Origin of the sequence: Peptoniphilus asaccharolyticus DSM 20463, assembly GCF_900176115.1 — a bacterium.
Lineage (GTDB): Bacteria > Bacillota > Clostridia > Tissierellales > Peptoniphilaceae > Peptoniphilus > Peptoniphilus asaccharolyticus.
The window spans coordinates 403,700-634,385 of the sequence record NZ_FWWR01000009.1 but is presented as its reverse complement, the minus strand read 5'-3'; the positions used below and the strand labels follow the sequence as shown (position 1 = coordinate 634,385).

Sequence of the window (230,686 nt, the reverse complement as noted above, 5' to 3'; positions counted from 1 at the left end):
ACAAAGTTTAGATAACGTAAAAGCTATCGTTGAAGAAGCTGGATCAAGCGTTGATAAGATTGTTAAAGTTAATATCTTTTTAGATAACATAGCTGATTTTGCAGCAGTAAACGAAGTTTATACTGAATTCTTTGGAGATCACAAACCAGCTAGATCTTGTGTAGAAGTTGGAAAACTTCCTAAAAATGGTCTTCTTGAAATAGAAGCAATAGCTGAATTATAATTTACTTAAGTAGAGCCTTTTAAAGGCTCTATTTTTTATATACTACAATTAGAATATAAAATCTAATTGTAAACTGGATGGCAAATATGGCTATAGTAAAGTAGAAAATATTTTTTGGGTTTTGACACCAAATTTATGAATTTTTAAATTTACAACACTAAATTATATTATAACATTTAAATAAAATTATTAACAGACTATTCATATAGATATATTTATGGTAATACTATTATTAGTAATAAATATAGGACACTTGTATTAAGGAGGAGATTCCATTGTACATATTAAAAGAAAGATAAAAAAACAATAAGATGTAAACTTTGAAAGGAGAATGAAATGTTAAAATATTATAAATTCAATAAAACAGTTTCCGCTTTTTTATTAGCTATATAATACAAGTTTTTGTACCAGCCATGGTTTTTGCTAGCAATAGTGACACAGTTATGGAAGAAAATTATTCAAAAGTTGAATATGGGGATGGTAGAAATGTAGTTGAGGCTTACTCTGAAGATGGTAAAGAATACATTCGAGGATATATTGATGGTGTTTTAGATAAAGTTGCGATAGTAGATGATTCAACAATAAATGTTGAACAGTATGATAGCTCACATAATAAGGTGGCTACATACAATTTAAGTGCAGGGGGCAATTTAGGTAGAGCTACTTTTTTATCACATAACAATTCGACAGCCTATAAAAATTATTATATAGATGTATCATGTAGTGAAACTACAATTAATACTTCTTATCAAATAAACACTAAAGAAGCTGCTATAGTAGATGTAGTTTCTATTCTTGCTGGTGGTCTAAATTTAACAGGGGCAATTGCGAATAGAGTATTAGCCGGTATTCTTCAAAGTGCTGGAATAACTATAGCAGGGGGATTTATAAAAGGAGTTTTATCTACAAATGTTAATGCGAGAGTTACAACATATTATATTAGAGGAAAAGATTCAAGAGGAATGGGTTCAGGGTCTTTAACAGGACACAAATATTATGTGACAGATCAAAAATATCATACAGGAGAAACATATTATGACGGATATAATAGTAATATGTGGGGAAATCATAGAATTTCTAATGCACTGAGTTCGCAGATATATCCTAATCTACAATACGCCCTTGAATTGATTAGTGAAAGATAAAATGAATGAAAATAAGAAAAAATACTTACTATTAACCTTAACATATATTATCCTAAATATAGGATTAATTTCTAAATCTAATGTTATAATAGCTATTTCATTACTATTCATAGCTTTGACACTGCTAATCTTAAAAAGATTTGGGGATATAAGCTTAAATAAATTAGCTATTTTAGAAATAGTATTTATCGGGCTTATTCCAATGAGTTATTATATTTCTATGAATTTAGAAAATATTAAATATAGATTAATTATTTCTATTTTTAATACTATAGTGTTAGTAGGTATAATTTTAAGGCATATGATAATATCAAAGAAGGCAAGAAATAAAAAATAAATATGAATAATAACTGAGAGTACTATTTTAAAGGATTATTTAGTATACTCAGTTTATTCATCTATTAAAGATATCGTTAAAAGTTTTTTTATTAGTTATATCAGTTTTAAAAAAATTTGTTTTTATACATACATATTCTGTAGAATAGATTATATTATTTTCTTCTTTAGTTATTAAATATTTTTTATTTTCAATTATTACTAGCATATCTTCCCAAAAAGTAGAATTATTAAAAGCTGAAAATTTAAATTCTCCGTGATTTTTAAGCAACTTTATGCAAGTAAATTAAGTTGTTGCTTGTTATAATCATATTCAATAAGAGCATTAATATCAATGTTTAATAACACTAAATTATAAAGTAATTCTTTTTGAGATACTGAATATTCAAACCAATTAAAATTAGACAATTTATATTTTTCAAGTTCACGATATAAAAATTTTATTAAATTTAGGTCGCCATGTAGATGTTATTTAGTGATTTCATATAATCTATTAATAGAAGTGAATAAGGACTAATTAATACTATATATAAAATAAAGGGGCTGTTGCAGAATAGGTAAATCTATTCTCCTCATCCTCTTTTTTATTAAATATTTAAATTTAGCCATTGTATTTGTTGTTTAAAATAATTTTTAAGACAGGTTTATCTCGTTTTTTCTTAAAATTGGGTACACTTAATAAAGCTATACTTTTTGAAATTTTTTTCTTAAGCAGCTTTGTATTTTATGATTTCTAAGTTATTTTTTATTATTTTTGAAGCTAATTTATTTAGGAATGGATTTAATGTATATATGCAATTTGGATGGTGCGATATGTTTTATCCTATGATAAATCCTGATGCACTTGCTAGTTGTATGTTGTATACCGGTTTTAGTTGACCATTTTTCATATGGTCTTTTTTCATTCGCATAAATGTTGAATCATAATCTGTTTTTGAGTATGAGTTTCTATTCTCTCCCATTATTTCTAGATGTTCTTTGTATTTTTCAAACTTTTCTTTCCAGTCTTTTAGCATTTCACAATCTCGTTGAATTTGTTTTTTCTTTTTCCTTGTCCATATACAAATTCTATATTTTTATCTATACATTCTTTTGCAATTGAGTTAAAAACTGTTCTTACTACTTCAAGGACTTCTTCTGCTGTTGAATTTTCATTAAGTCCTAAGTGTTTTATAGCTTTAATTCTTAGCTTTTCTTGATATTTTTCAATACTTCCTCTCCATACAAAGCTATATCTATTTGCATAGGCTTCTATCTTTGTTCCATCTATGTATATGCTTGATAGGTCTATTTGTTTTTCTTCTATTAATATTTTGACCATTTGATTAAGTAGATCTGGAGTTAGTTTTAGTATTTTTTGTATAAATCTATTTATTGTGCTATGGTCAGGTGCTTGTTCTTCATTGAGTAAGTATTTTATTCTTAGATCATATTTACAAGATTTTTCTATTTCTCTTGATGAGAGTATTCCTTCTGAATAGCAATATATTAGTATTTCTAGCATTGTTACCGGGTTTACAGTTGGCTTTCTTCCGTATGATGAGTAGACTTTTTTTAGTTCTGATAGATTCATCCTTTCGATTATATTTTTTACAAGTCTTAATTTTACATCATCTTGGATATATATTTCTGTATTAAAGTTTAATTTTAATTGTATTGTGTCATTAACTAGTGTATATTAGTTAATGATGATGTATTTTTATTTTTTTCATAAATACATTTTATCAAAAAAGACGAGGATTTTTTAGTTTCCTCGTCTTTTTTATTTTAGGACTTTTGCAACAGCCCCTTTGATATTTTCTTTAAAAGTATATAATACATTTATTCAAAAAATTCTGCAGGATCAGCTTTTTCATCATGTGTCTTGATTGGCTTGAAAGTTATACGCGCTATGTTGAATGCATGGTCCCCAATTCTTTCAAGCGTACCGATGATGTCTACAAAAAGAGAAGTTTCAACAGTGGCCTTTACGTGTCTTGTAGTAAGTCTGTTAAAGTGAGACTCTCTCAATCTGTATTCTAATTGATTTAATTTGTTTTCATCATCTTTCATTGTGTCGTATAGAGATATATCATTAGTTTTAAAGACATCAACCGCATTGATATATATTTTGCTAATTAAATCATATACATCTCTTAACTCTTCTATTGCATCTTCACTAATCTTTTCTCCGGCATCAAAAATCATTGCATAGTATTCAGCTAAGTTTTGAGCCAAGTCAGAAATTCTTTCAAAATTTTTCTGAACTTGTAAATCAACTGAATATTCAAGAATCATATCAGAAGATAGATTTTCTTTGGATATTTTTAGAAGATAGGTTGCTATTTCCGTATCTTGTGCATTCACAATATCTTCAATTTGATTTACTTTTTCGAAATATTTTCTATCTCCAGTTTCTAAATACTGTTGAGATGTTTGAAGAGTTTGAAGAGCAAGTGTAGAAGCAGACTCTATGGCAAGTCTAGCTTGTTTAAGGGCTCCGGCTGGGAAGTTCTTAATCATTTGTTCATCAAATTCAACTTTACCGTAATCAATGGCCAATTCATCTTTACCAGGCATTAACTTATCAAGTACTTCACCAAATTTGGAAATAAATGGTAAGAATATAAGCATACCTAAGAAGTTAAACATGAAGTGTCCAACAGCTATAGTCATCATCTTGTTAAGTTCAAATTTTTCGGTAATGAACAATAAAAGATGATAGTAAGGTGTTATTAAAATTAAAAATACTATAGATACTCCAACGTTAAATATAATGTGGAATAGAGAAGTTTTCTTAGCGGAAACAGTACCACCGATAGAAGCTAAAAGAGCTGTGATAGTAGTACCGATGTTGGCACCGAATACCAAACCAAGAGATGCTTTTAAAGTTAGGGCATCAGTTTGATATAGGGATTGAACAATACCTACGATAGCACTGGAAGATTGAATTATACCAGTTACAATAGCTCCGACAATAGCACCTAAGACTGGTGTTGTTGACATTTCTACTACAAAAGATTCAAATCCTGCAATGTTTTTTAAATCTTTTAGAGCTCCACCCATCATATTAAGACCGATAAATAGTAGACCGAATCCTATTATTATTTCACCCGCATAAGTGCTTTTCTTTTTTGTTGCCAACATATAGATTAAAACACCAATCAAGATAATAAAATAGGCTAAGTAGTCTAAATCAAAACCGATAAGTATAGCAGTTACTGTAGTACCGATGTTGGCACCAAGAGTTATACCTATGGCTTGTTTAAGATTCATAAGTCCGGATCTAACCAAACTTATAGCGATTACTGTAGTGGCTGATGATGATTGCATTATACCCGTCATGAGTATACCGACAAATATTGCGCTGATTGGAGAAGAAGTATATTTTTCAATGTAACTTCTAATTTTAGTTCCAGCAAAATTTGTCAAACCATCTCCCATAAGTTTAATACCATATAGGAAAAGTGCTAGACCTCCTGCTATTAATTGCCAATTAATTTCAGCAAGAGTAATTGTTTGATCCATTAAATTCCTCCAACTAATTTATTATAAACATAACCTTTATAATTATAGCAAATTTTAGACTTGTGAACCATTTAAAATAGAAAATAGCTTTACTTTTTTTAACAAACATGTTATTTTATTAACAAATAGAAAAACATTTTCATATTTCTTCAGAGCGAGGTGCAATTCCTCACCGGTGGTGATAGTCCACGAGTCGAAAGATTGAATCGGTGAAATTCCGATACCGACGGTATAGTCCGGATGGGAGAAGAATATTTAGGGGAGATAATTATATTTTCACGCTCTTGTGGATTTATAATTGTTTTGTCTTAATTTGTCATCCATCTGGAGCTCTAAGAGCTTCGGTTTTTTTGTGTAGAAATTATGATTTTGTTTCATTTAATGTAATGAGAATTTTAGAGGGAAATTATTCAGCAAAGGGAAGTAAAGTTGCAATTGTAGCCAGTAGATTTAATGAATTTATAACATCTGAGCTATTCGGGGGAGCGGTGGATTGTTTAAAAAGACATGAATTAGAAGAAGAAAATATAACAGTATGTTGGGTGCTGGGAGCATTTGAGATACCACTTTTCGCACAAAAATTGGCCAATACACAAAATTATGATGGCATTTATATGTCTTGGAGTAGTAATAAGAGGTAGTACACCACACTTCGATTATGTATGTAGTGAAGTTTCAAAAGGCGTGGCGAAGATATCTTTGGATACAAACTTGCCAGTTGCATTTGGAGTTCTCACAACAGAATCTATAGAGCAGGCCATAGAAAGAGCGGGAACAAAAGCGGGAAACAAAGGATACGATGCTGCAATGACAGTTATAGAATCAATTAATCTGTTGAAAGAAATAGAAAACATATAAAAAGGAGCTACATAGCTCCTTTATATTTCGTATATGATCACTTGATTTAGTTCAAGTGATTTTTTTATATCTATAATTCTCTGATTTGATGAACCCCTAAATTTTAAACTTAAATCTTTTAATTCATTTACAAATAGACCATCTACGAGCACATCGCAAAGTTTTAAGAGTTCAAATTTTTTATCGTTTTCTAATATTTGTTCAAATGTATATCCGGAATAAATCCAAATGGACTTGTTGGTATATTTTTTTATTTTTTTTACAACGGATGTAAGGTCGGGAACATTTTGAAACGGTTCGCCACCAAGTATAGTTAGCCCGTTGTTAACAGACTCAGTTAAGTGCTCTATAACTTCAGACGTTTGTTCGTCTGTCCAAAGCTCTCCGGCTTTAAAATCTTGATATTCTTGATTAAAGCATTCAGGGCAGTGGTGAGTGCAACCAGTTACAAAGAAACTTGTTCTTATTCCAGGGCCATTTGCAACATCATATCGTCTTATTTGTCCGTAGCGCATTAGATATGCAACACTCTATCATTGATTTCCTTAGTTCTTCCTTCATTCCAGAAGTTCTCTCCAAGGTAGCCGCAAGTACGTCTTACAACAGTTAGAGTAGATTTATCTTTATTATGACATTGTGGGCATTCCCATTCATGATCGGCATTTAGTTTGATTTCTCCATCATAGCCACATTCTGCACAGTAATCGCTCTTAGTGTTGAATTCTGCATATTGAATGTTGTCGTAGATGTATCTAACTATAGTTTCAAGTGCTTCTAAGTTATGTGACATGTTAGGAATTTCAACATAGGATATACATCCACCAGTTGATCTGTCTTGGAATTTAGATTCAAAGGCAAATTTTTCAAAAGCAGATATATCTTCTCTTACATCAACATGGAAAGAGTTTGTATAGTAGCCTTTGTCAGTTACATTTTCTATAACTCCAAATCTATCCCTGTCTATGCTTGCAAATCTATTTGTAAGTGACTCAGCAGGAGTTGCATATAGAGTAAACTTAATACCAGTTTCCTCAGTCCATCTCTTAACAGCATTGTTTAAGCTGTCCATAATTTTCATTGCAAAATCATATCCCTTAGGGTCTGTATGAGAAACGCCTTTAATTAAGTAAGTTGCTTCATATATTCCAATGTACCCCATAGAAACAGTAGAATATCCGTTTTCAAGAAGTGGAGCTATTGACTCATGTTTTCCAAGTCTTGCAATGGCACCGTGTTGCCAGTGAATAGGTGAAGAGTCTGAATTTACTTTCTTTAGGTGTTCATATCTCAAAAGTCCAACTCTCTTAACAAGTTCAAGTCTCTTTTCTAATATTTCAAAGAACTTTGATTCGTCTCCGCTGGCAAGGATTGCTATTTGAGGTAAGTTTAATGAGCAAGCACCCATGTTGAATCGTCCTTCAAATTGGTAAGCACCCTTTTTATTTTTCCAAGGTGGTAAGAATGCACGACATCCCATAGGACTAAATACATTTCCTTCGTAGTTGTTCTTCATTTTCTTAGCAGAAATGTAATCTGGATACATTCTCTTAGCAGTACATCTAATAGCTAATGAAGTTAAATAGTAGTATTTAGAATCCGGCTTAACATTGTTTTCGTCAAGCACATAGATTAATTTAGGGAATGCTGGTGTAACATAAACACCCGCATCGTTTTTAATACCTTGTATTCTTTGTTTTAAAATTTCTTCAATAATTTGAGCAATTTCATCAATGTAAGGGTCATTGTCCTCAAGTTGCATAAATAGAGTTACAAAAGGAGCTTGACCATTTGATGTCATTAGAGTATTTATTTGATATTGGATAGTTTGAATTCCACTTTCCAAGTCTTTTTGAGTCATTTTTGTTGCCATTTTTTCAGCAAGTTTTATATCTCCAAGCGTATCTATGGCAAGAGTTAAGTTTTTGTCATAAGAACGTCTTAAATATTTTCCAAGACAAGCTATGTTTATACTTTGTCCACCATATTGATTAGATGCTATTTGAGCTATGATTTGAGTCATAACATTACAAGCAACTTGGAAAGATTTAGGAGTTTCAATCATTTTTCCATTGACTACTGTTCCGTTGTCTAACATATCTTTAATATTTACTAAGCAACAATTAAAGATAGGTTGAATTATGTAGTCCATATCATGTATATGAATTGCTCCACATTCATGAGCATCAACCAAATCAGCCGGAATCATTTTACGTTTAGCAATGTCTTTTGAAACTTCGCCGGCAATTAAGTCACGTTGAGTTGAGGCTATGATGGCATTCTTATTTGAATTTTCATCCATTATGTCTACATTAGTTTGATTTAATAAACCCAATATTTCATTATCTGTTGTATTTTGTTCTCTCTTATAGGATTGCACAGCCTTATAATTTTCGTAAGCTCTTGCAGTGGCTGGGTTATTATATGCAATCAATTTATAATATACAAGCTCTTCTATTGTTGAAATAGACATTGGTTCTTTACTTAGCATAGCTTGCTCTTCAATTTCTAAAGCTATTTTTTCAGCTTGTCCTTCTATGCAAACTCCGCTCATTGAGTTCATTGCTTTCTCAATTGCAATTTCTATTTTTTCCCTATTGAAATCAGCTTTCTTGCCATTTCTCTTAATAACCTCTAACATTGCCACCCAATCCTTTCAATCTCATAGTTTTCATCTTTTATTTACTTCAATTAGTATACTATATATGGTGGTGATATTCAATTAGAAAGTGTGATAAATACAATATATAGAAAACTTCATCATAGGGGTATAAACGTCTATATAAAGGGATTTGTTAGATAAAATTTAAAATAACAGTTACATATAAAAAATGTATAAACATTTTATAAAAATAGATGATAGGCTATAATAGTATGAGTATGAAATTTAAATTGAGGTAGAGTTATGAAGATATATATTTTTTCAGATGTTGTATGCACATGGTCTTGGGGGCAAGAGAAAGTATTAAGAGCAATAGATTATTTATTTGGAAATAAAATTGAATTTGAAAATATAATGGGAGGAATGATTTCTGATTACCATGATATTTTGCCTATGAACATGAAAGATCAGGACTCAAATGAAACGGCAAATGGAATACTAAGACGAATTTGGACAGCTGGTTCAACAATTCACAAGATGCCTGTGTCTAAAGATATTCCGAATTTACTTTCAAGAGAAAATCCGAGTACAAATAAATTGGATAAGTTTTTTATTGCAGCAAGAGAAACTTCGTCTGATAAGGCAAATTTATTTTTAAGAAAATTAAGAGAAGCCACAATAGTTGATGGAATAGATACTATGCAAGTAAAAAACATTGAACCACTTTTAAATGAAGTTGGAATAGACTTTGAAGAGTTTTTAGAAAGTTTTGAAGAAAATTCTAATCAAAGTTTCTTAGAAGATAGGATGAGCACTTTTGACAGAAGGCTTGAAGCTTTTCCAAATTTTATGTATGTTAATGAAAAGGGAAGAGAATTTCTTATTAAAGGATATAAATCTAAAGAAGAATTGTTAAATTTTATATTTGAGCATTCAGATTTAAAACCAATTGAAATAGAGCAGAGTGAAGAAAATATTTTTGATTTTATAAAGAAATACAAGAGAGTGTTTTTGCCTGAGATATATGAGTTATTTACAGATGAGGAGCTTGTAAAGAATACTTTAAATAATTTGAAGGAGAATAATTTAGTTGAAATTAAGATTGTAGGAGATACTAAGGAGATAAAGTTTGGCTCTATATCAAATATTGGGGAGACTTGTTAACTCGAGTCTCTCTTTTTATGTAGAAATTAGAACATATATGCTAATCAAACTATCAATTCTAAAGCAACTAATAATTCTAAAAATGAACATAGGAAACAAAAAACACTAGGGTTTTGAATTTTTTATCCATTTCCCCATCATTACTTACAAGTAAAAATATTTTTTAAATCAGAAGTTAGAATATAAGCAGGCCTTCTTAATAGACTCCTGCTTCTCTTAAAATAGGTTCTAAGCTTAGAAGAAATATTAAAGTTTTTAGGAATAGAAAAGATAGAATAGACTCGTCAAACTCAGCAAGAGTAGTAAAAACAAGCATATTATTCACGGCACTAGGATTAAGCAATAAAATCAAAATCTCTTTCAAAAGGACGACCACAAGACTAACAATCATACTTTTTTTCTTAAATTAATAGTATATTTTTTACTAGGGATATGATTACCATTAATTTTTAGAAGTCTAGAATAATGGACTTAAATTCTATTTGAAAGTAGATCATAAAAAGCTAACAAATTAATATTATTATTTTTCACCTATATCCACATCCAAGACTTCTTTTTACTCATTATATATATGACTAAATTCCTAGAAGTTACTTTTAATTTTTTTACATAAAATTTTTTGAGAAAATGTAAAAATTTTATTGACAGTTAAAAAGAATCTATTATATTATGAATTGAAAAAAATAAATTAAAAGGAGAGCCTATGAGAATAAGCAAAAAAAATATTCGAACACTCGCTTTAGCAATGAGTATCGCCACAATTGCGACATCATTACCTAATAACATTGTCCAAGCAGCGTCAGAAACATTGGATAAAGCAAAGGTTCAAAGTCAAGAATTGGAAATGAGAATGTATTTCTCAAAAGCACCTGAGATTGGTGATACAAAACTTCATATAAATACAAAAAAATTAATGGACGATAATAAACTTGCTTTTGGAGATAGACTTCTAATGAAGCTTATTATCGGTAATGAACAACTAAAAAAAACCCTAGTTAATTCTGTAGACGAATTGTCAAATCAAATGCAACACCTATGGTAAGAGACCAAAAAGTTCTTCTTTAGGTGTTTTATATTTTATACATTTTCTAGGTCTATTATTCATTAAACTTAAGTTATAATTTAATTCATCAATATTCACTTCTGATAAATCCATACCCTTAGGATAAAACTCCCTCAAAAGTCCGTTACTATTTTCATTTGTACCTTTTTTGCCATGCACAATAGGGATCACAAAAATAAGTTTTGCATCCTAATTCTTTTTCTATTTTCTCAAATTCTGAAAATTCTTTACCTCTATCAAAGGTTATTGTTTTTACTAATTCTTTTGGATAATCTTTTAATGCATTTATTATTGCTGGTGTTACGCTTTCCGACTTTCTATTTTCAACTAGGATTGCTATATAATATCTAGATTTTCTTTCTGCTAAAGTTACGAAACAACATCTACTTTTCCTTTTATGATCTAATCTGCCTGATTCCACTGTATCTGCTTCCCAGTGGCCTAATTCTTGCCTTCTGTATATCTCTTTAGGTCTTTTCTTAATTGTTCTACCTTTATCATTGAATTTTCCTCTTTCTTCTGCTGGCCTTTTAAATTTAGCTTTTCTTCTCAAATTTTTCATACTAGTTTTTGGCAGCTTTTTGGCGTGTATCATTCTATATATCGTTGATGTAGATGGTAATTCATGAATCTCATTTGTGTTTCTATTTGATATTTGTTCAGGGGACCAATGTTCGTTAATCTTTACAGTTAAATAATCAATAACATCTTTAGAAAATTTACTTTTTCTATGGCAGTCTTTTCTTCTATCAATATATTTATCATTTGCCTTTATCGGAAAGTACTTAGTGTAACTTCCCCTACTAACTTTTATCTTAGATGAATTTCTTTTAATTTCTCTAGATATTGTACTAGGTGACCTTTTAAGTGCTTGTGCAATTTTCCTTATACTCATTCCTAAATTTAAAAATTGGTAAATACAAGATCTTTCTTCTATGGTAAGATGGTTATAGCTCATAGTTAATCACTCCTTTTAATATGTTTTGTTTGGTCACTTACATATTAACACAGCTGATTAGCTATGAGTTTATTTATGTTGCACTTGTTATGATAAATTATCTGTAAAAAATGACGACATTAAAGAAGATTACACTAGTGTTCAAATCATGGGACTAGTAGGAAGTTCTATAATGCTATTTAGAGAATTCACTGCTGGGGACAGAATTGAACTTTATATTGTAAAGGGAAATAAAGAGACTAGAGTAGGTAATATTACTGTTAAGGGAGAAAGAAGTTTAGAACCAATTGTGGAGCAAACAAAAGATAAGATTATGATGTCTTCGAAGATGACAGGGTCTATAGAAATGGTTGTACACACCAAAAGTGATGGTAAATGGAAAAAATTCATATTTGATAAAAAAAATACAGCTAATGCAATTTCCTACGACTTTACAATGAAAAAGTTGCAAACTGAGTATGGAGCAAATATCGGGGATGAATTTGTTGTTGTTCATCAAGAAAAGGGAAAAGGGAAATCCATTAGCAAGAAAATGCGTTTTAAGAATACTTATGAAGCACCTGATGTAAAATTTAAAGAGCGTAAAAATGCAAATGCCTCGGCAGGTTTTACTATTTCTCTTCCTGATAATAAGAATCTTGAGCCAACACCAATTCAAAATAAATTTCCACAACTTAAACTTGTAAAAGGAAATGAAAAAAAAACATATACTATTAATAAGTCATCATTAAATCAAGACCTTACATTAGTAGATGGCGGATTATTCTATTCTATTCCGAAAAGCACTCCTAATAATGCGGAATTTAAATTTTCTCAAGTAGGTGAAAACTTTAATTCTTCTAATCTTGTGACTGAAACTTATAAAGTAGACATGACAAAAGCAAGCCCACTTTATGAAGAACTGAAGACCTACCCCGATGAAAAGAAAGAAAAGTTTAAAGTACAAATTGAAACAATTAAAAACAACCTAGAAAAAGAAGACAGAACACAAGAAGAAGTGGATCGGGCAGTAAATGCTTTAGAAAATATTATCCTGCCGAACCTTAGGGATAAGCTTGTTTCTAAGCGTCAAGAAGCGAGAAAAATTATTGAAGCTCTAAAAAAACTTGATGAAAAGACTAAGCAAAATTATATAGGAAAAGTAATAGGCGCCTCCACTGAGGAAGAAATCAATGGCTTTGTCCAAGAGGCAAGGAAAAAAGATTCAGAAAAAGATGAGCTTGAAAAGTTTAGAAATCAAACTCTGGAAGAAATTAAAAATTTAAATAATCTATCTGATGAACAAAGAGCTAAGGCAGAAAAAGAAATAAAAACGGCAAAGGAATACTCTAAAATTGCCGAAATTTCCAAGAAATATAGAAATCTTGATGCAGAAAATGGTATTAAAAATAATTTGAGTAAATTGAAAGAAGAAACAAAAGATAAAATTAATAAACTCCATGCTCTCTCAGAAAATGATAGAAAGGCCTTTATTGAAGAAGTTGAAAAAGCTGAGTCAGGAAATTTTGTAAAAGCCATTTATCAAAAGGCTTTAGATAAAAGCATAGAAAATGAAAAAGCAAAAATACTTGAAGACCAGAGGAAGGATGCTCTCAATAAAATAAAAAATCTGACAAACTTACCGAAAGAAAAACTTGCTCAAGCCGAAGAGGAACTAAAAAAAGCAAGTAATAAAGTAGAAATTGATAAAATTGTAAGTAAATATGAAGAAGAGAGCAAGAAAATAAGTCAAGAAAAGATGCTTGAAGATGCAAAAAATGAGTACAGCAAAAAAGTTGATGACTTGATTTACTTAACAAATGAGGATAAGAGCAAATTCAAAAAAGATATTCAAGACGCTAAAATAATGGATGCTATAAAAAGTGCATATAAGAGGGGGGTAGAAATTAATTTATCTAAAGCCAAAGCTGCAGCCTTGGAAAAAGTAACAAACTTAAAAGAACTAAGTGAATCTGAACTAGAGTCTGCTATTGAGGAAATTAAAGCAGTAAGAGACATTTCCGAAATTACAGCAATTGTTGAAAGATACACAAAAATCAACGAAGAAAGAAGTAGGACAAAAGAAGATCTTGAAGCCGCAAAAAAAGCTGCAATCGTGGAAGTAGAAAAGCTTTCTAATTTATCACAAGATGAAGTGAAAGGCTATGTAGAACGTTTGAATGTAGCTGGAAGTGTTAATGAAATTAATGATATTAAAAAAGAAGCGATCCATAAAAATGAAGATAATCTAAGAGAAAAAAACAAGGCAGAAACTTTGAAGGCTGCAAGAGAAGAACTGAAGACTTTGGTGGAAGAAGCAAAAACAAAGAAATTGTCTCCAGATTCAAAATTAAAAGAAAAATTTGAGAACACTCTAAAAACTGCTGAAGCTGCACTTAATGGACAATCCTTAGATGAAATGAATGTTGCAATTGGGGATTTAAAACGTGTATTGGATGAAGTAAAACAAGAGGAAAAAACGACTCCACCTGAAACAGATCAAAAGAATCCTTCGCCTACACCTGACCCAAGTATTCCTGCACCACATGAACCAGAAATACCGAAACCACATGAACCAGAAGTTCCGAAACCACATGAGCCAGAAGTTGAGAAACCATGGTTTAAAGAAAGAGACGAATTTTCACGAAATATATACAGGTATTATTCTACTCCTCAAGATTCCACACCAGTGCGAACTGTAAATGCAGTAAAGGAAGACAAAAGATATCAATCACAAGAATATTCGGATATTGCTAATCATTGGGCAAAAGAAGCAATTAATTTTAGTTTAGAGAATGGGCTATTTGATGATATAGTAAAAGGTAATCGCTTTGAACCTAATCGACCTATGACACGAGCTGAGTTCATTGCTGTTCTGGGAAGATTTGAAAAAGTAAATAAACTTACTGCGGACAAAATATTCCAAGATATTGATATTAATGCTTATTATGCGAAATATGTAAATTGGGCAAAAGAAATTGGACTTGTTTACGGAATGGATGCAAAAAACTTTGCACCGAACAAAGAAATTTCGAGAGAAGAAATGGCAACTATTCTTTACCGTTACAAGCAAATGAAGAAAATTAACTTTGATGGTGAAGCAAAAGAATTTAAAGATCAAGACAAAATTCCTCAGTGGGCTAACGAAGCTGTTAGAGAACTTTCTAAATCACAAATAATTTTAGGAATGGATGATGGGAACTTCAATGGGAAAAAACCACTTTCAAGAGGGGAAATTGCGCAGATTATATTTAACATCAATAAAATTAAATAATAAGAGAATCTTTAAATCTGCACTTTATGAAAAGATAATGGTTTTCTATATTTGATTTGATTTAAAATTTGTGGAGCGCTGATTTAAAAACTTATCTGTGAACTACTATGTAACATAATGAAATAAGCTGATTCCATTATGTTGGACTTAGTACAAGATCTTTAGGACTAAATTCCTATAAGTGGCTTTTGTATTTTTCATATATAAATATCTGTTAGAGATTTACTCCCCAACAGATATTATAGATCCTAAAGTTTTTAAAAGAGGTGTAAGATGAAAGTTTTAGTTGTAGTAGATATGCAAAATGATTTTATAACCGGAAGTTTGGGAACGGAAGAAGCGGTTGGAATAGTAAAGAACGTAAAAGAAAAAATTGATACATTTGATGGAAAAGTGTACTACACAAGAGATACTCATAAGGAAAATTATCTTGAAACTGAAGAGGGAAGAAATCTGCCCGTTAAACATTGCATTGAGGGAACTAATGGGTGGAAAATTCACCCTGAGTTGGAAATAAAAGGTAAAATTTTTGACAAGGGAACTTTTGGCTCAATCAAGTTAGGAGAAGAGTTACAAAATTTAAATAGAGAAAATGAAATAGAAAGTGTAACATTGGTTGGGTTGTGTACTGATATTTGCGTAATTTCAAATGCGCTTTTAATAAAGGCGTATTTACCGAATACACCAATAGAAGTGGACAAGAGTTGTTGTGCTGGAGTGAGTGTAGAAAGTCACGAAAATGCACTTAGAGCAATGGAAATGAATCAAATAAAAATTATATAGTTAAACTAAAAGACCTCCTAGTCTAAGCTAAGAGGTCTTATTTTTTAGTTATTTATTTCTTATATATTGGTCAATTGCAGCAGCGGCATCTTTTCCAGCTCCCATTGCAAGGATAACTGTAGCTGAACCAGTTACAGCGTCTCCACCGGCAAAAATTTCCTGTCTTGAAGTTTGACCATCTTCGTTAGCTACAATTCCGCCCCATTTGCTAGTTTCTAAGTTATCTGTAGTAGAAGCTATTAGAGGGTTTGGATTTGTACCAAGAGCCATGATAACTGTTTGATATTCTGTTTCGTATTCAGAACCTTTTATTGTTACAGGTTTTCTTCTTCCTGATTCATCAGGTTCACCAAGTTCGTTTTTAACATTTACAAGTCCACGAACCCATCCGCTTTCAGTTCCTAAGATTTCAACTGGAGCAGTTAGCATTTTGAATGTAATTCCTTCTTCTTTTGCATGGTGAACTTCTTCAACTCTTGCAGGAAGTTCTTCTTCTGTTCTTCTGTATACTATATCAACTTCTGCACCAAGTCTTCTTGCAACTCTTGCAGCATCCATAGCAACATTACCGCCACCTATAACGGCAACTTTTTTACCAAGCACTACTGGAGTGTCATATTCACTTTCAAATGATCTCATAAGGTTGTTTCTTGTTAAGAATTCATTTGCAGAGTAAACTCCGTTTAAGTTTTCTCCAGGAATGTTCATAAATCTTGGAAGACCTGCTCCAGAACCTATGAATATAGCTTCAAAACCTTCATCATCAATTAGAGAATCTATAGTTACAGTTCTACCAACAACTATATCATTTTCAATTTTAACTCCGATTTTAATTAAGTTTTCAACTTCATGTTTAACTATTTCGTCTGGAAGTCTGAATTCTGGAATACCATAAACTAATACACCACCACTTTGGTGAAGAGCTTCAAATATAGTAACTTCATATCCCATCTTTGCAAGTTCTCCGGCACAGGATATACCAGCAGGACCACAACCGATTATTGCAACTTTGTGTCCGTTTGATCTTGGTTTTTCAGAAAGAGTTACATTACTTTTTCTTGCATAGTCTGCAGCAAATCTTTCAAGTTTACCGATCGCAACTGCATCTCCCTTATTAGTTAGAATACATCTTTGTTCACATTGAGTTTCTTGTGGACAAACTCTACCGCAAACTGCAGGAAGTGCTGTGTATAATGAAAGAACTTTAGCAGATTGTTCGAAGTTTTCGTTTGCTATTTCTTTTATAAATCCAGGGATATCTATAGATACAGGACATCCACCAACGCACAGAGGTTTTTTACAGTTTAAACATCTCTTAGCTTCTATAACAGCTTCTTCTTCTGTATATCCAAGACAAACTTCTTCGAAGTTATGGCTTCTCACCTCAGGGTCTTGATTTGAGATTGGAGTTCTTGTAAATCTATCAAATTTTTCGTTCTTAACAACTTCTTCAACTGCTTTATCATTTTCACCAGTAAGACTTTCTTCGATGTCATGAAGAATTTCTTTATGTTGTTTAGCAATTGCAATATCTATATTACAAGTATGGTCTTTTTTCTTTAAGTCTAGGTAGTTTTCAGTGTTATCTGCGAATTGTCTCTGTCTTGCAATAGCAGAGTCGAAATCAACTAAGTGACCGTCAAATTCAGGACCTTCAACACATGCGAATTTCATAACGCCATCAACAGCAACTCTACAAGCTCCGCACATACCTGTACCATCAACCATAATAGGGTTTAATGAAACGATAGTAGGAAGTTCGTATTTTTTAGTTGTCAGGCATACGAATTTCATCATTATCATTGGCCCGATAGAAACACATTGGTCATACTTTTTATTTTCATTTTCAATTAAGTCTACAATTTTATCTGTTACTAGACCTTTGAATCCGTAGCTACCATCATCAGTACATATGTATAGATTGTCACATACAGAACCAAGTTCTTTTTCAAGAATTACAAATTCTTCGTTTTTAGCACCGATGATTACATCAACTGGAACACCATGTTCATGTAGCCATTTCGCTTGAGGATAAACTGGAGCAGTACCGACACCACCGGCAACCATAAGATATTTTTTAGATTTAAGTTCTTCTAAATCTTCTTTTAAAAATTCTGAAGGAACACCCAATGGTCCAACGAAATCTTTTAGGACAGCACCTTCTTCAAGGGCACAAAGTTTTTGAGTAGATGGTCCAGAAGCTTGAACTACAATTTGAACAGTTCCACGTTCCATATCGTAATCAGATATTGTTAGTGGAATTCTTTCTGAGTATTGGTCTGTGATGACTATTATAAACTGTCCGGGTTGAGCTGATGCGGCAACTCTTGGAGCATATACATCCATTAAGTAAATGTTCGGAGCTAAAAGCTCTTTTCGCATTATTTTATACAGACGAATTGTCAAATCAAATGCAACACCTATGGTAAGAGACCAAAAAGTTCTTCTTTAGGTGTTTTATATTTTATACATTTTCTAGGTCTATTATTCATTAAACTTAAGTTATAATTTAATTCATCAATATTCACTTCTGATAAATCCATACCCTTAGGATAAAACTCCCTCAAAAGTCCGTTACTATTTTCATTTGTACCTTTTTGTCCATGCACAATAGGGATCACAAAAATAAAGTTTTGTCATCCTAATTCTTTTTCTATTTTCTCAAATTCTGAAAATTCTTTACCTCTATCAAAGGTTATTTGTTTTTACTTAATTCTTTTTGGATAATCTTTTTAATGCATTTATTATTGCTGGTGTTACGCTTTCCGACTTTCTATTTTCAACTAGGATTGCTATATAATATCTAGATTTTCTTTCTGCTAAAGTTACGAAACAACATCTACTTTTCCTTTTATGATCTAATCTGCCTGATTCCACTGTATCTGCTTCCCAGTGGCCTAATTCTTGCCTTCTGTATATCTCTTTAGGTCTTTTCTTAATTGTTCTACCTTTATCATTGAATTTTCCTCTTTTTTCTTGCTGGCCTTTTAAATTTAGCTTTTCTTCTCAAATTTTTCATACTAGTTTTTGGCAGCTTTTTGGCGTGTATCATTCTATATATCGTTGATGTAGATGGTAATTCATGAATCTCATTTGTGTTTCTATTTGATATTTTGTTCAGGGGGACCAATGTTCGTTAATCTTTACAGTTAAATAATCAATAACATCTTTAGAAAATTTACTTTTTCTATGGCAGTCTTTTCTTCTATCAATATATTTATCATTTGCCTTTATCGGAAAGTACTTAGTGTAACTTCCCCTACTAACTTTTATCTTAGATGAATTTCTTTTAATTTCTCTAGATATTGTACTAGGTGACCTTTTAAGTGCTTGTGCAATTTTCCTTATACTCATTCCTAAATTTAAAAATTGGTAAATACAAGATCTTTCTTCTATGGTAAGATGGTTATAGCTCATAGTTAATCACTCCTTTTAATATGTTTTGTTTGGTCACTTACATATTAACACAGCTGATTAGCTATGAGTTTATTTATGTTGCACTTGTTATGATAAATTATCTACATAAAAACACCTCTTTTATAAATTAGACTACTATATTATACTGAATAGCAATTTAAATAACAATCCATATAGTGAAAAACCATAAAAATCGATCTTGGTGTTTGTAAAATAAAGTATTCCAGAGATTATTAGTGCGAACAAATTAATTATTAAATTATTGAATTAGAAAACTTAGTGTAGTATATTAAACTGTAACATTGCGGGAGGAAGAATGAGAGAGTTTAGTAATAGATTAAAAAAAATAGTAATAAAGATAGGATCTTCATCGATTACACATGAAAATGGAGCAGTTAATATAGAGAGAATAGAAGAGCTGGCAAAGGAAATTTCCAATATACAAGACAAGGGGATAAGTGTCGTGCTAGTTTCTTCTGGAGCTATAGCTTGTGGGGCGAAACAACTTGGCATGGAAAAGAGACCAAGAGATACAATAGGCAAGCAAGCAACTTCTGCAGTAGGTCAAGTAGCATTGATGAATACATACAACAGAGCATTTGGAGAATACGGATATAGAGTTGGACAAGTGCTACTTACAAAGATGATTGAAACTGATGAGCAAATGAGTGGAAATGCTAGAAACACATTTGACCAGTTGATGAAGATGGAAGTTGTGCCGATTGTAAATGAAAATGACACCATTTCTACATTTGAAATTATGTTTGGAGATAATGATACATTGTCTGCTGTTGTGGCAAGGCTTATAGATGCGGATTTATTGATACTTTTGTCAGACATCGACGGATTGTATACAGATGACCCAAATAAGAATCCAGATGCAGAACTCATAAGAGAAGTGAATATAATAGATGATAAATTAATTTCAATGGCAAAGGGTTCGGACTCAAGTGTTGGGACCGGTGGCATGGCAACCAAGATAAAAGCTTGCACTATGTGTATGGAAAAGGGAATAGACGTAGTAATATCAAATTCTGATGATTTGAAAAATATTAGAAGAATAGTTAAGGGAGAAGAAGTTGGGACAATCTTTAAGGGATGATTTATTAGAAATAGCAAATAAAACTAAGAGAGCGAGTAGAGAGTTAAGACGTCTATCAACTCTTGATAAGAATAGAGTTTTAAAGTCAATTAAAGATAGTTTGCAAAACAGCTCAGAAGAAATACTAAAGGCCAATGAAGTGGATATAGAAAATGGCATAGCTGATGGAATGAGTGATGGATTGTTAGATAGATTGCTTTTGACAAGAGACAGAATAAATTCTATGGCAAACTCAGTTGATATAATAATAAATTTAGAAGATCCGGTTGGGAACATGGACGAAGTAAATAAATTGCCAAATGGAATTCAAATAGGTAAAAAAAGAGTTCCTATAGGAGTGTTGGCGGTTATCTATGAAGCAAGACCAAATGTAACATTGGATGCGGCAATACTTGCGATTAAATCTTCAAATGCAATTATTTTAAGAGGCGGCAAAGAGGCAATAAACTCAAATAAGGCAATAGCAAATTCTATAAGATATGGAATAGAAAAAGCCGGATTTGATAGAAATATGGTAACATTAATAGAAGATACTAGCAGAGAGTCAGCAGTTGAACTTATGAAGCTAAGAGGTTATATAGATCTTTTAATACCAAGGGGAAGCCAACGATTGATAAATTCTGTAGTAGAAAATTCAAATGTTCCAACTTTAGAAACTGGAGTTGGAAATTGTCACCTATATATAGATGATTCAGCAGATATTGAGAAAGCTCTTAAAATTTTTGAAAATGCTAAGACACAGAGAATAGGAGTGTGTAATGCACTTGAATCATTGTTGGTGAGCGAAAAGGTATCTGATGAATTTTACACTGGGTTGCAGAATATAATAGATAAATATAATATAGTGGTTCATGGTTGTGAAAAGAGTTCTAAAAAATTAAATGAAGTTATCTTGGCAACTGATGAAGATTATAGAACGGAATATTTAGATTATGAATTCTCTATGAAGATAGTGAGCGGAGTAGACGAGGCTATAGAGCACATATACGAGTATTCAACAAACCATTCAGAAGCTATAGTAACGGAGAACTTAGTAAATGCTATGAAGTTTACAGATGAAGTGGACTCGGCTTGTGTGTATGTAAATGCTAGCACGAGATTTACCGACGGAGCGGAATTTGGCTTTGGAGCTGAAATAGGAATATCAACTCAAAAACTACATGCACGTGGACCTGTAGGTCTAAAGGAACTCACAACATATAAGTATGTTTTACTTGGAGAAGGTCAGACAAGGAGTTAGAAATGAAATATTATAGTACAAGAGGAAAAAGCTTTGTGAATTCAACAGCAGAAGCACTTTTAAAAGGCTTAGCTGATGATGGTGGACTTTTTATACCGGAAAAAATTGAAAAAATAAATTTTAATGAAGAAGAAATAGAGAGATTAGACTACACTGAGTTTGCATATAAAGTAATCTCAACAATATTTGATGATTTAGACAAAGAAAAATTAAAAACAGAGATAGAGGCAGCTTATGATACATTCCCTAAGGATTTACTACCAATAAAGAATGTAGATAATCTATATTTTATGGAATTATTCCATGGAAAAACAAGAGCGTTTAAGGATTTTGCTCTTTCATTACTTCCAAGACTAATTAAAATAGCAAAAGAAGAAAATAAAGTTGATGATAAGACTTTAATATTAACTGCCACATCTGGAGATACTGGCTCTGCTGCAATAAGTGGATTTGCTGGAGTGAAAGATAGCGAGATAATAGTATTCTATCCAACAGATGGTATAAGTTTAATTCAAAGAGCTCAAATGGTAAATTCCGGAGCTGAAAATGCAACTGCAGTTGCAATAGAAGGGAATTTTGACGATGCTCAATCAGCGTTAAAAAAGATATTTAACGATTCAGATTTCAAAGAGAAGCTTAAAAGTGCAAAATATATGCTAACTTCTGCGAACTCAATTAATGTTGGGAGATTAGTTCCGCAAATAGCTTATTATTTTTATTCATATTACAAATTGGTAAAGAATAAAGAAATTGAAAATGGAGATAGTGTAGCGGTAACTGTTCCAACAGGAAATTTTGGGAATATATTGGCTGCATATTTTGCAAAAGAAATGGGACTTCCAATAGAAGATTTTATATGTGCATCAAATAAAAATAATATACTTGAAGATTTTATAAATACAAATATATACGATACACACAGAGAATTCTATAAGACAAATTCTCCATCAATGGACATATTGGTATCAAGTAACTTAGAAAGATATTTATCACTAAAGTCAAATAATGCTAGTGAAATTGAAAGTATTATGAATGATTTAAAAGATACAGGTAAATTTGAGTATAAACACGATCTAAATATGCATGGATATTCATGCGGTGAAGAAGAAACTTTAGAAATAATAGATAAAATTTATAAGAAGTCAGGATATGTTATAGATACTCACACAGCAGTAGCTGTAAAGGCAGCCGAAGAGTATTTAAAAGAAAATAATAAAAAAGTTTTAATAGCAGCTACAGCATCTCCAATAAAATTTGCTATGGAGATTTCTAAAGCAATAGGTCTTGATCTTAAAGATGAAAAGGATGCAATAGAAAAAGTTGCAAAACTTTCAAATGATATTGAATTCTTAAAACAAGTTGATATTAAAGATGGAGACGAAATAGTTATAGAAAAAGAAAATATCAAAAAATTTATAGAGGAGAGAATACTATGTTAGTAAGAGTACCGGCAACTTCAGCAAACATAGGTCCTGGATATGACAGCTTTGGTATGGCATTTAATATATACAATGAATTTGAATTCAAATTAGGCAAGTTAAAAGAAAGTAGCTTGATTTCAAAATCATTTAAATTTTATTTCAAAAAATTGGGGTTGGATTGTCCTGAAGTTGATATAAGTGGAGTGTCAGAAGTGCCTAGAAGTAGAGGGCTTGGATCATCAGCAACATGTATAGTAGCGGGGCTTATGGCTGCCAATGAATACAATGGTTCAAAATTGGATAAGTACGAGCTTTTAAAACTGGCTACTGAACTAGAGGGACATCCTGATAATGTTGCAGCAGCTATCTTCGGAGGGCACACTATAGCTTTTGGAGATACTGTTGTTAAAGTAGAAGTGTCTGAAAAATTAAAATTTTATGCTTTAGTGCCAAATTTTGAGATGTCTACAGAAGTTTCAAGAACTTTGGTTGCTAAAACACTTTCGACAAGCGAGGCAGTACAAAATATAGCTGGGGCAGCTATGATTACAAATGCACTAAGACTTGGAGACTTTGAGTTATTAAAATCTGCTCCTGAAGACACAATTCATCAACAAAAAAGATTTGAAAATATAGATGAATATGAATCTGTAAAAGAAATTTTTAATGGAGAAAATTCAAAACTATTTTTAAGTGGCTCTGGTTCAACAATATTGCTAGTTGGAAAAGCAGAAACAGATTTTTCAAAAGAATTTAAAAAGCTAAGCAAATTGAAAAACAATTGGAAGGTTTTTGATTGTGAAGTAGACAATGAGGGAGCTAAGGTATATGGAACTTTTTAAAGAGATAATTTATCATAACAAGTGCAACATAAATAAACTCATAGCTAATCAGCTGTGTTAATATGTAAGTGACCAAACAAAACATATTAAAAGGAGTGATTAACTATGAGCTATAACCATCTTACCATAGAAGAAAGATCTTGTATTTACCAATTTTTAAATTTAGGAATGAGTATAAGGAAAATTGCACAAGCACTTAAAAGGTCACCTAGTACAATATCTAGAGAAATTAAAAGAAATTCATCTAAGATAAAAGTTAGTAGGGGAAGTTACACTAAGTACTTTCCGATAAAGGCAAATGATAAATATATTGATAGAAGAAAAGACTGCCATAGAAAAAGTAAATTTTCTAAAGATGTTATTGATTATTTAACTGTAAAGATTAACGAACATTGGTCCCCTGAACAAATATCAAATAGAAACACAAATGAGATTCATGAATTACCATCTACATCAACGATATATAGAATGATACACGCCAAAAAGCTGCCAAAAACTAGTATGAAAAATTTGAGAAGAAAAGCTAAATTTAAAAGGCCAGCAGAAAAAAGAGGAAAATTCAATGATAAAGGTAGAACAATTAAGAAAAGACCTAAAGAGATATACAGAAGGCAAGAATTAGGCCACTGGGAAGCAGATACAGTGGAATCAGGCAGATTAGATCATAAAAGGAAAGTAGATGTTGTTTCGTAACTTTAGCAGAAAGAAAATCTAGATATTATATAGCAATCCTAGTTGAAAATAGAAAGTCGGAAAGCGTAACACCAGCAATAATAAATGCATTAAAAGATTATCCAAAAGAATTAGTAAAACAATAACCTTTGATAGAGGTAAAGAATTTTCAGAATTTGAGAAAATAGAAAAAGAATTAGGATGCAAAACTTATTTTTGTGATCCCTATTGTGCATGGCAAAAAGGTACAAATGAAAATAGTAACGGACTTTTGAGGGAGTTTTATCCTAAGGGTATGGATTTATCAGAAGTGAATATTGATGAATTAAATTATAACTTAAGTTTAATGAATAATAGACCTAGAAAATGTATAAAATATAAAACACCTAAAGAAGAACTTTTTGGTCTCTTACCATAGGTGTTGCATTTGATTTGACAATTCGTCTAGAAAAAATAATAGCTTTAATAATTGCAACTCTAACAATTAATCAATTAGGTCTGCAAAACAAAAAGACTAAATTAGAGATACAAGAATTAAAGCTAAAAATTAAAAAACTTAGGCAGAGGGAATAACCCTCTCCTAAGTGGATTCTACCAAAAACATTATGTTAAATCAAGCTTTGAACATTTTAATCGGGATATCTATTATAATCATTCTCTTGCTTTTAATAATATTAGCAATTAAGAAAAATAAAAAGCAAAAATTAGAAAAGGAATTAGACAATGAACGAAGAAAAAACAAGTGAAGCCCAAAGAAAAGCTTCTAGAAAATGGGAACAAAACAATAAGGAAAGAAATTACTATCTAACTTTGAGAAGGTCTGCAAGAAATTTCATAAGAAATCATGCCACAGAAGAAGATTTAGAAGAACTAAAAACACTAATTGAAGAAAGATATAAAGATTAATGTTTTACAATAGATAATTTATCATAACAAGTGCAACATAAATAAACTCATAGCTAATCAGCTGTGTTAATATGTAAGTGACCAAACAAAACATATTAAAAGGAGTGATTAACTATGAGCTATAACCATCTTACCATAGAAGAAAGATCTTGTATTTACCAATTTTTAAATTTAGGAATGAGTATAAGGAAAATTGCACAAGCACTTAAAAGGTCACCTAGTACAATATCTAGAGAAATTAAAAGAAATTCATCTAAGATAAAAGTTAGTAGGGGAAGTTACACTAAGTACTTTCCGATAAAGGCAAATGATAAATATATTGATAGAAGAAAAGACTGCCATAGAAAAAGTAAATTTTCTAAAGATGTTATTGATTATTTAACTGTAAAGATTAACGAACATTGGTCCCCTGAACAAATATCAAATAGAAACACAAATGAGATTCATGAATTACCATCTACATCAACGATATATAGAATGATACACGCCAAAAAGCTGACAAAAACTAGTATGAAAAATTTGAGAAGAAAAGCTAAATTTAAAAGGCCAGCAGAAAAAAGAGGAAAATTCAATGATAAAGGTAGAACAATTAAGAAAAGACCTAAAGAGATATACAGAAGGCAAGAATTAGGCCACTGGGAAGCAGATACAGTGGAATCAGGCAGATTAGATCATAAAAGGAAAAGTAGATGTTGTTTCGTAACTTTAGCAGAAAGAAAATCTAGATATTATATAGCAATCCTAGTTGAAAATAGAAAGTCGGAAAGCGTAACACCAGCAATAATAAATGCATTAAAAGATTATCCAAAAGAATTAGTAAAAACAATAACCTTTGATAGAGGTAAAGAATTTTCAGAATTTGAGAAAATAGAAAAAGAATTAGGATGCAAAACTTATTTTTGTGATCCCTATTGTGCATGGCAAAAAGGTACAAATGAAAATAGTAACGGACTTTTGAGGGAGTTTTATCCTAAGGGTATGGATTTATCAGAAGTGAATATTGATGAATTAAATTATAACTTAAGTTTAATGAATAATAGACCTAGAAAATGTATAAAATATAAAACACCTAAAGAAGAACTTTTTGGTCTCTTACCATAGGTGTTGCATTTGATTTGACAATTCGTCAAGACAAAAGGAAGGCAATATTTATATCACTTTTCTGTATGTTTTTATGGGGTTCGGCAATTCCCATGATAAAAATGCAATATGAGTTTTTATCAATTGTAAAGGGAGATATTGGCTCAAGATTATTAGTAGCTGGGATTAGATTTTTTATTGCGGGACTTATAACTATATTTTATTTTAAAATATTTAATCGAGAAGAAAAAGTTGATTTTAAAAATTTAAACTATAGGTTCTTAATTAAAATAGCATTGTTGCAAATTACTCTGCACTATATCTTTTACTACACAGGTCTATTCTATACAAAAGGGGTTAAAGCATCTGTAATACAATCTTTTAATGCATTTATTATTGTAATCTTTTCAGCTCTTTTGATAAAAGGGGATGGGCTAAATAAGCGTAAATTATTGGCTCTTTGCATAGGGACAATTGGGATAATATATGTAAACTCTGGTGGTGATTTGAGTACTTCATTTTCACTTTTAGGTGAGGGAGCAATAATTATGGCAATTACCTTAAATGGACTGGCTACTGTGCTTGTGAAAAAAGAAGGTGCGGGAATAAACTCATTTGTAATATCAACCTTCCAATTTTGTGTGGGATGCATTCCGCTTATAGTGATTGGTTTAATGTTAAAACAGACAGTATGGACAATTAATATTAAAGGAATTCTTTTAATAATATACGGTGGATTTGTATCATCTACTGCATTTACTCTATGGTACATGGTTTTAAAAAATCAATCTGCTGGAGAGTTTGGAATATATAAATTGTTCGTGCCGATTTTTGGTTCAATACTTTCAGTGATAATATTGGGAGAAGATTTTAACATAAGACTTTTAATAGGTTTTATCATGGTTATAATAGGTGTATTAGTTTTAAATAAGAAATTATAATTTTATATAGTGGCATAAAAATAACCCCATTTATATGGGGTTAAAATTTATTTTTAGTTTTTAATATTTAGTAAGAAAGATTCCATAACAGTTGCCAAGTTTTGAGTGTGTACAGAACCTTCAACTTCATACATGTTGCCAGAGCTCTTTAAGAATAATTTCGGATTTATTTTTTCCAAGATATTTTTTAAATCTACATTCAAATTTTTAGAACGCACCACATAGAAATTAGAAATATCACCTATAGGGAATCCTAAAATTGAAATATAGTCTGGTAAATTAGAAATTTCTTTTGCATGTTTAATAACTTCAGGAACACTTTTATTTCTAAAAACTTTATAAATAAAATGTATTCCATCTACATCTGTGGCGAATTTAGTTATTTTAAGTGCTTCTTCTGATAACTTATCCAAAGGATTTGTAGCTTTAGATTTATTAGCTTGTTCAACTAAGTTTATTACTTGGGCAGTATGTTCTACAATTTTTTCTTCTTGTTTTTCTGAAACGACATCTTCTTCGTTTACAATTTCTTTATTTTCTATATTAGAATTTTCTTCAGTAACTATTTTTTCAGCACTAGGTGTAGTTTCTACTTCAGGATTATTTTTAGTAGCTATTTCTTTGGCTACAGAAGGTTTAGAAGATTCTTCTTCTGAATTTTTAGTATTTATTTCTTCATCGATTTCGGTTTCAACAGGTTCATTTTTAGAAATTAAAGGCTCAACAACGATGTTATGAGATTCATTAGCTTCCTCAGTATTTTTCGTGTTGTTTTCAGATAGAGGATTTAGTTTATTTGAATCACTATAAATCATTTCAGAAGGTCTACTTTCCCTTGAAACTTTACCAAGTTTAATTTCTTTAACCTTTTTTAATATCTCGGATTGATTTACATTTAAGATACTTTGAAGATTTTCTACAATTTTAGATTTTTCAAAGTAGTCGTCAATAGCTCTCTTACCACTCACTATGTGAATAGATATTTTTCCATTTTTTCTAGATGCAGATTTGATCTTTAGAAGTCCAAGTTCTCCAATTCTTTCACAAACTGGGCCAACTGACTCAACACTACCATATCCTCGAACCATCAAAATACTTCCTGTATTGTTAGTTGATAGATTACTTAAAATAAGGTGATTTGCAGTAGACTCTATTTGTTCTATTTGCATAAAGCTAATGTCGTTAGAATCAATTATGATTTGATTGTCGACAGGACTTATGTAGTAGTCGTCAATTTTTAAATTTGTAGCCTTGTTAATTATAATTCTAACTATTGCATTTGCAGTGATTTGTTGGATCAGATCAAGTCTTTGGGTGTAGTCAATTTCAAATTTTAAATTGTTTGAGTTAGTTTTAAAATATATTTGATTTGAAATTTCTTTGGCTTCGGGTTTTTCATCGTTGACTTTAAATTTATCTCCAACTATATTATCTGTGCCAAAAAATACATTTGTACTCTTTGGTAGGGCATATTTAATACCATCAATTTCTCTTATACTTTCAATATCTGAAGTATGTATTTTTTCATAAGCTAATTTAATATATCTTTCTTCCATAATTACCTCTTTCAATACTATTTTATCATAGATTATTGTAAAATATAATTAGGATTTAAAAGAGGTGTAGTATGGAAATTGGATTCTTAGGCATTTTATTTGGATATCTTATTCCAATGTCGAAGTATGTAATAGGTGTTTCAATTTTGATATTATTCTTTGGAATTTTAAAATACTCAAATTTGAATAAGTTAAATAAATATTTGATATTATTTATATCATTTTATCTAATAACCAGTTTTAATGTTATAGAGAGAGAAATGATACCTAAAGATATTTCAACAACTGGAATAGTAGTGGATGACTATGTAAAGAATGAAAATAAATACGTAGTCAAAATAGCTAATAGAAAAAATGTATTGTTATATTCTAAAAATAATTTGGCAATAGGAGATGTAGTTGAGTTTTCTGGAAAAGTTTCTAATCCTATTGGAAAGATGAACTCCACAGATTTTGATTACAAGACATATTTACTGAGCAAGAATATAAAATTCATTGTTTTTTCAAAAAATGAAGAGATAGTTGGAAAGAATAAACTATTTGGATTAAGAGAAGAGTTTAAAAACCATGTGAAAAATAGTTTTACCAATTTGTCTAAAGAGCATGGAGAGTTTTTAACATCTGTTATCTTATCAGACTCTGACTACATAGATGAGCAGGAATTAACTACTTATAGAAATCTTGGAATAATACATTTAATTGCAATGTCAGGTTTTCATATAGGGATAGTGTTAGCTTGTTTAGAAAATATATTTAAAATTTTAAAAATACCTAAACTCATTAGAAGATTTCTAGCTATAGGGTTAACTTATACATATATATGGCTGGTGGGAGCTCCAGTAGCTGCTGTAAGAGCTTTTATAATGGCAAGCTGTCAGTTGGTTGCATTCGTGTTATATAAAAAATATAGCCCGCTTAAGAGCTTGGAAATGAGCGGCTTGTTGATACTCTTATTAAACCCTTACAATATTTTTTCGATTTCATTTTGGATGAGTTATACGGCTGTATTGGGCATTTTGATTTCATATAAGAGGTATAGCTATCTATATAAGAAAAACTTTTTTACAAGGGCATTTGGAGTTTCTATGAGTGTTTTTATTGCCATATCTCCAGTTATGGCATATTTTTTCTACGAAATAAATCCTATTTCCATAGTATCAAATGTAATATTGGTTCCAATTTATTCAATTGCTATTATTTTAGGTTTTATAGCAACTTTTACACCTTTTGGATTTATAGTTAAGCCATCTATAGAAGTTTTACTCAGGATTACAGATTTTATACCCAAAGTGTTAAATGTAAATTGTAAAATAAACATCCCTAAACCAAGTTTGGTTTACATATTAATTTTATACTTGGCAATATTTTTTATAGTAAGGGACATAAAATTTAAGGAATATAGATTTAATAAATTTGTATTTGTAACTATTGTATGTTGTACAAGTTTATTGGCGGTAAATAGCATAATAGATAATTCTAAGCTACAGATAAATGCAATATATGTGGGTCAAGGAGATTCAACTCACATAAGTTATAGAGGTGAAAATTATTTAGTAGACACTGGCGGAGGAGTTTCAAATTTTAGACCGGGCAAGGTATATCTATTAAACTATTTAAAAGCTAAGGGAATAAGAAAAATTGACAAGCTATTTATATCTCATTTTGATGAAGACCATGTGGATGGAGTATATGATTTAATAGGCAATATAGAAATAAAAGAAGCTTATGTACCTTATATTGCTGATAATGATTATGTAAGGACTTTAAATACACACAGTAATCTAAGACAATTTACTAAGGGAAATAAGTTGAGTGAGAATGGAATAAATTTTTATAGTTTAAATAACTATTTGGAACATAGAGAAGAAAATGACAACTCTATGATAATGTTAGTTCAGCTTGAATGGTTTAGAGCACTTTTCACTGGAGATGCCAGCATGATAGATGGCATAGGAAACGAGATAGATTTTTTGAAGGTAGCACACCACGGCTCCAGGAATTCAACTTCAGCTAAATTTTTAAAGAGTTGCAATCCAAAGTTTGCAACAATTTCTGCGGGGATAGATAATTCTTATGGACATCCGCATGAAGAAGTGACTTCAATGCTTAAATTGTTGGAGACTAATTACAAGGTTACATCACAAGTTGGAGAAATAAATTTCAAATTGGGAAATAAGATTAAATTTAGTGGTTATCTTGAAAAAAGAGATTATAGAGTTAATATTATAGCTCTTTTTATGGATTTGATTGTGTTAATATTGTTGGTGAAGATTAATGAGAGAGAATTAAAGGAGAATTATGGTTTATCAAGAACTTTATAATACAGATATAAGTGGGGCATACTTATTTTATGGAAGTGAGCAGCTAATGATGGATAGGGTGCTCAAAGATATAATTGAAAGTCAAACTTCTGAAAATTTTAGAAACTTTAATTTACAGTATATAGATGGGAAAAATTTAGAAATAGGAACTTTGATTTCAGCTGTAGAGACATTGCCGGTATTTGATTTAAAAAAAATAGTCATTGTTAAAAATTTTGTTGATTCTATAAAGAATGTACAAGATGAAATAATAGAAATGATGCAAGATATGAGTGAAACTTCTATTTTAATATTTTTAGACTATGAAAATGAAGTGTTAAAGACAACTAAGTTCTACAAATATTTTTCAAAGACAAAGAAGAATGTAGAGTTTCCAAAATTAAAAGAAAATGAGTTCAGAAAATTTTTGGGTGATTATATTTCAGAAAGAGGATTTAAAATATCTCCATCAGATATAAGTTACTTAGCTCAAAAGTCTAGTTATAACTCTAGAAATTTAAGTATTGTATTGTATGATGTGAAAAATGAAGTAGACAAGATTTTAGCCATAGCGAAAGATGTTGTTTCAAGAGATATGATAGATGAAGTTTATATTTCAAATATAGACACAAATATTTTTAATTTTTTAGAGGCTTTGACTAACAAAAATATTTCTACAGCTCTTTTAGAATTAAACAATCTATACCAAGTTGGAGAGCCTATACAAAAGATTTTTTATATGGTATCAAGGCAGTTTAGATTGTTGTTGTCATATAAAAATTTAAAAGAACAGGGTTATCCGGATAATAAAATAATGGAACAACTTGGGATAAAGCAATATGAATTTTCTAAATTGAGAGTATCTGCGACTAGATATGAAAAAGAAAAGTTAAAAGAGATATATGGACTTTTATTAGAATATGATCACACTATAAAGACCAGAACAGTAGACGAGAGAGCAATGTTTGAAAGTCTATTGGTAAAGATGGTTATATAACAAAAAACCCGGGATTTCCCGGGTTAATCTATCTGATGTAATCAATTATTTTGCAGAGTTTAATTTTTTAGCAAGTTTAGATATTTTTCTTGATGCATTATTTTTATGAAAAACATTCTTAGTAACAGCTCTTTTAAGCTTCTTGTCAGTAAGTTTTAAAAGCTCTCTTGCTTCTTCAACTTTTCCACTATCAATAGCTGATTCAAACTTTTTAATATAATTTTTAATTTCAGTTTTAACAGACTTATTACGTGCTGCATTTCTTTTTGCAACGTCTATTCTTTTGATTGCTGATTTTATATTTGCCATGAAATTCACCTCCACACTCAATTTGCGCTCTTGTTATTTTAGCATTATTATCTCGTAATTGCAAGATTTAATTACAAGGTATTCTTGTAAAGTCTAATTCTACCGCATTTGATAAATCTTTTCCATGATTTGTCAGCTTTATTATACCATTATTTAACGTTATAAGTTTATTTTCTATATTTTTTATAATAACATCATGGTATTCTTTTTCAAAGTCAATATTGAATTTGAAATTTACATCTTCTATCTCAATCCCTGAATTCAACCTGAGTCCAAGCATATTATACTCATTCAAACGTTCGATTTTATTTAATTTTTCAAAGACATAATCATTTTTATTTTTTAAATAATTTTTTAGTGAAGTTACATTCGAGTATCTAATATTTCCTATGTTTGATTGTGCAGAACATCCTATGCCAATGTAGTCTTTAAGTTTCCAATATCTCAAATTGTGTTTGCATTCAAAATTATTTTTAGAAAAATTAGATATTTCATATTGCTTTAAACCAAGTTTTTCAAGTTCATTCACTACAAATCTATACATTTTCCTATCTGAAATTTCATCTGGGAAATTATAGAGATGCATATTTTTGTATAGGGGAGTGCCTTCTTCAAGAATTAAAGAGTAATACGATATATGTGGGACATCATATTTTTTAATTATTTCAATAGATTTTTCTATATCTGAAATAGTTTGACCTGGCAAAGCTAACATCAAATCTAAATTAAAATTCTTAAAGTCATTAGCTTGTAGTAAGTCGATTGCCTTGTATATTTGATCAGCAGTGTGAATTCTACCGATGGTTTTTAAAATTTTGTCATTAAAACTTTGAGCACCCATAGAAATTCTATTTATTCCACTTTCGATATAAGTCTTAATTGAATTATCTGAAAGAGAATTTGGATTGCTCTCAGTAGTTATTTCACAATCTTCTGAAAGGAAAGCAATTGATTTGAGGTAGTTCATGAATTTTCTTATAAGAGTAGGAGAGATAGCGCTGGGCGTTCCTCCGCCTATAAATATAGAGACAATTTTTTTGTTAGATAGATAATCTTTGTACTCACTTAGTTCATTGATAAGCGAATCTACATACATTGAGTGAGTGTCTGATTTTGAAACTTCTGAATAGAAGTCACAATAGAGACATTTTTGTTCGCAGAATGGAATATGAATATAGAGGGAAAGTTCTTCTGCCCCTTGGGTGTTTAAAAAGTCCCAAAATTCTTGGGACTTGAAATTTAAAGTATTCATTATTTTTCCTCGTCGTATTTGAGTACGGCTAAGAAGGCTTCTTGTGGAACTTCTACATCTCCAACCATTCTCATACGCTTCTTACCTTCTTTTTGCTTTTCAAGAAGTTTTCTCTTTCTTGAGATATCTCCACCATAGCACTTAGAAAGCACGTCTTTACGAAGAGCTCTTATAGTTTCACGAGCAATTACCTTATTTCCAATTGCTGCTTGTATAGGAACGGCAAATTGATGTCTTGGTATTACATCAGTAAGTTTTTCGCATATTCTTCTTCCTTTGTTGTAAGCAGTGGACTCATGAACTATTATTGAGAAAGCATCTACAAGATTACCATTGATAAGTATATCGAGTTTAACCAAATCACTTTCTTGATAGCCAGTAAGTTCATAGTCATAGGAAGCATATCCTCTTGTTTTTGATTTAAGAGCATCAAAGAAATCATATATTACTTCGTTTAAAGGAAGGTCATATTTTATAAGAGCACGAGTTTCTTCAAGATATGTCATATCTATAAATGTACCACGTCTGTTTTGACACAAATCCATAACTGCTCCAACGTAGTCAGTAGGAGTCATAATTTCAGCTCGTACAATAGGTTCTTTTATAGATGCTATTTCAGTTACAGGAGGAAGATTTGTTGGGTTTTGAATATCCAAATGCTCACCGCTAGTAGTAGTTACTTTGTAGATAACAGATGGTGAAGTTGTTACGATATTCAAGTCAAATTCTCTCTCAAGTCTTTCTTGAATGATTTCCATGTGTAGTAATCCTAAGAAACCACATCTAAAACCAAAGCCCAGTGCAACTGAAGTTTCTGCTTCAAAATCAAGAGCAGCATCATTTACTTGAAGCTTTTCAAGTGCATCTCTTACTTCTGTATATTCTTCTCCTTCACCAGGGTAGATACCACAGTACACCATAGGTACAACTTTTTTGTATCCAGGGAAAGGACTGTCAGTAGGATTGTTTTTATGAGTGATAGTATCTCCGACTGTAGCTTCTTTAACATTTTTAATACTTGCGGTGATGTAGCCAACATCCCCGGCTTGTAGCGAGTTAAGAGCTATGTGAGAAGAAGTTACTACACCAACCTCAACAACTTCAAAAGTTTTTCCTGTTGCCATCATACGAATTTCATCGCCAGGTTTTATAGAACCGTCATGAACTCTTATATAACAAACAACACCTTTGTATGAGTCGTAATAAGAATCGAAAATCAAAGCCTTTAAAGGTTTGTCTTCTGAACCGTGAGGAGCAGGGACATCTTCAATAATCTTTTTAAATACATCTTCAATGCCTATACCTTTTTTTGCAGATACAAGTGGTGCACCTTCAGTGTCTATTCCAATTATATCTTCTATTTCTTTTTTTACTTCGTCTATTCTTGCACTAGGTAAGTCTATTTTATTTATAACAGGAACTAATTCTAAGTTTTGGTCTAAAGCAAGATATACATTCGCCAAAGTTTGAGCCTCAACTCCTTGACTTGCATCAACTACAACTATAGCTCCTTCGCAAGCTGCTAAAGATCTAGATACTTCATAGTTAAAATCGACGTGTCCGGGAGTGTCTATTAAGTTGAAAATATATTCTTCGTTATTTTCATCTTTATAGATTAATCTTACGGCCTTTAATTTTATTGTTATACCTCTTTCACGTTCCAAGTCCATAGAGTCTAAAACTTGTGACTCCATTTCTCTTGAAGTGAGCATTCCCGTCATTTCTATAAGTCTATCTGCCAGCGTAGATTTTCCATGGTCAATATGTGCGATTATAGAAAAATTTCTAATATTTTTTTGTCTAGACAAATTTAACCTCCAATTATGCCAAAATCACTAAATGGCCAAAATCTAAATTTAACGACACCTTTAATGGCATCTTTTTTTACAGGTCCAAAGTATCTTGAATCCAAACTCTTGCCAGGATTTCTGTTATCACCCATTACGAAAAATTCATTTTCTCCTAAAGTCCATGAAGATTGATCGTATATTTCAGTGTAAACACCTGAATCAATATAGGATTCTTGAAGTTTAGAATCATTTAAGTAAACCTCACCGCCTTTTATTTCAACAGTATCTCCAGGTTTACCAATAAGTCTTTTAATATATTCTTTTCCTTTTTCATCCGGAGCATCTATAATCACAATATCTGATCTTTCAGGATCTTTAAAACGTAAGGGAAGTATCATAGCAATCAGCCTATCATTTTGATGAAGAGTGGGCTGCATAGACTCTCCCATGACCATATTAGAACTAAATATAAAAGTTTTAATAAGTAGAGCAAGTATTATTGCAAAAGCAAAAGTACTTATGTAACTGAGAACTACATTTTCTTTTTTTTCATTTTTCATTTTCATAACTCCTTTAATTGCTATTTAAAGCTTATAGCATTAAAATATTTTACCATATATTCACTAATTTTAAAATTATAACTACTTTTACAAATGTTTGAAGAATGTTAAGAAAAGTAAATTTAAAGTGATTTAAGTTTTGAATTTAAGTATAAATTGAGGGGGGATAGAATTTTACTAACTAATAGTAATATTTGGTTGATATAGGAAATATAGTTTTATTTTAACTTAATAAGTTAATAAAAATAATGGTCAAAAAAATTTTATAAAAAGTATTGACATTCTTTGACTAAACGTATAATATTTAATCATAAGCTTTAGCACTCAAATAAAAAGAGTGCTAACAAAAGGGTGGTAACATGGATTCGAGAAAGGTAGAAATTTTAAACGCAATTATAAATTCCTATATAAGTTCTCCAAGTCCAGTTGGTTCGAGGACAATCTCCAAGGACTTTAATCTGGGAGTTAGTTCTACGACCATTCGTAATGAAATGGCGGATTTAGAGGATTTAGGCTATTTAAATAAACCGCACACCTCAGCTGGAAGAATTCCATCTGCTAAAGCTTATAGATTTTTTGTAGATGAACTTCAAAAACATTTTTTAAATGATGAAATTATAAGAGATAACTTAATGGAAATTATGTTAACTGGTGCAGATAGCATAAATGATGTATTTAGAAATGCTGCAAAAATTTTAGCAGAGAAGTCAAATTATATTTCTTATGTAATATCATTTAAAAAACCGGACGCTAGAATAAAACTTGTGCAATTAGTTTTGATAGATCCTTTAACAGTACTTCTTTTAGTAGTAGGCGATAAGGGAGTTGTTGAAAAACATTTTTTCAAATTAGATGTGCAGATAACTGAAGGCGAACTGGAAAATATAAATTCACTACTGAGTGATAATTTAGTTGGAATAAATCTTATGGAGTTAGATAGATTGGATATTTCCATATCAAGTTCTATGGCACAATGGGCCAATTTTATAACAGATGTAGTAAGAACCATATCTGATTTTAATAAGGAAGTTGAAAAAATAGATTTCTTTTATGATGGAATAAAGAATGTATTTAATTTCCAAGATGAAATAGATAAAAGTCAAGTAATAGACATAATGAACCTTATGGAGAGCAGTTATTTGGCAGATAAGCTAAACGAAGTAGATGAAGATCTAACTGTGATAATAGGAAATGAAAACGAGATAGATATAATAAAGGAAAATTCAATTATAGTATCTTCTTTTCATGATAAAAATAGAGAACTAATAGGTAAAGTTGGGATTTTAGGTCCTATCAGAATGGACTATAGAAGCCAAATTCAAAATGTGAAAATTATCAGAGATAATTTGAAATTAGCTATAGACAATATGTTGAGGTGAGATGGTGAACGAGAAAGACTTAGATGGCAAAGAAGAAAATTTAGAAACTGAAGAGGTAGTTATTGAAGACTCAGCAGAAGAAGTAATTGCAGAAGAAAATAAAGAAGAGCAAGAGTCTGAAAGAGAAAATCAATTAAAAGAACAATTGATAAGATTACAGGCAGATTTTACAAACTATAAAAGAAGATCTGAAAATGAAAAGAAAGATTACCTATCATTAGGTTCTCAAAAAGTTATTTTAGATTTGCTTGGAGTTGTTGATAATTTTGAAAGAGCTCTATTACAAGAGTCTGAAAAAGATGGATTTTTTGAAGGGGTTGAATTAATTTACAATCAATTAGTTGAGCTTATCAAAAAATATGAAGTAGAAGAAATAAATGAATTAAATGTAAAATTTGATCCTAATTTACACCACGGAGTACTTGTAGAGGAAAGAGAAGGTGTAGAAGAAGGCCTTGTAATAGAGGTTTTACAAAAAGGATATAAAATGAAAGAAAAAGTACTTAGACCGGCTATGGTTAAAGTTTCACAATAATAGGAGGAATTTAAAATGGGAAAAATTATCGGAATTGACTTAGGAACAACAAACTCAGCAGTTGCAGTTATGGAAGGTAGCGAATCAGTTATCATCCCTAACATCGAAGGAAATAGAACTACACCATCAGTTGTAGCATTCACAAAAGACGGAGAAAGACTTGTTGGAGAAACAGCAAAACGTCAAGCTATAACAAATCCAGAAAGAACAATTCAATCTATAAAAACTCACATGGGTACAGATTATAAAGTTTCTATAGATGGAAAAGATTATACACCTCAAGAAATTTCAGCTATGATTTTACAAAAATTAAAATCAGATGCAGAAAGCTATCTTGGAGAAAAAATTACTGAAGCAGTAATTACAGTACCAGCATACTTTACAGATGCTCAAAGACAAGCTACAAAAGATGCAGGAAAAATCGCAGGTCTTGAAGTTAAGAGAATTGTAAACGAACCTACTGCTGCAGCTTTAGCTTATGGCGAAGATAAGGATGAAGATTTACAAACAGTTATGGTATACGACCTTGGCGGTGGTACATTCGACGTATCTATCCTTGAACTTTCTGATGGGGTATTTGAAGTACACGCAACAAGAGGTAACAACAAACTTGGTGGAGATGACTTTGATAAGAAGATTATAGACTTTATAGCAGAATCATTCCAAAAAGAACACGGAGTAGATTTAAAAGCTGACAAGATGAGTCTTCAAAGATTAAAAGAAGCAGCTGAAAAAGCTAAAAAAGAACTTTCTTCAACTATGTCAACAAACATCAACTTACCATTTATTACAGCAACAGCTGAAGGTCCTCTTCACTTGAATATGGACTTAACAAGAGCTAGATTTGATGAACTTACAAAAGATTTAGTTAAAGCTACTGAACAACCAGTTTTAGATGCTATGAAAGATGCTGGAATGAGCCCATCAGACATAGATAAAATACTTTTAGTTGGTGGTTCTACAAGAATTCCAGCTGTTCAAAGCTTTATAAAATCTTTAGTTGGAAAAGACCCACAAAGAGATATCAATCCTGATGAATGTGTTGCACTAGGAGCAGCAATTCAAGGTGGGGTATTATCAGGAGACGTTAAAGATCTTCTATTATTGGACGTAACACCATTATCATTAGGTATTGAAACAATGGGTGGAGTTACAACAAGATTAATTGAAAGAAACACTACAATCCCAACAAAGAAGAGTCAAACTTTCACAACAGCTTCTGACAATCAAACATCAGTAGATATTCACGTACTTCAAGGTGAAAGACAAATGGCTGGAGACAATGTAACTCTTGGAAGATTCCAATTAGATGGAATTGCGCCAGCAAGACGTGGAATCCCTCAAATTGAAGTAACATTTGATATAGATGCAAACGGAATTGTAAATGTTTCTGCAAAAGATTTAGGAACTGGAAAAGAACAACACATTACAATAACATCATCTACAAACTTATCTGATGAAGAAATAGAAAAGAAAGTAAAAGAAGCAGAAATGTATGCTCAAGATGATGCTAAGAAGAAGGATTTAATTGAAGCTAGAAACACTGCTGACTCAATGATTTATCAATCTGAATCTACTTTAGAAGAAGTTAAAGACAAGATTAAACCAGAAGATAAAGAAAATATAGAAAAAGCTATTGAAGAATTAAAATCAGTTAAAGATTCTGAGAACTTAGATGAAATTAAAGCTAAGACAGAAGAACTTACAAAAGCTTTCTATGCAGTTTCTGAAGAAATTTATAAAAATGCAAATCCTGAAGCAGGACAATCTGATACACAAAAAGAAGATGTTGTAGATGCAGACTATGAAGTTGTGGATGAGGATGAAGAATAATTAATATTTTAAAGCTAAATCACACGATTTAGCTTTATTTTTTTTGCTAAAAAGGTTAAAATATAATTTTAGAAATGTGGTGAAAATTTGAGAGACTTTTATGAAATTTTAGGAGTTGAGAAAAGAGCATCTCAAGCTGAAATTAAAAAATCATATAAAAAACTTGCAAAAAAATATCATCCAGACTTGAATCCAGGAAATGAAAAAGCTGAAACTAAATTCAAAGAAATAAATTTAGCGTATGAAGTTTTGTCTGACGAAGATAAAAGACAGAAATATGATAGGTATGGAGAAGAAGGTCTAAATGGTGGTGGATTTGAATCATCAGGATTTGGAGGGTTTTCAGATATATTTGGAGATATATTCGATATGTTCGGAGGTTCTTCTGGATTTAGGGGTTCGAATCAATACAGGGGTCCGATTAAGGGCGATGATATTAGATATGATATAACACTTGACTTTAGAGAAGCTGTTTTTGGAATAGAAAAAGAAATAAGTTTGAGAGTTAGACAAAACTGTCATGTATGTGAAGGCACAGGCGCAGAAAAAGGTTCTGAAAAGAAAACTTGCGATAAGTGCCACGGGACAGGTCAAGTCAGAGTGGAAACCAACTCTGCATTTGGAAGATTTGTAAGAGTTGTGGAATGTGATAAGTGTCATGGAACTGGAGAGGTTATTGAAAAGCCTTGTAAGTACTGTCATGGAACAGGAAAAGAAGTAATAACTAAAAAGGTCAAGGTAAAGATACCAGCAGGGGTAGATAACAATACTATCGTATCTATGAAAGGCCAAGGACATGCTGGAGAAAATGGCGGGCCAAATGGAGACTTGTTTATATATATTACGGTTAGAGAGGATTCAGTATTTAAGAGAAGTGGATTTGATTTACACTTAAATATTCCTATAACTTATATGGATGCAGTTCTTGGAGCAGAAATAAAAGTTCCTACTCTGACAGAATTGGCAGACTATAAAATCCCTTCCGGAACAGCTGGAGGTACAACTTTTAAATTAAAAGGTAAAGGTGTTCCATATGTAAAAAGAGAAGGGAATGGAGATTTATATTTCACTGTAAATATAATTGTTCCTAAAAAAGTAAGTAATGAGCAGAAAGAATTACTTGAACAACTTAGAGAAAAGAGTAAGGATACTGTTCAAGAAAATAAGTCATTGTTTGATAAATTGAAAGAGTTTTTTGAATAGGCAAGATCTTAGATTTTGTCTATTTTTTTACAGGGGGATAAAATGAAGTATATAGAATTAGTCTTAAAGGCAAAAGATGAAAATCGTGAAGATATTTTAAATGTTTTATATGATAATGACATTTATATATTTGAAGAAGAAGGAAAAGAAATAATTGAAGAATTAGACAAAACAGAAAAAGATTGGGATTTTGTTGATGAGAGAATTCTTAATTTAGAACCTGGAATGAGAACTTTTAAGATTTACTTCCAAGAGTCAGAAATAGAAATTGTAGAAAGATTAAAAGAGCAATTATATTCTCTAGGTGAACTTAAAATTGAAGAAACAGATGATGAAGACTGGGCAAATAATTGGAAAAAATACTATGAGCCAGTTGAAATAGGAGAGAGTTTAGTAATAATTCCATCTTGGTTAGAATATGAAGGAACACATGAAAATAAAATATATATAGAACCGGGAATGGCTTTTGGTACAGGAACTCACGAGACAACTTATATGTGTCTTGAAGCTTTAGAGGACTATGTAATAGAAGAAGATACAGTTTTTGATATAGGATGTGGCTCAGGTATTTTAGGCGTTGCAGCTACTAAATTAGGAGCTGAAAAAATAGTAGCTGTAGATATAGACTCTAAATGTACACAAGTTAGTAAAGAGAATGCAATACTTAATAATGTTGAAGATAAGGTTGAAATCCACACTGCAAATCTACTTGATGTAGTAGATGGAAAGGCTGATATTATTGTTTCAAATATAATTGCAGAAATAATAACTGAAATGGTACCTGATTTAAAGAAGCATCTTGAAGATGATGGGATATTTATATCATCAGGAATTATAGTAGAGAAAATATATATGGTAGAAGAAGCATTAATTGAAAATGGATTTGAAATAATTGAAAAAAGAGAAAAGAATGGCTGGGCTCTTGTAGTAGGTAGAATATGTACAGATTCTTTGGAAGATTAACAGAAGATATTCAAAAAGCTATATTAGACAAACAAAACTCTCATCATTTTGTAAGGGTTCTTAGAATATCTGAAGATGAAGAGGTTGAAGTGGTAACAGAGTCAGGAGTATACAAAGCTCTTTTTGAAAGTTTTGAAAAAAAGAATGTAACGTTAAAGATTCTGGATAAAGTAGAAAACAAGCATGAAAGTGATGTCCAATTGACTTTGGTGCAAGCTATTTTGAAGAGCGATAAGATGGAAGCGGCAATAAAAGGGGCCATAGAAGTTGGTGTTTATTCAATAAGGCCACTTATAGCTAAGAGAAATGTAAGTGACATTGATAAAAAGACTGATAAGAAAATTGATAGATGGCAAAAAATTTCAGAGGTTGCTGCTAAACAATCCAAAAGAGATTATATTCCACAAGTTTACCATCCAATAAAGATAGAAGATTTAAAGGATTTTGATGGTGAGTTGATAGTTTGCTATGAAAATGAAGAGGACCTTAGATTTTTAGATGACGAATTGTCAAATCAAATGCAACACCTATGGTAAGAGACCAAAAAGTTCTTCTTTAGGTGTTTTATATTTTATACATTTTCTAGGTCTATTATTCATTAAACTTAAGTTATAATTTAATTCATCAATATTCACTTCTGATAAATCCATACCCTTAGGATAAAACTCCCTCAAAAGTCCGTTACTATTTTCATTTGTACCTTTTTGCCATGCACAATAGGGATCACAAAAATAAGTTTTGCATCCTAATTCTTTTTCTATTTTCTCAAATTCTGAAAATTCTTTACCTCTATCAAAGGTTATTGTTTTTACTAATTCTTTTGGATAATCTTTTAATGCATTTATTATTGCTGGTGTTACGCTTTCCGACTTTCTATTTTCAACTAGGATTGCTATATAATATCTAGATTTTCTTTCTGCTAAAGTTACGAAACAACATCTACTTTTCCTTTTATGATCTAATCTGCCTGATTCCACTGTATCTGCTTCCCAGTGGCCTAATTCTTGCCTTCTGTATATCTCTTTAGGTCTTTTCTTAATTGTTCTACCTTTATCATTGAATTTTCCTCTTTTTTCTGCTGGCCTTTTAAATTTAGCTTTTCTTCTCAAATTTTTCATACTAGTTTTTGGCAGCTTTTTGGCGTGTATCATTCTATATATCGTTGATGTAGATGGTAATTCATGAATCTCATTTGTGTTTCTATTTGATATTTGTTCAGGGGACCAATGTTCGTTAATCTTTACAGTTAAATAATCAATAACATCTTTAGAAAATTTACTTTTTCTATGGCAGTCTTTTCTTCTATCAATATATTTATCATTTGCCTTTATCGGAAAGTACTTAGTGTAACTTCCCCTACTAACTTTTATCTTAGATGAATTTCTTTTAATTTCTCTAGATATTGTACTAGGTGACCTTTTAAGTGCTTGTGCAATTTTCCTTATACTCATTCCTAAATTTAAAAATTGGTAAATACAAGATCTTTCTTCTATGGTAAGATGGTTATAGCTCATAGTTAATCACTCCTTTTAATATGTTTTGTTTGGTCACTTACATATTAACACAGCTGATTAGCTATGAGTTTATTTATGTTGCACTTGTTATGATAAATTATCAGATTTAAAACTTGAATCTAAAAAGATAGCTTTGGTAATAGGACCTGAAGGTGGATTTGAGGATAGCGAAATAGAAAAACTAAAATCTTATGGAGCGCATATCATATCTCTTGGAAAGAGAATATTAAGAGCGGAGACAGCTGCGATTACTGCTAGCTACCATGTTATTAATTGTTTGGAAGGGGAAAGATGAAAAGAACATTTTCTATAACTACTCTTGGTTGTAAGGTTAATCAATATGAATCTGAAGCTATGAGTGAACTGTTTGAAGAAAAAGGTTATATGAAAGTTGACCAAGAAACAGAAGTTGCAGATATATATATAATAAATACTTGTACGGTTACCAATTTGTCTGACAGAAAATCTAGACAGGTAATTAGAAAGGCAAAGAGAGAAAATCCTGAGGCCATAGTTGCGGTAGTGGGGTGTTACTCACAAGTTTCACCGAAGGAAGTAGCTTCTATTGAAGGTGTGGACATAGTGTTGGGAACTACTGAACGTGCTGATATTGTAAATATGGTTGAAGATTTTCAAAGCAATGGACAATCTATAAATGTAGTTAGAAGTTTAGATGGAGACTATGAATTTCAACCTATAAATATCTCAAAAGAATCAGATATGACCAGAGCATACATGAAAGTACAAGATGGCTGCAATAGATTTTGCACTTATTGTATAATTCCTTATGCAAGAGGTAGAATCAGATCAAGAAGTATTGAAGATTCTGTAAAAGAAGCTAAAAGGCTTGCTGAAGCTGGATATAAAGAAATAGTTCTTACGGGAATTCACATAGGTTCTTACGGAAAAGAGTCTGGAAAAAACTTAATAGAATTAATAGAAGAAATAGCCAAGGTTGATGGTATTGAAAGAATTAGAATGTCATCTGTTGAACCTATGACTATAACGGAAGATTTTTTAAAAAGAGCAATAGCTACTGGAAAATTCTGCGATCATTTCCATTTGTCGCTACAAAGTGGTTGTGACAAAGTCTTAAAAGAAATGAATCGTAGATACACAACCGAAGAATACAAAGCTGTGGTTGATTTAATCAGAAAATATATGCCAAAAGCTGGAATAACTACTGATATAATTGTCGGATTCCCTGGAGAAACAGACGAGGAATTTGAAGTCACATGCAAATTTGTAGAAGAAGTAGAGTTTTCTAGAATACATGTGTTCAAGTATTCTATGAGAGATGGGACTCCTGCCGCAAAAAGAACTGACCAAGTCCACGGTCAGGTAAAACACGAAAGATCTCAAAAGCTTATTGAGTTAAATGAAAAGTTGATGAAGAAATTTGCTTCAGAGCAAGATACTTTAGATGTCCTATTTGAAGAAGAAATTGATGGTAAGTTTGTGGGATATTCAACTAACTATTTAAGATGTTCAATTGAAAGTCAAGATGACTTAAAAAATATCACCAAAAGTGTTAAAATAGTATCTAACGAAAGCGAACCTTTCGAAGTAGTTTTAAGTTAGGAGGGAATATAATGGATTGTTTGTTTTGTAAAATAATTTCTGGTGAAATTCCATCTGATAAAATTTACGAAGATGATTTAATTTATGCTTTTAATGATATTGACCCACAAGCCCCACAACATTTTTTAGTAATTCCAAAGCAACATATAACTTCTCTATATGAAGTTGGCAAGGAACACAAAGATTTACTTGGACATATTATGTTGAAGATAAGTGAAATAGCTAAAGAAAAAAATTTAAAGGATGGATATAGAGTTATAGCAAACACTCGAGAAGATGGAGGACAGACTGTTGAACACCTTCATTTCCACGTATTAGGTGGAAGAAGTATGAAATGGCCACCAGGTTGAAAAAGATATTGAAATTTAAAGCTTTAGAGTGTATAATTAATAAGAATTAGCTAAGAAAAGCTACCTTTCTATGAGGGGAGGGGAAACAATGTCAGAAATTAGAGTTGGAGAAAATGAATCTCTTGACAATGCTCTTAAGAGATTTAAGAGACAATGTGCCACTAGTGGAGTTCTAAAAGAAGCTAGAAAGAGAGAACATTACGAAAAACCAAGCGTAAAAAGAAAGAAAAAATCTGAAGAAGCGCGTAGAAAGAAGCGTTCAAGACACTAAGAGGTGTAGTATGTCACTAAAAGACAAACTCATGGAAGATTTAAAGTCTGCTATGAGAGACAAAGACAAGTTGGCTAAAGATACTATCACACTTGTACGTGCCAGCATCAAACAAAAAGAAGTAGATGAGAGAACAGAACTCAATGATTCCGATATACTTGACATAATTTCTAAACAAGTTAAAGAAAGAAGATCGGCAATTGATGAATTCAAGCGTGGGGATAGAGACGATTTAGTTGAAAAGACCAATGCTGAAATTGAAATACTACTTAAATATTTGCCAAAGCAATTAGATGAACAAGAATTAACTGAAATCATCAAAGAAGTTATGAGTGAACACGGAATAGAATCTTCCGCTGACATGGGTAAACTTATGAAGAATGTTATGCCTAAAGTCAAAGGAAGAGCTGACGGTAAACTCGTAAGTGCAGTTGCTGGAAAATTACTAAAAGCCTAGGGAAATCCTTAGGCTTTTTTTGTAAAGAGGTATAGTATGAAGAAAATTATTTTAGGAGTTTTTTTATCAATATTATTGTTCACAAGAGTAGATGCAAAAGTTTTGGTTGTGCCAGTTGAAGGCGAAATCAATTCAGCAAAAGCTAATTTTGTAAGTGAATCTATAAAAAATTTGACAAGTGAAGATACAGCTATATTTAAAATAGACACATACGGTGGAGCTATAATTTCGGCGGAGCAGATTAAAAATTCTATAATGAATTGTGAAGCTAAAACCATTTCTGTAGTAGATAATAAGGCGGAATCTGCTGGGGTTCTTCTGACAATAGCTAGTAGCGAAGTTTATATGGTCGAAGGCTCTACAATAGGTTCTGCTGAGCCGATACCAAATACTGAAAAGACACTTTCTTATTGGAGGTCTGTATTAGAGGATACAGCGTCTAGAAGGGGAAGAAATAAAGATGTAATAGTATCTATGGCAGATTCCGACATTGCAATAGAAAATGTTATTGAGAAGGGCAAATTATTAAATTTAAATGCTCAAAAAAGCAAAGACCTCGGAATATCCGATGAAACTTATAAAAATTTTGAACAGTTTTTACTGGATAAGAACATAGATAAATATGAAACTGCAAGAATGAGTGTGGGAATGAAGTTTTTAGATGTTATTTCATCCCAATCAATTTCATCTTTATTATTAATAATAGGTATGGCGGCGTGTGTTGTAGAATTATTCATGCCTGGTTTTGGAGTTGGGGGAGTAGTGAGTATAATGGCTTTTGGACTCTTCTTTGCAGGAAATATATTTGCTGGAAATGCAAGTTGGTATGCGATGGCTATTTTTGTTCTTGGTATTGTGTTGGTATTTATTGAAATTATGATGCCTGGATTTGGAATTGCGGGTATAAGTGGAATAGTTTCGTTAGTCTTAGGTGTAATATTTGCTATGGGAAGTTTAGAAGTAGCTGTTAAATCTCTCTCACTCGCCATAATAGTCACTATAGGAATAGGTATGTTTATGGTTAAAAAGGGAATGAAAACAAATTTATTTAATAGTCTTAGATTAAATAATTCGTTATCGTCTGAAGAAGGGTTTTTAAGTGTAGATACTGCTAAGCTAAATGTTGGAGATATTTGTATAACTAAGACTGTATTGAAACCTACAGGCTTTATTGAATATATGGGAACAAAGTATGAGGCGATTTCTGTAGATGGATACATAGATAAAGATGTTGAAGTTGAAGTATCAAAAGTAGAAAAATCTAAAATCTACGTTAGGAGGACAATTTAATGATGTTTAATAGTGGAGCGATTTTAGGAAGTGGGGTAATAATCCTATTTGTAATAGTTTTAATATTCTTCTTCTCATTTGTACCGGTTGGACTTTGGATAACAGCTTTTTTCTCAGGAGTTAAGGTTAAAATATCAACTTTAATTGGAATGAAACTTAGAAGAGTAAGACCTGGTAGAATAGTTAATCCTATGATAAAGGCTACAAAAGCGGGGTTGAATTTAAGGATTGAAGATTTAGAAGGTCACTACTTGGCTGGTGGTAATGTAAATACTTTAGTAGATGCACTTATAGCTGCTGAAAGAGCTAATATACCGCTTCCTTTTGAAAGAGGAGCAGCGATAGACTTGGCGGGTAGAAATGTTTTAGAAGCTGTACAAGTTTCTGTAAATCCTAAAGTTATAGAGACACCTAATATATCTGCAGTAGCTCAAGATGGTATTGAAGTTATGGTAAAGGCTAAGGTAACAGTTAGAGCTAATATAGACAGATTAGTAGGGGGAGCTGGAGAAGAAACAATAATAGCCAGAGTTGGGGAAGGTATTGTAACTACTGTGGGTTCTTCTATGACATATAAAGCTGTTCTTGAAAATCCTGATTCAATTTCAAAAATGGTTCTTGAAAAAGGATTGGACTCAGGCACTGCGTTTGAAATCCTATCAATAGACATAGCGGATGTTGATGTCGCTAGAAATATAGGAGCTAGACTGCAAACAGACCAAGCGGAAGCTGACAAGAGAATCGCTGAAGCGAAAGCTTCTGAAAGAAGAGCAATGGCACTAGCTCGTGAACAAGAAATGAAAGCTGAAGTAGAAGCAATGAGAGCGAAAGTTGTTGAAGCTCAATCACAAGTTCCTCTTGCGATGGCAGAAGCACTTAAGAGTGGCAACATAGGAGCTATGGACTATTATAAAATTCAAAATATAAATTCTGATACAGATATGAGAAAAGCAATATCAAATGTAACAGATGGTAAGGTAGATGATAAATAATGGGAAAAATATTAGTTCCAATTATATTTATCTTAATAAATTTATTAATAGACAAGAAAAAAGAAAATAAAAAGAAAACAACAATAGAAAACAAAAATCCAGAAAAAATAAAGCCTGTTGCAAATAATAAGCCTAAGAAAAATAATAATAGAAAAAATAAAGATTCTATAGAAGATTTAATAGGCAGTTTTATTGACAGTATAAAGCCGCATCTCTCTCCGGAAGATCAAAAAAAATATGCTAACAAGACTGAAAATAAAAAAGTTTCAAATAAAAAAGAAACTAATGAAGTTTTAGAAAGCATACGAGCTGAAAGAGAAAATATAAAAAATGACAATTATACTCCTATATCCTCTGAATTCAATGATGAGATTATAGAGTTAGATGTAAAAAAAGAATTTACTAGAGATGAACTTGTAAAGGCTATAATTATGAAAGAAATTTTGGATAAACCAGTATCACTTAGGGAGAGCTAATCTCCCTTTTTGTGTGTATATGTAGAATACAAGCCATGTTTATGATATAATTTTAGGTTACAGGAGGTATTAATGGCAGAGTTAAAAGTTGATATTTCTAAATTAAATAATGAATTAAGACCGATTTTATTTGGGAAGTTAGATGAGTATTTAATAACAATAGAAAAAAGTTTTGATGTAAATATAAAAGCTTCAGATTATTTTTTGAATGTAACTGGAGAAAGAGCTGAATTCGCTAAAATTTTATTAGAAAATTTAGTCGAATTGATATTGAGACAAAAGTCTTTAGAAAAAAGCGAGTTTGATTATGCATTAAGTTTGGTTAAAGATGGACATACAGAGTCTATAGCTGAACTGTTAAATGAGACAATAGTTTACACTGCAATGGGTAAGCCAATAAGAGCAAAAACATTAGGTCAAAAAAAATATTTAGATGCTATCAAGAAAAATGATGTATGTTTTGGAATTGGGCCAGCAGGAACTGGTAAAACTTATTTGGCAATGGCTTGTGCAGTAAAGGCATTTAAAAATCAAGAGGTTTCTAGAATAATTTTAACTAGACCAGCTGTAGAAGCTGGAGAAAGCTTAGGGTTTTTGCCTGGGGATTTACAAATGAAAGTAGACCCTTATTTAAGACCTTTATATGATGCTCTTTTTGAAATGTTGGGAGTAGATAACTACAATAAGTATGTAGAAAAGGGCATGATAGAAGTTGCTCCTCTAGCATATATGAGGGGAAGAACGTTGGATTCTGCTTTTGTAATTTTGGATGAGGCTCAAAATACTACTAATGAACAAATGAAGATGTTTTTGACAAGGCTTGGATATGGTTCAAAAGCCATAATCACAGGCGATATAACACAAACAGACTTGCCAAAATCAAAAACCTCAGGTTTAAAGGTAGTCTTGAATATACTTAAAAATGTTAAAGGAGTTGGAATAACTTATTTAACTTCAAAGGATATTGTAAGACACCCATTAGTGCAAAGAATTATAGAAGCTTATGATAAATTTGAAAAGAGAAAATAATGGAAATACTTTTTGATGATAGACAAGATGATGTATATCTTGATGAAGCTGGAAATGAATTAATAAAGAAAGCTGTTAAAGAAACTTTAAATTATCTAGAAATAGATGATGAAGTTACAGTAAGTATTTCATTTGTAACTGCTGAAGAGATACAAACTCTAAATAGAGACTTTAGAGGTGTGAATAAAATTACAGATGTACTTTCTTTTCCATTGGAAGATGAATTTGACATACATCCTATAATGCTTGGGGATGTTGTTATAAATACCAAAAGGGTTCTTGAACAAGCTGAAGAGTTTGGACATTCAAATGAGAGAGAAATAGCTTATTTGACTGTGCATTCTGTTCTACATCTTTTAGGATATGACCATATGGAAGATGATGAAAAGAAAGAAATGAGAGAAATAGAAGAAGCTGTTATGCAAAAATTGGGAACTTTGAGGTGATTGTATGAAAAAGGGAGGATTTATCGCTTCTTTTAATTATGCAGTTCAGGGAATAGTTTCGGCATTAAAAACAGAACGAAATTTAAAGTTCCACTATATAGCAGCTCTTATAACTATATTTCTTTCTCTCTTTATGGATTTTACTAAGACTGAATTTTTAGTGCTCCTACTGTCTATAATTTTTGTAGTAGTTGCAGAAATGATTAATACTGCGATAGAGAGAACAGTTGATTTAATAGTACAAGAGTACAACCCAATCGCTAAGTATGTAAAAGATGTTTCAGCGGGAGCTGTTATGTTGTCAGCTATAAATGCATTAATAGTAGCTTATCTATTGTTCTATAGTAAATTTGCCAGATATACTGAATTTGGTCTTAGAAGAATTGCCAATTCGAATGAACACTTGGCATTTGTAACAGTTTTGATAGTTCTTATTTTAACTGTTGGAGGAAAATATATAAGAGCAAAGAAAAATGGTGGCACATATTTTCAAGGGGGTGCTATTTCAGGGCATTCAGCTTTGGCATTTTGTGCAGCTACTATTATTTCGTTGGTTACACGTAAGGCACTTATCGCATTCTCTGTATTTGGAATAGCACTGTTAGTTGCTGAAAGTAGAGTGGAAGGAAAAATACACACTATTAGTGAAGTGATTTCAGGAGCTATACTAGGTACGTGTGTGGCGATTTTGATATTTAAGGTAGTGGGATAATGGAAAATAATAAATTAATAGAAATGGCAATAGAAGCTAGAGATAATGCTTCATATACGCCATATTCAAACTTTAGAGTTGGTGCAGCAGTTGAAATGGCTGATGGTTCTGTTTACTCAGGAGGGAATATAGAAATTTCTTCATATTCACCAACAAATTGTGCAGAGAGAACGGCTATATTTAAAGCTGTTAGTGAAGGGCACAGAGAAATTAGAAAGATAGCAATTGTATCTAGCGGAGGAGAAACTTTTCCGTGTGGAGTTTGTAGACAGGTTATTAGAGAATTTGGCAAGGATGTTGAAATTATAATAGCTACTACACCAGAGGATTATAAAGTTTTTACGTTGGAAGAATTACTACCACATAGCTTTGGTCCTGAAGACTTAGGAGTGAAAAATGTTTAAATCAGGTTTTATAACTATAATAGGAAGACCGAATGTTGGAAAGAGTACACTACTTAATCAAGTAGTTGGTCAAAAGATATCTGCTATTTCTAACAAGCCACAAACTACGAGAAATAAAATTACATTCATCTATACTGAAGATGATTTTCAAGCAGTATTTTTAGATACACCGGGAATACAATCTCCAAAAAATAAATTGGGAGATTATATGCTTAAGACTTCAGAGTCTACACTTAATGAAGTGGATGTGATAACTTATATAGTTGATTGTTCTCCAACAATTGGAAAATTAGATTCATATATAGTAAACACGTTAAAAGAACTAAACATAAAAACACCTATTATATTATTAATTAATAAGATAGATGAAATTCAAAAAGAAAATTTATTTGAATTGATAGAAATGTATTCTAAATTAGATCTATTTACAGAAATAATTCCTATTTCAGCTTTGAAAAATGACGGAGTTAATGAATATTTAGAAGCGCTTAAAAAATATTTGCCTGAAGGACCACAATACTATCCAGAGGATTTGGTTACAGATCAACCAGAAAAATTTATTGTCGCTGAACTTATCAGAGAAAAGGCGCTTAGAAATTTATCTGAAGAAGTTCCTCATGGAATAGCTGTCTCAATAGAAAAAATGAAGTATAGAGACAATAAAGAAATATGTGACATTGAAGCAAATATATATATAGAACGTGAATCACATAAAAAGATAGTTATTGGTAAAAATGGGGACATGATAAAGAAAATCGGAACTCAAGCCAGAATCGAAATAGAAAATCTATTAGATTACAAAGTAAATCTAAAGTTATGGGTTAAGGTTGAGAAAAATTGGAGAGAGAAAGAAATTAAGTTAAAGAATTTCGGATATCAATGAAACCAGCAATAACTACTGAGGCAGTCATACTATCAGAGACTAAGTATAGTGAATCTAGTAAAATATTGAGGGCTTATACAAGAGAGATAGGCAAAGTAAGTATAATGGCAAAAGGTGCACTTAGACCCAAATCAAAGCTTGTTACTTTTAGCCAACCCCATTGCCATTTTTTATGTAAATTGACTCAAGGTAAAAACTTTTACTATATAGAGCCAATTAATATAATTGATTCGAATTTTTCTCTTAGAAGAGAATATAACACCATTGTTTTAGCTGGATTTATATCTGAAATGGTGGATAAAAGTTTTTTAGAGGGAGAAACAAATAAAACTATATTCGACTTAATAGTAAAGACACTCAAATTGATGAATCAGAATAAAAATGTCGAAGCTTTGGTTTTGGCATTTAGCTTAAAATATATAAGCTATATGGGATATAGACCGAATTTAAAAGAAGTCGATGAGGCGTATTTTTCAAATCACGAAGGTGGAGTAACAAATCTTGGAGGGGTAGCTTTAAATATAGAAGATATTTACTACCTAAAAAAATTGTTGTATACTTCATTAGATGAAATAGTATTTGAATATGATAAAAGCAGAACATTATTTCTTTTAAATTTAGTAGCGGATTATATAAAATATAATTTAGAAATTCACGAATTCAATTCTTTAAAAATTTTATAAGAATTGTAGAAGGAGGAGCAAATGTACTTTCAGGAATTGATACAAACATTACAAAATTATTGGCAAGAAAAAGGCTGTATATTAATGCAACCATATGACATCGAAAAAGGTGCGGGAACAATGAACCCTCAAACTTTCTTAAAGGCTTTAGGACCCGAAGAGTGGAAGGTTTGTTATGTAGAACCATCAAGAAGACCTGCAGACGGTAGATATGGAGAAAATCCTAACAGATTATATCAACATCACCAACTACAAGTGATTCTAAAACCATCACCAGAAGATGTTCAAGATTTATATCTAAATTCTCTAAAAGAGATAGGAATAGATCCTTTAAAACACGATATAAGATTTATTGAAGACAACTGGGAATCACCAACTCTTGGAGCATGGGGACTTGGTTGGGAAGTATGGTTAGACGGTATGGAAGTAACTCAATTTACATATTTCCAACAAGTTGGTGGAATAAACTGTGAATTAGAGTCTGCTGAATTGACTTATGGTCTTGAAAGAATAGCTATGTATCTTCAAGATGTATCTAATGTATATGATATTCAATGGAATGAAAATGTAAAATACGGCGATGTATTTAAAGTTGCTGAATATGAGCAATCAAAATATGCTTTTGAAGTATCCAATACCGAAATGTTAGTTGAACTATTCAATACTTATGAAAATGAATACGAAAGAATTATAAAAGAAAATTTAGCTCTTCCTGCGTATGATTATTGTTTAAAGTGTTCTCATGCTTTTAACTTATTAGATGCAAGAGGTGCTCTTTCTGTGTCTGAAAGAACAGGTTATATACACAGAGTTAGAAACCTTGCTAGACAAGTTGCTAGTTTATATTTAGAGCAAAGAAAAGAAATGGGATATCCATTAAAGAGGGGTGCTGAAGTTGAATAAATATTTATTAGAAATCGGAGTTGAAGAATTACCTTCAAGATTTTGTCAGATGGCGATTGACCAATTAGAAGCAAAAGCAAATAAGTTGATGAAGGAATATTCTTTAGGATATGAATCAATAAAGGTAAATGCTACTCCTCGTAGACTTACACTTTTTATAAATGGATTAGATGAAAGACAACCTGATGTGGATTTAGAAGTTAAAGGGCCAGCAGCTAAGATAGCTTTTGATGAAGCTGGAAATCCTACTAAGCCACTACAAGGTTTTATGAAATCTCAGGGTATTACTGAAAAAGATATATTTAAAAAAGAATTAAAAGGTACTGAGTACATTTATGCAAAAATTCATAAAAAAGGCGCAAGTTTTCAAGAAATAGTTTCTGATAATATGTCAGACTTAATAAAATCTATTAACTTCCCTAAGAATATGAAATGGGGCGGAAAGGCAATAAAATTTGCAAGACCTATTAGATGGGTAGTTTCTATTCTAAATGATGAAGTAGTTCCATTTGAATTTGAAGGAATAACAGTTTCTAATGTAACTTATGGACATAGATTTTTAGGAAAAGGTGACATAGTTGTTGATCACGTAGATAACTATGAAAAACTTTTAGAAGAAAACTATGTAATTTTAGACCAAGATAGAAGAAGAGATATTATAAAATATGATTCAATGAAATTAGCTAAATCTGTAAATGGAGAATTAATACCAGATGAAGATTTAACTGAAGAGTTGACATTTATTGTTGAATATCCAACTCCTATTATGGGCGAAATTAAAGAAAAATATTTACAATTACCAAAAGAAGTTATAACAACTCCTATGAGGGACCATTTAAGATTTATACCAATCTATAATTCAAATGGTGGATTATTACCTTACTTTATAACTATTAGAAATGGTAATGAAGACCATAAAGACATAGTAATAAACGGAAACTTAAAAGTTTTAGAAGCTCGTTTAGAAGATGCTGTATTCTTCTATAAAGATGATATCTCAAAACCTTTAGAAGCTTATAAATCTAATCTAACAGGCCTAATGTTCCACGAAAAATTAGGTAATATGTCAGATAAGACAGACAGAGATACTAAGTTGGCAATTAAAATCGGAGAGGAATTACAACTTGGAGAAACTACTAAGGAAGATTTGAAAAGAGCTTCAGAACTTTCCAAAGCTGATTTAACTACAAAATTAGTTCAAGAGTTTACAGAATTACAAGGTGTGATGGGTTCAATCTATGCGGAAAATTCTGGTGAACCTGAAATAGTAGCTAAAGCTATAAATGAACAATATATGCCAAGATTCTCAGGAGATAAGTTACCAGAGTCAACAGTAGGTTCTGTACTTGCAATAGCCGATAAACTTGATAGTATTTGTGGTATGTTTGCAGTGGGATTAATTCCAACTGGTTCTCAAGACCCATTTGCACTTAGAAGACAAGCTATAGGTATTATAAATATAATTCTAAATAAGAAATGGGATATATCACTTAGCGATCTTATAGATTCATCACTTTTCTTATATACTGATGGATTACAAATTGCATTTGATTATGACGTAGTTAAAAAAGAAATAATTGATTTCTTCAAGGGTAGAGTTCAAACAATTTTACAAGGACAAGAAATAAGATACGACGTAATTGATGCAGTTCTTGGAAATAGTGACAATATACTAAATATATTTACAAAGGCTCAAGACTTAAATAATTTCTTTAAAGAAGATAGAAAAGATGTAGTTGATAGTTTTGTGAGACTTGAAAATATGTTAGATAAAGCAGATAAGATAGCTGAAATCAATGAAACTTTATTAACAGAAAAAGAAGAAATCGAACTATATAATAAATCTAAAGAAATTCTTCCAATTGTAGAAAAATCAATTCAATTAGGAGAATATGAAAAAGCTATTAATGATTTAGCTGAGCTTTCAGTTCCAATTCAAAATTTCTTTGAAAATATTTTTGTTCTAAGTGAAAATGAAGATTTAAAGAATAACAGAATGAGCTTATTAAATTCAATAGATGTAGTAATTAAGGAGATATTGGATATTAAAAAACTTGTTATAAATTGAGGTGAGTTTTGGAGTTAACAAAGAGGCAAAACGAAATAGTTGCCATTGTCAAAGAAAAAGGGCCTATAACGGGTGATGAAATAGCTAAGGAGCTAAATATATCCAGATCTACTATAAGAAGTGATTTGACCATACTTACAATGATAGAAATTTTAGGAGCACGTCCTAAAGTTGGATACTATTATTCTATGGAAAATCAATCAAGTGGATTTAAAAAGAAAGTAGATACAATTCTTGTAAAAGATACAATGAGTGTTCCTGTGGTTATGGATGCAAACACTAGTGTATATGATGTCATAGTGGGATTGTTTTTAGAAAATGTAAGCTCAATATTTATATCACAAGATGGAGTTTTGTCAGGAGTTGTTTCTAGAAAAGATTTACTTAGAACAACTCTTGGTAAAATGGATTTAAATATAACTCCTGTGGGCCTTATAATGACAAGAATGCCTAATATAATCTATGTTAAAGAAGATGACAATATATTAGATGCGGCAATAAAGATTTTTGAACATAAGATTGACTCCTTACCTGTGGTAAGAGAATCTAAAACAGGGTTGAAATGTGTCGGAAGATTTACAAAGACAAATATTACTAGAATTTTTGTAGATTTGGTTAGAGAGGATTTTTAGGAGGACTAATGACAGAGAATACACTCGTAATATATGTAATTTCGGATTCTGTAGGAGAAACCGGAGAGCTTATAGCTAAGGCTAGTGTCAGACAGTTTGAAACACACAACTATGAGGTAAAAAGATATCCTTATCATAATAGCATAGAACAAATAGAACCGATTTTATACGAAGCAGCAAAGGAAGAAAAGTCTCTTATAATTTACACCAACGTTGTCAAAGAAACTAGAGATTTTATTGAAGAAAAAGCAGAAGAGTTAGATTTAAAAGTTGTGGATGTAATGGGAGAACCATTAGCTAAACTTGAAGAAGTTTTAGGTTATAAAGCTTTAAGAGAACCTGGACTTATCAGAAGACTTGATGAAAATTACTTTAAAAAGGTAGAAGCAGTAGAGTTTGCTGTTAAGTATGATGATGGAAAAGACCCTAGAGGGGCTAAAAAAGCAGATATTTGTCTAGTTGGTATATCTCGTACATCAAAGACTCCTTTGTCAATGTACTTGGCTAATAAACATTATAAAGTTGCAAATATACCGTTGGTGCCAGAAGTGCCAGTTCCTAAAGAAGTTTACGATAAAGATATTCGTAGAGTAATAGGACTTACTTGCAATCCGGAAAAGTTAATATCTATAAGAACAGAACGTCTAAAAGCACTTGGTCTTTCTTCATCTGCTAAGTATGCGGATATAGAAAGAGTAAAAGAAGAATTAGATTATTCTAAAAAGGTTATGCAAGAATTAGGATGTGTAGTTTTTGATGTAACTAATAGTGCTATAGAAGAAACAGCTGAACTTATAATAGAACATATGAAAAAAGTGTTTTAAGAGGTGATAAAATGATCCCTAGAAAGAGAAGAGAAGAACTCGAACATGTTATTTTATATAAGATCGCAACTTTTTCAGACCAATCAAAAGGAAGATTGGTTCCCGAAGAGGATTGCGATATGAGAACATGCTTTCAAAGAGATAGAGATAGAATATTACATTCTAAAGCTTTTAGAAGACTGAAACATAAGACTCAAGTTTTTATTTCACCTGAAGGAGATCATTTTAGAACTAGATTAACTCATACTTTAGAAGTTGCTCAAATAGCTAGGACAATAGGTAGGTTGCTTGAATTGAATGAAGATTTAATTGAAGCAATGGCTTTGGGACATGACTTGGGTCACACTCCTTTTGGTCATAGTGGAGAGACAATCTTAAATAGATTACATCCTAATGGATTTAAACATAACGAACAATCTATAAGAGTGGTTGAATTTTTAGCTACTACTGAAAATAGAGTTGGATTAAATTTAACTTATGAAGTAAAAGATGGTATTTTAAATCACTCAGGAGAAGGACAGGCTCAAACTTTAGAGGGTAAAATTATAAAATATGCAGATAGAATAGCCTACATTAATCACGACATTGATGATGCTATTCGAGCTGGAATTATAAAAGAGAGGGATTTACCTTCTGAGTTGACAGAGATATTAGGTTCTGGGCACTCTAAGAGAATAGATACTATGATAACTTCAATATATAAAAATTCTTATCATAAAGATTTTGTAAAGATGGAGCCGGACATAGAACGAGCTACATTAGAACTTAGACAGTATATGTTTAAAAATGTTTATTATGACAAGACTGTAAAATCTGAAAATGAAAAAATATACCACATAATAGAATCTCTATTTAATTATTACATGGAAGATTTAAAGAGAATCCCAGAAGCTCACTTAAATTTATACAAAGATAGAGAACATATAGATGAAGATGTGGTTAGTGATTATATCGCAGGAATGACTGATATATATGTAGTCGAAATATATAAAAAGTTGTTTATTCCAAAGGGTTGGGCTAATGAGTTATATAATAGATGACGAAGTATTAGAAAAGATAAGGGCTCAAGTAGATATTGTTGATTTAATATCTGATTATCTACCTTTGAAAAAAAGTGGCTCTAACTATATGGGACTGTGTCCATTTCATAATGAAAAGACACCGTCTTTTTCAGTGTCTCCAACAAAGGGAATATTCAAATGTTTTGGATGTGGAGTTGGGGGAGACCATATAAGCTTTATAATGCAAAAAGAAAATCTTTCTTTTAGAGAAGCTGTTGAATTTTTGGCAAATAAATACAATATAGAGCTAAAAGAATATAAAAATAACGAATCTAAACAACATAGAGAGTTACGAGAAAAGATTTACGAAGCAAATAGAGATGCTGCTATTTATTATATGAATTGTTTAACTAAAAGTTCTGTAGCTTTAAACTATTTGAAGAATAGATCAATAGATAAGTCTATAATACTTAAATTTGGAATAGGATACTCTCCAGATGGATGGACTAATTTATATGACTATTTAAAATCAAAAGGCTATAGAGATGAAGAGTTAGAAGCGGCGAATTTGATAAGTAAGTCTAAAAGAGGGACATACATAGATAGGTTTAGAAATAGAATTATGTTCCCTATATTAGATATATCTAAAAGAGTTATTGCTTTTGGTGGCAGAACTCTTGATTCTTCAATTCCAAAATATTTAAATTCAAGTGACACTATTATTTTCAATAAAGGCGATAATCTCTATAACATAAATAAAGTAAAAGAAGAGAATAAAACTGGAAAAATTATATTGGTTGAAGGATATATGGATGTTATTTCACTTTATAAAAGTGGTATAAATTATAGTGTAGCTAGCCTCGGGACGGCTTTTACTGAAAATCAAGCTAAGCTTATTAAAAAGTATGCTGAAGAGGTCTACATCTGTTATGATTCAGATCAGGCAGGAATTAGAGCGACAGACAGAGCGATAGATATACTACTATCACAAAATGTGAAACCTAAAATAATACAACTCACAGATGGAATGGATCCTGATGATTTTGTTAGAAAGTATGGCAAATTAGATTTTGAGTTAGAATTATCTAAGGCTGTCACTTATTTGGACTATAAAATAGCCAAGATAAAGTCCAGATGGAATTTAAATTCATCTGAGGGAATTGTTGGCTTTACAACTGAGGTTTCTGATCTCTTAATTAGACTCAAAAATCCAATTGAAAGAGATGTATACATTGATAAAATATCAAAAAATTTTGGGATTAAATCAGAGTCTATAATATCTTATATTCAATTAAAGGGTAGAGATTTTAAAAGTAAATTAAAAAAAGACAAGTTTGTCGAAAAAAAGAATCTTGTAAAAAAGGAACAAAATTCTTTAGATGTAAAAAAATCAAGAGCTCAAATTGAAGTTCAGCTTATTTCATATTTAATACATGGTAGAGATTTATTCAATATAGTAGATTCTAATTTAGAATCATATGAATTTAGCGGAATGAAGGAAAGAGATGCTTTTGAGATTATAAAAAATTTATATACCGAATCGGATTTAGATAATTTAGAAGAGCATATTAAAGATAATAAGCTAATAAGTGAAGAATATTTATCTAAATTGATGGGAGTAAAAGTAGATTTGAGAAATTCTACAGACATTTTGAAAGAATTAATAGATACAATTAAAAATTATAGTTTAGAAGATAGAAGAGATAAATTATTAGAAAAGATTAAATCTCTAGATGGTAAGAAAGAATTTGATGTGCAAGAATTAAATGGCTTGATAGATGAGTTAAATGAGCTAAATCTTAAGCTAAATCTTCCTGGCTAGGAGGCTAAAAAATGACAGAAAAACTTAATGATATAAATAAACCTCATTCAAAAGAAAGCATTGTTGGTGGGTTAAGAAATATAGGTAGGGCAAAAGGTAATCTTACTTATGAAGAGATAGTTGCGGCTCTTGAAGAAATACCTTTGGAAAGTGAAGAGATAGATAAAATATATCAAGACTTTGAGAGCGAAGGTATAGAACTTTTAGACGATGAAAAGATAGAAATTGAAATTTCTAATCAAGTAGACGACGATGAAGACATAAAAAAAGAAGATCTATCAGTTCCTAAAGGGGTTAGTGTAGATGACCCTGTTAGAATGTACCTTAAAGAAATAGGTAAAATACCACTACTTACTGGAGATGAAGAAGTTTCTATTGCCAAACGTATGGAGACAGGTGAAGAATTAGCTAAAAAAGAATTGGCAGAAGCTAACTTAAGACTTGTAGTTTCTATTGCCAAGAGATATGTTGGAAGAGGAATGAGCTTTTTAGATTTGATCCAAGAAGGAAATCTTGGTCTTATGAAAGCTGTTGAAAAATTCGACTACACAAAAGGATTTAAATTTTCAACGTATGCTACATGGTGGATAAGACAAGCTATAACTCGTGCTATAGCTGACCAAGCAAGAACTATCAGAATCCCCGTGCATATGGTAGAAACAATAAATAAATTAGTTAGAGTTCAAAGACAATTAGTTCAAGAACTTGGAAGAGATCCATCTCCTGAAGAAATAGCGGCAGAGATGAGCTTGGATGTAGAAAAAGTTAGAGAAATACAAAAAATTGCTCAAGAACCAGTTTCTTTAGAAACTCCTATAGGAGAGGAAGAAGATTCTCATTTGGGAGACTTCATACCTGATGAAGAAATTCTATCTCCTTCAGATGCAGCTACGTTCACTCTGTTAAAAGAACAATTAGAAACTGTATTAGAAACTCTTACAGAGAGAGAAAAGAAAGTTTTGACATTGAGATTTGGCTTAGAAGATGGAAGAGCTAGAACTTTGGAAGAAGTTGGAAAAGAATTTGATGTAACTAGAGAGAGGATTAGACAAATAGAAGCTAAGGCTCTTAGAAAGTTGCGTCATCCAAGTAGAAGTAAGAAATTAAAGGACTTTTTGGAATGAGATTATCAAACAGATTAGAGACAATTGCAATGATGGTTTCAAAAAATTCAAAAGTAGCAGATATAGGCACCGATCATGGTCAGGTGCCTATTTTTCTATCTGAAAATAATATATCAAACTACATAGTTTGTTCTGATATAAGTGAACCATCCCTGAGAAAAAGTGAAGAGATAGTAAAGAGTTTTAATAACATCTATCCAAGGCTTGGAGACGGACTTAATGTACTTGAAAAAAATGAAGTTGATGAAGTTATAATAGCAGGAATGGGTGGACATTTAATAGTTAAGATTTTGGAAGAGAATTTAGAAATTGTAAGAAATTTAAAATCTCTTATTTTACAGCCAATGCAAGGAACAGAATATTTAAGAGAGTATCTATACGAGAAATATAAATTCATAGACGAAAAAATTGTGTATGAAGATTCTAGATACTTTGAAATAATTCAAGTTGTATACACAGGAGAAAAGACTTCAGTAGATGAGATATACTTTGAAATTCCAAAGGTTTCTTATGATAAAAAAGAGAAGATTTGCACTGAGTTTATAAATCACAAAATTAAAAAAAACAAAGATATAATTGAGAATATAAAAAAATCTAAGACAGAAAATAATAAGATTGATTTTATAAAATCAAAAAATGATAGATTACAGAGGTTGTTATGAGTTATAAATCAGTAGATATTGTAGAATATGTAGAAAGACTTGCTAATCCTGAATATCAAGAAAAATGGGATAACAGTGGCTGGCAGATAAAAAATAGTGCAGATGTGTCTAAAGTTTTGATATGTATGGATTTAACTTTAGATAGAGTTGATTATGCAATAGATAATGGGTTTAATTTAATTTTAACTCATCATCCACTGTTCTTCTTAGGAATTAAATCGATAAAAGACGATTACAAGTCACAGATGATAAAAAAATTGATTTTAAATAATATAGGAGTATATTCTGCACACACTTCTTTTGATGTTTCGAAGCAGGGTGTGAATAAAGTTCTTTTTGATTTTTTAAGCCTTGAAGATTCTGAAGATTTAATAATTACAGAGACCAAAAGTGGTTTAGGATTGGTTGGTAAAAACAAAAAGTTTGGAGATATTTCTGAACTTCTAAGATTTTTAGAAGAAAATTTGTTAGATGATAGCTATAGAATATATGGCAGAAGAAAAAAGAATCTATCTAAAATAGCTTTGTTAGGTGGTTCTGGAGCCAGTGAGATGCAAGCAGCTATAGAATCTGGAGCAGATGTATATATAACATCAGATGTTAAGCATCATGATGCTCAATTTGCTTATGAAAATGACTTAATTGTAATAGATATAAGTCATAATGATAGTGAAAAGTTGGCTTTAGCATGGCTTAAAAAATATATTGAGGACAACTTCGATTTAGAAATAAAAGTTCTGTCAGAAAATGCTTTCACCTTAAAACTTGATTAAAATATTAAAATTTGTTAAAATTAAATAAGAGTAAGTTATTCAATCGCATCATTTTTGATGAGGAAAGTCTGCGCTCCACAGAGCAGGATGCCAGTTAACGACTGGTAGGGGCGACCCTAAGGCTAGTGCAACAGAGATATACCGCCTTGAAAAAGGTAAGGGTGGAAAGGCGAGGTAAGAGCTCACCAGGTTTTCAGTGATGAAAATGCTATGTAAACCCCATTCGGAGCAAGACCAAAATAGGACAAAACAGATGCTGCTCGCATCTGCCGGGAGGTAGGTCGCTTGAATTATTTGGTGACAAATAATCTAGATAGATGATTGAACAAGACAGAACGCAGCTTATAAACTTACTCATTAAAATTAAATTAATTTAAGTTAAAAAAGATTACAAAAGAGTTAAAAAAATTTAACGTTTTGTAATCTTTTTATTGCTTTTCTGTTACCATTTTGTTATACTTTAGAAAAGATAAGAAGTCTATAAAGTATAAGGAGTGTTTTTATTGTTTAATATAAGTAAGAGGGTGCCTCTAGGAGTTGCAGCTCTAGCAGTTGTTTCCATATTAGGGCTAAAGGATACCGGAATTTTTATAAGCAACCACGTACAAACTACTTATAGCGGAAATCAAGTTTATTTTGAAACTGGTGAAAAGGCAGAGATTGTAGAAACTTCTGCTAGAGGTTACATAGTTGCTAAAGGTGCTGCTAGAGTAACAATACCAATGTCAAAAATTGCTGTAACAGAAGTTACAACATCAACATATAAAGTCGTACAATCAGTAGCAATTAAGAATGATGAAAATCAAATTCTAAGAAATCTATTTTTAGGAGAAAATGTTACATTAAATTCTAAAAAAGATGGCGTTTTAAATGTTACTACTGAAGATGGAATAAATGGAAATGTTATTGCAGAAGCTCTTGAATTTGTTTCTTCTAATGTAAAGAACATAAATAAGGAAGATGCTATTGCAAAAGCTAAAACTTATGGTGATAACGAAATTAAGATGACTGTTACAAAGAGTTCAGCTAATGTAGCTACTGCTTCAGCAAGTGTTGCTTATTCAGCAGAAGTTACTAGTGCTTCAGCTCAATCAGCTATCTATTCTGCTACTAACAAATTAGGTTCTCCATATATCTATGGTTCAACAGGATCTACTGGATATGATTGTTCAGGTTTAGTTTATGCAGTTTATAAAAATGAAATGGGAATTAATCTTCCAAGAGCATCTAGAGACCAATCTAAATATGGAATGCAAGTTTCTAGAAATGAGTTACAACCTGGAGACTTAGTTTTCTTTAATACAACTGGAAGCGGAGTTTCTCATGTTGGAATATACAAAGGAAATGGTGCATTTATTCATGCGTCAAGTGGTCAAGGAAAGGTTATAACTTCAAATTTAAGTGAAGATTACTACAATGATAGATATGTAAATGCAACAAGAGTATTATAATTTAATTTGATATTTACTAATCCAAGGCGAAAACCTTGGATTTTTTATATATAAATTTAAGTTGTGTGAACTTATTTAGTTTGATATGATGGATGTAAGAATTAAGAAAATACTTAAAGGAAGTGTTGATTTGACTAAGAATTTAGTCGTTGTAGAGTCGCCTACTAAGGCGAAGACAATAAAGAAAATGTTAGGTAAAAATTATAAAGTCATGGCGTCTGTTGGACATATAAGAGATTTACCAAAGAGCAGACTAGGAATTGATATAGAAAATAATTTTGATCCTGAGTATATAAATATAAGAGGAAAAGGACCGTTAATAAAGGAATTAAAGAAAGAAGCTAAAGATAGCGACAACATATATCTCGCAACTGACCCCGATAGAGAAGGTGAAGCTATCTCTTGGCACTTGAGTTATATATTGGGTTTAGATCCTAATACTCCTATTAGAGTTACATTTAACGAAATAACAAAGGATACTGTTAAAGAGAATATAAAGAAGCCAAGAAAAATTGATATAAATTTGGTAGATGCTCAACAAGCAAGAAGAGTTTTAGACAGACTTGCTGGATATAAAATTTCACCTTTACTTTGGAAAAAAGTAAAGAGTGGATTATCAGCAGGTAGAGTTCAGTCTGTGGTTTTAAAGCTTATTTGCGATAGAGAAAGAGAAATAGAAGAGTTTATTGCAGAAGAGTATTGGTCAATAGAGGCTATACTAAAAAAAGGTAGAAAATCTTTTGAAACTAAATTTTATGGTAAATTAAAAGATGGAAAAGCTGTAAAACTTGATTTAAAGGATGAGAAAGAAACCAACGAAGTTTTAAAAACTATAGATGAGGATAATTTTATAGTGCACTCTTTAAAAGAAGGTACAAGATCTAGAAATCCTTATAATCCTTTTACAACTTCAACTATGCAACAAGAGGCTTCTAAAAAACTTGGTTTTACTACTAAGAAGACTATGATGGTTGCTCAAAGTTTATATGAAGGTGTAGCTCTACCGAAAATAGGTTCTGTTGGTTTGATAACATACATGAGAACTGACTCTACTAGAATAAGTGATGAGGCTTTGAAGGCCATAGGAGTTTATATAAGCGATGAAATAGGTAAAGAGTACCTAGAGTTTCACAAGAATAAAAATAAGAAATCTAACGTACAAGATGCGCATGAGTGTATTAGGCCTACTGATGTATTCAAGACTCCATATTTAATAAAGGACTCTCTTACTAAAGATCAATATAAATTATATGAATTAATATGGAAGAGAACCGTGAGTTCACAAATGAAAGCTGCCCAATACGCAACTATGAGTTTGGATATTTTATCAAATGACAATATATTTAAAGCTTCAGGTTCTCAAATAAAATTTGATGGATTTTCAAGAGTCTATAATTACTCTAATGAAAAAGATAATATCTTACCTGAATTAGTCAAAGATGATGTATTAAAGGCGAAAGAAATTATGCCGAATCAACATTTTACACAACCTCCAGCAAGATATAATGAAGCTAGTTTAATCAAATATTTGGAAGAGTATGGAATAGGTAGACCATCAACTTATGCGCCTATAATTTCAACACTGCTTTCAAGATATTATGTAGTAGTAGATGAGAAGAAGCTTGTTCCTACAGAGTTGGGCGTTACTGTAAATGAAATATTAACTGACAATTTTTCAGATTTAATAAATAAAGATTTTACGGCTAACATGGAAACTAGCCTTGATGAAATAGCTGATGGAGAAAGAGAATGGAAAGAGATTATATCTTCTTTTTACTCTAAACTAAGACAGGATTTAGACAAAGCAGAAGCAAATATTGAGAAAGTTGAAATAAAAGAACAAGAGACAGATGTCATATGTGACAAATGTGGAAGAAATATGGTTATAAAGATGGGAAGATATGGGAAGTTTTTAGCTTGTCCTGGATTCCCGGATTGTAGAAATACAAAACCGCTCGTTGAAAAAATAGGAGTAAAGTGTCCTAAGTGTGGTGGAGAAATAGTCGTTAAAAGAAGCAAGAAGGGTAGAAAATTCTATGGTTGCGATAATTATCCAGAGTGTGATTTTGTAACTTGGAATAAGCCTATAGACAAAATGTGCCCTAAGTGCGATTCTATTTTAACTGAAATGGAAGGAAAAGGTAAAAAGAGAATTAAGTGTAGCAATCCAAATTGTGATTATCGTGATACAATCGAGGAATAAAATGAATAGAGATGAGTTTATAGTTAAGTTTCCCAAAGAACTTTCAGAAAAATATAATGTTGTCTATAAGTGTGAATTAGAAGATATTGTTATGTTCTTTACTGATGAAGCGAGTGAGAATATTGAGAATGCTTTAAAAATTATATTTCAAAAGGATATAGGGTTTGAAGTTATCAATACTAAGTTGTTGAATTTTAAGAGAGATGAATTTTATGACTTGGGTGACGATAAACTCATCTTAAATTTTTCTCTAAATAAAAATACCAATTTAAATACTGAGTTTAGTAGTGATTCAGAAGCTTCTAAAGCTCTAGATACTATATTGGTATATGCTTTAGAAAAAAGGGCATCTGATATACATTTTGATTCTCAAATAAATGAGATTGTGGTCAGAATGAGGATAGATGGCATACTTCATGATGTGAGCAAAATTTCAAGGTTTAGCTACAATCTAATATCCACAAGAATAAAAGTTATATCTAATTTAGATTACACAGTTAAAAATAAACCGCTTGACGGAAGATTTACTTTTAAAAAAGACGATAGGTCTGTGGATATAAGAGTTGCTATAATTCCGACGGCAATTTATGAAAAGATTGTTTTGAGAATTTTGGATAAGACTGCAATCGATTTTTCTATGGATGGTATAGGGCTGTTTGGGGAAGATGCTGAGAAGGTTAAAAAACTTGTTAGACAACCTAGTGGGTTGTTACTCGTTTCAGGGCCAACTGGAAGTGGGAAGTCTTCCACTTTATATACGCTTTTAAAACATATCTATTCAAGAGAACTAAATATTATAACTGTTGAAGATCCTGTTGAGTACAAGATAGATGGAATAAATCAAATTGAAATAAATAAAGAGCTGGGTAGAGGTTTTAACGAAGGATTAAAGAGTATTTTAAGACTTGATCCAGACAAAGTAATGGTAGGCGAGATAAGGGATAAAGAAACGGCACAAACGGCCCTTAGAGCAGCTATTACAGGTAGATTAGTATTATCCTCTATTCACACAGCAGATTCTCCATCTGCAATTTACAGATTGAGGGATATGGGGATAGAAAACTATCTTATATCAGCCGGACTTATAGGTATAATATCTCAAAGGTTGGTTAGAAAGCTTTGTGATTGTTCAGAACCTGTAACGGAGTATGTAGACATTTTTAATAGAGAGATAACTCATTATAAACCTGTTGGTTGTAAAAAATGTAGGAATGGATATGTTGGAAGAACAGCAGTGTTTGAAATCTTAATTTTAAATGATGAACTTAAAGAAGCAATTGTAAAAGGAGTGTCTTTAAAAGAATTTAGAGATTTATGTTCAAAAAATATGATTTCTTTAAAAGATAGTATGAAACATATGTTGAGCAGTGGTGTAACCTCATTAGAGGAAATTTATAAAAATGTTGAGTCTACAGGTGAGCTATGATTTATAGGTATACAGTTTTAAATGGCAATGAGAGGATAGATGGGCAAATTGAAGCTGATAGTTTATTAGAGTGTGAAGAAAAACTAATTTCTAGAGGGTATAGTATAGTAAAGATAGACAAGGTGTCTAAGCTGAATTTAGAAAATTATAAAAACAGAGAATTCAAAAATGAAGATCTGTACATATTATTCTATCAACTTCATATTCTGATAGAGTCAAAAATAAGTATTCCTGAGGCTGTTTTAATTTTGTCCAATACTTATGCAAAGAGTAAAGCTATGCATTTAAAAAATATATACAAAAATATAGCTGGTGGTATGAAATTGTCTGAATCCATAGGTGATGAAAAGGTTTGTCCAAAGTTTGCTGTTAATATGATCAAAATAGGAGAAGAGTCGGCACAACTGGATTTGGTGTTAAAAGAGTTATCAAATTACTATTTTGAAAAAGAAATATTTAAGAAAAAGCTGTACACAACTCTTACATATCCTGCAATTTTATTCATATCTACTATTCTGATTATGAACTTTTTAGTTTTGTATATATTGCCTACTTTTTCTAATATATTTGCTGAGTCTGGAGTTGAATTGCCATTTATAACAAGAATACTTATAAAGGCATCTAATATTTTAAGATTAAACTTTATATATTTTTTCTCTGCAATTATTTTAATTATAGCTTCAGCTCTAATTTATATAAGGACAGATTCTGGGAAGCTAAAATTAGAAAATATATTATTAAAGTCCAAATTGTATAGAGTTATTCAATCTTATAATTTTATAGCTATGATGAATTTTTTATTAAATTCTAAAGTGATTGTTTCAGAAGCGCTCAAAATATCAAGAGAATCTTTAGACAATTTGCATATGAAAGCAGAAATATACAAAGCGGTTGATAAATTATATGGCGGAGTGGATTTGGCAGAGTCATTAAAGGGTTCTAAATTTTTTGACAACATATCTCTTTCAATACTAAGAGTAGGAGAGAAGTCATCTTCTATAGAAAAAGTGATGAATTCATTAAAAAAATATTATGAGAAGAAATTGGATATGGATTCTAAAAAGTTTTTAGCTTTTATTGAACCTATTATCATTTTAATTTTATCTATATTCGTAGGATTTGTTGTGTTATCTATTGCACTGCCTATGTTTGATGTGGTCAATTATATAGGATAGGAGGAAGTTATGAAGATTGTAAAAAAGAAAAAGAATGGTTTCACTTTAGTTGAATTAGTTGTAGTTATTGCAATACTTTTAATTTTGGTATCTATTGCCATACCTAGATTTACAAAGTCGAATTTATCAGCTCAAGCAGCGACACATAACTTAAATGTTAAAGAAATAAAAAACGCGGCGATAATGTATAAGATGGAGAATCCTGACACAACTGGAACTATATCTGAAAATGATTTGAAAACATATTTTGAAGGTGATTTTCCAAAACCGGCAAAGGCATTGAAGGAAAATTCTTTTACAGTTTCAGTTGCAAATAATGGCAATGTAACTGTAAGCCCGGGAGAAGTGAAAGTAGAGGGAGATAATTTAGTTGCGGTAACAAAATGATTGAAGTATTTATATTTATATTAGGTGCAGTGGTGGGTTCGACACTTGCTTGTTTAAATTATAGAAGAAGAGATATAAAGTCTTTTATCTATGGAAAATCTAAATGTGAAAAATGTAATGCAAATATAAAGCCTATGGAAAATATTCCGATAATATCTTTTTTATTCTTAAGGGGAAGATGTTCTAATTGTAATTCTAAGATAGATATTACAAATTTTTTATATGAGATAGCAACTCCAATTTGTTTTCTTTTGGCATACCATAAATATGGGTTGAACTATAAATTTTATATCAGTGTAATTCAAATTATTTTTATGATGAGCATTGCGCTAAACGATTTAAGAACTCAAGAGGTATATTATTTAGATATAATCATTCTGCTAATTTTTAGCTTGGTGAATTTGTTTGTTGGAGATAGTCTAATTAGAATAGTAAATGCAGTTTTAATTGGCAGTATATATTTTATATTTTATAAATTAGATATGATGGGAGACGCAGACTTTATGGTTGGAGCTATTGGAGGATTGTATTCAAATTCATACTTCAAGTGCTTTGTAATGTTTAGAAATACATTTGTACTTGCTTTAGTTTACATTGTATTAATGAAACTAATTTATAAAAAAAGAGATGAACACAAGATGGCTTTCTGTCCATTTATAGTAATGGGAATTCTTACGGTGATGTTATGAAAAATTATACAGCTTTTTTATTTGAAGATTTGAAAATATTTTTGTTAGGTAAGAAGGAAGATGAAATATGTCTATATCCTCAACTAATAGAGAATGGGGTCATATTGGATTTGAATTATGTTTATTACTTAATGAAGGAAAAACTGGAAAGTATAGCTTTTGAAGGAAATGTGATTTTTTTAATAAATTCTTCTAAATTTTTAAATTTTGAAATAGATGTGTCCAATATAAAGAAAGATGAAACAGAATCTTATATACATTATGAACTGCAGAAGTTGCTACCAGAAAGTGTTGAAAATTATTATTTTACATATGAATACGATGAAACTTTAGTAAAGGTTAGATTGGTAGAAAAATCATTTTTAGATAGTTATAAAGAATTGGCAAAACTTTTAAAGCTAAATCTCGTGGGCATTTTTGATGTTGAAGATGCAATTTCAGAAAACAACTATATTAATTATTCTCTAAACAGAGCCAAGATAATTGAAAAAGATTTTAGAAAAGATATTTTTTCAAAAGAAATATCCAAAAAATTAGAAGAGTATGATTTAAATGCTGAAGATATAGCTAATATTTATAATGGAAATTTTAATGGTGAAGATAGTGCTGTAGTAGAAAAATTAGAAAGACTATTAGAAAGTTTTAAGTTTGAGAGGGTAGCGTGGCTTAAGAGATTTTTAAAAGATAAAGACTACATCTATTTTGGAGATTTGCCAATTGAAAATCTATTTGGAATCAATTTAAGAAAGCTAAGTATAAATGATTTAAAACTAAAAAATAATTTTATAGAGAAGAAGAGTAGTAAGAGTAAATATTCAATTTTAGCTGTTGTAGTTTTAATAGCATTTAATGTCATACTATTTTGTATATTGAATAATAGGGAGAACACAGCTAGGTTAGAATTTTCTAATACACTAAAACAAATGGCAGAGGAAAAATCTATTAAAGATTCAAAGAAAAAAGAATCTTATAAATATTCAAATAGTGATGTAGAATATAATAAGAAGTTTGAAAAGTTAGTGCAGAAGTTAGAAAACTTTAATCATGATGAAATATTTTTTGAAGAATATAGATTCTATGATGATAAAGTTAATATAAAGGGAATTGCAAATTCTACTAATATATTGAAAAGAGCAATGGGACAAAGCAAAAATGCAAAGTTACTTTCAAGCTCTATCAAAGATGGATATTTATATTTTGAAATAGAAGTAGTATTGAGGGATTGAATGAAAATAGGAAAGTTAACTGATGAAGAATTAAAAGAGCATATATTTAAATATATTTTTAAATCGAGAAGTGAAGTTTTAAAAAACTCTGACATAGGCATAGACACAGCGGTTTTAGATTTGGGAGATAATTTGGCTGTGCTTTCAATTGACCCAATAACTGGTACAAATTGTGGGATAGGCAAACTATCTGTAAACATTTCATGTAATGATGTGGCTACAGAAGGGGCCGAACCAGTTGGAATACTTCTAAGTGTATTGGCGCCACCCACATGTGAGCTAAATGATTTAGAAGAGATAATGATAGAAGCTAGTAGAGAGTGCAGAGAAATAGGTTTAGATATCATAGGTGGACATACAGAGATTACAGATGCAGTTAATAAAGTCATTGTCACTTCAACCGTAGTGGGGAAAATAAATAAGAGTATGGCTCTTAAAAGAAATAGGGTTGAAAATAGAGATGTAGTTTGCGTTTCAAAATATATAGCTATGGAAGGTAGTTACATAGTTGCAGATGCAAAAAAAGATATTTTAAATTTATCAGATAATGAATTAAAAGAAATAGAAGAAATGGCAAATGGAATTTCAATAGTTAAAGAGGCCATGATTGCACGAAATTTTGGAGTTAAATTTATGCACGATATAACAGAAGGTGGAGTATATGGTGCACTTTGGGAAAGCAGTGAATTCTTAAAGAAAAAATTTATAATTAAAAAAGATTTAATTCCTTTAAAAGAAATAAGCAACAAGATATGTAATAAACTTTCTTTGGATCCTTATAGACTTATATCAAGCGGTTCGCTTATAATGATTTTTTCTCAAGAGGACTTTGAAAAATTTAAATCAAAATGTGATGAAGAAGATATAAAAGTAACCAAGATAGGATATATCACAGATGGAAATAATATAGAAGTTGTTTCAGATGAAGTAGAGTTTATAACAAACACTACAGTGGACGAACTTTATAAAGTGGTGTAAGTAATATTTGAAAAAATAGTTGATAAATGGTATAAATTATAGAGTAAGGAGGATTTATGAAATATAAACTAATTCTATTATGGGTGTTTATTATTTCTATTTTTATACCAGCGAGTAGTTACGCAAATAACATGTTTAATATAAAAATTGATAATAAAAATACGCAAGTAAACGAAGTAAGTGTAAAAGTTGATGGAAATCTTTTAAAGACAAATTGCAGTGCTTATACTGTCAATGGAAGAACTTTTGTGCCTATTAGAGAGTTGACTGAAAGTTTAGGTGCGAAAGTATCATGGGAAAATAAAACTAAGAGTGCTACTATAGAAAATGAAAAACAATCTATAAAAATGAAAATAGATTCAGATGTAATCTATGTTAATAATGAAAAAAACACAATATCAAAAGATTCTATACCTAAGTTTGCAACATACTTAAAACCTAAGTATGAAACTAAAACAATGGTTCCTTTAAGGTTTTTATCTGAGACTTTTGGATATTCTGTTTCTTGGGATCAAAGTTCACAAACAGCAATAGTTAATACTTCAAAAAATGCCGAACCTATAGTTGAGCCTGTGAAAGAAGAAAATACAGGACAAAAAGCAGGAGCATTGACCATAAATGAAACAAAAAATGGTATAATAGTCAAGCCTAAAAACACAGATGGTTTTAGGTCTGAAAATGAATTAAAACAGATGAGTGAACTTGACAAAAAAGAAAAACTGGTAGAGCCTCAAAAAAAGAGAAATATTTCAAAAACTCTTAAGACAAAGGGCAAGGTAACTATAGTTTTAGATGCAGGTCATGGTGGAAAAGATAGTGGTGGACTTAGCAAAGATGGGTATATGGAGAAAGTACCTACTTTAAAAGTTGCAAAAAGATTGTCTGAAAAATTAAAAGACAAGGGCTATGAAGTCATAATGACTAGAAATAGTGATGTGTACATAGAACTCTTGGATAGAGCTGGAATCTCAAATGATTCTGAAGCTGAGTTATTTTTATCTATACATTTTAATTGCTCTGCGAATTCGGGAGCTAAAGGAATAGAAACTTTCTATGCTAGTGAAAAAACAGTTGGTATTAAGTCTGTTGAGCAAAAACCATTTGCTCAAGAGATTCAAAAAGCAGTTATATCTGTAACAGGAGCTAATAATAGAGGGGCAAAAGATGGTTCTAGTTATTTAGTTTTAAATAAGACTAATACTGTAGCTGCACTTGTTGAACTTGGATTTTTATCTAATGAAGAAGAGTTAGAAAAAATTAAGGATGATGAGTACATAGATAAATTAGTTGAGGGAGTTTATCAAGGTATAAATAACTATGTAGACAAGTATGTAGAGAAATAAGGTTGTTAACCAGTATAGAGTTTTGGTTAGCCTGAGGAACTTGTAGTTCCATAAAAAGAGGTCGACGACCTCTTTTCTTTTTGGAGGGAATATGAGAAAAGATAGAAATAATAATGAAATGAGAAACATAAAAATACAAAAGAATTATCTAAATCATCCAGATGGTTCTGTCTTAATAGAATGTGGGAATACAAAAATCATATGTACAGCTATGATAGAAGATAAAGTTCCATTTTTCTTAAAAGGTAAAAATACTGGGTGGCTTTCAAGTGAGTATTCCATGCTACCAGGTTCAACTGATACAAGAAAAGTTAGAGATTCTTCAAGAGGGAAAATTGATGGCAGAAGTCAAGAGATACAAAGATTAATAGGTAGAAGTTTAAGACAGGCAATAGATCTTTCTAAAATAGGAGAGAGAACTATTTGGATAGATTGCGATGTAATTTCTGCTGACGGGGGTACTAGAACAACTAGTATAAATGGAGCTTATGTAGCTTTAAGATTAGCGGTTGATAAGTATATAGAAAAAGGGATTTTTAAAGAAGATCCTATAATCAGTAAAATAGCCGCTCTATCTGTTGGAGTAGTAAATGGAGAAAGTTTAGTAGACTTGTGCTATAAAGAAGATTCAAAGGCGGATGTTGATTTGAATTTAGTTATAAATGATAAATTTGAATTTGTTGAAATTCAAGGAACTGCCGAAGGAAGTCCTTTCTCATTTAGTAAATTAAATGAGCTTTTAGATTTATCAAAAGAGTCTTTTAATAAGATATTCGAAATTCAAGAAAAAGCTAGCAAGAAAAATAAAAAGATTGTTTTATCTACAGATAATGAGCATAAAGTTGAAGAGATAAAGAAAATTTTAGATGGATTAGACGTTGAAATACTAACTAAGTCAGATATATTAAGTGGTGATTTAGAGGTAGAAGAGAACTCAAACACATTAGAGGGAAATGCTCATATAAAAGCTGTAGAGTTGAAAAAATATACTAAACATTGCGTTATAGCTGATGACACTGGGTTATTTGTAGATGAACTCAATGGAGAACCGGGAGTCAGATCAGCAAGATATAATGATAAGTTTGACCACGACGATAAAGAAAATAGAAAATTGCTTTTGAAAAATTTAGAGAAATCAAACAGTAGAAAAGCTCAATTTAAAACTGTTATAGCATATATAGGAGAAAATGACGAAGAATTATTTTTTGAAGGTATCTGCAAAGGTGAAATAACTAAGACTGAAAAAGGTGAAGCAGGATTTGGATATGATAGTATATTTATGCCAAAGGGATATGACAAAACTTTTGCTGAATTAGGAGCTGAAGAAAAAAATAAGATAAGTCATAGAGCAAATGCTTTAAAAAAATTCAGAAAATTTATTGAAGAAGAATTAAGTAAATAAGAGGGTTTACAGTGTAAATTAAATTTCAGTTCTTCAAAATTTGAGGAACTGAAAAATTTATGCTTGAAACATTAGTAAATTTTTGATAAAATAAATTCTGTTGTAGGGGTATAGTTCAGTTGGTAGAACATTGGTCTCCAAAACCAAGTGCCGTGGGTTCGAGTCCTGCTACCCCTGCCATATAGTTACCGTTATTTACTAAGGTTTTAGTGAATAGCGGTTTTTTTATTTAAAACGTATTAAAAATTAGTGTGATAATTTAAGTTTGTATTTTAGTAATTTGAAATTGATTTTTTATCATATTTACTATATATTATTTTAGAATGGAGGGGTAGTTTGAAGATATTATTCGATGCCAACGGAGGAGACAATGCACCTTTTGAAATAGTAAAGGGAGCTATAGATGCTAGAAACGAACTTGGTGTAGAAATAGCCCTTATAGGGAATGAAAATGCAATAAAGAGTTCGTTAGATGAATTAAATGAGACAGCAGAGATAGTCAATGCGACCGAAAATATTGAAAACAATGAAGAACCTGCTTTTGCACTTAGAAAAAAGAAAAATTCTTCAACAGTTATAGGGTTAAGTCTTTTAAAAGAAAAAAAATATGATGCCTTTATATCTGCAGGAAGTACAGGTGCATTATTAGCTGGAGGCCTTTTTATAGTTGGGAGAATAGAAAATGTAAAGAGAGCTGTTTTACCAACTTCTATACCTAATTTAAAAGGATCTACTCTAGTTATAGATTCTGGGGCAAATATGGACTGTAGCGAAGATTTGCTACTACAATTTGCAAAAATGGGAGATCAATATTTAAAAATCAATGGAATTGAAAATCCAAGAATAGGACTTTTAAATGTAGGAGTTGAAGAACACAAAGGAAATTCTTTGACTAAGGCAGTTTATCCTATGTTAAAAGAATCAGGATTAAATTTTGTTGGAAATGTTGAAGCAAGAGATATATCATTAGGCGTTTGTGATTTAGTGGTATGTGATGGCTTTGTAGGGAATGTAATGTTAAAGAATACTGAGGGTACAGCTTATTTTGTTTCAAAGGCACTTGAAAAATTAGTTGCTAAAAGTAATCTATCACAAGAAACTCTTAAAGAAGTAGGGAGTTTAATGGCAAATGCTAAAAAATCACTTGATTATAGTGAGGTTGGTGGAGCTATATTGCTAGGAATAAAAGAAATAGTAATAAAAGCACATGGAAGTTCTGATAGTAAAGCAATTAAGAATGCAGCTAAACAAGCAATGTCTGCATATGAAACAAAGATAATTGATAAAATAGAAGAAATTTTTAGTAGGTGAGGAAATGAGAGAAAGAATTTTACAATTAATAGCAGATCAATTTGGAAGAGACGTAGATGAGTTAGAAGAAGAAATGACTTTTGTTGAAGATTTAGGGGCTGATTCAATAGACATAGTTGAGCTTGTTATGAGTATTGAAGACGAGTTCTCTATTGAGCTTGAAGAAGAACATTTAAAAGAGCTATCAACAATTGCTGATGTAATAGATTACGCTCAAGAATTAAACATTGAAGGTTAATAAAAAAGACATCAATAAATTGTATTCTGAGATAGGATATGAATTTGAAAATCTACAATATTTGGAAACAGCCTTAACGCATTCATCATATGTAAATGAAAATTCTGGATTTGGCGAAAACAATCAAAGATTAGAGTTTTTAGGCGATGCTGTGCTTGAGTTAATAATCACTGAGGAGTTGTTTTTAAATAATTTAGATTTTAGAGAAGGTAAGTTATCTAAGCTCAGAAGTAAGGTTGTAAGTGAACAAGCTCTATACAAAGTTGCAAAGAAAATAGATTTAGGTGCTTTTATGAGGTTTGGCAAGGGAGAGTTCAAAGCTGATGGGAATTATGGAGCAGCCATAATGTCAGATGCTTTAGAGGCATTAATAGGTGCGATATATCTTGATGCCGGGCTTTGTAAAACGAAAGAAATTGTTTTAAATTTATGTAGAGAAAATTTAACAGCAGCATTTTTTAATAGATAATTTATCATAACAAGTGCAACATAAATAAACTCATAGCTAATCAGCTGTGTTAATATGTAAGTGACCAAACAAAACATATTAAAAGGAGTGATTAACTATGAGCTATAACCATCTTACCATAGAAGAAAGATCTTGTATTTACCAATTTTTAAATTTAGGAATGAGTATAAGGAAAATTGCACAAGCACTTAAAAGGTCACCTAGTACAATATCTAGAGAAATTAAAAGAAATTCATCTAAGATAAAAGTTAGTAGGGGAAGTTACACTAAGTACTTTCCGATAAAGGCAAATGATAAATATATTGATAGAAGAAAAGACTGCCATAGAAAAAGTAAATTTTCTAAAGATGTTATTGATTATTTAACTGTAAAGATTAACGAACATTGGTCCCCTGAACAAATATCAAATAGAAACACAAATGAGATTCATGAATTACCATCTACATCAACGATATATAGAATGATACACGCCAAAAAGCTGCCAAAAACTAGTATGAAAAATTTGAGAAGAAAAGCTAAATTTAAAAGGCCAGCAGAAAAAAGAGGAAAATTCAATGATAAAGGTAGAACAATTAAGAAAAGACCTAAAGAGATATACAGAAGGCAAGAATTAGGCCACTGGGAAGCAGATACAGTGGAATCAGGCAGATTAGATCATAAAAGGAAAAGTAGATGTTGTTTCGTAACTTTAGCAGAAAGAAAATCTAGATATTATATAGCAATCCTAGTTGAAAATAGAAAGTCGGAAAGCGTAACACCAGCAATAATAAATGCATTAAAAGATTATCCAAAAGAATTAGTAAAAACAATAACCTTTGATAGAGGTAAAGAATTTTCAGAATTTGAGAAAATAGAAAAAGAATTAGGATGCAAAACTTATTTTTGTGATCCCTATTGTGCATGGCAAAAAGGTACAAATGAAAATAGTAACGGACTTTTGAGGGAGTTTTATCCTAAGGGTATGGATTTATCAGAAGTGAATATTGATGAATTAAATTATAACTTAAGTTTAATGAATAATAGACCTAGAAAATGTATAAAATATAAAACACCTAAAGAAGAACTTTTTGGTCTCTTACCATAGGTGTTGCATTTGATTTGACAATTCGTCAATAAGATCAATATAGATTATAAGTCTTTACTTCAAGAGTATTCTCAAAACGAAGTTAATAAGAAAGTTAAATATGTATTGAGCGCTGAAATAGGGCCTGACAATAATAAGACATTTTTATATGATGTTTTTTTAGACGGAGAGTTACTTGCAAAAGGTGAGGGTTCGTCTAAGAAGAAGGCTCAACAGATGGCAGCTAAAGAGTGTTTGATAAAATTAGGAGAGATATATGAGTAAAAAAAATATAATACCAATTTTTGTACCTCATGAGGGCTGTCCCAATGACTGTGTGTTTTGCAATCAAAGAAAAATCACAGGTATTTCAACGTCAATAACAGAAGAAGATATTAAGAATACCATTGAGACTTATTCAACTTATTTTAAAAACAATAATAAAATTGAAATAGCCCTCTACGGAGGGTCTTTTACTGCAATTGACATGGATAGTCAAGAATGGATACTGAAGGCGATAAATAAGTATGTTTCGTTAGAGAAGTTTGATTCTATTAGACTATCAACCAGACCAGATGCAATAGATGAGGAAAGGTTGAACCTATTATCTAAGTACAATGTAAAAACTATTGAACTAGGAGTTCAAAGTTTAGATAGAGATGTTCTTAGAATGTCTAAAAGAGGGCATAGTGTAAGTTCAGTTTACGAATCAGCTGAACTCATAAGGTCTTTTGGATTTAATTTAGGTTTACAACAAATGCTTGGGTTGTATGGGGATGATTTAGATAAGAGTTTATTTACGGCTAGAGAGTTTGTGAAAATAGGACCTAAATTTGTGAGGATTTATCCGACTTTAGTCATAAAAGACACAGAACTTGAAACGCTTTACAATTTAGGAGCATATAATCCACTTAGTGTGGAGGAAGCTGTTGAATGGGTATCTCAAATAATGCCTATTTACACTAAAAATAATATAGAAGTTATAAGAGTTGGACTTCAACCAACTGATAACATACAACTTGGAAAAGATGTTGTGGCTGGACCTTTTCATCCTGCAATAAGACAATTGGTGGAGAGCAAACTAATTGTGCAACAAATTTTAGAGGTATTGAAGGAAGAATCTCCAAAGAAAATAAAGATATTTGCTTCAGGCAGAAATATTTCTCTAATAGCAGGTAACAAAGGAACTGGTAAGAAATATCTTGTAGACAAATTGCATTTAGATAGTATAGAAATGAAAATAGATCAAAAATTGGAAGATGAAATTAAGATTTATTTTGCGAACAGAGTGATATACATTAAGGCTGGTGAGTAGATGATTTTAAAAACCATATACATACAAGGGTTCAAATCATTTTTAAATAAGACAAAAATTGATTTCAACAACTCTATAACAGCTATAGTTGGACCAAATGGAAGTGGAAAGAGCAACATAACTGATGCTATCATTTGGGTTTTAGGAGAAACTTCAATAAAAAATCTTAGAGGAAATAAGATGGAAGATGTTATTTTCTCGGGAACTGACAAGAGAAAAGCTACTGGTTTTACAGAGGTAAGCATTGTATTTGACAATTCAGATGGAAGCATCCCGCTTGATTTTAGAGAAGTTCAAATAACTAGAAGAATGTATCGCTCACTTGAGTCTGATTTTTTAATCAATGGAACTAAGTGCAGATTAAAAGATATTAGAGAATTGTTTTTGGACACAGGTATAGGCAAAGATGGATATTCTCTTATAAGCCAAGGCCAAATAGATAGTATTTTAAGTAATAAACCTGACGAAAGAAGACAGATATTTGAAGAAGCAGCTGGAGTTTCAAAGTATAAGTTAAGAAAACACGAAAGTGAATTGAAATTAAAACGTACTAAAGAGAATGTTTTAAGATTAAATGACATATTATCAGAATTAGAGACTAGGGAAGATGATTTAAAAATAGCTTCTGAAAATGCTGCTATATACTTAGAAAAAAGTAAGGAACTAAAAAGACTAGAAATAAGTTCAGCTTCGTATGAATTAGTTGACTTAAATAATAAAGTAAATACCAGCCAAGAAGAATTGAAAGTCCAAGAGGAAAATCTCACTAAACTTCTTGAAAATATAGACTTTTCAAAGAATGAAATAGAAAGCGTTTCTCTAGAAAGTGAAAGTTTAGAAAAAGAGTTAGAATTAGCTAAGAATAAACTTAGAGAGCATGAATTAGAGCTACAACGTGAAAAGTCTGAATTAGAATTGATGTCCGTGAAGGTAGACAACTATACTAAAAATTTAGACAATAGTATTTTAGCTCTAACAGAAATGGAAACTTCATCATCAAGGGCAGATGATAGAATTGTCGAACTAAAGCAAGAAAAAGAAGACTATATTTCAAAAAATGACAACTTAAAATTAGAAAGTGAGCAACTTTCGAAAAAAATAAATAATCTAACTTTTGAGTTAAATAAAAAGGAAGAAGAAATCAATTCTCACAACTTGGGAATTAAGAATATAGAAAATGAATTATCAGCTATTAATTCAAAACTTAGTATTCTTGATGTAATGAAGTCTGAAAAATCTGGAAGACTTAGTAACATTAAAGAGAATTTAAAAACTTTGTATGCGAACAATAGTGAAATTGAAGATTTAAGATTAGCAGCTGAAGAAAAATATACAAATACTAAAGAGAATTTAAAATCTATTAGAGAAAGTATAGGAAATAAAAAAGATCAGAAAGAAAAATTAAATGGTTCTCTATCTGGAATCTATGCTTCTTTACAAGAATTACAAAATAAGCTTTCTCATAAAGAAGCCCAATATACTGCACTTAAAAATTTAAATAATTCTTTTGAAGGTTACAATAAGAGCGTAAAAAGTCTTATGAATGTAACTAAGAGAGGAGACTTCTCTAAGGAAATAGTAGGCCCTGTAGCAGAAAATTTTAAAGTTAAAAAAGAGTATGAAACGGCTATATCCGTTGCTCTTGGAGCATCTCTTCAAAATGTAATTGTAGATAAATTGAGTTCAGCAAGAGAGATAATAGAATACTTAAATAGACAAAAAATGGGAAGGGTTACATTTTTACCTATGGATAGTATGAAATTCAAACCATCTGGAGATGTGCCAAGCTCGGATAGTGTTCTTGGTTTAGCCTATGAACTCATAGATTTTAGCCCTGAATTTGGAAATATATTTAAAAATCTATTAGGAAGAACTTTAGTTGTAAAAGATTTTAATTCCGGAACTAACATATCTAAACAATATGGAAATAGATATAGAGTAGTTACTCTTAGAGGAGATAGCTTTAACATAGGAGGTTCTGTTACTGGCGGAAGTTTAAATAAATTCACTTCGGAGATAGTTTCCAGAAGAAATGAATTGGCTGAACTAGAAAAAGTTATAAAGACACTATCAAAAGAAAAAATTGATTTAAATGAAAAATACCAGAAATTAAAGTTTGATATAGATACAATTGATGAAGAAATAGTATCTTCAAGTAGAGAAGAACTTGGATTAAGTGAAGAAATTATCAAGATAGAAAATAATTTATCTGGCTTGAATAGTTCTTTAAAGTCAAATCAAATCTATATTGAAAAGTACACTGTTGAAGAAACAGATTTAGCAAAGCAGATAGAAGAAGATTTTAATACAATTAAAGAATTAATCGAAAATAGAGAGCATTTCAATGATAAAATGGCGAAGAGTAGTGCGGATTTAGATGACAGTAGTTTAAATACTTTAAAAGAAGAATTAGAAGGTTTAAAGGAAGAGAAATTACAGCTTACTCTTAATATCAATGATGTAAATGCGAAGATACTTTCTTTGCAAAGAGAGATGGAACTTATAAATGATTCTGAGACAAATGCAGAGGTTAATAAAAACAATTTGAAATCTACTATAGATAACTTAAGAGAAGAAATAGAGATTTCAAATAATAAAATATCTCAAACAAAGATACAAATAGAATTACTAATTGATTTAAAATCAAAAGTTGAATTAGAAGTTAGCTCATTTGAAGAAAATAAAAAGACTTTAGTTGAAAACATAAAATCAAAGAGAAAAAATTTAGAAGACTATCAAGATAAGAGAATTTATCTAGAAGCTGAAATCGCCAAGATAAATTCAAAGATTGAGAGATTGGAAGATAGAATCTCTATCATAAGAGAACATATATTGGAAACTTATGGAATTTCAGAATTTGATGAAACTGTTGAAGACATAAAGGTTTCAAAATCTAAAATTTCAGAATTAAAAAGAGAAATAGAAGAATTGGGAACTGTAAACCTTGGAGCTGTTGAAGAGTATAAACTATTAGTGGAGAGGTTAGAGTTCACGCGAAATCAAATTGATGACATGCTTGAGTCTCAGAAAGAGATAGAAGAAATAATATCTAAATTGGAATCTGAAATGAAAGTCCTGTTCTCTAGCACATTTAATAAAGTTTCTAAGTATTTTGAAGAGATATTTAAGATTTTATTCAATGGCGGAAGAGCTAAAATAGAGTTGGAAGAAAATGTATTAGAAGGTGGAATTGAGATAAAAGCAGAGCCACCAGGAAAGAAATTGCAGTCACTTTCTCTATTATCCGGTGGAGAGAGAGCTCTTACTGCGGTAGCTTTATTATTTGCTCTTTTAAAGGTAAGACCCGCACCATTTTGTATATTGGATGAAATTGATGCGGCATTAGATGATGCAAACATTAAAAAATATGCAGATTATTTAATGACATTAGAAGATATTCAATTTATAATTATTACACATAGGAAATTAACTATGGAGATTGCCAATGTTCTCTACGGAGTGACTATGGAAGAAAAAGGTATTAGTAAGATAATTTCAGTTAAACTTGACTAGGAGGGAACTATGTTTAAGTGGATAAAAGATAAGTTCAAGGGCAATAAAAGTGAAACTATCGAAGAAAAAGATTTAAAAATAGAAGAAGAAATTAAAGAATCTATTGAAGAAGCTATTGAGGAAGTTCAAACAGAAGAAACTGTAGCTACAGAGCAAACTGATGAAAATCTTATTCAAGAAGATATAGTTGAAGAAGAGATTGTGGAAGAAGTATCAACTATTGAACTTGAAGAAGTTTCAGAAGAAGTAGAAGAGGCTAAAACTGTAGTAGAAGAAACAGAAGAAAGCATAGAAGAGCTATCAACTGAAGAATCAACTGTAGAAACTATTGTCGAAACTCCAGAACCTCAAGAAACAATTGAAGAAGTTAAGGAAGAAACTGTAGAAACAGTTGAAGAAGTTGTAGAAGAACCTCCTGTTGTAGAAGAAGTTCAAGAAAAACCTAAATTTAATTTATTTAAGAAATTAAAAGATGGTCTTTCTAAGACAAGACAAGAAATGGGAGTAAAAATAAACACTATCTTGGGAGCGTATGTAAAGATAGATGATGAATTGTTAGAAGACTTAGAAGATGTATTAATTTCAGCTGATATTGGTATGGAAACAACCATGAAGTTAATAGATAATCTAAGAGAAACTATAATTCAAGAAAAAGTAAATGACCCGAACCAAGTAATGCCTTTATTAAAAGGTGAAATTAAGAAGATAATGAATCCTGAATTGGATTCAACAATAGAAACTTCAAATCCTACAGTAATATTAGTTATAGGGGTAAATGGAGTTGGAAAGACAACTACAATAGGTAAGTTATCTTCAAGATTAAAATCCGAAGGAAAGAGTGTTTTAATTGCTGCTGCAGATACGTTCAGAGCTGCTGCAATAGACCAACTTAAAACTTGGGGAGATAGAGCCAATGTAGAAGTAATAAGCCATTCAGAAGGGGCGGATCCGGCAGCTGTTATATATGATGGAATAAGTGCTGCAAAGTCTAGAAAAGTTGATGTATTGATATGTGATACTGCAGGAAGACTTCATAACAAAGCTAATCTTATGAAAGAGTTGGAAAAAATTAATAAGATTATATCAAGAGATTTTCCAGACGCAAAAAGAGAAACACTTTTAGTTTTAGATGCAACTACAGGTCAAAATGCACTTAGCCAAGCTAAGACATTTAAAGAAGTTGCTGAAATAACGGGTATCGTACTGACAAAACTTGACGGTACAGCAAAAGGTGGAGTTGTAATAGCTCTACAAAGTGAATTGGGAATACCTATAAAGTTAGTTGGAGTAGGAGAAAAAATAGAAGATTTACAAAAGTTTGAAATGGATTCATTTGTTGATGCCATTTTAGAGTGAGGCGTAATGTAATATGTTTAGCAGACCATCAAGAATTGAGATAGATTTAAATAGACTTGAAAAAAATATAGAGGCTATAAGAAAACACATACCTGAGAAAACTAAAATTATAGCCATAGTGAAGAGTAATGCATATAGTATGGGAGATGTGGAAATAGTAAGACATCTAGTAGAGTTGGGGATTTCTAATTTTGCTGTAGCTGCAACTTCTGAGGGGATTAGAATAAGACGTGAATTTAAGGATATAGAAATTTTAGTCTTAGGGTATACTCCTGAGTACTTATATGAAAGTTCAACAAGAAACAATCTGACTTTAACAGTATATAGTTACGATGCTGCTAAAAAAATAAACGAAATATCTAATAAGATAGGCATGGATACCAATGTGCAAATTAAATTAGATACTGGAATGAATAGATTAGGTTTTAAAAATACGGGAGAAAGCTTGGAAGAAATTAGTAAAATTTCAAAATTATCTAACATAAAGATAACAGGAATATTTTCACACTTTGCTGATTCTGAAGAAAATAAAGAATTTACAGAAAAACAATTTAATGACTATATTACTTTTACAAAAAAATTGGAAGAAATGGGCATTGAATTAGGAATGAAACATATAAACAATACAGGTGGAGTTTTTTTACATCCGGAATATTCTTTAGATGCTGTTAGACCTGGGATAGCCTTATACGGTACACACGACGGCAGAAAAGAGGATGCCATAGACTTTGGACTTGAATTCATAGCTGATATAAAGTCAGAGGTTGCCCATGTAAAAACTATCCAACCCGGCGAAGGTGTAAGCTATGGATTGGTATTTAAAGCTGATAAGCCTACTAAAATAGCAACTATACCTATAGGATATTCAGATGGAATATTAAGAGCTATGTCAGGTAAAATAGATGTGCTAATTCAAGGTAAGAGATGCAAACAAGTTGGCGTTATATGTATGGACCAACTTATGGTTGATGTTACAGGTGTGGATTGCAACGTTGGAGACGAAGTTGTATTAGTTGGAGAGCAAGGCTCAGAAAAAATATGGATAAATGAATATTCAGAAGCTGCTGATGAATGTAACACTCCATTCTTGACACACTTAAGCCCTAGATTATGTAGAGTCTATATTAAAGATGGTAATATAGTAAAATCAACTGACGAAATATTAAATTAAAACAAATCCCTTTTTATTTAAGCTATTCAATAAATGAAAAGGGTTTTTTATTTTCTATAAATACACAAAATAGAATAAAAAAATTTTGGCTCTATGTCAAATATTGGGGAGACTCGTTAACTCGAGTCTCTTTCTTTATGTAAAAATGGGCACATAGACGCTAATAAAGATATCAAAACTAAAATAGCAAAAAACAACTAAAAATAAGCATAGCAAATAAAACCCCTAGGGGTTTTGCAAATTTTCCCGTTTTCCTAATCTCTACTTACATGAAAACATAATTCTCTTTCTAAACAAGTCAAAATTTCTCATACCAAAACAATTTCTTTTTAATGTTTTTATCTTTGTATGAGTTCCTTCAAGAGGTCCATTTGACCAAGAGTAATCAAATGAATTACATATTTCTTCAAACCAGTTATTAAAAGAAGTGATACAAGATTTAAATTCTTTTAATTTTGATTCATCTGCTCTTTTTATCCATTCTCTTAAAGCTTTTTTAGCTCTAGTTTTGTTTGGCTGACTAAGTACATACTGGTACCCACAGGGCACACAGTAGAACAATTCTTTTAACTTGTATGCTTCTTTTAATTCCTTGTTCAGTTCAATCATAAGTGATACTTCATTAGCTTGTTCTGAAGTTAGCTTAGAGGTAGGTTTTGTAATTAAACTCTTACTTCTTTTAAAATATTTCCTAAGCTTTGATGATACATCCTTTTGTATTCTCTTTCTAACATTTTCTAATGCCCAGGATACTTGTCTTATGAAGTGGTACCTATCTATGATATGTATTGCGTTTTTAAAGAATGATTTCTTAACTGATTTAAATGTTTTAGACATATCACTTACAAAAAATTTTACTTCGTTTCTTTCTTTGTTTGGTATCTTTTCAAAGTACCCATACAATGTATTCTTATCTCTTGATGGTAAGATATCTATGATAGAGTGTTTAGATCCATCAAGAAGAGAAGTCTGATACCTGTTATTACCACTATCACCTTTAAATTCGTCTATACATAATACTTCTGATAGCCTATCTCTAGAAGCACTTAAACAATTTAAAATTCTTAATACTGTGTTTGAAGAAACATTATACCTATTAGCAATAGAAGATATAGAATACACCTCATCAAACTCAGAAACAATAGCAAAAACAAGTCTATTGGTCATAGTATGACCTTTGGCAATAAAATCAAGATTCCTCTCAAAACGAGAACCACAAGACTTACAATCATATCTAGTTTTCTTTAAGAAAATCAAAGATTTCTTACCTCGGATGTGAGTATCCCTAATCTTTTGAATTCTATGATCATGAACCCAGATCTTTTTAGAACCACAATGAGGACAATAGACATCTTAGAAACAGAAGCGTGAACATTAACAAAATTATTACTCTCATCAACTCTATCAAAAACTACATCTTTAAAACCAAACAAATTCATGATATTATTATTTTGCACTTATATGCACCTCCAAGCTTTGTTTTTGGTTACTTAAAGTTTAGGACTAAAAGCGTATAAGTGCAATTTTTTTTGCAGATAATTTATCATAACAAGTGCAACATAAATAAACTCATAGCTAATCAGCTGTGTTAATATGTAAGTGACCAAACAAAACATATTAAAAGGAGTGATTAACTATGAGCTATAACCATCTTACCATAGAAGAAAGATCTTGTATTTACCAATTTTAAATTTTAGGAATGAGTATAAGGAAAATTGCACAAGCACTTAAAAGGTCACCTAGTACAATATCTAGAGAAATTAAAAGAAATTCATCTAAGATAAAAGTTAGTAGGGGAAGTTACACTAAGTACTTTCCGATAAAGGCAAATGATAAATATATTGATAGAAGAAAAGACTGCCATAGAAAAAGTAAATTTTCTAAAGATGTTATTGATTATTTAACTGTAAAGATTAACGAACATTGGTCCCCTGAACAAATATCAAATAGAAACACAAATGAGATTCATGAATTACCATCTACATCAACGATATATAGAATGATACACGCCAAAAAGCTGCCAAAAACTAGTATGAAAAATTTGAGAAGAAAAGCTAAATTTAAAAGGCCAGCAGAAAAAAGAGGAAAATTCAATGATAAAGGTAGAACAATTAAGAAAAGACCTAAAGAGATATACAGAGGGCAAGAATTAGGCCACTGGGAAGCAGATACAGTGGAATCAGGCAGATTAGATCATAAAAGGAAAAGTAGATGTTGTTTCGTAACTTTAGCAGAAAGAAAATCTAGATATTATATAGCAATCCTAGTTGAAAATAGAAAGTCGGAAAGCGTAACACCAGCAATAATAAATGCATTAAAAGATTATCCAAAAGAATTAGTAAAAACAATAACCTTTGATAGAGGTAAAGAATTTTCAGAATTTGAGAAAATAGAAAAAGAATTAGGATGCAAAACTTATTTTTGTGATCCCTATTGTGCATGGCAAAAAGGTACAAATGAAAATAGTAACGGACTTTTGAGGGAGTTTTATCCTAAGGGTATGGATTTATCAGAAGTGAATATTGATGAATTAAATTATAACTTAAGTTTAATGAATAATAGACCTAGAAAATGTATAAAATATAAAACACCTAAAGAAGAACTTTTTGGTCTCTTACCATAGGTGTTGCATTTGATTTGACAATTCGTCTGCATAAAAATATCTGTTAGAGATTTACTCCCCAACAGATATTATAGAGCCAAAATTTTTATTGGGTCAAAAAAATAACTTGACAGTGGAGCGTATAGAATGTATACTAAACAAGGTCAATGAGAAAACTTGACTCAAAAGGTGATAATATGATTGAAATTGAAAATGTACTCGAAGTAAATATGTTGTTAGATTTTTATTCTAAGTTACTTACTGAAAAGCAAGAAAAAGCTATATCAATGTATTATGAAGAAGATTTTTCTTTAAATGAGATAGCAGAAACTTTGAATATAACTAAACAAGCTGTATCTGACAATATAAAAAGAGCGGCACAAAATTTAGAACACTATGAAAAAATATTAGGTCTTGTAGAAAACTACAATAACTCTTTGAGCAAAAAAGAAAAATTATTGAGTTTATTAGAAGATCTAAAGAATAGTTCTACAAATTTGGATTTAGAAATATTTGATAAAATTGTTACCTTAATAAATGATGAGGAGGTTCAAAATGGTATTTGAATCACTTTCCGAGAAATTACAGAATACATTGTCAAAATTGACAGGAAAGGGTAGACTCACCGAGAAAGATATAGACGCTGCTATGCGTGAGGTAAAACTCGCACTTTTAGAAGCGGATGTAAATTTCAAAGTAGTTAAAGACTTCATCAAAAAAGTTAAAGAACGTTCTTTAGGACAAGATGTTCTTGAAAGCTTAACTCCTGGTCAACAAGTAATAAAGATTGTAAATGAAGAATTAAAGAACATGATGGGAACTGGAGAGGCTAAAATTGATTTATCAAAGAAGCCTACGGTAATCATGATGTGTGGTCTTCAAGGTGCTGGTAAGACAACTACTTCGGCAAAACTTGCAAGATTAATAAAAAAATCAGGAAACAGACCTTTATTAGTAGCTTGTGATGTATATAGACCTGCTGCAATTAAACAGTTGCAAGTGGTCGGAGAGAGTGTTGATGTTCCGGTTTATACAATGGGAGATAAAATAAGCCCTGTTGATATAGCTAAGGCGGCATTAGAACACGCAAAGAAAAATCAAAACGATGTGGTCATCATAGATACTGCTGGTAGACTTCACATAGATGAAGAATTGATGGAAGAGCTAAAGGAAATTGATAAATGGACTAATCCTTCCGAAATTTTACTAGTGCTTGATTCTATGACAGGACAAGATGCAGTTAACGTTGCAGAATCTTTTGATAAATTGCTTAAACTAACTGGTGTTGTTCTTACCAAATTAGACGGCGACACTCGAGGCGGAGCTGCCTTATCAATAAGAGCGGTTACTGATGTTCCTATAAAATACATTGCCATGGGAGAAAAATTAGACCAATTGGAAGTTTTTCATCCAGACAGAATGGCTTCAAGAATTTTAGGGATGGGTGATGTTCTTTCTTTAATAGAAAAAGCTCAAGCTAATGTTGATGAGAAAAAAGCTAAAGAACTTGAAGAAAAATTAAGAACACAAACTTTTACTTTGGATGATTTTCTAGATCAAATGGAACAAATGAGAAATATGGGTCCACTTGAAGATTTAATAGGAATGATACCGGGAGTAAATAGTAAAGCTTTAAAAGATATTAATTTCGATGGGAAAGAATTTTCCAGAGTAGAAGCTATTATAAAGTCTATGACCAAGGAAGAAAGAACAAAACCTGAAATAATAGATTCTTCCAGAAGAAAGAGAATAGCAGCTGGTAGCGGTACAGATGCTGTTGAAGTAAATAGGCTTTTAAAACAGTTTAAAGAAATTAAGAAGATGATGAAGCAATTTGGAAATATGGGCAAAACAATGAAAAAGAAAAAGTTTAGAATGCCTTTTCCGTTTTAGTGCTAAAAATTTATTTATATAAATTTAATTTGATTATGGAGGTGAATTATGGCAGTTAAAATAAGACTAAGAAGAATGGGAGCAAAAAAATCTCCTTTTTATAGAATAGTTGTAGCTGATTCTCGTAGTCCGAGAGATGGTAAGTTCATAGAGGAAATTGGTTATTACAATCCTTTAACTGAACCTAAAAAAGTAGTTGTTGATGCAGAAAGAGTAAACAGCTGGATAGCAAATGGTGCTAAGCCTACTGATACAGTGGACAGACTATTTAGAGAAAACAGCATTTACGCAGAAAAAAAGAATGTTTCAGAAGAAGCAAAAGTAGATGCAGAGTAATCTCTGATGGAGGTTCAAATGGTTGAATTAGTTGAATACATTGCTAAGTCTTTAGTTGATAATCCAGAAAGTATCAAGTTGGAATCAAAAGAAACTGATGACCAAATTGATATATCTCTGTATGTTTTGCAAAGTGATATGGGAAAAGTTATTGGTAGACAAGGTAAGATTGCTAAAGCAATAAGAGCTGTCCTAAAAGCTGTTTCACTAAAAGAAAATAAAAAGGTCAATTTAGAAATTGAAGAACTTGAATAATTATACAGTTGTAGGTCAAATAATTAATACCAGAGGCATTAGGGGAGAACTTAAGGTTTTACCTTTGACAAGTAAAAATGAAAGATTTTTAGAACTTGAAAATGTCTACATTGGTGACAATTTAATACCTCAAAAAGTAAGTAAAGTACAAATTACTGATAGATTTATCTATATTCAATTTGATGGACTAAACAATATCAATGATGTTGAAAAATTCAAAACTTACTATATTTATGTAAGCGATGAAGACAGAGTTGAACTTGAAGAAGGAGAATATTTTATATCTGATATTATCGGATGTAAGGTTTATAAGACTGACGAAACTTTTGTCGGTGAAGTTGTAGATTTTATTGAAAATCCTGCAAATGACGTTTATGTTATCAAGGGAGAAAAGGAGTATTTAATTCCTCAAGTTTCTGAATTTGTAAAAGACATAGATATTGAGTCCAAAAAGATTATTATAGACCCTATCGAAGGTATGCTAGAGTGAAATTTAGTGTTTTAACTTTATTTCCAGACTTTTTTGAGATTTTGGAAAGTTACAGTATAATTTCAAGAGCTATAAAAGAAGAAAAAATTGATCTAAATACAATAAATATCAGAGATTTTTCTGAAAACAAACATCATAAAGTTGATGATTATCCCTATGGCGGAGGGCCTGGAATGCTTATGCAAATAGGACCTATTAAAAAGGCTATAGACTCAGTTAAGACAGAAAATAGCAAGGTTATATATCTTTCAGCTCAAGGAAGTGTATTGACACAGAATAAGTTGAAGGAATTATCTAAAGAAGAACATTTAATTTTATTAAATGGACACTATGAAGGTATCGATAATCGTGTTGTTGAAAACTACGTTGATGAAGAAATATCAATAGGGGATTATGTTTTAACTGGTGGAGAGATGGCATCTATGGTACTTATTGATGGAGTAACTAGACTACTTCCAGGGGTTTTATCTAGTAGTGAAAGCTACAGTGATGAATCTCATTACAGAGGTATTTTAGAGCATCCTCAATATACAAGACCTATGGATTTTGAGGGTCTAAAGGTTCCAGAAGTGCTATTAAACGGTAATCATAAATTAATTGAAGACTATAGGCGAAGAGAAGCTCTAAAAAACACTTTTTTGAAGAGACCTGATCTTTTAAAAGAAGAGGTATTGACTTCAGAAGAATTAAATATACTAAATGAATTAAAAAAGGACATATGACGAGAGGAGGGCAATATGGACATTATAAGAGCAATAGAAGCTGAACAATTAAGAGACGATCTTCCATCTTTTAACGTTGGAGATACAGTTCAAGTTCACTATAGAATAATTGAAGGTTCAAGAGAAAGAGTTCAAGCTTTCGAAGGAACTGTTATAAAAATTCAAGGAAAGAGCTCAAGAAGAACTTTCACTGTTAGAAGAATTTCTTATGGTATAGGAGTTGAAAGAACTTTTCTTATGAATACACCAAGAATTGCAAAATTAGTTGTAGTTCGTAAAGGTAAAGTTAGACGTTCTAAACTTTATTACTTAAGAGATAGACAAGGTAAAGCAGCTAAAGTTAAAGAAAAAACTAACTATTAATATAAAACTCAGGGTCGTAAGATTCTGAGCTTTTTTATTATAAAGTTATACATACTTAGAATTTATTTAACTTTTATTTTTTAATGATTATAGTTATAATATAATCATTAAAGGAGTTAGAATATGAAGAAATTTTTTATTATCATACTATTATTAATAATAGGAGGCGGAGCAGGGGCTTTATTTTTATTAGGGCACAGAGGCTCTGGAGAAACCTCTAAAGCTTACCAAGGTTTTAATTTTGTTGTAGAGGGAGATAAGATAAAGAAAGGTGAATTTGATAAGATAGATGGTCAATATTACCTATCTTTAGATTTTATAAAAGAATATGTAGATGAAACTGTAAAATATGACGAAAATGAAAAGACTGTAATTTTTGTAAATGAGCAAGGCACAAAGAGAATTAAAGTTGGAGCAAAAGAAGGAGTTTTAAACTCTCAAAAGATAGGATTAAGAGATCCTATAATAGAAAAAGATTCTAAAATCTACGTTCCAATAGAAGCTTTTATATATGACTATCCAGTAACTTTAAAGTTTATCCAAGATAAAAATTTATTGATTATGGATTATGACAACTTGGAATATGCTGTTGGAGTATCTCCTGGAGATGGATTGAACATGAGAGAGTCAGATAGCACTAAATCTCCAATTGTTTCTATTCTTAAAAATGGAGATAAGGTCTATGTATATGGTGAAGAAGGCGACTTCTATAAAGTTAGAGAAATTGAAGGATATGCCGGATATATAGCTAAGTCCAAATTAGAAGTGAACTTACCTAAGAATAGATTTAAAATTGAAAAAGATAAAAAGAAGAGAGAGGCTAAGGCCCCTCTCAATTTAACATGGGACTATACTTACGCTAGACAGTCAGATGATGTGGTTAGCAGCATAAAAGAACTGCCAGGCGTGAATGTAATATGCCCTACATGGTTTTCCGTTAGCGATGGTTCAGGAAATATAATTGATAGAGGAAGACAAGACTATGTAAAGAAGTATAATGATTTGGGTGTAGATGTTTGGGGATACTTAGATAATTCTTTTAAAGCTGATTTAACAACAGAATTTTTAAGTAAGAGTTCATCAAGAGAAAAAGCTATAGAAAAAGTTTTAGCTCTTACAAAACAATATGGATTAAAAGGAATAAATATTGATTTTGAAAACACTAAAATAGACGATAGAGATGGAATAACTCAATTCGTAAGAGAATTGACAGGGGTTTTCCATGCTAATAAATTGTTGGTAAGTGTTGATGTGACACCTCAAATTTCATCTAATGTAAAAAAAGAACCTTATGACAGAAGAGAACTTGGCAAGATAGCAGATTATGTTATGCTAATGGCTTATGACCAACACTGGTCTACATCAGATAAAGCAGGTTCTGTAGCTGAATATAATTGGGTTGAAGGAAATATAAATTTAGTTATAAATCAAATACCAAAAGAAAAACTTATATTATGTGTTCCATTTTATTCAAGACTTTGGAGTGAAGACGATAAGTCTTTGAATAGTGATGCACTTTCAATGGGACAAGTTAATAAAATTTTAGCTGATAGAAATGCAAAAATAGAATGGGATAACAAGGCAAAACAAGATTATTCTGAATACACTTATAATTCAAAACATTATAAAATTTGGGTTGAAGATTCTAAGTCTATTGAGTGGAAAACTTCTCTTGTTGGAAAATATTCTCTAGGTGGAGTTGCTAGTTGGAGAAGAGGTTTTGAAACTGGAGATATATGGCAAACTATAAAAAATGTTCTAAAAGATATAAAAAAAATTTAACAATTGTTTGACAAAAGTTTTAAGGGGTTATAAAATATCTCTATACTCTGGAAAGGAAGTGTTATTATTTTAGCAGAAACACATAGACGAGTAATCCGAAGAGTTAATCAAGAAATAAAAAATGAATATGGAATTAATTTAAATATAGATAAACTTACATGGGGTTCTGTAGCTCCAGATGTACTACCTTATTATAGAATGATAAGACACTATAAAGATGAAAGTATAAAATACATTTCAAAAGAAATAGTGTTGTTAATTCATCTATTTAGGTATTCAAAACTTGAAAATTTAAATAAAATTCAAAATAATTATTTTTCAAGAAAATTAGGGATAATATCACATTATTTATGTGACTATACTTGTTATCCTCATGCATATAGAAAAACATACATGGGCAATATGAGAGAGCATATGAAATATGAATCAGACCTTAACAAATATTCTGCAAAGCATGAATTTGAACTATTTTCATTTAAGAATTTGAATGTCAATAGTGAAGACAATCTTGTTAAATATGTTGAAGAATATATCGAAAGCATAGTTAAGGAATATATGTTAAATCAACCTAATTTCTCAAATGATTTGAATTTTGGTTTTTTATTGTCTTGATAATTTATCATAACAAGTGCAACATAAATAAACTCATAGCTAATCAGCTGTGTTAATATGTAAGTGACCAAACAAAACATATTAAAAGGAGTGATTAACTATGAGCTATAACCATCTTACCATAGAAGAAAGATCTTGTATTTACCAATTTTTAAATTTAGGAATGAGTATAAGGAAAATTGCACAAGCACTTAAAAGGTCACCTAGTACAATATCTAGAGAAATTAAAAGAAATTCATCTAAGATAAAAGTTAGTAGGGGAAGTTACACTAAGTACTTTCCGATAAAGGCAAATGATAAATATATTGATAGAAGAAAAGACTGCCATAGAAAAAGTAAATTTTCTAAAGATGTTATTGATTATTTAACTGTAAAGATTAACGAACATTGGTCCCCTGAACAAATATCAAATAGAAACACAAATGAGATTCATGAATTACCATCTACATCAACGATATATAGAATGATACACGCCAAAAAGCTGCCAAAAACTAGTATGAAAAATTTGAGAAGAAAAGCTAAATTTAAAAGGCCAGCAGAAAAAAAGAGGAAAATTCAATGATAAAGGTAGAACAATTAAGAAAAGACCTAAAGAGATATACAGAAGGCAAGAATTAGGCCACTGGGAAGCAGATACAGTGGAATCAGGCAGATTAGATCATAAAAGGAAAAGTAGATGTTGTTTCGTAACTTTAGCAGAAAGAAAATCTAGATATTATATAGCAATCCTAGTTGAAAATAGAAAGTCGGAAAGCGTAACACCAGCAATAATAAATGCATTAAAAGATTATCCAAAAGAATTAGTAAAAACAATAACCTTTGATAGAGGTAAAGAATTTTCAGAATTTGAGAAAATAGAAAAAGAATTAGGATGCAAAACTTATTTTTGTGATCCCTATTGTGCATGGCAAAAAGGTACAAATGAAAATAGTAACGGACTTTTGAGGGAGTTTTATCCTAAGGGTATGGATTTATCAGAAGTGAATATTGATGAATTAAATTATAACTTAAGTTTAATGAATAATAGACCTAGAAAATGTATAAAATATAAAACACCTAAAGAAGAACTTTTTGGTCTCTTACCATAGGTGTTGCATTTGATTTGACAATTCGTCTCTTATAAAATAGCATCATTTATAATCGAGACAATTTATTCATATAACGAAGAAATGGGTTATCAATTTATTTAAAATAAATTTATTAATTTCTCCCGTCTTGTTGATGGGAGATTTTTTGGGGGAAAAATGAGAAACAATTCAGAAGTAAAAAGTTTAGATTTAAAAGAAACACAAATGGCAATTAAATCTTTGAAAGATTATTTTCAAAGAGATTTAGCTAATACATTAAATTTAGCTAGAATATCAGCTCCAATTATGGTAAGACCTGAAACGGGTATGAATGATAATTTAAGTGGTGTCGAAAGGGCAGTTGCATTTGATTTCAGAAAATATGGAATAGGTGTTGAAATTGTACAGTCTCTTGCTAAATGGAAGAGATATGCATTAAATGAATATGGCTTTAAATATTATGAAGGTTTATATGCAGATATGAACGCTCTAAGACCAGATGAAGAACTTGATGTAATCCACTCAGTGTATGTAGACCAATGGGATTGGGAAAAGATTATAAAGGCAGGAGACAGAAATGTTGAGTTTTTAAAATCTACAGTGAGACAAATCTTTGAAGTATTTAAGAGAGCTGAAGAGTATATCAACCAAGTATATCCTTATGTATTAACTCAAAAATTACCTGAAGAAATTTTCTTTATAACTTCTGAAGAGCTGTTAAATAAATATCCAAATATGACTTCAAAAGAAAGAGAAAATGCTATAACTAAAGAGAAAAAAGCTGTATTCATAATAGGGATAGGCTCAAAGCTTTCTAATGGAGAGCCACATGATTCAAGAAGTGCTGATTATGATGATTGGTCTTTAAATGGGGATATATTGTTCTGGAACCCTGTATTAGAAAGTGCTATGGAATTATCTTCTATGGGAGTTAGAGTTGATGAAAAATCATTAGCTAAACAACTTGAATTAGCTGGAAGAGAACACCTAAAGGATTTAGCTTATCATAAGGGAGTTCTTGAAAATACTCTTCCACTAACAATTGGTGGAGGTATTGGGCAATCAAGACTTTGCATGTATTTCCTTGAAAAAAGACACATAGGTGAAGTTCAAGCATCAGTTTGGGATGAAAAAACTATTGAAGAATGTAAGAAAGATGGAATAATTCTATTATAAAATTTTTTGTTATTTCATTTTTGGTAACACAACAGATGATAAATATTGTATAATAATATTATCTGGAGGAAACTAATGGAGCAACTTTATATCAATGGTGAACAATTGAATTATAAATTTTGTCTAAAAGATGTTAAGAGATTTTTAATTGAAAAATTTTTGTATGATAATGACTCTGAAGCATTAAACATACTTCTTAACATATATCAAATTGAAGAATCTGTTGATAATATATGCCCTACATATATTTCTTTAAAGCACCTAAAAAAAGATATATTAAAGTTTCTAAAAGATAAAGAAGGCGTGGATTTAATAGCTAATAACTTAAGCAGTTTGATTCATGACGATGTAAATAGATTTGAATTGTACGTTTATTTAGAGGGCTATAGAGCTGGTATAAACGCTAAAAAATCTGTAAATCTATTGGAAATAATGACTTGTAAATATTTTACAATCGAACAATTATACAATAGAAAAAAATTATTCAATAAAGAAATTTTAAGACCTGAAATTCTTGAATTAAAAGCTAAGATATTAAATGATTTTAAAAATGATTCGAATGTAAAGAAACAAGTTTACGATTTAGTTTTTAAATTCAATTTAAAAGTTTTAAAGAGAAAAGTCTATAATTTAAATGCTCATGTTGACAAGCAATTGGTATTTAATTTAGATGGAGGCAAAAAAATTAAAGAAACTAACTCTAATCTTACAAGAAGAGAATTAAAAGGTTTGAATAAAAAAATAGTCAAGTTCCTTTGTATGGACGGCATAAGAATATTTGAAAATGCATATTGGGAAGGAATTAATGACCAAGTTATAAAGAGATATAAATAGCATTTCGTGTTATAATTATATAGTGAGATTGATTAAAGAATAAAAACTAAGAGTGATCTTAGTTTTTTTTATAGGATAAATTATGAGAATATTAGGAATAGATCCAGGATATGCCATAGTTGGTTACGGAATAATAGATGTAATCGGAAGTAGGGTAAAACCTGTAGTATATGGAGCAATTACAACAGACAAAGATTTGACTTTTCCAAAGAGACTTGAGAAAATCTATATAGAGTTAAATCAATTAATAGAAAAATATAAGCCGGATGATATAGCTTTCGAAGAGCTGTTTTTTAATAAAAATACCAAGACAGCCATACAAGTTGCCGAAGCAAGGGGCGTGGAAATACTAGCCGTGAAGCTTCACGTGAATGAACTGTATGAATATACACCACTTCAAATTAAAGATGCGATAGTTGGATATGGTAGAGCTGAAAAAAAACAAGTTCAAGAAATGGTTAGAATGATACTTGGTTTGAGTGAGATTCCTAAGCCGGATGATGTGGCAGATGCGCTTGCAGTTGCTGTTACGCATTCGTCTTCGCTTAAATTCAAGGAGTTATTTAGGATGAAATAATGTTTGATTTTATAAAAGGTGAAGTAGTTGAAATAAACGAAAATTATTGTGTTGTAGAAAACAACTCAAAGGGATATGTAATCTATATGCCTAAGATAGAGTTAGAGGATTTAAGTTATAATCAACAAAAGATTTTCGTTAGACTTATAGTCAGAGAAGATAGTTTAACTCTCTATGGATTTTTGACTAGAGAGAGCAGAATTTTATTTGATTTGTTGACATCGGTGTCTTCGGTTGGCCCTAAAGTTGGACTTGGGTTACTATCTGCTATTCCATTAGGTAATATAGTTTATGCAATAAGTTCAGAGGACTCAAATGTACTTACAGGAGCTCCGGGGGTAGGTAAAAAAACTGCTCAGAGGATAGTTTTAGAGTTAAAGGATAAAATTCCAAAATATAACTTTAATTTGGCTATTGAAGATGTTGTGGAAGTTATAGAAAATGACGGAGCTATAGATGCGCTGATTTCATTAGGTTATAATACTAATGAGGCAAAATTAGCTTTAAATGGAGTCGATAAGTCTTTAGACATAGGTGAACAAATAAAATATGCCTTAAAAAATTTAGGCAAGTAAGGATGAATTTATGGAAAGCAATAGATTAATAGAACCCCAGTTTGGGAGCGAAGATGCTATTGTAGAAAATAGTTTACGACCTAAGAGGTTGGATGAATACATAGGTCAATACAAAGTTATAGAAAAATTGAATATATTCATTGAAGCTGCTAAAAACAGACATGAACCTCTGGATCATGTGCTTCTTAGTGGGCCGCCAGGGCTTGGTAAGACAACACTTAGTAATATAATTGCAAATGAAATGGGAGTTCATATAAAGGTGACTAGTGGTCCGGCTATTGAGAAAGCTGGGGATTTAGCAAGTATTCTAACGAATTTAGAAGAAAATGATGTGATTTTTATAGATGAAATTCATAGAATTCACAGAACTGTCGAAGAAATTTTATATCCGGCGATGGAAGACTACGCACTAGACATAATAGTTGGTAAAGGGCCATCCGCAAGGTCTATAAGATTGGATTTGCCAAGGTTTACTCTTATAGGTGCTACTACACGAGCTGGACAGTTGACTTCTCCTTTGAGAGATAGATTTGGTGTAATATTAAACTTAGAAATGTATGATTTGGATTCTTTGACAGAAATCATAATGCGTTCAGCAAGTATTCTAAATATAGGCATAGATAAAGAGGGAGCTTTGGAGATAGCGAAAAGATCTAGGGGCACTCCTAGAATAGCTAACAGACTTCTAAAGAGAGTTAGAGACTATGCAGAGGTTAAAGAAAGTGGAGTTATAACACAAAATGTTGCTCAAAAAGGTCTTAATCTATTGGGAATAGATAGCTACGGTTTAGATGGTTTAGACAGAAAAATTATTATGACAATGATAAATAATTTTCAAGGTAGACCTGTTGGCATTGATGCAATAGCAGCATCTGTGAACGAAGAAAGAATAACCATAGAAGATGTATATGAGCCGTATTTACTACAAATAGGATTTATAAACAGAACTCCGAGAGGAAGAGTAGCTACTAAATTGGCCTACGACCATTTCGGCTTAGATTATAAAGAACAGGAGAGTTTTATATGAAGAAATTGTTTTTGATTTTAGCTTTGATTTTTATAATACCTTCAAAGGCGTATGCTGAAGATAATTATTTTGAGATAAAGATAGGGAATTCAGCAACAAAGATTGAACTGACTTCTGATAAAAATTTTAGTTTAGTAGATACAGAACTTAATAAAATTCAAGATTTAGGAGTTAAGAATATATCTGCTGAGCTTGTAAATGGAAAAATATTTTTGAAGTCAGGTGATAGAGTTCTATCACAAAATTTCCCTTCAAAAGGGGAATTCAAACTTGCCAGCGAAAGTTTTATAAAACTTAAAAATAAATATAGAGGTTATTTTCAATTTGAAATAGAAAATAATAAATTAAATGCAATTAATTATATAGAACTAGAAGATTATCTAAAGGGTGTAGTTAATAACGAATTAGATTATTCTCATCCTATGGAGTCTTTAAAGACACAAGCCATTACTTCAAGAACTTTTGCGCTATCAAATAAAAACAAATATGCCAAACAAGGATATAATTTAACCGATACTACATCTTCTCAAGTATATAGAGGACAGAGTTCAGAGCACGAAAAGACTACAAAAGCTGTTAATGAAACAAAGGGAATGTATTTAACTATGAATGCAAAACCTATTTCAGCTATTTTCGGAGCCTCTTCTGGTGGAGTTATAGCAGATGCAAAAGAGGTTTGGGGCGGAGATTATTCTTATTTAAAGAGAAAAGAAGACCCATATTCTTCGGATTATAAATGGGAATTAAAACTTTCAAAGCAAGATTTTATAAAAAAAATAAGTAAAAAATATCCACTTTATGATATTTCAGTTATAAATATAGTTGAAACTGATAGCTCTGGAAGAGTAAAAGAAGTAGAAATTTTAGGCGATAAGATTTACAATATAAAAGCTAGTGAACTTAGAAGTATTTTAGGTTCTACTAAAATGAAAAGCACTCTATACACTGTTCGAACAGGAGATGAAATTATCTTTAACGGCAAAGGCTATGGACATGGAGTTGGACTAAGTCAGTATGGAGCTGTGAATATGGCAAAAGAGGGAAAGGAATATGAAGAAATTCTTCAATTTTATTTCCCAGGAACAATACTTACGAAATAGAAAAGAGAGAAATGAAGACTTCAGATTTTAATTATGACCTCCCGAAGGAATTAATAGCTCAACATCCTTTGGAGGATAGAACAAATTCAAGATTACTAAAGCTAAATAGAAAAAATGGAAATATTGAACATGAGCATTTTTATAATATAATAGATGAGCTAAATGCAGGAGATGTGCTTGTAATAAATAATACGAGAGTTATTCCTGCTAGAATTTATGGACACAGAAAAGACAAAGAAGAACTGATAGAGTTTCTTCTTTTGAACCATAAAAACGATACTTGGGAGTGTTTGGTAAAGCCAGGTAAAAAAGCAAAACTTGACACTGAAATAATTTTTAGCGACGAATTAAAAGGTAAAATTGTAGATATCACCGAAGAGGGAAATAGGTTCATAAAACTAGAGTATGATGGTATATTTGAAAATATTTTAGATAAATTAGGGGAAATGCCACTGCCACCATATATAGTTGAAAGATTGGAAGATAAAGATAGATATCAGACAGTCTATTCAAAATACAATGGTTCTAGTGCTGCTCCTACAGCCGGATTACATTTCACAAAAGAACTTTTAGAAAAGATATCTAAAAAAGGCGTGGAGATAGTAGAAGTTACTTTACACGTTGGTTTGGGAACTTTTAGGCCTGTCAAGGTAGATGATGTCAATGAACATAAAATGCATTCAGAGCATTACAATGTTACAAGAGAAGCTGCTGATAAGATAAATAAAGCAAAATCAGAAAATAGAAGAATAATTGCTGTTGGGACAACTTCTATAAGGACTCTTGAAAGTGCTTGTGTAGATGGTAAAGTAGTTCCGGGTTCTGGAGATACTGATATTTTCATTTATCCAGGATATGAATTTAAAATTGTGGATGCACTAATAACTAACTTCCATTTACCAGAATCAACTTTAATAATGTTAGTGGCGGCTTTTACATCAAAAGATATAATATTAAATGCATACGAAGAAGCTGTAAAAGAAAGATATAGATTTTTTAGCTTTGGAGATGCGATGTTTATAAGATAGGAGAAATATGTTTAAATTTGAATTACAAAAGACAGCTAAAGATTCAAAAGCAAGATTAGGAAAAATAATAACTCCACATGGTGAAATAGAAACTCCAATATTTATGCCAGTAGGTACTAGGGCAACTGTAAAGACAATGACACCAGAAGAAGTTAAAGATTTAGGTGCTCAAATAATATTATCAAACACTTATCACTTATTCTTAAAACCAGGAATGGACATAATAGAAAAAGCTGGTGGACTTCATAAGTTTATGAATTGGGATAAGCCTATATTGACAGATAGTGGTGGGTTTCAAGTATTTAGTTTAAGTGGAAATAGAAAAATAACAGAAGAAGGAGTTGAATTTAGATCCCATATTGATGGATCTAAGAAATTCATATCTCCTGAAGTTTCCATTGATATTCAAAATACATTGGGTTCAGATATAATTATGGCTTTTGATGAATGTGCACCATATCCTTCAAGCTACGAATATATTTATGACTCCATGATGAGAACCACTCGTTGGGCAGAGAGATGTAAAGCACACCATACGAGAGAAGACCAAGCTCTATTTGGAATAATACAAGGTGGAATGTATAAAGATTTAAGGGAAATTTCAGCTAAAGATTTAGTTTCTATGGATTTTCCTGGATATGCAGTAGGTGGGCTTAGTGTCGGAGAGCCTCTTGAAATTATGAATGAAGTGCTTGACCATACTACTGAATTCATGCCGCAAAACAAACCAAGATACCTTATGGGAGTAGGCTCACCAGACTACCTATTTGAAGCTGTAGAAAGAGGTATAGACATGGCGGATTGTGTACTACCTACTCGTATAGCTAGAAACGGAACTGTCATGACTTCTCAAGGCAAACTTGTAATAAAGAATGCAAAATACAAAGAAGATTTTTCACCATTAGATCCAGAATGTGATTGTTATACTTGCAGAAATTATTCTAGAGCTTATATGAGACATCTTTTCAATGTTGATGAAATATTGGGCTTAAGACTTGCTACAATACACAATTTGAGATTCTTAATAAAATTAATGGAAGATATAAGAGAATCTATAAGAGGAGATTATTTCTTAGAATTTAAGAGTGACTTTTATAGAAAATATGGATATAATAAATAAGAGAGGAGAGAAACATGCAAGATTCTAGTACAATGTTAATGACATTTGGACCTCTTATACTTATGATGATAGTATTTTATTTCTTATTGATTAGACCTCAAAAGAAAAAACAAAATGAGATCCAAAGCATGAGAAATAACATAAAAATCGGAGACGATGTCATCACAATTGGCGGCATAATGGGAAAAGTGTTGCTAGTAAAAGAAGACTATGTAGTAATTGAATCCTCAGCTACTAAGACAAGACTTGACGTAATGAAATGGGGAATTGGTTCTTTAGCTTCAACAAAAGCAGAATAAATGGAGGTACTTATGAAACACGTAAAAACTCTTACAAACAAGAGACTTAAAGATACTTATGAAAAAGGCGGATGTGGCGAATGTCAAACATCATGTCAATCAGCTTGCAAGACTTCTTGTACAGTTGGTAATCAAAAGTGTGAAAACGAAGCAAAATAGGGTTGGTAACAACCCTATTTAACTTTGGAGGAAGAAATGAGAGATATTCATAAATTTTATTTAAATGACAAATATATAGTTCTAGATGTAGCTAGTGGCTCTGTTCACATTGTAGATGAGTTAGTATACAAGGCAATAGATTTTGTTGAAGTAGAAAATTTAGATAAATCATACGAAAATATAAAAAAAGAATTTTCAAATATATATTCAGAAGAACAAATCGAAGAGGCAATTTCTGAAATAAAATCTCTAATAGAAAATGACATGTTATTTGCCGAAGATTTGAATATAAAGACACCTGTCTATAATCCACAAAATATAGTAAAAGCTATGTGTCTACATGTAGCTCATGACTGCAACTTAAGATGTAGATATTGTTTTGCATCTCAAGGAGACTTTAAAGGTCAAAGACTTTTAATGGATCTAGAAACAGGTAAGAAAGCTTTAGACTTTTTACTACAAAATTCTGGGAATAGAAAAAATTTAGAGGTCGACTTCTTCGGGGGAGAACCTCTTATGAATTTTGAAGTAGTTAAAAAGCTTGTAGCTTATGGTAGAGAAGAAGAAAAGAAATATAATAAAAACTTTAGATTTACATTGACAACAAATGGAGTCTTGTTGGACGATGATAAGATTGAATTTATAAACGAACACATGTCAAATGTAGTGCTTTCTCTTGATGGAAGAAAATCTATAAATGATTATATGAGACCTACTATTTCTGGTAAGGGTTCATATGATGTTATAATACCTAAATTCAAAAAGTTAATCGACGCCAGAGGGGATAAAGATCATTATATAAGAGGAACATTCACAAGTGAAAATTTAGATTTCTCTGAAGATCTAAAGGAATTCCACCGATTAGGCTTTAAATCAACTTCAATTGAGCCTGTAGTTACTGAGGAATCAGAGCCTTATGCTATAAGAGAAGAACACTTACAGAAGATTCTTGATGAATATGAAAAAATGAGTAGAGATTATTTAGAAATTAGAAAAGATGATCCAGACTTTAAATTTTTTCATTTTATGATAGATTTGTCAGGTGGACCTTGTGTAATAAAGAGAACTGTGGGTTGTGGAGCTGGTAGTGAATACATCGCTGTCACACCTGAAGGAGATATATTCCCTTGCCACCAATTTGTAGGAGAAGAAGAGTTTAAGTTAGGAAATGTAAATACTGGTATAGAAAACACAGCTGTAAGAGATGAGTTTAAATGTTCAAATGTATTTACTAAAGAAGAATGTCCAACTTGCTGGGCTAGATATTACTGCAGTGGAGGATGTCATGCCAATTCTCACTATGCAAACAATAATCTTAGAAAGCCTTACAGAATAGGTTGTGAAATGGAAAAGAAGAGAATTGAGTGTGCTATTTCAGTTCTTGCTAATGAAAATGAATAATGCTAGAGGTTCTATATAATATATAGGACCTTTTTTGTTATGTATTATATTTAATCACCATTTATAACAGTAGAATAGTGATTTTACTCGGTAATTATGGTATACTTTAATACATAAAAATGGTGATATTATGGAAAAATGGTTTATAAAAAGTGCTAAGGCTAATATAAATTTTGATGATTTAAATCTATCTGATTATATGAAAAAAATATTATCGAATAGAGAATTAAGTGCTGCAGAAAATGTGCAGTCTTTTTTGAATCCGGATATTTCAAATTTACATTCTCCGGTATTTTTACCAGATTTAATAAAGGCAACTAACATAATAAGAGAAGCAATAAATCAACAAAAGAAAATAAGAATAGTTGGAGATTACGATGTAGATGGAGTTACATCTACTTTTATTTTATGTAAAGGTCTTAGAAATTTAGGTGCAAATGTAGATTATAAAATTCCGCATAGGGTTGAAGATGGATACGGAATAAACAAAAATATAATAGATTCTGCAAAAGAAGATGGAGTAGATTTAATAATAACTTGCGACAATGGTATAGCGGCCATGGAAGCTTTGGAACACGCGAACAAATTAGGAGTTGATGTCATAGTTACAGACCATCATGAAGTTCAATATGTTGATGGTGCTGAGCAACTTCCAAAAGCAGTGGCGGTAATAAATCCAAAGAGAAGTTCTTCTAAATATCCTTTCAAAGGAATATGTGGAGCTGTCGTTGCCTATAAATTAATCGAACAACTCTATGTTATAACTGCAATGGATGAAGAAGAATTATTAAATGAATTCTTACCATTTGCAACTATAGGTACTATATGCGATGTAATGAGTTTAGTAGACGAAAATAGGGCTCTTGTATCAGAAGGACTTAAAAGATTAAACTCAACTTCAAATGTAGGCTTAAAAGCTATGATAGAAGCTTGCCAAATAGATGGAGTTTTGGATGTGTATCATATCGGATTTATAATAGGACCAACTATAAACTCGAGTGGTAGGTTAGAGAGTGCAGAACTGTCATTGGAGCTGTTCCTTAAAACAGAATATTCCGAAGCAATTGTTATTGCCAAAGAACTTAGGGAGTTGAACCAAAAGAGACAAAAGCTGACTGAAGAAGGTTATCTAAAAGTTGACGAACTCATCCAAAAATATGAGCTAGATAAAAAATTGAGAGTTTTAATGGTAAAGGAAACTTCCATAGACGAGTCTATAATAGGAATTATTGCGGGTAGAATAAAAGAAAAGTACAATAGACCCACTTTAGTGTTTACAAAGAGTAAAGATTTTTTAAAAGCTTCGGGCAGAAGTATAGACGAGTATGATATGTTTGAAAGCCTACAAAAATATAAAGACAGATTTGTTGCCTTTGGAGGGCATAAGATGGCGTGTGGGCTAAGCATTGAAGAGGATAATCTAAAAAATTTAATCGTTGATGTAAACAATGATTCCACCTTATCCAAAGAAGATTTGGTGAAAAAAATTTATATAGATAGTTTACTTCATCTTAGAGAGATAAATTTAAATATGATAGCTGATTTAGAGATACTAAAGCCGTATGGGAATGGAAATCCTAAGCCAGTATTTTCAAGTTTAAATTTAAGAGTTTTTAATTTTGCAGTGTTAGGCAAAAATAAAAATGTACTTAAATTTGATGTCTCAGATGGGAATAGTAGCAGAAAAGCTTTGTATTTTAAACCTGTCGAAGAGTTTGTAGAGGAAATGGCAGCTCAAGCTGATATAGAACAAGTTTACAATATGATTGAAAATAAAAATCATAACATTCTGATAGATTTAGTTTATAGTCCGACTATAAATGAATTTAGAGGGGTACAAAATATAGAACTTAGAGTATCTAGTATAAGAATTAGTAAAAAGAATATATAGACTGGTGATAAAATGATTGAAAAACTTATAGAAAAAATTAAATCTTATAATCCAAGTGCAGATTTTGAACAGATAAAATTGGCTTTTGAAATAGCTGAGGTAAATCATAAGGGACAAAAGAGAAATTCTGGAGAAGATTATATAATACATCCTTTAAATGTAGCTATGATATTAGCTGACATGAACATGGATACGCCAACTATAATAGCTGGATTACTACATGATACTATAGAGGATACTGAAGTTACCTTTGAGGATGTTGAAAAAAACTTTGGAATTGAAATAACCTATTTGGTTGATGGTGTTACAAAGTTAAAGAAATTAAATTATAAGAACAAACAAGAAAAACAAGCTGAAAACATTAGAAAAATGGTTTTGGCAATGGCAAAAGACATCAGAGTTATCATTGTGAAGCTAGCTGATAGACTTCATAACATGAGAACTTTAGAGTATATGACAGATGCTAAAAAGCACGAGAAAGCTCGTGAAACCATTGAAATATATGCTCCTATTGCAGATAGGCTAGGTATGAGCAAAATCAAATGGGAATTAGAAGATTTGTCTTTAAGATATATTGACCCTGATAAATACTATAAGCTAGTAGATATGGTCAATAAGAGAAGACAAGAGAGAGAAGATTTAATCAACAGAATAATAGCTGAATTAAAACAAAATTTAACTAAGCTAGGAATAGTTGCTGATATAAATGGTCGACCTAAGAATTTTTATTCTATTTATAAAAAAATGGAATTCAAAGGAAAAGACTTTGAGGAAATATATGACTTATCAGCGGTTAGAGTTCTTGTGGAAGATATAAAGGATTGTTATGGAGTTTTAGGTGTAGTTCACACTCTTTGGAAACCTATTCCAGGAAGGTTTAAAGACTATATTGCAATGCCTAAACCAAACAAATATCAATCCCTTCATACAACTGTAATAGATAATCATGGAGAAACTTTTGAGGTTCAGATAAGAACTTATGAGATGCACCAAACAGCTGAGTATGGTATTGCTGCTCACTGGAAATATAAGGCGGGCGTTTCTAAGGGAACTAGTTTTGATGAGAACTTAACTTGGCTTAGACAACTTTTAGAATGGCAAAAAGATTTAAGTGACCCTAACGACTTTATGGAAACTTTAAAAATAGATTTCTTTGCAGATGAAGTTTTTGTATTTACACCACAAGGTGATGTAATCAATTTACCAGAAGGTTCAACTCCTCTTGACTTTGCATATAGAATTCACTCACAAGTAGGTAACACTTGTACCGGTGCAAAGATAAACGGGAGAATAGTTTCTCTTGATTATAAACTAAAGAGTGGAGATATAATTGAAGTCATTACAAATTCTAATTCAGGGCCATCTAGAGATTGGCTTAAGATTGTAAAGAGCCCTCAAGCTAAAAAGAAAATAAATCAATATTTCAAAGTAAAAGATAGAGAAAAAAATATTGAAAGAGGAAGAGACTCACTTGAAAGAGAAGTGAAAAAATTAGGCTATAAACCTTCAGAAGTCTTAAAAGAAGAGTGGCTAGAAGAAGTTAGAAAGAGAATAAATTTACTTTCGGTTGAGGATCTTTATGCTGCCATAGGATTCGGCACTGTCACTGTGACTCAAGTTATGACTAGAATTAAAGATTTTTATAATGCTGAGCACAAAGATGACGAGCTTGAAGCTATACCTTTAAAGGCAGAACCAAGCAGAATTGCCAAAGGCGGAGTTGTAGTTGAAGGTGTAGATAATTTAAAAGTTAGATTTGCTAAGTGTTGCAACCCTGTACCGGGAGATGACATAGTAGGATATATAACTTTTGGAAGAGGAATTTCGGTTCATAGAAGAGACTGCACAAATGTTGCAAATATAGAAGACGATCCAAGGTTTATAGATGTCAAATGGGATACTAAAGAGGGAGATAGCTATAGCGCTCAATTTGAAGTGAGAGCTTTTGATAAGTTTAATGTAATTGGAGATGTGGCTAATAGAATAAATGAATCTAAACTCAATATGACTGCATTAAATGCTAGGACTAAGGATGGAGATTTATTTGTAACAATAACATTAGATATAAAATCAATAGATGAACTCTCAAGATTAATAGAAAAAATTAAGAGAGTTGAAAATGTAATAGATGTTTATAGAATGAAGGCGTAGGTTATGAGAGCAGTTATACAGAGAGTTAAGAAAGCTTCTGTCAAAGTAGAAGAAAATATAATAGGCCAAATTGGATATGGGCTATTGATTTTACTGGGAGTAGAAGCTGAAGATACACAAGAAGATTTTGAGTATATTTATAAAAAAACTACTAATTTAAGGATATTTGATGATGATAATGGAGTCATGAATTTGAGTATAAAAGATATACAAGGAGAAATTTTAGTGGTTAGTCAGTTTACCCTATATGGAGATGCTAGAAAAGGGAATAGACCGTCATATATAAGGGCAGCTAAATTTGATTCTGGAGTTAAATTCTATGAAGAATTTATAAAAAGAGCTCAAAGTGAATCTTTAAAAGTTGCCACTGGTGAATATGGGGCTGATATGGATGTTGAACTTATAAATCACGGGCCGGTTACTATCCTATTGGATAGCAGAAAGGAATTTTAGTTTATGGAGAGAAAATTCAAGATATTGAGGTTGGTTTTGGGTTCTTATGCCACAAATTGCTATATTATTTTTACGGATGATGAAGCTGTAATAATAGACCCAGCAGCTGAATCAAACAAGATAATAAAGGCTATTGAAGATAATAACCTAAAACCATCAAAGATATTGTTAACACATGCGCATCCTGATCATTTTGGAGCATTAGAAGAGATTAGAGACAAGTACAAAATAGATGCTTATGTATGTAAGAATGACGAGGAGATGCTTGAAAAGAGATCAAGAGATTTGAAAAAGATGCTTGGCATGGACTCATATATAAAGGCAGACCAATATTACTCTGAAGGAGATGCTATATCTTTTTCAGGTGGAGATATTAAGGTAATAGAAACTCCGGGACATACTCCTGGAGGAGTTTGCTTGATGATTGACGATATACTTATATCTGGAGACACACTTTTTTATAGATCAATAGGAAGAACTGATTTGCCTGGTGGAGACTATGATGTCTTAATGGAATCTTTAGAGAAATTAACTAAGTTAGACGATGGAGTTATAGTTTTGCCAGGACATGGACAAGAAACTCAAATTGGTTTTGAAAAAGCATATAATCCTTTCTTACAACAGCTATGATAAAAGTAAATATTGACAATCAAGGCTTGGCACATGAAATATATGAATTTTTAAGAGTAGTTTTTCCCTCTTATGAGAGGGAAAGTTTTATTTATGCAGAAATATCTGACAACTTTCTTAAAATAAATAGTGAAGAGTATAATTTTTCAATACCAATAAAAGAAGTTAAAAATCTTCAAAGATATTTGAAATTGGAGCTTATTAATCGATTACGACAAGCTGGAGTAGAAACTCCTAAGTGGGGAGTTTTGCATGGTATAAGACCTCTTAAATTGATATATAATTTAGATAAAGAGTTGGGAACTCACAAAGCTAAAAATTATTTAAAAGAAGAATATGCAATATATGAAAGTAAGATAGATTTAGCATTTGATATATTGAATGTTCAAAGAGATATAATAGAGTCAAACTTAAATAATTACAGTGTGTATGTTCATATACCTTTTTGTCCAAGCAAATGTGCTTATTGTTCATACCATACTCTTAGTAGTAGTTCAAATTTGGTTGAAGACTATGTAGATAGAATAGTTGAAGAAATAAACACTGAGGCCAAGTTTTTAAATAAACACCCTAGCAGTATTTATATAGGCGGCGGAACTCCCACTTCAATAGGAGTTAAAAATTTAAGCAGAATTATAGATACACTTAAGAACAATTTTGGAACTGTTAAAGAATTTACAGTTGAGGCTGGTAGAGTTGAAACTTTAGATGATGAAATGATAAATATGTTGCATCAAAAAGAAATAGACAGAATTAGCTTGAATCCTCAATCTATGAATTTAAATACTATTAAAGCTATTAATAGAACTAATTCAGTTGACGAGTTTATAGAATGTTATGAAAAGGTAAAGGGTAAGTTTAAAGATATAAATATGGATTTAATAATTGGATTGGAAAAAGAAAACGAATATGACTTTTTTAAATCTTTAGATAGTATTATTAAATTAGCTCCTACAAATATAACAGTTCATTCTTTGGCATTAAAAAATGGTACAAACTATTTAAAAAATCAAACCAGTTCAAAGTTTGATTCAGAGTTCAACGATAGAGTTATAGAACGATTAAAAGAAAATTCTTATAATCCTTATTATATGTATAGACAAAAGAGGATTATCGGAGGGAATGAAAATATAGGATACTCACTTAAAGGTCACGAATGTATTTATAATATAATGATGATTCAAGAACTACAGGATATTTGGGGATTTGGAATGGGTTCTACATCAAAAATACATTTAAGTGATAAAAAATTTGAACAAGTATCTAATTTTAGAAGTATGAGAGAATATCTTCTAAGGAATAAAGAAATTTCAGATAAAAAATTGAGAATATTATCTGGGAAAAACAGAGGTGAATTATGAAATTAAGCCAGTTGGTAGATAATTTTAATGAGTTGGAAATGGAAGATTTAGAAATAAAAAATATAAGATACAACTCAAATGATGTTGAGCCAGGCGATCTATTTGTAGCTATAAAAGGATATGTTACTGATGGACATAAATATGTTAAAAATGCTTATGAAAGTGGCGCTGTAGTAGCTATTGTTGAAGACTATGTAGAAGTTGATATACCGCAAATACAAGTTGAAAACTCAAGAATTGCTTTAGCTGATATGTCTCATAAATACTTTGGTGAACCATCAACAAAATTAAATATGGTTGGCATAACAGCGACTAATGGAAAAACTACAACATCATTTATGTTGGATACTATATATAGATTGGATGGTTATCGTACAGGTATAATAGGAACCGTATATACAAAATATGCAGATGTTATGGTTCCATCTATTTTGACGACTCCAGAATCTTATGACTTACAAAGATACTTATATGATATGGTAGGGAATAATATTGAAAAAGTTACAATGGAAGTATCTTCTTCAGCACAAGAACTATATAGAAATAAAAATATAGATTTTGACATTGTAACATTCAACAATTTTTCAAGAGAACATATAGACCAACACGGTAGCTTTGAAAATTATTATAAATTTAAGTCTAGACTTATAAGAGAAGCCCAAGAGAAAACAGCTTGTGTATTAAATATGGATTTTGAAGAAATAGAGAGGTTAGCCAAAGAAACTAAGGGCAAAGTAGTAGCTTATTCTTTAGAAAATTCAAATTATGATTTTACAATTAAAGATTTAGATTTAAGCACAGGATTTGGAAAGTATCGTTTTGAAATTTTAAAAGAGGTTAATTTTAATGGAGTTAAGATAGCACCTGACAGTTTCGAAGTTGAATTATCAGCTTCTGGATTTTCTTCTGTTATGAATTCAGTAGCTGCAATAATAGTTGCATTGTTAGAGGGAATAGATAAAGAAATTATCATAAAAGCTCTAAAACTATTTACTGGAGTCGAGAGAAGATGTGAAATGATTTATGATGGTGATTTCAAAGTACTGGATGACCACTTCGCAAATGTAAGAAATATTGATGTAACTTTAGATACATTAAAACAAATGTCATATAAAGATTTACATGTACTATATGCAATAAGAGGAAGCAGGGGAGTGGAACTAAATCGTGAAACTTCTGAAAGAATGGTTGAATGGTTTGAAGATTTACATTTAACAAAGGTATTCGCCACATTGAGCAAAGATGTTGTAGGCAAGAAAGATATTGTTTTGGATGAAGAACTTGAAGTGTTTAAAGAAATAATGTCTGCACACAATATGGAATATGAAATAATTGATACTTTAGCAGATGCTATGAAATCTGTTTTAGGTGAGATTAATGAAGGGGATGTATTATTACTTGCTGGATGTCAAGGTATGGATAAAGGTGCAGGATTTTTATACGATGAACTTTTAGCTGTTGGAAAACCTAATTTGGATATTTTAAAAGATAAAGTAGAAAACAGAATATGCTAAAATTGACACACAGAATATAAAATAATATAATTGAAGTGTTTAGTACCTTATCTGACTATGTCAGGGGTAAGAGGGCTTACTAAGAAATAAAAGACCGCTCGTCCCAAGGGACGAGTTTTTAATATGGAGGAATAAATGTCTGATAAATTAACTGGATTAAGAAGATCTCATTATTGTGGAGAACTTAGAGAAAATAACATTGGTAATGAAGTAACTGTTATGGGTTGGATTGCAAAAGAAAGAAATTTAGGTTCTATTGTATTTGCCGATGTGAGAGACAGAGAAGGAATTGTGCAAGTAGTTTTTGATGACACTGTAGATAAAGAACTTTTTGAAAAAGCTACAGGATTGAGATCAGAGTTTGTAGTAGCAGTAAAAGGTACTGTAAGAGAAAGATCTTCTATAAACGATAAAATTCCAACTGGTAAAATAGAAATATTAGCCAATGAGTTAAGAATTTTAAACAAATCAGAAGTTCCACCTATATATATTAAAGATGATGACAATGTATCTGAAAATATGAGATTAAAGTACAGATCTTTAGACCTTAGAAAACCAGCAATGCAAAAAAAATTATTTGCAAGATCTAAGTTTTATAAAGTTACAAGAGATTTTTATGCATCTGAAGGGTTCATTGAAGTTGAAACACCTATGTTAACTAAACCAACTCCTGAAGGAGCAAGAGACTATTTAGTTCCTTCTAGAATCAATGAGGGACAATTCTATGCATTGCCACAATCACCTCAACTTATGAAACAATTACTTATGTGTTCTGGTTTCGATAGATACTTCCAAATAACTAAGTGTTTTAGAGATGAAGATTTAAGAGCTAACAGACAGCCTGAATTCACTCAAATAGATACTGAAATGAGCTTTGTAGACATAGAAGATGTAATAGAAACTAACGAAAGATTTTTAAAATATGCATTTAAAGAAATGGTAAATGTAGATTTACCACTTCCTCTTAGAAGAATGACATATAAAGAAGCCATGGATAGATTTGGTGTTGATAAACCGGATTTGAGATTTGGTTTAGAACTTGTAGATGTTAAAGAAGAAGTTAGAAATTCTGGATTTAAAGTATTCGACTCTCAGGTTGAAACAGGATCTATCAGAGGTATTAATATAAAGAACGGAGCATCTCAATATTCAAGAAAACAAATTTCAAAGCTTGAAGAATTTGTTAAGACATACGGCGCAAAAGGTCTTGCTTGGATTAAGTTAGAAAACGGAGAAGTATCTTCACCTATATCTAAATTTATCAGTGAAGAAATTCTAAATTCTTTAATAGCTAAAATGGAAGGTAAAGATGGAGACCTATTAGTGTTTGTAGCTGATGAAGAAGATGTAGTATTTGACAGTTTAGGTAATCTACGTAACAAGGTTGCAAAGGATATGGACTTAATAAAACCTGGCCATTATGAATTATTATGGATTACTGAATTCCCGCTTTTCGAATATGACAAAGAAGAAGAAAGATATGTTGCAAAACACCATCCTTTCACAGCTCCAATGGATGAAGATTTGGACAAACTACAATCTGACCCTAAAAACTGTAGAGCCAAAGCTTACGATATAGTAATCAACGGAGATGAAATGGGGGGCGGAAGTATCAGAATTAACGATCCTCAAATTCAAGAAAAGATGTTCAATGCCCTTGGATTCACAAGTGAAGAAGCGCAAGAAAAATTTGGTTTCTTAATTGATGCATTTAAATATGGAGCGCCACCTCACGGCGGTATAGCTTATGGACTTGATAGAATGGTTATGCTATTTACAGATTCATCAAATATAAGAGACGTAATAGCTTTCCCTAAAACTCAATCAGCGACAGACTTGTTGACTGGAGCACCTGCATATGTATCTGAAAAACAACTTCAAGAAGTTCATGTAAAGGTGATAGACTGACACTTCAGGGGGTGTTAGAATGAAAAATTCTGGTGTTGTTATAAATACTGATGGTGATTATGTAAACGTGGTGAGTGTAAGAGCAAGTGCTTGTGGAGGCAGTTGCGAGACTTGTGGCGCTCACTGCGAGTCTAAACCTAAGACTATAAGAGTTCTAAACACAATAAATGCTGAAATAGGTGATATAGTAGAGTTGGAAATAAATTCTGCTAAAGTGTTGGGATATATAGCTCTAGTCTACGGAGTACCTCTTATTGTATTTATAACAAGTATAATAGTATCATTTATGGCTTTAGGAGAAAAAAATCAACTCGGTAGTCTTTTAATTGGATTAATAGCTTTAGCCATAACATACTTTATAATAAAGAAAATAGATGGAAAATTAAAACTTACCAGTTCTGAAATAAAACTGAGAAAGATTGACTAATTATGAATAAAGAAAACTCGCATAAAACGATATTAACTTTTTCTATAATTTTTTTGGTAGTTACTAGTGTTATATTTGCTTATTCTAAATTGAAGTATAACAGTTATTTGTCAGAATTAAATAATTTAGAATCTTTAAAGAAAGAATTGCAGAATATAAAAGAAGAAGTTGAAGTAAATTCCAAATCTCTTGCAATCAAGGAAAAAGATTTAAATGATAAATCTATAGAATTTTTTACAACTTACGGATTTGACTACCTCAAAGAAGATGATGAGTTAGTACAAGAAGAAGTTAAGAGATTGCAAGATGAAAACAATAGAATAAAAAATGACTTAAAAGAAGAACTGAAAAAATATATACACTATTTTGACGGAGAATATTATGAATCGGAAGATTTCAGTGGTTTGGTTGCTAAAATAACTTCTTTAGATGATAGAGAAATTAGTGAGCAGTTAAATCCTGATATATATTCACAATTGGCTATAGACGGGTTTATGAATGAAGCTAAAAAGACGGGAACAATAGCTTATTTAAATTCTATAAATGGAGAATCTAAATTCAACAATCTATTGTTATTTCTAACTGCAATTTATTCGGATAACTTGTATGAAGTTTCTCATGACTTGACAGATATTCCTGAAAATTTAAATTCTATCTATAATAATGTTTTGACTACACATCAAATATTTAAAACATTAGAAAGTTTTGAGTTAAATACAGGGACTCTAACCAGTACAAACTTAAATGAATTAGTTTATAATACAGAAGCTTTTGTAAGAAAGTACTATGAAAACCAAGCGGTTATAGCAAAATTAACAGGTGAGACTTATGAAAAATCTGAATAATAATTCTAAAATTGTATTGAGTTCAGCATTTATGATAATAGGATGTGTATTGCTTTTCTTTTCAAAATCTAATCTTGATTTGCTAAATAATAATATTTCTGTAGAAAATGCAAAATATCAGTCTGAAATTTTAAAAATAAAGAAAGAGAATAAAAAAGCTAAAGAGTCCATAGATGAATTAGATAAAAAATTGGGTAAATTGAATTCTAGAAAAGAAGTACTTGAAAATTTAGTTCCTCAATATGATTATGAGTCAAACAAATATGACGACTATATTTCTTATCCTGTGTCTTTAGACTACAATGTACAAAATATTAAAAAAATAGGATTGAAAAATTCAGAAGCGAGAATAAACTCATTCTACTTTAACAATAAAGTAAGAGATTTAGAGAGTGCTAAGTCAAACTTGTTGATTTCAAGTATATTGCAAAATGATTATTTAATAAGAGAAGTAAACTACAATCTGTTAAGGAGTAATTTTGAGATTTATAAATACAATGGAATTTTAAATTACTATAACAGTACAAATAATTATTTTTCAAAAGCTAAGTCAAAGATAGAATCAAAAGATAGACTAGTTAGTTTATATCAAAATATGGTTGTGCTAAAAAGTTTAGGATTGGAAATGTTAGACCATTTGGCATTTGTTGGTGCAAGTGACCAAAAAGAAATAGACTTACAAAATATAAAAAGACAGACTAGCGTCATAAGTTCTAGTAATTATAGCATACCTCAAAAATTTACAGAGGCATACTACAAGAAACTTTTGTTCGGAACAGATGTTTATTCTATTTCAAATATTTACACCAACTATGTTAATATTAAAGAGCAAAAATTTGAAAATGGAAATATAAAGATTTTAAAGGATTTTAGAGGTAGAGTACACATAATTTCTGAATTGAAAGATGAAAAAATTATAAACTACTACTATGACACTTCGGGAAATGTATATAAAGTGGTAGACTTCTCAGATGGAATCGAACCTATTGACTTTATTAAAACTCCGGGAGTTATGGAACATTCTTTAAAGTTATATAAATCTGCAAAGTAAAATTAAAAATAAAGCTGGGGAAATAGTTCCTCAGCTTATTTGTGTAGTATTTATTTTAGTAAGATAAGAAATTTAGAAATGTTGAATATAAACAAAAAAAGCTTAGGATACTATTTTTAGCACCTAAGCTTTTTTGAAAATTAAACATTAAACTTGAAATTTACGACATCTCCGTCTTTCATAACATATTCTTTACCTTCACTTCTAATAAGGCCTTTTTCTCTTGCTTCAGCCATTGAACCAGAATTTACAAGATCTTCATAGGAAATTATATCTGCTTTTATAAATCCTCTTTCAAAGTCTGTGTGAATTTTACCAGCTGCACCAGGAGCTTTGGTTCCATTTACAATTGTCCAAGCACGTGTTTCCATTTCACCAGTAGTCAAATATGAAATAAGACCTAAAAGTTTATAGCTTGATTTTATAAGTTTATCAAGTCCGGCACTTTCAAGACCAAGTTCTTCCATAAACATATCTCTTTCATCATCTTCTAAAGCTTGAATTTGAGATTCTATTTCGCAGCTAATAGCTACAACTTCATCATTTTGTTTGCTTGCAAATTCTCTAACACGTTTAACTAAATCATTTTCTTCATCACTGCTAACTTCATCTTCTGAAATGTTAGCTACATAGATAACACTCTTATCGCTAAGTAATTGGTAATTTTTAATGATTTTCTTTTCTTCTTCAGTTAGTTCTAAATTTCTTGCAGGTAGACCTTCTTCAAGTAACTCTTTTAATTTTTTTAAAAGTTGAACTTCAGGAGCTAAAGTTTTATCTCCTTTTAATTGTTTTTCAGTTTTTTGCAGTCTTTTTTCGATTTGTTCTAAATCTGAGAAGATAAGTTCTAAATTTATGTTTTCTATATCTCTAATAGGATCTACAGAACCATCCACATGGATTACATTGTCATTATCAAAACATCTTACAACGTGAACTATTGCATCAACTTCTCTTATATTAGCTAAGAATTGGTTGCCTAGACCTTCTCCTTTACTAGCTCCTTTAACAAGACCAGCTATATCAAAAAATTCTATGTGAGCTGGCACAATTTTAGCTGAATTACTCATCTTTGATAGTACATTAAGCCTTTCATCAGGCACACTTACAACTCCAACGTTTGGTTCAATAGTTGCAAATGGATAATTTGCTGCTTCAGCTCCAGCTTTAGTCAAAGCATTAAAAAGTGTTGATTTACCTACATTAGGTAGTCCTACTATTCCTAGTTTCATTTTTGTCCTCTTTCATTAGTTTATTTAAATTTACAATTTAATTGGTTTTATCTAAGAAATATATTATAATAAAATTAACAAATTTAAAAGAGGTGAAAATAATGAGTGCCATAGTCATGAGTGATTTGACAAAAAGAATGGGCAAAAAAAAGGTATTTCAAAACCTCAACTTAGAAGTTTTAGAGGGTGAATTTTTTGCACTTTTAGGACTTGAAGGGGCTGGAAAGACAACAATTGCTAAAATAATATTTAATTATCTTAAACCTGCTAAAGGGCAAATAATGGTTTATGATATGGATTGTGCTAAAGATTCTAAATATATAAAAGAAAGTGTTTCATATATACCAGAAGAAGCCGTTTTCAACGAAAATATAAGAGCTTCATATCTATTTAAGAAAACTTTAGTTTCACATAATCTACAAAATACTGATGAATTAGAGAAACTTTTAGAGCTTTTTAATTTTAATCAAAGATTGAGATTCTCTGAAATGACAGAATCTGAAAAGAAGTTATTTGCGGTTATAAACGCTCTTATTATCAAACCAAGATTGATAATAATGGATCAACCATCAAAGTTCTTATCTAACGAACAAGTTTCAGTGCTTTTTGCTCACTTAAATTATTTGAAGGAAAGTGAAGGGTTAACTGTATTTATGCTTACAGATAGTCTTATGGAAGCACAAAGATACTGTGACAGAGCAGCTTATCTATATGATGGTAAAATAAGAGATATTGAGTACTTAAAAGATAAAATTTCTAATGACAAGCTTATAAGAATTCATAAGAATTTATCTGATTTAACACCATTCACAACAATAGGAGCTATTCTACTAAAAGATTCTCCTTATGAAAAGATTTTCTATTATGATAAAGATATGAATTTATTATCTAATGTAATTAGCCAACACATGATTGACGATTATACAATCGAAAATTCTTCTCTTAGAGATAAAATAGCAGCTTATTACGATTCAGAAAATCCGTATGAAGTAGAAGTCGAATATCATAGACCTATTGTAGCAAAATCAGAAACCGTTGTTGAAGAAGTTACTGAAATGTCAGAAGAAACTACCGAAGTAATTCAAATTGAAGAAAATATTTCTGGAGATTCTATATCAACAACTGTAAGTCAAGATACTATACAAATAGCTCCAAAGGGAACAACCTTAGAAAATGGAGAAATTGTTATGGAAGATGAAGATGCATCTGAGAAAGAGGTGGAACAATGATTTTTTCTAGGGAATTAAAATCAAATTTGTCAAAACTTTTTGCTTGGTTATTAGTCATCGCTATATTGACAGGGCTTTTAATGGCTATATATCCGCTTATGTTGGACGGAAATATGAAGAGTATATTTGACAGTTTTCTTTCTTCTTTATCAGATAATGTAAAAAATATTTTAGGATTTAAAGACGAATTAGATTACACTGACATCTCTGAATACTTGGGATTTATCTTCCAATATGTAGCAGTCTTTATCGCTATGTTTGCTATGCAGCTAGGAGCAAATTCTTTAGCTAAAGAACAATCTCAAGGTTCTATAGGATATATATATTCAAACCCTATTTCAAGAAGCGAAATAGTAACTCAAAAACTTTTAGCAAATATACTAACTTATTTTATTATGCTTGTGCTTTTAGCTTTAGTTACTTTTGGAATAGTATATGTAATTCAAACAGAAGTTGAACTTAGCATACAAATAGTAATTTTTGCTATAGCTAAAATATTCGGTGGAATGTTTATCGGTGGATTAGTATTTATGAGTATAGGTCTTTTCTTTAGTTCTATGTCAAAATCTACTAATTTTACTGAAGGAACTTCAATACTATTTGTTCTATTAGCTGTATTAGTGACAGTTTTTGGGAAAATATATGGATCTACATTTAAAATGATAGTTGAAAAATTTACTTTAGAAGTTTTCAATCCTGTATTTTTTGTAAAAGAACAATTTGATTTCACTGGAATGGGAATAAATTTAGTTATATTAATTATATTTATTTTACTTTCATATGTTATATACAATTCAAAAGAATTAGATTATTAATCCTGTGTTATACAGGATTTTTTTCTTGATGAATATTAACATATATGCTATACTTGTAAACGATGATTTACTACACACACCTTTTGATGTATTGAGAGTTGCAGAAATGTCCTTAATTACAGATGATGAAGGTGGAGGATATAAACAAAGGGGGAATTTTTTTGTCAGTAGTAGCAATGAAAAACTTATTAGAAGCAGGTGTTCATTTCGGACACCAAACAAGAAGATGGAATCCTAAGATGGCTAGATTCATCTTTACTCAAAGAAACGGTATCTATATAATAGACCTTCAAAAAACAGTAAAGAAAATCAACGAAGCTTATGAATTCATAAGAGAATTATCAGCAGAAGGTGGCACTATTCTTTTTGTAGGTACAAAGAAACAAGCTCAAGATGCTATCGAAAAAGAAGCTAAGAGATGTGAAATGCCATTCATTAACCAAAGATGGTTAGGTGGTCTTTTAACTAACTACCAAACAATTAGAAAAAGAATAGATAGACTTCAAAGAATCGAAGAAATGGAAGAAGATGGAACTTTTGAAGCTCTTCCTAAAAAAGAAGTTATCCAAATAAGACACGAAGGAGAAAAATTAGAAAAATTCCTTGGTGGTATTAAAGACATGGATAGAATTCCAGATGCAATATTTGTAGTTGACCCACGTAAAGAAAGAATAGCTGTTAAAGAAGCTCATATTTTAGGAATTCCTGTAATCGGAATTATCGACACTAACTGTGATCCAGATGAAATTGATTTTCCAATCCCAGGAAATGACGATGCTATTAGAGCCGTAAAGCTAATTACTGAAACAATGGCAAATGCAGTATTAGAAGGTAAACAAGGTACTCAAAATGTAGATTTTTCTGAAGATAACAAAGAAGAATCTGTAGAAGTTAAAAATGAAGAATCTCAAGCAGAGGATACTGTAGAAAATATAGAAGCGTAATTAATTTTGAGAGTTCTAAAGCTTGTCTTTGAACTCTCTTTTTTTAGGAGGTAAATTTATGGAAATAACAGCAGCATTAATCAAAGAATTAAGAGACAAAACATCAGCAGGTATGATGGACTGTAAAAAAGCGCTAAAAGAAGCAGACGGAGATTTAAACAAAGCCGTAGACCTTTTAAGAGAAAAAGGATTAGCTTCTGTTGCTAAAAAATCAGGAAGAATCGCTAGTGAAGGTATTGTAGAATCTTATGTTCACGGTGGAAGAATTGGTGTTTTAGTAGAAGTAAACACTGAAACTGACTTCGTTGCTAAAAATGATGAATTCAAGAGTTTTGTAAAAGATATAGCTATGCAAATCGCAGCTGTAAACCCTAAATATGTAACTCGTGAAGAAGTTCCTGCAGAAGCTTTAGAACATGAAAAGAAAGTTCTTACAGAACAAGCTCTAAACGAAGGAAAACCTGAAAAAATCGTTGAAAAAATGGTTGCAGGAAGACTTGAAAAATTCTATGAAGAAATCGTACTTCTAGATCAAAAATTCATCAAAGACCCTGATGTAAAAGTTCAAGATTTATTAAACAATATTTCAGCTAAAATTGGTGAAAAGATTAACGTAAGAAGATTCGTTAGATACGAAGTTGGCGAAGGTCTTGAAAAAAGAGAAGAAGACTTTGCAGAAGAAGTTGCAAAACAAATAGGTAAATAAGGAGCCGACATGGAGCCTAAATATAAAAGAATTGTTTTAAAATTATCAGGAGAAGCTTTAGCGGGTGAAAAGGGAGTAGGTATAGATATTCCAACCGTTAGAAAAATTTCTGAACAAATTAAAGCAATTCACTCCCTTGGAGTTGAAACTAGTGTTGTAGTTGGCGGAGGAAATTTCTGGAGAGGAAGAGATTCTGCTGATATGGACAGAGCTACTTCAGACTATATGGGTATGCTTGGAACTGTTATGAACGCTCTTGCTTTTCAAGATTCTCTTGAAAATATAGGCGTTATGACAAGAGTTCAAACTGCAATAGAAATGAAGGATGTAGCTGAACCTTATATAAGAAGAAAAGCTATAAGACATCTTGAAAAAGGTAGAGTTGTTATTTTTGCGGCTGGAACAGGAAGTCCTTATTTTTCAACAGATACCACATCAGCTTTAAGAGCTGCAGAAATTGATGCAGAAGTTATACTTATCGCTAAAAAAGGCGTTGACGGAATTTATGACAGTGATCCTAAATTCAATGCTAATGCTCAAAAGTTCAAAGAGTTGTCATACCTTGAAATTTTAAATAGAGAGTTAAAAATTATGGATACCACAGCAACTTCATTGTGTATGGATAATCAAATTCCATTAGTTGTATTCGGAATAGATGAAGAAAATTCTATAGTAGATGTTGTTGAAGGTAAAGATATGGGCACAAAAGTGCGTTAAGGAGAGAAATATGATATCTGATATTAAAAAAGATTCTGAACAAAAAATGTCTAAATCTATTTCAGTTTATAAAGAAGATCTTCAAAGTATTCGTGCTGGTAGAGCAAACCCAACTTTATTAGATAAAATTACAATTGACTATTACGGACAATCAACTCCGTTAAATCAAGTTGCTGGAGTTTCAGCTCCTGAACCAAGATTACTTGCAATACAACCTTGGGATGCAAACACTATTCCTGAAATCGAAAAAGCTATTTTAAAGTCTGACTTAGGAATAACACCATCAAATGATGGTAAGATAATAAGACTTGTAATTCCTCAATTAACTGAAGAAAGACGTAAAGATCTTATTAAAATAGTTAAAAAGAATAGTGAGAATGCAAAAGTTGCTCTTAGAAATATTAGACGTGATTCAATGGAAGATATTAAGAAATTAGAAAAATCCAATGAAATAACTGAAGATGATAGAAAAAGAGCTGAAGACGATATTCAAAAAATCACAGATAAATATATCGAAGAAGTAGATAAAATCACTAAAGATAAAGAAAGTGAATTATTGGAAATTTAAGGTTAGGGCCCAAGAGGGTCCTAATTTTGTATGGAGGAATAATGGATATTGATATGACTAACATTCCAAAGCACATCGGCATAATAATGGATGGCAATGGTAGATGGGCTAAGAGAAGAGGTTTGCCAAGAACTTTAGGACACAGAGAAGGTACAAAAAGAGTAATTGAAATTGTAGAAGCTTGTTATAAACTAGGAGTTAAATCGCTTTCTCTATATGCTTTTTCAACAGAGAATTGGAAAAGACCTGAAGAGGAAGTTTCAAAATTAATGGATTTATTAATCTACTATATCGAAAATCAATTGGAAAAGATAAAGAAAAATAATATAAAAATTAATGTTTTAGGCGATATTTCTTGTCTTCCAAGCAAAGTTAGATTATCTGTTGAGTGTGCATTGAATGAAACAATGCATAATGATAAAATGATATTAAATATTGGACTAAATTATGGTGGAAGAGATGAAATCATAAGAGCAACTAAGTTAGTCGCCAAAGACGTTTTAGATGGCAAGACTAATGTTGAAGAAATTACTTCTAAGGTATTTGAAAATTATTTGTATACTTCAGGCCAAGATGAGTTGGACCTTTTAATAAGACCATCAGGAGAGCTTAGAGTTAGCAATTTTATGTTGTATCAATTAGCCTATAGTGAATTTTGGTTTTCAGATGTATTGTGGCCTGATTTCACAGAGGATGTGCTTTTAGATGCAATAAAAGATTTTCAAAAGAGAAGTAGACGCTATGGGGGAATTGATGAGTGATTTACGCACTAGGACTATAACAGCGCTAATAGGTTTAATTTTAATATCATTTGTTCTATACTTTGGTGGGATTGCACTTAAGAGTGTGGTTTTGATTACAAGCATATTTGCAATTTATGAAATGAACAGGGCATTAAAGTTAATAAATATAAAACTTAATATTTTAGCACTTGCGCTTGGAATAATTGGAATTTTAGTTTTACAAAGCTTAAAATTCAATGTTTTTTATAGTTTAATAATAGTTTTCTTTGTAACAGCAATAAGCTATCTTTTCTCCAAAAATATATCTTTAATGGATAGCGGATTAACTGTGATGATGTTTTATTATATACCTTTAAATTTAAGTTTATTAGTAGAATTGGACAAGACACCTTTTTTATATCTAGTGTTTGTAATAGCATTTTCTACAGATACTTTTGCATATTTAAGTGGGTCTAAATTTGGAAAGATAAAATTATTAGAATCAGTGAGTCCTAAAAAATCTGTTGAAGGATTTATCGGAGGTATTTTAGGATGCCTTATATGTTCAATATTATATTTAGTTTATTTTGACTTAAATTTAAGTGTATTGAGTATCATATTTATTGTTTTGGCATCTATAATGGGACAAATGGGAGATCTATTTGCATCTAAAATTAAAAGACTTACAGATATAAAGGATTATAGTAATTTATTGCCAGGACATGGTGGTATTATGGACAGAATCGATTCTATTTTATTTATAATACCGCTTATATACTCTCTCTTAAATATAATTAATAATCTGTAATTTGGGAGGAAAAATGAGTACATTAATTGGTTCAATTATAGTATTTATGTTGGTTATAACTTTGCATGAATTGGGGCATTTTACTGTAGCTAAACTTTGTGGAATAAAAGTTAATGAATTTTCTATTGGAATGGGCCCAAAGCTTTTAAATACTACTAAAGGTGAAACTTTATACAGCTTAAGATTACTACCAGTGGGTGGATACGTCGCTATGGAAGGAGAAGAGGAAAACTCCAATGACCCAAGAGCCTTTAACAATGTGAATGTATTTAAAAGAATGGCGGTAGTTGTAGCTGGTGTAGTTATGAATTTCCTATTAGCTGTAGTAGCTTTTTTGCTTGTTTTCTTGATGATTGGAGTGCGCACAAATACAATAGACACCGTACTTGATGATTCACCGGCTAAGGTTGTCGGTCTTTTAGAAGGCGATAAAGTAATCAGTATAGGAGATAACACTGTTAAAAATTGGAATGATATAATCGAATCTATATCATCTCAAAAAGGCGAATTTAAAATAGTTGTAAATAGAGCAGGAAAAGATATTTCTTTTAATATAATTCCAGAAGAAAGAGATGGAAGATCAATTATAGGGATTACTCCTAAAGTCGAAAAGTCATTATCTAATTCCTTGGGAGCAAGTTTTAATCATACATTATTTATGATAAAAGATGTATTTAAAACAATGGGGATGCTTTTTACAGGCAAGGCTAAGGTATCTATGCTTGCTGGTCCGGTTGGAGTAATAAATATAATAGGTCAAGAAACTGCTAAAGGATTTATAAATCTTCTAAATATTTTAGGGCTTATAAGTGCTAATTTGGCAGTTATAAATCTACTTCCTATACCGGCACTTGATGGAGGAAAATTATTATTTTTAATAATTGAGTCCATAACTGGGAAAAAACTTAATGAAAAAGTTGAAAATGCTTTGAGTTTAGTGGGACTATCATTTTTATTTGGAATAATGATTTATGTTACGATTTTTGGCGATTTAAGCAGAATACTAAATGGGTGATGAAATGATTAATAGAAAACAAACTAAGCAAATTATGGTGGGAAATATTCCAGTAGGTGGAGACGCTCCTATCACAGTTCAATCTATGACTAATACAAAAACTAAGGATGTTGAGTCCACAGTAAAACAGATATTAGCTCTTGAAGATGCTGGATGTGACATTATAAGATTTGCTGTAAATGATAGAGAAGATGCAGAAGCTATTTTGAAGATAAAAAAATCAATACACATTCCTATAGTTGTGGATATACAATTTGACCACAAATTAGCAATTATGAGCGCTGAAGGTGGTGCGGATTGTATAAGAATAAATCCTGGCAATATCGGCAACAAGAATAAGGTTAAAGAAGTTGTGGAAGCATGTAAATATCATGGTCTGCCAATCAGGATTGGTGTTAATTCAGGCTCCATTCACCAAGATTTATTAGATGAACTCGGTGGAGTAAATGCCAAATCAATAGTACAATCTGCAATTAGGGAAATAGAAACATTGGAAGACTTAAATTTCTTTGATATAAAGGTATCTTTAAAAGCATCTAATGTAAATCTGTCTATTGATTCATACAAAGAATTTTCTAAAATATCTGATTATCCACTTCATTTAGGAATAACAGAGGCTGGCCCAGCTTTCCAAGGCGCTATAAAGTCAGCTCTTGGAATAGGATATCTTTTAAGAGAGGGAATAGGGGATACCATTAGAGTTTCACTAACTTCTGACCCTATTGAAGAGATTAGAGTTGGAAGAGAAATCCTAAAGTCTCTAGATATTCTAACAGATGGTATAGATATAGTTTCGTGTCCTACTTGCGCAAGAACAAATATAGATTTATTAAAATTAGTTGAGGAGGCTGAAAAGAGAATTTCTCCACTAAAGAATAATCTAAAGGTTGCATTAATGGGATGTGCAGTAAATGGTCCAGGAGAGGCTAGAGAAGCTGATATAGGAATAGCTGGTGGACATGGAGAGGCTATTCTATTTAAAAAAGGAAAAATTATAAAAAAAATCCCTGAAGATAATTTGTTAGATGAATTAGTAAAAGAAATAGAAAATATGTAGGTAAACTATGAAATTTGAAGAGTTGTTAGAAAAATTAAATTTAAAAGATAAATTTAGTGCAAATGAAATACAATTTAAAAAATGTATTTTAGATAAAGGTAACTTAAGTGCAGAATTCAAATTTATATCAAATTCAGATGTAGAAGATGAAGATGTTTCTATATTAGAAAAATCTTTAGAGAAATTCTTAGAACTGAATATAAAATGTAATTTTGAAGTAATAAGCGCTCTTTCCGTTGAAGATATAGTTATAAATACAATATTGGAGTACAACCCTTCTGTTCAGACTTGTATAGATGAAATCGAATTAAATGTAACTGAAGAATATATAACTATAGCTCCTCCTAAAGAGGAGTTATATTATTCTTTTACTTCAAATGGATTAGGTGAAAGACTAAGAGAAAGTTTGTCTACATTTAAAGATTATAAAATAGAATTTTTAAAACCTGAAGTAACTTGTTCATGCACAACAGAGGATTTAGAAAAAAAGCTTGATGAAATAGAACAATTTGAAAAAAATTTAGTGCAAAACACAGAGACTGTAAGAGAAGTATTTAAAGAAGAGAAGAAAGTAGAAAAAGAATTTAAATATGGCAAAAAAGATATTTGCGAGACCACTCAAATAATTAATGTCAACTTAAATCAACCTAAAGTAACTATAATAGGAAAGATATTTAAAATTGATATTAAAGAAATAAGAGATTCAAAATTCATATATACATTCTCTCTAAGCGATCACACAGGCTCATATTATGCAAAAGTATTTTTATCAGAGGATAAAAAAGAAGAGTTTGATGCTAATTTAAGAACTGGAACCACAGTTCTAATTACAGGCAATCCGCAATACGACAACTTCTTGAGAGATCAGTCTCTATTTATTAGATATTTGGAGATAGTCCCAGAAGAGGTACCTGTTGATGAACAAGAAATAAAAAGAGTTGAACTTAGACTCCACACCAGAATGAGTACAATGAATGGAATTAATCCATTTGATGATTTTGCCAAAAGAGCAAAAGAACTTGGTATGGATACAATTGCAATAACAGATGTTGCTGATGTCCAAGGTTTCCCAGAGGCTATGGATGCAAGTAAAAAATATGGGCTTAAAATTTTATATGGATTAGATGCAAACTATGTTGATGATAGTCCAAAAATTTTAATCAATAGAGAAAATTCATCTATGCAAGGGCGTACCTTTGTAGTATTTGATATCGAGACTACCGGATTTTCTCCTAGGACTGATGAAATAACAGAAATAGGTGCTGTAAAAGTTAAAGATGGTGTTATTGTAGACCACTATTCTCAACTTATAAATCCACAGAGATCAATTCCAGAAGAAGTTCAAAGATTAACAGGAATTACTCCAGCATTAATAGCAGAAGAACCTACTATAGACAAAGTAATATTTGATTTTTATGATTTCTGTAAAGATAGCGTCTTAGTTGCGCATAATGCAACTTTTGATACAAGATTTATAAGAAGAGATATGCTAAAGCATAACTTGAATTTTGAATTTGATATAGTAGATACATTGTATTTAGCAAGAGCTCTTGTGCCAGATATGAAGAGATTTAACTTGGGTGCTTTGTCTAAAAAATTTGGAGTGTCACTTGTAAATGCGCATAGAGCTGTAAATGATGCTCAAGCAACTGCTTTAGTATTTATAAAATTACTTGAAATGGCAGAGGCGGAAAGTGCAATTTGTGATTTGAATATTTTATCAAAAAATATAAATCCGGCAATATTATTTGAAGTGCCGGTGTCTATTTTGGTAAAAAACACTACAGGCTTAAAAAATCTATATAAATTAGTTTCAGCATCTCATTTAAAATACGTTAGCAGAGTTGCTAAAGTGCCTAAATCTTTAATAGAGAGGTATAGAGATGGACTATTAATAGGCAGTGGAAATACTAAATCACCTTTGTTTGAAGCAGTATTAAATTTAGAAGATGAAGATAAGATAAGAGAAATTGCCAAATTCTTTGATTATATTGAGTTACAACCAATTGAAGATAATATTGAACTTATACAAAGCGGAATGGTCAAAGACAAAAGGGAACTCGAGAGCATAAACATTTATCTTTATAATTTGGGAAGAGAGCTAAATATACCAGTTGTTGCAACGGGCGATGTATTCTACTTAGAGCCGGAAGATGATTTGACAAGAAGAATTATACTTTCAAATCAAACTCCCCCTGTTAGAGGGGCTAATGTACCTAAGACTTTCTATTTTAGAACCACAGATGAAATGCTTAGAAGTTTTAGCTACTTAGGAGAAAGAGAATCCTATGAGGTTGTGGTTGAGAACACCAATAAAATAGCAGATTCAATAGACAAATTAGACCCTATTCCAGAGGGAACTTATCCTCCCTCTATTGATGGAGCAGAAGAAGATTTAAGAAAAATTTGCTATGACAAGGCCCATGAAATTTACGGAGAAACTCTCCCTAAGCTTGTTGAAGATAGATTAGAGATAGAGCTTAAGAGTATTATAGACAATGGATATGCCGTTTTATATATAATTGCACAAAAGCTAGTTGCAAAATCAAACAACGATGGTTATCTTGTTGGTTCAAGAGGTTCTGTAGGCTCCTCTTTCGCGGCTACAATGGCTTCTATAACAGAAGTTAACCCTTTGGTTCCTCATTATGTATGCCCTGAGTGTAAGCATTCAGAATTCTTCACAAAGGGAGAAGTTGGTTCAGGAGTAGACTTGGATGATAAAAATTGTCCTATTTGTGGCACAAAGATGAAAAAAGACGGTCATGATATACCTTTTGAAGTTTTCTTGGGATTTAACGGAGATAAAGAACCCGATATAGATTTAAACTTTGCTGGAGAATATCAACCTAATGCTCACAAATACACCGAAGAATTATTTGGTGAAGGTTATGTATTTAGAGCGGGTACAATTGGTACGGTTGCTGAGAAGACAGCTTATGGATATGTTAGAAAGTATTTTGAAAGTCAATCTATTCACTCTGCTGAAGTAGATAGATTAGTTAATAATTTAGTTGGTATAAAAAGAACTTCAGGCCAACACCCTGGAGGAGTTATGATTGTGCCGAAGAGTAAAGAGATTTTTGATTTTACTCCAATACAACACCCAGCAGATGATATCAACTCAACTGTAATCACAACTCATTTTGACTATAACTTTATACATGGTAAAATTCTTAAACTAGATATACTTGGACACGACGGTCCTACTATAATCAAAATGTTAGAAGATTTTACGGGTGTAGATTCTAACAAGATAGCTCTAAATGATCCAAAAACTCTAAGTTTGTTTAGAACGGCTGAGGCTTTAAACTTAAATACCGATGTGTTTGAGACTAAAACAGGTACATTAGGAATTCCTGAATTCGGAACAAACTTTGTAAAACAAATGTTAATAGAAACAGAACCTAAAAACTTTGCAGACTTGGTTAGAATTTCAGGTCTATCACATGGTACAGATGTTTGGACTAATAATGCTCAAAGTTTAGTTAATGATGGTAGAGCAGAACTATCTGATGTTATTTGTACAAGAGAGGATATAATGACTTACCTAATACGTGCCGGAGCTGAAAATAAAATGGCATTTGACACTATGGAAAAAGTGCGTAAAGGTAAAGGTCTTACAGACGAACAAAAGGGAATTATGAAGAACTTAGCACTTCCTGAATGGTATATAGAGTCTTGTGAAAAGATAAAATATATGTTCCCGAAAGCTCATGCTGTTGCTTACGTAACTCAATCTTTTAGAATAGCTTATTTTAAGTTGTATTATCCTTTAGCTTTTTATGCTACATTCTTTACTATAAAGTTAAATGACTTTGATGGTGAACTTGTGTTACAGGGAAGTGAAGCTGTTAAGAACAGAATAGAAGAAATCAAAAGCTCTGATACTTTAACTGCTAAAGAAAAAGGACAGCTTACCATATTAGAAGTAGTGCTTGAAATGTATGCTAGAGGATATGAGTTTGAAAATGCTGATATATATGAATCAGAAGCTAGTAGATTCTCTATTAAGAACAACAAAGTTCTGCTTCCGCTTAGAGCATTTATAGGAGTTGGAGAGTCAGTTGCAAAACAGATTGTAGCTGAAAGAGAAAATGGGGCATTTATTTCTATAGAAGATTTTAAGAAGAGAACAGGTACAGGAAAGAGTACAACTGAAATATTAAAACAAAATCATTTGTTAGATGATTTTCAAGAAACTAACCAGATAAGTTTGTTTAGCTTCTAGTTGCTTGAAATAATTTTCAAATGTGATATAATTGTATTATTAAATAGCAAGTTACTAAAGAGTGGGTTCGCCCACTCTTGTTTTTGTAATGGAGGTGTATAATGAGCAAAAAAGAAATAATTGCCAAAATTAAAGAGATAGCTCAAAGACATGCCGATGAACTTGGGTATGAATTAGTTGATATTGAATATAAGGTTGGCAACAAACATGACTTATTATCTATTTTTATCTACAGAGAGGGAGGAATAGATTTAGAAGATTGTTCCAACATGAGTAGAGCTGTAGACGATGAGGTTGAAAAATTAGATATTATAGAAAATCCTTATTATTTGGAAATATCTTCTCCAGGATTGGATAGACCATTAAAAACAGAAGCCGACTACAGAAGGAATATAGGTAAAGAAGTTACTATAAAGCTTTATGCACCTATTGATGGTAAAAAACAGATTGAAGGTGTTCTATCTGGTTATGATAGTGAATGCGTACAAATTGAAATTGAGTCTGAAAACATCAATATTCCAATTAAATCAATTGCAAATATGGTACAAACCATTAAATTTTAGGAGGAAGTATGAATCAAGAGTTCATAGAGGCCTTAGATGAGCTAGAAAAAGAAAAAGGAATTTCAAAAGAAATTGTTTTTTCTGCACTTGAAGCAGCTATGGTTTCAAGTTATAAGAAAAATTTTGGAACAAGCCAAAATGTAGACGTAAGTATAGATAGAGAAACTGGAAAGATAGACATCTTTGCTCTACAAGATATAGTTGCAGATGAAGACTTGATAGATGATAAAACTCAACTTTCAATTACTATGGCAAAAGCTATAGATCCGAAATATGAAGTTGGAGATGTATTTTCTAAGATGGTAGATCCTGCAAAATTTGGTAGAATTGCAGCACAAACAGCTAAGCAAGTAGTTATTCAAAGAATAAAAGATGCTGAAAGAGACATTATATTCGATGATTTTACAGACAGAGAAAATGAAATAATTACAGGACAAGTTCAAAGAGTTTCTTACGGAAATGTATTCTTTGATTTAGGTAAAACTGAAGCAATTCTATTGCCATCAGAACAAATAAAAGGTGAAACTTATAAACAAGGTGATAGATTTAAACTTTTATTAGTTGAAGTAAAGAAAACTACTAAAGGTCCTCAAATAATATTATCTAGATCTCATCCAAATCTTGTGAAGAGATTGTTTGAATTAGAAGTTCCTGAAATAGCTGAAGGTATAGTAGAAGTTTACTCTATCGCGAGAGAAGCTGGTTCTAGAACTAAGATAGCAGTTTTCTCAAAAGATGAAGAAGTAGATCCATTGGGAGCTTGTGTAGGATATAAAGGTGCAAGAGTCAAAGCTATAGTGGACGAATTACACGACGAAAAAGTTGATATAGTTATCTATAGCAAAAATATCGACACATTCATAGCTAACGCTCTAAGTCCATCAAAAGTAGAAAAAGTTTTTGCAAATGAAAAAGAAAAATCAGCATTAGTTGTAGTCCCAGACTATCAATTATCATTAGCTATTGGTAAAGAGGGACAAAATGCAAGATTAGCAGCTAAACTAACTGGATGGAAGATTGATATAAAGAGCGCAACTCAGTATGAAGATTATTTAACAGCTGAAGGAATTACAGAAGAAGATTTATATGAACAATATGGATATAAATCTGACCTAACAGAAGATACTGTAAGCTAAGAAGAATCAGTAGAAAATATTGAAAAAGCTCAAGTTGATACTGATGAAGAACTTTTAGAAAATGAAGAAAATGAAATTTAAATTATATATTTAAAGGCGTTGGAGAATTTATGGCAAAAGCGAAGAAAATACCTATGAGAAAATGTTTGGGTTGTGGTGAAAATAAACCTAAATCAGAACTTATAAGAGTAGTAAAAAACAAAGAAGGCGAAGTTTTCCTAGACGTTAGTGGTAGAAAGAATGGCAGAGGTGCATATCTGTGCTATGATGAAAATTGTTTGGACAAAGCAATAAAGTCTAAAGCTTTAAACAGAGCATTTGAAATGGAGATAGACGATGAAACTATTGAAGAATTAAAAAGATCCATTAAAGATATGCCTTAATTAGGAGGTGGCCGTATGTCAAAAATTAGAGTACATGCATTGGCGAAAGAATTAAACCTAAGTAGTAAAGATTTACTACAAAAGATGGAAGAATTAAAAATTGACGTTAAAAATCATATGTCAACATTAGAACCTGAAGATGAACAGAAGATAAGAAATGTATATCAGCCTAAAACTGAACAAAAAACTGAAACTACAGATAATAAAAAACCTAATGTCAATGACAATTCAAATAAAAAACATATAGATAAAACAAATCATCAACAAAATAAAAATAAAGACATGGATAAGAGTGGTCAACAACAATTGAATAAAAATTTTGATAATAAACAAAATAAAGAAGTAAAAGAATCAGATAAAAAACCTAACAAAAAACATATGGAAAAAGAAAAAGTTAAAACAGAAGATAATAACTTTAAAAATAAAAATAAGAAACACAAAAATAAAAAAGGTGAATCTGAAGAAAATAATAATGAACCTAATAACAGACGTAGACAGAGAGATTTAACTAAAAAAACTCCTGTTAAAAAGAGATCTAAAGCTCAAAAGAAGCAAGATAGAATAGACTCTATAAAAAATGATGATTCACCGATTAAAATAAAAGCTCCTATAACAGTAAAAGATTTTGCAGAAAAATTAGCATTGCCAGTAACGCAAATAATATCTAAATTAATTGTATTAGGTGTAATGGCAAGTCAAAATCAAGAAATTGATGAAGATACTTGTATCTTAGTGGCTGATGAACTCGGAGTAGAAATTGTAATAGATGAACCGGAAGAAGAAGTTTCTATCGAAGAAAAATTAGGTCTTGATTTTGAAGACGATGAAAAAGACTTAAAGAGTCGTCCACCAGTTGTAACGGTAATGGGACACGTAGACCACGGCAAGACATCTATACTTGATGTAATTAAAAAATCACACGTTCAAGAGTCTGAAGCTGGAGGAATCACTCAACATATAGGTGCTTACACAGTTACTGTAAATAAAAAGAAAATAACATTCTTAGATACTCCTGGTCACGAAGCATTTACTTCAATGAGACTAAGAGGAGCGCTTATAACAGATATCGCTATACTAGTAGTAGCTGCTGATGATGGTGTAATGCCTCAAACAGTTGAAGCCATATCTCATGCTAAATCTGCTGGAGTTCCAATAATAGTTGCTATTAATAAAATGGATAAACCAGGCGCTAATATAGATCGTGTTAAACAAGAGCTTCTTGAAAACGGACTTATGAGCGAAGACTGGGGTGGAGATACAATAATGGTTCCTGTATCTGCTAAGACAAAAGATGGTATAGATGATCTTTTAGAAATGATAAACTTAGTTGCAGAAATACAAGAACTAAAAGCTAATCCTAATAGAATGGCTGTTGGTACTGTTATTGAAGCTAAATTAGATAAGGGTAAAGGACCTATGGCAACTGTTCTAATTCAAAAAGGTACTTTGAACTTTGGAGATACAGTAGTTTCTGGAGTAGCAAGTGGAAGAATTAGAGCAATGACTGACGATAAGAACAGAAATATTAAAAAAGCAGGCCCATCTATGCCAGCTGTTATTTTAGGTCTTTCTGATGTTCCAAATGCCGGAGAGCTTATCTATGCTGTAGAAGATGAAAAAACAGCTAGAACTATAGCTGATTCTAACAGAGAAGAAATAAGAGAAAATAGAATTAATGCTGGAAGCAAAGTTTCTTTAGATAATTTATTTGCAAGAATAAAAGAAGGAGAAATGAAAGATTTAAATATTGTAGTTAAAGCTGATGTTAAAGGTTCAGTTGAAGCTTTAAATCAATCTCTTCTTAAACTATCTAATGAAGAAGTTAAAATAAATGTTATCCATTCCGGTGTTGGTGGAATCAATGAAAGTGATGTTACTTTGGCATCGGCATCAAATGCGATTGTAATCGGATTTAATGTAAGACCTAATATCAATGCTTTAGAATTAGCTAAAAACGAAGAGGTTGATGTTAGAACTTACAGAGTTATATATGACATAATTGACGATGTTGAAAAAGCTGCTAAAGGTATGCTTGATCCAGACATTATAGAAGAAGTTATGGGAAGATGTGAAGTTAGACAAACTTTCAAACTTCCCGGAAATATAATTGTAGCTGGAGTTTATGTACTTTCAGGTAAGGTAGTTCGTAATTCTAAGATAAGAGTATTAAGAGAAGATGTAGTTATACATGAAGGTGAAGTAGCGTCTCTTAAGAGATTTAAAGACGACGTAAAAGAACTAAACACTAGCTTCGAAGGTGGTTTAGGTATTGAAGGCTTTAATGATGTTAAAGAAGGCGACCTTATAGAATGTTATATCATGAAAGAAGTTAAGAGGGATTAATATGAATCCAAAACGTACTCAACAAATATCAGAAGAAGTTAGAAGAGCTATATCTGATGTAATACAAAATAAATTAAAAGATCCAAGAGTTCCTGATATTGTAAGTGTTTCAAGAGTAGACGTTACAAATGACCTTTCATTTGCAAAAGTTTATATTTCATTTTTCACTAGTGAAGTAGAAGAAGCTATGCAAGGAATTAATTCATCAAAGGGCTTTATAAAAAAAGAATTGTCTAGAATGGTTAAGTTAAGAGCTATGCCAGAACTAATTTTTATTCATGACGATTCAATTGAAAGAGGTTTAGAGATGAATAGGTTGATAAATGAGGTTAATCATGGTTCTAGAACAGATAGCTAAAGAAATAAATTCTGCCCAAAAAATATATGTAGCTTCCCACATTAATCCAGATGGTGATAATGTGGGTGCTCTAATGGGCACTTATATAATTTTAAAGGACTCTGGCAAAGATGTTACAGCGGTTAGGATAGATGAAGTTCCAGATAATATAAAATTCTTACCACGTCTTTCAGAAACTGTATCTGATGAAGGATTAGAAGCTCCAGATCTATTCATATCTGTAGACTGTGCAGATTTAGAACGTTTAGGTGGTTTAAAAGACCTATATCTTTCTGCTAAACGTAGAATCAATATAGATCACCATAGCACAAATACAAATTTTGGAGATATTAATTGGGTTGATTCAGATTCTCCAGCAACTTGTGAAATGGTATTTCATTTATTCAATAACCTAGGTTATGAGATAAGTAAAGATGCTGCAACTTGTATTTACACAGGTATTTCAACTGACACTGGAAGTTTTAAATATGATAGTGTAAAAAAATCTACTTTCGAAGCCGCTGGAGTTCTAATTGATAAAGATATTGATATAAACCAAATTGCTGTAAATTTATATCAAAGTCGTTCTAAAGCAAAAACAGACTTGTTGATAAAAACTTTAAACTCTTTAAAATACTATCACGACTCTAAACTTGCCATAGTTCATGTCAATGATGAATTAATAAAACAATGTGGGGCTCATAAGAGTGATTCTGATGGTATCGTTGAATTTGTAAGAGATATAGATGGGGTTGAAGTTGCTATTCTTTTGAAAGAAAAAAGCGATAGTATAAAACTTTCTGTCAGAACAAAAGAATATGTAAGTGCAATAAATATAGTATCTTCTTTTGGTGGAGGAGGACACATTAGAGCTGCAGGAGCAACTTTAGAGTTACCACTAGACAAAAGAATAGAAGATATAGTTAAAATTGTTGAAGGTGAATTAAATGGATGGCGTTCTGATAATTGATAAGCCAAAGGGTGTAACTAGCCATGATGTGGTATACATGGTTAGAAGAAAATTGGGTATAAAAAAGGTAGGTCATACCGGAACATTAGATCCAATAGCCACAGGCGTATTGCCAATCTTAATTGGTAAAGCAACCAAACTTTCAGATAAACTTTCATCTACAACTAAAGAATACATTGCTGAATTTAAATTTGGTATTCAAACAGATTCATTAGATATAACAGGTAATATCACTCATGAAAGTAAAATTATTCCATCTAAAGATGATGTGATTAATACTTTAGATAACTTCAGAGGTAAGATTTTACAGGAGCCACCAATATATTCAGCAATAAAAATTAATGGAAGAAAGCTTTACGAATACGCAAGAGCTGGAGAAACTGTAGAAATACCAAAAAGAGAATGTAATATATTGTCTTTAGAATTATTAGAGGCAGCTGAAAATAAATTTTCTCTATATATACATTGCTCATCTGGTACTTATGTTAGATCTTTAATTAGAGATATTGGATTAGCACTCAATTCTTTTGCAACTATGACTGAGCTTAGAAGAATTTCTACAGGTAAATTCAAAATAGAAAACTCTATAACTAAAGAAGATTTGGAAAATTTTGATTTAAATAGTATACAAGATAAGTTGATTCCAATGGATAAAGCTTTGTCTTTTGAAAAAATAGAACTTAAAGATGAAATGTATTCTAAAATAATTAATGGTATGATTTGTAAAGTAGAGAATATCTATGACAAAAATTCTGAATATAATGTATATTGTAAAAATAATTACATTGGAATTGGAAAATATATGTATCATAACAATATATGGGGTATTAAGATAATAAAAAAGTTAATAGGTAACTAGTTAGGTGGAATATTTTGGAAATAATAGAAATAACAACAAACTATAAATCGGAAAGTGATTGTTTTATTGCACTAGGTAATTTTGATGGAGTGCATTTAGCTCATAAAAAACTTTTAGACACATTGGTTGAAACTTCAAAACCAAGTGGCTGCAAAAGTGCAATACTTGCATTTAAAAATCATACTAAAAATATTATAAATAAAAGCCCTCAAAGATTATTGACTTCTAATGAACAAAAATATTCAAAATTAGAAGATATAGGCATCAATATTTGCTATGAAATCATGTTCAATTATGATTTGATGAGAATGTCAGCGAGAGATTTTGTTGTGGAACTTTTATACAACAATTTAAAAGTTAAGGGAATAGTCGTTGGATTTGATTATAGATTTGGACACAAAGCAAGTGGAGATATATATCTTTTAAAAGAACTTTGTAATGAGTTAGGAATTGCTTTAACAATTTTAGATGAAGTTATAATTGATGAAAATATAGTTTCATCAACATTGATTAGAAATTTGATTGAAGATGGAAAAGTTGATGAAGTAAATAAATATCTTGGTTCAGATTTTAAAATTAAGGGAACAGTTATTCATGGCAAAAAACTGGGAACAAGAATGGGTATACCTACAGCTAATATAGCTATAAACACCAACTATGTAATCCCAAAATATGGAGTTTATGATTCAACTGTAATAGTTGATGGAGTTTCTTATAAAGCAGCTACAAATGTAGGGAAAAATCCATCTATTGAAAACTCAGGTTTGAGGATAGAATCTCATATAATAGATTTTAATGAAGATATATACGATAAGAAAATTGAGTTAATTCTTCATAAATTTCTTAGAGATGAACTTAAATTTGAAAGTGTAGAAGAACTTTTTAATCAAATGTCCAAGGATATTGAATTAATAAAGAATAGTTCTATTGCTAAAAATATTTAGTTATGTTATCATTATTTAGTACTACCAGACATAGGTTTGTCGTTCCTCGACGCTTACTTTTGTCTAGGCTAATATAAATTTTAGGAGGAAACAATGTTAAACAAAGAAGCAAAAACACAAATTATTGAAGATTACAAGTTACATGATAAGGATACAGGTTCTGCAGAAGTGCAAATCGCTATTCTTACAAATAGAATAAATGAACTTAATGTTCACCTTAAAGAGCATAAAAAAGATCATCACTCTAGAAGAGGTCTTTTAAAAATGGTAGGTAAGAGAAGAAATCTTCTTAGATACCTAAAAAATAAAGATATCGATAGATATCGTGAACTTATTGAAAAATTAAGCATAAGAGGTTAATAGAGCGGGGAACCGCTCTTTATTTTTTAAAGAGGAGGAGTTTATGCAAAAAGTTTTTACTTTTGACCTTGCGGGTGACCCGTTAGAAGTTACAATTGGAAAAGTTGCAGAACAAGCAAACGGAGAATGTTTACTTAGATATGGAGATACAGTAGTTCTAGTTACTGTAACGGCTTCAAGCAAAGCTCGTGAAGGAATTGATTTCTTCCCACTATCTGTAGATTTTGAAGAAAAAATGTATTCTGTAGGTAAAATGCCTGGAGGATTTGTTAAAAGAGAAGGTAGACCTACTGAAAAAGCTATACTTTCAGCTAGATTAATTGACAGACCTATAAGACCACTATTCCCTGAAGGATTTAGAAATGATGTACAAGTTGTTGCAACTGTACTATCTGTAGATCAAGATCATCAACCTGAAATATTAGCAATGATAGGATCTTCTATTGCTCTACACACTTCAGACGTACCTTTTGATGGCCCTACAGGTTCTGTAATGGTTGGTATGATTGATGGTAAATATGTAATCAATCCAAATGAAGAAGAACGTAATATTTCTGATATATCTTTAGTAGTTTCTGGTACAAAAACAGCTATCATGATGGTTGAAGCAGGAGCTAATATTGTAACAGAAGATGAAATGTTAGGTGCTATATTAGCAGCTCATGAAGAAATCAAAAAAATATGTTCATTCGTAGATGAAATTAAAGCTGAAGTTGGAAAAGAAAAAATGGAATACGAAGTATTCGTTCCAAATCAAGAATTAAGAGAAAGAGTAATTGAATTTGGAAAAGATATCATCGTAAGTTCTGTTAATGAAGCTGATAAACTTCTAAGACTTGAAAAAGTTGAAAAGGCTAAAGAACAAGTTCGTGAACACTTTGAAACTGAAATGGAAGAATTCTCTAGAGATATAGAATCAATTCTTGAAGAAATAGAAGTTAACGAAGTTAGAAGACAAATTTTAGAAGATAATTTAAGACCAGATGGAAGAGCCTTAGATGAAATAAGAAAACTTTCATCAGAAGTTGGCCTACTACCAAGAACTCATGGTTCAGGTCTTTTTACAAGAGGTCAAACTCAAGTACTTTCAGTTACAACATTAGCTGGATTATCTGAAGTTCAAGTTATAGATGGGCTTGGAGATGACAAACCTAAACGTTATATTCACCACTATAATTTCCCTCCATTCTCTGTAGGGGACACAAGACCTATGAGAGGACCTGGAAGAAGAGAAATAGGACACGGAGCACTTGCTGAAAGAGCTTTAATACCTGTTCTACCTTCAGAAGAAGAGTTCCCTTATGCAATAAGAGTTGTTTCTGAAGTTCTATCTTCAAATGGTTCATCATCTCAAGCTTCAATATGTGGTTCAACACTTTCTCTAATGGATGCTGGTGTGCCTATAAAAGCACCTGTTGCCGGTATAGCTATGGGTCTAATCGAAGGACATGGACAAACTAAAATATTGACCGATATCCAAGGTTTAGAAGATCACTTCGGAGATATGGACTTTAAAGTTGCCGGTACTAGAGAAGGTATTACTGCAATACAAATGGATATCAAAGTTGAAGGTATCAGTAGAGAAATATTAGAAGAAGCACTTCGTAGAGCAAAAGAAGCAAGATTATATATATTAGATCATTTAAACACAACTATCCAAAAACCTAGAGAAGAACTTTCTAAGTTTGCGCCTATAATACACATGATTGAAATAAATCCTGAAAAAATAGGTGATGTAATTGGAAGTGGTGGAAAGACTATAAATAAAATTATAGAACAGACAGGAGTTAAAATAGAAATCGATGATGATGGAAAAGTTTCTATCTTATCTGATGATTCTTCAAAAGCTAAAGAAGCTATAGAAATTATCCAATCTATTGTAAAAGAAGTTGAAGTTGGAGATGTATATAGTGGTAAAATCAAAAAAATAATGAAATTCGGTGCTTTTGTTGAATTGAAAAAAGGCGTAGAAGGTCTATTACACATTTCTGAAATGGCTCATGAAAGAACAGAAAAAGTTGAAGATTTATTTAAAGTAGGAGATAAAGTAGATGTTAAAGTTATAGGCATTGATGCAGAAACTAAAAAACTTTCTCTATCTAGAAAAGTACTACTACCTAAACCTGAAAAAGAAGCAGCTAAGGAAACTTCAGCAGAATAATTTTAAATAAAAATTTTAAATCAGGGTACTTAGTATCCTGATTTTTTAAGGAGAATTATGAATATAAAAATAATCAATAAAAGTAATAACCCAACTCCAGCTTATGAAACTACAGGTTCAGCTGGCATGGATATAAGAGCAAATTTAGATGAACAATTTATTTTAAAACCTATGTCAAGAGCAGCAATTCCCACAGGCCTTTATATGGAAATTCCAGAAGGTTACGAAGCTCAAGTTAGAGCTCGTAGTGGTTTGGCTTTTAAATATGGCATATCTCTTACTAATGGAATCGGAACAATTGATTCAGATTACAGAGGAGAACTTAAGGTTTTACTTATAAATTTGGGTGATGAGGACTTCGTTATAAATAACGGAGATAGAATAGCTCAATTGGTAATTGCAAAATATGAAAAAGTTGAATTTGTAGTAGTTGAAGACTTGTCTGAAACTGATAGAAACACTGGTGGATTCGGGCATACAGGATTGTCTTAAGTGGTAGATAAAAATAGCTTATGGTATAATATTCTAGAGGTGTTAGGGTGAAAAAAAAGAAAAAAATAAGAAAAAAACAAAATAAAAATGGACAACCTGCCCTACTTGGAATTGCCTTAATTTTATTTGGGCTCATAAGTTTTATAAGCTTATATAGTAGTAAAATGGGTTTATTTGGAATTTTTATTTATAAAGTATTTACACTTTTATCAGGTAGTGGGAACTTTATAATTCCATGTATTTTAGTAATTTCGGGAATATTACTATTACTTCCGACCTATAGAGATGATATTTTGAAATACTCAATATTATTTTCTTTGATATGTTTGTGTATCTTGGTGTATTTGGATGGAACCAAAAATATCGATCTCACACTTGTAGACAGAATAGCCATGTCTGTAGAATATCTCGATATAGCCACATCAGGTGGTGTAATAGGTTCTATTTTTGGATTCTTTATGTATAAATTTTTTGGTTCTATTGGCACGTATATGATATTGGCAACAATAATTTTAGTATGTGTATTCTTAATACTTAAGATTAACCTTGATACGGTAAAGAATTTCGGCACTAGTTTTTCAAGTTTAGGAAATTCTATTGGTACTAGTTTCTCTCACTTTAAAGAAAATATGTTGGATAAACTAGAAGAGAAAAAATTACAAAGAGAATTTAAAAAACAAGAGGTAGAAACAGCAAATCTTTATAATAGAGATTCTTCAAATATGGCAAATGTAGTCATTAGAGGAATTGAAAACGACGAAGAAGAAATTCAAGAAGACTATGAAGATGAAAATATAGAGGAAATTTTTGAAGATACTGTATCTAATTTGGATGAAGATGTGGCTAATGAAGGTATCGAAGAAGAAACTCAATTTGAAATTGACCTATCTGATGATGAAGAACTTTTAGATGTAGATTTAGAAGCTAAGGAATATATCAAACCACCTGAAGAACTTCTAACTTTAAATTCAAATAGTAATGGCGATTCTAAAGAACAAGTTAGAAAAAATGCAAAAATCATAGAAGATACAATGCACATATTTGGCATAGATTGTAAAATTGTTGCCATAAATAAAGGTCCGGTTATAACTCTTTATGAATTAGAACCCGCTCCTGGAGTTAAATTAAATAAAATTGTTGCACTTAGCGACAACTTGGCTATGGCATTAGCCAGCTCTGATATCAGAATAGAAGCGCCTATACCAGGCAAAGCTGTGGTGGGTATAGAAGTGCCTAACAAACTCAAAGATTCTGTTTCTATAAGAGACATGATTTCAAGTAGCGAGTTTAAAAAATTAAAATCTGATTTGCCATTGGCTTTGGGTAAAAATGTAGCAGGGGATATTATAGTTTCGTCTATAGAAAAAATGCCCCATCTATTAATAGCTGGAGCTACCGGCTCTGGTAAGTCAGTTTGTATAAACAGTATTATCACAAGCATTATATATAAGAGTTCTCCAGAGGATGTAAAACTGTTACTTATAGACCCTAAGGTAGTTGAACTTAGTATCTACAACAATATTCCACATCTTTTAATCCCAGTGGTTACAGAACCTAAAAAAGCATCTTTTGCTTTAAACTGGGCTGTTGGAGAAATGGAGAGAAGATACTCTTTATTTGCTGAATTTGGAGTTAGAGATTTAAGCACATTTAATAGTAAAGCTGGTGCTTTAAATGAACCTATTCTTCCTAAAATAGTCATCATTGTAGATGAGTTAGCTGACTTGATGATGGTGGCTCAAAAAGAAGTGGAAGAATATATTGCAAGGCTTGCACAAAAAGCTCGTGCGGCAGGTATCTATTTAATACTTGCAACTCAAAGGCCTTCTGTTGATGTAATAACAGGAACAATAAAGGCAAATATACCTTCTAGAATAGCTTTTTCAGTTTCTTCCCAAATTGATTCAAGAACCATCTTGGACATGGCTGGAGCGGAAAGATTACTTGGAAAAGGTGATATGTTATTCTATCCAGGTTTCTATTCAAAACCTGTGAGAATACAAGGTGCTTTTATACATGACGATGAAGTGGAAAGAGTGGTAGATTTTGTAAAAGCTAATAGCTCTTCAAATAAAAAATTAGAGGAAAAAATAGTTAAGGAAATTCAAGAAAAAAAAGAAGTAATTTCCGATAGAGATGAATTATTTAATGAAGCTGTAAAATATATAATATCTGATGAACAAGCTTCAATTTCATACCTACAAAGAAAACTAAAAATAGGATATTCAAGAGCTGCCAGAATAGTAGATCAACTTGAAGATTCCGGAATTATAGGACCTCACGAAGGTTCAAAGCCAAGGAAATTGTTACTTACTGAAGAAGAAATTAAGGAAATGTTGGGAGAAGAGTTTGAATAAAGTACATTTTATAACATTGGGTTGTTCTAAAAATGATATAGATACAACCACTATGAAATCAAATTTAAATAATAATAGCTATGAAATTACATCTAATCCAAATGATGCAAATGTAATAGTTGTAAATACTTGTGGATTTATCGAAGCTGCAAAAGAAGAATCTATAAACACTATACTTGAAGCTGCAAAGCTAAAAGAAAATGGAAATTTGAAGAAATTAGTATTGGCTGGTTGCTTGGCTCAACGTTATTCAAATGAGTTAATGGATGAAATTCCTGAGGTTGACGGAATAATCGGAACAGGTAGTTTCAAAGATATAAATGACGTAATTGATTCTGCATTTGATGGAGACAGAAAAATATTACTAGAAGACTTCAATGAATACACTCAAGAGATAAACTATAAGGATGATGTTCAAGTCTCTGAATATGTTAGAATTGCTGAAGGATGTAACAACAATTGTAGCTATTGTATTATTCCTAAATTGAGAGGTAGAAACAATTCTAGACCTATTGAAGAAATTGTAAAAGAAGTAGAGTACTTAACTGCTAATGGAACAAGAGAGATAATTTTAATTGCTCAAAACTCTACAGATTATGGTATAGATTTGTATAAGGACTATAAGCTAAAAGAGTTAGTAGCTGAGCTGTCTAAGATAGAGCTACTTAAATGGATTAGAATTCTTTACTTATATCCAGATAACTTTACTGATGAATTGATAGAAGAATTTAAAACAAATCCTAAGCTTTTAAAGTATGTAGATATACCTCTTCAACATATTTCTGACAATGTTTTAAAGAAAATGTACAGAAAGACTTCTAAAGCGCAAATAGAAACTTTAATTAAGCAACTGAGAAATAATATTCCAGATATAGCTATACGTACAACATTTATAGTTGGATTCCCTGGTGAAACAGAAGAAGATTTCGAAGAATTAGTTGAATTCTTAGATGAGTATAAATTAGATAGAGTAGGGGCTTTTGCTTACTCGAGAGAAGAAGATACGCCTGCATATTTTATGGACAATCAAATTGACGAAGAAGTTAAAAATGAAAGATTAGAAAGAATAATGGGCATACAACAAGATATATCGGCTGAAATTATGCTTGGAAAAATAGGCTCTGAACTTGAAGTGCTTATCGAAGAAGAAATAGAAGACGGAATCTATTCTGGGCGTTCTTACTTAGATGCACCTGAAATAGATGGTAATATTTACGTTTCTAGTGATAAAGAGCTTGAAATAGGAGCTTTCTATAAAGTAAGAATTTCAAACTCCTTAGAGTTCGATTTAGAAGGTGAAGTAATATGAATACAGCAAACAAATTAACTATGTTAAGAATACTAATGGTACCTGCTTTTGTTCTATTTATGTATCTTAACTTTGAAAATTCTAGAATTGTTGCTACTGTAATTTTTGCGATAGCATCCTTTACAGATTTTTTAGATGGATATATAGCTAGAAAAAATAATTTGGTTACTAATTTTGGTAAATTTGCAGATCCTTTAGCGGACAAGATATTAGTTGCGGCAGCATTGATATGTCTAACTGAACTAGGGGATATCCCTGCTTGGGGTGTAATTATAATAATTGCAAGAGAATTTGCAGTGACAGGATTTAGAATAATTGCTGCTTCTGAAAATATAACAATTGCAGCAAGCCCATTGGGTAAGATTAAAACAGTTAGTCAACTTGTATCATTGATTATTCTTTTAACTAATATAACCATGATATATAAAGTTGGAATTATAATTTTTTATGTAGCTATAGCTTTTACTATAATTTCGGGTATAGACTATTTTGTAAAAAATAAAAAAGTATTGGATTTAGAAAATATATAAGAGGTAAATATGTTAGCATCAATAATCACTGTAGGCACAGAAATATTAGTTGGTTCAATTTTAAATACACATGCTGAGTATATTTCTAACAAGTTAAATGATTTGGGAGTGCATGTAAACTATCACATATCTGTTAGAGATAACTTAGAAGAGATGGAAGATGTAATTAAAGAACAACTTAAAAAAGTAGATATAATTTTCCTTTGTGGAGGTCTTGGGCCTACTGCAGATGATGTTACCAAAGAAGCTTTGGCTAATGTAATAGACCGAAAAATTATATTAGATGAATACCAACACCAAAAGTTATTAAGTAGGTTTGAACAATCTAATCGTAAAATGACCGAAAACAATTTAAAACAGGCAATGGTTATTCAAGACGCCACATTATTAGATAATAAATGGGGTGTGGCTCCTGGTGAGTGTATTGAATATAAAAACAAAAAAATATTTCTCTTGCCAGGTCCTCCTAAAGAACTAAGACCTATGGTAGATGAATATTTAACTGATTATATAATTGACGAAAATGAAGTTGTAATAAGATCTTTAAACGTCGCAGGATTAGGAGAGTCCGTTGTTGAGGATAGGATTAGAAAACTGAATTTAGAGACTGAAAATATAAGCATCAATACATTTGCTAAATTTTACGATACAGAAGTTAAAATTATTGCAGAAGGACATGATAGAAATAGTTTAATTGAACAAGTAGATTACATTGCCAATAAACTATATGAGGCTTTTGGTTCAAAAGTTTATTCAGAGGGGAATATTTCTTTAAATCAAACATTAGTTGACTTATTAAAAGAAAGAAATATTAAAATAAGTTTTTCTGAATCAATCACAGGAGGACTCCTTGCAAGCCAAATAACAAGTATATCTGGAGCTAGCAATGTATTGAGTGAATCCTATATAACTTACTCAAATGAAACTAAGTCAAAAATATTAGGGGTTAAACCTGAAACTTTAGAATCATTTGGTGCTGTTAGTAGAGAAACTGCTTATGAAATGGCTAAAGGATTAAAACAAATAAGTAATGCTGATATATGTGTTTCAACAACTGGTGAAGCTGGGCCTAATCCTAGTGAAAAAGAAGTTGGATTATGTTATATATGTTACTATTTTGGTGAAGATAATTATAAAATTGTAGAAAATAAATTTAGAGGTAGCAGAAACGACATACAAAAAAGAGTTTGTGATACAGCTATATTAGATTTAATTTTAATGTTAAGGGGGTAATTATGGACGATCAAAGAAAAGTATCCTTAGAAAATACTATATCTAGGATAGAGAAGGCATACGGTAAAGGCTCTATAATGAAATTAGGTGCCGATAGTAAGTTAGAAATTGAAGCTATACCTACTGGTTCGCTTACTTTAGACTATGCCCTAGGCGTAGGTGGTATTCCTAGAGGAAGAATTATAGAGATATATGGTCCTGAATCATCAGGTAAAACAACTTTGGCTCTACACATGCTAGCTGAAGCTCAAAAGATGGATGGAATAGCAGCTTTTATAGATGCTGAGCATGCTTTAGATCCTGTTTATGCTAAAAATTTAGGAGTAGATATAGAAAATTTAATAATCTCACAACCTGATACAGGAGAACAAGCTTTAGAAATTACTGAAGCATTAGTTAGATCTAACGCTGTTGATTTAATAGTTGTAGACTCTGTTGCAGCCCTTGTTCCAAAAGCTGAAATAGAAGGTGAAATGGGAGACTCACACATGGGTTTACAAGCTAGACTTATGTCACAAGCGCTTAGAAAATTAACCGGTGCAATAAATAAGTCTAAGTCATCTGTTATATTTATAAATCAGCTTAGAGAGAAAATCGGAGTTATGTTCGGTAATCCTGAAACCACAACAGGTGGTAGAGCGCTTAAGTTCTATGCATCTATAAGAATGGACATAAGAAGAACTGACACTTTAAAGAAGGGTGATGAAATGATAGGCAACCGTGTTAAAGTTAAGGTTGTTAAAAATAAAGTAGCCCCTCCTCATAAAGTAGCAGAATTTGACATCATGTATGGAAAGGGAATTTCTAAATCAGGAACAACTATAGACATGGGTGTATTATCTGATGTAATTGTCAGAAGTGGAGCATGGTATAGTTATGAAGATCAAAAACTTGGACAAGGAAGAGAGAATTCAAAAGAATTCTTAGAACAAAATCCAGAACTTGCATTTGAAATAGATAAGAAGATTCGTCAAGCTCTAAATCTTCCTACAGATGATTTAGTCCCACCAGTAGTTGAAGAAAAAGATAGTATGGATTCTGAATAAAATGAAACTATTATATTTTACAGATTCTCATTTGAGAGTTACTAATCCTAAAAATAGGACTGATGACTTTTACCAAACTTTAAAAAACAAAATGAATGAGATACTTGAAATAAGCTTAGAAGAAGATGTAGATTACATTTTACACGGTGGAGATCTTTTTGATAGACCTGACACACCTATATCTTTGGTAACAGACTTCTCACAAATTTTTCAAAAATTCAAAGCACCTATCTATATAGTTAGTGGCAACCATGATATTTTTGGACATAATCCCTCAACAGTTCATAGAACTATGTTTGGGCTTTTAGATAGTTTGGGAGTCATAAAAATGATAACTGATAAAGTAATTTTAAAGAAAGACGTCACTGTTCAACTGACGTCTTTCCCTTATACTATAGACATGGATAACCCTCATAATAGGGAAGGTTATATTGTAAGAGACAAGGGTAATGCTGATTATGCAATCCATTTAACTCATGGTTTCCTAATAGACAAAAAGCCTCCTGAAATGATACCTCACACACTTATTTCAGATATCACCGATACTGTTGCAGATGTGACTTTTGGTGGGCATATTCATTATGGTTTTAAAACTTTAAATGTAGACGGCAAGTACTTTATCAACCCAGGTTCTATAGTTAGAATTTCAAACTCTCTAAGTGAATTTAAAAGAAAACCTAAAATTGTTATTTTAGAACTAACTGATGAAATAAATGTTAGAGAAATAAACTTAAAAACTGCTCTTCCAGCTGAAGAGGTATTAGACAGGAGTGAAATTGAACACCATAAGTTCAAAACACAGCAGTTTAATGATTTTAAATCAACTATTGAATCGTCATCTAATTTACGTAGCTTTGATGTATTTGATATATTGGTTGATATAGCTAAAAACGAAAATATATCAAAAGAAGTCAGAGATGAAGCTATAAGACGTGTCGAATCAAAACAAATTGAAGGAGCTGATTACAATTGATTTATATAAATTCTATAGAAATTAAAAATTTTCAGTCTCATGAAGATACAAAACTAGATTTTCACAGAGGATTAAATGTTATAGTCGGTAGATCAGATAGTGGTAAAACTGCTATTTTAAGAGCTATAAAATGGGTCTTCTACAATGATCCACCTCCAGGAAGCTTAATTAGACACGGTGCTAAAGAAATGAGTGTTAGAATAGAGTTTAATACTGGAGCTGTAGTTACAAGATTGTGGAGCAGTAAAGAGAATAAATACATTCTAATCAAATCCACCGGTGAAGAAATTGTTTTGGAAAAATTCAATAGAACAGTTCCTTTTGAGATAATTCAAGAAATTAACATTCAAAAAGTAGAGTTGGGTTCAAGTGTGAAAAATGGCATAAATATAGCAGAACAATTAGATGGACCATTTTTGTTGACTGAATCAGCCTCTGTGAGAGCGAGTGCTATCGGAAGATTAATTGGTGTAAATTTTATAGACGATGCACTTAGAGATGTAATCAAGGACAATAAGAATAACTCCAAAAAATTAAAAGAAGCTGAATTCGACAAAGAATTATTATTAGATGATTTAAAAGGATTTGATTATTTAGTTGATGAAGAAAAAAAGATTAATTTTATAAAAGATTGTCGAGATAAGATTGAAAACTATAGTTCTAAAGTTGAAAATTTAAAACAACTATCAAATTCTCTAAAAAATATAGATGAAGAAATAATTTTAACAAAACAAGTCCTTCAAAAATATTCTAATTTAAATGAACTTGAAAATAAACTCATAGCTCTGTCTAGTTATGTAGATAAGATAAAATATTATTCAAAACTATCTAATAATATCTCGAATAACAACGAAGATATTAAGGTATCTGAAAATCAAATTATAAACTTAAAAAATTTAGATGAACTACATGACAAATTTTTAAGTTTAACTCAAAATATAGAAGAATTGAGTTTTTTAAACTCATTAAATACTACTCTTAAAACAAATGCCGAAAGAATTAGTAAAGGTATTGATTATTTAAAATTATTTGAAAATATCGAAATTACTAGTTCACACTTATTTGAATTATCAAAAAACTTAGAAATATACTCAAAATTATTGAACATTAACAAAAATTTCAATGCTATAAATTCGAATATTGGTGCTATAGATAGAGAAGTAAAAAATGAAGAAGAAGATATTTTAAAATTGACTGAGGAATATGAAAATATTTTTGTTGAATTGGGATATTGTCCTTTATGTCATAGTAAAATTGATAGTTCTAATATAGCAGAACATATACGAGGTGAAATATGAACTATGAAGACAAACTTTCTTATTTAAAGAAAGAAATAGAACGCAGAAAAGAATTAAAAAATAAAGCAGAAGGTCGATTGGAAAGCTTAAAGGTTCAACAAGAATTATTAAATAAAGAGCTTGATGAGCTCAATATAAAACCGGAAGAGTTAGATTTAACTATAAATGAACTTCAAAGCAAAATCGATTTGCTTTTTAAAGAAATAACCGACAATATGCCGGAGATTTAAGATGGATATCAATACTCTAAATAAAAAAATAGAAGATTTAGAAGCCAAGCTAAATGTTCAAAAAGGTCGTAGAGATATAGTCCAAAAAAATTTAGATTCTCAATTGGAAAAAATAGAAAATCTAAAAAAAGATGAGACCATACTTTCTCAAGTAGAAATACTACTTAACATGGCTAGTGAATACGGACGTGAGCAAGCTAAAACACAAGTAGAAAGTTTAGTTAGTAGCTGCCTAAGCTTTATATTTGAAACTGATGTAGAGTTTGTTATTGAGTTAAATGATGGAAAGATAACAGGTGCAGATTTTTACGTTGTGTCAAACTATGATGGATACACAGTTAAAACTCAACCCGAGACTTCCCGTGGTGGAGGTATAGTTGACATCATATCTATTGCACTTAGAATAGCTATGATAGAAATCTACAATCCAAAAATTGAAGGCCCATTAATTTTAGACGAACCCGGCAAACATGTCAGCGAAGAATATGTATTCAATTTAGGTGAGTTCTTAAGACGATCTTCAACAATGTTTCATAGACAAATTATAATGGTAACTCACAATAAATATTTATCTGAGATATGTGATAAATCATTCTTAGTTGAGCAGAAGAACTCGGTTTCTAAAGTAAGTCCTATTGAAAATGAAAATTAGCCTATCTTGACTATTACTCGAAATAGATATAAAATTGTAGGGTACTCAAGTATTTATTTAGAAATTAATTTGAAATTTGGAACTTGAAAATTTAATAAGGAGGTGTGTAATGCTACAAAATATTATTTTTATTATAATATCTCTAATTTTTGGTTGTGCAATAGGCTACGGTATTAGAAAATATATAGCTGAAGGAAAGACAAAAACAGCTGAAGAACTTGCTGTTAAAATTGTCACAGAAGCTGAACACAATGCTGAAGCTAAAAAACGCGAACTTCTTCTAGAAGCAAAAGACGAAATACACAAACTGAGATCAAACAATGAGTATGAATATAAAACTCGTAGAAATGAACTTCAAAAGTTAGAAACTAGAATTCTAAACAGAGAAGAGGCCGTTGAAAAAAGAGCTCAGTCTTTGGAGAAAAAAGAAGATAAATTAAACTCTAGACTTGAAGATGCTAAGATTAAAGTCGAAAAAGCTGAAGAGTTAGTTTTAAAAAGAGAAGAAGAGTTACAAAAAGTTGCTGGTTTGACAGCTGAAGAAGGTAAATCAATACTATTAAATCAGTTAGAAAGAGAAATCACTCAAGAATCTGCACTTATAATTAAAGAAAACGAACTAAGAATTAAAGAAGAAAGCAATAAATACGCACAAAACGTAATAGCTCAAGCAATTCAAAGAATAGCTGCAGACCAAGTTGCAGAGGCGACTGTTTCTGTAGTGCAATTACCTAATGATGAAATGAAAGGTAGAATTATCGGACGTGAAGGACGTAATATAAGAAGTATAGAGTCTTTGACTGGCGTTGATTTAATTATCGACGATACTCCTGAAGCTGTAGTTCTATCATGCTTTGATCCTGTAAGACGTGAGATTGCTAGAATAGCTCTTGAAAAATTAGTACAAGATGGTAGAATTCATCCTACTAAGATTGAAGAGAGTGTTGAAAAAGCAAAAAATGAAGTTGACATTATGATTAAAGAATCTGGAGAACAAGCAGCTTATGATGCTGGTGTTCATGGATTACATCCTGAAATCATAAAATACCTTGGTAGACTTAAATTTAGAACAAGTTATGGCCAAAATATGTTAAAGCATGCTGTTGAAGTTGCTAACATAGCCGGTATATTAGCTCAAGAAATTGGAGCAGATGTAAAACTTGCTAAAAGAGGTGGTTTACTTCATGATATTGGAAAGAGTATCGACCATGATGTTGAAGCTCCACACGTTGACTTAGGTATTGAAATTGCTCGTAAATACAATGAACCTGATGTTGTTATAAACTGTATACAAGCTCATCACGGGGATGTTGAATTCAAATACGTTGAAGCTGTACTAGCTACTGCTGCAGATGCTATTTCAGCTGCTAGACCTGGAGCAAGACGTGAAACTGTAGAATCTTATATCAAACGTCTTGAAAAACTTGAAGAAATTGCAACTTCTTTTGAAGGAATAGAAAAATCTTATGCAATTCAAGCAGGTAGGGAAGTTAGAATAATAGTTAAGCCAGAGATTGTAAGTGAAGCCGAAGTCACTTTATTAGCTAGAAAAATTGTTAAAGAAATTGAAGCTCAATTAGATTTCCCAGGACAAATTAAAGTCAATGTAATACGTGAAACAAAAGCTATTGAATATGCTAAATAAATTCTAAATAAGTTAATAAAACCTGCCATAAGGCGGGTTTTTTTGTTATTATAATTAATATAATACGTTGGGAGAATACAAATGATTAATAATTTAATAGATGATTTCTTAGGATTTCTATCGAGTTCAAAAGGTGCATCTGAAAATACAATTAAAGAATATTATTATGATTTGAGAACTTTTATGAGATTTATTCTCATTAGAAGAGGTATTGTAGAAGATATCGATTTTAAAGATATTGATATAGACTTAGTTGACTTGGATTTAATAAAAAGCATAAAAAAAGAAGATATCTATTCTTTCACTTCATTTTTAGATAGAAAGATGAAAAATTCTAATCGTACTAAAAATAGAAAATTATCTTCTATAAGAACATTTTTTAAATATCTAAGCACTAAAGTTGATTTAATCGAATATAACCCAGCTGAAGATATTGATAGCCCTAAAATCGAGCGTTCTCTTCCTGTATATTTAGATTTAGATGAGGCAATGTCCATACTAAAAGAGATATCTAACTCAAACCAACAGCCAAAATATAAGTCTAGGGACTATGCTATAGTAACTTTATTTTTAAATTGTGGAATGAGGCTCTCAGAGCTATCCAGTTTGAATTTAGATGACATTAAGACTAATATACTGCGTGTGACTGGAAAAGGCCGTAAACAGCGTGAAATCTTCTTAAATAATGCGTGTCGAGATGCATTAGATGAATATTTAAAATTTAGACCTGATGTAGATGACGAAGCTCTATTTTTAAGTATGAGAAACAATAGGATGAATAATCGATCAATACAGCACATGGTTGAAAAGCATATTAAAAATTCTGGATTAGATACAAGTAAGTATACAGTCCATAAACTAAGACATACTGCAGCGACACTCATGTATCAATACGGTTCAGCTGACATAAGAAGTCTACAAGAAATACTTGGTCACGAATCAGTTAGTACAACACAGATATATACTCATGTAAATAATAAAGCTCTAAAAGAGACTATCGAAAACAATCCATTGTCTAATATAAACTACAATCAAAACAATGAAAATGACAAAAAAGACAAATGATTAATTAAACAATAACATTTTAGTCACAAAATTATTATTTTGTGACTAAATATTTTTCTCTCTTTTAAAGTAAACCTATACTTCCTGTTCAAATGATTGATATTAAAGCATATAAAAACCCCTTATTCTTTTCTTAATTCTGAATAAGGGGTTTTTGTTTATCATAATTTCATCTGTAAATAGGTATAGAAATAATTTCACCTTGCATAATGGTAGATGAATTATTATTTAACTTTATTATTTGGTCCACGTAATCTCTTTTATCTATTCCATTGTTGTACTTATCTGCTATATTCCATATAGTTTCGTTCTCACTCACATAGTGATAAACTACTTCTTCAGCTTTAGGTCTTTTCAGTTTAAAACCTTCCAAATTTTCTATCTTTAATCCTGTTGTAAATAAAAACATCATAGCAATAAAAGTGATTGCCCTAACTTTGTTCAATCTTAAATTACGTTTCATATTCCACCTCGCAAATATATGTTCTGAATCTATGTTCGGAATGTTTGTTCTTATTAGATTCTATTAGAACATTTGTTTTTTGTCAAGTCTTTTTAAACGTTTGTTTGAAATATATGTTCTATTCTGTTATACTTAATATAGAGGAGGTATAATATGTACGAAGATTTAAATCAAAGAGAAAGAGATGTATTGTTTTATCTAATACAACAAATACAATTAAAAGGATATCCCCCTACTGTTAGAGAAATTTGCCAACAACTTAACATAAAAAGTACATCAACCGTTCACGGTAGTTTAGAGAAACTTGAAATAAAAGGATATATAAAAAAAGACCCTACTAAGCCAAGAGCTATAGAGATACTTAATAATAGTGAAGATGTGTTTTTAAATAAGAAAAAAACTGTAGATATACCTATAGTTGGACAAGTATCTGCAGGAGCACCTATATTAGCTTTTGAAAATATAGAAGATACATATCCCCTTCCAATTGAATTTGCACAAGATAGAAATCTATTTATATTAAAAATTGTTGGAGAAAGTATGATAAATGCAGGTATACTTGATGGAGATTTTGTAATCATTGAAAAACGTGACTTTGCAAAAAATGGAGATAAAGTCTTAGCTTTAATTGGAGAAGACTCAACTGTTAAAACTTTTTATAAAGAAAAAGATGGATTTAGATTGCAACCAGAAAATGATTTTATGGAGCCTATATATGTAAAAGACCTTAAAATCTTGGGAGTAGTTGTTGGATTATATAGAAAGATGTAAGGAATTTCCTTACATCTTATTTTTTACTCTATTAATATCATCTTTAAATTCTGTCAAAACATTTATCAATGCGTATTTGCCGTGATAATATGAAAGTCCACCTTGGAAATATGCATAATAAGGTTCTCTCATAGGACCATCTGCTGAAAGTTCTATTGAAGAACCTTCTATAAAGCCTCCAGCCGCCATAATAACCTTGTTTTCATACCCAGGCATATCCCATGCTTGAGGAGTAAATTGATGGTCTACTGGCGAAGCACTTTGTATCGCTATGCAGAATTTTTCTAAAAGTTCAGGTTTTTTAAGCTCAATGCTGGTTATGATATCTGATCTCTTATCAGAACTCTTTGGTAGAGTTGCATAGCCCAATTTTTCAAAAGCCAAACTGAATAGTCTAGCAACTTTAATTGCATCTTCGACAACTTTAGGTGCTATAAATAGACCTTGTAAAATCTGCCTAGTCATTCCAAAACTAAGTCCACACTCTTTACCTATACCAGGAGCTGTTAGGTTATTTGAAATCCTATCTATTAAATCTTGTCTACCTACTATATAACCTCCAGAGTAAGCTAATCCACCACCTGGGTTTTTTATTAATGAGCCGGCCATATAATCTGCTCCAAAATCTGTAGGCTCTTCATAATCTGTAAACTCTCCATAGCAATTATCTATAAATATAATCACTTCAGGATATTCTTTTTTTATAGCTGTTATCACATCTTTTAGTTCGTCAGTTGTAAATGCTTTTCTGTTTGAATAACCAGTTGATCTTTGAATGGCAACTACTTTCGTTTTATCTGATATCGCCTCTATGGATTTTTTTATATCTATATGACCATCTATTAAATCCACTTGACCATATTTAATTCCATTTTCTATAAAATTACCAGGTTCATTCCCATCTATTCCAATAACTTTTCTCAAAGTATCATAAGGCGCACCACTGATATATATCAATTCGTCTCCATAAGATAAAATAGATTTTAATGCCAAACTTATTGCGTGAGTTCCACTTACAATATTAGGCCTTACTAAGGCATCTTCTGTATTAAATATATTTGAATATATACTCTCTACTTTATCTCTGCCCTCATCTCCATAGCCATACCCTGTAGTCCAATTAAAATCTGTAGATTTTAGACCATTTTCCCTCATTGCATCCAAAATTTTCATTTGATTATAAAATGAAATCGGTTCAAATTCTGAAAATGAACTCTTAAGCTCATTCTCACACTCTTCTACAAACTTAAATACCTCTTTGTCTATTTTGAACCTATCTAAAAAATTATTTTCCAAATTTCTCCCCTACCAATTTTTCAACTTTTCCAAATAAATCTTCGTCTTCTCTATCTAGCCAAACTATTCTATCATCACGTTTAAACCAAGTGAGTTGTCTCTTTGCATAGTGTCTGGAATTCTTTTTTATAAGCTCAGACATTTCTTCTGATGTTATTTCACCTTTTATATATGACAATACTTCTTTGTATCCTATAGCTTTAAAGGATTGAGACGTCTCAGGATAGAGTTTTATTAATTCATTAACTTCCTTTAAAAGTCCGCTATACATCATTTGGTCAACTCTTTTATTTATATTATCATATAATTTAGCTCTATCCATATTTAGCCCTAAATATAGTAGATTATATTCTTCGTTTTTAGTATTAAAACTGGAATTATCTTTCTTTCCATTTTTGGCAATCTCTAAAGCTCTAATTATTCTGTGAGAATTATTTTTATCTATTAATTCAGCAGAATTGGGATCTAATTCTACTAGCTGTGCATATAGATAATCCAATCCTTTTTCTTTTGCCAATTGATTTAAATGTTCTCTATAGGCATCATCTTTGCCACTTTCTTGAAAAGTTAGATTATATACAATTGAGTTTATATATAAACCTGTTCCTCCAACTAATATTGGCATTTTATTGCGCTTATTTATATCTTCAATCAAAGTTTTTGCTTTTTGTTGGAATTCATAAACAGAAAACTCCATATCTCCATCAACAATATCTATCATGTGATGTACTATATCCGTTTTAGAACAATCTATCTTAGCAGTACCAATGTCAAACTTTCTATATATCTGCATAGAATCAGCAGATATAATTTCTCCATTGTATTTCTCTGCAATTTTTAATGATAATTCTGTTTTTCCTACCCCTGTAGGGCCTGTTAAAATAATTAAATTCATTTATCCTCTCAAAAACATCTTTTCCAAATCTCTCTTTGTAAGTTCCAATACAGTTGGTCTTCCGTGAGGACAAGTATAAGGGTCTTCACAGTTTACTAAATCCTTTACTAACTGTTTCACTTCGATTGAGCTCAACTTTTCATTCGCTTTTACAGCAGCTTTACATGCTTTTTTCATAAGTGAATAGGGATTGACTTGATATGCAGACACCAATTTTTCATCTACACCTTGAAGTGCCTGTCTCAAAAAATCCTCAAAGTTATGTCCAATTATAGATGGAATTGCTCTTACTACTAAAGAATTGTCTGAGAACTTTTCAATATCAAATCCAATTTTATTTAAAATTTCTGTGAACTCATCAAACTTATCTAATTCAACACTCGACATATCAAATATTTCTGGTTTTAATAACATTTGAGAATCCACTCTTCTTTGATTAAACTGCTTTAAAAACTGCTCATATTTAACTCTTTCATGTGCAGCATGTTGATCTATCAAGAACCACCTGTTGTCTCCAGATTCAAGTATTAAATACGTGTTAAACAACGAACCTACATATCTTGCATCTATCAAATTTATTTCTTTTTTAAAATCTTCAGTTTCTTCTTTAGCTATATCATCAGCTATAAAACTATTATCTTCAGAAATTACAGTTTCAGAATCTTCTAAAAGTTCATCGAAAGACTCACTTTCATATACGCTATTAGATGAAATGTTTTCTACATCTTGCGTATTTTTGATGGTTGGTTTATGAAAGACTTCTCTTGATTTAAAATCTTTATCTACATAAACATTGTCATCTTCAAAAGAAAAATCAGATTCTTCTTTAAATATTTCAAATATATTTACGTTTTCTGTTTTTGGTTTCTCTTCTTCAATAGGTTTAATAAATTCTCTATTAGGTTTTAATGTTTCTTCAGCTAAGTCTTTAAGTAACTGTACTATTGTTTCTCCATTAGAGAACTTAACTTCATTCTTCTTAGGATGAACATTTACATCTACTATAGCTGGATCTATTTCTAAAAATATAACAAATGCGGGATATCGTCCCAAAGGTATTTGAGAATAATACGCCTTCTCTATACTTCTTGAAATATCCAAATTCTTAATAAATCTTCCATTTATATATAGATATTGTTCTGACCTTGAAGTTCTGTATAGTGCATTGTCAGAAAAGAAAGCATTGATTTTATACTTTTCATTTTCAAACTTTTTATTTATTAAGTGACTGCTTATATCTCTTCCCAATATACTAAACAAATGGTCTTTAAAATTTTTGGTAGCAGCTTTGCTAAGAACAACCCTTGAATCTCTTATCAATTTAAAAGATACATCCGGTGTACCTAAAGCTATCTTTTTAATTACATCTTGTATCGAATTAAATTCAGAAGTTTCTTTCTTTAAAAATTTCTTTCTAACAGGTGTATTAAAAAATACATCTTTAATATAGAATGTTGTCCCTTTAGGCAATCCTATATTATTTTTATCTGTGATTTTACCATTTTCAAAAGTTGCTCTAGTTCCGGCTAATTCAGTTTCTGTCTTAGTCAGAACTTCTATTTTAGAAACACTTGCGATACTAGCTAAAGCTTCCCCTCTAAATCCAAGTGAAGTTATCTCTGTTAAGTCTGTAAAATCACTTAATTTAGACGTAGCATGCCTGTAGAAGGCTTTTTCTATCTCTTCTGATGCAATACCTATACCATCATCAGAAACTTTAATATACTCCCAAGGAGCGCCTTTAATTTCAACTACAATATTTTTAGCTTTAGCATCTATTGAATTTTCTACAAGCTCTTTAATAATTGAAGCAGGGTTTTCTATTATCTCCCCTGCTGCAATTTTAGATATGGTTAAATCATCTAATATATTAATTGTCATTTATATCACTTGCCTTTGCTACAATTTCACCTAATAAATTTATAGCTTCTAATGGTGAAAGTGTATTTATATCTATCTTGCTGACTTCATTTATAAAATCAGCATACTCTGGCTCTACAACACTAGTAAAAGATTCCATTTCAATTTGAACATTCTCTTTGCTTTCATGCATATCCAATATATCTTTGGCTCTTTTTACAATTGAGTCATTTATACCAGCAAGTTTTGCAACTTCAATCCCATAGCTTTTAGAGCTAAATCCTTTTATAATTTTTCTCAAGAAAACTATATCTTCTCCTTGTTTGTCAACGGCAATTGTTAAGTTTTCTATTTCTTGATATATATTAGAAAGGTCAACTAATTCATGGTAATGAGTTGCAAATAGAGTTTTAGACTTTATCTTTTTGATTATATATTCACTTATAGCCCATGCTATTGATAATCCATCAAATGTACTAGTCCCACGTCCGACTTCATCTAATATAATTAGAGAATTTAATTTAGCATGTTTTAGGATATTGGAGACCTCTTTCATTTCCACCATAAAAGTAGAATCTCCTCCCGCCAAATTATCAGAAGCTCCGATTCTAGTAAAAACTCTATCTGTTATCGAAATATTGGCTTTGTCTGCCGGCACAAAAGAACCTATATGAGCCATTATAGTTATGATGGCCACTTGTCTCATATAAGTAGATTTACCGGCCATATTGGGCCCAGTTATTAAGTTAAAGAACTTATCCTTGCTCAAATTTGTATCATTTGGAACAAACATAATATCTTTATTAAGAGCCTCTACTATAGGGTGTCTGCCAGATATTATTTCAATGTTATTGTTCTCAAACAAATTAGGTCTAATATAGTTGTTTTCATTAGCCACATTTGCAAGAGAAGTTAAAACATCTACTCTAGATATCTGTTGAGCTGTGCATTGTATAATTTTTAGGTTGTTATAAATTTTATCTCTTAAATCTTTTAAAATTTCCTGTTGTTTTTGAAGCGCTAACTCCTTTGAGCCGCTAATTTTAGATTCTAACTCTTTTAACTCAACAGTATAGTATCTCTCTGAGCCCACTAATGTTTGCTTTCTTATATAATCTTCAGGAACTTTATCAACAAAAGATTTTGTAACATCTATAAAATAACCTAAAATTTTATTGTATTTTATTTTTAAATTCTTTATAGATGTCTTTTCTCGCTCTCTTTGTTCAAGCTCTAGTATTAACCTTTGTCCATTTTCGCTTGCATCGAATAATTCATCTAACTCACTATCAAATCCCTCTCTAATAAATCTTTTTTCTTCGATTATATGAGGCGGATCTTCAACCAATGTATTATTAATCTCACTCATCAATTGGTCTAACGTAGAGATGTGTTTTACATAATTTTTTAAGAACACGGACTCCGATGACTGTACTTCTTCTTTTATTTTTTTTATCTTCATAAAAGAATTAGCTAGAGATTTTATCTCTTTTGGTGAAATTTGAGAATTAGATATTTTAAAACTCAATCTTTCTATATCATTTATTTGATTTAGTTGAAGATTTATTCTATCGATTAGTATCAAATTGTTTTTTAATTCTTCAACTAAATTTAATCTATATTCAATTCTATCTTTATCAACTAAAGGCTTTTCAATCCACTTTTTTAACTCTCTAGAGCCCATAGAAGTTTTAGTGTCGTCAAGCACTTGGAACAAAGAACCTTTTTTTGTACCCGTGGTTATACCTTTAACTAACTCTAAATTATGCTTTGTTTGCTCATCTAAACCCATATACTCTTCCACTCTATATACTATTATGTCTTTTAAATGAACAAGACTAGATTTTTGAGTAATACCTAGATAATTTATCAAAACAACTAAAGATTCATATTCATTTTTGTACTGTTTTAATTGTAGCTTAATATCATCTGATAATTCTTCTAAAACAGTGTTTTCTATTTCTAAATAGTCATCGTCTATTTCCGAAACAAATATATCTTTGTTTCTAATTGCTTTTTTTAAGTCAGCGCTATTTTTAGATGACGAATTGTCAAATCAAATGCAACACCTATGGTAAGAGACCAAAAAGTTCTTCTTTAGGTGTTTTATATTTTATACATTTTCTAGGTCTATTATTCATTAAACTTAAGTTATAATTTAATTCATCAATATTCACTTCTGATAAATCCATACCCTTAGGATAAAACTCCCTCAAAAGTCCGTTACTATTTTCATTTGTACCTTTTTGCCATGCACAATAGGGATCACAAAAATAAGTTTTGCATCCTAATTCTTTTTCTATTTTCTCAAATTCTGAAAATTCTTTACCTCTATCAAAGGTTATTGTTTTTACTAATTCTTTTGGATAATCTTTTAATGCATTTATTATTGCTGGTGTTACGCTTTCCGACTTTCTATTTTCAACTAGGATTGCTATATAATATCTAGATTTTCTTTCTTGCTAAAGTTACGAAACAACATCTACTTTTCCTTTTATGATCTAATCTGCCTGATTCCACTGTATCTGCTTCCCAGTGGCCTAATTCTTGCCTTCTGTATATCTCTTTAGGTCTTTTCTTAATTGTTCTACCTTTATCATTGAATTTTCCTCTTTTTTCTGCTGGCCTTTTAAATTTAGCTTTTCTTCTCAAATTTTTCATACTAGTTTTTGGCAGCTTTTTGGCGTGTATCATTCTATATATCGTTGATGTAGATGGTAATTCATGAATCTCATTTGTGTTTCTATTTGATATTTGTTCAGGGGACCAATGTTCGTTAATCTTTACAGTTAAATAATCAATAACATCTTTAGAAAATTTACTTTTTCTATGGCAGTCTTTTCTTCTATCAATATATTTATCATTTGCCTTTATCGGAAAGTACTTAGTGTAACTTCCCCTACTAACTTTTATCTTAGATGAATTTCTTTTAATTTCTCTAGATATTGTACTAGGTGACCTTTTAAGTGCTTGTGCAATTTTCCTTATACTCATTCCTAAATTTAAAAATTGGTAAATACAAGATCTTTCTTCTATGGTAAGATGGTTATAGCTCATAGTTAATCACTCCTTTTAATATGTTTTGTTTGGTCACTTACATATTAACACAGCTGATTAGCTATGAGTTTATTTATGTTGCACTTGTTATGATAAATTATCAGATAAAAATAACAATTCTGATGGACTGACTTTATCAACTTCATCAGCTACAAAAGATATTAAATCTTCTTTTGATATAAATGTCTTTTTAGTAGTAAACAGCTCACCTGTACTATAATCTGAGTACGCTATGCTAACTCTGTAGTCTTTAACTACAATACACATCAAATAGTTGTTTTCTCTGGAATCTATATAATTAGTGTCTGTAAAAGTACCGGGAGTAACTATCCTTGTAACTTCTCTTTTCACTAAATTTTTGGCTAACTTAGGGTCTTCCATCTGATCACATATAGCAACTTTAAAACCCTGTTCAATCAATTTAGAAATGTAAGTTTCGCTCACATGATATGGAACTCCACACATTGGAATGTCATGCACCTTGTTGCTTCTCTTAGTTAGAGTTAATCCTAGAGCCTTTGAAGCCTTTATAGCATCATCAAAGAACATCTCATAGAAATCACCTAATCTATAAAATAAAATTTCATTAGGATATTGCTCTTTAATTTTTACATACTGTTCCATCATAGGAGTTAACGTGTTTGACATAACTCACCTTTCAAATTAAATGAATTTGCATCAGTAACATGTACCTTTACAATTTTTCCTATTAAATCTTGACTACCTTCAAAATTTATCAACTTAAATTCTTCAGTTCTTCCACTGAGCCTACTAGCATCTTTTTTACTTACATCTTCTACTAATACATCTACATCTCTTCCAATAAATGCTCTATTCTTTTTATTTTGTATAGGATATAGAGTATCGATTAACCTTTGGAATCTATCGTGTTTAACCTTATCAGGCACTTGGTCTGGAGAATTGTATGCCTTAGTTCCTTCTCTTCTTGAATAGATGAATGTGAATGAAGTATCGTATTCAACTTTCTTTACAAGGTCTAAAGTTTCTAAAAAGTCTTCTTCAGTCTCTCCAGGGAATCCTACCATTAAATCTGTACATAGAGCTATATCTGGATTTATGGTCTTTATTTTATCGATTTTACGTAAATAATCTTCCTTAGTGTAGTTTCTATTCATCATCTTTAAAATTCGTGATGAACCAGCTTGCACAGGTAGGTGTAAAAAGTTTGATAAATTATCTAAATCTCTAAAAGCATAAATTAAATCATCAGATATATCCTTAGGATGTGACGTCATAAATCTAATTCTCTCTATTCCCTTTATATCAGATATTTTGTAAAGTAAATCAGAGAACTTTATCTTATCTTCTAAGGTTTTCCCATAGCTATTTACATTTTGACCTAATAGAGTAACCTCTAAAGTTCCTCTTTGAGCCAAATCTTCAATTTCTCTAATTATTTCTTTAGGGTCTCTACTAGTCTCTCTACCTCTTGTATAAGGTACGATACAATACGTACAGAAGTTGTTGCAACCATACATTATATTCACATATGACTTATAAGAATATAATCTATTCGCTCCTAAATCGTCATTAATCTGTTTAGTTTCTTCTCTTATATCCATTTGAAGCTTGCCTGTGTCGTATGAGTTTAAAAGTAGTTCTGGAAGTTTCCATATATTGTTAGTTCCAAAAATCAAATCAACATTCTCAAATTTATCTTGTACGTACTCTCTAGATTCTTTTCTCTGCATCATGCATCCACAAACACCACATTTTAAATTCGGTTTTGATTCTTTAAGGTGCTTTAAAACTCCAAGTTGTCCATAAACTTTATCTTCAGCAGAATGTCTTACAGAACAAGTGTTGACTAACACTAAATCACTTTTTTCAAAATCATCTGACAACTCAAAGCCCATTTTCTCTAAAATCCAATTGATTTTCTCTGAGTCATGTTCGTTCATCTGACATCCATGAGTTATAACACAAGCCTTTTTATTAGGGCTTATCTCATCTCTAACTCTATTTATATATGAGTCAATATTATAATTTAAATCATGTACTAATGAGTAATTTTCGTTCATCTTTACCTCTTTTCAAGCTATAATTATATCATATTTTTAGTTTATTAATTTCAATTGTCAGCTTTCGCCATTTTCAAAAATTCACGAGTAGCCTGTTTTAAATATCTATTATGTTTGTAGAAGAAATATATTTCTCTTGATGTAAATTCCTTAGGCAGTTTATAATAACAAACTTCTGCAGTCTTACCAATACTTTGAATAAGTATATCTGATATAAATGAAATACCTACTCCATTTATACTTAAGTTGTAACTTGTAATCTGTTGATCTAATTCAAATACAATATTTGGATTAAAGTTTTCACTTTGGCAAATTGTATCTGCCTTTATTCTGGTATCATTTCCCTCTTTTAGAAATAGACGAATTGTCAAATCAAATGCAACACCTATGGTAAGAGACCAAAAAGTTCTTCTTTAGGTGTTTTATATTTTATACATTTTCTAGGTCTATTATTCATTAAACTTAAGTTATAATTTAATTCATCAATATTCACTTCTGATAAATCCATACCCTTAGGATAAAACTCCCTCAAAAGTCCGTTACTATTTTCATTTGTACCTTTTTGCCATGCACAATAGGGATCACAAAAATAAGTTTTGCATCCTAATTCTTTTTCTATTTTCTCAAATTCTGAAAATTCTTTACCTCTATCAAAGGTTATTGTTTTTACTAATTCTTTTGGATAATCTTTTAATGCATTTATTATTGCTGGTGTTACGCTTTCCGACTTTCTATTTTCAACTAGGATTGCTATATAATATCTAGATTTTCTTTCTGCTAAAGTTACGAAACAACATCTACTTTTCCTTTTATGATCTAATCTGCCTGATTCCACTGTATCTGCTTCCCAGTGGCCTAATTCTTGCCTTCTGTATATCTCTTTAGGTCTTTTCTTAATTGTTCTACCTTTATCATTGAATTTTCCTCTTTTTTCTGCTGGCCTTTTAAATTTAGCTTTTCTTCTCAAATTTTTCATACTAGTTTTTGGCAGCTTTTTGGCGTGTATCATTCTATATATCGTTGATGTAGATGGTAATTCATGAATCTCATTTGTGTTTCTATTTGATATTTGTTCAGGGGACCAATGTTCGTTAATCTTTACAGTTAAATAATCAATAACATCTTTAGAAAATTTACTTTTTCTATGGCAGTCTTTTCTTCTATCAATATATTTATCATTTGCCTTTATCGGAAAGTACTTAGTGTAACTTCCCCTACTAACTTTTATCTTAGATGAATTTCTTTTAATTTCTCTAGATATTGTACTAGGTGACCTTTTAAGTGCTTGTGCAATTTTCCTTATACTCATTCCTAAATTTAAAAATTGGTAAATACAAGATCTTTCTTCTATGGTAAGATGGTTATAGCTCATAGTTAATCACTCCTTTTAATATGTTTTGTTTGGTCACTTACATATTAACACAGCTGATTAGCTATGAGTTTATTTATGTTGCACTTGTTATGATAAATTATCAATATAAATGGATCATCATTAAAAACCTCTAACGGTACAGATTTAAATTCATCACTTAAGTATGCTTTTGAAATTATTTCATTATATTCCAGCTTATAGTCAATTAACTGTTTATTTGACTCATAACTAGACGGTACAACCAAAATTATATGGTCTTTCATTAAAATTTGTCTGTCATATATCTCCGGATCAAACTGATAGTTATCTATGACTATATCAAGTTCACCAGATGCTAAAGAATTTTCAAGTTCTACTGTATTGTCTTCTACTATATTTAACTCCACTTTAGGGTATTTTTTAGAAAAATCTGAAATTATAAATGGTAAAACATGAGAAATAAATAGTGAAGTTCCACCTATGGAAACTTTTCCCGCCTTTAAATCTCCTAAATCATTTAAATAGTTTTCAAAATTATCTTCTATTTCTAATATTTTTTCAACTGACTTTATATATTCTAACCCAAACTCGGTCAATCCGATGGGTTTTGTACTTCTATCAAAAATTTCATATCCCAAGTTAACCTCTACTTTTTTCACTGCCGCACTGAGTGAAGGTTGAGATATGAAAAGATTTTTTGCCGCTTTCGAAAAGCTCTTTTCTTTATATACTTCGTATATATATTCCATTCCCCTGAACAATATAGACACCTACCTATGTTTACATAACTATTATTTGCTTAATTTTATGATACAAAATATCTATACTTATAGCAAGGTTTAATTTATAATTGCGCATAATAAAAAATGGTTTGAATGAATTGCTCATTAAACCATTTTGAAAATTAGTTATTATTTTTTATAAATTTGTCAATTTCTTCTCTAGTAGGCATAGATATAGCAGTTCCTTTTTTCTGAACAGATAGAGCAGATACTGCAGTAGCAAACTTAGCAGCTTCGAATAAATCTTTTCCATCAGATAATGCTGTAAGCAATCCGCCGTTAAAAGCATCTCCCGCTCCTGTTGTATCAATTGCATCAACTTTATATGCAGGAACAAGCATATCTTCGCCATTTGAATATACATAAGCCCCTTTTACACCCATAGTTATTACAACTTCTTGTATACCTTTTTGAAGTAAGATATCCTTTGCTTCTCTAGCTGTTTCCAAATCCACAACTTCAACGCCTGTAAGTCCTTTAACTTCTGTTTCATTAGGAGTTACCATATAAATATCCTTGAAAAAAGCATCTTCTATTTTTTGGTATGGTGCTGGATTTAAAATCACTTTAACATTTTTTTCTTTAGCTTTTTTCACCACATATTCATTTGCATCTTGATTTACTTCATATTGAATAAGGACATAAGAAATATCATCAAATTTATCATCTATAGAATCTATTTCTTCTTTTTTTATTGTGTTACATGCTCCAGGCACAATTAATATTTGGTTTTCAGCTGTTTTTTCATCTACACAAATTAAAGCTGCTCCTGTTGAATCTTCTTTAGAAAATATAATACCGCTCTTGTCCATTCCAATATTTTCAGCTATATCTAATGCTATCTTACCGAAGGGATCATTGCCAATTTTAGTTACGACCACGATATCTGCTCCTGATTTATGAGATGCAACCGCTTGATTAAATCCCTTTCCTCCAGGACCCGTATTGAACTCAGTTCCTCTTACAGTTTCTCCTGGCTTAGGTAGATGATCTGCTCTTGACATTAAATCAACAACAAAACTTCCAAATACCATTACTTTTTCTTTCATAATATTCACCTACTTAAAAAGAGGAGTGGATTGACCATTCCTCTTTATTATTTTTTATAATCTTATTTTACTACTAATTTTAATTCAACCGGAATAGATTTTTCAACAGTTTCACCATTAATAGCTTTTACTGCTGCTTCAATTCCTAAAGAACCAATTTCTTTTTGGTTGCTGAGCTATTGTAGCTGCTAATTCACCAGCTTCAACTGATTTAACAGCATCGTCAGTAGCGTCAAATCCAACTACTTTGATATCTTTTCCGCTTGATTTGATAGCTTCAAGAGCTCCTAAAGCCATTTCATCATTATGAGCGAATACTGCTTGGATATCAGTATTAGCTTGAAGGATATTTTCCATTACTGAAAGACCTTCAGTTCTGTCATAGTTAGCTGTTTGTTTAGCAACAACTTGTAGTTCAGAACCTTCGATAGCTTCGTTGAATCCTTGTCCTCTTTCTCTTGCTGAACTAGACCCTGGAATACCTTCTAATTCTACAACATTACCTTTACCTTCAAGAAGTTTGATGATGTGTTCTCCAGCCATTTTACCACCAGCTACGTTGTCTGAAGCGATGTGACTTAAAACTTCTCCACCGTTAGAAGCTCTGTCTAATGTTATTACAGGGATTCCTGCTTGATTAGCATTCATAACAGCTGCAGCTACTGCATCAGAATCTGTAGGGTTAATTAAAAGTATATCTACTTTTTTAGTAGATAATTTATCATAACAAGTGCAACATAAATAAACTCATAGCTAATCAGCTGTGTTAATATGTAAGTGACCAAACAAAACATATTAAAAAGGAGTGATTAACTATGAGCTATAACCATCTTACCATAGAAGAAAGATCTTGTATTTACCAATTTTTAAATTTAGGAATGAGTATAAGGAAAATTGCACAAGCACTTAAAAGGTCACCTAGTACAATATCTAGAGAAATTAAAAGAAATTCATCTAAGATAAAAGTTAGTAGGGGAAGTTACACTAAGTACTTTCCGATAAAGGCAAATGATAAATATATTGATAGAAGAAAAGACTGCCATAGAAAAAGTAAATTTTCTAAAGATGTTATTGATTATTTAACTGTAAAGATTAACGAACATTGGTCCCCTGAACAAATATCAAATAGAAACACAAATGAGATTCATGAATTACCATCTACATCAACGATATATAGAATGATACACGCCAAAAAGCTGCCAAAAACTAGTATGAAAAATTTGAGAAGAAAAGCTAAATTTAAAAGGCCAGCAGAAAAAAGAGGAAAATTCAATGATAAAGGTAGAACAATTAAGAAAAGACCTAAAGAGATATACAGAAGGCAAGAATTAGGCCACTGGGAAGCAGATACAGTGGAATCAGGCAGATTAGATCATAAAAGGAAAAGTAGATGTTGTTTCGTAACTTTAGCAGAAAGAAAATCTAGATATTATATAGCAATCCTAGTTGAAAATAGAAAGTCGGAAAGCGTAACACCAGCAATAATAAATGCATTAAAAGATTATCCAAAAGAATTAGTAAAAACAATAACCTTTGATAGAGGTAAAGAATTTTCAGAATTTGAGAAAATAGAAAAAGAATTAGGATGCAAAACTTATTTTTGTGATCCCTATTGTGCATGGCAAAAAGGTACAAATGAAAATAGTAACGGACTTTTGAGGGAGTTTTATCCTAAGGGTATGGATTTATCAGAAGTGAATATTGATGAATTAAATTATAACTTAAGTTTAATGAATAATAGACCTAGAAAATGTATAAAATATAAAACACCTAAAGAAGAACTTTTTGGTCTCTTACCATAGGTGTTGCATTTGATTTGACAATTCGTCAGTAATTAAATCTTCTACATTTGAAAGTTCTTTAGCTGGGTCATCTTGAGAATCTAAAGCGATTATTTCTACTCCTAATTCTTTAGCTTTTTCTTCAGCACCTGTCTTTAGGTCAACGAAGAATGGGTTTTGTAATGTAGATACAACTAAACCTATAGTCTTACCTTCTTGATTGGTATAATAGCTATTAACTTAATGATTCGTTTAGATATCTTGCAACGTGTACTCCACAAGCTGATGCTTGAGATAGTGAATGAGTTGCTCCACCACCATCACCAACTACATATAGTCCTTCTTTTATAGTTTGGAAGTTTGAATCTACTTCCACTTTAGAGTTATAGAATTTAACTTCAACTCCATAAAGTAGAGTATCGTCATTTGCTGTACCAGGAGCAATCTTATCTAATGCATATATCATTTCGATTATTGAATCTAATTGTCTCTTAGGTATAACTAATGATAAATCACCAGGTGTAGCCTTTAAAGTAGGAACTGTGAAGCATTTCTCCATTCTTTCTTTGTTAGATCTTCTTCCTTTTACTAAATCTCCAAATCTTTGTAACAATACTCCACCGCCAAGCATATTTGATAATTTAGCAATAGACTCACCATATTCATTTGATTCTTTAAATGGCTCTGTGAATTTATTTGCAACTAACAATGCGAAGTTAGTGTTTTGGCTTTGTAGTTTAGGATCTGCATAAGCATGTCCATTAACTGTTATAATTCCACTTGTGTTTTCAGCTACAACTTGGCCGTATGGATTCATACAGAAAGTTCTTACAAGCTCATTATATGCTTTTGCTTGATAAACTATTTTACTTTCATACACGTCATCAGTTATATGTTTGAAAACTTCAGCTGGAAGTTCTACTCTAACACCTATATCAACTTGGTTTGATTCACATTTTATTCCAAATTTACCACAAATTTGTGATACCCATTTAGAACCTGATCTACCTGAAGCAAGCACTAAATTTTTACATTTAAAACTTTCATTTCTATTTGTTGTAACAATGTATTTTTTTTCATCTTCAATGTATTCAACATCTAAAGCTGTAGTATTAAATAACATTTCCACTTTATCTTTAGAGTATTCATACATTTTCTCTAATATTTTTACATTTCTGTCTGTACCAAAATGTCTAACCCTAGCATCTAATAAATGTAGGTCATGTCTTAGTGCTATTGTTTTTAAATCAGAAGATGCTGTTGAATAAAGTTTTGAATCTGCTCCATCAAAATCACAAAGTACACTATCAACATATTCCATAAGTTCTATGGCTTTTTCCCTACCTACAAATTTATGCATATCTCCACCAAAATTTGTAGTTATATTGTATTTACCATCAGATAATGTACCTGCTCCACCATATCCATTCATTATGTTACATGGTTCACAGCCTATACAATTCTCAACTTTTCCAGTTTTGATAGGGCAATTTCTCCTTTGTATCGGATTCCCCTTATCTATCATAATAACTTCTAAGTCAGTATCTAATTTTGTAAATTCATAAGCAGCAAATACTCCACTGGCTCCTGACCCAACTATTACAACATCAACTTCTCTCATCAATACCTCCAGAATAATGTTTTATATAATAAATATATTATTTATTAACAAATTTAAATTAAAGTTCCTACAATATAATTTAAGACTCAATGTACACTTTATCTTGACCATCAACTTCAGATAGTTCAACAACCACCTTTTCTCTTTTTGCAGTAGGTAAATTTTTTCCAACAAAATCAGGCCTAATAGGTAACTCTCTATGGCCTCTGTCAACCAATGAAACTAATCGTATAGCCTTTGGTCTTCCTATCGATAGAATAGCATCAAGAGCAGCTCTAACGGTTCTACCGGTATATATTACATCATCTACTAATATAACTGTCTTGCCATTCATATCTATATTTAAGTCTAGTTCTCTGGAATTTTCTCTATCATCTCTAAAATTAATAGGATTTATAGCATATACAGGTACTTTTATTGATTCAATTTCCAATATCTTTGAAGATATTCTATCTGCTATATCTTCGCCTCTACTGACTATACCTAATAATATTAAATCCTCTGGGCCCTTACTTTTCTCTAATATTTCATTTGAAATTCTTGAAATAGCACGTTTTATAGCTATCTCATCCATAATAATATTTTTCATATATCTGCCCTCTTCATAAATTTTTCAAATCTAATCGGTATTTCATCTTCAAAAAGCATTTCTTGATCAGTTATAGGATGTTTAAATTGTAGCTTACAAGCATGCAACATTTGTTTGTCTATTTTATACTTATTTTTTCTACCATATAAAGGATCCCCTAATACAGGGTGATTGATATATTTCATATGTACCCTTATCTGGTGAGTCCTACCTGTAGCTATTTTTATTTCTAAAAATGTGTGATTTTCAAAAACTTTAATAGGTTTATAATATGTTAAAGCTTCCTTTGAATTAATGTCTGTGACTGCAAATTTAATTCTATTCTTAGAATCCCTTCCTATTGGCTCGTCTATAAAACCAGAATCAGTAATTTTCCCTTCAACAATAGCCATATATACTTTGTTAATCTCTCTGTTTTTAAAAATCTCAATTAATCTATCATATGCTAATGAAGTTTTAGCAACAATCATAAGACCACTAGTGTCTTTATCAAGTCTATGGACAATTCCTGGTCTTAATTCATCACCCGTATCGGCTAATGAATCTAATCTATATAAAAGTCCATTTACTAGTGTATTATCTTCATTTCCCGCCCCAGGATGTACTACTAAACCTTGAGGTTTTGAAATAACGGCTATATCAGAATCTTCAAAAAGTATCCTAAATTCTATATCTTGAGGAACTAGTTTTAAATCTTCTCTATATTCAACTGTTATTTCATCGTTAACTCTCAATTTATATCCAGCTTTTTCACTCTTGCCATTAACTAAAATAAGCTTATCATCTACTAGCTTCTTTATCTGACTTCTAGATAAATCAAGTTTCTGATTTAAAAAGATATCTAAACGCTCATTGTCTAAATTTGAAATGAATTTATTTTGATACATTTCTTTTTTTCCCTGGATTATCAAATAATAATACCATTATTATAAAAATAATAGTCCCTACAACAATGAATGAATCTGCTAAATTGAAAACAGCAAATTCATATCCAAATATGTTTGTAGAAATAAAATCTACAACATATCCCAAACGCATTCTATCGATAAAATTACCAATACTTCCACCCAGAATAAGACCTATTGCCAAATTAAGAGCTTTAGTATTTTTATGATAATCTTTAAATAAAACACTCAAAAGAACAATTATAACAACTATTGTGATAATTGTAAAAAGCAAACTTTTATTTTGTAATATTCCAAAGGCTGCTCCTCTGTTTTCCAAATAATAAAAGTTCAAAAAATTGTCAATTATTACTTTAGGTGGCTGACCTTTTAAGTTAAGTACAACTAAATACTTACTCAATTGATCTATAACTATAAGTAACATCGCAAATAAAATTACTGCCATTTTTACCTCACTTAGGAAATTTCATATTAATTACAAAATTTTCCTTTTTAGTAACATTTTCTATGCTTTGAAAAATCATTCTTCCACTTCCCCTAACAGACAAAATATCTCCCTCATTTAGTTGCAAAGAATTTTTTGATTCTATTTTAAAATTAACCTGTACTCTTCCAGATTTTATAAGAATATCTGTTTTAGAACGTGACATTTTTAAAACTGAACTTAAAACTGTGTCTAATCTAAGTGATGAAACTATATATTTCTTTTCGATATACTCCATATCTTCATAGCTAAATTCATCGTTGGTAAAATCTACATTCTGTCTGCCGATTTTATTTAAATTAAATCTTAAAAAACTAAACTGTTCAGCTTTTACAAACACAAAAATATTATTATCATTAATAATAATATCTCCTACCTTATTTCTATCTATTCCCAATCTTAATATAGATCCTAAAACATCTCTGTGATCTATATCTTCTTTTTTCTTTATAGAAAGATAATTTATCTTATCTTTTTCTATATCTGATAGATGTTCAGGATACATATATATGATATTTCTTTCTGCATGAGGATAGCCTCCTTCTACAGAGTAATTTATATCAAATTTATTTAAAATAGATTTAGCTAATTCTATTTCATACGGATTCAAAAAATCAGTAGATAAAATTTCATGTTTATTTAAAATAACTTCAATCTTATCTACTACCTTTTTTATCGTTATTAATTTATCATCAGGAATGTGTAAGAATAGATTATCTCTATTTATTCTTACCAAGGAAACATTCCACTATTTTTAAGTTCTTCTTTTAAACCATCAATTTCAACATTCTTTGGAGCTAAAACAAAAATGTCTTTGTTTACTTTTTGAATTTTACCATCCATAGCATATAGAGCTCCACTTACAAAATCAAATATCTTTCTCTTTACTTCTAAATCAAGTTGCTCAAAATTAAGTACTACTGACTTATCAGCTCTTAAATCATCTACAACATTAGGAGATTCATCATATGATAGAGGTTCATGTACTGAAATTATCATATTAGACGCATTTAAACTCAATACTCCACTATCTGATTTTCTCTTTGTTGCCCTAACAGGAGTTTCTTCAATATGTCTTTCTTCCGGAAAATTTTCCTCATAATCTTCATAGTCATATTCTTCCGAAAAACCAAAAACCTTCTTCATTTTATCCATAATTTCTGCCATGCGTTACCTCCCAATTCTCTTTCCAAAAATTTTGCTGCCAATCCTAACCATGTTAGAACCTTCTTCAATTGCTAACTTATAGTCTTGGCTCATTCCCATAGACAAAATATCCATTTTAACTTCTGAATAATTATTTTTTATCTTTTCTTTTAGCTTAAACATTCTCTTAAAGCAATCTCTAAGTAATTTTTCATCTTCAGTGTCTGGAGCTACAGTCATAAGTCCTTGAATTTTAACATTGTTGTATTCCAAACATTTTTCAAGAAAGTTTCTTACATCATTGTAAGCAACTCCTCCTTTTTGCTCTTCACCCGCTATATTTACTTCTATTAGACAATCTACAACTATATTAGAACTCTTTGCTCTTTTATCAATTTCCTCAAGCAAATTAACTCTATCAAGAGACTGTATTAACCTAACTTTATCATAGATATATTTTACCTTATTTGTTTGTAAATTGCCAATCATATGAAAATTTTGTTCCGGTAAAACTTCAAGTTTATCTCTAAGTTCTTGTACTTTATTTTCTCCAAACTCTACCGCTCCCCCACTTACAGCTTCCAATATTTCATCTGTACTGTGCATTTTTGAAACGGCAATTAAACGCACTTTTTCTCCAGTAATAGATTTTTTTTCTAAATCTTCTACTTCTCTTAACAAATTTTCCATATTTAATTTTATTGACATCTCAACACTTCCTTAGTTTAAAATCTTAGATTCTTCAACTTGTTTTGGATTTATAACGATTTTATCATTCAAAGTTACAGTCTTAACTTCCTTGTCATTGATTTTTATAATTGAATTCTTATCGCCTGTAGCTATATAAGAAGATTCTTCAAATGGAACTACAACTTTTATAGGAACAAATTTAACTAATCCGTGAATTTCTTGCACAAACACACCAAATTTACCATTTCTCTTAATTATTGATGACTTTGGTATTTCAAGACAGTCTTCGTTCTGCAAAATTATATCATAGTCTTTAATCCTTTCCTGGTAGACATTATAAAAGTTCTGCGATAACTCTACTATAACTACAGCTCCACCTTTAGATTTATTTATCTTAGAAATTTTACCAATTAATAAATTATCCTCATTTCTAAATTTTAAACTATCTCCGATTTCTTTACCTTCGATAGCTTTTAGATTATCTATTTGTAATGCAATCTTATAATTTAAATTATTTATCAACTTGTATAACTTATCACCTTTATTAACTTCTACTTTAGTCTTAAACTTTCCTAAGTTTTTATGTGAGTTTAAATACTCATAAGTATAATCACTTAAATCATCTATAGTATAGTATTTTTCAAGTCCATCAATTTTAAAAGACACAACTGACGAAAAATCTGCAGAATAAGTATAGTTACTCTTAGAAATTTTATTTTGTAGTTCTTCTTTCTTCTTGTTTAATACATATACAGGTAAATTAATCAATTCTGAAAGTTCACTTATATTTAAATTGTTATTTGAGTACAAATCCAATCCGTCAATCGAATGTATAGCCTCAGTGAAATTACCTTCTCTAAGATAATTTTGTATTTTTTCTATAGATGGAATAGACTTTTCAGAGCTATATTCTACATGGTTTTTAGATTTATAACTTAGTGCAGAATTGACTTTTATCAATTCATCATTCAAATCTGAAATGTCGTCCATCATATTTAAACTAGCTATTTCATAACCCACTGGTACTTTTTCGCCTTCGCTTGTATTGTATACGCATATACCAGTGTTATTAGCTATATATACTTTTTCATCTAAAATATTAAATCCAATAGCAGGGACTTTCTTTTCATACGTTTTTAATGTGGCAAATTCAGTTTTATAATCTTTGTACATTCTTCCATTAATTGCTCTAAACCCTATTGTAAAGAGAATTAATATAAGCACACCTATTACCCATCTACGAATAAAATATTTATTCTTTTTCAAACCCTTAATTTTCAAAATACCCCTTCTTGCTATTCAAAAAATATTTCTTCTATTTCTTGCTTATAGCCTCTAGTCATTAGTTCCACTACAGCTTCTCTAGGGTCTTTATTGTTATATAAAACTTCATAAAGTTTCTCTGTAATAGGCATATTTACACCGTATTTCAAAGCTAGATCATGAGCTGACTTAGTTGTTTTAATACCCTCTACAACCTGTCCAACTTTTTCAGAAGCCTCTTCAGAAGAAAGCCCCTGTCCTATTAAAATCCCAGCTCTTCTATTACGTGAATGCTTTGATGTGCAAGTAACAATCAAATCACCTATCCCTGAAAGACCATTAAATGTTTGGGGATTAGCGCCTAATTTCATTCCCAATTTACTCATTTCGTAAATTCCTCTAGTTGCTAAAGCGGCTGTTGTGTTATCTCCATATCCTAGACCATCACTCATACCAGCTGCCAAAGCAATTATATTTTTAAGCGCTCCGCCTATTTCAACCCCTATTAAGTCAGAATTTGTATAAACTCTAAAGGTATCAGTTGCAAAAGTTTCTTGAACCAACTTGCTTGCATTATTACTCGTTGAGGCAGCAACTATCGCTGTAGGAATTTCTTTTCCAACCTCTTCTGCATGAGATGGACCAGACAGTGAAACAAATTGAGAATTAGGCATTATTTCAGCACTTATCTCACTAACTCTATCTAGTGTCTTAAGTTCCAGACCTTTTGATAGATTTACTATAACTTTGCCATCGGCTTTATCTTTTATACTCTGTGCAACTTCTCTAAATTTTTGTGTAGGCACAGCCATCACAATCATTTCGCAAGAATCCACACAACTTAAAATATCAGACTGTGCCTTTAATCCTGCAAGCTCTACCCCCGGTAGATATTTTTCATTTATACCTTTTTCATTTATAGATTTTCTATCTTCGTCATTTCTAACAAAGAAATTTACTTCATGACCTTTTTTGTGTAGCAGACGAGCTATTGCAGTTCCCCAGCTTCCGCCACCAATTACAGCTATTTTCATAAATTAACCTCTCACTTTATTTTTGCCAATTTTATTTTCCGAACCATTCATAATTCTTTTTATATTGTCTTTGTGTCTGTATACTCCCAATATTCCAATTGATAGTACCATCAAAATTTGAATACTAGTTAAATCTTCAAAAATTATAAATAAAATAGAAATTAAACAAAAATATAATATAGATGCCAAAGATACCATCTTAGTCACTATAGCAAATAGTATCCATGCAATTACAGAAATCAAATCTAAATTAAATCCTAAAATTGCATAACATCCTATTGTAGTGGCTACACCTTTTCCACCTTTAAAATTCATATAAAAAGGATAATCATGCCCTATTATCAGTGCAAAAGCGCATATATAAAGCATATTTTGATTTACATTAAATGTATTCTTCAATAAATGCACCATCAATAATCCCTTTAAAAAGTCAATTAGAAAAGTTAAAACTCCTATTTTTTTGCCAAAAGCTCTTATTGCATTGGTTGTGCCTGCATTACCTGACCCATATTTTCGGACATCCTTATTTAATAAAAGATTACCCAAAATATATGAACCTGATATAGAGCCCACTAAATAGGATAGCAGCACCCATGTCATTTTATTTCTCTCCCCTATTTTTCAAACTTATAATTATAGGAACCCCATCAAAAGAATATGCTTCTCTTATTTGATTTTCTATATATCTTACATAAGAAAAATGGAATAGTTCTTTATCATTTACAGATAATTGGAATTTTGGAGGTCTTACAGCAACTTGAGAACCGTAATATAATTTACCTCTCTTACCTTTGTCAGAAGGAGGTTGGTTGATTAAAACTGCTCTGTTCAATATATCATTTAACACACCAGTTTTTATTCTATGGTTATAGTTGTTGTTTACTATTGAGATTAAATCTAATAGCTTATCAACTCTTTGTCCTGTCATAGCAGAAATAAATACTATAGGAGCATAATTTATAAAAGGCAATCTCTTTCTTATATTAGCTTCATACTCTTTTACAGAACTATTATCTTTCTTAATAGCATCCCACTTATTTACCGCCACTATTATAGCTTTGTTATTATCATGAGCATATCCAACTATCTTAGCATCTTGCTCACTTACACCTTCTACAGCATCAATTAAAAGAACGCAAACTGAAGATCTTTCAATAGCTGTTAATGTTCTTATAACTGAATATCTTTCAATATTTTCGTATATTTTTTTCTTTTTACGTAGACCTGCTGTATCTACTAATATAAAGTCTTCATCATTATATCTAAACTTAGAGTCTATAGAATCTCTAGTTGTTCCTGGAATATTAGTTACAATAGAACGTTCTTCTCCAGTTATGTGATTTAATAGAGATGATTTCCCTACATTTGGTTTTCCGATAAATGTTACACGAATTTCATCATCAAAACTTTCCTCTGTAGTTCTTTCAAATCCTTCTATTACTTGGTCAAGTAAATCTCCAACGCCCATTCCTTGTTCGGAACTTATGCTTATAGGCTCTCCTAGACCAAGTTCATAAAAATCATATAAATTATTTTTAGCTACTTTTGAATCAAACTTATTTACCGCTAATAGAACCTTTTTATTTGATTTTCTCAAATAATTAGAAATCTCTCTATCACTTGCAGTAACTCCTCTTACGCCATCTGTTAATAAAATAATTACTTCACTCATATCTAATGCTAAATCTACTTGAGCTTTTATACTAGACATAAAAATATCTTCATCTTTTAAATCAAGACCACCTGTGTCTACTAATAAAAATTTTGCTCCTAGCCATTCAGCATCTGAATATATTCTGTCTCTAGTAACACCAGGCGTATCTTCAGTAATTGAAATTTTACGACCTACTATTTTATTAAAAAGTGTGGACTTGCCAACATTGGGAGTTCCAATGATGGAAACAATCGGCTTTTCCATACTCTCACCTCTTCTTTAGTATGCATAATATTATACCATTGTGCCGTATTTGTTTCAATTATAGTGTTTTTAAGTAATTGATGATAACCACTTAAAAGTGTATAATTTAGTTGATATTAATTTATATTTTCTGGAGTTGAAATGAGAAACTTAAACGATTTAGCCGATGCAAAAAGGCTTATAAAGCTTGCAATACACGCAGGTAGATTACAAATTAAAAATGGTGCGGAAATATATAGAGCAGAAGATACTGTTCTTAGAATATGTAAGTCATCCCAAAACGTAAGTAAAGTTGATGCACATGTGCTACCTTCTGGTATATTTGTATCTTTAGAATTTGATGAAGATATAATAACGGTTTATAAGAGCGTGGGGTCCTCTACTACCAATATGTCAAAGATAGACAAAATAAATACTTTCTCCAGAAATTTTGTAATAAGTGAAATGTCGCTAGACGCTGCTTTTAATACTTTAAACGCAATTGAAAATGAAAATGACGTAGAGGCTTTTAAATTTGATATCTATGCTGGATTTTGCGGAGCTTTTTTCTCTGTGCTATTTGGTGGAGGGTTTAGAGAGTTTATATGTGCATATATAGTCACTTTTGCTACCTCTATGCTTTTAAGAAAAATAGAACCATTTAAGTTGAATTTTGTGGTTACAAATTTTATAGGTGCTTTTTCAATTTCAATGCTTACAGCTTTGCTGTATATGTTAAGATTGCCTAAATCAATTGATGAGGTAATTATAGGCTCTATTATGATTTTAGTCCCTGGTTTAGCAGCTACTAATGCAGTTAGAGATATAATGAACAGTGATTTTTTAAGCGGGCTTATAGGTCTTACCAAAGCTATATTTATTGCTCTTGGTATTGCGATTGGTGTCGGATTAACACTTAGATTGTTGAGGTTATAATGAACTATATTTTTCAATTTGTTATGTCTTCATTTGCCACTTTGGCATTTTCATACTACTTTAATTGTCCTAAAAAATCATTAATATATATTGCCATACTTGGCGGATTTTCTTGGATTATATACGCTATAATGCGTGATTTTGAACTATCATATATTCTTTCTGGATTCAGTTCAGCATTTGTAATTGGTATAAGCAGTGAATTTTTAGCTAGAAAACTAAAGATGCCTGCTACTATATTCTTAATCCCCGGTTTAGTTCCACTTGTGCCGGGAGCTGGTATGTACTATACCATGTACTATTTAATAGAACAAAACTATGTTGCTTTTCAAGACAAAGCCATTGAAACAATATTCCTTGCCGGTTCTCTTGCAGCTGGAGTTGTAGTTTCTTCTTCAATAATTAAAATAATTTCATTTTATCAAAATAAACGAAAAAGAGGTTAACCTCTTTTTTTTATTTTTTAAATACAGCATACTTTCATATTTTGTAAAAATTTAAACTTGTAGTGGTAAACTAAAACTGGACATAGTGGGGTGTCTTTTTAATTAGACTCACATATAATTCAAGTAAAAAATACTAGAGACTCTTACTAAACAAGAACAGGAGATTTACCATTGAATATACCAAAGAACAACGTCTTGAAATAGGTCGTCAGGTCTACGATAATGAATTGACCAGATGTGTTGTAAGCGATATGACAGCTTTCCGTGTAAAAGGAATCTACTACGAATTAACCTTATTCTAGCGATTTTCGAAGTGCTGTCAAGATTGGCGACTTGATGAGTACATTTTCTATTTTATAAAGGCGGTATGCTTAATTTCATTTTTCATTATCAAAAACCTCCTGTTACTTTAGTGATGCGGTCGCCAAACCAACACCATTGTAACACGGAGGTTTTATTTCATATACTAAAGTTTTTTATTTACCCCTGGTTCTACCAGGGGTTTATTTGCCGCTAAAGCACCAATAAAAAATATCTATCAGATTAAATCTGATAGATATTTTTGTTATATTATTTATTTATTTTCTTCAGAAGATTTTTCAAGAATAGTTTCTGATCTTTGCATATTTAGATAGTTGTTATATCTTTCTTTTGCGTTTTCTTCTGCGATTTCAAATAATTGTTCTGCTCTTTCAGGGAATTGACGAGCTAATGAAGTGTATCTAACTTCTCCTTGAAGGAATTCTCTGTATGATCCCTTAGGTTCTTTAGAGTCTAAAGTGAATGGATTCTTTCCTTCTTTCTTTAGATCTGGGTTGTATCTATATAAGTGCCAGTAACCTGCTTCAACTGCAAGTTTTTCTTCTTCTATAGAGCATCCCATACCCTTCTTGATTCCGTGAGAAATACATGGTGCGTAACAGATGATTAGTGATGGTCCATCATAAGCTTCAGCTTCTTTAATAGCTTTTAATGCGTGGTTCTTATCTGCGCCTAGAGCTATTTGAGTTACATATACATAACCATAAGTAGCTGCCATTAGACCTAAATCTTTCTTTCTAGTAACTTTACCTGCTGCTGCGAATTGAGCAGTAGCACCTGTTGGAGTTGCCTTAGAAGCTTGTCCACCAGTGTTAGAATAGATTTCAGTATCTACTACAATTACATTTATATTTTCGCCTGATGCAAGAACGTGGTCAAGTCCACCGTATCCGATGTCATAAGCCCATCCGTCTCCACCTATTATCCATTGAGATTTCTTTATTAAGAAGTTTTCAAGGCTCTTCAATTCAAATAATAATTCATTAGCTTCTTCATTGTCATATTTCTTTTCTAAAGCTACAAGAACATTAGCTGCTGCTGCTTTTGAAGTCTTGTAATCAGCCATATTTGTTATCCATTCGTTGAAGATAGCATTTGTTTCAGAATCAACATTTAATTCAATAAATTTTTCCATTAAAATCTTAATTCTGTCTCTTGTAACTGTTTGGCTGATTGCCATACCGTATCCAAATTCAGCATTATCTTCAAATAGAGAATTTGCCCAAGATGGACCGTGTCCTTCGTCATTTGTGCAATATGGCATTGATGGTGCTGAACCACCCCAGATTGAAGTACAACCTGTTGCATTGGCAATACTCATTCTATCTCCAAATAATTGAGTAACTAATTTTATATATGGAGTTTCTCCACAACCTGCGCATGCTCCTGAGAATTCAAGGTGTGGTTGGAAGAATTGTGAGTTTTTAACATTGTTTGGTTCAAAGTCAGCTTGTTTAGATTTTACAGTTGTTGATGCATATTCCCAATTTACTGCTTGGTCAGCATATACATCTTCAAATGGAGTCATAACTAAAGCTTTTGTTGGAGCTGGACAAACTTGAGCACAGTTTCCACATCCTGTACAGTCAAGAGATGATACTTGGATTCTGTATTCATATTGGTCAGCGCCTTTTCCTTTTCCTTTTACTGTTTCGAAAGTGCTTGGAGCTCCTTCTTTTTCAGTTTCATTCAATAAGAATGGTCTGATAGCAGCGTGAGGACATACTAAAGAACATTGGTTACATTGGATACAGTTTTCAATCTTCCAATCAGGAATATTAACAGCTATACCTCTCTTTTCGTATTTAGATGTTCCGTTAGGGAAAGAACCATCTTCCATTCCTACAAATGTAGAAACAGGTAGGTCATTACCTTCTTGACGGTTTACAGGGATTAGAATATTGTTTACAAATTCTGAAGCTCCCTCAATGCTATGGTTAGCTGTATCTACAGCAGATTTCCATTCTTCTGGAACTGATATTTTTTGAAGTGCATCTATTCCTTGGTCAACTGCTTTATAGTTCATAGCAACTATTTCGTCACCCTTAGAACCATAGTCTTTTACAATTGCTTTCTTAAGAAGTTCTGTAGCTTGTTCAATTGGAAGTACTTCTGATAATTTAAAGAATGCTGATTGCATTACCATGTTAGTTCTTCCACCAAGTCCGATTTCTGCAGCTATCTTAGTTGCGTTTATTGTATAGAAATTAATTTCATTTTCTGCTATATATTTCTTCATAGCTCCTGGAAGCTCGTTAGCAAGAGTTTCTTCATCCCATACTGTGTTAAGTAAGAATGTTCCACCTTTTCTAAGTCCTCTTAAAAGATCATATTGGTGTACATATGATTGTTTTGAGCAAGAAATGAAATCTGATTCAGCTAATAAATAAGTTGATGTGATTTTTTCTTTGCCAAATCTCAAGTGAGACATAGTAACCCCACCTGATTTTTTAGAGTCGTAGTCAAAGTAACCTTGAGCATACATATCTGTATTGTCCCCGATTATCTTTATAGCACTCTTATTAGCACCTACAGTACCATCAGAACCAAATCCCCAGAATTTACATCTGATTGTTCCCTTAGGTTCAGTTGTAATTTTTTCTTCTATTGGTAGAGAAAGATTTGTAACGTCATCTTCTATACCTACAGTAAAGTTGTGTCTTGGATCTTCATTATCAAGATTTCTATATACTGCTAACATTTGAGATGGGTTAGTATCTTTTGAACCTAAACCATATCTACCGCCAACAATCTTAGGTGCATTTTCTTGTCCATAGTAAATATCTCTAACGTCTAAGAATAGTGGTTCTCCAGTAGCTCCCTTTTCTTTTGTTCTATCAAGAACTGCAATCTTCTTAACAGTTTTTGGCATAGCTGCTAAGAAATGTTCTTTAGAGAAAGGTCTGTATAGGTGAACTTTTAATAAACCTACTTTTTCTCCATTAGCAGTTAAGTAATCTACTACTTCTTCTATAGTTTCTGTAACTGAACCCATAGCAACTATAACTTTTTCAGCGTTTTCATCGCCGTAGTAGTTAAATAGACCATATTTTCTTCCAGTTAAATCAGAAATTTTATTAATATAATCTTCAGTGATTCCAATTATGTCAGTATAGAAATTATTAGAAGCTTCAACTTCTTGGAAATATATATCTGGGTTTTGAGCTGTACCTCTTACCTTTGGTGATGCAGGGTGTAATGCTCTTGCCTTAAATTCTCTAACAGCTTCTTTATCAACTAATTTAGCTAAATCATCATAATCTAAAACTTCTATTTTTTGAACTTCATGAGATGTTCTGAATCCATCAAAGAAGTGTGTGAAAGGAACTCTTCCCTTTATAGCTGATAAATGAGCTACTGCTGCCATATCCATAGCTTCTTGAACAGAACCTGAAGCTAACATAGCAAATCCTGTTGCACGAGATGCCATAACGTCTTGATGGTCTCCAAATATTGAAAGTGCATGTGATGCCAAAGCACGTGCTGCTACGTGGAATACTCCTGGAAGTAATTCCCCTGCAATCTTATACATGTTTGGTAGCATAAGTAAAAGACCTTGAGATGCTGTATAAGTAGATGTCAAAGATCCTGCTTGAAGTGCTCCGTGAACTGCACCAGCTGCTCCAGCTTCAGATTGAAGTTCTTTTACAAGTACTTCTTGACCAAATATATTTTTTCTTCCTTGTGCAGCCCAAGCATCTACATGCTCTGCCATAGGTGAAGAAGGTGTAATCGGAAATATACATGCCACCTCTGAAAACGCATATGCGACATGCGCTGCTGCTTCGTTACCATCCATCGTTTTAAAATGTTTAGCCATTTTAATCCCCCTAGTTAGTTTTAAAAATTTTTTCTCTCTTTATTATTATAAATCTAATAAATTATAATTGCAATGATTTGAGCATAATAAACGCCAAAAACGTGTATTTTACTTGTTTAGAACCTATTTCACATTGTGAAATCAGTCCAATCTATAACCTAATATCCTCTTATTTAACTCTTCCGCAGGATTATATCCTTGCTCTTTTTGTTTAAAATTCTTAGTTGCAATTTCTATAATTAGTGCAGAATTTCTTCCAGGCTTAACTGGAATATCAAATTTAACTACTTTTTTATCCAAAATAGTTTCGTATTCATTGTCTATTCCCAGCCTATCGTATTCAGCTTCATGATCCCATGGTTCTAAATTCACTACCATTTCTACTTCTTTTGAATCCATTACAAAGCCGATTCCAAATATTTTTTCAACATCTATTATGCCAACTCCCCTAATTTCCATAAAATGCTTGGTAATTATAGGAGATTTTCCTATCAATCTATCGTCTATTCTCTTTATGATTACAGAATCATCAGAAATCAACTTAGAACCCTTTGATATTAAATCCAAGGCTGTTTCACTCTTACCGACACCGCTATTGCCCTTTATTAAAACACCAACACCATAAACGTCCAAGAGAACCCCGTGCATTCTTATGGTAGGAGCTAATTCGATCTCCATATAATTTTGGAACTTTATGGAGAACTTTGAGAAAGTTTCTTCAGTTCTAAGTAAAGTTATATCCATCTCCTTAGCTAATTCCACTATTTCATCATGTATCCATCTATTACGCATAAAAATTATAGCTGGAATTTTACATGAAAAAAGTTTTTTTACGGCATTATACCTCTCTTCAGACGTCATTTCATTTAAGAAATACCATTCCTGTTCTCCAATTATTTGAACTCTCTTGTCGTCAAAAGAATCGAAGTGACCATTTAACTGTAATCCAGGTCTGTTTATATCTAATGTTTCCAAATAAATATTATTGAAATTATTTGATTTATATAAAATGCTTAGATTTAAATCGTTTATAACCTTGTTTAAAGCTATTCTATCCATTTAATCCTCCGTGAAAATGTTGGTAAATACTTTCTGCGGCAGTTCTATTCATACCATCTACTATTTCTAATTCATCTACAGAAGCTTCTTTAATTTTTTTTATAGATTTAAAATGCTTCATCAAATTCTGTTTTCTAACTTTCCCTATGTTTTTTATATTGTCGAGTTCAGATATAAATATATCTTTTTCTCGCAACGATCTATGGTAATTAATTGCAAATCTATGTGCTTCTTCTTGAATTTTATATATCATTCTGTATCCGCTACTATTTATTTTTAAATTGTATTCTGTATTTTGATATATTATCCCTCTTGTTGTATGAAAATCATCTTTAACCAAACCACATACCGGAACATCTATATTCAATTCACTCAAAACTTTCAAAGCAATATTTACTTGACCCTTACCGCCATCCATCATTATCAAATCTGGAAATTTAGAAAAAGAAGAATTTATATTGCTATTCTTTTCTTCTATACCTCTCTTAAATCTTCTTGTCAAAACTTCTTTCATAGATGCATAGTCATTAGGCCCTTCTACAGTACGTATTTTAAATTTTCTATAGTCACTTTTTTTAGAAACTCCGTTTTCAAATACAACCATAGATCCGACAGATTCTATTCCATAGGTATTTGAAATATCATACGCTTCAATCCTCTGTGGAATTCTGTCTAAGTTTATTAAATTTTTTATTTCTTCCAGAGATTTTGTATTTTCTTCTATTTTCTTTTTATACTTGTCTGCATATTTATTAATCATTTCTAAAGCATTTTGCTTTGCCATTCTGACTAATTTTAATTTATCGCCTCTTTGAGGAACTACTATTTCAACATTATGACCTCTTCTCATAGATAAGAATTCTTCAAGTAATTTTTTATCTTCCGGCTCAGATTCTATTATTAACTCTCTAGGTATGAACGTAACCCCTGCATAGAATTGCTTAATAAATGCACTTATTATCTCACTATTTTGATTCTCAAAATAATCTTTCATGAAATAATGTTCTCTTCCTATGATCTTACCTTCTCTTACAAAAAATACTTGAACTAAGACTTCATCTATGCCTCTAGCTATTCCTATTATGTCTTGATTCTCTGAAATATTAGTATTTGAAATAATTTGTTTCTCTTTTAATATTTCTAACGATTGTATATCATCTCTATACATTGCAGCTTTTTCAAACTCAAGATTTTTAGAAGCTTCTAACATTCTTTCTTTTAGAGATAGAATCATTCTTTCATCTTTTCCCTCTAAAAAATTTGATATCTCTTCTACCATTTTATTGTACTTATCCTCATCTACACCACCTTTGCAAGGAGCTATGCATTTTCCTATAAAGTAATTTAAGCAAGGTCTGTACTTTCCTATATCTTTTTTTAAATTTAAACTACATGTCCTAAGAGGATACGTTCTGTTTATTAAATCTATGGTATCATTAACTGCTGTAACTGCTGGATACGGCCCAAAATACTTTGCCCCATCCTTTAATATCTTTCTTGTCTTTAACACTCTTGGAAATTTTTCATTAGTTATTTTTATATAAGGGTATTGTTTATCATCTCTCAATAAAATATTGTACTTTGGTAAATTATCTTTTATCAAATTACTTTCTAATATAAGAGACTCTATCTCATTTTCAACTATTATATATTCAAAATCGGCGATGTGTGAAACCATCGCCTTTACTTTTGCATAACTCTTTCCATAACTTCCAAAATATTGACTCACTCTTTTTTTCAAATTTTTAGCTTTACCAACGTATATGACTTCATCTTGAGCATTTTTCATAATATATACGCCTGGTAAATCAGGCAAGTTTTTAAGTCTTCCTTCTATATCTTCCAACAAATCACCTTTAAATTTCTCTAGTGTACTCCTTCAGCCAAGTTCTTTCTTCTTCTGACATAAGTCCATTTAATTTTTCGTATACAGCTTTGTGATATTTATTTAGACATTCTTTTTCTTCCTTAGTCAACAATTCTACTTTAACTGCATCCAAGTCTATTGGCGCATAAGAAATAGTTTCAAATTTCAAAAATTGTCCATAATCATTATATTTATCTTCTACAACTTCTAGTATGTTTTCAATTCTAATTCCGTATTTGCCATCCTTGTATATACCGGGCTCATTAGAAATTATCATACCAGGAGCTAAAGTTTTATCTGAACGAGTGTTAAATTGTGGTGGACTTTCATGAACTCCTAAAACATATCCCACTCCATGTCCTGTACCACATCTATAATCTTCATTTATAGCCCAAACTTCTTTTCTAGCTATTGCATCCAAGCATAAGGATTTCGTTTTTTCCGGAAATACAGCTCTCATAAGTTGTAGATGTGACTTTAGAACATATGTGAAATGTTCTTTTTCTTCTTCAGTTAATTCACCTACTGCAAAAGTTCTTGTTATGTCAGTAGTTCCATCTAAATATTGTCCACCTGAGTCAACTAATAAAAATCCTCTATTTTCAATCTTAGCTGCTGATTTCTCATCTGCAGAATAGTGCATCATGCTTGCATTTGGTCCATAAGCAGATATAGTTCCAAAGCTCAAATCTAAATATCTTGAATCGCTTGCTCTTAGAGAATCTATTTTGTTAGCACATGTCCATTCAGTTTCGTTACTCAAATCAGAATTTTTTAACCAATACATAAATTTAGTCACATATAATCCATCTCTTATATGTGATTCTCTAATATGTTCTAACTCTCCGGCGCTCTTAACACTCTTCAAGTAACCTACAATGTCATCTTTACCTAAAACCTCATTTTTTTCTTCTATAAGCTTGTATAATTTGGTATTAGTTTGCGGACTTAAGATAAACTTTTCACTTTCTAATTCACTCAAGACTTCAAATATTTCATCATACTCATAAATCTCTAAATTCTCTTCTAATTCATCTTTAAATGATTCTATTTTACTATTATCAATAAACAGTTTTGCTCCTTCTAAAGTTACAAGTGCATAAGCAAATGTAACAGGAACGTTTTCTATATCGTTTCCTCTTGTGTTAGATAGCCAAGCAACGCCCTCTAAACTAGTTACAAGAGTTGCTGTTGCATCTTTAGCTTTTAGACTATCTCTTACGATATTTAATTTTTCTTTTGAGTCTCTATCGCTCCATTCACTATGAGAAAAAGACTTTGTTTTGTTAAAACTTCTATCAGTCCATATTTTTTTATATAGGTCTATATCTACAAGTTCAGAATTCGGAACTTCTTTTTCCATAGTTTCGTATTCTGAAATAGGCATATACAGCGCATTATATCCTATTCTCTTGCAATTGATACTTTTTAAAAATTCATTTACAGTAGGAACTCCATCCACACCTATCTTCATAAGTTCAAATCCAGTCCCGGCTATTTGACGCTCAGCTTGTTCAAAATATCTACCATCTGCCCAAAGATAAGCTTTATCCTTAGTTACTACTGCCGTTCCTTGAGAACCGGTAAACTTAGTTAAGTGTTGTCTTTCCTTATAATATTGTGCCAAATACTCACTATTATGCGGGTCTGATGTCAAAACTAAATATGCATCAAGATTATTATCTTGCATTAAACTTCTCAACATATTTAAACTCATCTATATCTCTCCTTACGATAAATTTTAATTACTTTTAGTTACGTATAGTGATAACTTACTGCTAATTTCTATTTTACTATTAGTTGTATAAAAAAAATAGAGCTTTTCAGCTCTATCTTATTCAGATATGTCTTCTAGTCCACTATTTAATGCCAAATTATATTGTTTGAATATAGCTTCTTCCAATTCTTTTCTTGTTTCTGCATTGATTGGATGTGCTATATCTTTAAATTCCCCATTAGGAAGTTTACGCGAAGGCATAGCTACAAAAATAGATTCTGCCCCTTCAATTATCTTGATGTCATGAATCACGATTTGGTCATCGAATGTTACAGAAACAACTGCTTTTAATTTGCTGTCTTCTGGTAGTTTTCTGATTCTTACATCTGTTATTCTCATACTATTATCACCTCTTTTATGTATGTTATTATACAGACGAATTGTCAAATCAAATGCAACACCTATGGTAAGAGACCAAAAAGTTCTTCTTTAGGTGTTTTATATTTTATACATTTTCTAGGTCTATTATTCATTAAACTTAAGTTATAATTTAATTCATCAATATTCACTTCTGATAAATCCATACCCTTAGGATAAAACTCCCTCAAAAGTCCGTTACTATTTTCATTTGTACCTTTTTGCCATGCACAATAGGGATCACAAAAATAAGTTTTGCATCCTAATTCTTTTTCTATTTTCTCAAATTCTGAAAATTCTTTACCTCTATCAAAGGTTATTGTTTTTACTAATTCTTTTGGATAATCTTTTAATGCATTTATTATTGCTGGTGTTACGCTTTCCGACTTTCTATTTTCAACTAGGATTGCTATATAATATCTAGATTTTCTTTCTGCTAAAGTTACGAAACAACATCTACTTTTCCTTTTATGATCTAATCTGCCTGATTCCACTGTATCTGCTTCCCAGTGGCCTAATTCTTGCCTTCTGTATATCTCTTTAGGTCTTTTCTTAATTGTTCTACCTTTATCATTGAATTTTCCTCTTTTTTCTGCTGGCCTTTTAAATTTAGCTTTTCTTCTCAAATTTTTCATACTAGTTTTTGGCAGCTTTTTGGCGTGTATCATTCTATATATCGTTGATGTAGATGGTAATTCATGAATCTCATTTGTGTTTCTATTTGATATTTGTTCAGGGGACCAATGTTCGTTAATCTTTACAGTTAAATAATCAATAACATCTTTAGAAAATTTACTTTTTCTATGGCAGTCTTTTCTTCTATCAATATATTTATCATTTGCCTTTATCGGAAAGTACTTAGTGTAACTTCCCCTACTAACTTTTATCTTAGATGAATTTCTTTTAATTTCTCTAGATATTGTACTAGGTGACCTTTTAAGTGCTTGTGCAATTTTCCTTATACTCATTCCTAAATTTAAAAATTGGTAAATACAAGATCTTTCTTCTATGGTAAGATGGTTATAGCTCATAGTTAATCACTCCTTTTAATATGTTTTGTTTGGTCACTTACATATTAACACAGCTGATTAGCTATGAGTTTATTTATGTTGCACTTGTTATGATAAATTATCTACAAAATAAATTGTTAAATTACAAACTCTCAATTAATCATTATTGCAGTTAATATTTTAAATTATTACTTTAATTATGTTATAATATTGTTATTACAAGGGGGATTAAATGGATAACTTTAACATAGATGAACATAAATATAATCACGTGCATTTTATTGGAATAGGCGGAATTTCAATGAGTGCAATTGCCCAGATTTTACTTAACTATAACTATTCTGTATCTGGTTCTGATAGAAAATCGTCTCCTATCACAGATAAACTTGAATCTTTAGGCGCAAAAATATACTTTGAACACAGTCCAAAAAACATCAAAAATGCAGATTTGATTATTTATACAGACGCAATTAGTTTAGACAATCAAGAGTTAGAGGCTGCTATAAAATCCAAGGTAGATATTATTGATAGAGCTTCATTCTTAGGTCAACTTATGAAAAATTATAAAACATCTATAGCAGTTAGCGGTACACACGGGAAAACTTCAACTACTTCAATGCTAACTGAAATATTATTAAACACAGAAGAAAATCCAACTATACTACTTGGTGGAAATTTAGATGAAATCGGCGGAAATGTTAAAATTGGAGATAAAGATTTGCTCCTAACTGAGGCTTGTGAATACAGAGCAAATATTTTAAAATACTTTCCTACAACTTCAATAGTATTAAATATAGATGAAGATCATTTGGATTTCTTTGACAATATAGAGCATATAATTTCTACATTTGAAGGGTTAGTTAAAAACCTTACTGTTCAAGATACATTGGTGCTCAATGTAGATGATGAAAAAGTTAAAAATTTACAATCAAAAGCTGTTTGTAAAGTAATCACTTGCTCTGCTAAAGATCAATCAGCTAACTACTTTGCTAAAAATATAAATTTAAAAAACGAATGTCCTACTTATGATTTATATCATAACGGAGAATTTAAGGGTGAAGTTCAACTTTCAGTTCTTGGAGAACATAATGTTTATAACTCACTTTGTGCAATAGCAGCTGCTTACGAAAATAATATGCCTTTAGATATTATTATTAAAAGTTTGAAAAAATATACTGGAGTTCATAGAAGATTAGAGTTTAAGGGTGTTTATAATAATGCTTCTGTAATAGATGATTATGCACATCACCCAACTGAAATAAAAGCTTCTTTAAAAGCTCTAAAAACTCAATGTAAATCAAGACTATTCTGTATATTCCAACCTCATACATTTACGAGAACTAAATTATTATTAGATTCTTTCTCAAAATCTTTTGATGATACAGACCTGACTATAATCACAGATATATATGCAGCCAGAGAAAAAGACTATGGAGATATACACTCAAAAACTTTAGTAGATGCCATTATAAATTATGGAGATAAGGCTGTTTACATGAGCGACTTTTCAGATATAGTAACCTATTTAAAAAATGAGTTACAACCTAATGATATAGTAGTTACAATGGGAGCTGGAGATGTATTCAAAATAGGCGACGACTTATTAAAATAAAATTTGTTATATTAAAAAAAGGCTCTATAATATCTGTTGGGGAGTAAATCCCTAACAGATATTTTTATGCAGACGAATTGTCAAATCAAATGCAACACCTATGGTAAGAGACCAAAAAGTTCTTCTTTAGGTGTTTTATATTTTATACATTTTCTAGGTCTATTATTCATTAAACTTAAGTTATAATTTAATTCATCAATATTCACTTCTGATAAATCCATACCCTTAGGATAAAACTCCCTCAAAAGTCCGTTACTATTTTCATTTGTACCTTTTTGCCATGCACAATAGGGATCACAAAAATAAGTTTTGCATCCTAATTCTTTTTCTATTTTCTCAAATTCTGAAAATTCTTTACCTCTATCAAAGGTTATTGTTTTTACTAATTCTTTTGGATAATCTTTTAATGCATTTATTATTGCTGGTGTTACGCTTTCCGACTTTCTATTTTCAACTAGGATTGCTATATAATATCTAGATTTTCTTTCTGCTAAAGTTACGAAACAACATCTACTTTTCCTTTTATGATCTAATCTGCCTGATTCCACTGTATCTGCTTCCCAGTGGCCTAATTCTTGCCTTCTGTATATCTCTTTAGGTCTTTTCTTAATTGTTCTACCTTTATCATTGAATTTTCCTCTTTTTTCTGCTGGCCTTTTAAATTTAGCTTTTCTTCTCAAATTTTTCATACTAGTTTTTGGCAGCTTTTTGGCGTGTATCATTCTATATATCGTTGATGTAGATGGTAATTCATGAATCTCATTTGTGTTTCTATTTGATATTTGTTCAGGGGACCAATGTTCGTTAATCTTTACAGTTAAATAATCAATAACATCTTTAGAAAATTTACTTTTTCTATGGCAGTCTTTTCTTCTATCAATATATTTATCATTTGCCTTTATCGGAAAGTACTTAGTGTAACTTCCCCTACTAACTTTTATCTTAGATGAATTTCTTTTAATTTCTCTAGATATTGTACTAGGTGACCTTTTAAGTGCTTGTGCAATTTTCCTTATACTCATTCCTAAATTTAAAAATTGGTAAATACAAGATCTTTCTTCTATGGTAAGATGGTTATAGCTCATAGTTAATCACTCCTTTTAATATGTTTTGTTTGGTCACTTACATATTAACACAGCTGATTAGCTATGAGTTTATTTATGTTGCACTTGTTATGATAAATTATCTGCAAAAAAAATTGCACTTATACGCTTTTAGTCCTAAACTTTAAGTAACCAACAACAAAGCTTGGAGGTGCATATAAGTGCAAAATAATAATATCATGAATTTGTTTGGTTTTAAAGATGTAGTTTTTGATAGTGTTGATGAGAGTAATAATTTTGTTAATGTTCACGCTTCTGTTTCTAAGATGTCTATTTGTCCTCATTGTGGTTCTAAAAAGATTTGGGTTCATGATCATAGAATTCAAAAGATTAGGGATACTCACATCCGAGGTAAGAAATCTTTGATTTTCTTAAAGAAAACTAGATATGATTGTAAGTCTTGTGGTTCTCGTTTTGAGAGGAATCTTGATTTTATTGCCAAAGGTCATACTATGACCAATAGACTTGTTTTTGCTATTGTTTCTGAGTTTGATGAGCTTTATTCTATATCTTCTATTGCTAATAGGTATAATGTTTCATCAAACACAGTATTAAGAATTTTAAATTGTTTAAGTGCTTCTAGAGATAGGCTATCAGAAGTATTATGTATAGACGAATTTAAAGGTGATAGTGGAAATATTAAGTATCAGACGTCTCTTCTTAATGGATCTAAACACTCTATCATAGATATCTTACCATCAAGAGATAAGAATACATTGTCTATGTACTTTGAAAAGATACCAAACAAAGAAAGAAACGAAGTAAAATTTTTTGTAAGTGATATGTCTAAAACATTTAAATCAGTTAAGAAATCATTCTTTAAAAACGCAATACATATCATAGATAGGTACCACTTCATAAGACAAGTATCCTGGGCATTAGAAAATGTTAGAAAGAGAATACAAAAGGATGTATCATCAAAGCTTAGGAAATATTTTAAAAGAAGTAAGAGTTTAATTACAAAACCTGCCTCTAAGCTAACTTCAGAACAAGCTAATGAAGTATCACTTATGATTGAACTTAACAAGGAATTAAAAGAAGCATACAAGTTAAAAGAATTGTTCTACTGTGTGCCCTGTGGGTACCAGTATGTACTTAGTCAGCCAAACAAAACTAGAGCTAAAAAAGCTTTAAGAGAATGGATAAAAAGAGCAGATGAATCAAAAATTAAAAGAATTTAAATCTTGTATCACTTCTTTTAATAACTGGTTTGAAGAAATATGTAATTCATTTGATTACTCTTGGTCAAATGGACCTCTTGAAGGAACTCATACAAAGATAAAAACATTAAAAAGAAATTGTTTTGGTATGAGAAATTTTGACTTGTTTAGAAAAAGAATTATGTTTTCATGTAAGTAGAGATTAGGAAAACGGGAAAATTTGCAAAACCCCTAGGGGTTTTATTTGCTATGCTTATTTTTAGTTGTTTTTTGCTATTTTAGTTTTGATATCTTTATTAGCGTCTATGTGCCCATTTTTACATAAAGAAAGAGACTCGAGTTAACGAGCCTCCCCAATATTTGACATAGAGCCTAAAAAAATACTAGTTGATATCAACTAGTATTTTTCATTAATGTATTCTTCTATAAGAGAAGACTTTTCTACTTCTTCAAATACTTTTTCATTTTTCAATATGTCTAAAAGCCAAATTGCTTTTGAATGAAAAATAGCTTCTTTTTTATCTTCTAAAACTATCTCATATAAAATATGTTTTAGACTCTTTGATTCGCACTTAATATAATAAGACGAAACATTCTCAAAATTTTGTAACTTTAAAATTTTAAATGCAGTTTCATCTTTCTCGTGATAGTATTTATTACCTAAATTCAAGTAATAATTATAATATCTCGAATGTTTCTTAGTGTTTTTTACTTCTCTTGCTAACATTCTATAATATTTTGCCATACCATTATAGTATTGATAATTGTACATTCCTTTCTCGTAAGAATCTATCTTTATGAAAGGTCTGGCATTCTCTCCGGCAAAATATTCGTAATTATATTGTAAAAACTCTTTTTTACTTATATCGCCATTACTATACTGCATAATCAAAAAAGATCTCCGTTCGAAAAAATCTTCAAACTTATTTTTTTTTCTAAGTGGTGTCACTTTTTCCTCAAATCTAATTAAATAACGCAGTAAATACTGGCAATACCATTAGAAGCGCCAATATTATGGCAATTATTTTTACAGTATTCTTGTTCAATTATTTCTCCTTGCCAACTTCTATTATATTTTCTTTCAATTCATCTGTGATTTCAGAAATTTCTGTATCAATGTTAATGAAAATTTCTTTACCTTCAACGTCCTTTATCTTATCTAACTTCTTCTTTAAGAATTCTAAATCTTCAATATTTAAGTTTAAAATTTTGTAAATTCCATCAATATATATTTTTTCAAGGTCATAATCCATAGCTAATAAACCACATATAAAACCATAGAAAGATTCTTTGTCATTAAGTCTGTAATCTGTTGCGTTTATCAATCTTACATTATAATCAAGACTAAAAATATGATCGTCGTCTACTTCTACAAATGCTATATTGCCATTTCCATTTTTAAGATCTTCATTAGCATTTTCAATTAACCATCTAGTTTTTCCTGATCCTTTTGGGCCTAAAATGTACTTAACCATAATTACCAATCCTTTCCTTTACATTGTCCTTGATGAAATCCTTTTTCCTGCATTTCTTTTACTATATCGTCTCTGATTTTCCACCAAGACGTGTTCCAATTGCAGAATAAAGAATTCTCTTCAGGTGCTCTACCTATTATTCTTTGAACCACTATAGACGAGTCTAAATGTCTCAAAAATAAAATAGTCCTTTTTTTATATTCCTCTAATGTGATTATATCAATTTTACCTTCTTGATACAATTGCCCCATTATAGTACCTTTTAAAATATATAAGGCATGAATTTTTACTTCTTCGACATTTAAAGCATTTAATAAATGAGCCGTTTCAATGTTATCTAATTCGTCATCATAAGGTAAATTTAGAATTACATGTGCACAAACTCTTATATTTCTTTTATGCGCTCTTATCACCGCATCTACAAATTCTGCTGTTCCATGTCCTCTATTTATCTTTTGTAATGTCCTATAATTAGCTGTTTGCAAGCCCAACTCAATAGTCACTAAGTATTCTTTATTGACTTCTCCAAGAAAGTTCAATATTTCATCACTTAGACAATCTGGGCGAGTTGATATGGACACTCCAACAACCCCATCTATCAATGAATCTTTTATATTCTTTACAAATTGCTCATATTCTAAATAAGTATTTGTAAAATTTTGAAAATATGAAATATACTTATTGGCTTTATATTTCTTTTTAATAATGCTCATGTTGCTCATGAGCTGACTTTTTATAGAACCACAACTATTTTCGAAACTTCCCCCTTCTTCTCCGCAAAAAGTACATCCACCTCTTCCTAACTTTCCATCTCTATTGGGACAAGTTAAATCTAACTTTATAGGTAATTTGTAAACTTTTTCACCAAATCTATCATGTAGGAAATCCGAATAATTGTTATAAACCATATTACATCTCACATTCTAAAACCATAGTTTATAGGGGTCTTAATAACATAAAACCCCTAAATAAATCTATTCTTCGTCATTTAATTTGCTGAAAGCTTCTGAAACTTTAGTAAATTCTTCATCTTCTTCAATTTCTGTAAGTTCTACTTCTTCATCAGAAAGTTCTGCATATTTGAAAAGTATTACATCACCATCTTCAATTTCATCTTCTGGAATTAAAGCAATATATTTTTCGCCTTCTACATCAAATATATCTATTACTATACAGTTTAATTCTGTTCCATCTTCCAATGGAATACCTATTACATCGTATTCAAATTCTTCTTCGTGATCGTGATTGTGTTCATTATGCATAATTATGCCTCCTATTTTATTTCAAATTTTTTAGTATTTGTTTTACAAATTCATAAACTCTTTGTGTAGATGCTATTTCTAAATTTTCTCCAGGTGCATGAGGTCCTCTTATATTAGGTCCTATTGAAAGCATATCTATATCACCAATAGTTTCTTTAAAAATTCCACACTCAAGTCCTGCGTGTATAGCTTCTAATTCCAGGTCTTTACCAGTTAAATCTCTATACACTTTTGTAGCAACTTCTCTCAAATTAGATTGTGCCTTATATTCCCATGCAGGATAGTCACTCTTAATTTCGTATTCAGCTCCTACTAGTTTAGCTATTTCAATATTTCTTACTCCTATTTCATCCTTTAAAGATGTAAGAGCAGATCTTATATTAGTTAAAATTCTAATTTCATTTTCATCAGATTCAACTACACCTACATTTATAGATGAGCCTACTAAACCTTCTATATCATTACTCATGGATTGTACTCCGTTTGGTAGTATTAATATAGTTTGTACAATTTTTTCAGCTAATTCGTCTGTAAGTGCTTTTGTATGCTCAGAAGTGTTTTCTAAATTCAATCTTACATCAGGATCAGTGTTGCCAAATTCTTTTACATAATCTCTATTTAATATGATTACTTTCTTTTGAATTTCTACAATTTCCTTTTCATCTATTGCTATTATAGCTTTAGCATGTCTTGGAATTGCATTAGGTTTTGCTCCACCTGAAATGTCAACTAAATCAATATTATCTCTTAGTTCATAAAGAGCTCTAGCTAAAAGTTTATTGGAATTACCAAGACCTTTTTGTATTTCTTGTCCTGAATGTCCACCCTTTAGTCCGGAAATTGATAGTTCATAGAATGATTTTTCTTTTGAAACTTCTTTAAATTCTTTTTTAAATGTAAGAACATCTCTTCTGCCACCAGCACAAGCTATACAAGCCACGCCTTCTGTTTCAGAATCTAAGTTTAAAAGCATTTGTCCTTTTAAAATACTTCCATCTAAATTAGAAGCTCCTGTCATTCCACTTTCTTCGTTTGAAGTTATAAGCACTTCTAGAGGTGGGTGTTCAATATCTTCTGATTCTAAAATGGCTAATGCCATAGCCACAGCAATACCATTATCAGCTCCAAGAGTAGTTTCATGAGCAATAATCTTTCCATCTTCAACTGTGAATTCAATAGGATCTACATCAAAATCGATGTTTGATTCTTCGCTCTTTTCACAAACCATATCCATGTGACCTTGGATAATTAAAGTTGGAGAATTCTCATAACCCTTGCTTCCAGGTTTTCTAATAATTACATTGTCATTTTCATCTCTTGTATAATCTAAATCATGTTTCTTTGCAAACTCTACTAACCAAGTTGCGATTTTTTCTTCTTTAAAAGAAGCTCTTGGAATCTTAGTCATTTCCTCAAAGTAATAAAAAACTCTCTCTGGATTATAATTTTCTAATTTACTCAAAATAGTCCTCCTATTTATTTCATTATATCCTAATATAGATAAATGTTCCAAATATTTTTATATAAGTCTATTAATAATATATTTAAGAATACATTATTTTATTTTTGAAATCTTCCAGTATTAAATCGTAACTAACTTTGTCCACTGATTTTAATAATTTAAACTCTTCTTCTAATTTTTCAAAGCTTTCTTTAACAATTCCATAAGCTGAATATCCATCTTTAAAGTTTTCAACTATTATCTCCAATATGACTTGTTCTAAATTTATTGACTGTTCATAAGTCAAATCGAAACTCTCTGAAATATTTAAGAATAGGACTGAATATTTATATCTAAGATAACTTAGAAAATCCTCTAAGTTTTCTTCGTATTTTCCACCTTCTATTCTATGAATTATCTTAATCAAAAGATTCCAATAGAAATCTTTTTGGATAATTCTCTCTATCTCACTGCCTATCTTATAAGTGAAATCATCTGAAAAATTTAAAGGTCTTGTAAATACAATTTGATCTTGTAAATTCATATCTAAAGTAGAAATGTTATTTATCTTATCTATAAGTTGAACAAAGCTTTCTCCATAGGATAGTTCTCTTTCTTTTGAAGCTTTAGCTTGTAAATATTCAACTATAATATCTGTAGTCTTTTTAAAATTAAATACAAATCCTAACTCATCTTGTATCTTTGAGCTAAAAACATCGTGTATAATTTTAGAAAGTAGATAATTTAATTGATTACTTGCAGACGAAACTGCGCTGGCATCAAATCTTTGCACATGATCAAACAAAATTCTAAGCTGTTTATCGACCATGTATAAAGAGTCTTTTATAGAAGCCATCATCTCTTTTATAAAATTTTCACTCATCATATAGTTATAATTTTTATAAAGGATTCTATGGTCTATTTCACCCCAAAATACATTTACCATTGACTTTATTTGGAGTTCAAAATTGAATTTATTTTTACCGTATTCATAAATCCCATCTATTTTGTAAATTTCAAAACCATTTTTTTGTATTTGAGGTTGTTTATCTGATAACTTTAAGCATATACATGAATTTTCATCAACTTTATAATATCCATTGCCTAAATCATATTTAAATATATCAAGTATATTTTCAAATAATGTAGCTTCTTCTTTTAAGAATCTACACTCAATTCTCACACCTATTAAATCTGATATATTCATCAGCATTTGTTCTGGATCTTCTGTATGTAAAAAATAATTATTCTTTACTATCTTTTCTCTTAAACTTGATTCTGACTTTGTTCTATAAGTTATATTAGTCACAAGATTATTATCTAGAGAATCCCATAAATAATCTACTATATTCTCTGAGATTTCTTCTAATATGTTTCTATAATAATTTAAAAGTTCTGCACTTTTATCTATATAATCAAAAAGTTGAAGTTTCATATAATCACCCTTAATTAGTATACCCCAGAATTAAAAAAATCCCAAGGATTAACCTGGGATTATTTAATATTTATTACTTCAACTTTATGGCTTTCTGAAAGTTCTTTAATCTTATTTACATAAGTTTCTTGTTCTTTTCTACCCTTAAGTTCAGATTCAACACTTCCCTTAATTTGTTCAAAATCAAGTTCTTCTTTTTTACCATCTAATTTAATTATATGGTATCCGAATTGAGTTTTTACAGGTTCAGAAATTTCTCCAACTTCCATAGAAAATACTTTTTGGTCGAATTCAGGAACCATTTGTCCTTGTGAGAACTCTCCTAAACTACCACCATTTGCACTTGAGGGACAGCTTGATTTTTCTTTTGCTATTTCTGCAAAATTTTCAGCGTTGATTTCTTTTGCTATTTCATTAGCTTCCTCTTCTGTCTCAACTAAGATGTGAGAAGCACTTACTGTAGGACCTTGTTTGAAATGGTCTTTATTTTCTTCGTAATATTTTTTTATTTCTTCTTCTGAAATCTCTATATTTTCTAAAGTCTTTCCAAGAGCATATGTCATAAGTAATGAATCTTCAGTTGATTTTAAAACTTCAAGAAAATCTTCATTCTTATCATATCCCTTTTCTCTAGCATCAATTACTAAAAGTTGTTGACTAATTAATTCATCTAAGATTTCTTTCGAAAAGCCTTTTTTATTATAATATTCTATAAGTTGTGGGTTTAATTGTCTTAAAAAATTTTCATAGTGAGCTGTTGTAATCTCTACTCCATCAATTTTTGCAATTACTTGTTTTTCCATTTTTAATATTCCTCCTCATAAAAAAGAGCAGCCTAGGCTGCTCAAAATTTTATAATTCTACGATGTTTTCAGCTTGAGGTCCTTTTTCGCTTTCAACTACGTCAAACTCAACTGCTTGACCTTCATTTAAAGTTTTGAAACCTTCTTTTTGAATTTGTGAGAAATGGCAGAATACGTCTTTTCCGTCTTCTCCTGTTATAAATCCAAATCCTTTTTCACTATTAAACCATTTTACTGTACCTTTCAAAATTTACCTCCTTATTACTCTAATCATTTGTAAATGTATAGACTTTGAGGTTTACTTCAAAAGATTCATTCATTTTCAAATTCATAAAGTTGTATTACTTAAACAAGTATATCATTTTAAAGCATATTAATCAACTAAAATAAAAACATATTCCCCTTTGCTTTTATTTCTTTAGTATATATTTCAAAATATTCTATATTTTTACTAAAGCCTACATTTATAATTCCCTGCTCATTTATCTCTTTAGAGTACACTATCTTTAAAGATTTAATAGATTTATCTGAACTTTCATCCAAAAACTTTTCAATCCATCTTATGTATACAGAATTATTTACATGATTATTTTCGTCAAAGTATGAACTTTCAACTGTATATGAAGTTGAATCTTCTATCTCAAACTCTTCAACTCTTTCCACTGAAAGTAGCTTTGTATTATTTATTTCAAAATATTCCATTAGTTGCTTTGGTACCCTAATAGCTTTTCTCTTATTAGCATCTATAATTAAAAACTCAGCTAAGCACTTCGCAACTACTTCATCTTTAGATTTAACTAAGAATTCTCTGTGCAATTTTATCTTTGAAACTTCAGAAACCCATGTGCTTATCTCTAACACTTCTCCTGTTTTTATTTCTCTATTCAATTGAAAGTCCCAGCTATATATCATCCAAAGTAATTTATTCTCTTGCATATAGTCATTGGCAATATCAGATTCTAAACTTGAAAGCTTTAGTAACATCTTTGACAAATTTTCTATACTCAAAAAACCATTTCTTGTTTGCTCTTCTTTAACTATAAATTCTAAATTTATCATATACTCATCCTTTCAATAAGAATAGTCTATCATAATTGTTTAAATTTTACATAATTTCTTAGTTATGTTATAATCTTCCAAAGATAAAAATCGCTTAAGCGCCAGATCCACACATGGATGACGAGGAACGGAGTTATCGAAAATTCGGCGGATGCTCCGAAGGTATCACAGCCTAAGTGCTCTACAAAAATCAAAAGAAATTTTGATTACAAATCGAGCAAAGTGAGTCTAATTTTAAACTGGAGGTACAATTTAATGTGCGGAATCGTAGGTTACTGTGGTGATAATAATGCCACAGAAATTATTTTAAATGGATTAGAAAAATTAGAGTATAGGGGATATGACTCAGCAGGAATATCTATCATAGGAACTGAAAATATAAATACTTTAAAAAGAGCTGGTAAACTTCAAAATTTAGTAGATGCTGTTAACGAAGCTCCTTTTGATGGTAAAGTTGGGATTGGACATACTCGTTGGGCAACTCACGGTATACCAACAGAAACAAATGCCCATCCTCATATAAATAAAGATGGTTCAATATCTGTTGTACACAATGGAATAATAGAAAACTTTGTTGAACTTAAAGAAAAATTGATAAGCGAAGGATATAGTTTCAAATCTGAAACTGATACCGAAGTAATTGCTCATTTAATAGATAAATTCTATGATGGAAACCTATTAAATGCAGTGTTGAGAACTCTTAAAGAATTGGAAGGTTCTTATGCAATCTGCGCCATAGCTAATGGCAATCCTAGTGAACTTATAGCTGCAAGAAATAAATCACCACTACTTCTTGGAGTTACTCCTACAGGAAATATAGTTGCTTCAGATGCTGCATCTATAGTTGAACACACTCAAAAAGTTATATACTTGGACGATGAAGAAATTGTTCATCTAAAATTAGGAAAAGACCCTGTTGTATACAACTTAAACTTAGATATTATAGAAAAAGAAATTTCTCAAATAGATTGGGATGTAGAAGCTGCTTCTAAAGAAGGCTTTGAACACTACATGATTAAAGAAATCTTTGAACAAGAGAGAACAGTATCTGAAACTCTTGAACGTTTAGTAAAAGACAACACTATCGATTTAGGCGATAATACTTTTACTAAAGAAGAATTTGAAAATTTTGAAAATATATATGTAACATCATGTGGAACTGCTCTACACGCTGGACAAGTTGGTAAATTTTTAATTGAAAAATTAATTCGTGTTCCAGTAAGAGATGAAATTGCATCTGAATTTGCATATAGCGACCCATTTGTAACAGACCAGACTTTGGTTATTGTAGTTAGTCAATCTGGAGAGACAGCTGATACTTTAAACGCTATTAGACTTGCTAAGAAGCGAGGAGCCACTGTTTATGCAATAACTAATGTTGTAGGCTCTACAATTGCAAGAGAGGCTGATAAAGTGTTATATTGCCATGCAGGGCCTGAAATATCAGTTGCATCAACTAAGGCATACACTTCCCAAGTAACTAACTTATATTTATTTGCTCTTGATTGGGCTCTTAAAATCGGTAAAATTTCTCAAGAAGAATTGTCAGGTGTACTAACTGAAATTCATAAAGTTCCTGAAATGATAAAGGCTTTATTAAAAGAATGTGACCTTTATAAATCAGTTTCTCAAGAAATTATAAATGCTGAATCTGTATACTTCATAGGTAGAGGCGTTGACTATATAACTTCTAAAGAGGCATCTTTAAAACTTAAGGAAATTTCTTATATACACTCTGAATCATTCCCTGCCGGAGAATTAAAACATGGTACTATAGCTCTTATAGAAGAAGATACTAAAGTATTTGCTCTTGCAACTCAGAGAGATTTAATAGATAAAATGGTATCTAATATACAAGAGATATCTGCAAGAGGTGCTGAAGTGTTTGCTATCGGATTTTATAATGAAGGGCTTAAAAAGCATACAGCCCAACTAATTGAAATCCCTGAAATTGATGATTTCATAGCCCCACTTATCAGTATAGTACCGCTACAAATCATCGCTTATTATGCATCTGTATTAAAAGGAAATGATGTTGATAAGCCTCGTAACTTAGCTAAATCTGTAACAGTTGAATAAATAAAAAATAGACATGCTCAAATGAGTGTGTCTATTTTTTCTGCTTCTTTAATTTTATATATCAAAAATTTTGTTACCGGATAAAATACTATCTCATAAATTGTTTCAATTATAGTCATGCTTATCGACATGTAAATTATTTGATTAAGAGGTATTATTCCTAAAAATGCTATATTACTAAAAACTATATTATCAAGTAATTGTCCAAATATTGTAGAAACTATAGCTCTATATAATAAACTATTATTCTTCTTTTCTTTTAAATGAGACATTATCTTTACATTTAAAGTTCCACCCAAAAGATAAGCTATTAAGCTTGCCACTAATATTCTTGGCACATTCCCTAACACTATAGCAAATGAAGTTTGTATTTCAGGAGAGCTTGCATTTGGAAGAATTATAGCTAACTGAGATGCTATAGCCACTATAATATTTAAAGCAAATCCCCAAAATACCATAGTCTTTGCACTTTTATAACCCCTTGTCTCCGTTTCAACGTCTTGAGCTATAAAAGTTACAGGTTCAAAAATATATCCAGCAGGAGCTTGTATAAATCCAACTTTCCATCTCTTAGTTGCAAAAATATTTTTCATTATAACTGCAACAGCATAAAAACTCCAAAGCATCAATCTATACAAATCAGCCTTATTTTCTTGTTTATTAAATTTATTATCTTGCATAGTTGCCATCTCTGTCCAAACCATTTGCAATAAATGCTTTTTCTCTGTCTATACAAGTTCCACACTTATGACACGGCGGATTTGTACCATTATAACAAGAGTATGTTAAATTATAAGGCACACCTATAGTTTTTCCATAGGCCACTAATTCAGTTTTTGTCTTGTTCAAGAAAGGTACTTTTAAAGCTACAGTATCTCTTGAACCGACTTTTATAGCTTCTTCCATCGCCTTTACAAACTCCGGACTACAATCTGGATATATAACTCCAGAATCATCTTTATGAGCTCCAAAATAGATTTCATCAGCCTTATACTGCATAGCCAAAGATGCTAGTACAGATATGAATATTCCATTTCTAAACTCAACTTCAGTGTTTGCATTTTCTTGTTCAGCATAGTCTCCTTCGCTAACTTCTAAATCTAAATCTGTAAGTGAAGAATTACCATGTTTGAACACATCTTTTAAATCTATAAAAATTTGTTTTACATTATAATATTTCGCAACTTTTTTTGCTGCGTTAAGCTCTTGCTCGCTATGTCTTTGACCGTAGTCAAAAGATATTGCAATTACATCTTCATCTTTTTCTTTGGCCATGGCAAGACAAGTTGTGCTATCCACTCCGCCACTAAACAAAACCATTTTCATAATTTACACCTACCTGTTGTCGATATTTTCAGGATATAAATCATGATTGCTAAGTCTATTCCAAGCAACATCTTCCCATTTTGTTCCAGCTTTTCCATAGTTGCAGTATGGATCTATTGAAATCCCACCTCTTGGTGTAAATTTGCCCCATACTTCTATATACTTTGGATCCATTAATTTTATAAGGTCTTTCATAATTATATTCATGCAATCTTCATGAAAATCTCCTCTATTTCTGAAGCTGAATAAATATAATTTTAAAGATTTACTTTCAACCATTTTCACATTTGGAACGTATGATATATAGATAGTTGCAAAATCAGGCTGTCCTGTTATAGGACATAATGAAGTAAACTCAGGACAATTAAATTTTACAAAATAGTCATTGCCTGGATGTTTGTTGTCAAATGCCTCCAAAACTTCTGGTGCATAATCTCTAGGCATTTTAGTACCTTGGTTGCCTAAGAGCGTTATATCTTTCATTTCTTCTTTCTCTCTCATAATTCTCCTCTTTGAAACAAATAAAAAAAGGTGTCGTAACACACCTAGGAGATTAAGCAAAATAAATTAAAGCTTTAATTTTATTTATTTCATCCCTAGTTTTATTTTAAGACAGGATGGTTACGAACTGTCTGTAGCAATTATAATAGATAAATTAAAATCTTTCAAATTAAAATTAAAAAGGGTTATTAAATAACCCCTTTTAACTAAAACTCTATTTTAGATTTAAATAGATCTCCGTCTATTTCTATTTCAAAATTTCCCTTTTGAGCCTTTACTAAACTTTGAGCAATGGATAATCCAAGTCCACTTCCCTCTGTATTTCTTGAAACATCCCCTCTCTTAAATCTTTCCATTAATTCATCTTCAGAAATATTTAATGGGAATTTTGAAATATTCTTTATTGTTAAAACTACATTTTCTTTTTTCTCAAGAGTTAGATAGATTCTAGTCCCCTCTAAAGCATACTTATAGATATTTGAAAACAGATTGTCTAAAATTCTCGAAGTCTTTACCCCATCTAAATTTAGCATTACACTTTCTGGCGTATACTCTTCTACAATCGACAAGTTCTTTTCTTCTAATTTATCTTCCCATTCACCTATAATTTGCTTTATAAGTTGCTTAAAATCTATTTCTTCTATTTCTAAGTCTATATTATCGCTACTTACTTTTGCTGCTTCAAAAAGATCCTCTATTAAATTCTTAAGTTTCAAAGATTTTTCGTTTATAACTCCTGAATATTTTTTAATATTCTCTACATTTTCTTCATTAACTATCAACTCAGAATAATTAATTATTGAAGTTAGCGGAGTTTTTAAATCATGTGATACATTGGCTATTAAATCCGTTTTTAACTTCTCTGACTTAACAGCATTTGATATAGCACTGTCCAAATTTGAAGTTATTAAATTTAAGTTGTGTGCTAAACCTTTAAAATTTGAATTTCCTTCTTCTATTTTTATATCGTAATGCCCCTCAGAAATTATTTTTGCAGTCTTTTCTATATCCTCAAGTTCAGAAGTATATTTTTGAACTCTTATAAATATAACACCCAACAATACAGTCCACAAAATTAAGACTATTAACTGAAATTGACGTACTACCACTATATTAGCCGCTACTATACCTAGGATGAATAGTCCTAAGAAAAATAACATTAAGTTTCTCTTCTTGCCAGGGTCAAAATCCTTTAAATATTCATTTGAAACATTTTTTGACTTTCTAAAAAATCCCACCGATTTTTCCCTAAAGAAATTCAGTATTTTAGATACAATAGAATTTTTAACTATTGTTGAAGAGAATCCTTTATAGAAAACATCTTTTAGAGCATATAGTAAATATAATACCGCCACTCCCATAGTTATTATCGCAACCACTTGTAATAAATAAAATGGAGATACTATTCCTGTAGTTAGCTCGGTATGTCTACTAAAGAAATCCGCTGCCATTGCCCCACACATAAGCCAAAGTGGAATGGCCACAAAGATTACCATTTCTACAGGAATTTTTAAAATACTTATATAGAATCTACTTTCTTTCATTTTTTCATAACTTGAAAATAAACCTAGTATCAATATTAAAACTATACCTGCTGCAACACCAAGCGCTGAATTTGGAAATATTTTTTCTTCGTAGTTCATAGCGAGTATATATTGCTTAAATGCATTTGATTCAGTATTAATCGAATATGTGAAATTTAATTTTTGAATTCCATTATTTCCTATAGAAGAGTAAACTTCTCTAATGGCTTGTTTTAAATTTGTAGCATAAGGAATATCTTGTGCACGAATTTCATTTATATCTCTTGTAAATTTTAAACTTCCATTTTCCCATACACCACTTATGACAATATTTGTTTTTGCAGTCTTTAAATAATCAGCCACATCTTGCGGATCAAATTCATCTATCCCGCTATCATTAGTCAAGTAGTATGTGTTATAGATAGGTTCTTCTGTTATATTTACATTTATCCTTGGGTTTGAAATGTCATGTTCTCTAGCAGCATCTATTGCAGCCCCATAGCTTCCATACTCCTCAAATCCTCCATCGTGCTCTGTCATATCCAACACTACTTTATTAGAATGTTTTTTATATTCTTCAGTAAAAGGATAGTTAGCTATTTTATAACTTCTAACATAAGAACTTATAAATCTATCTGATGATGTATCATCTATATAATAATGATTTAGTTTCCCAGCACCTTCTTTATATAACGACCTTTCAACTTGATCATAGTAGCTGTAATAACAACTTCTATCATTATGATATGAGCTGAACAAATCATTTTCAGAGCCGTATATTCCAAACAACACTCCTAAAATAGAAATAACCAAAAATATTATAGCTAATCCCTTTGAAGAGTATCTTATGTCTATATCACTCATAATTCCTCCTATTTAGTAACAAACTTATACCCCAACCCCCATGCAACTTTTAAATAAATAGGTTTTTTAGGATCAATTTCTATCTTCTCTCTTATTCTTCTGATATGCACTGTAACTGTCTTAACATCAAAAGCTGGTTCGTCCCAAACTTTTTCATAAATCTCGTCTACAGAAAAAACTCTATTAGGATTTTTCATCAATAATTCTAATATTTGATATTCAATTGAAGTTAAATGTGCCTTCTCATCTCTTACATAAACAGACTTTTCAGGTATAACAAGCTTAATATCTCCATACTCTAAAGTATCTGAATTTTTATTAGGTTGATACTCATAAAATCTTCTTATGTTAGAGCTAACTCTCGCCATAAGTTCTAAAGGATTAAAAGGTTTAGTTATATAATCATCAGCACCTATATTCAATCCTATTATCTTGTCATAGTCTTCACTCTTAGCAGATAAAATTATTATTGGTGCATATGTGATTTCTCTTAACTTCAAAATTGCTTCTTCTCCACTTAAATTAGGCATCATCAAATCCATAATAACTAAATCTATCTTTTCAGACTTGAACTTATGTATTGCTTCTTCACCATCTCTAGCTTCAACCACTTCATAATTAGCATTTCTCAAATAAATTCCTATAGAATCTCTTATTGCATTATCATCTTCTGCTACCAATATTCTATACTTCATATCCAACCTCCATATATATAGTACATCACATTTATTAAGATATTACTTTAAAACTCTTACAAAAATCTTAAATTTATTATAACAAATCTATTCAAATATTAATTGTTTTTGAACTTATGTCTTGATTATAAATCCATTTCAATTTTATAAATTATTCAATAATATTATTTAATCCAATGTAAAAAGATAACCCTTAGATTCTTTTTAAAATACTACAAATAAAAATAGCTCAAGATTTCTCTCAAGCTATTTTCTATAGTTCTTAATCTAAAATATCATGTGTGCGAATAACACAATTATCGGAAGTGTTATTAATGTTCTTTCAAGGAATAGTATGAATAAATCAAGTAAAGTTACTGGCAAATTAGTTCCAAGGATAACTGCACCTGTTTCAGACATATATATAAGTTGAGTTACAGAAACTGCTGCAACTATAAATTTTGTCATTGGGTTAGCTATTTCAGCTGCCAATATAGATGGAACAACCATGTCAGCAAATCCAACTACCATAGTTCCACTTGCCGCTTCAGCTTCAGGAACTTGAAGTAATTTAAGTATTGGTAAGAATGGTTTACCCATTATATCGAAGAATGGTGTTGCTACTGATACTACTAATGCTAAAGTACCTGCTGCCATAATGATTGGTATAACACCTAACCATAATCCTAAAACTGTTCTAGCTCCGCTCTTTAAGTATTGTACAACTCCAACATTTTCTTCAGCTTTTTTAACTGCAAGTTGAAGTCCCCATTCTGATTTTGTAAATCCTGCAGGTATTGCTTCCGGTATAGCTTTTCTAACTCCATTGTTATATTCATCTTTCTTAGATGATAGAGGATAAATTCTTGGTAAAATCAAAGTTGCTATTATACCAGAAAGTGCAACTATAAAGTAAAATTTTCCAAAGTAATCTGTCATAGATACATTTTCAAGAACTACTAAACAGAATGTTATAGATACAGCTGAGAAAGTAGTTGCGATAACAGCCGCTTCTCTTGCAGTATAATAACCATCTTCATATTGTTTGTTAGTTAGAGCAACCCCTATTGTTCCGTCTCCTATCCAAGAAGCAACGCAGTCTATTGCTGAACGACCCGGTAAGTTGAACACTGGTCTCATAAATGTTGTTAGGAATACTCCTAAAAATTCTAACAAACCAAATTCTGTTAAGAACGGTAATATAAATCCAGCTACTAAGAAAATAGTAAATAGGCCACATATAAGGTCATATAATATAAGCCCACCTGTATCTCCGCTATAAATTATTTCAGGACCAACTTCAAAAGCTGTCATAAATCCAATGCAAAGTCCCACTAATCTAGCAAAAAGCCAGAAGTTTGAAATGTCAGATATTTCTTTTAATAATTCATTATTTTCAATCCAAGCCGGTTTGGCTAATTTGTAAATAATTGCTAAAGCACATGATATAACGATACATATTAAAACTAATACATAAATAGGAACTACTGAATCTATTCCCTTGTTGATACCCTTAGATATTACAGATACCATTATTGTTGAAGCACCATCTTTTTTAAACGGCACCATCAAAAGTAGAACACCTATGATTGAAGGAATTAAGAATTTCATAATCCTTCCAGTGGTCATTTTTTCTTTTTTAACATTTTCCATATAAATACCCTCCTTTTTTTAGTAACTTATATTTAAATGTCTTCTCTCCATAGAGGCATTGACATACATCTTGGGCCCCCTCTACCTCTTGAAAGTTCACTTGAAGGCATAATATGAAGTTTTATTCCGTATTCTTCTAAAAGCTTATTAGTAACCTTATTTCTTGAATATACTACAACTTCTCCTGGAGCAATTGCCAAAGTATTAGCTCCATCATTCCATTGTTCTCTAGCTCCTGCTATTGGATCATCTCCACCACAACGAATTAAAGTTACACTTTCAAGACCTAAAGCTTCTGCCAAGACTTTATCAAGCTCTTTATTTTCTTTTTCTATATTGATTCTGCCATCTTCTCCTTTAGTTAGAGAATAAACAGATAGCGGTCCTTCAATTTCAGGATGTATAGTAAACTTATCGTAGTCTACCATTGTAAATACAGTATCAAGATGCATAAAAGCTCTCTTGTTTGGAATGTGAAGAGCTAAAATCTTTTTGAAAGATTCATTCTTTTCAAAAATTCTTTCAGCTAATTTTTCTATAGAAGCTGCATCTGTTCTTTCAGAAATACCCACTGCCAAAACTTCTTTTGATAAAACTAATTCATCTCCGCCTTCAATAGCAGTTGAATCAGTTCTATCATACCACAATTCCAAATCAGCATCTTTAAATCTTGGGTGATATTTTAAAATATATTTTGCAAATATCGTTTCCCGTTGTCTAGTTAAGTTTCTCATCTTATTTAAAGAAACTCCATAACCTATGTTTGCCGCTGGGTCCCTTGTGAAATATAAGTTAGGCATTGAGTCAACTATAAATGGATATTCAGAATCAACCATATCAGTTAAGCTCACTTTCTTAAAATCAGGTAGTTCGTCCTTCTTTATACCTTCCATCATCTTAAGAACCATTTCAAAGTTACTTTCATAACTCATCAACAATTCTTTTACAAGCTTCTTCTTAGTCTTGCCTTCAATGTTAGCTTCAGAAATAAATTCATCCACAAATTCATTCTTAATTTCTTCTGAAGTAATAGCTTCCGCTGCTAATTCTTCCAAATAAAGAACTTCTACTCCATTCTCTCTTAAAATGTTTGCAAAAGCATCATGTTCTTGAACTGCGATTTCTAAAAATGGAATATCATCAAATAAAAGTCTGTCTAATAAATCTGGAGTTAAATTTTCGATTTCTTTTCCAGGTCTATGTAGCAGTACAGTTTTTAATTTTCCAATTTCACTGTAAACGTGTATCGCTTTCTCTCTACTCACCTTCTAAGTCTCCTTAAAAATATATATTTAGATTTAAAGTAAATCTATAAACTACTAATTTTTAACAAGCTATTTAACTTGTCTTGGATAAATAATTTCAAAATATGAATTTTATTCCATTTGATATTAACATTATTTTACCATAATTTTTATGTGTTATGTAATTAAAGAAGCAAACCTTTTCAAGATGTATATTATATCTCTATTCAGCTATGCTTTTGAATTCCTTTAACATTATTTTATCATAGTACCATTATAAATAGTATATAATAATTATTTTATTTTATTAATTTTATCTATTTTTCTCCCCTTATATAAGGATTTTACTATACTTGAAAATTTTATAATTAATTTTTTAAATTAATTTAACAAATTTAAATCAAAAATATACTATTTTAAAAATTTTTCCATTCTGTAGTTTTGTTCCACTTCATTAAGTCTACTATCATTGTTTTTAAATCGATATCCCATCTCTTTATAAAATCCAACGGCTGTAATTGATGATGCCACTTCTATTCTATTGGACCTTAATGCGTATTCATCTTTTTCTAAAGTCTCAACTATGTTTCTACCAATACCCTTTCCAATATATTCAGGTAAAACAAAAACACTCATTATGTAGCTCTCATCTTCTTTACCGCAATATGAACCTATGCCACCTATCCCAACTATCTTTTCATTTTCTTCACATACGTAATAATTATTTTTTTTAGCTCTTTCTATCAAATCATTTTCTGAAAGTTGTATAGAACTATCTTCTAAAAATCTATCTTCATAATCCTTAGAATTGACTTCATATAAAGTTCTTTTTATCAGCGCTGAGCCTTCTTTAGCATCTTCAACTTTAAATCTTCTAATCATAATATCCTCCATCAACTCATAAATAGTTTTGTTAAAATGATTATTTTATAATTTTATTATAACAAATTACATAGTTATATATATGGTATAATTTACTTCGAGGTGAAATATGGCTTACGATGGAATTGTTTTAAAAGCAATCACTAAAGAATTAAAAGACAACTGTTTAAATACAAAAATAGAAAAAATATATCAACCAACAAAATACTCAATAATTTTTCAAATGAAAGTTAATGGCGAAAAAAAGAAATTACTTTTAGATGTATCTAGTCAAGCTCCTAGAATTCATTTTACCGATGAGGAGTTTGAAAATCCTAAAACTCCGCCTAACTTTTGTATGCTCTTAAGAAAGCATCTTGAAGGCTTTAAAATTTTAGACTTCAAACAATATGAGATGGATAGAATTTTAAAAATAGATGTGTTAAGTAGAGATGACTTAGCATTTGAAATTAAAAAGAGTTTAATAATTGAGATTATGGGCAAGTACTCAAACATTATACTTATAGAAACGGAAACAAATAGAATTATAGACTCTATAAGAAGAGTAAATCGAAATATGTCGTCTGTTAGAGAAATATTACCAGGTCTAACTTATAGTGTTGACTCAATTTCAAATAGGTACAACCCATTAGATGAAAATTCTTTTAATAAAGTTGAAATAAATAACTTAAGCATCAAAAAAGGTTTTGTACAAACATTTATGGGTCTTAGTCCGTTAATAATCAGAGAGATATGCTACAGAGCTAACCTAGATGAAGATAGACCTTTAAATAGTCTCTCAAATGAAGAAATTAAAAATCTAAGTTCTAAATTTTACGAAGTTATCAACATAGTTAAAGCAAATGAATTTAATCCTGTTTTAATCAAAGATTTAGATAAGCTAATTGATTTTTCTGTTGTAGACTTAGAATTGTATTCAAAAGATAAAAAAATCAAATTTGAGGGCATTTCTAAGCTTATAAACGACTTCTATTCAATGAAACTTAGAAATCAAATTGTGTCTGATAAATCTAGTGAACTCAAGAAAAAAATTAAAAATTTAATTGAAAGAGAACAAAACAAATTACAAAAACAATTAAAAGAATTTGAACAATCAGAGGGCAGAGATAAATATAAAATATATGCCGATTTAATATCATCTAACCTCTATAGAATAGAATCTGGTATAAGCTCTATAGAACTTGAAAACTTCTATGACGAAATGAAACCTATCACCATTTCATTGGATAATAAATTATCTCCTCAAGCTAATGCAAATAAATATTATAAAAAATTCGCAAAATTAAAAAATGCAAATTTAAAATTGAAAGATGAAATTGAAAAAACAAAATCCTCAATTGAATATCTAAACTCTGTTTTGTTTAGCTTAGAACTTAGCGAATCTTCTAACGACATTGACGAAATAAAAGAAGAACTATATGAGATGCATTATCTGAAAAAAAGTACCATTAAAAATAAAAAAGAAAAATTAAAAATTAGTCAAATAACTACTGAAAATGGAGACATGATTTACTGCGGTAAAAATAATAAACAAAATGAATATCTAACTTTAAAATTTGCTGCTCAAAATGATTTATGGTTTCATGTTCAAAATGCCCCTGGATCACACGTTATCTTAAAAAATAATGGAGATGAATTTAGTGATGAAGCAATCCTTGAAGCTGCTACTTTAGCTGCTACCAATTCTTCTTTGAGTTCATCCAATAATATACCGGTCGATTATACGTTGAAAAAATACGTTAAAAGACATCCGGCTAAAATACCCGGTCTTGTGACTTATACAAATTTTAAAACCATAATTGTAAAGACAAACTAAAAGAACCCCTCGTCTGAAGGGTTCTTTTTTTATTAGATCATTATTCTTCTTTATCTAAAAAATTTAATTTTTCAAGAACAACTTTATAACCGTCAGAACCATAATTTAAACTTCTATTAATTCTAGAAATTGTTGCAGTACTTGCTCCTGTTTCAGATTCTATTTCATGGTAAGTTTTATTTTTTATCAATAGTTTTACTACTTGGAGTCTTTGTGCTATTGCTTGAACTTCTTTGACAGTACAAATGTCCTCAAAAAATCTATAGCATTCTTCAGGTGTTTCCAAAGGATAATTTATCATAACAAGTGCAACATAAATAAACTCATAGCTAATCAGCTGTGTTAATATGTAAGTGACCAAACAAAACATATTAAAAGGAGTGATTAACTATGAGCTATAACCATCTTACCATAGAAGAAAGATCTTGTATTTACCAATTTTTAAATTTAGGAATGAGTATAAGGAAAATTGCACAAGCACTTAAAAGGTCACCTAGTACAATATCTAGAGAAATTAAAAGAAATTCATCTAAGATAAAAGTTAGTAGGGGAAGTTACACTAAGTACTTTCCGATAAAGGCAAATGATAAATATATTGATAGAAGAAAAGACTGCCATAGAAAAAGTAAATTTTCTAAAGATGTTATTGATTATTTAACTGTAAAGATTAACGAACATTGGTCCCCTGAACAAATATCAAATAGAAACACAAATGAGATTCATGAATTACCATCTACATCAACGATATATAGAATGATACACGCCAAAAAGCTGCCAAAAACTAGTATGAAAAATTTGAGAAGAAAAGCTAAATTTAAAAGGCCAGCAGAAAAAAGAGGAAAATTCAATGATAAAGGTAGAACAATTAAGAAAAGACCTAAAGAGATATACAGAAGGCAAGAATTAGGCCACTGGGAAGCAGATACAGTGGAATCAGGCAGATTAGATCATAAAAGGAAAAGTAGATGTTGTTTCGTAACTTTAGCAGAAAGAAAATCTAGATATTATATAGCAATCCTAGTTGAAAATAGAAAGTCGGAAAGCGTAACACCAGCAATAATAAATGCATTAAAAGATTATCCAAAAGAATTAGTAAAAACAATAACCTTTGATAGAGGTAAAGAATTTTCAGAATTTGAGAAAATAGAAAAAGAATTAGGATGCAAAACTTATTTTTGTGATCCCTATTGTGCATGGCAAAAAGGTACAAATGAAAATAGTAACGGACTTTTGAGGGAGTTTTATCCTAAGGGTATGGATTTATCAGAAGTGAATATTGATGAATTAAATTATAACTTAAGTTTAATGAATAATAGACCTAGAAAATGTATAAAATATAAAACACCTAAAGAAGAACTTTTTGGTCTCTTACCATAGGTGTTGCATTTGATTTGACAATTCGTCAAAGTTAAAATTGCCTCAAATAAACCATCAGTTTGCTCACTTTTGATCTTTGAATTATACATATGTGACCTCCTAAGCCTTTCGCTTCTCAATTTTTCTTTCGGTATTATAGTAACAATTTCACATACTAAAGTCAAGATAAATTCTACCAATATAAACCTATACCTTATAGAAGTTTTTATATAAAACTTATAGAAATTTTTATATAAAATTATCAGCTTGTGTTTAACTAATTTTTGCAGAAAAAAGAGTGTAGTTTAACCTACACTCAAACCCTTAGTTTTATAATTAGTATGCTACAAATACAGAACCTTTAGCTCCACAGATTGGACATTTTTCTATTTCTTCAAAGCCAATATATCCACAAACTGGGCAAAGTAAAATTTTATCTGCTTCAAGATCTTTTCCTGCTTCAACTGCATCAATAGCTGCTTGATATCTTTCAGCATGTACTTTTTCAGCTTCTATTGCAAATCTCATTGCTCTAACAGCTTCTTTTTCACCTTGCATTTCAGCTACAGCTATATAAGCTGGATACATTTGAGTATATTCAAAAACTTCTCCACCTTTAGCGCCTTCAAGATTTTCTTTTAATGTGCCAATACCAAATCCTGCCATAGAAGTTACAGGAAAATCTCCTGCTACATCTTTTAATGCATTGAAATGTAGTGTTGCGTGAACTTGTTCAGCATCAGAAGTTGCTTCGAAAAGTCTAGCGATGTTTTCAAATCCTTCTTTTTTAGCTAAGTTACCCCATATTCTGTATCTCATATGAGCTTGGCTTTCTCCTCCGAAAGCTGATCTTAGATTGTCACTTGTCATGTGATTCATAATATTACCCCCTAATTACAGTTGTTCATTCATACAATACTATTATAGGGACTATCCAAATTTTATTCAATACTAAGCTTTATTTATATTAGCAGCTTGATCTGCACTAGTAAGTGCATCTATTATCTCATCTATATCTCCATCAACTATTTGGTCGATCTTATGAAGAGTTAATGAAATTCTATGGTCTGTAACTCTTCCTTGTGGATAATTATAAGTTCTAATTCTTTCAGATCTATCTCCAGTACCAATTTGAGCACTTCTTTGATCAGATAGCTCACCTTGTTGCTCTCTCATCTTCAAATCATATAGCTTAGTCTTAAGAACCTTTAAAGCTTTTTCTTTATTCTTCAATTGACTCTTTTCATCTTGACAACTTATTACTAAACCAGTTGGAATATGAGTAAGTCTAACTGCGGAGTCAGTTGTGTTTACACATTGGCCTCCATTACCTGATGCTCTGAATACATCAAATTTAATTTCAGTTGGATCTATTTCAACTTCAACATCCTCAACTTCCGGAAGCACTGCCACTGTAGCAGTAGAAGTATGAATTCTGCCTGATGATTCTGTTTCAGGAACTCTTTGAACTCTATGCACTCCAGATTCATATTTCAATCTAGAATAAGCCCCTTTACCAATTATCATAAATACAACTTCTTTGTATCCACCAATGCCTATTTCATTAGTGTTCATGATATCAGTTTTCCAACCTTGTCTTTCTGCATATCTGACATATTGTCTATATAGAACTCCAGCAAATAGAGCTGCTTCGTCTCCACCAGCTCCTGCTCTTATTTCCATGATTACATTCTTATTGTCATTAGGATCTTTTGGTATAAGTAATATTCTAAGTTCTTCTTCTACTACTTCCAATCTATCTTCTGCTTCTTTTAGTTCTTCTTTTACTAAATCTTTAAGATCGTCTTCTATATTATCACGTAACATATCTTTATTGTCTTTTATAGTATTTACAAGAGTTTTATATTCTCTATATTTAAGTACTATAGGCTCAATTTCAGCATGTTCAATGGCAGTCTTTTGATATTTTTTGGAATCACTTATAATGTTAACATCCATCAAATCCTGCTCTAAACTTTTAAATTTTTCCTCAAAAGCTTCTAAATTTTCGTACATCCATATCTCCCTTTGTAGCTATGACAACTCTGTCATGGCCTGATAAATCTTTTAAAACACAAGTGTTATAATCTTTTAATAAATTTACCAAATCATTCGCTTGATCATAACCAATTTCTAAAATTAAAAATCCTTTATCTTTCAGATACTTATCTAAATCTTTTACAATTCTTTTATAAATATCTAAACCATCAGCTCCACCATCTAAAGCCAACATTGGCTCATGTTGAACCTCTTTTTGTAAATCTTTTATATCTTCTGTTGGTATATAAGGTGGATTTGAATAAATAATATCATATTTTTTGTCTATATTTTGATATAAATCACTTTTAATAACATTTATATTTTTACAATTATATTTTTCTACATTCTTTAATGTATTTTGAAGTGCATATTCTGAAATATCAACACAATCTATATTCAAGTTTGGACATTCTAAAGCTAAACTTATAGAAACGCAGCCTGTTCCACATCCTAGTTCTAATACCTCATCTCCAGCTTTAGCTACTTTTAAGAGTGCCTCAACGCTGATTTCAGTATCATATCTTGGAATTAAAACATGCTCATCCACTATAAAATCATATTTATAGAAAAACTGATGCCCTAAAATATACTGTAGTGGTTCACCATTTTTTCTTCTCTCTAAAATTTCAAAAAACTTTTTTTCATCATCTATGCTGATATCAAAATCGTTGTGAATAATCAAATAAGACTCTTCAATGTCTAATATTCCAGAAAGAATCATCTTCATTTCTCTATTTACATCTGCATATTCAGACTCTTTATAGTATTCTCTTCCTAATTCAAAAGCTCTCTTTATTTCCATAAGTCACTTTCCCCATCTGTTGGAAGTACAGCTTCTAAACTTGCTATTGCAACTTCTATCATATCATCTGATGGCTCTCTAACAGTAGCATATTTTTGTATTTTTAGCCCAGGTATCCTTATAACTCTGCATATTCCAGAATCACTCTTACCCACATATCTGTTCACTTCATAAGCTATTCCGGCAATTATAGGCATTGCCACAATACGAGTTAATACTCTAACTATTGGGTTAGGCCATCCAAAAAAAGATAGGACTACTATACTTATAATCATGACCATAAATAAAAAGCTTGTTCCACATCTTGGATGTTCTATTGGATATTTTTTAACATTTTCAACAGTAAGCTCTTCTCCTGCTTCATAGCAATGTATAGATTTATGCTCACTTCCATGGTATTCAAAAACCCTTTTTATATCCTCTAATTTTGAGATATAGTGCAGATATATAAAAAATATAATCAGCCTTAGAACTCCTTCAAATAAATTTAAAGCAATAGATGAATTTAAAACATCTTTTAATAGTCCAGCCACCATAGATGGAATTACCATAAATATCCCAATAGCCAATAGCATTGATATCGCAACAGTTGTGAATACCTCAAAATTACTGTCCGTTTTTTCTTCTTCATCCCAAAATGAAGCTGAAAACATCAATGCATTTACTCCAACAATCATTGCGTCAATAAGTTTATATGCACCTCTAAAAATAGGCAATTTTAATACTTTATATTTTTCAGAAAGATCTTTAGCCTTCTCAACTTTAAGTTCTATATCCCCTGTAGGTTTTCTAACTGCTACTGCTATTTTAGAAGGCCCTCTCATCATTACACCTTCTATAAGAGCTTGTCCACCTATAGTAGTTTTAAATGCCTTTTTCTCCATCTTTCTCTCCTATTATAAAAAATGGCTAGCTCCTTGCTAACCATTTTACATTTATCTTTGATATTTTCTGTTGAATTTTTCTATACGTCCACCGTGTTCAGCAGTTTTTTGTTTTCCTGTGTAGAATGGGTGACATGCAGAACAAATTTCAACTTTTAAATCTTCTTTAACAGAACCTGTTTTAAATGTGTTACCACAAGCACAAGTAACTGTTACTTCTTTGTATTCTGGTTGAATGTCTTTTTGCATTTTACTTCTCCTTACTTATTTTTCATATTTAATATATATTCTTTAATATTAATCTCTTCTTTATCAGCTGTAACAATTTTGAAATCATAATCAGCGATAAGACCTGATCCCATTCCTATAAATGTAGCAATAGGAGCCAAGATAGCACCTAGTGATGCTGCAGTAAGAGAAATATTAATTACTGTTTCGCCATCTTTTTCAACTAAAATTTTTGTTGCATTTGTAGTATTCCAAATATCTTTTATAGCTGTTTTAATATCTTCAAATCTAATATCTTCAAACTTAAAGAAATCATTTTTTTCTTTTTCTTCGTTTTCATAATGATTTACAGAAGCTCTTATAATTTCAACTGCTTTCTCAACATCTCCATTAGCATCGAGTAAAGCATTTTTAACTACTTTATAATCAGCTCCAGTGACGTTCATTACATAATCTACTTTTTCTATTGTTATCATGAGATTGCCCTCCTTATTTAGGAAACTACTTTAATTATACACCAAGTGTCAAGTTAAGACTTTTTCTCAACCATCTTTATATGTTCATCTTTACCCACAATAATAAGAATATCATCATCTCTCAAAACAGTATCCGGTGCAGGGTTAACCTCCACTTTGCCGTTTCTTTCGATACCAAGTATTGTAATGTTGAACTTATTTCTAATTTCCAAGTTCTCAATAGTTTTATCCCACCATGAAGGTAAAGTTCTTATTTCAGCTATCGATAACTCTTGTGAAATTTGTATATAATCAAGTAAATTCTTAGATGTCAAATTGTATGCCACCCTTGAACCCATATCCTTTTCAGGATAAACAACTTCATTTACTCCAATTTTTTGTAAAATTTTGCCTTGCCTTACAGTATTAGCTTTAGCTATTATCAAAGGTATGCCTGCTTCTTGAGCTACAATCGATGACATTATTGCCGCTTCAAAATTCTCACCTATAGCAACAACAGCTCCATCAAAATTCTTTAATCCCAAATTTTCAGTCGCATTTTCATCCATCATATCCACTTGTATAGCTGTAGTAACTTTATCTGCAACAGATTGCACTCTATCAAAATTTGAATCTACAGCTAATACATCATATCCAAGTTCGGAAAGTGTGATTGCAACAGTAGAACCAAATCTACCTAATCCAAAAACTACATATGATTTCATAAATCCTCCTATCCAACAACTATATCTCCTTCTGCATACTTATAAAGTACAGTCTTTCTACGCTTCATAAGTGCAACGGCTAATGTTGCAGGACCTACTCTTCCAAGATACATAGACACTGTAATAATAATCTTAGATGCTGCAGATAATTCAGAAGTTATCCCTCTAGATATACCAACTGTTGCAAATGCAGAGATTGTTTCAAACAACACATCTAAAAGATTAAACTTATCTACTTCTACTATAGTTATTAATAAAGTGGTTATTATGACCGCTCCTAAGTAAATTACAGTTATAGCTATTGCCTTTGAAACTGTATCTCTAGGTATAGTCCTCTTCAAGAAGACTACATCCCTCTCTCCTTTAAACACTGATATTGTAGTAAATAAGATCACACCAAAAGTTGTTGTCTTCAATCCTCCAGCAGTAGAAGCAGGAGAACCTCCTATAAACATCAAAATCATCAATATAACTGCAGTTGAATAATGCACAACTCCCATATCTACTGAGTTGAATCCAGCTGTTCTAGATATAGTAGATTGAAAAAATGATATAAGCCACTTATCCGCTTCAGCATAGTTGATCAATGTACCTTCTCTTTCTATTAGATAAAAAAATACAGTACCTAAAACTAATAAAATTGAAGTGACTATTAAAACCATTTTAGTGTGAAGGCTAGTACGTTTGATACTTCTCTTTCTCATTATATCTATAAATACGGTAAACCCTAACCCTCCTAATATAATTAGTACAGCTATAGTCAGATTTAAAATTAAATCCGTTGGATAACTCATTAAAGAATCACCTATTATATCAAATCCAGCATTACAAAAAGCTGAAATTGAATGGAATATCGAAAAAGCTATACCCTTTTCAAGTCCATATATAGGAATGAATCTTATAGATAAAATAAGTGCACCTACTAATTCTATAAACAAACTGATCTTTATTACAGATTTAGTAAGTTTAACCAATCCAGACAATGTATCTTGATTTAATTGCTCTTTAATTAAAATTCTCTCTCTTAGTCCAATTTTGAAATTAAACAGCATTGCTATTAATGAAAATAGCACCATTGTACCCATTCCACCAATTTGTATAAGAGCTAATATTACAACCTTGCCCATAACTGAAAAATATGACGCTGTATTTACAACTATCAAACCAGTTACACAAGTTGCTGAACTGGCTGTAAAAAGTGCATTCACAAAACCAATTCTCTCTCCAGAAACACTTGCTTCAGGAGTATTTAAAAGTACAGCTCCAAATAGTATTACGAACAAAAAGCTCAGTCCTATTATCATCGGTGGATTGTGAAACAACTTATACATTAAAGAATGGAACTTTGAATTTATAATATTCACTTTAAGACACGCTTTTCTTTAAATTATTCACCTTTTGCAACTTTTACAAGTTCTGCAAATCCGTTAGGATCGTTAATTGCCATTTCTGATAGCATTTTTCTGTTTACTTCGATGTTTGCATTCTTAAGTCCTGAGATAAATTTAGAATAGCTCATTCCGTTTAATCTTGCAGCAGCATTAATTCTTGCAATCCAAAGTTTTCTGAAATCTCTTTTTCTTTGTTTTCTACCAGCAAATGCGTAGTTAAGTGATTTCATAACTGCTTGGTTTGCAGGTCTGAATAACTTTGATTTTGCTCCAAAATATCCTTTAGCTTGTTTTAAAATCTTTTTATGCTTTTTCTTAGCGTTAACTGCTCTCTTAATTCTAGCCATCTATATTTACCTCCTATGGAATCATGTGATCAATTCTTCTTTGATCACCCTTGCTTACTGTTTGTGATTTTCTAAGACTTCTAACTCTTTTAGCTGATTTTTTACCAGTTAAATGTCCTTTAAACGCTGTATATCTCTTAATTTTTCCAGAGCCAGTTCTTTTGAATCTCTTTGCTGATGCTCTATGAGTTTTCATTTTTCCCATAATATTCCTCCTAGTTTTCTTCTTTGCTTGGAGCCAAAAACATAATCATGTTTCTACCTTCCAACTTAGGTTTTTTATCAACAGTTCCACTATCAGAAACCATTTCAACAAATTTTTCTAAAACTTCTTTACCTATTTCAGTATGTCCCATTTCTCTTCCTCTGAAGCGAACTGCAACTTTTACTCTATCTCCGTTAGATAGAAATTTCTTAGCGTGTTTAACTTTAGTTTCTAAGTCGTGTTTTTCAATATTTGGAGTTAATCTAACTTCCTTGATATTTATAACACGTTGTTTTTTCTTAGAATCTCTTTCTTTCTTTATCATTTCATATTTATATTTTCCATAATCCATGATACGACACACTGGTGGTTTAGAGTTTGGAGCCACATTTACTAAGTCAAGTTTCTTTTCAAAGGCCATCTCTAAAGCTCTGCTTCTCGCTACAACTCCGACTTGGTTTCCTTCGTCATCGACTAATCTGACTTCCTTGTCTCTAATTTCTTCATTAATTTGAAGTTCTTTAATACTAGCACCTCCATGCAAAAATTTACAATAAAAAAAGCGGGCATAGAAACCCGCAAGAATACAAAATTAATTCTTAAATAACCTTAAAACTCTGTTGTCGTAAGGTGAGAACGGACTTCTACTTAAACAATACACTAATTATACATACTTTTATAAATTTTGTCAATGAATTATTTACTCTTCATCTAAAAATTTCTTGATTTTTGAATATATAAGGTCAATTGCAACTTTATTATACCCACCTTCAGGAATGATTACATCTGCATATCTCTTAGATGGTTCTACAAATTGCAGATGAGCTGAACGAACAGTTGACATATATTGAAGGATGACAGAATCTAAGCTTCTTCCTCTTTCTTTCATATCTCTTAGAATTCTTCTTATAATTCTAACATCGCTATCTGTATCAACAAAAACCTTAATATCAAGTAAATCTCTTATTTCTTCTTCACTTAATATCAATATGCCCTCTAAGATTATGACTTCTCTTGATTCAACAGTTTCTGTTATTTTTTTCCTATTGTGAACTTCATAATCATATATCGGCTTTTCTATGCTCTGTTTGCTCTTTAATTTTTTTAAATGTTCAATTAAAAGGTCATGGTCGAAGGCAAAAGGGTGGTCATAATTTGTTTTAACCCTTTGTTCAAAAGCCACATTAGATTGATCTTTATAGTAACTATCTTCTTCTATTACTGTTACTCTTTCAGTATCTAACATAGAAACTAATTCATTAGTTACAGTGCTCTTTCCAGATCCTGACCCTCCAGCTATTCCTATAATAATTGGATCTCTCATATTTCTTTCCTCATTAAGTAACCAGGTTCTACATCTTGGTCTAACTTCACATAAAAAATTTGTTTAGCTTTATTTGCAACTTCTATCTCAACACCTTTTTCATCTGTCATGTAATCTAACTTTTGAGAAAAATGCTTTACAGAAGGTCCAAATATCTCTACAGATTCACCTTTAAAGATTCTATTTCTTTGTTCTACCTTTGCAAGCTTTGTTTCCTTGTTATATTCTAAGACTATCCCAACAAAATCATATCCTCTTATATAAGAGTTGTCAGTATAAACTTGTGAATCTTCATTTGCTTTTCCATAGAAGAATCCAGTAGTGAAATCTCTGTGGCTAACCTTTTTAATTTCCTCAAGAAGCGAGCTATCAAATTTATAATTTTCAGGATCTGCATAGTAAGCATCTATTGCCATTCTATAACTTCTAATTACAGTGGCTAAGTAATACTCACTCTTAACTCTTCCTTCGATTTTTAAACTTGCTATTCCAGATTCTATCAGGTCATCTATGTGTTCAATCATGGAAAGGTCTTTTGAATTTAAAATGAATGAGCCTTCTTCATGCTCTTCAATTGGAAAATACTCTCCTAGTCTCTTTTCTTCCACCAAATAGTATTTATACCTACAAGCTTGCGAACAATCGCCTTGGTTTGCATCTCTTCCTGTCATATAGTTTGACAAAAGACATCTTCCAGAATAAGACATACACATAGCTCCATGTGCAAAAGTTTCAATTTCTATTTTGTTTTGTGATTCAGATACAATTTTTCTGATTTCTTCTAAAGATAATTCTCTCGCAAGAACAACTCTCTTTGCTCCCATCTTATACCAAAAATTAACTGTTGAAGAATTTGTAACTGAACCTTGTGTTGAAATATGAATGTCTATGTTAGTAGCTTCTTTAATTCTCATAAACATACCCGGGTCGGAAACAATTACAGCATCAACTCCAGCTTCTTCTAGTTGTTTAGCGTACTCCTCAACACCTACTATATCATCTTCATGCGGGATAATATTCATTGTAACATGGACTTTTTTACCTCTTGCGTGTGCATATTCTACACCTTTTTTAATGTTTTCTATTGTAAAATTTTTAGAAGCTTTTCTAAGTCCAAAGCTCTCTCCACCTAAATAAACTGCATCTGCACCGTAGTCAATTGCTGTGTATAGTTTATTTAAATCTCCAGCTGGCGCAAGTAATTCTATTTTTTTCAAACTTTTCTCCTAACTAATAACAATCCATCTCCTATTGGGAGGATGCTTGATACAAATCTTTCATCTTTTTTTACATAACTTATAAACTCATTCAATCTCTTGATTATAGTTCTCTTTCTTCTGACAGCTAATTCTTTTTTAGTTACCATGCCTCTAAATAATATATTATCGCAAATGATTATTCCCTCTTCTTTTAAAAGTTTCTCACATTTGTCAAAATATTTTTTATATTGGCCCTTAGCTGCATCAATAAATATTATATCATACTGGTCTTGAAGTGTTTGCACTACTTCATAGGCATCACCATTTAAAACTTCTATCTTTTTATCAAGACCATATTTCTTGATATTATCTCTGGCAATATTTGTAAAATCTTCTCGCAACTCAACTGTTGTATAAGACTCAATAGTTGAATCCGTAGTAAAAGATATAGCTGAGTATCCTATTGCAGTTCCAAGTTCCAAAACTTTTTTAGGTTTTGTTGTGCTAAACAAAAATTTTATAAAGCTCTCTGTTTCTTTTTCCACAATTGGAACATGATTTTCTATAGCATAATCTCTCATATCTTTTAGATATTCCGGATTGCTAAATGAATTTATATAGTCTATCACATGATCATAAACTACTTCTCTATAAACTTCGTTTTCCATATAATCCTCACAAAAAAAGGAAATCTTATGATTTCCTTAAATTTCCATAATTATTGGAAGTATCATTGGATTACGCTTAGTTTGACTAAATAAGAATGATTTTAAATCATCTCTTATTGATGTTTTAACTGATGCCCAATCTCCTAACTTCTTATTTTCTAACTGTTGCAATGTATCTTTAACAACATTTTTAGAATCTTCCATTAAATCTCCAGATTCTCTTACATATACAAATCCTCTAGATATAATGTCAGGTCCTGAAATAACTTTTCCGTCTTTCTTAGAAATTGTAACAACCACAACGATTAAACCATCTTCTGCTAAGTGTTTTCTATCTCTTAATACAATATTTCCAACATCGCCAATTCCAAGTCCATCAACCAAAATATCTCCTGATGGTACATCTGCAACTAATTTAGCTCCATCTTCAGAGATTTCTAATACATTACCATTTTCCATAATATATATATTTTCTCTAGGAACTCCCATGCTTTCTGCCACTTCAGCATGTCTTAGTAAGTGTCTATACTCTCCATGGTTAGGTATTACATACTTAGGTTTTACAAGAGATTGTAATAACTTATGCTCTTCTTCACAAGCGTGTCCTGAAACATGTATTTCACCAAGAGATTCATATATAACTTTTGCTCCAGATTCTAAAAGCTTATTTATTACACTAGAAACATCTTTCTCATTTCCAGGGATTGGAGTCGCAGATAATATTACAACGTCATTTGAAGTAAGTTGAATTTTTCTGTGTTCATTATAGGCAATTCTTGTAAGGGCACTCATCGGCTCTCCTTGAGAACCTGTTGTTATCAATACCAACTCATTATCATTATACTTGCCCATTTCTTTGACATCTATAATAGTGCCTTTTTTTACTTTCATATATCCAAGCTTAATAGCAGTCTCTGTAACATTAAGCATTGATCTACCTGAAAGCACAACTTTTCTACCAAATTTTTCAGCTGCATTTATAATCTGTTGTACTCTGTGAACATTTGATGCAAATGTAGCTATTATTATTCTAGCATCCGGAGTGCTCGCAAATATTCTATTGAAAGTTTCCCCTACTGAACTCTCACTCATAGTGTAACCTTCACGTAGTATATTTGTAGACTCAGTAATCATCGCTAAAACTCCAGCATCTCCTATTTGAGCGATTCTGTTTAAATCTATTATTTTACCTGATATAGGAGTGAAATCTACTTTAAAGTCTCCTGAATGGAATACATATCCTAGAGGAGTCTTTATAGCTAGACAACAAGCTCCAGGAATTGAATGATTTACATGAATCCATTCCACTTCCATCTTGCCTATCTTTACATTATCCCCGTCGTTTACAACATGCAAATCTACTTTTCCGATATTGTGTTCTTTTAATTTATTTTCAAGTAAACCTATTGTCAACGCTGTACCATATATAGGCATTTTTATCTTTCTTAAAACGTATGGTATTGCTCCTATGTGGTCTTCATGACCATGAGTCAATATCATAGCTTTTATCCTGTCTTTATTCTTTATTAAATACGTTACATCAGGAATTACGGCATCTATTCCCAGTAGTTCATGACCTGGAAATGTCATCCCACAGTCAACTATTAATATTTCATCTTTATACTCTACTAGAGTTAGATTTTTACCGATTTCAAGCATTCCTCCCAGAGGAATTATCCTAACTCTGCCATTATTTTTCATCTATTCTCCTTTTAACTTTTGATAGCAGTCTTTGCAATGTCCATAGAATTTAAGGCTGTGGTCAACTATTTTAAAATTTTCCTCTTCTTCTATTTCTTTTTCTAGATTATCCAATAAATCTAATTTTACTTCTGTTACTTTTCCGCAATCTACACAAATTAAATGGTGATGTCTATGTTCTTCCCCAGACTCATGCTTTAATTCATATCTTGTAACACCGTCGTCAAAACTTATCTTATCTAAAATTCCAACTTCTTCAAATAAAAGCATTGTTCTATATACAGTTGCTATACCAATATTTTTATTTCTTTCAGAAACTTCTTTATAGACTTCTTCTGTTGACAAATGAGCTCCCTCGTTATCTGTAAACACCTTATAGATTTCTACTCTTTGTCTAGTAAATTTATGTCCATATTGTTTTAAAATCTCTTTTACATTTTCAACACTATTATCCATTAAACACCTCACTGAAGCGCATCATTTTTCACTTTTTCGTATGCCTTAAAGGCGTCATATAATTCTGAGCGTTCCGGCATAGTAATACTCTCACTACCATATGGGTCAACTTCTATCTTGTATATATAAGTTTTTGAACCCGGATCATCAACAGGAGCTATAGCAACATAGCGTTCTTCATCTATGTTAAACTCAGCTTTTATCAAAAAAGCAACTACATTGTCATACTCATCAATAAAAAGTTGCCTATGCATTATTCCTCCTTAAAATATCAAGGTGAGTTTGTAAAATATATGTGGCTGCTATCTTATCCACATATTTTTTTCTGTTTTCACGCCTAACATTTCCTTCTATCAATACTCGCTCAGCAGAAAGAGTTGTCATTCTCTCGTCTATATAGACAATTTCCACTTTGTATTTATTTTTTAGCTTTTCAGAAAATTTTACTACTTTTTCAGCTTGTGGACCTATTGTATTGTTCATGTTCTTAGGCAATCCCACTACAACTGTGTCCACTTTATATTCTAAAATCATTTCGTAAATTTCTTCATATGTTTTTTTATTAGAAACTCTCTCTAGAGTACATACTGGTTGAGCCATCATAAGTAAATCATCACTTACAGCTACCCCAATCCACTTATCTCCAACATCGAGTCCAAGTATTCTTTCCATAACCACAACCTCAAAGGTACATATTGGCTATTAAACTACAATATGTAAATGAGATGGATATCCATCTCATTTTATTTAACAGCTTATTACTAATTAATTATTTTAGATAAACTCTAAGTAATTCCCCTAAAAGTTCATCTCTTTCAATTTCTTGAATAATAGATCTAGCATTATTATGACTTGTTATATATGTCGGATCTCCTGATAAGATATATCCAATGATTTGATCTATTGGATTATACCCTTTTTCTTCAAGAGCTGCATAAACTGTTTTTAAAATATTTTTAAATATCTCAGATTCTAAAGCTTGTTTTTCAAAAATTTGTGTTTGATTTTTGTCGTTCATAATATTCCTCCTGCAATTATAACATAGAAATACTTATCTTAAATCAATTCTTCTAATTTAGACAATGCCTCTTGTACTTTGCTAACATCTTTTGCGCCTGCAGTAGCCATATCTGGTCTACCACCACCGCCACCTTGAGCAATTTTAGCAACTTCTTTTACTATATTACCAGCAGCATATCCTTTAGATATTAATTCTTTTGAAACAGCACAGACAAAATTAACTTTTCCATCTACAACTGTAGAAAGTAACACTATAATATTACCCATTTTTTCTCTAATATCATCTGCAATATTTCTAAGAGTATTTACATCTACTCCATCAAAACTATATGTTACATAAGAAACATCATTTTTAACTTTTACAGAGTCTATTATATCAGATAATTCGTCTTTTGCTGACTTAAGTTTAATCTCTTCTATCTCTTTCTCATATTCTTTAACTGAATTAACTAATGCTGAGATTTTTGATACAACTTCTGTTTTATTAGCTTTTAATATTTGAGCTGATTCATTTCTTATAGCTTCTAAAGAATTTAGATACTCATAAACAGCCGGTCCTGTTATAGCTTCTATTCTTCTAACTCCAGATGAAATTCCACTCTCTGATAAGATTTTGAACATTCCAATTTCTGCAGTGTTGTTTACATGAGTTCCTCCACAAAGTTCCATAGAGTAATCTCCCATACTTAAAACTCTTACTTCGTCAGAATATTTTTCTTCAAAAAGTCCTATAGCTCCCATTTCATAAGCTCCCTTAGGGTCAGTTATTGTAGTCTTAACTTCAAGAGCTTCGAATATTTTTTCATTTACTATAGCTTCTACTTTTTCTAAAAATTCTGCATTCACTCCTTCAAAGTGAGTGAAGTCAAATCTCATTCTATCAGGTCCAACTTCTGATCCAGCTTGATTTATATGATCTCCTAGAGTGTCTTTTAAGGCTTGATGTAGAAGGTGAGTTACTGAGTGATTACGTCTTATGTCATGTCTTCTGCTAACATCTATTTTTGCAGTAACTTTTCCTAATT

Annotated in this window: 221 protein-coding genes, 1 tRNA gene, 1 other RNA gene, 7 pseudogenes and 1 riboswitch (2 of these 231 cut by a window edge); of the genes and pseudogenes, 143 read left to right on the top strand and 87 right to left on the bottom strand. The window is 31.0% G+C overall.

From position 1 onward, the window contains the following. The 3 genes from B8869_RS03755 to B8869_RS03745 form a co-directional block, all read left to right on the top strand. Positions 1 to 223, top strand: the 3' portion of a protein-coding gene (locus B8869_RS03755) for a RidA family protein (protein ID WP_004821457.1). Its footprint begins 152 nt before the window's first position; the window shows 223 of its 375 coding nt (coding positions 153-375); its start codon lies off the left edge, out of view; its stop codon occupies positions 221 to 223. 443 nt (positions 224 to 666) lie between these two features. Next, positions 667 to 1,368, top strand: a complete 702-nt coding sequence (locus B8869_RS03750; RefSeq protein ID WP_084230381.1) for a hypothetical protein — start codon at positions 667 to 669, stop codon at positions 1,366 to 1,368. A 1-nt stretch (position 1,369) separates the two neighbouring features. Continuing rightward, entirely contained in the window at positions 1,370 to 1,705 is a 336-nt protein-coding gene (locus tag B8869_RS03745; protein WP_084230380.1) for a hypothetical protein, read from the top strand. 817 nt (positions 1,706 to 2,522) lie between these two features. Here B8869_RS03745 and B8869_RS11690 read toward each other — a convergent pair. The 3 genes from B8869_RS11690 to B8869_RS03725 all read right to left on the bottom strand — a co-directional run bounded on the left by B8869_RS11690 (position 2,523) and on the right by B8869_RS03725 (position 5,211). Then, complete coding sequence (locus B8869_RS11690) at positions 2,523 to 2,720, bottom strand: hypothetical protein (RefSeq protein WP_084230378.1); 198 nt, start codon at positions 2,718 to 2,720, stop codon at positions 2,523 to 2,525. Then, on the bottom strand, positions 2,714 to 3,277 hold the full coding sequence (locus B8869_RS11685) for a transposase (protein WP_200805945.1): 564 nt from the start codon (positions 3,275 to 3,277) through the stop codon (positions 2,714 to 2,716). The genes B8869_RS11690 and B8869_RS11685 overlap by 7 nt, the downstream gene beginning before the upstream one ends. Positions 3,278 to 3,525: 248 nt before the next feature. Further along, on the bottom strand, positions 3,526 to 5,211 hold the full coding sequence (locus B8869_RS03725; RefSeq protein WP_084230377.1) for a Na/Pi cotransporter family protein: 1,686 nt from the start codon (positions 5,209 to 5,211) through the stop codon (positions 3,526 to 3,528). A gap of 141 nt (positions 5,212 to 5,352) precedes the next feature. Beyond that, positions 5,353 to 5,467, top strand: a riboswitch (FMN riboswitch). 130 nt (positions 5,468 to 5,597) lie between these two features. Between B8869_RS03725 and ribH the strand changes: the two are divergent. Then, positions 5,598 to 6,069, top strand: a pseudogene (gene ribH / locus B8869_RS03720) (6,7-dimethyl-8-ribityllumazine synthase). Between the two features lie 20 nt (positions 6,070 to 6,089). On the opposite strand, the gene nrdG reads toward ribH, so the two are convergent. Both nrdG and nrdD read right to left on the bottom strand, forming a co-directional pair. Next, positions 6,090 to 6,584 (bottom strand): anaerobic ribonucleoside-triphosphate reductase activating protein, encoded by a 495-nt coding sequence (gene nrdG / locus B8869_RS03715; protein ID WP_084230376.1) that lies wholly within the window; start codon positions 6,582 to 6,584, stop codon positions 6,090 to 6,092. Continuing rightward, positions 6,584 to 8,707, bottom strand: coding sequence for an anaerobic ribonucleoside-triphosphate reductase (gene nrdD / locus B8869_RS03710; protein ID WP_084230375.1), 2,124 nt, complete (start codon positions 8,705 to 8,707; stop codon positions 6,584 to 6,586). The genes nrdG and nrdD overlap by 1 nt, the downstream gene beginning before the upstream one ends. Before the next feature lie 264 nt (positions 8,708 to 8,971). On the opposite strand from nrdD, the gene B8869_RS03705 reads away from it, so the two are divergent. Together B8869_RS03705 and B8869_RS03695 are read left to right on the top strand one after the other, a co-directional pair. Next, the gene (locus B8869_RS03705; RefSeq protein ID WP_084230374.1) at positions 8,972 to 9,832 is read left to right on the top strand and encodes a DsbA family protein; all 861 of its coding nucleotides are present in this window, start codon (positions 8,972 to 8,974) and stop codon (positions 9,830 to 9,832) included. 703 nt (positions 9,833 to 10,535) lie between these two features. Then, complete coding sequence (locus tag B8869_RS03695) at positions 10,536 to 10,874, top strand: hypothetical protein (RefSeq protein ID WP_084230372.1); 339 nt, start codon at positions 10,536 to 10,538, stop codon at positions 10,872 to 10,874. Here the strand turns inward: B8869_RS03695 and B8869_RS03690 are convergent. Then, positions 10,866 to 11,853: pseudogene (locus B8869_RS03690) on the bottom strand (IS30 family transposase). The gene B8869_RS03695 and the pseudogene B8869_RS03690 sit on opposite strands and share 9 nt — an antisense overlap. A 172-nt stretch (positions 11,854 to 12,025) precedes the next feature. Between B8869_RS03690 and B8869_RS03685 the strand changes: the two are divergent. After that, a complete protein-coding gene (locus B8869_RS03685) occupies positions 12,026 to 15,106 on the top strand; it encodes an S-layer homology domain-containing protein (RefSeq protein WP_159445233.1) in 3,081 nt (1,026 codons plus the stop codon). A gap of 273 nt (positions 15,107 to 15,379) precedes the next feature. After that, positions 15,380 to 15,889, top strand: coding sequence for a cysteine hydrolase family protein (locus tag B8869_RS03680; protein ID WP_084230370.1), 510 nt, complete (start codon positions 15,380 to 15,382; stop codon positions 15,887 to 15,889). 48 nt (positions 15,890 to 15,937) lie between these two features. Here B8869_RS03680 and B8869_RS03675 read toward each other — a convergent pair whose 3' ends face one another. Next, positions 15,938 to 18,283, bottom strand: coding sequence for a bifunctional dihydroorotate dehydrogenase B NAD binding subunit/NADPH-dependent glutamate synthase (locus B8869_RS03675; RefSeq protein ID WP_084231052.1), 2,346 nt, complete (start codon positions 18,281 to 18,283; stop codon positions 15,938 to 15,940). 26 nt (positions 18,284 to 18,309) lie between these two features. Further along, positions 18,310 to 19,306, bottom strand: a pseudogene (locus B8869_RS12620) (IS30 family transposase). A 316-nt stretch (positions 19,307 to 19,622) separates the two neighbouring features. Between B8869_RS12620 and proB the strand changes: the two are divergent. The 8 genes and pseudogenes from proB to B8869_RS03630 all read left to right on the top strand — a co-directional run bounded on the left by proB (position 19,623) and on the right by B8869_RS03630 (position 27,510). Beyond that, a complete protein-coding gene (gene proB, locus B8869_RS03665) occupies positions 19,623 to 20,408 on the top strand; it encodes a glutamate 5-kinase (protein ID WP_084230369.1) in 786 nt (261 codons plus the stop codon). Next, positions 20,386 to 21,648 carry a glutamate-5-semialdehyde dehydrogenase gene (locus B8869_RS03660; protein WP_084230368.1) on the top strand — a complete coding sequence of 421 codons (1,263 nt, stop codon included), beginning with the start codon at positions 20,386 to 20,388 and terminating at the stop codon, positions 21,646 to 21,648. The genes proB and B8869_RS03660 overlap by 23 nt, the downstream gene beginning before the upstream one ends. A gap of 2 nt (positions 21,649 to 21,650) precedes the next feature. After that, complete coding sequence (gene thrC, locus B8869_RS03655) at positions 21,651 to 23,087, top strand: threonine synthase (RefSeq protein WP_084230367.1); 1,437 nt, start codon at positions 21,651 to 21,653, stop codon at positions 23,085 to 23,087. Further along, positions 23,081 to 23,911, top strand: a complete 831-nt coding sequence (locus B8869_RS03650) for a homoserine kinase (RefSeq protein WP_084230366.1) — start codon at positions 23,081 to 23,083, stop codon at positions 23,909 to 23,911. Before thrC ends, B8869_RS03650 begins: the two co-directional genes overlap by 7 nt. Positions 23,912 to 24,016: 105 nt before the next feature. After that, positions 24,017 to 25,001 (top strand): annotated as a pseudogene (locus B8869_RS12615) (IS30 family transposase). A 305-nt stretch (positions 25,002 to 25,306) separates the two neighbouring features. After that, the gene (locus B8869_RS03640; protein WP_084230365.1) at positions 25,307 to 25,489 is read left to right on the top strand and encodes a hypothetical protein; all 183 of its coding nucleotides are present in this window, start codon (positions 25,307 to 25,309) and stop codon (positions 25,487 to 25,489) included. Positions 25,490 to 25,603: 114 nt separating this feature from the next. Continuing rightward, positions 25,604 to 26,590 carry an IS30 family transposase gene (locus tag B8869_RS03635; protein WP_084230364.1) on the top strand — a complete coding sequence of 329 codons (987 nt, stop codon included), beginning with the start codon at positions 25,604 to 25,606 and terminating at the stop codon, positions 26,588 to 26,590. A 14-nt stretch (positions 26,591 to 26,604) separates the two neighbouring features. Beyond that, complete coding sequence (locus B8869_RS03630) at positions 26,605 to 27,510, top strand: DMT family transporter (RefSeq protein WP_084230363.1); 906 nt, start codon at positions 26,605 to 26,607, stop codon at positions 27,508 to 27,510. A 53-nt stretch (positions 27,511 to 27,563) separates the two neighbouring features. Here B8869_RS03630 and B8869_RS03625 read toward each other — a convergent pair whose 3' ends face one another. Continuing rightward, positions 27,564 to 29,066, bottom strand: coding sequence for a hypothetical protein (locus B8869_RS03625; RefSeq protein WP_084230362.1), 1,503 nt, complete (start codon positions 29,064 to 29,066; stop codon positions 27,564 to 27,566). Between the two features lie 71 nt (positions 29,067 to 29,137). Here B8869_RS03625 and B8869_RS03620 point away from each other — a divergent pair, with 71 nt between their 5' ends. Together B8869_RS03620 and holA are read left to right on the top strand one after the other, a co-directional pair. Then, complete coding sequence (locus tag B8869_RS03620; protein WP_084230361.1) at positions 29,138 to 31,387, top strand: DNA internalization-related competence protein ComEC/Rec2; 2,250 nt, start codon at positions 29,138 to 29,140, stop codon at positions 31,385 to 31,387. Continuing rightward, positions 31,365 to 32,363 (top strand): DNA polymerase III subunit delta, encoded by a 999-nt coding sequence (gene holA, locus B8869_RS03615; protein ID WP_084230360.1) that lies wholly within the window; start codon positions 31,365 to 31,367, stop codon positions 32,361 to 32,363. Before B8869_RS03620 ends, holA begins: the two co-directional genes overlap by 23 nt. Positions 32,364 to 32,408: 45 nt before the next feature. Here the strand turns inward: holA and rpsT are convergent, their stop codons facing one another. The 4 genes from rpsT to lepB all read right to left on the bottom strand — a co-directional run bounded on the left by rpsT (position 32,409) and on the right by lepB (position 36,274). After that, a complete protein-coding gene (gene rpsT, locus B8869_RS03610; RefSeq protein WP_084230359.1) occupies positions 32,409 to 32,672 on the bottom strand; it encodes a 30S ribosomal protein S20 in 264 nt (87 codons plus the stop codon). Positions 32,673 to 32,739: 67 nt separating this feature from the next. Continuing rightward, entirely contained in the window at positions 32,740 to 33,924 is a 1,185-nt protein-coding gene (hemW, locus tag B8869_RS03605; RefSeq protein WP_084230358.1) for a radical SAM family heme chaperone HemW, read from the bottom strand. Then, on the bottom strand, positions 33,924 to 35,732 hold the full coding sequence (lepA, locus tag B8869_RS03600; RefSeq protein ID WP_084230357.1) for a translation elongation factor 4: 1,809 nt from the start codon (positions 35,730 to 35,732) through the stop codon (positions 33,924 to 33,926). The genes hemW and lepA overlap by 1 nt, the downstream gene beginning before the upstream one ends. 2 nt (positions 35,733 to 35,734) lie before the next feature. Next, complete coding sequence (lepB, locus tag B8869_RS03595) at positions 35,735 to 36,274, bottom strand: signal peptidase I (RefSeq protein WP_084230356.1); 540 nt, start codon at positions 36,272 to 36,274, stop codon at positions 35,735 to 35,737. 359 nt (positions 36,275 to 36,633) lie between these two features. On the opposite strand from lepB, the gene hrcA reads away from it, so the two are divergent. The 6 genes from hrcA to B8869_RS03565 all read left to right on the top strand — a co-directional run bounded on the left by hrcA (position 36,634) and on the right by B8869_RS03565 (position 42,723). Continuing rightward, entirely contained in the window at positions 36,634 to 37,653 is a 1,020-nt protein-coding gene (hrcA, locus tag B8869_RS03590) for a heat-inducible transcriptional repressor HrcA (RefSeq protein WP_084230355.1), read from the top strand. Between the two features lies 1 nt (position 37,654). Further along, entirely contained in the window at positions 37,655 to 38,188 is a 534-nt protein-coding gene (grpE, locus tag B8869_RS03585; RefSeq protein ID WP_084230354.1) for a nucleotide exchange factor GrpE, read from the top strand. A 15-nt stretch (positions 38,189 to 38,203) separates the two neighbouring features. Then, positions 38,204 to 40,021 (top strand): molecular chaperone DnaK, encoded by a 1,818-nt coding sequence (dnaK, locus tag B8869_RS03580; RefSeq protein WP_084230353.1) that lies wholly within the window; start codon positions 38,204 to 38,206, stop codon positions 40,019 to 40,021. Positions 40,022 to 40,108: 87 nt separating this feature from the next. Next, positions 40,109 to 41,224, top strand: coding sequence for a molecular chaperone DnaJ (dnaJ, locus tag B8869_RS03575; RefSeq protein ID WP_084230352.1), 1,116 nt, complete (start codon positions 40,109 to 40,111; stop codon positions 41,222 to 41,224). A 42-nt stretch (positions 41,225 to 41,266) separates the two neighbouring features. After that, on the top strand, positions 41,267 to 42,187 hold the full coding sequence (prmA, locus tag B8869_RS03570; RefSeq protein WP_084230351.1) for a 50S ribosomal protein L11 methyltransferase: 921 nt from the start codon (positions 41,267 to 41,269) through the stop codon (positions 42,185 to 42,187). Next, positions 42,163 to 42,723 carry an RsmE family RNA methyltransferase gene (locus B8869_RS03565; protein ID WP_084230350.1) on the top strand — a complete coding sequence of 187 codons (561 nt, stop codon included), beginning with the start codon at positions 42,163 to 42,165 and terminating at the stop codon, positions 42,721 to 42,723. The genes prmA and B8869_RS03565 overlap by 25 nt, the downstream gene beginning before the upstream one ends. On the opposite strand, the gene B8869_RS03560 is transcribed toward B8869_RS03565, so the two are convergent. Further along, the gene (locus B8869_RS03560; protein WP_084229742.1) at positions 42,715 to 43,701 is read right to left on the bottom strand and encodes an IS30 family transposase; all 987 of its coding nucleotides are present in this window, start codon (positions 43,699 to 43,701) and stop codon (positions 42,715 to 42,717) included. The genes B8869_RS03565 and B8869_RS03560 overlap by 9 nt on opposite strands. 109 nt (positions 43,702 to 43,810) lie before the next feature. Between B8869_RS03560 and B8869_RS03555 the strand changes: the two are divergent. From B8869_RS03555 to alr, 44 genes and pseudogenes are all read left to right on the top strand, one after another. Continuing rightward, positions 43,811 to 43,996, top strand: a pseudogene (locus B8869_RS03555) (RsmE family RNA methyltransferase); the annotation flags it as partial. Further along, complete coding sequence (gene mtaB / locus B8869_RS03550) at positions 43,993 to 45,282, top strand: tRNA (N(6)-L-threonylcarbamoyladenosine(37)-C(2))-methylthiotransferase MtaB (RefSeq protein ID WP_084230348.1); 1,290 nt, start codon at positions 43,993 to 43,995, stop codon at positions 45,280 to 45,282. The pseudogene B8869_RS03555 and the gene mtaB, both read left to right, overlap by 4 nt. 11 nt (positions 45,283 to 45,293) lie before the next feature. Next, positions 45,294 to 45,632 (top strand): histidine triad nucleotide-binding protein, encoded by a 339-nt coding sequence (locus tag B8869_RS03545; protein ID WP_084230347.1) that lies wholly within the window; start codon positions 45,294 to 45,296, stop codon positions 45,630 to 45,632. A gap of 88 nt (positions 45,633 to 45,720) precedes the next feature. Next, positions 45,721 to 45,903, top strand: coding sequence for a 30S ribosomal protein S21 (gene rpsU, locus B8869_RS03540; RefSeq protein ID WP_040552761.1), 183 nt, complete (start codon positions 45,721 to 45,723; stop codon positions 45,901 to 45,903). Positions 45,904 to 45,913: 10 nt separating this feature from the next. Next, entirely contained in the window at positions 45,914 to 46,360 is a 447-nt protein-coding gene (locus tag B8869_RS03535) for a GatB/YqeY domain-containing protein (RefSeq protein WP_084230346.1), read from the top strand. A gap of 36 nt (positions 46,361 to 46,396) precedes the next feature. Beyond that, the gene (locus tag B8869_RS03530; RefSeq protein ID WP_084230345.1) at positions 46,397 to 47,650 is read left to right on the top strand and encodes an NfeD family protein; all 1,254 of its coding nucleotides are present in this window, start codon (positions 46,397 to 46,399) and stop codon (positions 47,648 to 47,650) included. 2 nt (positions 47,651 to 47,652) lie between these two features. Next, a complete protein-coding gene (gene floA, locus B8869_RS03525) occupies positions 47,653 to 48,642 on the top strand; it encodes a flotillin-like protein FloA (protein ID WP_084231051.1) in 990 nt (329 codons plus the stop codon). Continuing rightward, positions 48,642 to 49,118 (top strand): hypothetical protein, encoded by a 477-nt coding sequence (locus B8869_RS03520; protein WP_084230344.1) that lies wholly within the window; start codon positions 48,642 to 48,644, stop codon positions 49,116 to 49,118. The genes floA and B8869_RS03520 overlap by 1 nt, the downstream gene beginning before the upstream one ends. Positions 49,119 to 49,190: 72 nt before the next feature. Beyond that, positions 49,191 to 50,147: a PhoH family protein gene (locus tag B8869_RS03515; RefSeq protein WP_084230343.1), complete on the top strand. Its 957-nt coding sequence runs from the start codon at positions 49,191 to 49,193 to the stop codon at positions 50,145 to 50,147. After that, positions 50,147 to 50,593 carry an rRNA maturation RNase YbeY gene (gene ybeY / locus B8869_RS03510; protein WP_084230342.1) on the top strand — a complete coding sequence of 149 codons (447 nt, stop codon included), beginning with the start codon at positions 50,147 to 50,149 and terminating at the stop codon, positions 50,591 to 50,593. The genes B8869_RS03515 and ybeY overlap by 1 nt, the downstream gene beginning before the upstream one ends. 4 nt (positions 50,594 to 50,597) lie before the next feature. Further along, positions 50,598 to 51,305 (top strand): diacylglycerol kinase, encoded by a 708-nt coding sequence (locus B8869_RS03505; RefSeq protein ID WP_084230341.1) that lies wholly within the window; start codon positions 50,598 to 50,600, stop codon positions 51,303 to 51,305. Next, the gene (gene cdd / locus B8869_RS03500) at positions 51,305 to 51,709 is read left to right on the top strand and encodes a cytidine deaminase (protein ID WP_084230340.1); all 405 of its coding nucleotides are present in this window, start codon (positions 51,305 to 51,307) and stop codon (positions 51,707 to 51,709) included. The genes B8869_RS03505 and cdd overlap by 1 nt, the downstream gene beginning before the upstream one ends. Further along, on the top strand, positions 51,702 to 52,592 hold the full coding sequence (era, locus tag B8869_RS03495; protein WP_084230339.1) for a GTPase Era: 891 nt from the start codon (positions 51,702 to 51,704) through the stop codon (positions 52,590 to 52,592). Before cdd ends, era begins: the two co-directional genes overlap by 8 nt. Then, the gene (recO, locus tag B8869_RS03490; protein ID WP_084230338.1) at positions 52,589 to 53,275 is read left to right on the top strand and encodes a DNA repair protein RecO; all 687 of its coding nucleotides are present in this window, start codon (positions 52,589 to 52,591) and stop codon (positions 53,273 to 53,275) included. Before era ends, recO begins: the two co-directional genes overlap by 4 nt. 21 nt (positions 53,276 to 53,296) lie before the next feature. Then, positions 53,297 to 54,178, top strand: coding sequence for a glycine--tRNA ligase subunit alpha (locus B8869_RS03485; RefSeq protein WP_084230337.1), 882 nt, complete (start codon positions 53,297 to 53,299; stop codon positions 54,176 to 54,178). After that, entirely contained in the window at positions 54,171 to 56,246 is a 2,076-nt protein-coding gene (gene glyS / locus B8869_RS03480) for a glycine--tRNA ligase subunit beta (protein WP_084230336.1), read from the top strand. Before B8869_RS03485 ends, glyS begins: the two co-directional genes overlap by 8 nt. Positions 56,247 to 56,254: 8 nt before the next feature. Continuing rightward, positions 56,255 to 56,878 carry a helix-turn-helix transcriptional regulator gene (locus B8869_RS03475; RefSeq protein ID WP_084230335.1) on the top strand — a complete coding sequence of 208 codons (624 nt, stop codon included), beginning with the start codon at positions 56,255 to 56,257 and terminating at the stop codon, positions 56,876 to 56,878. 8 nt (positions 56,879 to 56,886) lie between these two features. Next, on the top strand, positions 56,887 to 57,702 hold the full coding sequence (locus tag B8869_RS03470) for a pyruvate, water dikinase regulatory protein (RefSeq protein WP_084230334.1): 816 nt from the start codon (positions 56,887 to 56,889) through the stop codon (positions 57,700 to 57,702). Between the two features lie 11 nt (positions 57,703 to 57,713). Continuing rightward, on the top strand, positions 57,714 to 58,742 hold the full coding sequence (locus tag B8869_RS03465) for a deoxyguanosinetriphosphate triphosphohydrolase (protein ID WP_084230333.1): 1,029 nt from the start codon (positions 57,714 to 57,716) through the stop codon (positions 58,740 to 58,742). Continuing rightward, on the top strand, positions 58,723 to 60,525 hold the full coding sequence (gene dnaG, locus B8869_RS03460) for a DNA primase (RefSeq protein WP_084230332.1): 1,803 nt from the start codon (positions 58,723 to 58,725) through the stop codon (positions 60,523 to 60,525). Before B8869_RS03465 ends, dnaG begins: the two co-directional genes overlap by 20 nt. An 11-nt stretch (positions 60,526 to 60,536) precedes the next feature. Then, positions 60,537 to 61,649 carry an RNA polymerase sigma factor RpoD gene (rpoD, locus tag B8869_RS03455; protein ID WP_084230331.1) on the top strand — a complete coding sequence of 371 codons (1,113 nt, stop codon included), beginning with the start codon at positions 60,537 to 60,539 and terminating at the stop codon, positions 61,647 to 61,649. After that, positions 61,646 to 62,311, top strand: a complete 666-nt coding sequence (locus B8869_RS03450; RefSeq protein ID WP_084230330.1) for a tRNA (adenine(22)-N(1))-methyltransferase — start codon at positions 61,646 to 61,648, stop codon at positions 62,309 to 62,311. Before rpoD ends, B8869_RS03450 begins: the two co-directional genes overlap by 4 nt. Continuing rightward, on the top strand, positions 62,308 to 63,084 hold the full coding sequence (locus tag B8869_RS03445) for a Nif3-like dinuclear metal center hexameric protein (protein ID WP_084230329.1): 777 nt from the start codon (positions 62,308 to 62,310) through the stop codon (positions 63,082 to 63,084). The genes B8869_RS03450 and B8869_RS03445 overlap by 4 nt, the downstream gene beginning before the upstream one ends. A 27-nt stretch (positions 63,085 to 63,111) precedes the next feature. Beyond that, positions 63,112 to 63,445, top strand: an RNA gene (gene rnpB, locus B8869_RS03440) — RNase P RNA component class A. Between the two features lie 142 nt (positions 63,446 to 63,587). Next, positions 63,588 to 64,535, top strand: coding sequence for a C40 family peptidase (locus B8869_RS12295; RefSeq protein ID WP_084230328.1), 948 nt, complete (start codon positions 63,588 to 63,590; stop codon positions 64,533 to 64,535). A gap of 130 nt (positions 64,536 to 64,665) precedes the next feature. Continuing rightward, positions 64,666 to 66,738, top strand: coding sequence for a type I DNA topoisomerase (gene topA, locus B8869_RS03430; RefSeq protein ID WP_084230327.1), 2,073 nt, complete (start codon positions 64,666 to 64,668; stop codon positions 66,736 to 66,738). Between the two features lies 1 nt (position 66,739). Then, positions 66,740 to 68,164, top strand: coding sequence for a GspE/PulE family protein (locus B8869_RS03425; RefSeq protein WP_084230326.1), 1,425 nt, complete (start codon positions 66,740 to 66,742; stop codon positions 68,162 to 68,164). Further along, a complete protein-coding gene (locus B8869_RS03420; RefSeq protein ID WP_084230325.1) occupies positions 68,161 to 69,339 on the top strand; it encodes a type II secretion system F family protein in 1,179 nt (392 codons plus the stop codon). Before B8869_RS03425 ends, B8869_RS03420 begins: the two co-directional genes overlap by 4 nt. A gap of 9 nt (positions 69,340 to 69,348) precedes the next feature. Further along, the gene (locus B8869_RS03415) at positions 69,349 to 69,726 is read left to right on the top strand and encodes a competence type IV pilus major pilin ComGC (protein WP_084230324.1); all 378 of its coding nucleotides are present in this window, start codon (positions 69,349 to 69,351) and stop codon (positions 69,724 to 69,726) included. Continuing rightward, positions 69,723 to 70,415, top strand: coding sequence for a prepilin peptidase (locus B8869_RS03410; RefSeq protein ID WP_084230323.1), 693 nt, complete (start codon positions 69,723 to 69,725; stop codon positions 70,413 to 70,415). Before B8869_RS03415 ends, B8869_RS03410 begins: the two co-directional genes overlap by 4 nt. Continuing rightward, a complete protein-coding gene (locus B8869_RS03405) occupies positions 70,412 to 71,641 on the top strand; it encodes a hypothetical protein (RefSeq protein WP_084230322.1) in 1,230 nt (409 codons plus the stop codon). The genes B8869_RS03410 and B8869_RS03405 overlap by 4 nt, the downstream gene beginning before the upstream one ends. Continuing rightward, the gene (locus B8869_RS03400; RefSeq protein WP_084230321.1) at positions 71,642 to 72,619 is read left to right on the top strand and encodes an AIR synthase related protein; all 978 of its coding nucleotides are present in this window, start codon (positions 71,642 to 71,644) and stop codon (positions 72,617 to 72,619) included. 56 nt (positions 72,620 to 72,675) lie between these two features. Then, positions 72,676 to 73,962, top strand: coding sequence for an N-acetylmuramoyl-L-alanine amidase (locus B8869_RS03395; RefSeq protein ID WP_084230320.1), 1,287 nt, complete (start codon positions 72,676 to 72,678; stop codon positions 73,960 to 73,962). 91 nt (positions 73,963 to 74,053) lie between these two features. Continuing rightward, positions 74,054 to 75,364, top strand: a complete 1,311-nt coding sequence (gene rph, locus B8869_RS03390; RefSeq protein ID WP_084230319.1) for a ribonuclease PH — start codon at positions 74,054 to 74,056, stop codon at positions 75,362 to 75,364. 104 nt (positions 75,365 to 75,468) lie between these two features. Continuing rightward, positions 75,469 to 75,544 (top strand) — tRNA-Trp (locus B8869_RS03385). A gap of 156 nt (positions 75,545 to 75,700) precedes the next feature. Next, complete coding sequence (gene plsX / locus B8869_RS03380; RefSeq protein WP_084230318.1) at positions 75,701 to 76,675, top strand: phosphate acyltransferase PlsX; 975 nt, start codon at positions 75,701 to 75,703, stop codon at positions 76,673 to 76,675. Between the two features lie 4 nt (positions 76,676 to 76,679). After that, positions 76,680 to 76,913 carry an acyl carrier protein gene (gene acpP, locus B8869_RS03375; protein WP_084230317.1) on the top strand — a complete coding sequence of 78 codons (234 nt, stop codon included), beginning with the start codon at positions 76,680 to 76,682 and terminating at the stop codon, positions 76,911 to 76,913. After that, positions 76,903 to 77,382, top strand: a complete 480-nt coding sequence (locus tag B8869_RS03370) for a ribonuclease III family protein (protein WP_084230316.1) — start codon at positions 76,903 to 76,905, stop codon at positions 77,380 to 77,382. The genes acpP and B8869_RS03370 overlap by 11 nt, the downstream gene beginning before the upstream one ends. A gap of 97 nt (positions 77,383 to 77,479) precedes the next feature. Next, on the top strand, positions 77,480 to 78,466 hold the full coding sequence (locus B8869_RS03365; protein WP_084229742.1) for an IS30 family transposase: 987 nt from the start codon (positions 77,480 to 77,482) through the stop codon (positions 78,464 to 78,466). Positions 78,467 to 78,499: 33 nt separating this feature from the next. Then, positions 78,500 to 78,730 carry a putative dsRNA-binding protein gene (locus B8869_RS03360; RefSeq protein WP_084230315.1) on the top strand — a complete coding sequence of 77 codons (231 nt, stop codon included), beginning with the start codon at positions 78,500 to 78,502 and terminating at the stop codon, positions 78,728 to 78,730. Then, positions 78,723 to 79,760 carry an elongator complex protein 3 gene (locus B8869_RS03355; protein WP_084230314.1) on the top strand — a complete coding sequence of 346 codons (1,038 nt, stop codon included), beginning with the start codon at positions 78,723 to 78,725 and terminating at the stop codon, positions 79,758 to 79,760. Before B8869_RS03360 ends, B8869_RS03355 begins: the two co-directional genes overlap by 8 nt. Next, positions 79,761 to 83,273, top strand: coding sequence for a chromosome segregation protein SMC (gene smc, locus B8869_RS03350; RefSeq protein WP_084230313.1), 3,513 nt, complete (start codon positions 79,761 to 79,763; stop codon positions 83,271 to 83,273). Positions 83,274 to 83,282: 9 nt separating this feature from the next. Further along, complete coding sequence (gene ftsY / locus B8869_RS03345; protein WP_084230312.1) at positions 83,283 to 84,629, top strand: signal recognition particle-docking protein FtsY; 1,347 nt, start codon at positions 83,283 to 83,285, stop codon at positions 84,627 to 84,629. A gap of 13 nt (positions 84,630 to 84,642) precedes the next feature. Further along, positions 84,643 to 85,800 (top strand): alanine racemase, encoded by a 1,158-nt coding sequence (alr, locus tag B8869_RS03340; protein WP_084230311.1) that lies wholly within the window; start codon positions 84,643 to 84,645, stop codon positions 85,798 to 85,800. 261 nt (positions 85,801 to 86,061) lie between these two features. Here alr and B8869_RS03335 read toward each other — a convergent pair whose 3' ends face one another. Continuing rightward, positions 86,062 to 87,090 (bottom strand): ISL3 family transposase, encoded by a 1,029-nt coding sequence (locus B8869_RS03335; RefSeq protein WP_234989807.1) that lies wholly within the window; start codon positions 87,088 to 87,090, stop codon positions 86,062 to 86,064. After that, positions 87,054 to 87,257 carry a hypothetical protein gene (locus tag B8869_RS03330; protein ID WP_084230309.1) on the bottom strand — a complete coding sequence of 68 codons (204 nt, stop codon included), beginning with the start codon at positions 87,255 to 87,257 and terminating at the stop codon, positions 87,054 to 87,056. Before B8869_RS03330 ends, B8869_RS03335 begins: the two co-directional genes overlap by 37 nt. Before the next feature lie 233 nt (positions 87,258 to 87,490). Here B8869_RS03330 and B8869_RS03325 point away from each other — a divergent pair, with 233 nt between their 5' ends. From B8869_RS03325 to B8869_RS03170, 32 genes and pseudogenes are all read left to right on the top strand, one after another. Further along, positions 87,491 to 88,423, top strand: a complete 933-nt coding sequence (locus tag B8869_RS03325) for an IS30 family transposase (RefSeq protein WP_234989806.1) — start codon at positions 87,491 to 87,493, stop codon at positions 88,421 to 88,423. Positions 88,424 to 88,599: 176 nt separating this feature from the next. Then, positions 88,600 to 88,968, top strand: coding sequence for a YlxM family DNA-binding protein (gene ylxM / locus B8869_RS03320; RefSeq protein WP_084231050.1), 369 nt, complete (start codon positions 88,600 to 88,602; stop codon positions 88,966 to 88,968). Further along, complete coding sequence (ffh, locus tag B8869_RS03315) at positions 88,958 to 90,295, top strand: signal recognition particle protein (RefSeq protein ID WP_084230308.1); 1,338 nt, start codon at positions 88,958 to 88,960, stop codon at positions 90,293 to 90,295. The genes ylxM and ffh overlap by 11 nt, the downstream gene beginning before the upstream one ends. Positions 90,296 to 90,343: 48 nt before the next feature. Further along, positions 90,344 to 90,631, top strand: coding sequence for a 30S ribosomal protein S16 (gene rpsP, locus B8869_RS03310; protein ID WP_004821669.1), 288 nt, complete (start codon positions 90,344 to 90,346; stop codon positions 90,629 to 90,631). Between the two features lie 18 nt (positions 90,632 to 90,649). Beyond that, positions 90,650 to 90,886, top strand: a complete 237-nt coding sequence (locus B8869_RS03305; RefSeq protein WP_084230307.1) for a KH domain-containing protein — start codon at positions 90,650 to 90,652, stop codon at positions 90,884 to 90,886. After that, positions 90,870 to 91,376, top strand: coding sequence for a ribosome maturation factor RimM (gene rimM / locus B8869_RS03300; protein ID WP_234989732.1), 507 nt, complete (start codon positions 90,870 to 90,872; stop codon positions 91,374 to 91,376). Before B8869_RS03305 ends, rimM begins: the two co-directional genes overlap by 17 nt. Then, entirely contained in the window at positions 91,373 to 92,098 is a 726-nt protein-coding gene (gene trmD, locus B8869_RS03295; protein ID WP_084230306.1) for a tRNA (guanosine(37)-N1)-methyltransferase TrmD, read from the top strand. Before rimM ends, trmD begins: the two co-directional genes overlap by 4 nt. Before the next feature lie 15 nt (positions 92,099 to 92,113). Continuing rightward, on the top strand, positions 92,114 to 92,461 hold the full coding sequence (gene rplS / locus B8869_RS03290; protein ID WP_084230305.1) for a 50S ribosomal protein L19: 348 nt from the start codon (positions 92,114 to 92,116) through the stop codon (positions 92,459 to 92,461). Positions 92,462 to 92,584: 123 nt separating this feature from the next. Continuing rightward, positions 92,585 to 94,243, top strand: coding sequence for a glycosyl hydrolase family 18 protein (locus B8869_RS03285; protein WP_084230304.1), 1,659 nt, complete (start codon positions 92,585 to 92,587; stop codon positions 94,241 to 94,243). Positions 94,244 to 94,279: 36 nt separating this feature from the next. After that, the gene (locus tag B8869_RS03280) at positions 94,280 to 94,855 is read left to right on the top strand and encodes a zinc dependent phospholipase C family protein (protein ID WP_144017933.1); all 576 of its coding nucleotides are present in this window, start codon (positions 94,280 to 94,282) and stop codon (positions 94,853 to 94,855) included. Between the two features lie 100 nt (positions 94,856 to 94,955). Next, positions 94,956 to 95,943 (top strand): annotated as a pseudogene (locus tag B8869_RS03275) (IS30 family transposase). 156 nt (positions 95,944 to 96,099) lie between these two features. Further along, a complete protein-coding gene (gene asnA, locus B8869_RS03270) occupies positions 96,100 to 97,098 on the top strand; it encodes an aspartate--ammonia ligase (RefSeq protein ID WP_084230302.1) in 999 nt (332 codons plus the stop codon). 75 nt (positions 97,099 to 97,173) lie between these two features. Beyond that, positions 97,174 to 97,932: a hypothetical protein gene (locus B8869_RS03265; RefSeq protein ID WP_084230301.1), complete on the top strand. Its 759-nt coding sequence runs from the start codon at positions 97,174 to 97,176 to the stop codon at positions 97,930 to 97,932. Between the two features lie 82 nt (positions 97,933 to 98,014). Beyond that, on the top strand, positions 98,015 to 98,509 hold the full coding sequence (gene ruvC / locus B8869_RS03260) for a crossover junction endodeoxyribonuclease RuvC (RefSeq protein WP_084230300.1): 495 nt from the start codon (positions 98,015 to 98,017) through the stop codon (positions 98,507 to 98,509). After that, on the top strand, positions 98,509 to 99,084 hold the full coding sequence (gene ruvA, locus B8869_RS03255) for a Holliday junction branch migration protein RuvA (RefSeq protein ID WP_084230299.1): 576 nt from the start codon (positions 98,509 to 98,511) through the stop codon (positions 99,082 to 99,084). The genes ruvC and ruvA overlap by 1 nt, the downstream gene beginning before the upstream one ends. 10 nt (positions 99,085 to 99,094) lie before the next feature. After that, positions 99,095 to 100,111 carry a Holliday junction branch migration DNA helicase RuvB gene (ruvB, locus tag B8869_RS03250; RefSeq protein ID WP_084230298.1) on the top strand — a complete coding sequence of 339 codons (1,017 nt, stop codon included), beginning with the start codon at positions 99,095 to 99,097 and terminating at the stop codon, positions 100,109 to 100,111. Next, positions 100,108 to 101,211 (top strand): SpoIID/LytB domain-containing protein, encoded by a 1,104-nt coding sequence (locus B8869_RS03245; RefSeq protein WP_084230297.1) that lies wholly within the window; start codon positions 100,108 to 100,110, stop codon positions 101,209 to 101,211. The genes ruvB and B8869_RS03245 overlap by 4 nt, the downstream gene beginning before the upstream one ends. An 11-nt stretch (positions 101,212 to 101,222) precedes the next feature. Beyond that, entirely contained in the window at positions 101,223 to 102,239 is a 1,017-nt protein-coding gene (queA, locus tag B8869_RS03240) for a tRNA preQ1(34) S-adenosylmethionine ribosyltransferase-isomerase QueA (RefSeq protein WP_084230296.1), read from the top strand. Between the two features lie 7 nt (positions 102,240 to 102,246). Beyond that, positions 102,247 to 103,359 carry a tRNA guanosine(34) transglycosylase Tgt gene (gene tgt, locus B8869_RS03235; protein WP_084230295.1) on the top strand — a complete coding sequence of 371 codons (1,113 nt, stop codon included), beginning with the start codon at positions 102,247 to 102,249 and terminating at the stop codon, positions 103,357 to 103,359. 14 nt (positions 103,360 to 103,373) lie between these two features. Then, positions 103,374 to 103,658 carry a preprotein translocase subunit YajC gene (gene yajC / locus B8869_RS03230; protein WP_084230294.1) on the top strand — a complete coding sequence of 95 codons (285 nt, stop codon included), beginning with the start codon at positions 103,374 to 103,376 and terminating at the stop codon, positions 103,656 to 103,658. A gap of 12 nt (positions 103,659 to 103,670) precedes the next feature. After that, positions 103,671 to 103,817: a six-cysteine ranthipeptide SCIFF gene (gene scfA / locus B8869_RS03225; RefSeq protein ID WP_004821637.1), complete on the top strand. Its 147-nt coding sequence runs from the start codon at positions 103,671 to 103,673 to the stop codon at positions 103,815 to 103,817. A gap of 36 nt (positions 103,818 to 103,853) precedes the next feature. After that, positions 103,854 to 105,218, top strand: a complete 1,365-nt coding sequence (gene scfB, locus B8869_RS03220; RefSeq protein WP_084230293.1) for a thioether cross-link-forming SCIFF peptide maturase — start codon at positions 103,854 to 103,856, stop codon at positions 105,216 to 105,218. Positions 105,219 to 105,348: 130 nt separating this feature from the next. Further along, complete coding sequence (recJ, locus tag B8869_RS03215) at positions 105,349 to 107,109, top strand: single-stranded-DNA-specific exonuclease RecJ (RefSeq protein ID WP_084230292.1); 1,761 nt, start codon at positions 105,349 to 105,351, stop codon at positions 107,107 to 107,109. A gap of 12 nt (positions 107,110 to 107,121) precedes the next feature. Beyond that, on the top strand, positions 107,122 to 109,260 hold the full coding sequence (locus B8869_RS03210) for a RelA/SpoT family protein (protein WP_084230291.1): 2,139 nt from the start codon (positions 107,122 to 107,124) through the stop codon (positions 109,258 to 109,260). A 3-nt stretch (positions 109,261 to 109,263) separates the two neighbouring features. Continuing rightward, positions 109,264 to 109,713 (top strand): D-aminoacyl-tRNA deacylase, encoded by a 450-nt coding sequence (dtd, locus tag B8869_RS03205; RefSeq protein WP_084230290.1) that lies wholly within the window; start codon positions 109,264 to 109,266, stop codon positions 109,711 to 109,713. Positions 109,714 to 109,716: 3 nt separating this feature from the next. Then, a complete protein-coding gene (locus B8869_RS03200) occupies positions 109,717 to 110,343 on the top strand; it encodes an MBL fold metallo-hydrolase (protein WP_084230289.1) in 627 nt (208 codons plus the stop codon). Then, positions 110,340 to 111,704 (top strand): coproporphyrinogen dehydrogenase HemZ, encoded by a 1,365-nt coding sequence (gene hemZ, locus B8869_RS03195; RefSeq protein ID WP_084230288.1) that lies wholly within the window; start codon positions 110,340 to 110,342, stop codon positions 111,702 to 111,704. Before B8869_RS03200 ends, hemZ begins: the two co-directional genes overlap by 4 nt. Continuing rightward, a complete protein-coding gene (locus B8869_RS03190) occupies positions 111,701 to 113,218 on the top strand; it encodes a Mur ligase family protein (protein ID WP_084230287.1) in 1,518 nt (505 codons plus the stop codon). The genes hemZ and B8869_RS03190 overlap by 4 nt, the downstream gene beginning before the upstream one ends. A gap of 135 nt (positions 113,219 to 113,353) precedes the next feature. Further along, entirely contained in the window at positions 113,354 to 115,126 is a 1,773-nt protein-coding gene (aspS, locus tag B8869_RS03185; protein ID WP_084230286.1) for an aspartate--tRNA ligase, read from the top strand. Between the two features lie 19 nt (positions 115,127 to 115,145). After that, on the top strand, positions 115,146 to 115,553 hold the full coding sequence (locus tag B8869_RS03180) for a SoxR reducing system RseC family protein (protein WP_084230285.1): 408 nt from the start codon (positions 115,146 to 115,148) through the stop codon (positions 115,551 to 115,553). Positions 115,554 to 115,555: 2 nt separating this feature from the next. After that, positions 115,556 to 116,398: a hypothetical protein gene (locus B8869_RS03175; RefSeq protein WP_084230284.1), complete on the top strand. Its 843-nt coding sequence runs from the start codon at positions 115,556 to 115,558 to the stop codon at positions 116,396 to 116,398. Beyond that, positions 116,382 to 117,449: a hypothetical protein gene (locus tag B8869_RS03170; RefSeq protein ID WP_084230283.1), complete on the top strand. Its 1,068-nt coding sequence runs from the start codon at positions 116,382 to 116,384 to the stop codon at positions 117,447 to 117,449. Before B8869_RS03175 ends, B8869_RS03170 begins: the two co-directional genes overlap by 17 nt. Positions 117,450 to 117,589: 140 nt before the next feature. On the opposite strand, the gene ychF is transcribed toward B8869_RS03170, so the two are convergent. Beyond that, positions 117,590 to 118,681, bottom strand: coding sequence for a redox-regulated ATPase YchF (gene ychF / locus B8869_RS03165; RefSeq protein WP_084230282.1), 1,092 nt, complete (start codon positions 118,679 to 118,681; stop codon positions 117,590 to 117,592). A 101-nt stretch (positions 118,682 to 118,782) separates the two neighbouring features. Between ychF and B8869_RS03160 the strand changes: the two genes are divergently transcribed. The 33 genes from B8869_RS03160 to B8869_RS03000 all read left to right on the top strand — a co-directional run bounded on the left by B8869_RS03160 (position 118,783) and on the right by B8869_RS03000 (position 154,379). Continuing rightward, positions 118,783 to 119,910, top strand: coding sequence for an ATP-binding cassette domain-containing protein (locus tag B8869_RS03160; RefSeq protein WP_084230281.1), 1,128 nt, complete (start codon positions 118,783 to 118,785; stop codon positions 119,908 to 119,910). Further along, on the top strand, positions 119,907 to 120,725 hold the full coding sequence (locus B8869_RS03155; protein WP_084230280.1) for an ABC transporter permease subunit: 819 nt from the start codon (positions 119,907 to 119,909) through the stop codon (positions 120,723 to 120,725). The genes B8869_RS03160 and B8869_RS03155 overlap by 4 nt, the downstream gene beginning before the upstream one ends. Positions 120,726 to 120,886: 161 nt before the next feature. Next, positions 120,887 to 121,669: a 30S ribosomal protein S2 gene (gene rpsB, locus B8869_RS03150; protein ID WP_084230279.1), complete on the top strand. Its 783-nt coding sequence runs from the start codon at positions 120,887 to 120,889 to the stop codon at positions 121,667 to 121,669. A gap of 58 nt (positions 121,670 to 121,727) precedes the next feature. Further along, on the top strand, positions 121,728 to 122,375 hold the full coding sequence (gene tsf / locus B8869_RS03145) for a translation elongation factor Ts (protein ID WP_084230278.1): 648 nt from the start codon (positions 121,728 to 121,730) through the stop codon (positions 122,373 to 122,375). Between the two features lie 9 nt (positions 122,376 to 122,384). Then, complete coding sequence (gene pyrH, locus B8869_RS03140; protein WP_084230277.1) at positions 122,385 to 123,092, top strand: UMP kinase; 708 nt, start codon at positions 122,385 to 122,387, stop codon at positions 123,090 to 123,092. A 10-nt stretch (positions 123,093 to 123,102) separates the two neighbouring features. Continuing rightward, complete coding sequence (gene frr / locus B8869_RS03135; RefSeq protein ID WP_084230276.1) at positions 123,103 to 123,660, top strand: ribosome recycling factor; 558 nt, start codon at positions 123,103 to 123,105, stop codon at positions 123,658 to 123,660. Positions 123,661 to 123,701: 41 nt separating this feature from the next. Further along, the gene (locus B8869_RS03130; protein WP_084230275.1) at positions 123,702 to 124,421 is read left to right on the top strand and encodes an isoprenyl transferase; all 720 of its coding nucleotides are present in this window, start codon (positions 123,702 to 123,704) and stop codon (positions 124,419 to 124,421) included. Beyond that, positions 124,414 to 125,190 (top strand): phosphatidate cytidylyltransferase, encoded by a 777-nt coding sequence (locus B8869_RS03125; protein WP_159445231.1) that lies wholly within the window; start codon positions 124,414 to 124,416, stop codon positions 125,188 to 125,190. The genes B8869_RS03130 and B8869_RS03125 overlap by 8 nt, the downstream gene beginning before the upstream one ends. A 13-nt stretch (positions 125,191 to 125,203) precedes the next feature. Continuing rightward, positions 125,204 to 126,205, top strand: coding sequence for an RIP metalloprotease RseP (gene rseP, locus B8869_RS03120; protein ID WP_084230273.1), 1,002 nt, complete (start codon positions 125,204 to 125,206; stop codon positions 126,203 to 126,205). 4 nt (positions 126,206 to 126,209) lie between these two features. Then, entirely contained in the window at positions 126,210 to 127,262 is a 1,053-nt protein-coding gene (ispG, locus tag B8869_RS03115) for a flavodoxin-dependent (E)-4-hydroxy-3-methylbut-2-enyl-diphosphate synthase (protein WP_144017931.1), read from the top strand. A 7-nt stretch (positions 127,263 to 127,269) separates the two neighbouring features. After that, complete coding sequence (locus B8869_RS03110) at positions 127,270 to 131,493, top strand: PolC-type DNA polymerase III (RefSeq protein ID WP_084230271.1); 4,224 nt, start codon at positions 127,270 to 127,272, stop codon at positions 131,491 to 131,493. A gap of 101 nt (positions 131,494 to 131,594) precedes the next feature. Beyond that, entirely contained in the window at positions 131,595 to 132,056 is a 462-nt protein-coding gene (locus B8869_RS03105) for a ribosome maturation factor RimP (RefSeq protein WP_084230270.1), read from the top strand. A gap of 8 nt (positions 132,057 to 132,064) precedes the next feature. Next, the gene (gene nusA / locus B8869_RS03100) at positions 132,065 to 133,192 is read left to right on the top strand and encodes a transcription termination factor NusA (RefSeq protein WP_200805942.1); all 1,128 of its coding nucleotides are present in this window, start codon (positions 132,065 to 132,067) and stop codon (positions 133,190 to 133,192) included. Between the two features lie 110 nt (positions 133,193 to 133,302). Beyond that, a complete protein-coding gene (gene rnpM / locus B8869_RS03095) occupies positions 133,303 to 133,575 on the top strand; it encodes an RNase P modulator RnpM (protein WP_084230269.1) in 273 nt (90 codons plus the stop codon). Between the two features lie 15 nt (positions 133,576 to 133,590). Then, positions 133,591 to 135,918 carry a translation initiation factor IF-2 gene (gene infB, locus B8869_RS03090; protein WP_084230268.1) on the top strand — a complete coding sequence of 776 codons (2,328 nt, stop codon included), beginning with the start codon at positions 133,591 to 133,593 and terminating at the stop codon, positions 135,916 to 135,918. Position 135,919: 1 nt separating this feature from the next. Continuing rightward, positions 135,920 to 136,276, top strand: coding sequence for a 30S ribosome-binding factor RbfA (rbfA, locus tag B8869_RS03085; protein WP_084230267.1), 357 nt, complete (start codon positions 135,920 to 135,922; stop codon positions 136,274 to 136,276). Then, a complete protein-coding gene (locus B8869_RS03080) occupies positions 136,254 to 137,225 on the top strand; it encodes a DHH family phosphoesterase (RefSeq protein ID WP_084230266.1) in 972 nt (323 codons plus the stop codon). Before rbfA ends, B8869_RS03080 begins: the two co-directional genes overlap by 23 nt. Then, a complete protein-coding gene (gene truB, locus B8869_RS03075; protein WP_084230265.1) occupies positions 137,203 to 138,084 on the top strand; it encodes a tRNA pseudouridine(55) synthase TruB in 882 nt (293 codons plus the stop codon). The genes B8869_RS03080 and truB overlap by 23 nt, the downstream gene beginning before the upstream one ends. A 14-nt stretch (positions 138,085 to 138,098) precedes the next feature. Next, a complete protein-coding gene (locus tag B8869_RS03070; protein ID WP_084230264.1) occupies positions 138,099 to 139,028 on the top strand; it encodes a bifunctional riboflavin kinase/FAD synthetase in 930 nt (309 codons plus the stop codon). 93 nt (positions 139,029 to 139,121) lie between these two features. Continuing rightward, entirely contained in the window at positions 139,122 to 139,388 is a 267-nt protein-coding gene (gene rpsO, locus B8869_RS03065; RefSeq protein ID WP_084230263.1) for a 30S ribosomal protein S15, read from the top strand. A gap of 43 nt (positions 139,389 to 139,431) precedes the next feature. Beyond that, positions 139,432 to 141,549: a polyribonucleotide nucleotidyltransferase gene (locus B8869_RS03060; protein ID WP_084230262.1), complete on the top strand. Its 2,118-nt coding sequence runs from the start codon at positions 139,432 to 139,434 to the stop codon at positions 141,547 to 141,549. A 57-nt stretch (positions 141,550 to 141,606) separates the two neighbouring features. Beyond that, positions 141,607 to 142,041 carry a dUTP diphosphatase gene (dut, locus tag B8869_RS03055; protein WP_084230261.1) on the top strand — a complete coding sequence of 145 codons (435 nt, stop codon included), beginning with the start codon at positions 141,607 to 141,609 and terminating at the stop codon, positions 142,039 to 142,041. Between the two features lie 47 nt (positions 142,042 to 142,088). Beyond that, positions 142,089 to 144,398 carry an FtsK/SpoIIIE family DNA translocase gene (locus B8869_RS11565; protein ID WP_159445230.1) on the top strand — a complete coding sequence of 770 codons (2,310 nt, stop codon included), beginning with the start codon at positions 142,089 to 142,091 and terminating at the stop codon, positions 144,396 to 144,398. Beyond that, positions 144,391 to 145,707 (top strand): 30S ribosomal protein S12 methylthiotransferase RimO, encoded by a 1,317-nt coding sequence (gene rimO, locus B8869_RS03045; RefSeq protein WP_084230260.1) that lies wholly within the window; start codon positions 144,391 to 144,393, stop codon positions 145,705 to 145,707. The genes B8869_RS11565 and rimO overlap by 8 nt, the downstream gene beginning before the upstream one ends. Continuing rightward, a complete protein-coding gene (gene pgsA / locus B8869_RS03040; RefSeq protein ID WP_084230259.1) occupies positions 145,704 to 146,237 on the top strand; it encodes a CDP-diacylglycerol--glycerol-3-phosphate 3-phosphatidyltransferase in 534 nt (177 codons plus the stop codon). The genes rimO and pgsA overlap by 4 nt, the downstream gene beginning before the upstream one ends. A 9-nt stretch (positions 146,238 to 146,246) precedes the next feature. Continuing rightward, positions 146,247 to 147,470 carry a competence/damage-inducible protein A gene (locus B8869_RS03035; protein ID WP_084230258.1) on the top strand — a complete coding sequence of 408 codons (1,224 nt, stop codon included), beginning with the start codon at positions 146,247 to 146,249 and terminating at the stop codon, positions 147,468 to 147,470. Positions 147,471 to 147,472: 2 nt separating this feature from the next. Next, positions 147,473 to 148,516 carry a recombinase RecA gene (recA, locus tag B8869_RS03030; RefSeq protein WP_084230257.1) on the top strand — a complete coding sequence of 348 codons (1,044 nt, stop codon included), beginning with the start codon at positions 147,473 to 147,475 and terminating at the stop codon, positions 148,514 to 148,516. A 1-nt stretch (position 148,517) separates the two neighbouring features. Next, positions 148,518 to 149,489, top strand: a complete 972-nt coding sequence (locus tag B8869_RS03025) for a metallophosphoesterase family protein (protein WP_084230256.1) — start codon at positions 148,518 to 148,520, stop codon at positions 149,487 to 149,489. Then, positions 149,486 to 150,787: an AAA family ATPase gene (locus B8869_RS03020; RefSeq protein WP_084230255.1), complete on the top strand. Its 1,302-nt coding sequence runs from the start codon at positions 149,486 to 149,488 to the stop codon at positions 150,785 to 150,787. Before B8869_RS03025 ends, B8869_RS03020 begins: the two co-directional genes overlap by 4 nt. Beyond that, the gene (locus B8869_RS03015) at positions 150,784 to 151,017 is read left to right on the top strand and encodes a hypothetical protein (RefSeq protein ID WP_084230254.1); all 234 of its coding nucleotides are present in this window, start codon (positions 150,784 to 150,786) and stop codon (positions 151,015 to 151,017) included. Before B8869_RS03020 ends, B8869_RS03015 begins: the two co-directional genes overlap by 4 nt. 1 nt (position 151,018) lies before the next feature. Beyond that, positions 151,019 to 151,669, top strand: coding sequence for an ATPase (locus B8869_RS03010; RefSeq protein WP_084230253.1), 651 nt, complete (start codon positions 151,019 to 151,021; stop codon positions 151,667 to 151,669). A gap of 109 nt (positions 151,670 to 151,778) precedes the next feature. Continuing rightward, positions 151,779 to 153,314, top strand: a complete 1,536-nt coding sequence (gene rny, locus B8869_RS03005) for a ribonuclease Y (RefSeq protein ID WP_084230252.1) — start codon at positions 151,779 to 151,781, stop codon at positions 153,312 to 153,314. 81 nt (positions 153,315 to 153,395) lie between these two features. Further along, positions 153,396 to 154,379, top strand: a complete 984-nt coding sequence (locus B8869_RS03000) for a tyrosine recombinase XerC (RefSeq protein ID WP_084230251.1) — start codon at positions 153,396 to 153,398, stop codon at positions 154,377 to 154,379. Between the two features lie 169 nt (positions 154,380 to 154,548). On the opposite strand, the gene B8869_RS02995 is transcribed toward B8869_RS03000, so the two are convergent. Next, positions 154,549 to 154,842: a hypothetical protein gene (locus tag B8869_RS02995; protein WP_084230250.1), complete on the bottom strand. Its 294-nt coding sequence runs from the start codon at positions 154,840 to 154,842 to the stop codon at positions 154,549 to 154,551. A 153-nt stretch (positions 154,843 to 154,995) separates the two neighbouring features. Between B8869_RS02995 and lexA the strand changes: the two genes are divergently transcribed. Further along, entirely contained in the window at positions 154,996 to 155,613 is a 618-nt protein-coding gene (lexA, locus tag B8869_RS02990; protein WP_084230249.1) for a transcriptional repressor LexA, read from the top strand. A 9-nt stretch (positions 155,614 to 155,622) separates the two neighbouring features. Here lexA and B8869_RS02985 read toward each other — a convergent pair whose 3' ends face one another. The 12 genes and pseudogenes from B8869_RS02985 to B8869_RS02930 all read right to left on the bottom strand — a co-directional run bounded on the left by B8869_RS02985 (position 155,623) and on the right by B8869_RS02930 (position 168,632). Beyond that, positions 155,623 to 156,909 carry a methionine gamma-lyase family protein gene (locus B8869_RS02985; protein ID WP_084230248.1) on the bottom strand — a complete coding sequence of 429 codons (1,287 nt, stop codon included), beginning with the start codon at positions 156,907 to 156,909 and terminating at the stop codon, positions 155,623 to 155,625. After that, a complete protein-coding gene (gene miaA, locus B8869_RS02980) occupies positions 156,899 to 157,804 on the bottom strand; it encodes a tRNA (adenosine(37)-N6)-dimethylallyltransferase MiaA (protein ID WP_084230247.1) in 906 nt (301 codons plus the stop codon). The genes B8869_RS02985 and miaA overlap by 11 nt, the downstream gene beginning before the upstream one ends. Beyond that, a complete protein-coding gene (mutL, locus tag B8869_RS02975; protein WP_084230246.1) occupies positions 157,805 to 159,685 on the bottom strand; it encodes a DNA mismatch repair endonuclease MutL in 1,881 nt (626 codons plus the stop codon). Beyond that, positions 159,675 to 161,624 carry a DNA mismatch repair protein MutS gene (mutS, locus tag B8869_RS11675; RefSeq protein ID WP_084230245.1) on the bottom strand — a complete coding sequence of 650 codons (1,950 nt, stop codon included), beginning with the start codon at positions 161,622 to 161,624 and terminating at the stop codon, positions 159,675 to 159,677. Before mutS ends, mutL begins: the two co-directional genes overlap by 11 nt. Before the next feature lie 109 nt (positions 161,625 to 161,733). Beyond that, positions 161,734 to 162,721, bottom strand: a pseudogene (locus tag B8869_RS02965) (IS30 family transposase). Between the two features lie 87 nt (positions 162,722 to 162,808). Then, positions 162,809 to 163,369 carry a MutS N-terminal domain-containing protein gene (locus B8869_RS02960; RefSeq protein WP_084230244.1) on the bottom strand — a complete coding sequence of 187 codons (561 nt, stop codon included), beginning with the start codon at positions 163,367 to 163,369 and terminating at the stop codon, positions 162,809 to 162,811. Next, positions 163,354 to 164,763 carry a tRNA (N6-isopentenyl adenosine(37)-C2)-methylthiotransferase MiaB gene (gene miaB, locus B8869_RS02955; RefSeq protein WP_084230243.1) on the bottom strand — a complete coding sequence of 470 codons (1,410 nt, stop codon included), beginning with the start codon at positions 164,761 to 164,763 and terminating at the stop codon, positions 163,354 to 163,356. Before miaB ends, B8869_RS02960 begins: the two co-directional genes overlap by 16 nt. Before the next feature lie 50 nt (positions 164,764 to 164,813). Further along, complete coding sequence (locus tag B8869_RS02950) at positions 164,814 to 165,134, bottom strand: LysR family transcriptional regulator substrate-binding protein (protein ID WP_234989731.1); 321 nt, start codon at positions 165,132 to 165,134, stop codon at positions 164,814 to 164,816. Between the two features lie 14 nt (positions 165,135 to 165,148). Beyond that, positions 165,149 to 166,135: an IS30 family transposase gene (locus B8869_RS02945; protein WP_084229742.1), complete on the bottom strand. Its 987-nt coding sequence runs from the start codon at positions 166,133 to 166,135 to the stop codon at positions 165,149 to 165,151. A 44-nt stretch (positions 166,136 to 166,179) separates the two neighbouring features. Next, positions 166,180 to 166,863, bottom strand: coding sequence for a LysR family transcriptional regulator (locus tag B8869_RS02940; RefSeq protein ID WP_234989730.1), 684 nt, complete (start codon positions 166,861 to 166,863; stop codon positions 166,180 to 166,182). Positions 166,864 to 167,018: 155 nt separating this feature from the next. Then, positions 167,019 to 167,945 carry a ribokinase gene (rbsK, locus tag B8869_RS02935; RefSeq protein ID WP_084230241.1) on the bottom strand — a complete coding sequence of 309 codons (927 nt, stop codon included), beginning with the start codon at positions 167,943 to 167,945 and terminating at the stop codon, positions 167,019 to 167,021. Between the two features lie 138 nt (positions 167,946 to 168,083). Further along, positions 168,084 to 168,632 (bottom strand): substrate-binding domain-containing protein, encoded by a 549-nt coding sequence (locus B8869_RS02930; protein WP_234989803.1) that lies wholly within the window; start codon positions 168,630 to 168,632, stop codon positions 168,084 to 168,086. A 128-nt stretch (positions 168,633 to 168,760) separates the two neighbouring features. Between B8869_RS02930 and B8869_RS02925 the strand changes: the two genes are divergently transcribed. Next, on the top strand, positions 168,761 to 169,747 hold the full coding sequence (locus tag B8869_RS02925; RefSeq protein WP_084229742.1) for an IS30 family transposase: 987 nt from the start codon (positions 168,761 to 168,763) through the stop codon (positions 169,745 to 169,747). Here B8869_RS02925 and B8869_RS02920 read toward each other — a convergent pair. From B8869_RS02920 to der, 12 genes are all read right to left on the bottom strand, one after another. Further along, entirely contained in the window at positions 169,739 to 169,930 is a 192-nt protein-coding gene (locus B8869_RS02920; RefSeq protein ID WP_234989802.1) for a hypothetical protein, read from the bottom strand. The two genes, B8869_RS02925 and B8869_RS02920, sit on opposite strands and share 9 nt — an antisense overlap. A gap of 31 nt (positions 169,931 to 169,961) precedes the next feature. After that, complete coding sequence (locus B8869_RS02915; RefSeq protein ID WP_084230240.1) at positions 169,962 to 171,347, bottom strand: NAD(P)/FAD-dependent oxidoreductase; 1,386 nt, start codon at positions 171,345 to 171,347, stop codon at positions 169,962 to 169,964. A gap of 79 nt (positions 171,348 to 171,426) precedes the next feature. Next, positions 171,427 to 171,936: a bifunctional pyr operon transcriptional regulator/uracil phosphoribosyltransferase PyrR gene (gene pyrR / locus B8869_RS02910; protein WP_084230239.1), complete on the bottom strand. Its 510-nt coding sequence runs from the start codon at positions 171,934 to 171,936 to the stop codon at positions 171,427 to 171,429. Then, positions 171,933 to 172,823, bottom strand: coding sequence for an RluA family pseudouridine synthase (locus tag B8869_RS02905; protein WP_084230238.1), 891 nt, complete (start codon positions 172,821 to 172,823; stop codon positions 171,933 to 171,935). Before B8869_RS02905 ends, pyrR begins: the two co-directional genes overlap by 4 nt. After that, entirely contained in the window at positions 172,810 to 173,286 is a 477-nt protein-coding gene (gene lspA, locus B8869_RS02900) for a signal peptidase II (RefSeq protein WP_084230237.1), read from the bottom strand. The genes B8869_RS02905 and lspA overlap by 14 nt, the downstream gene beginning before the upstream one ends. A 7-nt stretch (positions 173,287 to 173,293) precedes the next feature. Further along, positions 173,294 to 174,061 (bottom strand): YlmH family RNA-binding protein, encoded by a 768-nt coding sequence (locus tag B8869_RS02895; protein ID WP_084230236.1) that lies wholly within the window; start codon positions 174,059 to 174,061, stop codon positions 173,294 to 173,296. Continuing rightward, positions 174,055 to 174,492, bottom strand: coding sequence for a cell division protein SepF (locus tag B8869_RS02890; protein ID WP_084230235.1), 438 nt, complete (start codon positions 174,490 to 174,492; stop codon positions 174,055 to 174,057). Before B8869_RS02890 ends, B8869_RS02895 begins: the two co-directional genes overlap by 7 nt. A gap of 3 nt (positions 174,493 to 174,495) precedes the next feature. After that, complete coding sequence (locus B8869_RS02885; protein WP_084230234.1) at positions 174,496 to 175,179, bottom strand: YggS family pyridoxal phosphate-dependent enzyme; 684 nt, start codon at positions 175,177 to 175,179, stop codon at positions 174,496 to 174,498. A 12-nt stretch (positions 175,180 to 175,191) separates the two neighbouring features. After that, the gene (locus B8869_RS02880; RefSeq protein WP_084230233.1) at positions 175,192 to 176,442 is read right to left on the bottom strand and encodes an HlyD family efflux transporter periplasmic adaptor subunit; all 1,251 of its coding nucleotides are present in this window, start codon (positions 176,440 to 176,442) and stop codon (positions 175,192 to 175,194) included. Positions 176,443 to 176,456: 14 nt separating this feature from the next. Next, complete coding sequence (locus B8869_RS02875; protein ID WP_084230232.1) at positions 176,457 to 177,458, bottom strand: NAD(P)H-dependent glycerol-3-phosphate dehydrogenase; 1,002 nt, start codon at positions 177,456 to 177,458, stop codon at positions 176,457 to 176,459. Between the two features lie 3 nt (positions 177,459 to 177,461). Continuing rightward, positions 177,462 to 178,058, bottom strand: a complete 597-nt coding sequence (gene plsY, locus B8869_RS02870; RefSeq protein ID WP_084230231.1) for a glycerol-3-phosphate 1-O-acyltransferase PlsY — start codon at positions 178,056 to 178,058, stop codon at positions 177,462 to 177,464. A gap of 1 nt (position 178,059) precedes the next feature. Continuing rightward, the gene (der, locus tag B8869_RS02865; RefSeq protein ID WP_084230230.1) at positions 178,060 to 179,376 is read right to left on the bottom strand and encodes a ribosome biogenesis GTPase Der; all 1,317 of its coding nucleotides are present in this window, start codon (positions 179,374 to 179,376) and stop codon (positions 178,060 to 178,062) included. Between the two features lie 141 nt (positions 179,377 to 179,517). Here der and B8869_RS02860 point away from each other — a divergent pair, with 141 nt between their 5' ends. Then, entirely contained in the window at positions 179,518 to 180,291 is a 774-nt protein-coding gene (locus tag B8869_RS02860; protein ID WP_084230229.1) for a threonine/serine exporter family protein, read from the top strand. Continuing rightward, positions 180,291 to 180,737, top strand: a complete 447-nt coding sequence (locus B8869_RS02855) for a threonine/serine exporter family protein (RefSeq protein ID WP_084230228.1) — start codon at positions 180,291 to 180,293, stop codon at positions 180,735 to 180,737. The genes B8869_RS02860 and B8869_RS02855 overlap by 1 nt, the downstream gene beginning before the upstream one ends. 574 nt (positions 180,738 to 181,311) lie before the next feature. Here B8869_RS02855 and nifJ read toward each other — a convergent pair. The 6 genes from nifJ to B8869_RS02825 all read right to left on the bottom strand — a co-directional run bounded on the left by nifJ (position 181,312) and on the right by B8869_RS02825 (position 190,969). Further along, positions 181,312 to 184,878, bottom strand: coding sequence for a pyruvate:ferredoxin (flavodoxin) oxidoreductase (gene nifJ, locus B8869_RS02850; RefSeq protein WP_084230227.1), 3,567 nt, complete (start codon positions 184,876 to 184,878; stop codon positions 181,312 to 181,314). A 141-nt stretch (positions 184,879 to 185,019) separates the two neighbouring features. Beyond that, positions 185,020 to 185,937, bottom strand: coding sequence for an HPr(Ser) kinase/phosphatase (gene hprK, locus B8869_RS02845; protein ID WP_084230226.1), 918 nt, complete (start codon positions 185,935 to 185,937; stop codon positions 185,020 to 185,022). Beyond that, entirely contained in the window at positions 185,930 to 187,783 is a 1,854-nt protein-coding gene (gene uvrC / locus B8869_RS02840) for an excinuclease ABC subunit UvrC (protein ID WP_084230225.1), read from the bottom strand. The genes hprK and uvrC overlap by 8 nt, the downstream gene beginning before the upstream one ends. A 10-nt stretch (positions 187,784 to 187,793) precedes the next feature. Beyond that, positions 187,794 to 189,521, bottom strand: a complete 1,728-nt coding sequence (locus tag B8869_RS02835; RefSeq protein ID WP_084230224.1) for an aminopeptidase P family protein — start codon at positions 189,519 to 189,521, stop codon at positions 187,794 to 187,796. A gap of 117 nt (positions 189,522 to 189,638) precedes the next feature. Next, positions 189,639 to 189,920, bottom strand: a complete 282-nt coding sequence (gene spoVG / locus B8869_RS02830) for a septation regulator SpoVG (RefSeq protein ID WP_084230223.1) — start codon at positions 189,918 to 189,920, stop codon at positions 189,639 to 189,641. A gap of 62 nt (positions 189,921 to 189,982) precedes the next feature. Further along, positions 189,983 to 190,969, bottom strand: a complete 987-nt coding sequence (locus tag B8869_RS02825; protein ID WP_084229742.1) for an IS30 family transposase — start codon at positions 190,967 to 190,969, stop codon at positions 189,983 to 189,985. A gap of 211 nt (positions 190,970 to 191,180) precedes the next feature. Between B8869_RS02825 and murC the strand changes: the two genes are divergently transcribed. After that, entirely contained in the window at positions 191,181 to 192,560 is a 1,380-nt protein-coding gene (gene murC, locus B8869_RS02820) for a UDP-N-acetylmuramate--L-alanine ligase (RefSeq protein ID WP_084230222.1), read from the top strand. Between the two features lie 98 nt (positions 192,561 to 192,658). Here murC and B8869_RS02815 read toward each other — a convergent pair whose 3' ends face one another. Continuing rightward, positions 192,659 to 193,645 (bottom strand): IS30 family transposase, encoded by a 987-nt coding sequence (locus tag B8869_RS02815; protein ID WP_084229742.1) that lies wholly within the window; start codon positions 193,643 to 193,645, stop codon positions 192,659 to 192,661. A 179-nt stretch (positions 193,646 to 193,824) separates the two neighbouring features. Between B8869_RS02815 and B8869_RS02810 the strand changes: the two genes are divergently transcribed. Then, positions 193,825 to 194,844: an ISL3 family transposase gene (locus B8869_RS02810; protein ID WP_234989729.1), complete on the top strand. Its 1,020-nt coding sequence runs from the start codon at positions 193,825 to 193,827 to the stop codon at positions 194,842 to 194,844. Continuing rightward, on the top strand, positions 194,819 to 195,022 hold the full coding sequence (locus B8869_RS02805) for a transposase (protein ID WP_084230220.1): 204 nt from the start codon (positions 194,819 to 194,821) through the stop codon (positions 195,020 to 195,022). Before B8869_RS02810 ends, B8869_RS02805 begins: the two co-directional genes overlap by 26 nt. Before the next feature lie 198 nt (positions 195,023 to 195,220). Here the strand turns inward: B8869_RS02805 and B8869_RS02800 are convergent, their stop codons facing one another. The 9 genes from B8869_RS02800 to B8869_RS02760 form a co-directional block, all read right to left on the bottom strand. Next, entirely contained in the window at positions 195,221 to 195,772 is a 552-nt protein-coding gene (locus B8869_RS02800; protein WP_084230219.1) for a DUF6648 family protein, read from the bottom strand. Between the two features lie 97 nt (positions 195,773 to 195,869). Further along, positions 195,870 to 196,298: a hypothetical protein gene (locus B8869_RS02795; RefSeq protein ID WP_084230218.1), complete on the bottom strand. Its 429-nt coding sequence runs from the start codon at positions 196,296 to 196,298 to the stop codon at positions 195,870 to 195,872. 2 nt (positions 196,299 to 196,300) lie between these two features. After that, positions 196,301 to 197,206 (bottom strand): TIGR01212 family radical SAM protein, encoded by a 906-nt coding sequence (locus tag B8869_RS02790; RefSeq protein ID WP_084230217.1) that lies wholly within the window; start codon positions 197,204 to 197,206, stop codon positions 196,301 to 196,303. A gap of 66 nt (positions 197,207 to 197,272) precedes the next feature. After that, on the bottom strand, positions 197,273 to 197,560 hold the full coding sequence (locus B8869_RS02785) for a DUF1292 domain-containing protein (RefSeq protein WP_084230216.1): 288 nt from the start codon (positions 197,558 to 197,560) through the stop codon (positions 197,273 to 197,275). A 16-nt stretch (positions 197,561 to 197,576) separates the two neighbouring features. Continuing rightward, complete coding sequence (locus tag B8869_RS02780; RefSeq protein ID WP_200805941.1) at positions 197,577 to 199,022, bottom strand: aminoacyl-histidine dipeptidase; 1,446 nt, start codon at positions 199,020 to 199,022, stop codon at positions 197,577 to 197,579. Between the two features lie 82 nt (positions 199,023 to 199,104). Further along, positions 199,105 to 200,436 (bottom strand): nucleotidyltransferase family protein, encoded by a 1,332-nt coding sequence (locus B8869_RS02775; RefSeq protein ID WP_084230214.1) that lies wholly within the window; start codon positions 200,434 to 200,436, stop codon positions 199,105 to 199,107. A gap of 59 nt (positions 200,437 to 200,495) precedes the next feature. Next, a complete protein-coding gene (locus B8869_RS02770; RefSeq protein WP_084230213.1) occupies positions 200,496 to 201,239 on the bottom strand; it encodes a peptidylprolyl isomerase in 744 nt (247 codons plus the stop codon). Between the two features lie 49 nt (positions 201,240 to 201,288). Beyond that, positions 201,289 to 201,486 (bottom strand): cold-shock protein, encoded by a 198-nt coding sequence (locus tag B8869_RS02765; RefSeq protein WP_084230212.1) that lies wholly within the window; start codon positions 201,484 to 201,486, stop codon positions 201,289 to 201,291. A gap of 134 nt (positions 201,487 to 201,620) precedes the next feature. Further along, the gene (locus tag B8869_RS02760) at positions 201,621 to 202,298 is read right to left on the bottom strand and encodes an acyl-ACP thioesterase domain-containing protein (protein ID WP_084230211.1); all 678 of its coding nucleotides are present in this window, start codon (positions 202,296 to 202,298) and stop codon (positions 201,621 to 201,623) included. Between the two features lie 255 nt (positions 202,299 to 202,553). On the opposite strand from B8869_RS02760, the gene glmS reads away from it, so the two are divergent. Then, a complete protein-coding gene (gene glmS, locus B8869_RS02755) occupies positions 202,554 to 204,377 on the top strand; it encodes a glutamine--fructose-6-phosphate transaminase (isomerizing) (protein WP_084230210.1) in 1,824 nt (607 codons plus the stop codon). A gap of 17 nt (positions 204,378 to 204,394) precedes the next feature. Here the strand turns inward: glmS and B8869_RS02750 are convergent, their stop codons facing one another. The 8 genes from B8869_RS02750 to B8869_RS02715 all read right to left on the bottom strand — a co-directional run bounded on the left by B8869_RS02750 (position 204,395) and on the right by B8869_RS02715 (position 213,044). Beyond that, positions 204,395 to 205,057, bottom strand: coding sequence for a queuosine precursor transporter (locus B8869_RS02750; protein WP_159445229.1), 663 nt, complete (start codon positions 205,055 to 205,057; stop codon positions 204,395 to 204,397). Beyond that, positions 205,047 to 205,703 carry a 7-cyano-7-deazaguanine synthase QueC gene (gene queC / locus B8869_RS02745; protein WP_084230208.1) on the bottom strand — a complete coding sequence of 219 codons (657 nt, stop codon included), beginning with the start codon at positions 205,701 to 205,703 and terminating at the stop codon, positions 205,047 to 205,049. Before queC ends, B8869_RS02750 begins: the two co-directional genes overlap by 11 nt. A gap of 9 nt (positions 205,704 to 205,712) precedes the next feature. Next, positions 205,713 to 206,204 (bottom strand): preQ(1) synthase, encoded by a 492-nt coding sequence (queF, locus tag B8869_RS02740; RefSeq protein ID WP_084230207.1) that lies wholly within the window; start codon positions 206,202 to 206,204, stop codon positions 205,713 to 205,715. Between the two features lie 206 nt (positions 206,205 to 206,410). Beyond that, positions 206,411 to 208,591 (bottom strand): sensor histidine kinase, encoded by a 2,181-nt coding sequence (locus B8869_RS02735; protein WP_084230206.1) that lies wholly within the window; start codon positions 208,589 to 208,591, stop codon positions 206,411 to 206,413. Positions 208,592 to 208,599: 8 nt separating this feature from the next. After that, positions 208,600 to 209,286 (bottom strand): response regulator transcription factor, encoded by a 687-nt coding sequence (locus B8869_RS02730; RefSeq protein WP_084230205.1) that lies wholly within the window; start codon positions 209,284 to 209,286, stop codon positions 208,600 to 208,602. Between the two features lie 267 nt (positions 209,287 to 209,553). After that, complete coding sequence (locus B8869_RS02725; protein ID WP_234989728.1) at positions 209,554 to 210,918, bottom strand: YjiH family protein; 1,365 nt, start codon at positions 210,916 to 210,918, stop codon at positions 209,554 to 209,556. Between the two features lie 32 nt (positions 210,919 to 210,950). After that, positions 210,951 to 212,183 (bottom strand): arginine deiminase, encoded by a 1,233-nt coding sequence (arcA, locus tag B8869_RS02720; protein ID WP_084230204.1) that lies wholly within the window; start codon positions 212,181 to 212,183, stop codon positions 210,951 to 210,953. 390 nt (positions 212,184 to 212,573) lie between these two features. Beyond that, a complete protein-coding gene (locus tag B8869_RS02715; protein WP_159445228.1) occupies positions 212,574 to 213,044 on the bottom strand; it encodes a GNAT family N-acetyltransferase in 471 nt (156 codons plus the stop codon). Between the two features lie 109 nt (positions 213,045 to 213,153). Here B8869_RS02715 and B8869_RS02710 point away from each other — a divergent pair, with 109 nt between their 5' ends. Continuing rightward, the gene (locus tag B8869_RS02710; RefSeq protein ID WP_084230203.1) at positions 213,154 to 214,860 is read left to right on the top strand and encodes an Rqc2 family fibronectin-binding protein; all 1,707 of its coding nucleotides are present in this window, start codon (positions 213,154 to 213,156) and stop codon (positions 214,858 to 214,860) included. 40 nt (positions 214,861 to 214,900) lie between these two features. On the opposite strand, the gene B8869_RS02705 is transcribed toward B8869_RS02710, so the two are convergent. Then, positions 214,901 to 215,161 carry a YerC/YecD family TrpR-related protein gene (locus B8869_RS02705; RefSeq protein WP_200805940.1) on the bottom strand — a complete coding sequence of 87 codons (261 nt, stop codon included), beginning with the start codon at positions 215,159 to 215,161 and terminating at the stop codon, positions 214,901 to 214,903. Positions 215,162 to 215,250: 89 nt separating this feature from the next. On the opposite strand from B8869_RS02705, the gene B8869_RS02700 reads away from it, so the two are divergent. After that, positions 215,251 to 216,237, top strand: coding sequence for an IS30 family transposase (locus B8869_RS02700; RefSeq protein WP_084229742.1), 987 nt, complete (start codon positions 215,251 to 215,253; stop codon positions 216,235 to 216,237). A gap of 315 nt (positions 216,238 to 216,552) precedes the next feature. Here the strand turns inward: B8869_RS02700 and B8869_RS02695 are convergent, their stop codons facing one another. From B8869_RS02695 to alaS, 20 genes are all read right to left on the bottom strand, one after another. Next, positions 216,553 to 217,095, bottom strand: coding sequence for a rubrerythrin family protein (locus B8869_RS02695; RefSeq protein ID WP_084230201.1), 543 nt, complete (start codon positions 217,093 to 217,095; stop codon positions 216,553 to 216,555). 72 nt (positions 217,096 to 217,167) lie between these two features. Continuing rightward, positions 217,168 to 218,232: a peptide chain release factor 1 gene (gene prfA / locus B8869_RS02690; RefSeq protein WP_084230200.1), complete on the bottom strand. Its 1,065-nt coding sequence runs from the start codon at positions 218,230 to 218,232 to the stop codon at positions 217,168 to 217,170. Continuing rightward, positions 218,207 to 219,058, bottom strand: coding sequence for a peptide chain release factor N(5)-glutamine methyltransferase (gene prmC, locus B8869_RS02685; RefSeq protein ID WP_084230199.1), 852 nt, complete (start codon positions 219,056 to 219,058; stop codon positions 218,207 to 218,209). The genes prfA and prmC overlap by 26 nt, the downstream gene beginning before the upstream one ends. Continuing rightward, on the bottom strand, positions 219,049 to 219,942 hold the full coding sequence (locus tag B8869_RS02680; RefSeq protein WP_084230198.1) for a DUF1385 domain-containing protein: 894 nt from the start codon (positions 219,940 to 219,942) through the stop codon (positions 219,049 to 219,051). The genes prmC and B8869_RS02680 overlap by 10 nt, the downstream gene beginning before the upstream one ends. Before the next feature lie 51 nt (positions 219,943 to 219,993). Then, positions 219,994 to 220,191, bottom strand: coding sequence for a 50S ribosomal protein L31 (rpmE, locus tag B8869_RS02675; RefSeq protein WP_084230197.1), 198 nt, complete (start codon positions 220,189 to 220,191; stop codon positions 219,994 to 219,996). Positions 220,192 to 220,202: 11 nt separating this feature from the next. Continuing rightward, complete coding sequence (locus tag B8869_RS02670) at positions 220,203 to 220,646, bottom strand: DUF4342 domain-containing protein (protein ID WP_084230196.1); 444 nt, start codon at positions 220,644 to 220,646, stop codon at positions 220,203 to 220,205. A 53-nt stretch (positions 220,647 to 220,699) separates the two neighbouring features. Continuing rightward, positions 220,700 to 221,350 carry a potassium channel family protein gene (locus tag B8869_RS02665; protein WP_084230195.1) on the bottom strand — a complete coding sequence of 217 codons (651 nt, stop codon included), beginning with the start codon at positions 221,348 to 221,350 and terminating at the stop codon, positions 220,700 to 220,702. Positions 221,351 to 221,358: 8 nt separating this feature from the next. Beyond that, the gene (locus B8869_RS02660) at positions 221,359 to 222,714 is read right to left on the bottom strand and encodes a TrkH family potassium uptake protein (RefSeq protein WP_234989727.1); all 1,356 of its coding nucleotides are present in this window, start codon (positions 222,712 to 222,714) and stop codon (positions 221,359 to 221,361) included. A 23-nt stretch (positions 222,715 to 222,737) separates the two neighbouring features. Further along, positions 222,738 to 223,088: a 50S ribosomal protein L20 gene (gene rplT, locus B8869_RS02655; RefSeq protein WP_004822765.1), complete on the bottom strand. Its 351-nt coding sequence runs from the start codon at positions 223,086 to 223,088 to the stop codon at positions 222,738 to 222,740. A 13-nt stretch (positions 223,089 to 223,101) separates the two neighbouring features. Next, positions 223,102 to 223,293, bottom strand: a complete 192-nt coding sequence (gene rpmI, locus B8869_RS02650; protein ID WP_084230194.1) for a 50S ribosomal protein L35 — start codon at positions 223,291 to 223,293, stop codon at positions 223,102 to 223,104. A gap of 10 nt (positions 223,294 to 223,303) precedes the next feature. Continuing rightward, the gene (infC, locus tag B8869_RS02645; protein WP_144017927.1) at positions 223,304 to 223,837 is read right to left on the bottom strand and encodes a translation initiation factor IF-3; all 534 of its coding nucleotides are present in this window, start codon (positions 223,835 to 223,837) and stop codon (positions 223,304 to 223,306) included. Positions 223,838 to 223,993: 156 nt separating this feature from the next. After that, a complete protein-coding gene (gene udk, locus B8869_RS02640; protein ID WP_084230193.1) occupies positions 223,994 to 224,617 on the bottom strand; it encodes a uridine kinase in 624 nt (207 codons plus the stop codon). Continuing rightward, positions 224,614 to 225,834 (bottom strand): peptidase U32 family protein, encoded by a 1,221-nt coding sequence (locus B8869_RS02635; protein WP_084230192.1) that lies wholly within the window; start codon positions 225,832 to 225,834, stop codon positions 224,614 to 224,616. Before B8869_RS02635 ends, udk begins: the two co-directional genes overlap by 4 nt. Beyond that, positions 225,831 to 226,484, bottom strand: coding sequence for an O-methyltransferase (locus tag B8869_RS02630; protein WP_084230191.1), 654 nt, complete (start codon positions 226,482 to 226,484; stop codon positions 225,831 to 225,833). The genes B8869_RS02635 and B8869_RS02630 overlap by 4 nt, the downstream gene beginning before the upstream one ends. A 36-nt stretch (positions 226,485 to 226,520) precedes the next feature. Beyond that, entirely contained in the window at positions 226,521 to 228,185 is a 1,665-nt protein-coding gene (locus B8869_RS02625; protein ID WP_084230190.1) for a ribonuclease J, read from the bottom strand. Continuing rightward, the gene (locus B8869_RS02620; protein ID WP_084230189.1) at positions 228,186 to 228,641 is read right to left on the bottom strand and encodes a Fur family transcriptional regulator; all 456 of its coding nucleotides are present in this window, start codon (positions 228,639 to 228,641) and stop codon (positions 228,186 to 228,188) included. An 8-nt stretch (positions 228,642 to 228,649) separates the two neighbouring features. Next, positions 228,650 to 228,895 (bottom strand): DUF1292 domain-containing protein, encoded by a 246-nt coding sequence (locus B8869_RS02615; protein ID WP_084230188.1) that lies wholly within the window; start codon positions 228,893 to 228,895, stop codon positions 228,650 to 228,652. Further along, complete coding sequence (gene ruvX, locus B8869_RS02610) at positions 228,888 to 229,313, bottom strand: Holliday junction resolvase RuvX (protein ID WP_084230187.1); 426 nt, start codon at positions 229,311 to 229,313, stop codon at positions 228,888 to 228,890. Before ruvX ends, B8869_RS02615 begins: the two co-directional genes overlap by 8 nt. Positions 229,314 to 229,410: 97 nt before the next feature. Further along, positions 229,411 to 229,659: an IreB family regulatory phosphoprotein gene (locus B8869_RS02605; protein WP_084230186.1), complete on the bottom strand. Its 249-nt coding sequence runs from the start codon at positions 229,657 to 229,659 to the stop codon at positions 229,411 to 229,413. Positions 229,660 to 229,697: 38 nt separating this feature from the next. Further along, a protein-coding gene (gene alaS, locus B8869_RS02600) for an alanine--tRNA ligase (protein ID WP_084230185.1) crosses the window boundary here: on the bottom strand, positions 229,698 to 230,686 show its 3' end. 1,633 nt of this gene lie beyond the right edge of the window; the window shows 989 of its 2,622 coding nt (coding positions 1,634-2,622); its start codon lies beyond the right edge, outside the window; the stop codon is at positions 229,698 to 229,700.

Bases quoted from the DNA above. Each gene is read 5' to 3' on its own strand.
- B8869_RS03620 (WP_084230361.1), top strand. From the start codon at position 29,138: ATGGAAATTGGATTCTTAGGCATTTTATTTGGATATCTTATTCCAATG.
- B8869_RS03210 (WP_084230291.1), top strand. From the start codon at position 107,122: ATGATTGAAAAACTTATAGAAAAAATTAAATCTTATAATCCAAGTGCA.
- B8869_RS03515 (WP_084230343.1), top strand. From the start codon at position 49,191: ATGGCAGAGTTAAAAGTTGATATTTCTAAATTAAATAATGAATTAAGA.
- asnA (WP_084230302.1), top strand. From the start codon at position 96,100: ATGAGAAACAATTCAGAAGTAAAAAGTTTAGATTTAAAAGAAACACAA.
- B8869_RS02785 (WP_084230216.1), bottom strand. From the start codon at position 197,560: ATGCATAATGAACACAATCACGATCACGAAGAAGAATTTGAATACGAT.
- rnpM (WP_084230269.1), top strand. From the start codon at position 133,303: ATGGCAAAAGCGAAGAAAATACCTATGAGAAAATGTTTGGGTTGTGGT.
- scfA (WP_004821637.1), top strand. From the start codon at position 103,671: ATGAAACACGTAAAAACTCTTACAAACAAGAGACTTAAAGATACTTAT.
- B8869_RS02620 (WP_084230189.1), bottom strand. From the start codon at position 228,641: ATGGATAATAGTGTTGAAAATGTAAAAGAGATTTTAAAACAATATGGA.
- B8869_RS03400 (WP_084230321.1), top strand. From the start codon at position 71,642: ATGAAAATAGGAAAGTTAACTGATGAAGAATTAAAAGAGCATATATTT.
- lspA (WP_084230237.1), bottom strand. From the start codon at position 173,286: ATGGCAGTAATTTTATTTGCGATGTTACTTATAGTTATAGATCAATTG.
- B8869_RS03725 (WP_084230377.1), bottom strand. From the start codon at position 5,211: ATGGATCAAACAATTACTCTTGCTGAAATTAATTGGCAATTAATAGCA.
- B8869_RS02885 (WP_084230234.1), bottom strand. From the start codon at position 175,179: ATGTCAATAAAATTAAATATGGAAAATTTGTTAAGAGAAGTAGAAGAT.
- rny (WP_084230252.1), top strand. From the start codon at position 151,779: ATGCTACAAAATATTATTTTTATTATAATATCTCTAATTTTTGGTTGT.
- B8869_RS02995 (WP_084230250.1), bottom strand. From the start codon at position 154,842: ATGAAACGTAATTTAAGATTGAACAAAGTTAGGGCAATCACTTTTATT.
- B8869_RS03520 (WP_084230344.1), top strand. From the start codon at position 48,642: ATGGGAAAAATATTAGTTCCAATTATATTTATCTTAATAAATTTATTA.
- B8869_RS03485 (WP_084230337.1), top strand. From the start codon at position 53,297: ATGTACTTTCAGGAATTGATACAAACATTACAAAATTATTGGCAAGAA.
- B8869_RS02875 (WP_084230232.1), bottom strand. From the start codon at position 177,458: ATGAAAATAGCTGTAATTGGTGGCGGAAGCTGGGGAACTGCAATAGCT.
- B8869_RS03355 (WP_084230314.1), top strand. From the start codon at position 78,723: ATGAGTAAAAAAAATATAATACCAATTTTTGTACCTCATGAGGGCTGT.
- rplS (WP_084230305.1), top strand. From the start codon at position 92,114: ATGGACATTATAAGAGCAATAGAAGCTGAACAATTAAGAGACGATCTT.
- B8869_RS03200 (WP_084230289.1), top strand. From the start codon at position 109,717: ATGGAGAGAAAATTCAAGATATTGAGGTTGGTTTTGGGTTCTTATGCC.
- B8869_RS02605 (WP_084230186.1), bottom strand. From the start codon at position 229,659: ATGAACGACAAAAATCAAACACAAATTTTTGAAAAACAAGCTTTAGAA.
- recO (WP_084230338.1), top strand. From the start codon at position 52,589: ATGAAACCAGCAATAACTACTGAGGCAGTCATACTATCAGAGACTAAG.
- B8869_RS03000 (WP_084230251.1), top strand. From the start codon at position 153,396: ATGATTAATAATTTAATAGATGATTTCTTAGGATTTCTATCGAGTTCA.
- hemZ (WP_084230288.1), top strand. From the start codon at position 110,340: ATGATAAAAGTAAATATTGACAATCAAGGCTTGGCACATGAAATATAT.
- recJ (WP_084230292.1), top strand. From the start codon at position 105,349: ATGGAAAAATGGTTTATAAAAAGTGCTAAGGCTAATATAAATTTTGAT.
- B8869_RS02815 (WP_084229742.1), bottom strand. From the start codon at position 193,645: ATGAGCTATAACCATCTTACCATAGAAGAAAGATCTTGTATTTACCAA.
- B8869_RS03060 (WP_084230262.1), top strand. From the start codon at position 139,432: ATGCAAAAAGTTTTTACTTTTGACCTTGCGGGTGACCCGTTAGAAGTT.
- B8869_RS02960 (WP_084230244.1), bottom strand. From the start codon at position 163,369: ATGTCAAACACGTTAACTCCTATGATGGAACAGTATGTAAAAATTAAA.
- rpoD (WP_084230331.1), top strand. From the start codon at position 60,537: ATGACAGAAAAACTTAATGATATAAATAAACCTCATTCAAAAGAAAGC.
- B8869_RS02615 (WP_084230188.1), bottom strand. From the start codon at position 228,895: ATGCATAGGCAACTTTTTATTGATGAGTATGACAATGTAGTTGCTTTT.
- B8869_RS03305 (WP_084230307.1), top strand. From the start codon at position 90,650: ATGGTTGAATTAGTTGAATACATTGCTAAGTCTTTAGTTGATAATCCA.
- B8869_RS02855 (WP_084230228.1), top strand. From the start codon at position 180,291: ATGAACTATATTTTTCAATTTGTTATGTCTTCATTTGCCACTTTGGCA.
- B8869_RS03680 (WP_084230370.1), top strand. From the start codon at position 15,380: ATGAAAGTTTTAGTTGTAGTAGATATGCAAAATGATTTTATAACCGGA.
- B8869_RS03465 (WP_084230333.1), top strand. From the start codon at position 57,714: ATGATCCCTAGAAAGAGAAGAGAAGAACTCGAACATGTTATTTTATAT.
- rplT (WP_004822765.1), bottom strand. From the start codon at position 223,088: ATGGCTAGAATTAAGAGAGCAGTTAACGCTAAGAAAAAGCATAAAAAG.
- B8869_RS03425 (WP_084230326.1), top strand. From the start codon at position 66,740: ATGAATAGAGATGAGTTTATAGTTAAGTTTCCCAAAGAACTTTCAGAA.
- B8869_RS02760 (WP_084230211.1), bottom strand. From the start codon at position 202,298: ATGATAAATTTAGAATTTATAGTTAAAGAAGAGCAAACAAGAAATGGT.
- proB (WP_084230369.1), top strand. From the start codon at position 19,623: ATGAGAGAGTTTAGTAATAGATTAAAAAAAATAGTAATAAAGATAGGA.
- B8869_RS03010 (WP_084230253.1), top strand. From the start codon at position 151,019: ATGGATATCAATACTCTAAATAAAAAAATAGAAGATTTAGAAGCCAAG.
- B8869_RS02770 (WP_084230213.1), bottom strand. From the start codon at position 201,239: ATGGAAAAACAAGTAATTGCAAAAATTGATGGAGTAGAGATTACAACA.
- queF (WP_084230207.1), bottom strand. From the start codon at position 206,204: ATGAGAGAGAAAGAAGAAATGAAAGATATAACGCTCTTAGGCAACCAA.
- dnaK (WP_084230353.1), top strand. From the start codon at position 38,204: ATGGGAAAAATTATCGGAATTGACTTAGGAACAACAAACTCAGCAGTT.
- B8869_RS03640 (WP_084230365.1), top strand. From the start codon at position 25,307: ATGAACGAAGAAAAAACAAGTGAAGCCCAAAGAAAAGCTTCTAGAAAA.
- nifJ (WP_084230227.1), bottom strand. From the start codon at position 184,878: ATGGCTAAACATTTTAAAACGATGGATGGTAACGAAGCAGCAGCGCAT.
- mutL (WP_084230246.1), bottom strand. From the start codon at position 159,685: ATGACAATTAATATATTAGATGATTTAACCATATCTAAAATTGCAGCA.
- B8869_RS02775 (WP_084230214.1), bottom strand. From the start codon at position 200,436: ATGAAACTTCAACTTTTTGATTATATAGATAAAAGTGCAGAACTTTTA.
- B8869_RS02750 (WP_159445229.1), bottom strand. From the start codon at position 205,057: ATGCAAGATAATAAATTTAATAAACAAGAAAATAAGGCTGATTTGTAT.
- B8869_RS02695 (WP_084230201.1), bottom strand. From the start codon at position 217,095: ATGAATCACATGACAAGTGACAATCTAAGATCAGCTTTCGGAGGAGAA.
- B8869_RS02915 (WP_084230240.1), bottom strand. From the start codon at position 171,347: ATGAGAGAAGTTGATGTTGTAATAGTTGGGTCAGGAGCCAGTGGAGTA.
- B8869_RS03080 (WP_084230266.1), top strand. From the start codon at position 136,254: ATGGTTCTAGAACAGATAGCTAAAGAAATAAATTCTGCCCAAAAAATA.
- rpsT (WP_084230359.1), bottom strand. From the start codon at position 32,672: ATGGCAAATATAAAATCAGCAATCAAAAGAATAGACGTTGCAAAAAGA.
- queC (WP_084230208.1), bottom strand. From the start codon at position 205,703: ATGAAAATGGTTTTGTTTAGTGGCGGAGTGGATAGCACAACTTGTCTT.
- rbsK (WP_084230241.1), bottom strand. From the start codon at position 167,945: ATGAAAGAAAAAGTAATGGTATTTGGAAGTTTTGTTGTTGATTTAATG.
- ruvA (WP_084230299.1), top strand. From the start codon at position 98,509: ATGTTTGATTTTATAAAAGGTGAAGTAGTTGAAATAAACGAAAATTAT.
- B8869_RS03175 (WP_084230284.1), top strand. From the start codon at position 115,556: ATGAATAAAGAAAACTCGCATAAAACGATATTAACTTTTTCTATAATT.
- pyrH (WP_084230277.1), top strand. From the start codon at position 122,385: ATGGAGCCTAAATATAAAAGAATTGTTTTAAAATTATCAGGAGAAGCT.
- hemW (WP_084230358.1), bottom strand. From the start codon at position 33,924: ATGAATACTTTAAATTTCAAGTCCCAAGAATTTTGGGACTTTTTAAAC.
- B8869_RS02715 (WP_159445228.1), bottom strand. From the start codon at position 213,044: ATGATTAGAAGATTTAAAGTTGAAGATGCTAAAGAAGGCTCAGCGCTG.
- B8869_RS03750 (WP_084230381.1), top strand. From the start codon at position 667: ATGGAAGAAAATTATTCAAAAGTTGAATATGGGGATGGTAGAAATGTA.
- mtaB (WP_084230348.1), top strand. From the start codon at position 43,993: ATGAAAAGAACATTTTCTATAACTACTCTTGGTTGTAAGGTTAATCAA.
- aspS (WP_084230286.1), top strand. From the start codon at position 113,354: ATGTCTGATAAATTAACTGGATTAAGAAGATCTCATTATTGTGGAGAA.
- spoVG (WP_084230223.1), bottom strand. From the start codon at position 189,920: ATGAGAATAACAGATGTAAGAATCAGAAAACTACCAGAAGACAGCAAA.
- B8869_RS02700 (WP_084229742.1), top strand. From the start codon at position 215,251: ATGAGCTATAACCATCTTACCATAGAAGAAAGATCTTGTATTTACCAA.
- B8869_RS03625 (WP_084230362.1), bottom strand. From the start codon at position 29,066: ATGGAAGAAAGATATATTAAATTAGCTTATGAAAAAATACATACTTCA.
- B8869_RS02790 (WP_084230217.1), bottom strand. From the start codon at position 197,206: ATGGTTTATAACAATTATTCGGATTTCCTACATGATAGATTTGGTGAA.
- B8869_RS03530 (WP_084230345.1), top strand. From the start codon at position 46,397: ATGAAGAAAATTATTTTAGGAGTTTTTTTATCAATATTATTGTTCACA.
- alr (WP_084230311.1), top strand. From the start codon at position 84,643: ATGTTTAGCAGACCATCAAGAATTGAGATAGATTTAAATAGACTTGAA.
- pyrR (WP_084230239.1), bottom strand. From the start codon at position 171,936: ATGAAAAATATTATTATGGATGAGATAGCTATAAAACGTGCTATTTCA.
- B8869_RS03190 (WP_084230287.1), top strand. From the start codon at position 111,701: ATGAAATTAAGCCAGTTGGTAGATAATTTTAATGAGTTGGAAATGGAA.
- murC (WP_084230222.1), top strand. From the start codon at position 191,181: ATGGATAACTTTAACATAGATGAACATAAATATAATCACGTGCATTTT.
- B8869_RS02735 (WP_084230206.1), bottom strand. From the start codon at position 208,591: ATGAGTGATATAGACATAAGATACTCTTCAAAGGGATTAGCTATAATA.
- dnaG (WP_084230332.1), top strand. From the start codon at position 58,723: ATGAGTTATATAATAGATGACGAAGTATTAGAAAAGATAAGGGCTCAA.
- ylxM (WP_084231050.1), top strand. From the start codon at position 88,600: ATGATTGAAATTGAAAATGTACTCGAAGTAAATATGTTGTTAGATTTT.
- ispG (WP_144017931.1), top strand. From the start codon at position 126,210: ATGATTAATAGAAAACAAACTAAGCAAATTATGGTGGGAAATATTCCA.
- thrC (WP_084230367.1), top strand. From the start codon at position 21,651: ATGAAATATTATAGTACAAGAGGAAAAAGCTTTGTGAATTCAACAGCA.
- ruvX (WP_084230187.1), bottom strand. From the start codon at position 229,313: ATGGAAAGAATACTTGGACTCGATGTTGGAGATAAGTGGATTGGGGTA.
- ftsY (WP_084230312.1), top strand. From the start codon at position 83,283: ATGTTTAAGTGGATAAAAGATAAGTTCAAGGGCAATAAAAGTGAAACT.
- glmS (WP_084230210.1), top strand. From the start codon at position 202,554: ATGTGCGGAATCGTAGGTTACTGTGGTGATAATAATGCCACAGAAATT.
- plsY (WP_084230231.1), bottom strand. From the start codon at position 178,058: ATGACATGGGTGCTGCTATCCTATTTAGTGGGCTCTATATCAGGTTCA.
- B8869_RS03035 (WP_084230258.1), top strand. From the start codon at position 146,247: ATGTTAGCATCAATAATCACTGTAGGCACAGAAATATTAGTTGGTTCA.
- B8869_RS02680 (WP_084230198.1), bottom strand. From the start codon at position 219,942: ATGGAGAAAAAGGCATTTAAAACTACTATAGGTGGACAAGCTCTTATA.
- B8869_RS02795 (WP_084230218.1), bottom strand. From the start codon at position 196,298: ATGGTTAAGTACATTTTAGGCCCAAAAGGATCAGGAAAAACTAGATGG.
- B8869_RS02705 (WP_200805940.1), bottom strand. From the start codon at position 215,161: ATGATAAATTATCCTTTGGAAACACCTGAAGAATGCTATAGATTTTTT.
- ybeY (WP_084230342.1), top strand. From the start codon at position 50,147: ATGGAAATACTTTTTGATGATAGACAAGATGATGTATATCTTGATGAA.
- miaB (WP_084230243.1), bottom strand. From the start codon at position 164,763: ATGAACGAAAATTACTCATTAGTACATGATTTAAATTATAATATTGAC.
- B8869_RS02625 (WP_084230190.1), bottom strand. From the start codon at position 228,185: ATGAAAAATAATGGCAGAGTTAGGATAATTCCTCTGGGAGGAATGCTT.
- B8869_RS03745 (WP_084230380.1), top strand. From the start codon at position 1,370: ATGAATGAAAATAAGAAAAAATACTTACTATTAACCTTAACATATATT.
- B8869_RS03365 (WP_084229742.1), top strand. From the start codon at position 77,480: ATGAGCTATAACCATCTTACCATAGAAGAAAGATCTTGTATTTACCAA.
- B8869_RS03415 (WP_084230324.1), top strand. From the start codon at position 69,349: ATGAAGATTGTAAAAAAGAAAAAGAATGGTTTCACTTTAGTTGAATTA.
- B8869_RS03650 (WP_084230366.1), top strand. From the start codon at position 23,081: ATGTTAGTAAGAGTACCGGCAACTTCAGCAAACATAGGTCCTGGATAT.
- B8869_RS03705 (WP_084230374.1), top strand. From the start codon at position 8,972: ATGAAGATATATATTTTTTCAGATGTTGTATGCACATGGTCTTGGGGG.
- ruvC (WP_084230300.1), top strand. From the start codon at position 98,015: ATGAGAATATTAGGAATAGATCCAGGATATGCCATAGTTGGTTACGGA.
- B8869_RS02630 (WP_084230191.1), bottom strand. From the start codon at position 226,484: ATGGAAAACGAAGTTTATAGAGAAGTAGTTTATGATCATGTGATAGAC.
- B8869_RS03505 (WP_084230341.1), top strand. From the start codon at position 50,598: ATGAAAAAGGGAGGATTTATCGCTTCTTTTAATTATGCAGTTCAGGGA.
- dut (WP_084230261.1), top strand. From the start codon at position 141,607: ATGAATATAAAAATAATCAATAAAAGTAATAACCCAACTCCAGCTTAT.
- B8869_RS11690 (WP_084230378.1), bottom strand. From the start codon at position 2,720: ATGCTAAAAGACTGGAAAGAAAAGTTTGAAAAATACAAAGAACATCTA.
- B8869_RS03420 (WP_084230325.1), top strand. From the start codon at position 68,161: ATGATTTATAGGTATACAGTTTTAAATGGCAATGAGAGGATAGATGGG.
- yajC (WP_084230294.1), top strand. From the start codon at position 103,374: ATGCAAGATTCTAGTACAATGTTAATGACATTTGGACCTCTTATACTT.
- hrcA (WP_084230355.1), top strand. From the start codon at position 36,634: ATGGATTCGAGAAAGGTAGAAATTTTAAACGCAATTATAAATTCCTAT.
- rpsO (WP_084230263.1), top strand. From the start codon at position 139,122: ATGTTAAACAAAGAAGCAAAAACACAAATTATTGAAGATTACAAGTTA.
- B8869_RS03685 (WP_159445233.1), top strand. From the start codon at position 12,026: ATGCTATTTAGAGAATTCACTGCTGGGGACAGAATTGAACTTTATATT.
- B8869_RS03130 (WP_084230275.1), top strand. From the start codon at position 123,702: ATGGATATTGATATGACTAACATTCCAAAGCACATCGGCATAATAATG.
- lepB (WP_084230356.1), bottom strand. From the start codon at position 36,274: ATGAAAAATGAAAAAAAAGAAAATGTAGTTCTCAGTTACATAAGTACT.
- recA (WP_084230257.1), top strand. From the start codon at position 147,473: ATGGACGATCAAAGAAAAGTATCCTTAGAAAATACTATATCTAGGATA.
- ychF (WP_084230282.1), bottom strand. From the start codon at position 118,681: ATGAAACTAGGAATAGTAGGACTACCTAATGTAGGTAAATCAACACTT.
- B8869_RS02805 (WP_084230220.1), top strand. From the start codon at position 194,819: ATGAATCAAAAATTAAAAGAATTTAAATCTTGTATCACTTCTTTTAAT.
- B8869_RS02940 (WP_234989730.1), bottom strand. From the start codon at position 166,863: ATGGAATATATATACGAAGTATATAAAGAAAAGAGCTTTTCGAAAGCG.
- B8869_RS02925 (WP_084229742.1), top strand. From the start codon at position 168,761: ATGAGCTATAACCATCTTACCATAGAAGAAAGATCTTGTATTTACCAA.
- nrdG (WP_084230376.1), bottom strand. From the start codon at position 6,584: ATGCGCTACGGACAAATAAGACGATATGATGTTGCAAATGGCCCTGGA.
- grpE (WP_084230354.1), top strand. From the start codon at position 37,655: ATGGTGAACGAGAAAGACTTAGATGGCAAAGAAGAAAATTTAGAAACT.
- B8869_RS03450 (WP_084230330.1), top strand. From the start codon at position 61,646: ATGAGATTATCAAACAGATTAGAGACAATTGCAATGATGGTTTCAAAA.
- rpmI (WP_084230194.1), bottom strand. From the start codon at position 223,293: ATGGGAAAAATGAAAACTCATAGAGCATCAGCAAAGAGATTCAAAAGA.
- B8869_RS03445 (WP_084230329.1), top strand. From the start codon at position 62,308: ATGAGTTATAAATCAGTAGATATTGTAGAATATGTAGAAAGACTTGCT.
- B8869_RS03160 (WP_084230281.1), top strand. From the start codon at position 118,783: ATGAGTGCCATAGTCATGAGTGATTTGACAAAAAGAATGGGCAAAAAA.
- B8869_RS03560 (WP_084229742.1), bottom strand. From the start codon at position 43,701: ATGAGCTATAACCATCTTACCATAGAAGAAAGATCTTGTATTTACCAA.
- ruvB (WP_084230298.1), top strand. From the start codon at position 99,095: ATGGAAAGCAATAGATTAATAGAACCCCAGTTTGGGAGCGAAGATGCT.
- ffh (WP_084230308.1), top strand. From the start codon at position 88,958: ATGGTATTTGAATCACTTTCCGAGAAATTACAGAATACATTGTCAAAA.
- lexA (WP_084230249.1), top strand. From the start codon at position 154,996: ATGTACGAAGATTTAAATCAAAGAGAAAGAGATGTATTGTTTTATCTA.
- B8869_RS03105 (WP_084230270.1), top strand. From the start codon at position 131,595: ATGAGCAAAAAAGAAATAATTGCCAAAATTAAAGAGATAGCTCAAAGA.
- B8869_RS11685 (WP_200805945.1), bottom strand. From the start codon at position 3,277: ATGAATCTATCAGAACTAAAAAAAGTCTACTCATCATACGGAAGAAAG.
- B8869_RS03545 (WP_084230347.1), top strand. From the start codon at position 45,294: ATGGATTGTTTGTTTTGTAAAATAATTTCTGGTGAAATTCCATCTGAT.
- B8869_RS03535 (WP_084230346.1), top strand. From the start codon at position 45,914: ATGTCACTAAAAGACAAACTCATGGAAGATTTAAAGTCTGCTATGAGA.
- smc (WP_084230313.1), top strand. From the start codon at position 79,761: ATGATTTTAAAAACCATATACATACAAGGGTTCAAATCATTTTTAAAT.
- B8869_RS03565 (WP_084230350.1), top strand. From the start codon at position 42,163: ATGTACAGATTCTTTGGAAGATTAACAGAAGATATTCAAAAAGCTATA.
- B8869_RS02665 (WP_084230195.1), bottom strand. From the start codon at position 221,350: ATGAAATCATATGTAGTTTTTGGATTAGGTAGATTTGGTTCTACTGTT.
- holA (WP_084230360.1), top strand. From the start codon at position 31,365: ATGGTTTATCAAGAACTTTATAATACAGATATAAGTGGGGCATACTTA.
- B8869_RS03695 (WP_084230372.1), top strand. From the start codon at position 10,536: ATGAGAATAAGCAAAAAAAATATTCGAACACTCGCTTTAGCAATGAGT.
- nrdD (WP_084230375.1), bottom strand. From the start codon at position 8,707: ATGTTAGAGGTTATTAAGAGAAATGGCAAGAAAGCTGATTTCAATAGG.
- miaA (WP_084230247.1), bottom strand. From the start codon at position 157,804: ATGAATTTAATTATTTTAACAGGCCCTACAGGGGTAGGAAAAACAGAA.
- B8869_RS02835 (WP_084230224.1), bottom strand. From the start codon at position 189,521: ATGAGTTTAAATATGTTGAGAAGTTTAATGCAAGATAATAATCTTGAT.
- prmC (WP_084230199.1), bottom strand. From the start codon at position 219,058: ATGGAAATAAAGAGAGCTTTTGAATTAGGAAGAGAATACTATAAAGAG.
- B8869_RS03245 (WP_084230297.1), top strand. From the start codon at position 100,108: ATGAAGAAATTGTTTTTGATTTTAGCTTTGATTTTTATAATACCTTCA.
- B8869_RS03405 (WP_084230322.1), top strand. From the start codon at position 70,412: ATGAAAAATTATACAGCTTTTTTATTTGAAGATTTGAAAATATTTTTG.
- rseP (WP_084230273.1), top strand. From the start codon at position 125,204: ATGAGTACATTAATTGGTTCAATTATAGTATTTATGTTGGTTATAACT.
- B8869_RS02905 (WP_084230238.1), bottom strand. From the start codon at position 172,823: ATGTATCAAAATAAATTCATTTCAAATTTAGACAATGAGCGTTTAGAT.
- frr (WP_084230276.1), top strand. From the start codon at position 123,103: ATGATATCTGATATTAAAAAAGATTCTGAACAAAAAATGTCTAAATCT.
- rbfA (WP_084230267.1), top strand. From the start codon at position 135,920: ATGAATCCAAAACGTACTCAACAAATATCAGAAGAAGTTAGAAGAGCT.
- cdd (WP_084230340.1), top strand. From the start codon at position 51,305: ATGGAAAATAATAAATTAATAGAAATGGCAATAGAAGCTAGAGATAAT.
- B8869_RS02710 (WP_084230203.1), top strand. From the start codon at position 213,154: ATGGCTTACGATGGAATTGTTTTAAAAGCAATCACTAAAGAATTAAAA.
- hprK (WP_084230226.1), bottom strand. From the start codon at position 185,937: ATGGATAGAATAGCTTTAAACAAGGTTATAAACGATTTAAATCTAAGC.
- B8869_RS03410 (WP_084230323.1), top strand. From the start codon at position 69,723: ATGATTGAAGTATTTATATTTATATTAGGTGCAGTGGTGGGTTCGACA.
- B8869_RS03170 (WP_084230283.1), top strand. From the start codon at position 116,382: ATGAAAAATCTGAATAATAATTCTAAAATTGTATTGAGTTCAGCATTT.
- B8869_RS02825 (WP_084229742.1), bottom strand. From the start codon at position 190,969: ATGAGCTATAACCATCTTACCATAGAAGAAAGATCTTGTATTTACCAA.
- B8869_RS03025 (WP_084230256.1), top strand. From the start codon at position 148,518: ATGAAACTATTATATTTTACAGATTCTCATTTGAGAGTTACTAATCCT.
- scfB (WP_084230293.1), top strand. From the start codon at position 103,854: ATGAGAGATATTCATAAATTTTATTTAAATGACAAATATATAGTTCTA.
- pgsA (WP_084230259.1), top strand. From the start codon at position 145,704: ATGAATACAGCAAACAAATTAACTATGTTAAGAATACTAATGGTACCT.
- B8869_RS02670 (WP_084230196.1), bottom strand. From the start codon at position 220,646: ATGATAACAATAGAAAAAGTAGATTATGTAATGAACGTCACTGGAGCT.
- B8869_RS02945 (WP_084229742.1), bottom strand. From the start codon at position 166,135: ATGAGCTATAACCATCTTACCATAGAAGAAAGATCTTGTATTTACCAA.
- B8869_RS03285 (WP_084230304.1), top strand. From the start codon at position 92,585: ATGAAGAAATTTTTTATTATCATACTATTATTAATAATAGGAGGCGGA.
- B8869_RS03470 (WP_084230334.1), top strand. From the start codon at position 56,887: ATGACAGAGAATACACTCGTAATATATGTAATTTCGGATTCTGTAGGA.
- tsf (WP_084230278.1), top strand. From the start codon at position 121,728: ATGGAAATAACAGCAGCATTAATCAAAGAATTAAGAGACAAAACATCA.
- B8869_RS02860 (WP_084230229.1), top strand. From the start codon at position 179,518: ATGAGAAACTTAAACGATTTAGCCGATGCAAAAAGGCTTATAAAGCTT.
- B8869_RS02890 (WP_084230235.1), bottom strand. From the start codon at position 174,492: ATGGCAGAAATTATGGATAAAATGAAGAAGGTTTTTGGTTTTTCGGAA.
- B8869_RS03265 (WP_084230301.1), top strand. From the start codon at position 97,174: ATGGAGCAACTTTATATCAATGGTGAACAATTGAATTATAAATTTTGT.
- B8869_RS02725 (WP_234989728.1), bottom strand. From the start codon at position 210,918: ATGGAAAATGTTAAAAAAGAAAAAATGACCACTGGAAGGATTATGAAA.
- der (WP_084230230.1), bottom strand. From the start codon at position 179,376: ATGGAAAAGCCGATTGTTTCCATCATTGGAACTCCCAATGTTGGCAAG.
- rpsU (WP_040552761.1), top strand. From the start codon at position 45,721: ATGTCAGAAATTAGAGTTGGAGAAAATGAATCTCTTGACAATGCTCTT.
- rpmE (WP_084230197.1), bottom strand. From the start codon at position 220,191: ATGCAAAAAGACATTCAACCAGAATACAAAGAAGTAACAGTTACTTGT.
- queA (WP_084230296.1), top strand. From the start codon at position 101,223: ATGAAGACTTCAGATTTTAATTATGACCTCCCGAAGGAATTAATAGCT.
- udk (WP_084230193.1), bottom strand. From the start codon at position 224,617: ATGAGAGATCCAATTATTATAGGAATAGCTGGAGGGTCAGGATCTGGA.
- prmA (WP_084230351.1), top strand. From the start codon at position 41,267: ATGAAGTATATAGAATTAGTCTTAAAGGCAAAAGATGAAAATCGTGAA.
- B8869_RS03125 (WP_159445231.1), top strand. From the start codon at position 124,414: ATGAGTGATTTACGCACTAGGACTATAACAGCGCTAATAGGTTTAATT.
- B8869_RS02730 (WP_084230205.1), bottom strand. From the start codon at position 209,286: ATGAAGTATAGAATATTGGTAGCAGAAGATGATAATGCAATAAGAGAT.
- rph (WP_084230319.1), top strand. From the start codon at position 74,054: ATGAGAAAAGATAGAAATAATAATGAAATGAGAAACATAAAAATACAA.
- B8869_RS03155 (WP_084230280.1), top strand. From the start codon at position 119,907: ATGATTTTTTCTAGGGAATTAAAATCAAATTTGTCAAAACTTTTTGCT.
- infB (WP_084230268.1), top strand. From the start codon at position 133,591: ATGTCAAAAATTAGAGTACATGCATTGGCGAAAGAATTAAACCTAAGT.
- dtd (WP_084230290.1), top strand. From the start codon at position 109,264: ATGAGAGCAGTTATACAGAGAGTTAAGAAAGCTTCTGTCAAAGTAGAA.
- floA (WP_084231051.1), top strand. From the start codon at position 47,653: ATGTTTAATAGTGGAGCGATTTTAGGAAGTGGGGTAATAATCCTATTT.
- tgt (WP_084230295.1), top strand. From the start codon at position 102,247: ATGTTTAAATTTGAATTACAAAAGACAGCTAAAGATTCAAAAGCAAGA.
- nusA (WP_200805942.1), top strand. From the start codon at position 132,065: ATGAATCAAGAGTTCATAGAGGCCTTAGATGAGCTAGAAAAAGAAAAA.
- truB (WP_084230265.1), top strand. From the start codon at position 137,203: ATGGATGGCGTTCTGATAATTGATAAGCCAAAGGGTGTAACTAGCCAT.
- B8869_RS03635 (WP_084230364.1), top strand. From the start codon at position 25,604: ATGAGCTATAACCATCTTACCATAGAAGAAAGATCTTGTATTTACCAA.
- era (WP_084230339.1), top strand. From the start codon at position 51,702: ATGTTTAAATCAGGTTTTATAACTATAATAGGAAGACCGAATGTTGGA.
- acpP (WP_084230317.1), top strand. From the start codon at position 76,680: ATGAGAGAAAGAATTTTACAATTAATAGCAGATCAATTTGGAAGAGAC.
- B8869_RS03015 (WP_084230254.1), top strand. From the start codon at position 150,784: ATGAACTATGAAGACAAACTTTCTTATTTAAAGAAAGAAATAGAACGC.
- B8869_RS03110 (WP_084230271.1), top strand. From the start codon at position 127,270: ATGAAATTTGAAGAGTTGTTAGAAAAATTAAATTTAAAAGATAAATTT.
- rpsP (WP_004821669.1), top strand. From the start codon at position 90,344: ATGGCAGTTAAAATAAGACTAAGAAGAATGGGAGCAAAAAAATCTCCT.
- B8869_RS03180 (WP_084230285.1), top strand. From the start codon at position 115,146: ATGAAAAATTCTGGTGTTGTTATAAATACTGATGGTGATTATGTAAAC.
- prfA (WP_084230200.1), bottom strand. From the start codon at position 218,232: ATGTACGAAAATTTAGAAGCTTTTGAGGAAAAATTTAAAAGTTTAGAG.
- B8869_RS03395 (WP_084230320.1), top strand. From the start codon at position 72,676: ATGAAATATAAACTAATTCTATTATGGGTGTTTATTATTTCTATTTTT.